The sequence below is a fragment of the Mycobacterium sp. IDUB_37 genome (assembly GCF_055419245.1).
This window is the reverse complement of sequence record NZ_JBVAXG010000001.1, coordinates 983,022-1,208,612: the sequence shown is the minus strand read 5'-3', so window position 1 is coordinate 1,208,612 and position 225,591 is coordinate 983,022. Positions and strand designations below refer to the sequence as shown.

Sequence of the window (225,591 nt, the reverse complement as noted above, 5' to 3'; positions counted from 1 at the left end):
GTCGGGGGTTTTGTTGCCGCAGCGATTCCACCGCTTGCCGAACAGGCCAATCAACTAATCCGGGAAGCGCCCAATTACATCCAGCAGGCCCAGGACCACTCGTCGACTATCGGCCGACTCAATGATCGCTTTCACGTCCAGCAACGCGTCAGCGATGCGGTCAACGGTACTGGGGCATCAGTTCTGAGCGACGTGATAGGCGCGGGAACAGCTGTCTTCAGCGCGATCACAGACACGCTCGTTGTTGTTGTCCTCACGGTCTATTTCTTGATCGACATGCCGCGCATCCGGACCACCATGTACCGGCTGGTCCCCCATTCGCGGCGTCCCCGCGTGATCCTGATCGGCGACGAGATATTCGCCAAGGTCGGCGCATACGTGCTGGGCAATGTCGTCATCTCCGTGATCGCCGCCGCCGCCACATTCGTCTGGTTAACCGTGTTCGACGCGCCCTACCCACTCTTGCTGGGCATTTTCGTCGGGATCTTCGACCTCATTCCCGTCGTGGGTTCCACGATCGCCGGCGTCGTCGTTGCTGCGGCAGCATTGACGGTCTCGCTGCCGGTGTGCATCGCCACCATCATTTTCTTCATCGTGTTCCGGCTCGGCGAGGACTACCTGTTGGTGCCGAAGATCATTGGACGTGCGGTCAACGTGCCAGCCGTGACAACTGTCGTCGCAGTCCTGATCGGCGGTGCCCTGTTGGGGATTATCGGCGCCCTCGTCGCGATTCCCGTCGCCGCGGCATTGCAACTCGTAGTCGAAGAAGTGCTCTACCCGCGACTCGACGAAGTATGACCGCAAGCTTCAAACGGCTACATCGAAAATCGCAGTGCCTTAGCGAGATTCGCCATCCCCGGCCGGAGCGCCGCTGTGCACCAGGTCATACACGTACGACCGGTCGCCCTTCAGACTCACCCAGACACCTGCGGGCGGCAGCGCACCAAACCCGGCATCGCCAAACGGCCGACTCGACACCTCACCGGATTCGTTGCACACCACCCAACCGAAATCAGGGAGACGCCGACACCAGAGATCACGGTCGGCGCGCCTGAAAACCGGATAGCCATCCGCGTCCCCTGTGTGGACAAACTCGTAGACCAAACCGTCCACACGCCGCACAAACCGCACACCCGACATCGAGTCATTCTCGCCCGAGATACCCGCCGCGCGAGTCGCTGAGCCAATTGCGCGACGAATTGCCTATCCTCGGCGCATGGTCGACACCGAGGATCGCGGGCCCGTCTTCGACGGTGTCTCGATCGGCCGCCCCGCGACAGGCGCGCTCATCGACGCCGGTTACCCCTCCGTCGCATCGCTGCCTGCGGATCTTGACGGCCTCCTGGCCCTGCACGGCGTCGGACCGAAGGCAGTGCGGTTGCTTCGTGAGGCACGGGAGGACTGATTCCATGGACGACTCAGTCGAGGACGTGGTGGTCATCCACACCGACGGTGGGTGCAGACCCAATCCCGGACCCGGCGGCTGGGGGGCGGTGCTGCGCCAACGACAGCACGTCCGCGAGATGTGCGGTGGCGAGCCCGATCGGACCAGTAACAATCGGATGGAACTGACGGCGCCGATCATGGCGCTAGAGGCGCTCACCCGACCGGTGAAGGTGCACCTCTACACCGACAGCACCTACGTGCGGAACGGCATCACGAAGTGGGTTCTCGGCTGGGAGCGCAACGGCTGGAAGACCGCCGCTAAGCAGCCGGTCAAGAACGTCGACCTCTGGCAGCGACTCCAAACCGCCTGCGCACGCCACCGGGTCGAATGGTTCTGGGTCAAGGGGCACGCGGGTGTCGCCGACAACGAACTGGCCGACGAACTGGCAACCCGAGGAATGGAAGAAGCCATCGCCCGGACCGCGACGCAACGCTGAACGTGGCTGAAAAGTTGTTTCGCGTCTAGCCGTGACCGGGCAGCCGCGCAGCCCGGGGTGACGGTATTCGATTTGTAATAGTATCGCGGGAATTGCCCGCCTTCGGTGGCCGGCGACGGCGTGGAAGGGAACAGCCTGATGAATCGCCCGCAAGCGGGCAGTGCGCAGTGCGAGCTCGAACTAGCAAACATCATCCCGGGCCTGGATGCGTTCGTACGCGAAACTTTCGACCGCTCACCCGCTCTGTTCCCCGGCGCGATGGCCAGCCGGACGGATTTGCTGCCGCGACTGGCGGATCTCGACAAGCTGCTACGAACCAGAGTCCTTCCGGATTTGCGGGTGGAACGGGATACCTTGGTGCCGAAGTCGACCTATACCCATCCGGCGTCGGCTCCCGGCGGGCCGGAACGGGTCGATGTCGCCAAGGTGTGGGAGCTGTACACAGCCGGCAACACTCTGTTCATCGGCCACCTGGAAAAGGTGTGGCCGACGGCGGTGGCGATATCGGGGCCCTTCTGCCGGGCGTTGGCATGCCAGACGAACGTCCTCGCCGTTGCGACGGCGGCTCATCAGGCAGGCGTCCCCGCGCACCACGACGAACTCGATGTGGTGGTTATCCAAGGCCAGGGCACCAAGAACTGGCGCGTCTGGCCAACCCTGCCGGAGGGGCGGGACAGGTTCGTAGTCATCGACGTCGAGCAGGCCGGTGCTCCAGCGATTGAGGTGACCTTGCGGCCAGGTGACGTGCTGTACCTCCCTAAAGGAACGCCGCACTGCGCCATGACGACGGACCAGCAAAGCGTCCACTTCTCGATAGCACTCACTCTGCCCAACTGGGATGAACTCCTGGCCGCGGTGCTTGGGTCGGCGACGGCAGGCATCTCATCGGAAAACGTCGTTGCACTGACCGACGACAACCTGCACGTCGTCGCGGATAGCCTTTGCCAGCGCCTGAGCCTATTGCGGAAAGCGATCGAGTCCCTTGATCTTGAAGCCGAGATTCGCGAGCACCGAAGCCGACTCCTAGCAAATGCCGATGCCACACGATTCAGCGGCGAACAGCTGTTGACATTCCCGCGCACCGAAGTCGAGATTATCGACAGCAGCGGTGACAATTCGGTTGTGCGCGTCGGCCAGCAGACCGCGACGGTGCCTAACTCTATTCTGGCCGTCATCAGCCGGGCTCGCGCCGCCGCAAGGCCAATCACCTGCCAACAACTGTTCCCCGGTTTGCCAGGGAATTCGGCTCAGACTCTGACCGCGCAACTGCTCCGCCTCGGCGTACTCACACTCGCACCGTCCAACTGAATCCGATTGTCGCAAAATCGGTTTCCGGGGACCGCGGGCATCGGGGCGGACACGGCAGCCAAGTCGCGGATTCGCAAGGCCGCCTTGGCATTGTTTGCCACCTAGGGCGAGGACGGCACCTCCATGCGGGCGATCGCCGCGGCGGTCGGGGTCAACGTGGGCCTGTTGGTTCATTACTTCAAGACCAAGGACACCGTTGGCCTCCATAGCTCATGCATTTGCAGGTCAGTTGACCTGTCGCCAGGTTACAGGTCAATTGACCTGTAGTCCAGATATAGTGTCTGGGTGGCATCGACTCCCGGTCGCGGCGGGGCTCCTCAGACTCAGCAAGAGAGGCGGGATCTAACCCGCGCGCGTCTGATCGACGCGACCATTAAATGCGTTGCGGATCACGGATATCCAGCCACCACGACCAGACAGGTCGCCGAGATCGCCGGAGTCTCACTCGGCGCCATCGCGCATCATTTTCCCGCCCGGGTCGATCTCATTGCCACTGCGCTCGACGAAGTGGGGCGTCGAATGCAGACCGATTTGCAAGCACGGGCTGCGCAAGCCGCGGCCGTTCGGGGCGCGGGCCGAACACCCGCGCTGCTCGACGTGCTGTGGACCGCATTCACCGATGAGCTGTACACGGTGTGGGTCAAGGTGTGGATCGCCGCGGCCGACGATCCCGATCTCTACGCGGCACTCGCTCCCCTGGAGCGTCCACAATCGGCCGCGTTCGCCTCGATCGTCGCGGACGCCAGGCCGAAGAACATCTCGCGCGCTGATTGGACGAGGCGATGCACAGTCGCACTCGACGCAATGCGTGGCCGCGCACTCACACTGAATACCCAACGACGGAAAACGCCGATCGCACACGACACCTGGCGCGATCTGCGCCGCGAACTCACGCGACTCCTCGATCACTGACTTCGCGTCGGCAAAGTCATGGATACTAACGCGGGGATCACCGCCTCCCGAAGCGATCGACAAAGGAGTGAGGCGCACATGAACATCGGTGACGACCGTGGCTGCCGATCGATGGTCCGGCTGATCTGCTCGCTCTCTGTGGTGGTGGCGAGTGTGTTCGAACCGGCGATAAGCAGAGCCGATCCATCACCCCCGGCCGGCGGCGGTGTCGTCACGCTGCAGGACCTGCTTTCCGCACCGGTGCCCGAATTGTGCCAGCACGATCCGGGAAACCTGGTGAACGGGAAACTGCCGCAGCAGGATTCGCATCCCGGGCAGGTGATGATCGCCAAACGAAACAACCAGCCGGACAACAGCTACAAGGTTGCGTTCGGCGACCTGACAGGCGATGGCAGCATCGACGCCGCGGTGGTGACCGACTGCAATGCCGGTGGGGTGCCCTGGCCGGAGACCGTACAGCTGTACACGGCCGGACCGAGGCGGTTGGGTGGTGTGAACATCGGTGACATCACCCACAGCCGGGAGGTCGTGACGGGCGTAGCGATCGCCGACGGCGTCGCGCACATCACCTGGTTGGCTAACGGTCCCGACGATCCCGAGTGCTGCCCAACGATCTTGATGGCCGCGGACTTGCGGTGGGACGGCTCCTCCGTGAATGCCGAGAGCGTACGCCGACTCAACTGATCCGGGACGACAGCTGGAATAGGCGCCATGTGCCCGACGTTGCGACGGCGGTAAGGGAACACACCGCACGGAGGCGATACATGAAGATCGGAATCATCGGCGCTGGGCAGATCGGCGGCACTCTGACGCGTCGGTTGCGCGAACTCGGACACCAGGTGTCCGTCTCGAACTCTCGTGCTCCCGAAACGCTCGCTGAGCTCGCGAACGAAACCGGTGCGACGGCCGTGTGGGCCAAGGACGCCGCAGCCGATGCCGACCTGGTGATCGTCAGCATTCCGCAGAAAAACGTTCCCGACCTCGCCGACGGAATCGTCGATGCACGCGGGCCGGGCGCTCCGGTGATCGAGACCAACAACTACTACCCGCAGCAGCGCGACGGCGAGATCGCCGCAATCGAAGACGGCCAACTCGAGAGCGCCTGGGTTTCGGAGCAGATCGGCGCACCGGTGTACAAGGTGTTCAACGGCATCTGGTGGAAGCATCTACTCGAGAGTGGAACGCCAAGCGGAACACCGAAGCGCATCGCACTCCCGATCGCCGGCGCGGACGGACCTGGCCGTGAATTGATTCACGAGCTCGTAGATCAACTCGGTTTCGACCCCGTCGACTCCGGTCCGATTTCCGAATCGTGGCGTCAACAACCCGGAACTCCCGTGTACGGCAAGGACTTCGACGCAGAGAACACCCGCAAGGCGCTGGCCGAGGCGACGCCTGAGCGCACGTCGGAATGGTCCGCACGCTCGGCGTGACGCCCGGCGGCAGCGGAGACATCTTGATTCGACGCATACAGTCAGGACTGTGTCGCGTCTGATCAGGAAGTCGCGCCGCCCTGAGGAGCCCGATGAAGAACACCCTGCTCTCCCGACGCGACCTGGACTTTCTCTTGTTCGAGTGGTTGCGCGTTGAGGAATTGACCAAACGTGAGCGTTTTTCCGAGCATTCGCGAGAAACCTTCGACGACGTCCTTGACCTCTGCGAGCAACTCGCGACGCGCTATTTCGCGACTCACAACAAGAAGGGCGACACGGTCGAACCGCACTTCGACGGATCGACGGTGACGGTGATCCCGGAGGTCAAGCAGGCACTGGACGCTTTCGCGCAGGCCGACCTGATGGCGATGAGCGCCGACGAAGCGGTGGGTGGCGCCCAGTTGCCGATGTCTGTCGCTCAAGCCGGTTTCGCCTTCCTCTCCGCGGCCAACGTCAGCACATCGGGGTATCTGATGCTGACGATGGCCAACGCGAACCTGTTGTCCAAGTTCGGCACCGACGAGCAGATCAACAGCTTTGTGCGCCCGATGCTGTCCGGGCGCTTCACCGGCACGATGGCGCTGTCGGAGACACAGGCGGGATCGTCGCTGGCCGATGTCCTCACCCGAGCCGAGCCCCGCGACGACGGGACCTACCGGTTGTTCGGATCGAAGATGTGGATCTCGGGCGCCGAGCACGAACTGAGTGAGAACATCGTCAACCTGGTGCTGGCCAAGATCCCCGGTGGGCCTGCCGGCACCAAGGGGATCTCGCTGTTCATTGTGCCGAAGTTCCTGGTGGGTGACGACGGTGCGGTCGGCGAGCGCAACGACGTCACCCTGGCCGGCCTGAATCACAAGATGGGACAACGAGGTATCACCAATACGGTGCTGAACTTCGGTGAGGGCAGCTTCACTCCATCCGGCGAATCAGGAGCGGTGGGCTATCTCGTGGGCGAGCCCCACCGCGGGCTGGTCTACATGTTCCACATGATGAACGAGGCCAGGCTGGGCGTCGGGATGGCGGCGGTGTCGCTCGGTTACACCGGATACCTCAAGTCGCTGCAGTACGCGCGAGAGCGGCCCCAGGGCAGGCCGCTCACCGCCAAGGACCCCACGGCGCCGCAGGTGCCGATCATCGAACACGCCGACGTCAAGCGAATGCTGTTGGCGCAGAAGGCTTATGTCGAGGGTGGCATGGCGTTGGCACTCTATTGCGCCAGGTTGGTCGACTTCATCCACAGTGCCGAGTCCGACGCGGAGCACGATGATTTGACGCTCCTGCTCGACATCCTGACGCCTGTTGCCAAGAGTTGGCCCTCGCAGTGGTGTCTGGAGGCCAACAGCCTCGCGATCCAAGTGCATGGCGGCTATGGCTACACCCGTGAGTACGACGTCGAGCAGCACTACCGCGACAATCGGCTCAACGCAATTCATGAGGGCACGCATGGCATCCAAAGCTTGGATTTGCTGGGCCGCAAGGTCATTCAGCGCGGTGGCGCAAGCCTGCTCGCGCTGAGCACAGCAGTGGCCGCGACCATTGCCTCAGCCAAGACCGCTGGTGGCCTCAGCGCCGAACTAGCCGACGCACTCGAGTCGAACATGGCACGCGTCGTTGAGGTCACCACGGCGATCTTTGCGCCTGGCGACGCCGAAGCTGCACTGGCCAACAGCGCGCTCTATCTCGAAGCGTTCGGCCACGTCGTGATCGCGTGGATGTGGCTGGAGCAGGTCATCGCCGCCGAAGGGCAAACGGCCGCGTTCTACGAGGGAAAGCGCCAGGCCGCCAAGTATTTCTACCGTTACGAACTACCCAAGGTGGGACCGCAGCTCGACCTGCTTGCGGGCCTGGACCGAACCACCTTGGAGATGAACGACGCCTGGTTCTGATGCCAGTCTTTGTGCGCTAGGCGCTCACTTCGATGACGACTTTGCCCTTGGCGTGGCCGACCTCGACCGCGGCGATTGCTTCGGCGGCCTCGTCAAGCGAGCGAACGTCGACGACGTGCGGCTCTAGCTTGCCGTCGGCCACCAGCTTCGCGACGATCTCAAGGACTCGGCTGGTGCGGTCCCGCTCCATGAAGTGACCGCCCAGCTTGCCCGCCGTCTCCGGATCCCCCGCGGTGATCAGTTTTTCCCGATCGGACAGCAGATCCGCCACGGCGCGCAGGCCATCCCCACCGGCCAAATCGAAGATCGCGTCGACACCGTCCGGAAGCAACTGTCGGATGCGGTCCGCCACGCCGTCGCCGTACGGCACCAGCGTGGCGCCCAGTGATTCCACCAGAGGTCTCTTGTCCTCGCTGGCAGTGCCGATGACATTGATATTTGTGTCTCGAGCGATCTGAGCTGCCGCGACACCCACACCGCCGCTGATGCCGTTAATCAAGAGGGTCTGTCCCTCGGTCAACTTCAGCTGGCTTACTCCGTCGTAGGCGGTGGCGGCGGCCACGGACAATGTCGCAGCGTCGTTGAAGGTGACTTGAGGCGGCTTGTGCGCGGCGGCCAGAGCTGTCACCAACGTGTACTCGACATATCCACCGGAGCCGGGTGCGACGCTGCCGAAGACTTCGTCGTTCACGGCAAAGCCTTCGACGTCCTGGCCCACCTCTCGGACGACTCCGGACACCTCCGAACCCAATACTGCGGGTAAGTCACTGGGGCTAGCGGCCCCAAACATCCCCGAGCGGATCTTCCAGTCGACCGGGTTCACGCCGGCGGCGCGCACCTCGACCAGCAGCTCTCCTGCCATAGGGCTCGGCATTTCAAGGTCCAGAAATTCCTGTACGTCGGGTCCGCCGTTGCTGCTGTATCCATATGCCTTGACCATGGTCGGCGCGTACCCAACCGAACCCCTGGCGTAAACGCGCCAGCCGACGGGCTAGTTTCCGTTCACCCGGCCAGGCCGATCACCGCGCTGCCGCCGATGCCGCCGGCGCCCGGGGTCGCACCAGTCCCCGGGTTGACTCGGTGGTCAGTAGCGGCGTACCCGGGTTCATTCCCGCCGTGCCCAAGCCCGACCAGACGTAGTCGCGCTGGCCTCGGCGGTAGCGCCTACGGCGCCAGCGCGATAATGCCGGGTTCCATCGGCGGCATTGGCGAGACCCCGCCGGTACCACCACCATTGCCGCCTCCTCCTCCGCCGCCCCCCGGCGGAGGACCAACAACAGGAGGTGCCATCTTCTTCGGGGTAGGAGCCGCCGCCTGTGGCGGATTCAGACTTTGAGCATCCGGTCCCGGCAATGGTGGACGCGGGTCGGCCGGGTTGGTCTCTTTTATGAAGGAGGACAGCACCACCCGGTGTCTCGGGGTGGTCCACCCAGCGGGAGTAGTGGAACCGACGCTTCCCTGATGGCTCGGACAGTAGGCCTGCACTGAGACAGCGAGGAATCGGGTCTCAGTACGCAGGAGTCGGGCTGGGTCCTGACCGGGGGTGACGTTATTCGCATTGTCGACCAGCGCGTCCAAAATGGCGTCTGGCGACACCCCGGCATCAAGTTTGTGGCAAATCAAATGCGCTGTGGCGACAAGGCTAGGCACACCCGAAAGGGCACCGACGCCGTTTTGACTGAGCAGTGCCAGGAACTGGTCGTCCTGGTTTGGATCGGCTGATGCTGCGCCGCCATTCAGAATTCCGACGCCGGTCAGCGCCAAGATCGCGGTAAACAGGGATCCGACAAAGACGGTAGTGCGGGTAAACATGGCAGGGGCTCCCTTTCTACTACCCCCCGACGGGTTGTATTTGGTGATCCAGGCGCGTCCGTCTGCCTCCCCGGCCCACCGGGAATTAGCCCTTAGTTTACCTGAAGTTAACACTAAAAATCACCCTGCGCGGAAGTCGAATTCAACGAATTTTGCGGCTACGCAAGAGGTCTTGGCCGGTCCGCAGCGGAAATCTGGCACCGACGACCCGAATCACGTGTAACCGACGACTGGACTCATCGCGCCGGCGGACCTACCACAGCGGACCCCGTGATATCCGCTGCGACAGGTCAACGCCAGAGACCGTTTTGGTATCAGGTCGCTCACACTACTTCTGCGAGTGGCAATCACGTCCATAACATCACGCGATGCAGGAGTTGTCGGGCAATCTGTGCCCCCAGCGAACACGCCCTATTGGGCGGCGCGACGTATTGCGCTGTGCCATCGCCATGTCCGCTCTGTCGGGGTTGTACGTGGCAACGGCAAGTACCGCCGTCCCTGCGGCGGCTGCCGCCCCGCCCAAACTGATCGACTTCGCCGCGCACCAGATTCCAGCGGACCACATTCGTGCTGCCGGGTATTCCGGCGTCATCAACTACGTGTCGCTATCGCGTCCGGGCGCCTCCTTTGGCGCCAAGCCGATCACCCGGCCCTACGCAGAACAACTGAAAGCAGCCGGGCTGATGATCGTCAGCAACTACCAATACGGCAAGCCCGGCGGGACAGCACAATCGGACTTCAAGCGCGGGTTCGACGGGGGCGTCGCCGATGCCCGCACCGCCTGGAAGCTGCATACCGCGGCGGGTGGCGGTCAGAGTGCCCCGATCTTCTTCACGATCGACGAGGACATCAGCCACGACACCTGGAACACTGTGGCGCTGAAATGGTTTCGCGGAATCAATTCGGTGCTGGGCGTCCAGCGCACCGGTGTCTACGGCGGTATCGATGTGTGCCAGTGGGCCGCCGCCGATGGCGTTATCGGAAATTCGCGCACACCCGGTCACCGGTGGGCCTGGCAGACCAAGGCTTGGTCCGGCAGCAAGATCAACCCCGCCGCGGTTCTGTACCAACGGGTGGTAAGCACGGCGTCGAATCCAGGACCCACAGTCGGAGGACTCGAAGTCGACGTCAACGACGTCCTTGCCGAGGACTACGGCCAGTGGAGCCTGCATCCCTAGGCCGTCATCACCCTCGCCTCCACATCTCGCTTGCTTTGGGGCTTTCCATGAATTTGCTATGGAATTGGTAGGCGATTTGCTTGATAATTCGGTCACCAGACTTGGCGCCGGAGGACAGGCGGTGTAGATGTCGAAATCATGGCAATCAGGGGTCGAAATTCCGCCGCCGCTGACGGACGGTGTTGGCGTTACCGGCGATCCGTTCGGCAGTGCAGCCGAGATCGAGTCCGCGGAGTTGAGCGTGGTCCCGAACTTCTATGCGCTGAAGGTCCAAAAGGGCGGCTTCTGGCGAATTGCCGCGGTCGATTCACATGTCCCTGGCGCAGGTATGAGATTTCGGTCCGCCGCGATCCTGAGGGATGGCACCATTCGGCTGGAGACCAGATCCTTTGGGCGGCAGCGACGAACACGATCGGCGACCCTTAATCCGCAGGAAAATTCGTGGTCAACCGAATGCACTCACCTGCTACCCGGCCAAGGGACGGTACACACCACCGCAAGTGGCCGTTTCGGATTCGGAACGGACGCGACGCTGACCCGGGTTCTCACCAATCCGCAGGGTCGGCAGGTATGGCGTGCAGACGCGACCATGCAAATAGTCGACGGCGACGATGGCCAGGTGCGGCAGACATCGGGCACCGTCACGTATTCCAACGGTGACACCGGGACGTTCATCACCACGATGTACGCAATTGGCAACGGGACGAGCAGTTTTGAGTTGGCACGAGTGGGCCACATGCCCGAAAAATGGGGCTCGAACGTCGTACACAATCCGGACGGGTCGATAACGACGTTCAAGTACCCACCGATGCCCGGACATGACCACCAAACCGACTCCAACACCGTCAAGGAGATACCGCAGTCCGACGGCAGCAGACGTGTGGAAAACACTGTGCAACATACGCATTGGGACTCATCGGGCCACATCACCGAGTGGGGAAGTCACTGGGTTACGACGTCACGAGATCTCCCGTCGTCAAATATCACCGACGACCATAACTCGCAGATCGAGCGCACCGGCACCGGGCGCGACACGCAGGGCAATAAGACTCAGGTGCACGAGATCATCACCGTGGGGCCCAATGGCGAGACCACGGAAATCTGGCACCGCGACAATCCGGACGGCACACACGAGATCCAAGTCATCAGTTCTGAGGACGGTGAGCGCGGAACGCGGGACACCACTGTCGTCGACAAGAACGGCAATACGGTCAGCGAGAAGCACGAAGGTGTCGAACTGGACCAGAGCGGTGATTGGAGTCCCGTTCCCTCCGGCGGATCCCAGCCCGACCCCGATCCCGACCCCGATTCCGAGAAAGATCACCCCTCAACGGGCGAGGAATCCCAAGCCGACGACACCGGTGACGGCGGCTTCGGCGACGACTCGGGACCTCCGGGCTTGGGCTGGGACGGATTAGGCGACAGTCCGCGTCATCTGCTGCCGGACGGCTCGGTTGACGACGGCACCGCTGGGTGGGGTGGTGCGTTGGACAATCTGGGCGCCGCTATGGGCATCCGCCTGGCCGATGTCTTGCTCAACGCCTGGGATCGGCCGGGCGGCGCCGAGGGGCTTGGCGAGGATGTCACCGGCGTTGCGACCACGATCCCGCTCGATCTGTCGACTTTTCAGCCTCATTCGGTGGCTGATCCCGATGGCAACTGGGGTGACTTCACCAATCCCAAGGCGCATCTGGATCTGTTGCGGGCGGTTCACCTCGGTCGGAAGAGTCCAGACGCACCGGCGCTGTCGATCGGCTCACTCAGCGCACTGGGCTCCGCGCTCCTTGACTGAGCGTCGGCCTACCATGCTGACGTGGATATCAATGGAGCAAGCGCGGTCGTCACCGGCGGCGCGTCAGGAATCGGCGCGGCTACTGCTCGTCAGTTGGCCGCCAAAGGTGCCCGGGTCGTCGTCGCCGACCTGCAGGCGGACAAGGGCGAGGCGCTCGCCCACGAGATCGGCGGCGTGTTCGTCACTGTCGACGTGACCAACACCGAGCAGATCATCGACGCGGTGAAGACCGCCGCGGACCTCGGCCCGCTGCGTGCCCTGGTCAACTCGGCCGGCATCGGCTGGGCCCAGCGCACCATAGGCAAGGACGGCGAATTCTCCTCGGCGCACAGCCTGGATGCTTACAAGAAGGTGCTCGAAATCAACCTGGTCGGCACCTTCGACTGCATCCGGATCGCAGCGACCCAGATGAGCAAGAACGAATTCACCGAGACGGGTGAGCGCGGCGCCATCGTCAACATGACCAGCGTGGCAGCGTTCGACGGCCAGATCGGCCAGGCTGCCTACAGCTCGTCCAAGGGCGGCGTCGTGGGCCTGACCCTGCCCGTCGCACGCGACCTGTCGGCCGTTGGGGTCCGCGTGAACACCGTTGCGCCCGGCCTGATCGACACCCCGATCTACGGCGAGGGCGAAGCCTCCGAAGCGTTCAAGGCCAAACTCGGTGAGTCCGTGCTGTTCCCACACCGTCTCGGCAAGCCAGACGAGCTCGCCTCGATGGTTGTCGAACTGCTCACCAACTCCTACATGAACGCCGAGGTCGTCCGCGTGGACGGCGGCATTCGGATGCCGCCGAAGTAGTAGTCAGGCGAGTTTTGCAGCACCCGCCGGCTTCGGTTTCCCGTACAGCATCGGGAACCGGCGCCGGCGGGCCACGAAAGAAACCACAAATCCCGCCCTATCAAGCTCAGAGCGGGATTTTTTGGTGGAGCTAAGGGGACTCGAACCCCTGACCCCCACACTGCCAGTGTGGTGCGCTACCAGCTGCGCCATAGCCCCGAGAAGTCGTGCCTGTCGAAGCTACACCACCGGCAACCGTCCTTCAAAATTGCTGGTCAAGCGGCCTCGTCCGCAGCCGCCGATGGCAGAAGGGCAATTTCCCGATCCGACGCCGGCCGCGTTTCCGGTGCCAGCAACCAGCCGATAGCTGCAACGAGCAGCACAATTCCGCTGATGGCAAAGCTCCAGCTGTAGCTGAAGTGTGTGGCGACCCAGCCGACCGTCGTCGCGCCAACGATGGCACCCATGTCCGACGACATCTGCACCATGGCGACCGGGGCGCCGGCGCGAGCCTCGCTGCCCAGGATGTCGGCGACCGCGGCCTGCATCGGCGACATGTAGATGCCCGCCATCAAGCCGCCCACGAATGCCGCAACCAGGAACACTGGCAGCGACGAGGCGAAGCCGAGCCAAACGGTCGCCACGCCGGACGTGGTCAAACCGATGATCAGCAACATGCGTCGCCCCATCCGGTCCGAAAGATCGCCGCTGGGAATGACCGCCAAGGCATTGCCGACGGCGAACGTCGCCAACACTGCACCGATCACGCCGATGCTGTGTCCCATGACGTCAGTGATGAAAAGCGGGACCAACGCGACGCGCAGCCCGAACGCCGACCAACCCGTCGCGAAGTTGGCTCCCAGAGCCGCCCAATACGCGCGGACCCCCAATGCCTGGCGCATGGTCACCGTCGACTGCGTCGGCGAACCCGGCGCGGCCAGAGCAGAATTCCGCAAGCTGTAGAACAGCACCGCGCTGACGCCGAGCAGCGAGACGCCGTAGGTCACGAACGGAGCGGCCAACCCCCAGCGCGCAACCAGGCCGCCCACCGCCGGTCCGCCCACCGCACCCACCATGAACGACGTGGTGAACAGGCCTGCGACCCGGCCGCGTGCGTCGGGCGGGCTGATGTGGATCATCAACCCCAACGCCGACACGAAGAACATCGTCGATCCGATGCCGCTGACAATCCTGCACAGCAGCAATTGCCAATACGCTTGGGAGAACGCACAAACAGAGGTCGCGATCGCCACGATCAGCAAACCACTGATATAAATTCGCCGCTCCCCCAACCGCTGCACCAGCACACCACTCACCGGCGCAAAACACATGCGGCTCAACGAGAGAACGGTGACCAGAAAGGTGATCGCGTTGATGCTGACCCCGAAGGTCCGCGCGAAAGAGGGCATTACCGGCGAAATGACGCCGTAGCCCAAGGCGACCATGACATTGGCCCAGCTCAGGATCCAGACTTCGCGCGGCAGCGGCGTCGTACGGCGGCCACGTTCCCTCGGGCGGGCAGCGCGCAGGGAAATGGTCACCCAATGACTTTATTAACCACCTCGCGGGCAGTTTCTTGCACCTCCGTCAAATGCTGCGGCCCGAGGAAAGATTCCGCATAGATTTTGTAGACGTCCTCAGTTCCCGACGGCCGTGCAGCAAACCACGCGTTGGCCGTCGTGACCTTGAGCCCGCCCAATGGTGCGCCATTGCCCGGCGCTGTCGTCAGTTTCGCCACGATCGGCTCCCCCGCCAACTCGGTCGCCTTGACCTGATCGGCCGCGAGCTTGGACAGCCGGGCCTTCTGCTCCCGGTCGGCCGGCGCATCCACCCGCGCATAGGTCGGCGCGCCATACTGGGCCGCCAACTCGGCGTACCGCTGCGATGGCGTCCGGCCGGTCACCGCCAGGATCTCTGACGCCAGCAGCGCCAGGATGAGGCCGTCCTTATCGGTGGTCCACACCGAGCCGTCGCGCCGCAGGAACGATGCCCCCGCCGATTCCTCGCCACCGAACCCGATGGTTCCACCGATCAGGCCGTCGACGAACCATTTGAACCCGACCGGTACCTCGATCAACTCGCGGCCGATGCCGGCAACCACCCGGTCGATGATCGACGAACTGACCGCCGTCTTGCCCACAGCAATACCGGCGGGCCAGGACGGCCGGTGGGTGTAGAGATAGTCGATTGCCACGGCCAGATAGTGATTCGGGTTCAGCAGCCCGCCATCGGGTGTGACGATCCCGTGCCGGTCGGAGTCGGCGTCATTGCCGGTGGCGATCTGGTAATGATCCCGGTTCGCGATCAATGACGCCATGGCGTCCGGCGAGCTGCAGTCCATCCGGATCTTGCCGTCGTGATCGAGCGTCATGAACCGCCAGGTCGCATCGACGAGCGGATTCACCACGGTCAAATCCAGATTGTGCCGCGCCGCGATCTCACCCCAGTAGTCCACGCTCGCCCCGCCCAGCGGGTCGGCGCCAATACGCACGTCGGCCGAGCGGATGGCGTCGAGGTCGACCACGTTGGGCAGGTCGTCGACGTAGTTGCCCATGTAATCGTGGCGATGCACTGAGGCTAACGCTCGCGCAAACGGCACCCGTCGCACCGAAGACCACCCGTCACGCAGAATCTCGTTGGCGCGCTTGGCAATTGCACCGGTCGCATCGCTGTCGGCCGGACCGCCGTGCGGCGGGTTGTACTTGAAGCCGCCGTCGGGTGGCGGGTTGTGTGACGGTGTCACGACGATCCCGTCGGCGAGGCCCTCTGTGCGCCCCCGGTTGTAGGTCAGGATGGCGTGGCTGACGGCCGGCGTCGGGGTGTACCGGTCCTGAAAGTCGACGACAGCCACCACATCACTGGCGGCCAGCACCTCCAGCGCTGACACCCACGCCGGTTCGGAAAGACCGTGTGTGTCACGGCCGATGAACAACGGGCCAGTGGTGCCGTGCGCGGCGCGGTACTCGACGATGGCCTGGGTGATGGCGACGATGTGCGCTTCGTTGAAGGCGCCGTTGAGCGCCGAGCCCCGATGGCCCGACGTTCCGAACACCACCTGTTGGGCGACGTCGTCGGGATCAGGTTCAATCGAGTAGTACGCCGTCACAAGGTGGGGCAGATCGACGAGGTCTTCGGGCTGGGCCGGCTGACCGGCTCGCGGGTGGGCCATGGGTACCAATTCTGCCCATACCTAACAGCACCGCCCTACGCTGCGTAGGCACACAGTCAGCACACGAGAGGGAAACAACCGGTGGCACGCCACGACTATCGGGAGTTGGCCGCGATTTTCGCCGGCGGAGCGCTGGGTTCGGTCGCCCGCGCCGCGCTGGCCACCCTCGCCGTCCCCGACCCGGCGCGTTGGCCGTGGCCGACGTTCATCGTCAACATCGTGGGCGCGTTTCTGGTGGGTTATTTCACTACCCGCTTGCTGGAACGGTTGCCGCTGTCGAGTTATCGCCGCCCCTTGCTGGGCACCGGACTATGTGGCGGGCTCACCACTTTCTCGACCATGCAGGTCGAGACGGTCAAGATGATCGAGCACGGCCACTGGGTTCTCGCCATCAGCTACACCCTGGTCAGCATCGTCCTCGGATTTCTTGCGGTGTACCTGGCGACGGCATGGGTTCGCAGGGTGCGGCTGCGATGACGACAGTTCTGGTCTGGCTCGGCGTCATGTTCATTGGCGGCATCGGCTCGGTGTCGCGGTTCCTGGTGGACCGCTCGGTCGCGCGCCGGGTGGCCCGCGGATTTCCCTTCGGCACGTTGACGGTCAACATCACCGGCGCCGCCCTACTCGGATTCCTCGGCAGTCTGGCGCTGCCGAAGGACGTGGCCCTGCTTGCCGGCACCGCATTCGTCGGCGCGTACACCACTTTCTCCACCTGGATGCTGGAAACCCAGCGGCTCAGCGAGGAACGCCAACTTCTCGCAGCGTTCGCCAACGTCGCCATCAGCGTCCTGCTGGGGTTGGGCGCGGTAGTGCTCGGGCAACAAATCGCGGGGCTGCTATGAGCGCGCACAGCGTGAAACTGACCGCCTACTTCGGTGAACGGCAGCGCACGGTCGGTCAACCCCGCCGGTTCCTGGCCGACACGATGCTGGATCTCTTCGGCGCCCGCAACGTGGCCTCCAGTGTGATGATGCGCGGCATCGCCAGTTTCGGGCCCAAGGGCGACCTGCGCAGCGACCGATCACTGAGCCTGTCCGAGGACCCGCCGATCACGATTGCCGCCGTAGACGTCGAGTCCAAGATGCGCGCGCTGGTCGACGAAGTGACCGCTATGACCGGCACCGGACTGGTGACGCTCGAGCGAGCGCGACTGGTCACCCGGGACGGCGGCATTGACGAGTTGGGCGAGATCGACCGCCGAACAGGGGACGCCGCCAAGCTGACCATCTACGTGGGCCGCCAGGTGAAAGTCTCCGGGATGCCCGCCCACTACACGGTCTGCAACCTCCTGCATCGACATGGATTTGCCGGTGCGACAGTGCTTCTCGGTGTTGACGGAACCGCCTACGGGCAGCGTCAGCGCGCCAAGTTCTTCGGCCGCAATGTCAATGTTCCGCTGATGATCGTCGCCATCGGCTTGCCCCCGCAGGTGTCGGCCGCGACGACGGAACTCGCCGGGCTGTTGCCCAACCCGCTGATGACCATCGAACGAGTCCGGCTGTGCAAGCGCGACGGCGAGCTCTTCGCCCGCCCCCAAGAGCTTCCGGCGAAAGACAGCCAGGGACGCACCTTGTGGCAGAAGCTCATGGTGCACACCGCCGAAGCGAGTCACGACGACGGACAGCCGATTCACCGCGCAATCGTGCAGCAACTCATGCGATCCGAGACGGCCCGCGGGGCGACCGTGCTGCGCGGCATCTGGGGCTTCCACGGCGACCATAAGCCGCACGGGGACAAGCTGTTTCAGCTCGTTCGCAAGGTTCCGCTGACCACGACCGTCATCGACACACCCGAAGCTATTGCCCGCAGCTTCAACATCATCGACGAGCTGACCACCCGCCACGGTCTGGTCACGAGCGAGATGGTCCCCGCGGCGATGTCGCTGGACCCGGATCAGCGCGCGATCGAGACGCCGCTCGCCGAATACGACTACTGACTCGCGCAGCCCGTCAGCAACGCATCGAGCAATCCATCCAATCGAGGGTTGCCGACGCCCTGAGTCAACCCTCGCAGCAGCAACGTGCCGACTAGAGCGTCGGCGACGGCATCGAGGTCGGCTTCGGCGCGAATCTGGCCGTCCCGCACGGCCTGACGAAGCCGCGTCAGCAATCCGTTGTGTTGGGGCGCACTCAACTGCTGATACAACGCGGCACCGTCGGCCGAGTTCGCCGCAGCGGCCGCGACCAACGCGCGCACCAACGCGGCGTTGGGCGGTTCGGCCAGGAAGTCCGCGTGCTCATTGAGCCAGGAACGCAGGTCGGCGCGGATGTCACCGGTCTCGGCGACGGGGAACGATCCCGACCCGCCGTACGCCGCCAACACCGCCTCGGCGACCAATAGCGCCTTCGACGGCCAACGCCGATACAGGGTCTTCTTTCCCACCCGCGCTTGTGCGGCAACGCTTTCCATCGAGAGCTCGGCGTAGCTGCGCGAGGCCAGTAATTCGCGGGTGGCGGTAAGGATCGCGTCGTCCAACTGCCTATCGCGCGGGCGGCCGGGTTGCGTTACCGTCATATAGGAAACGATACGTGTCGTATCTATTCATGCAAGGGAAGGACCCGCCGGTGACCGCATCCTTGTCGGTGCCCAAAACGTGGGAGGACATCAGTCCCGAGTGGATGACGGCGGCCCTGTCCGACCGGCACCCCGGTGCCACCGTCAGTGCCGTCACTGTCGCGGGACGCGACGACGGAACCAACCGGCGCGCCCGCCTTCGAGTCGGCTATTCCGCCGGCAGCGGCCCGGCGACGGTGTTCGCCAAGGCCGCCGATCCCGCGCACAAAGAGATGATCCGGATGACCAGCGGCATGTTTCACGAACCCCGACTGTTCACCTGCGGTGTGGAGTTGCCGCTGGAGCACCCGATCGTCTACACCGCGTCGATCGATGAAGACGACTACGACTTCGTGATGATCATGGAGGACCTCACCGCACGCGGGGCCGACCCGCGGGATGCCACCCGGCCGCTATCAGTCGAGCAGGCCGCCAGCGGCGTCCGCGGACTGGGCCGGCTGCACGGCAAGTACTGGGGCGACCGCACGCTGCGAGAGCCAGGCCTCGGTTGGCTCGAACCCTTTCTCCCTTGGGAGGGAATGCAATACGCACCATTGCACGAGGCGCTCGGGCGTCTCGGCGATGACGCACCTGCCGAAGTGTTGGCTTTGAACGCCGACCGGTTGATCGAATCGATCTGGAAACCGTACATCCGCACCCTCACCACATCGACGCAGACTTTGCTGCACGGCGACCCGCACATCGGCAATACCTATCTGTTGCCCGATGGCGAACTCGGCTTTCTGGACTGGCAGGTTGCCCGCCGCGGCAACTGGTCGCTGGATCTGGGCTACTTTCTGCAGGGCGCACTGACCGTCGAAGATCGCCGACGCAGCGAACGCGAGCTACTCGACGAATACCGCGGATCGCTGGGGCTGCCCGCCGGCGAACTGCCCAGTATCGACGAGATCTGGCTGCGCTACCGGGCCTCGGTGGCACACGGGCTCGCCATCTGGTTGTGTACGGCCAGCGCCAGCGAATTGTGGCAACGCCCCGACATCGCTATCGCACTGGCACAACGCTATTCGGCCGCCTACGCCGACCTGGAGACGGCCGAGGCACTGGTCGAAATCAGCGGGTAACCGCCCATTTCCCTGCCAGCGCCGAGATCCAGTCGGGAACTTCGTCGGCACTGTCGGGTGGGGACTCGACCAACACCAGTTCGTCGATACCGAGTTCTTCGAGAAGGCCTACGTCGTCGACGCCCGCACTGGCCAGCGCCACCGCCAACCGAAGTTCCGTGCGGTCACGCCCCGCCTCGGCGCAAAATTTTGCGAGCTTGCCGACCCGATCGCGGACCGCGGCGATTCCGTCGAGACTGAACCCGTACCAGCCGTCTCCCCAGGCGGTGACCCGCCGCAGAGCGGCGTCGCTGTTGCCACCGACCACAACAGGAATGCGACGCTCGCGAAATGGCTTGGGGTTGACTCGAATTCCATCGAAACCGACGAATTCCCCTGCGAATGAAGCGATGTCGTCACGCCACAGCGCCCGCATCGCTGCGACGTATTCGGCCGTGCGCGCCGCCCGCCGCTCGAATGGCACACCGAGCGCCTCGAACTCCTCGCGGGACCATCCGACCCCGACGCCGAGCGTGAGCCTGCCATTGCTCAGCTTGTCCAGGCTGGCCGCCTGCTTCGCGGCGATCACCGGGTTGTGCTCAGGCAGCAGCAGCACTCCCGTCGCAATCCTGATCCGGGACGAGGCCGCAGCCGCGAAAGCCAGCGCGAGCATCGGGTCCAGCCAATCCGCTTGCGCGGGAACGGCAATGACACCATCGTCCGAATACGGGTACTGCGACTGCGAGCTGTCCACCATCACCACGTGTTCGCCCGCCCACAGCGTGGCGAATCCCGCGGCGTCCGCGGCGGACGCGACGGCGTCGATTACCGACCGGTCTGCGCCGGATCCGATACCCAACGCATGCAATCCCAGTTGCATCGCAGCATCGTCTCACGCGTTTGAACGGCCGCGCAGAAGCTCGGCGAGGACGGTTGCGTGGCTGTCTTGCAGATCCCGGCTCGCGGTGACCAAGGTGACGACGCCTTGGCCGGCCAACTTGCGCAACTCCTGCAGTGCCGGGCTGCCGTCCAACTCGGCCGCATAACGCGTCGCGAATTCGTCGAACTTCTCCGGCTGGTGGTGGTACCACTCGCGCAACTCTTTGGACGGCGCGACATCCTTGTCCCAGATGCCCACCCGCGGGTCGTCCTTACGAATTCCGCGCGGCCAGATCCGATCGATCAGCACGCGTTGGCCGTCCTCGGGGCAGACTTCGTCGTAGATCCGTGCCGTCCGAACCCGAGTCACGATCTCTCGTATCAGTAGTGATACGTGTCCGACGGAGCCGGCGAGTGTCCCTGGTCATCCTCGAATTCCGACGGGACGATGCCGTAGGAGCGAGCAAGATCGAGGATCTTGGTGGCCCTGGCAATACGCGGCAGGTCCGACCCATTGCGGATCTCTCCCCCGTCGCGTTCGAACTCAGCGAAGAACTCCTTCGCCCAGCCGATTTCGTCTTGAGACGGCGACAGCCCCTCGTTCACCACGGCACACTGGTCGGGCGACAGACAGATTTTGCCGGTCATCCCGAACTCGACGGAGACGGCCGTCGCCTCGATCAGCTTCAGCGGGTTGGAGCCGATGGTCGGGCCGTCGATCGCACTGGCCAGGCCGGCCGCCTTGGCCGCAATGGTGAACCGGGACCGCGCGTAAGCCAGCGTGGTCGGTTCGTCGCCGAATCCGGTATCACGACGGAAGTCGCCGATGCCGAAGGCAAGCCGGAAGGTGCCCTTGGCCGCGGCGATTTCGGTGATTCGTTCCAACCCGCGGGCCGTTTCCACCAACGCCACGATCGGCACGTTCGGCAGTCGCTTGGCGGTTTCGGTGACGTGGTCCACCGATTCGACCATGGCCAGCATCACCCCACCTATGGGCGTGTCGGCCAACTGTGCGATGTCATCGGCCCACCACGGGGTGCCGAAGCCGTTGATCCGGACCCAGTCGTTGTTCTCGGCCGTGAGCCACCGCACCACATTGTCACGGGCACTGACCTTGTCTTTGGGCGCGACTGCGTCCTCGATGTCGAAGACCACGATGTCGGCACGAGAATGCGCCGCAGCCTCGAAGCGATCGGCGTGCGTGCCGTTGACCAGCAGCCAGCTCCGGGCCAGGACCGGATCGATGCGTGAGCCGATGTCGGCGGGATCCGTCGCGTCGTAGTTGGCTTGGTCATACATGTGGGTGGTTTGCCGCCTGTTCGTTGAGCCCGTTTTCCCCTAGACCGTAGCGGCGAGCGGAGGGCGCGCGTCCACCGGTGCTACCCACGACCAAGCGTGCTTTTATTTGGCATCCGTCTAATTTCAGGACATTACATATGAATGGCCCCATTTTCTTCGCTTATTTTCTGACGCTGTTGTAAATTACGGTGCACTAATGACGAGGGGGCGCCAATGCCGGAGACAGCGCAGTCGTCTCGCGCGCCTGCTTGCAACTCCCGCGTCGGCGCCTTATTGACAGAGATTCGCCTGCTCATCGAACCGAAGCAGCGTGCTGTGCTCGACACCGTTCCCACCGAGGTACGCCACTGCGCCGGATTTCATATGGGTTGGTGGGAGACCAATGGCGGCGAAAGTTCGGCGCGCCACGGACAGGCAATTCGGCCGGCTCTCACCATTACCTGCGCACGCGCCGCGGGAGGGTCGACAGTCAGCGCAATTCCAGCCGCGGTCGCGGTGGAACTCATACACGATTTTTCGTTGCTGCACTACGACATCGTGCATGGCGACGTCACTCGGCGGCATCGCCCGGCCGCGTGGGTGGCCTACGGGGTTCCGATGGCGCTACTCACCGGTGACACGCTGTTGGTGTCGGCGCTGGATTTGGTCGGTGACGGGCCGGCGGGAGCAACATTGCGGAATGCGGTGCAGGAATTGTGCGCCGGCAGGTCCGCAGATCTGACCTTCGAAAGTCGGATGGGAGTCTGGCTGCCCGAGTGCTTGCGGATGGCGCAGCAGAAGACTGGTGCACTAATTGGTGCGGCATGTAAGTTGGGCGCTCTCTCAGCTTGTGCCGACATCCCGACTGCCGACCTCTACAGCGAATTCGGTCGGCACATCGGGCTCGCATTTCAGCTAGTGGATGACATCCTCGGGATTTGGGGCTCCGCATCGGCAACCGGAAAGCCGGTTTATACCGATCTCAAGTCGAAGAAAAAGTCCTTGCCGATGGTGGCGGCGTTGTCGTCGGGAACACCGGCGGGTGACAAGTTGGCGGCGCTGCTGCGAAGTGGCGAAGTTCTCGATGATCGCGCACTCGAGCACGCCGCCGAACTGATCGAGGATGCAGGCGGTCGAGCGTGGACAGAGGCTGAGGCGCTGCGTCATCGGCACCTCGCGCTCGACGCCCTCGACGCCGCACAGCCGGATCCGGCCGCCGCCGACGATCTGCGTGCACTGGCTGAGTTGATGACGACTCGGGCGTCGCGCTGATCGACGCGCCCAGTGCGAAATGAGCGTCGCCTACACGGGCTACCTAGTGGTTGGATGTCGGGGTGGCAGACATCAGTCGGCGCCGGACCATCGCGGCGCCACCGCAGGCAATCTGGGATGCCCTCGCAGACTTCGGCGCACTGAGTTCCTGGGCCGACGGCGTGAACCACTCGTGCGTGCTCAACCACGGTCCCGACGGCGAGGCGATCGGCACCACCCGCCGCGTGCAGATGGGACAAAACACGCTGGTTGAGCGCATCACCGAGTTCGACGCGCCGACGACGCTGACTTACGACATCGAGGGCTTACCCACCCGGCTGGGAAAACTCGCCAACAGCTGGACACTGCGTCCGGAGGGTAAGACGACGTTGGTGACGTTAACCAGCACGTTGAAGATGGGGACGCGCCCGCCGGCTCGTCTGGCGGAGCAAGTACTGGTGCGTCTCATCGCCAGGCAATCCGATTCACTGCTCGACGGGCTCGCGCGACGAATGGAGAACACACATGTCTGATCGCCCCGACATTGTCATTGTGATGACCGACGAGGAGCGTGCGATCACGCCCTACGAGTCGGACGAACTGCTCGCCTGGCGGCAGAAGACCCTGCCCGGGCGCCGCTGGTTTGATGAGCACGGAGTGAATTTCAACCGGCACTACACCGGGTCGCTGGCCTGCGTGCCGAGTCGGCCGACGATCTTCACCGGCCAGTATCCGGACCTGCACGGCGTCACCCAGACCGACGGCCTCGGCAAGCGCTACGACGACTCGCGGCTGCGCTGGCTGCGCGCCGGAGAGGTGCCCACCCTGGGCAACTGGTTCCGGGCGGCCGGATACGACACACACTACGACGGTAAGTGGCACATCTCGCACGCCGACCTTGAAGACCCGAACACTGGTGGGTCGCTGGCCACCAATGACGACGACGGCGTCGTCGACCACGACGCGGTGCAGCGCTACCTGGACGCCGACCGACTCGCTCCGTTCGGCTTCTCCGGCTGGGTGGGCCCCGAACCGCATGGGGCGGGCAACGCCAACAGCGGTTACCGTCGCGACCCGCTGATCGCCGACCGAGTGGTGGCCTGGCTGGAAGACCGCTACGCCCGCCGGCGGGCCGGCGACGCCGCGGCGCTGCGCCCGTTCTTGTTGGTGGCCAGCTTTGTCAACCCGCATGACATCGTGCTGTTCCCCGCGTGGGTGCGACGCAGCCCGCTGCAGGCATCTCCCCTGGACCCGCCCCACGTGCCGCCGGCCCCCACCGCCGATGAGGATCTGTCGTCGAAGCCCGCCGCGCAGATAGCCTTTCGCGAGGCGTACTACTCGGCATACGGTCCTTACCCGGCAGTGAGCCGCAGCTACAAACGCAACTTGCAGGAATACCGAGATCTGTACTTCCGCCTGCACGCCGAGGTCGATACACCGATCGACCGGGTGCGCCGCGCGGTCACCGATGGCGGATCCGACAACGCCGTGCTGGTGCGAACCTCCGACCACGGCGAGTTGCTCGGGGCGCACGGTGGCCTGCACCAGAAGTGGTTCAACCTGTACGACGAAGCCACCCGGGTGCCGTTTGTGATCGCCCGGATTGGTGCCGACGCCACCGAGGCGCGCACTGTGTCTGCACCGACGTCACATGTGGATCTGGTGCCGACGCTGCTCGGCGCCGCCGGTGTCGACGTTGAAGAAGTCGCCGCCAGCCTCGCCGAGTCGTTCTCCGAGGTGCATCCGCTGCCCGGCCAGGACCTGATGCCCATCGTGGACGGGGCGTCCGCCGATGCGGGTCGCGCGGTGTACCTGATGACGCGCGACAACGTCCTCGAAGGTGACACCGGCGCTTCGGCACTGTCCCGACAGCTCGGTCAAACGGTGAATCCGCCTGCGCCGCTTCGCATCAAGCTGCCTGCGCACGTGGCATCAAACTTCGAAGGCCTGGTCGTGCAGGTCACCGACGACGAGGCACGCGGCGGCGCTGGGCACCTGTGGAAGTTGGTCCGCACCTTCGATGACCCGGCGACCTGGACCGAACCCGGCGTTCGCCACTTGGCCGCCAACGGAATTGGCGGCGAGGCCTATCGTTCCGATCCGATCGACGACCAGTGGGAGCTCTACGACCTGACCGACGATTCCATCGAAGCCGACAACCGGTGGAGCGACCCCAAACTGCACGAGCTGCGCCAGCATTTGCGGATGCAACTCAAGCAGGCCAGAACCGACGCGGTGCCCGAGCGTAATCAGCCGTGGCCGTACGTAAACCGGCAGCCTCCCACCGGCGAGTCCGAAGGTCTGGTGCGCCGGGTGCTGGGGCGTTTTATTTAGGCCCACACGTCGAGCCGTCAGGGTTGTAGTGTCACGATGACCAGCACGGTGGCCGTGATCGGGGCCGGACCCGGCGGACTTGTTGCGGCGCGATGGCTCCTGTCGCAGGGATTCGAGCCGACCATCTTCGAAAAGGGCCCGATGTTGGGTGGGCAGTGGACGGGCCTACCCGGCAGCAGCGGCGTCTGGCCGTCGATGCGCACGAACAGCAGTCGAGTACTCACGGCATTCAGCGACCTCGAATCGGCCGACGTCGAGGTGTACCCGTCGAACCGCGACATTCTCGGCTACCTACGGCGATATGCCGACCTCTTTGGCCTCACGTCGCGAATACGGTTGAACACCCAGATCACGCATCTGCGGCGCGATGAAACCCAGTGGGTCTTAAGCCACTCCGGTGCCGAGGAGCGTTTCGGACGAGTTGTGTTGGCTACCGGCAGGTTTCACGCTCCCGCTATTCCTGCCATCGCGGGCATGAACAGCTTCAACGGATCCGCCGGTGCGCTCTCCACATATCAGTACCGGGGACCGGCGCCGTATATCGGCAAGCGAGTTCTCGTCGCAGGCTGCGCAGTCAGCGCGCTGGAAATCGCGTCGGAACTTGCCCGACTGGGCGCGGCGCGGGTGGTGGTCACCCAGCGCCGGCAACGATATGTGCTGCCGAGGTTCGCCGCTGAAGTGCCATCCGATCACCGGATGTTCACGCGATACGCAACCTTGGCGAGCGAGACCCTGCCGCCCGCCGAGGTTGAGCGCCAACTGAAGGAAATCGTCGTCGAGGCCGGCGGCAGCCCCGAACAATACGGCGCGCCGGCACCGGACCCGTCGTTCTTCACCGCCGGAGTCACTCTCAACCAGGGGTACCTGCCCCTTATCGCCCAAGGCCGAATCTCTGTGCGACCGTGGCTGAGATCCGTCGCGCAAACAGCCGTAACCTTCGCCGACGGGCACACCGAAGACTTCGACGGCATCGTGTTCGGCACCGGATTCGAACTGAACCTGCCGTATTTGAGTGCGGACATCCGCAGGATCGCCTGCCCGGACGCAACATATCTCGACGCCGACCGCTATACGTTCCACCCAGACCTGCCCGGGCTGGCCTTCCTGGGCATGTGGGATCAGTCCGGCGGATACTTTGTGCCGCTTGAACTTCAGGCGCGCTGGATCGCCTACACGTGGGGCGGAACGGTGCCGGTGCCGAGCGAGGCGGATCAGCGGTTGTCGATCAGTGCCTACCGCGCGCTGCGGAAGACTCGAATGAATTTGGCGGCCTTGACCTTCGCCCGCGCCGCCGGCGTTGAGCCTCGGCTGGATAACTGGCCGCAGCTGCGCCGCGCACTACTGTTCGGTCCGCTGGCGCCAAGCTGTTTTCGGCTCGAGGGTCCAGACGCCTTGCCCGACGCGCCAATCCGGTTTGCCCGGGAAGCCGCCGCATTCGGTGCCATCACGTCGAATGACCTGACGGCACGCGAACGGAGCTACTGGTCGCTGACGGAAGCGACCGCTAAATGACCTCGCCGGCGCGTTCACCCGCGCGTTGTTGCCTTGCTGCGTACACGATCGAACCGGCGGTATGAAATGGCGCGGTGTCGCAGTGCGCATCTTGAACGGGCAGATTGGCTGCGCGACGCAACACCATCAGGGCAAGGGTGTTGTTGGTCGCATACGGGATGACCAGCAGGTTGGCACGGGCCGACCCGCCGTTGACGGTGATGACGTGCTGATGTCTTTGCTGCCAGCCCTGCCAGTTCAGGTCCGGGGGTCGCTGCAATGCCGGCCAGTTGACGGAGATGTCGGATACCTGACCGAGTCGAGCATTGAGAGCCGCTACGAGTTCGGGCAATTCGCTGCTGATCCGATCGGTGCGCGGCCACCAAGCCCCATCGATGTCCTGGCCGAGTTCATCGGTCAGGCTCAGCCTGATGGGAGCGGCACGGCGTCGCCCGACGAGCGCATGATTCATTGGGAGTCGAAGTGGGTAGCCAATGCCAAGCCTGCGGCGAGTGCCGCAGATGTCACGCGTAATCGGTTCACGAGGGCTGTTCCTTACACGGTCGACATCAATCGCCCGCGGTCGCGGGACGACGGAGGAATCGCATTGCCCAAGGGTGTGGACCGCAGCCGACCCACCACAGCCCACCGCTGACAACGAAACGGCTCGGAGATCACTTTACGCCACCCCACTAGCCACTGAGACCGCCAGGGCTTGCAGGGCGAGTTCGAAAATATTCCGCGGTTGGTAGATAAAAGCGCACCACGTAGACGAGAATGGACGAAATGGCCACACAGGACTGGCGGGAAGCCCCCGAAATACATCCGTCGGAGATTCGGGTAGGTGACACCATCGGTACGGTGGACGCTGATCATCTGCCCTACATAGTGAAAATGATCAGCGGACCGCAGACGGGCGGGAAGCGCTGGACGTTCTTCGGCCGCGACGCCCGTGGTCGGGACTACTCGAGCACGTTCAAAGAAGACGACTTGGTCCGCAGGTTCGCCCGGGCGGCATAACCTGCCTTCATCCTGGTCCTGATACGCGAGACCGCACGTTCGGGCGGTCTCGCCTTTCTGTGCGCGAATAGACTGCGTCACGACGATGAGACGAAAGCCCGATGGTGAGCAGCGGCGGCGCGAACTGTGCGATGCCGCGATCGAGTTGTTGGCCGAGGGCGGCGCGCGGGGTCTGACTCATCTGCGCGTCGACCGGCGCGCCGGATTTGCTGACGGTACGACGTCGTTCTACTTCCAGACTCGCTCCTCCCTGTTGCGCGCGACTACTGACCGGGTGGTCCAACTCGACATCGAGGATTTCAGCGCAGCCACGACGGCAGCGCGCGAGTCCGGCGATCATCGAGCCGAGACGCTGCTCTCACGACTCGCAGAACAGGCCATGCGCACCGCGGTCCCACCCGAACGTGCCCGTGCCCGTGCGCGTTTCGAGCTGTTCATGATCGCCGCACACGATCCCGAGTTGGGCACTGTTTTTCAGAAGCTGATGGACCAGTTCGTCGAGATCAGCGAAGAAGCCGTGGCGCAGGCGCAACCGGTCGACGTGCCACCGGACCCCGAATTGATCAAGGAACAAGCATTTGCTGTCGTCACGTTCCTCGCGGGATTCCTTTTCCGCTTGTCCAACGGCCTGGCCGGGCTGGATACCGCACAGCAACTCGAGTCGTACCTGCATGCCGTGATCGCCGGAGTCGCCGCCGAGCACGCCCGGATACGCGGCGCGGGCTGAGCACCGAATCCCATTGCCCCGCAACTAGTCCAGGCCCGGAACCACCAACACACGTCCGTGCGCGCCAGCATTGCGGACGAGATCGAAGGCCTCGCCGATCCGCCCCAGTCCCAGTTTCGGACCGATCACGGGCATCGGATCGATGTCGCGATCGCTGAAAGCGGCTATCACAGAGCGAAATTCGTCAGGCCGGTAGCAGACCGAGAAGCGGATGGTGAGTTCCTTGAGCAGCGCAGTGATCGGTTCGATCGCCATAGGCTCTGCGCAGGCACCGGATATGGCGCTGGTCGGCATGAACGCCTCCCAGAGATAAGCCTTGAAATCCTGGTTTTGCACAAAGGTGCATTCGGTGGGGCCATCCGCCTCGTCCCAATGAACCATCGGGATGCTTGCAGCCTTCAATCCTGCTGCCAGTACTGCCAATTCATCTTTCTTCTGCAGGCATCGCGGATCAGTCCGCAGCGTTCCGGGTGACGATGGCGGGATCGTGTTCTCGGCTTCCCAGGTCAACAGCGAGCGGCGCCGGAGGTCTTGGTCAAGCAGATAGCTGGCCAGCGATGTACCGGTCCTCGGCAAGCCAAGCACCACCAGCGGGCGATCGATGCGCTCCGCTGTGACCTCGGGATGCTGCTTGCGGTATTCGACGACGCGCAACCTGTTCCACAGCGCGTCCACGAACTGGCCGTAGACGTAGTCGCGCCCACCCGCGTTGACTCCGGGGGCCGACTCGACACTGGATACCAGCAGAGCAAGGCCGTCGCGCCAGGTGTCGCCGCCGAAGTCGTCTAGGCCGGCGCGCTCGCACGCTTTGGCAACCAGGTCATCGACCGTCATGCAACAGAGGCTATACGACCGTAGAGAACAAATGTTAGGTTGGTTTTCAATTCGTACCGCCGGGCGAGGACGATCGGGAGGCGACCGTGGCGCAATCGCTGGATGCGCTCGTCAAGCAGGGCGAGGGCGACCAAGATGCCGTCGACCTGGGCGAGGGCATCTTCATGTCGAAGAACATCGCCAGCAGCTATCTGGTGACGACGCCCGACGGCGACGTTCTGATCAACACCGGTACCGACTTCGAAGCCCCCGCGATCAAGGCCCGCTTCGACGGTGTCGCACACGGCCGGTTACGGGTCATCACCTTCACCCAGGGCCACCCCGATCACGTCGGCGGCTGGGACCTGTTCAACACCGCCGGTGTCGAGACGATCGCGCAAGCGAATCACCCCGACGTCCGCGAGTACTGGCGCAACCTGCATCCGTTCTATGCACGCCGCATCATGACTCTGTGGGGCGCGTTCATGGACGTGGACGCGGTGGGGATGGAGCTACCGCCGGAACCGGTACTCACCACCCGATTCATCGACAGCCATGAATTCGAACTGGGCGGAAGGCGCTTCGCGCTGTACTCCACCCCCGGCGGCGAGACCACCGACGCGCTGGTCGTCTGGCTGCCCGAGTGCGACACCGTTTTCGTCGGCAACATGCTGGGCCCGTTCTTCGGCCACGTGCCGAACCTGTATACGTTGCGCGGGGACAAGATTCGCAGCGCGATGGCTTTCATTCATTCGGTCGACCGGGTGATCGCGCTGCAGCCGAAGGTTTTGATCAACGGCCACCAGGCTTTTCGCGGTGCCGCCTTCATCGGCGAGACCTTGACCAAGGTGCGCGACGCCACGGCGTACCTACGCGACCGCACCATCGACGGCATGAACGCCGGCGCCGACCTGTGGACGCTGATGCGCGACATCACGCTGCCCACCCAGCTCGCACTCCCCCAGGTCCACGGCAAGGTGCCGTGGATCGTGCGGGCGATTTGGGAGGAGCACGTCGGCTGGTTCCGCTATGAATCGACGACCGAGCTGTACGACGTTCCGCCCGCGGTGATTTGGTCAGACCTTGTCGAGCTGGCCGGCGGCACTGGCCCTCTCGTCGAGCGGGCCCAAGAGCATGCCGAGCAGGGCCGGCCATTGCAGGCGCTACATCTGCTCGATATCACGCTTGGCGAATCCCCGGGTGATGCAGCGGCTTTACGCGTGAAATCGACTGCGCTAGAGCAACTTCTGGCCGCGTCGAAGCGGGAGAACTTCAGCGAGGTGCAGTGGCTCGAACAGGACCTCAAAAGTGCCAAGACCGCCAAGGAGACTGAATGAAGGCCGAAGACCTTTACCACACCGGGATCGTCGTCGACGACTTCGACGAAACGTTGGGCTGGCTCACCGAGGTGGCCGGCTACCGGTGGACGGATGTGGTCGAGGTCGAGCAAGTGGCACAGACACCACAGGGCGAGATCACCATTCCGATGCGGATGGCCTACTCGGGTTCCGGGCCGAGGCTCGAGATCATTCAGACGGCACCAGGAACCCTGTGGGTCCCCGCAGATTCGGGCATCCATCACCTGGGCTATTGGTCCGACGACGTCGAGGGTGACGTCGCGGCACTGGTGGACACCGGCATGCGGTGGGAGGTGAAGTCGTTCAACCCGGACGGATCAGGGACGCTACTGTGGGCCTACTGCAAGGGAACCACCGGTCCACGCATCGAGTTGGTGAGCAGAGCGATGGAGCCCTTCATCCAATACTGGTTTGCCAGCGCTGATAGCAGCTAGGAGTCGAACGTGCCCGATTTTTCACTGCCCCAAGAGGCGCCATCGGGCCTCACATCCCCGATCACCGCCAAGGTCATGAAGTTCTCGGCGAAGGCGCACGTCGCGGTCTTCAAGCTGACCAATGGGCACATTGGCAACAAGTGGCGCATCGGCGCCGGCTTCCGCAAGCCAGTGCCCACGCTGCTGCTCGAACACCGCGGCCGTAAGTCCGGCCAGCAATTCACCACGCCGTTGGTGTACCTCGAAGACGGCCGGGACTTCGTCATCGTCGCGTCTCAGGGCGGAATGCCCAAGAATCCGCAGTGGTACCACAACCTGGTCGCCGGTCCGGACACCCGGGTACACGTGAAAGGCCAACGCAACATAGAGGTTTCGGCGCATGTCGCAACGCCGGAGGAACGGGCCAGGCTATGGCCGAAGCTGCTGGACCTGTACGCCGACTTCGCCAAGTATCAGTCGTGGACCGAGCGCGAGATTCCGGTGATCATCCTTTCCCCACGTTGAAAGTCAGGCGGTAGAGGGCCCGCTCCAGGGTCGGCAGGATCTCGATGATGTCCAGTTCGCCGGCGGCGAACCGTGCCACCAGGCCATACGCAAGGTTGGACACGATCGGCGGCAGGTCCGCGACGAGTTCCGGATCGGCGTCGGCAAGCACCGCCATGGTTGCGGGTATGACGGCGTCGAGTCCGCGACTCACCATGTGCTGACCACCGGGCGCGGATCGCGCACGGTAGTAGGCCCGCAACATGTCGGGGTGACGTTCCCACGGCTCGAAAATCGTCCGGAATACCCGCATGAGTCCGTCGTAGACGGATTCGCCCGGTTCATGGCTCTGGGTGGCCAGACCGGCATAGCGGTTTTCATCCATCCAGCACTCGAGTGCGGCCAGTATCAACGCGTCTCGGGTCGGAAAGCGCTTGTAGATGGTGGCCAGCGACATCCGTGAGCGCTTGGCGACCTCACGCAACTGCACGGCGTCGTAGCCGTCGGTCTCCAAGATCTCCACAACGATGTCGAGGATTCGGTCATGACGGCGATCCGGATCGCCGGCCAGAACTTCCGCGCTCGCCACTTTGGTGCCCACCCCTTGCCGTCGTCGAGTAACACGGTTACCGTACCGTCTGTAACGGAGTTACTCAATGAGGAGGGCCGATGGTGGGCCGAGTTGCCGACAAGGTCGCATTCATCACCGGTGCCGCGCGGGGCCAGGGCCGCAGTCACGCTGTGCGCCTCGCCCAAGAGGGCGCAGACATCATCGCCGTCGACATCTGCCAACCCTTCGACAACTCCCCCGCGCCTCCGGCCACGCCCGAAGACCTGGCGGAGACAGCAGATCTCGTCAAAGGCCTTGACCGGCGCATCGTCACCGCCGAAGTCGATGTGCGCGACTACGACGCGCTCAAAGCCGCCGTCGACAGCGGCGTCGAGCAACTCGGCCGGTTGGACATCGTCGTCGCCAACGCCGGTATCGGCACCATCGCTCCCAAGCTGGACCGGATGGACGAGAGCCTCTGGCAGCAGATGATCGACGTCAACCTCACCGGAGTCTGGAAATCGGTGAAAGCCGCTGCACCGCATCTTCTTTCGGCCGGCGGTGGGTCGATCGTGCTGACCAGTTCGGTTGCGGGCCTGAAGGCCTACACGCACACCGGCCACTACAACGCTGCCAAGCACGGAGTGGTAGGCCTGATGCGGTCATTCGCAGTCGAATTAGGCCCCAAGAACATTCGCGTCAACTCCGTGCACCCGACGCACGTCAACACGCCATTGCTCATCAACGAGAAGACATTTCATCTGTTTCGGCCCGACCTCGAAAAGCCCGGGCCCGACGACCTGGCTCCGATCTGCAGAACCTTTCACACGCTGCCGATTCCGTGGGTCAACGCCGAAGACATCAGCAATGCGGTGCTTTTCCTGGCCTCCGACGAAGCGCGCTACATCACCGGCGTTGCACTACCCATCGACGCCGGCAGTTGCCTGAAGTAAGGACGACCCGCAATGACCATTGCATCCGAAACGGACGTCTACTACGACCCGTACGACGTCAACATCACCGCCGACCCCTACCCCACCTTCGCCCGCCTACGCGACGAGGCCCCGCTCTACTACAACGAGCGCTACGACTTCTGGGCGATCTCGCGGCACGCTGACGTCGAGAAGGCGCTGTCCGACTGGGAGACGTTCTCCAACAGCCGAAGTGACATTCTCGAATTGGTCAAGTCCAAGTTCGACATGCCGCCCGGGGTGATGATGTTCGAGGACCCGCCGACGCACACCAGGCTGCGCGGCGTGATGGGGCGGGTCTTCACCCCGCGGCGGATGGCGGCCATCGAAGACCAGATCCGGCGCTATTGCATCAAGTGCCTAGACCCACTGGTGGGGTCCGACGGATTCGACATCATCGCCGAACTTGCGTCGATGATGCCGATGCGGGTGATCGGCATGCTGCTGGGCATCCCCGAAGACGAGCAGATCGGCGTGCGCGACGCGAATGACGCGAATTTGCGTACCAAGCCCGGCACGCCGATGAAGGTGGCCGACCCCGATGCCATCGCCGATGGCCGTATCTACGCCGACTACGTTGAGTGGCGTTCCAAGAATCCCTCCGACGATCTGATGACCTCACTTCTCAACGTCGAGTTCGAAGACGAGAACGGCGTGACCAGAAAGCTCACTCGCAAAGAGGTTTTGCATTACACCCAGGTGGTCGCCGGCGCCGGGAACGAAACAACCGGTCGTCTGATCGGTTGGCTGGCCAAGGTGCTTGCCGAACATCCCGACCAGCGCCGGGAAATCGACCGGGACCGGTCGCTGCTGAACCGTACGGTCGACGAGACGCTGCGCTTCGAACCGACCGGCCCACACGTCGCCCGCTACACGATCCGCGATTTCGAGGCCTATGGCCGCACGGTGCCCGCTGGCAGCGCGGTGTTGCTCCTCTTCGGCTCGGCCAATCGAGACCCATTGCGCTACAAGGACCCCGACACCTTCAACATCCACCGAGACAACATCTCGCACCTCACTTTCGGCAAGGGCGTGCACTACTGTCTGGGCGCGAATCTGGCGCGACTGGAAGGTCGAGTCGCGTTAGACGAAATGCTCAACCGCTGGCCGGAGTGGGGAATCGACTACGACAGCCTCAAACTGTCGCCCACCTCCACGGTTCGCGGCTGGGAGCGGCTGCGCATCGTCGTGTAGACAAAGTTGTCAGACCAGCTTGAGACACTGGGGCTATGTCCTCGATCGCAGTCTCTGGCGCGGTGGTGGTGACCCCGAAAGAGCGTCTTGCTGAGTTGTTCGAGGAGCTTTCGGAGTTGACCGGGCAGCGTAATGCGATCGATGGTCGGATTGTGGATATCGTCGCTGAGATCGATCACGGCCGGTTGTGCGGGATGACCGGTGCCCGGTCGGTGTCGGCGTTGGTCGCGTGGCGGACCGCCTCCTCCAAAGGCAACGCCGACGCCATCGCCACCATCGCCCATCGCATCGACGAATTCCCCCGCTGCACCGCCGGTCTGCGTGAAGGCCGGTTATCGCTGGATCAGGTCGGCGTCATCGCCCAACACGGCGGCCAGGGATCCGACGAGCACTACGCGCAGTTGGCTGCGGTCGCCACCGTCAGCCAACTACGCAAGGCGATCAGTTTGGAGCCGCCGCCACCCGACGCCGATCCCCGGCCCGAACCCTTGCGTGCGATCAGCAAAACCAGCGACGAGCAGTCCACCACCTGGCGGATCACACTGCCCCACGACGACGCCGCGACATTCGACGCCGCCCTGCAAGCGCATCGCGACGCGCTCATCACGCAGTGGAAACAGGACCGGGAGAACACCGGCCCTTCGGAGACGGCGCCGCCGCTGCCGGCCACCATCGACGCGTTCCTGAGTCTCATCGAGGCCGGCTGGGACACCGAAGTGGCGCGCCGCCCGCACAGCGCGCACACCACCGTGGTGGTGCATCTCGACATCAAAGAACAGCTCGCCGCCCTGCACCTGGGGCCGCTGCTCACCGACGCCCACCGGCAGTATCTGAGCTGCGACGCCACCGCCGAGGTGTGGTTCGAACGCGACGGCGACGTCATCGGAGCCGGGCGCACCACCCGGCTGATCAACCGCCGGCTACGCCGCGCCCTGGAACACCGCGACCAATGCTGCGCGGTTCCCGGATGTGGGGCTACCCGCGGCCTGCACGCCCACCACATCATCCACTGGGAAAACGGCGGCCCCACCGAACTGCACAACCTGGTGCTGCTCTGCCCCTACCACCACCGGCTGCACCACCGCGGCGGCATCACCATCACCGGACCCGCCAACGCACTCACCGTCACCGACGACGACGGACGACCACTGCACCCGGGATCACTGGCCCGCCCACCCACCCAACCCCCACCCACCGTGCCACCCTGCCCCGGACCGATCGGCGAACGCGCCGACTGGTGGTGGTACACACCCTTCCAACCCCAACCACCACCCACCAACAACTAGTTGACGGTGCGTCGTTGATCGATGAATTAACCACTCGCAGTGTGGAATTCACGACTCGACGGGCTGCCCACAATGTCGCCGCGAACCGGCACGGAGCGAAACTGCCTCGACCGCTTTCCGCAACGTAGGCGGGGACCGGGAATTAATCGCCCCGCACCGCGGTAGAACATCGCATGAAGCTCAACGACGCCGCACGAGAACTCATCGGCAAGGGTGCCGACGCCACGCTGGTCACCCTCAATCCGGATGGCAGCCCCCAAGTGAGCCTGGTCTGGGTCGCGTTGCAGTCGACGTCGGACGGCGATGAACTCGTCACCGCACATCTGGCCGAACACAAGAAGGTTCGCAACGTGCGCAACGATCCGCGGGTCGCGCTGACGATCGCGTCGGTTGAGGACCCGGGCCAGGCGATGCGGCCCTTCCTGGCCATTACCGGCACGGCGCGGATCGTCGAGGGCGGCGCACCCGAACTCCTCAAGGAACTTGCTCAGACGCTGTCGGACCCGAACGTGTTCCCACCAGAGGGAGCGCCGCCGGGATTCCTGACCCGCATCCGCATCGATAAGGTCGGCGGCATCGGGCCCTGGACCTAGGGTCCTGGCGCGTCAGGCTTCTAACGCCTCGGCTCGCTTTGGCTTGCGGCGCAACGCGCCCCACAGTCCAACGCCGATGCCGACGCCGGCGCCGCCGAGGCCGATGATCCGCTGCGCGGGCTTCAACTCGTTGTGGACGCTGAGTCCACCGAGCAGGTCGGCCGCGTCCGCACCGCCCGACGCCAGGAACCACCCGCGGGTGTTCTTGCCCCGTAGGCCGGCGACCGCGAGCAAGCCACCGATCAACGCGTCGCGGTAGCCCATCGACCGCAACAGCAATTGCGCCGTCGCCGTCTGGTCATCGGGATCGCCCCAGAGCTTGTTGGCACTTATGGGGTCGACGAGGAACGAAACACCCGAAGCGAATCTGATGCTGCCGGCGATGAGCGCGGCCCGGTCGATAGCCATGATCGGGAGCCTAGTCGCGATCGCAAGGCCGGCGAAGCCGGGCGCAGCGGGTCGCGACCATCGGATCTAGTCGCGATCGCAAGGCCGGCGAAGCCGGGCGCAGCGGGTCGCGACCATTGGATCTAGTCGCGATCGCAAGGCCGGCGAAGCCGGGCGCAGCGGGTCGCGACCATCGGATCTAGTCGCGATCGCAAGGCCGGCGAAGCCGGGCGCAGCGGGTCGCGACCGTGCGGCCTAGTGTCGATGGCTCGTATCAACGAGCCTTCAGTGTGGGCAACTTGTGGTTGTCCCAACTGACCAGCTGCTCCGGTTCGAAAACCACCCAACGCGCCGAGCGCCCGGCGGCCGTCTGCGGGTAGCGCACCGGCCCCTCACTATGCGGTTCCCCATGTCCGCCAGCGTATTTGGCCCCCATTTGCCAGCGCACCTCTTCCAGATGCGGATCCGCCGTTTCCTGCTCGGCGTCTTCCAGCACGGTCGCCAGGCCCTGGAACATCACACCCATCAGCTCCGGGTAACGCTCGTTGCGATCGACCAAGACGGTGCACGCGGGATTGCGCCGCAAGTTGGCGACCTTCTGCCCACGGCAGAAGGAGTACACCCGCCCGCCCGCCCAGCCGAACCACAACGGGGTGACGTTGATCCGCTGCCCCGGCCCCACCGTGGCGATGCGCATGTTCCACGCCGTCGTCATCAGCTCGTCCAACTCAGACTTCGACAACCGAAGGTCAGATGATATTCGGGCCATCGTTGATGCCTCCTGCTGATTTACGTCGCGTTTCACCTACATCATGTAAGGGCTAAGGAAACACGGGAGAAGGAGTCCGGGGATGACGTGGCAGATCGTGCTGTTCGTCTTGGGGTTGATCGCCGGCGGGGTCGCGGCCGTGCTCTGGAAATTCGCCGGTAGCGACAGAGGGCGGGCCCGCGGGAAACGGGTGACGTTCGTCGCGCTGACGGTAGCCGCGCTGTGCTTCTTCCTCGGTTGCTTCACCGTCGTCGGGACCCGCCAGATAGCGATCGTGACCACGTTCGGCCGACCGACGGGCGTGAGTCTGAACAACGGCTTCCACGGCAAGTGGCCCTGGCAGATGACCCACCAAATGGACGGCGCGGTGCAGATCGACAAGTACGTCAAAGAGGGCAGCCATGACGAGCGGATCATGGTGCGACTGGGCAACCAATCCACCGCGTGGGCCGATGTCAGCATTCGCTGGCAACTCAAACAGCCCGCCGCACCCGAGCTGTTCCAGCAGTACAAGACGTTCGACAACGTGCGCGTCAATCTCATCGAGCGAAATCTGTCGGTCGCGCTGAACGAGGTGTTCGCCGCGTTCAACCCGCTGGACCCACGCAACCTGGAAGTGTCGCCGCTGCCGGCGCTGGCAAAGAAGGCTGCCGACATTCTCCGCCAGGACGTCGGCGGCCAGGTGGACATCTTCGATGTCAACGTGCCGACCATTCAGTACGACCAGGGCACCGAAGACAAGATCAACCAGCTCAATCAGCAGCGGGCGCAGACCTCGATCGCGATCGAGTCGCAGCGGACCGCCGAAGCCCAGGCCAAAGCAAACGAGATCCTGTCCCGCTCGATCAGCAATGACCCCAACGTCGTGGTGCAAAACTGCATTACTGCCGCTATCAATAAAGGCATCAGCCCGCTGGGTTGCTGGCCGGGCACCGCTGCGTTGCCTACCGTTCCCGTCCCCGGACACTAGGCAAGACGGAGTGATGAGAGGGTAGTGCCTCATGGACATTCCGTTCGTCGGCACGTTGCGCGACCGCTTCGTGCCCCGTCGAGGCCGAAACGCACCCGCCTTTGACCTGATGCCCAGCCTCGAAGATCTCGAGGACGACGAAACCAAAGCCACCGCCGCGGCCCTCGACACCGTCGACCTGCCGTCGGCCGAACCGGCCCTGCTGCTGCAGAAGATGGAAAACCGACTAGTCCGTAACCATCTGGCCCACCCGGACGTTCTGAGCGCCGAGGAACTGCGAAAACTGCGCTATGTCCTCAACTTCGCCCGGCTCGCCGACTTCGAGCCCGGCGCGGCAGGTCCGGGTGGCAGCCGCGGACGCGGAGACGTCGCGGTGGGCGCCGAAGTCGGGCCGTGGCGGTCCCGGGTAGTCGACGCGCTGTTCGGGCCGCTGCGCGAGGTAGCGGATCCGATCAAGGCGTTGACGTCGACACGGGACGTGCTGGCCGGCCTGAGCGACGACCAGGACGATCAGCGCCAAGTACTCGTCGAACGCCACCGCAACGATTTCTCACCAGCCGAACTCGACGCCGAAGTCGGCTACAAGAAACTCGTCACCGTCCTTGGCGGCGGCGGGGGCGCGGGCTTCGTCTATATCGGCGGCATCCAACGTCTGCTGGAAGCCGGCCAGACGCCCGATTACATGATCGGCTCGTCTTTCGGGTCGATCATGGGCAGCCTGGTGGCCCGCGAACTTCCGGTGCCGATCGAGGAGTATGTGGACTGGGCCAAGACGGTGTCCTACCGGGCCATCCTCGGCCCTGAGAAATTCAGTCGACGGCACGGCATGGCCGGCCTGTTCGCGCTGCGCTTTGACGAGTTCGCCGAGGCCCTGCTCAGTCGCGAAGACGGCGAGCGGATGCGCATGTCCGACCTCGCGGTGCCCTTCGACGTCGTCCTTGCCGGTGTGCGCAGGCAACCGTATTCGGCATTGCCGTCGCGCTTCCGACGACCTGAGCTGGCAGCGCTGCAACTGCGGTCACTTCCGTTCCGCCCCATAGGAATTGGTCCGCTGGTAGCTGCTCGCATGTGGCAGGTCTCGGCGTTCATCGACTTGCGCGTCGTCAAGCCGATCGTCGTCACTGGCGACGATCCGGCGCTGGACTTCGACGTGCTCGACGCGGCGTCGTTCTCGTCTGCGATCCCGGGGGTGCTGCACCACGAAACGAACGCGCCCCGGATGATCCCCCTCCTCGACGACTTGCTCGCGGACCGCGACATCGCGGCGCTCGTCGACGGCGGCGCAGCCAGCAATGTCCCCGTAGAACTGGCCTGGAAACGCGTCCGCGACGGTAAGCTCGGCACCCGCAACGCCTGCTATCTGGCCTTCGATTGCTTCCATCCCCAATGGGATTCGCGCCACATGTGGCTGGCACCGATACTGCAAGCGATCCAGTTGCAGATGATGCGCAATCTGCCCTACGCCGACCATCTGGTCCGCTTCGAGCCGACGTTGTCGCCGATCAACCTGGCTCCGTCGACCGGCGCGATCGACCGTGCGTGCAGGTGGGGACAGGCAAGCGTCGACAAGGCCATTCCGGTGACTTCGGCGTTGCTGGAACCGACCTGGTGGGAGGGCGACGCGCCCGCGGCACCCGCCTCGGAGCGGGAGGAACCCAAGTCGGTGGCGTCGTCGATGAGTTCGGTGATGGCGGCGATCCAGGCACCCACCGGTCGCCTCTCCCGCTGGCGTAACCGGCACCTGACTTGAGGCCGCGTCCGCGGTCTACCATGACCTAATGTCCGACCCGGGCGGGCCCGCCGACAGCCACTACGGCGAGACAACCGCGGTGCCCAACTCCGCGAACACCGAATCCGTAAATCTGGCATGGTCTCGCGGTAACGACGTCCCGGACGTAGCGCAGCTGCCCGCCGACAACGCCCGCGGCGTGCCCGACAACCAGGACGGGTCAAGCGAACCCGCAGAGAGCGACCAGACCTGGACCACCGCGTGGACCAGGGCAGCCGCGTTGTTGCTGGTCTGTCTCGCACTGGCGGCGGTGATCGTGGTGGCCGGTTGGATAATGCACAACGACAAGTCTTCTGATCAGACCGCTACAGCACCGTCGACCACGGCCGCCCCGGTGACGACGTCGGCAGCGGCTGCCACCACGACCGTCTCCTCCACCCCAGACCAGGACAGTCGCTACATCGCAGCCCTGAACGACAAGGGCATCGAGTTCGCCAATCCCAAGGACGCGGTCTTCAACGGCAAGACGGTGTGTCAGAACCTCGGGGTGGGGATGACGGTGCAACAGATCGTCGTGCAGTTCCAGTCCAGCAGTCCCGCGTTCAGCGCCCACGCCGCCGACTTCGTCGCCATCTCCGTGCGCGCCTACTGCCCGCAGTACAACAAGCTCGTCGCCGCGACTTAAGGCACATTCGACAAGAGGAGCCGTGATGTCGGTTGACACTCCATTACGGGTGGCGGTCATCTCTACCGGTGGGGTCGGCGCACACGCGCTGCGCGCGATCGCCCGTCGAGCCAATTACGAGCTGGTGGGCGTCTGGGTGCACAGCCCCGAGAAGACCGGCCGCGACGCCGGCGAACTGGTCGGGCTCGGGCAGCTCGGGGTGACCACCACCGCAGACCTCGACGAGATCATCGGGTTGAAACCGGACTGCGTCGTATATACCGCCGCAGGGCCGGAATTGGATGCTGCGGCCGTCCGGGACTATGTCCGGTTCCTCGAGGCCGGCATCAATATCGTCAGCACCAATACGCCGGGCATGATGTTTCCGGACTACTGGATTCCCCGGCTGGCCAGCAAGGTTCGTGCCGCAGCCCTGTCGGGCGGCGTTACCGCGGACACATCGGGCATCGAGCCGGGTTTCGCCGGCGACCAACTCGCAATCCTGCTCTCCACCCTGTCGAACAACATCAAATCTATTCGTGCCCAAGAGATTTTCGACTATTCGGATTATCCGAACAAGCACATGATGTTCGACGTGATGGGCTTCGGCATGCCGATGGACTACACGCCGCTGCTCTCGTTGAACGGAGCCCAGAAATTCGCTTGGGGCCCGCCGGTCGGCATGGTCGCCCGCGCCCTGGACATCACCCTGGACGACGTGACCGAGAACTACGAACGCGTCGCCACACCAAGGGAATTGGTGGTGGCGTGCGGCATCATCGAGGCCGGCACGTGTGGTGCGATCCGGGCCGAGACCCATGGCATGGTCGACGGCCGTGCGGTGATCACCATCGAGCACGTCAACCGAATGGCCCCGGACCTGGCACCGGAGTGGGCCAGCGCGCCGAACGGAACCTACCGCGTCATCATCGACGGCGAACCGCAGATCAACTGCGACTTGCGACTCGGGGTTGCCGACACGCATTCCGACGCCAGTGACGCCGGCATGGAGGCCACCGCCATGCGTGTCGTCAACGCGATCCCGTACGTCGTTGCCGCACCGGCCGGTATCGCGACTTCGCTTGACCTGCCGCTCACCGCGCCCCGCGACGTCCTGGTCAGTCCGTAACTCTCCGAAACGCAGCGACCAAGTCCTCCAACAACTCCCGGGCCTGTTCGGCGTCGTCGGGCAGCGATCCCGAGAAGCGAATGTCGGTAGCCCCGTCCGCCAGCATCTGTGGCACCCCGGCAACCGAGGCGTGCACGTCGATCGACCGATCCGATCCCTTCTTCAAAACCGCCGAGCCTTGAACCTGTAGGTCACTCGGGTCGCCGCCGGATTCGGCGATCGCCTGCTTCATGGCGGGTACGGCGCCCTTGAGGTCGCCGATCGCCGGGCCCCACGGAATCCAGCGTTTCCCGAACCGACCCAGCCGTTGAGCCACTGCCGGATTGACCGTTCCGCTGACCCAGATGGGCACACCGCCCGGTTGCACCGGTTTCGGCATCTGGTGGATGCCGTCGAAGGTCAACTCGCGCGAGTTGTATTCGGCACGCTGCTGCGTCCACAGCGTCTGGCAGACCTCGAGCGTATGGTCCAGCAGCCGTCCCCGGCGGTCGAATCGGAGCCCGACGGCATCGTATTCCTCCCGCTGCCAACCGATTCCGACACCGAGGTCGACCCGGCCCCCGGACAGCACATCGAGGGTCGCCAGTTGTTTGGCGAGCACCGCGGGCCGTCGCAACGCCGCGAGTAGGACGCCGGTACTGAGCCGGACGCGAGTGGTGGTGGCGGCGACCGCTGTCAACAGGATCAGTGGTTCCAGCCATTCCCCGTCGGGACCGGTCGGCTGTCGACCACCGGCGGTGCCGCCGGCCGACGGGTCCGCGTACGCGTCCAGATTCTCGCCGAAGACGACGTGGTCGGACACCACCACGCGGTCGACGCCGGCCGCGTCCATGGCGCGGGCGGTGTCCAGGGTCGTGCCCCAGTCCTGATTCGGTTCGTTGCTGAATGTGCGGAGATACAGCGAGAGTCCCGGGCGCTCGGTCATGGTCTCCGAGCCTACGGAGGGGCGCGCCGCAACGTTGCACTCCCCCGGCGGGAGCCTGCCTGCGCCGACTGATTCAGTCAACGCCACATCAGGCCGCGGAGCGTCTCCGCAGCCGGAATCTCATCGGCAGCAATCAATCCCGCGGGCGCACGGCAAACCCAGTCGATGACATTCATCACCCGGGCGGCCGTAGAGATACAGCCGGCGTCTGTTGTGTCGAACAGCGGATGCGAGACGTGTGTGTTGATCTCTATCCGAGGTTCTCCCTCGGCAACCACCCGGTGCACCCCGGCCTGGCCGTCGGGCGGAAAGGGCCAATCGGGTGCCGCGGCGTTCGTGAGCCGCGTGATGTGCTCCAGGGTGATCACTGGCTGCCCGTCGACGATGCCCTCGGCGGCGAACCGGACCGCGGCCATTCCGCCCGGTTCCACTTTGGTCATGATGCAGTCGATCGGTTCCGTTGTGTACCAACGTTCATCACGTTGGCGCACCTCGTCGAGCGTGATACCGAGGTGGTCTGCCAAATTTCGTACCGCGCCGCCAAACATGGCCACTACGACACCGGGCAGGAAAAGCATGGGTGGATCATCATCTGGTTTCATCCCGAAACCCATTGATGTGCCGGTGAATTCGTAGTCATCGTAGTTTGCGTAGTCAAATATCTCCTGGACGGTGATCGAGGAGATACGGGTAGCTAGGCTGCACGCTGAATAGACCAGTGTGTCGCCGGAAAAGCCTGGGTCGATGCCATTTACATACAGCGACGTGTTCCCGGCCTCGCACGCCCGTTGCAGCGGGTCTCGCAGCCACTCATCGGCCTGGCGCGGTGTCGCAAGCCAGACCATCGAGGTGCCAACCACATTGGTGCCGGCCGCGAGGAATCTGGTTATCTGACCGATGACCTCCATCGGCCGTGTCTCACCCAGCGCCGTATAGACCACGCAGTCGGCTCCGAGCGCGACCAAGGCTTCCAGGTCGTCAGTGGCGACGACGCCGGTGGGCTCGACCAGCCCGCACAGCTCGGCGGCATCTCTGCCGACCTTGTCCGGACTCGACGCGTGAACGCCGACCAGCTCGAGATCGGGCCGTCCGATGATGGCTCGCAACGAATGTCGCCCTACGTTGCCCGTCGAAAACTGGATCACCCTGCGCATTCGGGCCGCCTTAGTAGTCGGGTCTCAGTAGTCGGGGATGGGCAATGGTGAGTTATTAGATTCAATTCCGCCGTCCACGTGGAAGGTTGCGTTGGTGGCGTAGCAGTCAGCCGTGCTCAGGTACACACACAGGCGGCCGAGGTCTTCGACATTGCCGAGGCGGTGCAACGGCGTCGACTCCTCCATCTTCTCCCGCGACCCTGGCATCAGATCGAGGCTCGACTGCAGACCGTCGGTAGCGAACGACCCGAGCGCGATGGCGTTAACCCGAATTTTCGGGGCGAGTTCCTGCGCCATCGCGCGGGTGAGCGCTTCCAGGCCGCCCTTAGCGGTGCAGTAGGCCGCCAGCGCGCGAATACCGAAACGCGCTGAGCCCGAGGAGATATTGACGATGCTGCCCCGGCCGGCTTCGATCATGTGCCGGGCGACGAGTTGACTCATGATGAACGTGGACGTGACGCACCAGTCGAAGGCGAGCTGGAAGTCTGCGTCGGTAATGTCCAGAAACCTTCCGTACGTGGCGCCGCCGACGTTGTTGATCAGGATGTCGATGCGGCCGAAACGCTCCATCGCCGCCGCGACCACCCGCTCGCCGTCGGGGCGACTCATCGCGTCCGCGACCAGCGCCAGCCCCTTGCCACCGGCCGACTCGATGCCGGCGATCGTCGCCACGATGTCGGACTCTGTCCGTGCGGTGCCGACCACCGTCGCGCCGGCCTCGGCCAGCACCCGGGCGATCCCCTGACCGACACCCTTGCCCGCGCCTGTCACGATGGCGACCTGGCCCGCCAGATTGAACTGCTCCAAAGCCATGCGAGCTCCTTCCGTCAGATCCAAACCGGACGGCGGCGGACCTGCTGCCGTCCCCATCTAACGACTGAAACTGACCTAAGTCAACGACTAGCTGGGCCCGCAGCGGACAATGCGCCTGGCTTGACTGTCGCGGTCGCGATACTGTTTGCAGTCGAATCTTGCGGTGGAAGTGGAACGGACTGAATGACGGCAAGCAACAAAGTTTCGGCACGCGAGACCAAACGCCTACAGACGCGAGAGCGACTCCTCGGCGCCGCAGTCGCGGAATTCAAGCGCTCCGGAATGACCGAAGCCGACGTCGGCGCGATCGTGGCGGCGGCGGGAGTTGCGCACGGCACCTTTTTCTTCCACTTCCCCACCAAAGAACATGTTTTGCTCGAATTGGAGCACCGCGAAGAAGCACGCATCGCAAACCAGTTCGCCCGGTTTCTGGCGGCAGAGCACGATCTCGCGGGTGTGCTCCACGAAGCAGTTCGACTGGTGGCGGGCCTGGAACGCCGACTCGGCGAGGAATTGTTCAAAGATTTTCTGGCACTGCATTTCTCCCAAACTCGTCCGCCTGTCGAAGACGGGAAGGACCACCCACTGATCATGGCGGTGGCCCGTGAGATCGAGCAGGCGCAGGAACGCGGCAGCGTCGATCCTGATGTCATCCCGATGAACAGCGCAGTGTTCTTCCTGCTCGGTTTGTACGCGTTGTTGACGACGACGAACACCTGGCCGACACGTGATGAAATGCTCGGCGACTACGTGACCAGGACGCTGCGGAGCCTGCAGGCACGCTAGTGCCACTGTTGACCTCAGTCAGTTTCTGGACTAGAACAGGCTGGGTTGAGGGAGGCGAATTTGAATCTGCCCACATTGAACTTCCGGCGGGCCAACGGACACGGGCAGACCGCCCCCAGTACCGGCGACGGGTTGACCTTCGACGAGCACACGGAGCAGTCTCAGCTCGCGCAACGACAGGCCGACAAGTGGCTGATCTCGGGCGGCCTGCTCATCGGCACGGCCGCCCTCGGAGTCTTCGGCCTCCCCCTATTTCTGCGTGGAGTCTGGTTGCTCCGGCGAGCGCAGCGGGCAGGGCTGTCGGTGCGGCCGATGCTCGTCACACTGCTCGGCTACCTCGTCATCATCGATGCCGCCATCAACACCGTGGGCTGGGCGCTGGACATGGTGGGCAACCACACCCTGCTTGGCCGAGTGTTGTTGGTGGGGTGGGGAAATATGTTCGATGCCGGCTATTTCTGGCACTTCAACGAGCTGTGGATCGGCGGGGCGGCGGGGCCCGGCGAGAAGGGTTGGGAAGTCGGCCTGATCTTCACCGTCTTCACCATGCGGATCGCCGCCGGGATCGGGTTCTTGCAGATGAAACGGTGGGGCCATCAGTGGATGGTCGTCACCTGCTGGATGGGTGCGGTCATCTGGATCGGCTACGTATTTAACATGACGATGTACGCCGACGTGCGTTTTGCCGGCGTCATACTTCCGGTCGTCGGTTGGTGGCTCTACGACATCTTCTACATCACCCCGTTTCTTGCGATCCCGTATCTGCACACCGTGAACCGCGAGATCTTCTCGGACTGATGGCGATCTCGATCTCATTGACTTATGTCAAGGACGTTCGGCGCGGCGTCGAGTTCGATTAGCCAGCTCAATAGGCATATTCAAGATCATCACCGACCACGGTCCGCCAAATTATATTGACTTAGGTCAGTAAACGAGTTACAAAGAGCACACGATGACGGCTCAGGTCAAACCCTCGGTACGCGAGGCGCAGCGGCTGCAGACACGGCAGCGGGTGCTCGGTGCGGCGCTGGCCGAGTTCCAGCGCTCGGGTATGGCCGCCGCCGAGGTGAGTGCGATCATCAGCGCGGCCGGGGTCGCGCACGGCACGTTCTTCTTCCACTTCCCCACCAAAGAACACGTCCTGCTCGAGTTGGAGCGCCGCGAAGAAGTACGCCTTGCGGTCGATCTGTCCCGATTCCTCACCCAGACGCGTGACCTGCCCAACGTGCTGGCCGAGGTCGCGCGACTGGTCGTCGACCTCGAACAACGCCTCGGCGGGCCACTTTTCCGGGATTTTCTTGGCATCCACTTCTCCCCGACGCGTCCCAAGCGCGACGAGGAATGGACTGACCACCCGGTAATCGTGTTGCTGGTCAAGGAAATCGAGCGGGCACGCGACCTCGGTGAGGTGCACGCCGAGGTAGACCCGTTCTACAGTGCGGTCTTCTTTCTGCTCGGCATTTACGGCGCACTGAGCACCACGCCCTCCGGGAACGCGCGCGACACGATGCTCAGCAAGCTCGTCGCTACCGCCGTCCGCAGCCTGGAGCCCCGATGACTTCAACTACCCGATAAGGAGATTCGGCAGATGGACATGGTCTGGGAACTGTTGCGCTACGTAGCCGCTTGGGGCGGAACCGGATTGATCATCTGGTTCTGGTACTGGATGTTCTCCAACATCGGAACGTTCTGATCGCATGGTCGAGGCGGCCGACAAGTCGGCGATGTCGATTGAGCGTAGCTGCGCGTTGACCGCAGTGGCGTTCAGCGAGCAGCGTCGTAGCGGCGCCCGCTTGACGACGGGTGAGAAGCGCAGCTTCGGCGTGAGCAACGCATTCGACCTGGTGCACGTCCCCTACCCATCGTTCACCCGTGACTGGACCCGCAGGACGCTGACCTGCGGTGTGGCGCTGCAATGCTCGCCGTCCAAGGAGCGCCTCGCTCATTACCGGCTGATCGACCTCACCCCCCGTGAGCACCGCGCCCTCACGATCGTCGAGGCAGGGGTCGCCCTGGGCTGGATCGCCTCGAGGTGGCCGGGGCTGATGCCCGAGATCGCCAGGTTGCTGCCCGACTTCGAAGTCGGCGACCCGGATCTGGACGCCCCGGCGATGTTTGACCGCGCTATTGAGATGTCGCGCACCCGGCAGCAGATCCCCGAACACCCATTGCTGGGAATGTTGCCGCACACCGACTCGAGCGCGCGTGGATTGGCCAGTGCGATCAAGCGATTCGGCAGAATGCCGTGGACCACCACACAGCAGCGCCATCCTCGTCCCTACTCGGTTCCGGTGGGCGGAGACGGCGGCGTACGCAATCCCAACCTGCCGCCGCCGAGTCGTCCCGAGGACAACGACGTCGATATCAGTCCCGCGCGCAGGCAGGGCATCCCCTATCCCGAGTGGAATGCGTGGACAAAGAGCTTCCTCAAGGACCATGTCTCGGTCCTCGAATACCCGCCTGCTGCTCGCACCAGCCGGCCAGCGCCGATGTCGGCGAATCTTCGGAAGTGGTTCGAAGAGCACACCCATCGCGCGATGACCAATCGACTCGAAGACGGATCCGACCTCGATGTTGAACAGTACGTCCGCCACTACATCGAGACGATGACCAGCGACGCCAGCCAATCCAGCGAGCCCAGGATCTTCCGGGAGCTGCTACCCAGCGGCCGTGATGTCAGCACTGCGCTGTTGCTCGACGGTAGTTCGTCGTTGGGAGTGCACGGCGGGCGGATCTTCCGGCTGGAACTGGAATGCGCGGATGCCCTGTCTCGCGCGATGACGCTCGCCCGCGAACGCCACGGCATCTTCGTTTTCACCGGCAACACTCGCCATCGCGTGGAAGTCCGCTGCCTCAAAGATTTCCGCGACAGCCGATTCGTGGCACCCGGCAGCGCCGGACTGATGACAGGCGGTTACACCAGGCTCGGTGCACCGATTCGCCACTTGACTTCGCGCCTGCTCGCGCAACCGTCGGAACGGCGGCTGCTCATCGTCATCGGCGACGGACTCATGTCCGACGAGGGCTATGAAGGCCGCTATGCGTGGGCCGACGTGGCGCACGCGGTCGAGGAAGCCAACGATGCCGGCGTATCCGTGTACTACGTGGGTGTCGGGCCGACCCGGGTCGACCCGCTGCCCGAAGTGTTCGGAGCACGCCGATCGCAACGAATCAAACGCGTCGAGGAACTGCCGAGGGTGCTCGCCCACGTCCATCGAGAGCTGGTCGCCGCATGACCGACACCTACATCGCCAACGGCAATGAAGTGGAACTGTTCGAACAGGCTTACCGCGAACACATTCCGGTGATGCTGACCGGCCCGACGGGATGCGGCAAGACCCGTTTGGTCGAGCACATGGGTGCGCTGCTCCGCCAGCCCGTCGTCACCATCAGCTGTCACGACGATCTCACCAGTTCCGACCTCGTCGGTCGCTTCATGGTCACCGGCGGCGACGTCGTGTGGACCGACGGCCCGTTGACCCGCGCCGTCAAAGCAGGAGCCATCTGCTACCTCGACGAAGTGGTGGAAGCCCGGCACGACTCACTGGCCATCCTGCACTCGCTGACCGATCACCGCCGCGCTCTCTACCTGGATCGCGCCAACGAAGTTGTCCAGGCGCCGGATTCGTTCATGCTCGTCTGTTCCTACAATCCCGCCTACCGCAGCTCGCTGAAAGAGTTGAAGCCTTCGTTTCGTCAACGATTCGCCACCCTGCCGATGAAATACCTACCGCCAGAACACGAGGCGCAGGTGATCGTGGCGGAGGCGGGCGTCGACGTTGCGGTTGCCGGCCGACTTGTCCAATGCGCCAACGCCATCCGCAACGCGGACGACGTCTTCCACTTCGAGCCACCGTCGACGAGGGTGTTGGTCACCGCGGCGAAGCTGATCTCGTCCGGAGCGTCGGAAATGAACGCCGCCGAAGCCTGCATACTCGCACCGCTCAGTACCGACGGGGCGATCAATGAAGGTCTCCGTGAAGTCGCCGCGGCGACCCTGCTGACAACCCAAACCTCTAACTCGGGAACCGTCTAGGAAAGGAAGCCACGATGGTGGATCAACAAGAAAGCAAGCGCAAGAGAGCGCTCATCGTCTTCCAGATCTTCATCTACGGGTACCTGCTGGTGATGTTCGGAGTCCAGTTGTATATGTCCTTCGCCCGGGGCTGGTGGGATCTGTGAGTCTTTCGGTCGCTCCGCGCGACTCCGTCGGCCTCAACGAACACGACGACGAATCGCGAGACGCGCAGCGCCGGGCCGACAAGTGGATGATCGTCGGCGCCGGCCTGATGGGGTGTTGGGCACCTGGCATATTCGGATTGCCCATCTTCATGCGCGGCGTCTGGCTGCAACGCCAAGCCCTCCGCGCGGGACTGTCGGTTCGGCCGATGATCGTCACCCTGATCGGTTACCTGGTCCTGATCGATGGAATGCTCAACAGCCTCGGCTGGGCGCTCGATCTCGTCGCCAACCACACCTTGATCAACCGGGTGCTGATGGTGGGCTGGGGCAACATGTTCGATGCCGGCTACTTCTGGCATTACAACGAGTCATGGGTCGGCGGCTCATCGGGTCCTGGTGAAAAGGCTTACGTCGCAGGGCTGATCCTCACCGTTTTCTCGATGCGGGTCGCCGCGGCGATCGGATTCCTGCAGATGAAACGGTGGGGCCATCAATGGATGATCGTCACCTGCTGGATGGGCACCGTCATCTGGTGCGCCTACGTGTTCAACATGACGATGTACGCCGACGTGCGCTACGCCGGAGTCGTGTTTCCAGTCGTCGGGTGGTGGCTCTACGACATCTTCTACATCACGCCGTTCCTGGCGATCCCGTATCTGCACACCGTCAACCGCGAAATCTTCTCCGACTAGAGGGGCGCAACAATGACAACCACATCTCCGAAAGACGATACGGCAGAGGACCTTCCACCCGGCACCACGCCGTACTACGCGCGGATGCACAAATGGATCAAGCGTGCAGTGTTGGTCTGCCTGATCGCCTTGGTCATCGAAGGCGCGTTCACGTTGCCGTTCATGGCGGTCTACTACGGCTACCCGACGTTGAGCCTCACCGAAATCTGCAGTGAGTTGCTCAAAGTCCGCTACTCCGACGATGCGTTGGAATGCAAGTACCCGTACCCGCCGTTGGGTCCGCCCGAGGGCGCCGAGGGCAAGGACACCGCCAGGGATGTGTGGGGTATCCAACCGGTTCCGAAGTACCACCGGCTGGGGTTCCGTGAACTGGTGCGCATCCACGACGAACGAATCGCCCGGCAGCACGCGCAACAGCCCGCCGGCTCGAAGCCGTGACGGACAAGCTCCGAGTTGTTCAATGGACGACAGGCAACGTGGGCAAGAAGTCGGTCCACGCGATCGCAGCGAATTCGCTTCTTGAACTTGTCGGCTGCTACGCCTGGTCGCCTGACAAGGTCGGTCGTGATGTCGGTGAACTGTGTGGCATCGAACCCATCGGAGTGCCGGCCACCGACGATGTCGAGGCGCTACTGGCACTGAAGCCCGATTGTGTTGTCTACAACCCGATGTTCGCCAATGTCGACGAGGTGACTCGCATTTTGCAGGCGGGGATCAACGTCGTCACCACCTCGGAATTCATCACCGGCCATCAACTCGGCCGTGACCGTATCAGCGAAGCATGCGCGAACGGCGGCTCGACCATCTTCGGCAGCGGCATTAACCCAGGTTTCATACAGCTTTTCGCCATCGTCACGGCGGGCATCTCCGACCGGGTGGACCGAATATCCATTGTGGAGTCCTTCGACACCTCCATCTACAACTCTCCGGCCACGGAGATCCCGATGGGTTTCGGCTATCCGATGGACCAGCCCGACCTGGCCGCGATCACCGAGAAAGGGTCCGGCATCTTCCGCGAGGCGGTATTCCTGATCGCCGACGCCCTCGGAGCCCAACTCGACGACGTCCGATGCGAAGCCGAATATGCCCAAACCACAGAGGATCTGCTGCTGCCCGGCGACTGGACTATCGAGAAGGGTTGCGTCGCAGGCATTGACGTTCGCTGGCAGGGGATCGTCGACGACCGCAAGGTCATCGAGGTCCGCGGCGTGTGGACCAAGGGCCAGTCGCTGGAGCCGAAGTGGTCGACCGATTTCGGTTACACGATCACGGTCGAGGGCCGCCCGACCATCAAGAGCACGCTGAGTTTCGAGCCACCAGCGGACTTCCACGGCGAATCGATCGACGACTACATCATGCTCGGTCTGACTATCACCGCCATGCCGGCCATCACGGCGATACCTGCTGTCGTGTCGGCACCGCCCGGCATCGCCACCTACAACGACCTGCCCCTGTTGCTTCCGCGGGGCGTGCTGGCCCGCAGCTGAAAGGAATCTTGATGCCTGAGAAGAGATACCGCGTCATTCAATGGATGACAGGCGATGTCGGCCAAGTCGCGGTCCGGCACTTCGCCGACAACCCAGTCTTTGATCTGGTCGCCGTGCTCGTTCACACGCCCGAGAAGGTCGGCAAGGACGCGGGAGACATCGTCGGTATTCCACCAACAGGCGTCATCACCACAGATGACATCGATTCGGTCGTCTTCACCGATGCCGACTGTGTGTTTTACACGCCGATCATCATGGACGTCGACACCGTCTGCCGACTGTTGCGGTCCGGCAAGAACGTCGTGACGACGAGCGGATTCTTTCACCCATCCAAGGACTTTCGCGAGGAAGCAGCCAAGATCGAGGCTGCCTGCCGCGATGGGCAGACGAGCTTTCACGGCGGTGGGATTCACCCCGGCTACGCGGGTGACCTACTCCCCCTCACGCTCGCCCGAGTCATCAGCAGGATCGACAAAATCGTGGTGTACGAGGTGGTCAATGTGCTGACCGATGCGCCACTGGACCATATCGATTGGATGGGCTTCGGCAAGGACAAGGACGAATTCCTCTCTGCTCCCACGCTCTTGGGTCTAGGACTGCCCTTCTTCGCCCAATCCATGTACATGCTCGCCGACGGACTCGGCGTCGAAATCGACGACATCACTCACGATCTGGCGGTTGCCACCGCAACCGAGGACATACCGCACGAACTCGGCGCAATCGCGAGCGGAACGGTTGCGGCGCAGCATCACACCTGGACCGCCCTGGTCGGGGGTCAGCCGCTCATCGTCTTCCACGCCGTCTACCTGACCAGCGGTCCGACCAGTATCGAGCCGGCCTGGGATTGGGGAAAAACGCGGTACCGCATTGAGATTGAAGGCGACCCGCCGAGCGCACTGACCTTGGAGGGTGTCGATCCGCCGGACGGGACGATGACGCATCCCGGCTACAACTGGACCGCGATGGGTGCCATCAATGCGATCCCCGACGTCTGCGACGCCGCTCCCGGTTGGCTCACCCATTTGGATCTCGGCCTGATCCAGCCACGAGGACTGGTGCGCAAATGACGGCCTCGACAACGAGGTTGCATCACGTCGTCTTCGCGGTGGCGCGTGAGCGACAAGACACTGTCGCACAACTGTTTACAGAACTTGGCTTCAGTTTCAACGACATCAACTTGGACGAACTTGGCCTTCGAGTTCTCTTGGATTGGAGTCAGGGCATCGAACTGATCAGTCCAGCCCCGGAATCCACCGCTGAGGTCGCCGCTTCGGTAAACGAGTTCCTCGCGAGCCACGGTGATGGCATTTACACCGTCGTGGTGCAGGTTCCCGGAGCTTCGGCGGCAGAGGACATCGCCAAGCGCTACGGCTCGATAACCCGCTTCCGGCAAGGCTTCGAGGGTGACGGCAACTATCTCGAGGAAATCGACCTCTCGGTGCTCGGCCTACCACTGACCTTGCTGTCGACCAATCTGCCGTGAACGCAAAGGCGAGCGTCTTCGACGCCGATCTGCCGGTCCTCAACTACGACATCACGGACACACCCCAGGAGATTTATCCACAATTTCGGCGGGCGCAACACGAGGCACCGATTGCGCTGGGTCCCGTTGGGCCAGAAGTGCTCTCGTACGACCTTGCTCGCACCGTGCTCGGCGACCCGCGGTTCGGGATCCCGCCGGGCATCCACCTCACCGCGCACGGGGTGACGTCGGGTGAGCTGTGGGACCGGGTCGTGCGCAGCATCCTCTGCATGGAGGGTGCCCAACATCGTCGGTTGCGCAGCCTGGTGTCGAGGGCCTTCACTCCGCGGGCAACCGCGCGCATGGACGAGACCATTCACACCGTCATCAATGAGCTGACCGATGCTGTTGTCGCAGAGGGTAATTGTGAGTTCGCCGAGGCGATCGCGCGGCCGTATCCGATTCCCGTCATCTGTGCGCTGCTGGGTGCGCCGCAGCAGGACTGGGAGCTGTTTTCGAAATGGGCCGAGGACATCTTCAAAATAGTCAGCTTCGACTGCGATCTCGCCGAGGAGGAGCCCAAGGTCCTGAAGGCCTGGGATGCCTTCGACGAATACATCGACGGGATGATCGCTGATCGACGGAAGTCCCTGACCGACGATCTGCTTTCCGAACTGATCCGGGCGGAAGATCGCGGCGACCGACTCGATGCCGGTGAAGTGCGCATGCTGGCGTTCAGCATACTGGTGGCCGGAACCGACACCACCCGTACGCAATTGGCCGCCTCGATGCAGGCGCTGTGCGAACACCCAGAACAGTGGGCGTTGCTTCGGGACCGCCCCGAACTGGGCATGAACGCCGTCGAGGAAACCATGCGCCACTCCCCCTCGATGTGCAGCACCCTGCGCAGTGTCACCGACGACGTCACCGTCAGTGACTACACGTTCCCGGCCGGCACCTTCATCATCGTGAACACCTACGCGGCGAACCGGGATCCGTCGATCTACAACGAACCGACGCGTTTCGACATCACCCGCAACGATCCGCCGCCCATCCTGACCTTCGGCGGCGGTGCCCATTACTGCTTGGGCGCCAACCTGGCACGTCGGGAACTCAGCGAAGCGCTCAAGATCCTGGCCCACAGGATGCTCAACCCGCGCCTTGCCGGGCCCGCTCCGTGGCGGCCGCTACTCGGCATGAGCGGGCCCACCAGTCTGCCAATCGAGTTCGACGGATAGGCGTGGACGACCATCCGCCTCAACTCCGTCCACCCCACCGGCGTGCCGACCTCGTCCCCACCTTCGTCAACGCAATGCCGACGCCGTGCATCGATCCGATAGACGTCAGCCATGCCGTCTTGTACTTGATTTCCGACGAGGCGCGTTTCGTCACCGGTATGCAATTCAAGATCGACGCGGGGGTGACCATTAAGTGAGCAATGCTGTTGACTGCCATTGATGGTCAAAATCGGCGTTCAAATTCATCCGCAGAACACGACGATGTCCGCGCTGCGAGCGGGCTGGCAGGGCGTCGATCAGCTGGGCGTGGACAGCCTGTGGACCTGGGACCACTTCTTTCCGCCGCTGTACGGATCCGCCGACGAAGCACACTTCGAGGGCTGGCAGGTCCTGGCCGCGATGGCCGTCACCACGTCAAACGTCTCGCAGGTCGGCATGCTGGTCACCGGTGGCGGCTACCGCAACCCGGACCTGTTGGCAGACATGGCGCGCACGCTCGACCACCTGTCCGGCGGGCGGGCTGTGCTGGGCATCGGATCCGGCTGGATGGACCGGGACGAAATCGAATACGGCTATCCCGTGCGGACTCCGCGGGAGCGGCTCGATCTTCTTGCTGAGGTGCTGCCACGCATTCGCCGCCGCTTAACTCTGCTGGAACCCGGACCGATCGGCCGATTGCCGATACTGATCGGCGGCAACGGGGAACGGCGCACACTGCGATTGGTGGCCCAGCATGCAGATATGTGGAACGGGTACGGAAACCCCGACATCATTCGCGCGAAGAACGCCACCATCGACCGCTGGTGTGCCGAGCTGGGTAGAGATCCGCGCCAGATTGAACGCACAGTGTGGATCGAGCGACCCGATCCGTTCCTGATGCAATCCCTGGTAGAAGCGGGCGCTGACCACCTGATCCTGGGCTTGCGAGCGCCCTATGACCTGCACGAGGTGGAGCGGCTGGTTGCCGCCCGGCAGGAGTTTTAGCAGGTCGGCGCCGGGGTATGCGACGCCCAGCGGAGCACAGCCCACCGCCCGCGCTTTCAACTAAACCCTCCGTAGGAGGTGTATTTGCATGACCGAAATGATTATTCAATCGCCAGATGAAGTGATCGCATTTCTCAAAGCGCAGCACAACCTGATCGAGGACATGTTCGACGAGGTGCTCCATGCCTCAGATCCGCAGGCGCGGGAAAAACCGTTCATTGAACTGCGTCAATTGCTCGCCGTACATGAGTCAGCCGAAGAAATGGTGGTACACCCCCGTACCCGTCGCGAGTTCGACGAGGGTGACGCGATTGTCGACGGTCTGTTGCAGGAAGAGCATGACTCGAAGGAACAGCTGTCCAACCTGGAGAGCCTCGACATCACCTCGGACGAGTTCATTGAGGGGCTGACCAAGCTGCGTGACGCGGTGCTGACGCACGCTGAGCATGAGGAGAGCGAAGAATTTCCCATGCTGCAAAACCGAGTCGACGACGACGACCTGAAGCGCATGGGGACTGCCGTGCGAGCCGCCGAGGCGATCGCCCCGACCCGACCACACCCCGGTGTGGAATCGGCGAAGCTGAATTTCGCCGTCGGACCGTTCGCCTCGATGCTCGACCGCGCCCGCGACTTGATCAAGCAGGCCGTCGGCTAGAGTCGCGGCTCTCCGTAGGCTGGATCGAGTGAGCGTCGCACCCGACACAACCATCGCCCTGCAGGACCGCTTTTTTCGTGAACTGCCCGAAATGGCGGTCTCCTGGAAAGCCGACGTGCCGCCGGAGCCGCGACTGCTGGTGCTCAACGAAGCGCTGGCGGCCGAACTCGGTCTGGATGTCACGTGGCTGCGCAGCCCTGAGGGGCTGCAATTCCTGGTTGGAAATCTGATTCCCGCCGGCGCCGCACCAGTTGCGCAGGCCTACTCCGGTCACCAGTTCGGCGGCTTCGTGCCGCGGTTGGGCGACGGGCGTGCCCTACTACTCGGCGAACTGGTCGACTCCAGCGGCAACACTCGCGACATCCATCTCAAGGGTTCCGGGCACACGCCATTCGCCCGCGGCGGTGACGGTTTCGCCGCGGTCGGGCCGATGCTGCGCGAGTACATCATCAGCGAGTCGATGCACGCCCTCGGCATTCCAACGACACGATCGTTGGCCGTCGTGGCCACCGGGCGCCCGGTGGTGCGCGAGACGATGCTGCCGGGCGCATTGCTCGTCCGCGTCGCCAGCAGCCACCTACGGGTCGGCAGCTTTCAATACGCTGCCCAATACAGCGCTGCCACAGGAGATTTGGGCCTGCTGCGACGCCTGGCCGACCACGCCATCGCCCGCCACTACCCCAACGCCGCGTCAGCCGAACGCCCCTACCTCGCCCTGTTCGAAGCGGTGGTTGCGGCCCAGGCATCGCTGGTGGCGCAATGGATGCTGGTCGGATTCATCCACGGGGTGATGAACACCGACAATATGACCATTTCCGGTGAGACGATCGACTACGGACCGTGCGCCTTCATGGAGGCGTACGACCTCGAGACCGTGTTCAGTTCGATCGACTCCTGGGGCCGATATGCCTACGGCAATCAGCCGACCATCGCCCAATGGAATCTGGCCCGCTTCGCCGAGACGCTGTTGCCGCTGATAGCCGAGGACACCGACGAGGCAATCGCGTTGCTGCAGAAGGCATTCAGCGGGTTCGAGCAGTATAACCAGATTCTGCGCCCAGCCACCTGCGCCAAGCTCGGACTGGCCGACGGCATCGATGCCGCGGGGCCGTTGATCGACGAATTGTTCCCGCTACTGCAAGAGAGCCACGTCGACTACACGTCCTTCTTCCGCTACTTGGGCAAGGCGGCACGCGGCGACGCTGAAGCGGCGCGGGGGCAATTCATCGACCCCGCCAAATTCGACGACTGGGTATCGCGCTGGCGGGCGCTGGGCCCCGACGCTGATCTGATGGATAGCGTCAATCCCATCTACATCCCGCGCAACCATCTGGTCGAGGAGGCCTTGACCGCGGCGACCGCGGGTGACCTCGAGCCGGTGAATCGGCTCCTTGACGCCGTCGGCGCGCCCTACACCGAGCGGGCCGGCCTAGAGCGCTACGCCTCCCCTGCCCCGACCGATTTCGGCGTCTACCGCACTTTCTGCGGTACCTGACCAGACTTATCCCGATCGCGGGTGGCAGCCGTTATTCCTAGCGCGATCATGATGTCGATGTAGGTGATGATGAGTCCCCACCAGAACGCCCACCGCATGTGCGGATCCGGCGACGAGGCAAAAAACATGATGAGGAACATCGGGCCGACGATGCCGCAGACAAACACTCCGAGCTGGACCACGAGATAGCGCCGGAAGGTGGACACCAGGCAATCTCCCGTCTTGTCGGCCAGTGCAGCAGCATATCGCGCACCATGAGGTCCACGATCGGTGTCTACCGCGCACCCATGCGCTCGCGCAGCGACCTCGTCGACCCGGGAGCCACCATCGCACGCGCCCGGCGCCTCGATTTGTGCGGTTTCGGAGAGGCGGTGCGCGCCCCCACCGAGCAGGCCCGCCTCCTCCGTCGCGTCTCCCGCTTTGCCGATGTCAAGGACGGCTCGTTCGTGTGGACCCGCGATCCCGACGGGCACTACTGGCTGGGCCGGATCGCCGGGCCCTATTTCTTCGACGACGATGCTGGCGCAGTACGCGTCGATCTGGTGCACGTACGGCGCTGCGACTGGATCGACAAACCGCTGATGGAGCCTCAGGTGCCGGCCGCCGTCGTCGCAACGTTTCGTCGCGGCGGCCGCAACTTCCAGCAGACCCACGATCCACTGGTCGGCCGGCAGACCGAACAAATCTGGGACGAACGAGCTACTACGCGCTAAACATCAAGCAAGACACGCTATTTCGTAATCAGCACTTCGCCTTCCAGGCCGTCCGGGTCACGGAAGAAGAGGCTACGCACTGCACCGAAGTCGTTGACGTGGCCGTCGCTGGCGCCGCTCTCCATCAACCTGCTTCTGATGGTCTGAAAGCTCTCTTCCGACGCGGCCTGCAGGCCGAAGTGATCGAGTCGGCCGCGGCCCCACATCGGCGTCTGGCGCTCGGGCTCGGAATTGCCTTCGATGGTGAAGACGTTGAGCTCGGTGTGCGGTCCGATGCGGATGATCGTCATCGTCTCGTCGCCCTTGTCGCCATGTGGCTTGGTGGGCCCGGCCTCGGCTTCGAAGACTTTGGTGTAGAACTCGCGCAGCCGATCAATGTCCTTGGAAATGAGCGCGATGTGGTTGATCCCGTTGAGTAACACCGCTTCGCTCCCTACACCTTTGACGACGCGCGCGAGTGCCTGGCGTGCTGCACCAGGTGCACCAGGGCCAGCACGACTGCGCCGACCACCGACCCGATCACCGCTGAAACGGCCGTATTGAGCAACCAGGCCAACACTCCACCAATGGGCTCGACGGAGTGGTGCACACCCTCCTCGGCGTGGTGCACCAGGCCGTATGGGGTGCGCCAGCCGAGGTGGTCGCTGTTCACCAGCAGGATGTGGCCGCCCACCCAAAGCATTGCCGCCGTGCCGACGATGGAGAGCACTGAGAGCAATCTGGGCATGCCGGCGACCAGTCCGCGACCGATCGCCTTTGCCGCCCGGGAGCCGGTCTTGGTCAGATGCAGCCCGACGTCGTCCATCTTGACGATGCCGCCAACAACGCCATACACGGCGATGGTGATGACGAAGGCGACGATGACCAGGATGACGAGCCGTGGAAAGAACGCCAGTTGGGTCACTTCGTTGAGCGCGATCACCATGATCTCCGCCGACAGGATGAAGTCGGTCCGGATCGCGCCAGCCACCATGTGACCCTCGCTTTCCAACTGCTCGGCCTCGCCAGCATGGCCGCGCAGGCTGCCCCAAACCTTCTCGGCGCCTTCGTAGCAGAGGTAGGCCGCTCCGACCATCAGGATCGGGCTTAACAGCCATGGCGCGAACTGGCTGAGCAGCATGGCGCCGGGCAGGATGAACAACAGCTTGTTGCGCAGCGAACCGATCGCGATGCGCTTGATGATGGGCAGTTCACGCTCGGCTGAGATCCCCTCGACGTACTGCGGTGTCACCGCCGTGTCGTCGATGACCACGCCGGCAGCCTTCGCCGTCGCGCGTCCGGCGGCGCCGCTGATGTCATCGAGAGAGGCCGCGGTCAGCTTCGCGAACATCGCGACATCGTCCAGAAGGGCGAACAGACCAGCACTCATCGCGTCTGCTCCATGGCGGTGAAGATTACCCGCGCGTCCTCAGATCGGCTCACTAGGCAGGTCGGCTGCCGACCTCCAGGGCCGCGAACTCCGTGGTTCCGTCGAAAATGGTGCGGCCCCATTCCCGGACGGTGCAGCGCAGTTTGCCGGCCAGGTATTCGTAGTCGGTATCGATGTTGCGGCGTTGCGCCGGCATCGGCACCGGCAGCACGTGTGGCCCCTCCGGAGTGCCCTGCCCATCCAGCACCACGTGATAGCGCGGCGTGCGCGCATCAATATGCCATTCCCGGACGTCGCAGTTGCTCGTCACCAGCGCGGGCGGAGTGATGCGCAGCACCCGATCGCCCAGTCGCACAACAACTCCCGTGACATCACGCTTGAGCGGCCCCAATTCGAGCAGCCCACCGGAAAAGGCCACCGAAACGTCAGCGTCGCCGAAGTCGTGAGCTTGACCCCACCACCACCGCAGCGGGAACCCCGCTCCCCAGTTGCGTTCGCAGTACAAGGTGGCATCGGTGAAGGTCCAGCGTTCGCCGCCGTGGTTGACGGTTCCGGACGCCTTGCCGCCAAGGCGGTAGGGGTGCCAGTACTGATTCAGAAACGGGACGGACGAGAACACTCCCCCACCTCCGAACGCCTTCGGCCACTGGAACGAGTCTTCGAATTTGACGTCGAGTTCGGTTTCACCGATGACCATCCTCAGTCGGTCACGTTCGGCGTCGATCAGGTTTCCCCCCGAGTCCGCCTGCACCGAGAACTGCGTTCGATCGGCCCGGACGCCGTCGACGGCAGCCGAACTCACCGCCCCGCCGGGATGCAACGCGATCGCCGCGGTCGACCAATTGCCATCCGGGTGCCGATTTTCGCTGCACAGCGCGACCACCACCCGCCCTTCGCGAGGGTCTGAGAACCGCCAGAACCAGCCCTCCATCTCGGTGCCGTGCGACGGTAGCGGATCCCCAAACGGCACATCCGCTCCCGTTCGGCGATAAATCGACACAAGCCGTTGAGCAGCGCGCGCAGCAGAATCGACGACATTCACACCATTGCTGGTACCCACCCACGGGTGATCGAACCGGCGGCCGACGGCGGGCCATTGCTTCATCACTCGATCATTGCTTTTGAGTTGAACTCAACTTACCGTTACAGCATGGCGGCACGGGCGCAAGCGCGAGGTGCGATGGCACGGGACAAGCTGCTCGACGCCGCCACCGACGAGCTAGCCGAGACCGGCGAGATCGAGGTGGCCGCGGTGGCCCGCCGGGCCGAGGTGAGCGTGGGGCTGCCCTACCGGTATTTCGTCAACCGGACCGGACTGCTCATCGCGGTCCAGGAGGCGTTCTACCAACGACTCGGCGACGCTGCCGCGATGCGGATCTATGACGCCCCGACCTGGGCGGCGCGTGAATTTCAGCGGATCCGCGACTGGGTCGACTTTCTCTACCAAGAACCGGTCGCGCCGATGGTGCTCGCCGGCTTCGGTGACGCCGAGGTGTCCGCCGCCAACACGCGTCACCTGCACGAACTGATCGGGGTCGGCGCCCGCAACATGGCCCAGGCGCAACGAGCAGGTGAGCTCCCGGCAGAGCGTGACCCCGAATTCATGGCCGCGGCAACCCTTGGTGGAACCAACGCCGTCGTCGCGGTGTGTTTGACCCGGGTTCCTCGACCACCCGCCGAATTGGTCGTCGATCAACTGTGGGCGTTTGTGTCCGGCGCAGTCGGCCTGACCCAGAACTGAGAGGAAACCCCATGTCGCACAATGCTTCCGGCGCCAATCGCACCATTGAATCGGTTGAGGAACTGGCCACCGACCTGGCCGGCCGGTACAAGTTCACCGCCAGTGGCGGCGCCGTCGTCGACCCAGCTGTGGTCGACGCCGACCTGTTGGCCATCGAGCGCGACGGGTACCTCATCTTGGCGGACTTGCTCACCGCGGACGCCTGCGCGGAGATCAAGGCAGCAATCAATCCGCACCTGAACAAGACCGGCCGCAACACTTTTGAAGGTTTGCGCACCCGGCGGCTCTACAACATTCTCAACAAGAGCCGCTGCTGCGACCCGCTGGTCGAGCACCCACGGGTGCTGGCGCTGCTCGACCGGCTGTTCCTGCCCAATTACCTGCTTTCTCAGCTCCAAGCCATCGAAATCGACTCCGGCGAGCAAGCCCAGCTGTTACACCATGACGACGGCATGTACCCGATACCGCGCCCACGCCCGCCGCTGAGTGCGGCCACCATCTGGGCCATCGATGCCTTCACCAACGAAAACGGCGCCACGGTCGTCATTCCCGGAAGCCACCTTTGGGGTGCTGGTCGTCGCCCTACCGAGCAGGATCACCAGGTCAGCGTGGTGATGCCGACCGGCTCGTGCGTGTTCTTCGTCGGGACCCTGTGGCATGGTGGCGGCGCCAACCGGACCGACCGGTCGAGGCTGGCCGTCACCGCGCAGTACTGCGAAGCGTGGTTGCGACCCCAGGAGAACTTCACCCTCTCGACCCCCAGGGAGACAGCCCGGCTGGTTTCCGAAGACCTGCGCCGGATGCTGGGATACAGCATCCATCCGCCGTTCGTCGGCATGGTTGAAGGTGTGCACCCCAAGCGGTTGCTCGAGGATGCGTAAGGAGATCACGGGACAGTCGATACACCCGTCGACACAGGCGGTTTCATGCAGGGTTAGGACGCCGTGGTGACGCTGTAGATACGCGCTTCCCAGCCGGCCAGTTCAAGAGACCCCCGCAGGCGGTGCGGAGCACCGGCAAGGTTTCCGAGCAGCAGATCCGCCGAGATCCATTCTTGGCCAACGGCTTCCCTGATGTTCACGGTCCGTGGCTCGCGTCCGCAGTTGGCGATCACGAGTAGTCTGCTGTCCAGGGCAGTCCTGGTGTAAGCCCAGATCTGCGGGTCATCCGCCATCAGCGGCGTGAAGTCGCCGTCCACCAGCACGGGCAGTTGACGGCGGAGGCGGATGACAGCTTGGTAGTGCGCGAAAACGGAGTCCGGAGCCTCGGTCTGGGCTGCGGCGTTGAGCCAGGTGTGGTTGGGGTTCACCGGCAGCCAGGGATCACCGGTGGTGAATCCAGCGTTCGGTCCCGCATCCCATTGCATGGGCGTGCGGGCATTGTCGCGGCTGATCTTGGCCAAACCAGCCAGTGCCACACCCGCGTCGGCGCCAATTTCGAGGACACTCTTGTAGTAGTTGACGGCCTCAATGTCCTTGTGATTCTGCGGAATCCGGAACGGGAAGTTTGTCATTCCGAGTTCTTCGCCTTGATAGACGTAAGGGGTTCCGCGCATGCCGTGCAACACGGTCGCGAGCGCCTTCGCCGAGGCGGCCCGGTATTCGGGGTCGTCGTCGCCGAACCGGGACACCACCCGCGGCTGATCGTGGTTGTTCCAGTACAGGCTGTTCCAACCGGTTTCGGCCAAAGCGGCCTGCCACCGATGGAGCGACTTCTTCAAAGCGACCAGGTCCAGGCCGAGGTAGTCGAACTTGTTCCTCGGGTTCTGATCAACAGACATGTGCTCGAACTGGAAGACCATATTGACCTCCCCCCGAGCCGGATCGGTATAGAGGCGGGCTTGTTCGGTTGTCACCGCAGGCATTTCGCCGACCGTCATGAACTCGCCATCGTGGGCTGCGACGACCTCCCGGGTCAGTTCGGCGAGATAGTCATGAACGTTGGGACCGTCGACGAACCCCTCGAACCCAATGACGAACCGCTGACCCGGAACCGGCGCTGCGTCGGGCAGCCCCTCGGCTTTGGAGATGAAGTTGATGACGTCCATCCGAAACCCGTCCACACCACGATCGAGCCACCAGGTCATGATGTCCTGCACGGCTTTTCGTACCCGCGGATTGTCCCAGTTCAAATCAGGCTGCTTACGGTCGAACAGGTGCAGGTAGTACTGCTCGGTGGTCTCCTCCCATTGCCACGCAGAACCGGAGAAGAATGAGCCCCAATTGTTGGGCTCGGCGCCGTCACGAGAGTCCCGCCAGATGTACCAATCTCGCTTCGGGTTGTTGCGCGACGAACGCGACTCGACGAACCATGGGTGCTCGTCGGAAGTGTGGTTGACCACCAGGTCCATCACCAGCTTCATTCCGAGGCGGTGCACCTTCGCCAGGAGTGCGTCGAATTCGGCCAAGGTGCCGAACAGCGGATCAATGTCGCGGTAGTCACTGATGTCGTAGCCGTTGTCGGTCTGCGGTGAACGGTAAATCGGTGACAACCAGACGACGTCGACCCCGAGCTCGGCCAGATAGTCGAGGCGCCCGATGATGCCACCCAGATCGCCGATGCCGTCGCCGTTCGAGTCGGCGAAGCTGCGCGGATAGATCTGGTAGACGACGGCAGACTTCCACCAATCGGTGTCGCGTCGACCGCGCTCAGTCACTTTTGCGGGCCGATAACTTCGCGATACACCTGGACGTACTTGTCGACCATGCCGGCGACTGTGAACCGGCCGGCGGCGCGCTCAGCGATCTCGCGCCGGTCGAGGCCGCCCGCCGCCGCGACCGCGGCCACCGCCGAATCGGCATCGTGGACCAAATAGCCGGTGACCCCGTGCTCGATCAGTTCGCCCATCGAGCCCCTCGAGTTGGCGATGACCGGCGTGCCGCACGCCATCGCTTCGACCACGCTGTAGCCGAACGGCTCGTCGAAGTCGATCAAGTGGAGCAGGGCGTGCGCGCCTCCCAGCACCTCAGAGCGCCCGGCGGCGTCCACGGCGCCCAGGTAGCGCACATGATCGCCGTCTATATGCGGCGCGACCTCGTCGCGGAAGTACTGCTCATCCTGGATGATCCCGGCGATATCGAGTCGGCGGCCACATCGGCGAGCCACCTCGATCGCCTGCGCGGTGCCCTTATCCGGGTGAATCCGTCCGAAAAACAAGAGGTGCTCGCCAGGGCTCGGATGGATTGCGAATCCATCGAAATCGATGCCGTGATGGATGGTGGCGGCATAGTGCAGATTCGGGTGGCGGTCGGCATCGCTAATCGACACATATGTGGTTGTGCTGTCATAGCGCTCGTAGACAGGGACGATCCTTTTCGAGGAGAACCCGTGGATCGTGGTGACTACCGGTGTCGTAACGAGATCGCTGTACGTGAGTGGCAGGAAGTCGAATCCGTTATGGATGATGTCGAATTCGCCGGCGCGCTCGAACACCGAGGCGATGTGCAGGCACTCGGCGACCTTGGCGTCGATCGTCGCATCCTCCGACCAACCGCAGGGCGCGGTGGCGTGCAAGCTGGCCGCAGTGATCGAGTCTGCCGTGGCGAACAGCGTGACGCGATGGCCGGCCGCCACCAACCCCTCGGTGAGCAACGAGGCGAACTGTTCCCAAGGCCCGTAGTGGCGAGGTGGTGTACGCCACGCGATCGGCGCCAGCACGGCGATTCGAATCGGACCGCCGGTTCCCCGATGGACGGGTCCGTGCATGGGAATGTGGATGAGCTCAGGCTACTCGGGCCGCGAACTACGCGAGTTGGCGAACGCCTGTCAGGCTGGTCCTTGAGATGACCGCCACCATTGCTGCCCTATTGCCCGATCCGGACGACTTGTCCACACTGCGCGCGACAGGCGCCGATCCTGATCAGCTGTTCGCCTCTTTCGCCGATTGGGCGGCGGCGAGCGGAACCACGTTGTACGCGGCGCAGGAGGAAGCGCTGATCGAACTGCTCAGCGGCGCCAACGTCATCCTCGCGACGCCGACCGGGTCGGGCAAGTCGCTGGTCGCTACCGGCGCGCTGTACGCCGCGCTGGCAGCGGGCCGGCGCAGCTACTACACCGCGCCGATCAAGGCACTGGTGAGCGAGAAGTTCTTCGGCCTCTGCGCGGTATTCGGCGCGGCCAACGTCGGCATGCTCACCGGCGACGCCTCGGTCAATGCCGGGGCGCCGCTCATCGCCTGCACCGCCGAGGTGTTGGCCAACATCGCACTGCGCGAGGGCGCCGAGGCAAATATCGGCCTGGTGGTCATGGACGAATTCCATTTCTACGGCGACCCGGACCGCGGCTGGGCCTGGCAGGTGCCGCTGCTGGAGTTGTCCAACGCCCAATTCCTGCTGATGTCGGCCACGCTTGGTGACGTCACGACTATTCGCGAGGACCTCACTGGTCGCACTGGGCGGCCTACGGCGCTGGTCGCCAACGCCGAGCGCCCGGTCCCGCTGTTCTACTACTACTCGACCACCCCGATACACGAGACGATCGGCGAACTGCTCGACACGAAGCAGGCGCCGATCTACGTCGTCCACTTCACCCAGGCCTCGGCGCTGGAACGGGCACAGGCGCTGATGAGCGTCAACGTGAGCACCAAGAAACGAAAGGCAGCGATCGCCGAAACCATTGGCCAGTTCCGCTTTTCGTCAGCATTCGGAGCGACACTGTCGCGACTGGTCCGCCACGGCATCGGTGTGCACCACGCCGGAATGCTGCCCAAATACCGTCGCCTGGTGGAACAGCTGGCCCAGGCCGGCCTGCTGAAGGTGATCTGCGGAACCGACACGCTTGGCGTCGGTATCAACGTGCCGATCCGCACCGTCGTACTCACTGCCCTGTCGAAGTACGACGGCACCCGCACGCGACTGCTCAACGCCCGCGAGTTCCACCAGATCGCCGGACGGGCCGGCCGAGCCGGTTACGACACCGCAGGGACCGTCGTCGTACAGGCACCTGACCACGAGGTGGAGAACCTCAAACAATTCGCCAAAGTCGCCGATGACAAAAAGAAGCGCCGGAAGCTGGTGCGCCGCAAGGTACCCGAGGGCATGGTGCCGTGGAGCGAATCCACCATGACGCGTCTGGTCGACGCCACCCCGGAGCCGCTGACGGCCAATATGCGGGTGTCGACGGCGATGATTCTCGACGTCGTCGACCGCCCCGGCGACCCGTTCGTCGCGATGCGGCGGCTGCTTACCGAAACCCGCGAACCGCGCAAGCGCCAACTCCAACACATCCGTGAGGCCGTCGGCATCGCCCGCTCACTACTGCAGGCCGGCATCATCGAACGTGCGACCGGCGACCAATCCGACGGACGCCGCTATCGGCTGACATTGGATCTGGCACCCGACTTCGCCCTCAACCAGCCGTTGTCGACATTCGCGCTCGCCGCGGTCGATGTACTGGACCAGACATCGGAAAGCTATGCACTGGACGTTGTTTCGGTGATCGAGGCAACTTTGGAGGACCCCCGTCAGATCCTCGCCGCGCAACTGAACAAGGCCAGAGGCGAAGCCATCGCCGCGATGAAAGCCGAGGGCATCGAGTACGACGAGCGAATCGAGTTGCTCGACGACGTCAGCTATCCCAAGCCACTCGAAGAGCTGCTCAGCGTCGCCTTCGAGGTCTACCTGCAAAGCAACCCCTGGGCGGCCGACGCCCGGCTGTCGCCGAAATCCGTGGTGCGCGAGATGTGGGAGCGGGCGTTCACCTTCCGCGAGTTGATCAGCGTCTACGGGCTGACCCGTTCCGAGGGTACGGTGTTGCGCTACCTCTCCGACGCCTTCAAAGCGCTGCGGTCGTCAGTGCCCGCCGCCGCGCGAACCGAGGAGGTCACCGACATCGTTGAATGGCTTGGCGAGCTTGTGCGCCAGGTTGATTCGAGCCTGCTCGACGAGTGGGAGAAACTTACCAGCGAGGACCAGCCGTTGGATGCGCACGTGCCAGTGCCGGCTCGGCCACGCCCGCTGACCGGCAACGAACGGGCATTCACCGCGATGGTTCGCAACGCGTTATTCCGGCGGGTGGAGCTGTTCGCGCGGCGCCGCTCAGCAGACCTCGCGGCACTCGACGCCGGCTACGGCTGGACCGCCGAGCGCTGGACCCAGGTCATCGACGCGTACTTCGATGAACACGACGATGTCGGCACCGGCGCCGACGCGCGTGGGCCGGCGCGACTGATCTTCGACCGGCAACCCGGCGTGTGGCGGGTGCGGCAGATCCTCGACGACCCGGCCGGCGACCACGATTGGGGCTTCGACGTAGAGGTGGACCTGGAAGCATCCGACGAGGAGGGTGTGGCGGTCATCCGCCTGGTCGACGCCGGTCGTCGGGATTGATGCGGCGACCCATTGGCACCGGCGGGGAATAACGTGACATGTCACGTGTTATATCCACCAAGAGGCCGCGGCGACCCCGCCGACCTCGAACAAAGGAGATCATCATGGGTCAGCTTTCCGGCAAGACGGCACTAGTCACCGGCGGCAACTCCGGCATCGGCCTGGCCACCGCACAGCGGTTCGCCGCAGAAGGCGCACACGTGTTCATCGCCGGCCGCAATCAACAGACCCTCGACGACGCCGTGGCGTCGATCGGCGCGGGGGCTACCGGCATCCGCGCCGACGTATCGAATCTCGACGATCTCGACAAGCTTGCTGATGCCATCAGAGCCGGTGGACACGGACTGGATGTGGTGTTCGCCAATGCCGGCGGCGGCGAAGCGGCGACGCTGCCCGATGTGACTGCCGAACAGTTCACCAATACCTTCCAAATCAACGTCGGCGGAATCGTATTCACGCTGCAGAAGGTGCTGCCGCTGCTCAATCGAGGAGCGTCGATCGTGTTGACGGGTTCGACCGCCGCCTACGGCGGCTCGCCTGGCCTGGGCATCTACGCGGCGTCGAAGGCGGCCATCCGTTCGCTGGGCCGCACGTGGGCGGCGGAGTTGGTCGACCGGGGCATCCGGGTCAACACCGTGATACCCGGCCCGGTGGAGACGCCGGGACTGAAGGGCTTGGCGCCGAGCGGCCAGGAACAGGCGCTACTCGACGAGCAGGCGTCGCACGTGCCGATGGGCCGGGTGGGGCGGCCCGAGGAGATCGCCGCCGCGGTGCTGTTCCTCGCCTCCGACCAGAGCAGCTTCGTCACCGGAACCGAACTGTTCGTCGACGGCGGCGAAAGGCAGCTGTAACGCTAGGGCCGCGCGCTGGCCCGCACCTCGATGTCGGGGCGGGGAAGCGTCCCATTGCGCAGAATCGTTTCGTACACCTCGCTCAGCACCTCGGCCAGGCCCGTCACCTGATGATTCTTCAACTCGGAGAAGAACAGTCGCTTCACCCACGCCGCGTGCAGGGGCGCCGCCACCCGGAACGCCCGCAACCCTGCGTCGGTGAGAACAGCGTCGGTGGCCCGGCCGTCGATTTCCGACGGCACCCGGTCGATCAAACCGCGGCCGCTCATCCGTTGCAGATGGTGTGAAAGCCGGCTGCGTTCCCAGCCGATCGTGGTCGCCAGACTGGTGAGCTGCGCGCGGCGCCGCGGCGCATTCGTCAACGCGTTCATCACCGTGTAGTCGCCCAGCGACATCCCACAATCGGCCTGCAGCTGACGATTCATTTCGTATTCCATGCGGTGGTAGACGCGCATGTAGCTCAACCACGCCTGCTGCTGCGACGGGTCGAGCCGATCGTCGGCGTTCACGTGCGACCACTTATCCCGGGGAAGATGTTGAAAGCATTGTCATACAACACTTTCCGGCTCCACTGCGCCCCCAGGCCGAGGCCGATGATGGACTCGACCGCGTGGTGGTAGGGATAAGGAATGTTGGGATAATCGCTGCCGAACAAGACTTTCTCGGACAGCTCTTTCAGCCCGTGGAGCGCGTCTGGCGGGAACGGCTGGGATTGCTCGGTGAAGTCGGTGAACACCATCGTCGTATCGAGATAGACCCCGGGATACCGGCGGGCCAGGTCCATGAACTCGGCGTACTCGGGCATGCCCATGTGAGCGATGATCAGCTTCAACGACGGATGCCGGCGCAGCACCTCAGCCACCGGTTGCGGCCCGGTGAAACCGCCGGGCACCGGACCAGAACCGGCGTGAATCACGGTGGGCACCTGCGCCTCCTCCAACACCGTCCACACCGGCTCCAGCAGGGGGTCCAGCGGCGAATAGTCACCAACCTGTATGTGCGCCTTGAATACCTCGGCCCCGTCGGCGATCGCACTGCTCACGTAGCCGGCCGCGGCCGACTCCGGGTAGAAGGTGGCGGTATGCAGGCAATCGGGAGTGTCCGCGGCAAACTGGGACGACCACGCATTGAGCCATTCGGCCATCTCCGGTTTGTGCGGATAGACCAGCGATGTGAACGCCCTGGCCCCAAACTCCCGCAGTCGCGTCACCCGTTCCGGCTCGTCGAACCGGTACGCGATATGCCACTCGCGGCCCGTCAACGACTCGATCCGGTCGAAGTAAGCCCACACCTTGTCCAGCACCCGCTTGGGCATGAAATGAGTGTGCACGTCGATGAGCGACGTCAGCCCCACGTCGTAGAGCAGGCTACGGACGGCCGCCACCTCCGCCGCATGTTCCGCTTCGCGGCCGCCGGCCGGCGGGACCTGGTGTTGGTTGCACACGGTCAAAACCTTTGCAGGCGTGCGCTCACGCGCTTGCGGCGGACTCCCCCAGATACGCCACGATCGCGCTCGTCAGCCCACGGCGCGCTTCGTCGAGATCGTCGTAACTGCCCAACTGTCGTTCCGAGACGAGTCCGCGCATCGCCCCGGGAATGAACGAGGCGACCTCGTGGACGCGGCGCGGATCTACCTGCAGGTCCGCAAACGCCTTCTGGCAGGTCGCGTGCCAACCCTGGCCCCACGACCGCAGTTCGGCCGCCGTGCGCGGGTACAAACGATCGAGTTCACTGGGCTCGCGTGGCAGCGCCGCACGCAGATTCTCGATCGCCCGGGAATCGGGCGCGGTCAGCCCGTTGTAGAGGGTGTCGATGATCGCCGACACCCGCGACTGCAACGACGATCCGGTATCGGGGTTGGCGAACACGTGCGCCCGCCGTTCTGCGGTGTGATGGAGCACTGCCGCCCAGAACCCGTCGGCGTCGCCGAACTGGTACTGCACGGTGCCCCAGGTGACGCCGATCTGTTTGGCAATGCGGTTCGCCGAAACCGCCCCGGGGTCGCCAGATGCGAGTGCGGTGACGGCCGCTTGCAGCATGGCCTCGCGAGTTGCCAACCCTCGCTTGTTGGACCTGCGACCCGCACTGTCCGCGACTGCCATCTCCGCATCCTAACGCGAAATCAGATGTTTCATTGACACCTTTATGACTTCTTCATAGAGTCGTTGATGATCTACTGCGAGAGGACCGCTTGTATGGCCAAGCCGCCATTGTCGATGAAGCCGACCGGATGGTTCCAGGTCGCGTGGTCCGACGAGATCGGCATCGGCGACGTCCACCCGATGAAGTACTTCGATCAGGAGATGATCGCCTGGCGTGCCGAGTCCGGCCAACTCACCGTGATGAACGCTTACTGCGAGCATCTTGGCGCCCACCTCGGCTACGGCGGCAAAGTCCTCGGCGAGGTGTTGCAGTGCCCCTTCCACGGTTGGCAGTGGAGCCAGGAGGGGCGCAACGTGTGCATCCCTTACCAGGACCGGCCTAACCGGGGGCGCCGGGTGCGCACGTATCCGACGGTGGAGCGCAATGAGTCGGTCTACATCTGGCACGACATCGAGGGCCGCGCGCCGTTTTTCGAGGCACCTGACATTTTCGCCGACTTCGACGACGAGCGCAGTCCGGCCGACTACTACCCGCAGCAGCGACTGTTCCGCCAGGACTTGGAGTTACATCCGCAGTATGTGCTGGAGAACGGGGTGGATTTCGCCCACTTCAAGTACGTCCATGAGACGCCGATCGTGCCGATCTTCACCCGGCACGACTTCGACGAACCGGTGTCCTACGTGGACTTCACCATCACCTTCGAAGGCGACGATCAACAGAGCATTGAGGATGTCAAAAGCGGTGTCGAGGCCATCAACGGCGGACTCGGTGTCGCGGTCACCAGAAGTTGGGGGATGGTGGACAACCGCACCATCTCGGCGATCACCCCGGTCGACGAACGCACGTCTGATGTGCGTTTCATGGCCTACATCGGCCGAACTCCGGGTCGCGACGACGACCGCGCGGCGTCGAACGCGCGCAGATTCGGCGAAGAAATCATCCGGCAGTTCACCCAAGACGTGCACATCTGGTCACACCAGCGCTATTCCGACCCGCCCGCTCTCGCGACCGCAGAGTACGAAGGTTTCACCGCAATTCGCAAGTGGGCCACCAAGTTCTATCCCGACGGCAAGGGCGGCAGTGCCGCCGAATTAGCCAAGTCCGGTTCCTGAAAGGGCCATTTCATGACGATTAAGGTGTTCCAGGTCGCTACCGGCAACGTCGGTTCCGAGATGATCAAGCGCATCGCCACCCACCCCGACCTCGAACTCATTGGCGTGCATTGCTATTCGCAGGACAAGATCGGAAAGGATGTCGGCGAACTCGTCGACCAGGCCCCCAATGGCGTACGGGCGACCGGCAGCATCGAGGAGATCATCGCCGCCAAGCCCGATGTGCTGACCTTCCACGGCGTCTTCCCCGACGAAGACCTCTACGTGAAAGTCCTTGAAGCCGGAATCAATATCGTCACCACCGCCGACTGGATCACCGGGTGGCACCGCGACCGCAACCACCCGCACCACTCCGGCAAGCCGGTCACCCAACTGCTGGCCGAAGCCTGCGAGAAGGGCGGATCGACGTTCTACGGAACCGGGATGAACCCTGGCGTCAACCAGATCCTGGGTGTGGTGTGCTCGGCCGACGTCGCCGAGATCGAGAACGTGACCACCATCGAATCCGTCGACGTGTCCTGCCACCACTCCAAGGAAACCTGGATCGAGGTCGGCTACGGCCTGCCGGTGGACGACCCGTCGATCCCGTCGAAGTTGGAGAAGTACACCCGCGTCTTCGCCGACAGCGTGCTGATGATGGCCGACTGCTTCGACATCGAACTCGACGAAGTGAAGTTCGACTACGAATTGGGCGCCTGCACCAAGGATGTCGACCTCGGCTGGTACACCCTGCCCAAGGGTTCGCTGGGTGGCAACTACATCAAGTATCAGGGCATGGTGAACGGCGTCCCCCGGGTGGAAACACATCTGGAGTGGCAGATGACACCGCACACCGATCCCAGCTGGGATATCAAGGGCTGCTACATCACTCAGATCAAAGGCGACCCGTGCATCTACAACAAGCACATGATCTTCCCGAAGAAGGGCGTTGATCTGTCGAACCCCGCTAACTTCGCGTCCATCGGCATGACGGTAACCGGATTGCCCGCCCTCAACTCCATCGCGTCGGTGGTCGCCGCCGCACCGGGTCTGGTCACCAGTGCCGAACTGCCACTGCGCGCTTTCGCAGGCCGGTTCAAGATCGAGAACCGTTGAGCTATCGCGTCATCGGGTGGGGCACCGGCGCCATCGGGCGCGAGATGCTCACCACGATCCTCGACCACCGACCCGATCTGAAAATCGTTGGCGCGCGGGTGTACTCCGACGACAAGAACGGCGCCGACGTCGGCTCCCTGGTTGGCCGGGACCCAATCGGAGTCGTCGCCAGCACCGACGTCGACACGATTCTCGCCCTTGACGCCGATTGCGTGCTCTACACGCCGCGTAACGCGAGCATCGACGACGTGTGTGCAATCTTGGCCAGCGGCAAGAACGTTGCCACCACCGCATTCTTGTTTCATCCACGACGCATCGCATCCGAGGATTCCGACCGGGTGGCGCGGGCATGTCAGAGCGGCAACACCTCCGTGCACGGCAGCGGCCTGAATCCCGGCAACCTGTCCGGGGTCTTGCCGCTGGCCCTGTCCGGAATGAGTCGCACCATCGACAGCGTCACCTTGCAGGAGCGCGCCGACTGGTCGGTGTACGAGAGCACGTCAATCACGTTCGACAACATGGCCTTTGGGCAGCCGGTCGAAGACGTCAGCCCCACCGCCAACGAATTTCTGGCCTTTACCAGCGCACTGTTCGAGGAGCAGGTCTGGTTCATCGCCGATGAGTTGGGCGCCGACATCGACGAGGTCGTCGCAACGGTGGAAGCCGTGCCGGCCGAGGCCGACCACCAGATCTTCGACCGTGTTCTATCGGCCGGAACCACCGCCGGCCAACGGTGGACGTGGAGCGGGAATCGGGACCGCGCAACGCTGGTCCAAATCGAAGCACTGTGGACCGTGGGCGGCGAGTACCCCAAGCACTGGCCACGACCCGAGCACGGTTGGACCTTGACGATCGAAGGCGATCCGTCGATGCGCGCTCACTTCTTCAGCCTGGCCAGCTTCACCCGGGCGGCCTCGATGGAAGAGCACGTTCGGTCGGCCAATGTCGCCACCGCGATGCAGGTACTCAACGCGGTGCCCGCCGTCTGCGACGCGCCCGCCGGATTTGTCACCAGCGCCGCGCTGCCATTGATCCGTAATTGCAACGGCTTTCGCCGCCGCTGAGCATTCAGTTGTCGGTTTCGACGACCAGCACCTCGGTGTTGGCCTTCTTCGAGACCGCCCGGGGTACCGAACCCAGCACCTTCCCGACGATCGAGTTGGTGCCGACGTTGCCTACCACCAGCAAATCGGCCTTGACCTCATCGGCCAATTGCACCAGTGCCTCCACCGGGGCCCCTTCCACGGCGCGCTCCTCGACCTCGTCCGCGCCGGCATTCCGTGCCCGGGATGCAGCGTCGCGCAGCAAATCGTAGACGGGCGCAGCGCCCTCGGTCCGGTACTTTTCGTCGCGATGCTGATCGGGATCAGTTCCGCCTCGCTCTTCACCTAGGAACGCTGAGGCCACGACGAGTCTTGCTCCCGATTCGGCCGCGATTTTCGCAGCGCGATCGACCGCGCGAAAAGACGTGTCCGATCCATCGGTACCCACCACTACGACGTTGTATTTGCCCATCGATTCCTCCTGGAGTTGCCCAGGAGTTATCTATCCCGTCGTAGCAAGATCGAAACAAATCAGTTTGCTATGACCCCAGCGCGAGGACCAATTTGCCGGTGTTGTCGCCGCGGAACAGCGACAACAGGACTTCAGGGAAGTCGCCGACGCTGCCGGTGACGACCTGCTCCCGTGAGTGCAGTTCGCCGTTGCGCAGCCAATCCGCAAGCTGTGCAACGCCTTCGCCGTACCGGTCGGCGTAGTCGAAGATCACGAAGCCGGACATGGACGCCCGTGCGACCAGTAGCTGCATGTAGTTGGCCGGACCACGCAGCTCGCTGTCTGCGTTGTACTGCGAGATGGCCCCGCAGATGACGACGCGCGCACCCCGGGCCAGGCGGGACAGTGCGGCTTCCAGCGTCGCTCCCCCGACGTTGTCGAAGAACACGTCAATACCGTTGGGGGCGTGCGTCTTCAGCTGCTTACGGAGATCGCCGGCCTTGTAGTCGATGGCGGCGTCGAAGCCGAGTTCGTCGACCAGCCAGCGGCACTTGTCCGCACCACCGGCAATGCCGACCGCGCGGCACCCCTGTATCCGCGCGATCTGGCCGACGATGCTGCCCACCGATCCGGCGGCGCCGGAGACGACTACGGTCTGGCCCGGCTTTGGGAGCCCGACGTCGAGAAGCCCGAAGTAGGCGGTCAGCCCGCTGATGCCGAGGGCGCCCAGATGCACCGGTGCCGGGGCGAGTTTGGTGTCCACCGGCGTCACGTCGCGCCCGTCGGACACCGCGTACCGCTGCACGCCGAAGGTGCCGTATACCTCGTCGCCGACCGCGAATCCCGAATGGCGCGAATCGATTACCCGGCCGATGCCGCCCGCCCGCATCACCTCGCCGATCTCGACCGGCGGCACATAGGATCGGCCGGCATTCATCCAGGTCCGCATCGCCGGATCGACCGATAGATACTCGACCTGCACCAGGAATTCGCCGTCGTCCGGGCTGCCGGCGGGTTCCTCGGTGATCTGCCAATCGGACACCTTCGGCAGGCCGACGGGGCGGCTGGACAGGCGACAAGTGGTATTGGTGTACGTCACGATTCCTCCTGTTGAAGTGCGGCCAGAGTTGCCCGGGCTCCCGGGTCCTCGGCGGTACTGGGCACCACGGCGACGCAGTCGGCGCCGGCCTCGTGGTAGGCGCGCAGCCGTGCGGCTATCCGATCGGCGGAACCCAGGGCACCGACTTGGCCGATTAACTCCACCGGGATTGCGCCGGCCAGGTCTCGCCTGGTTGCGCCGCCGCGCGCTTGGCGGACCAGGTCATCGAACCCCAGTCCACTGAACATCTCGCCGTATCCGGGTGGAGCGAGATACACCGCGAGCTGTGCCGCCAATTGGCCGTGCGCGGCGTCGCCGGGGTTCAGGGCGATGGGCACCCAGACCGTGAGGCGGGGCGTAGGGCGGCCGGCGGCGGCGGCGGCCGCGTCGAGTGCGGCGCGAACGTCGCGGACCCGCGCCGTCGAAGCGAGGTTGAGCACCACCTCGTCGGCAAGCTGCGCGGCCAGCCGGATCATCTGAGGGCCGAACGCTCCCAACGCAATTCGCGTTTCCCCGCTCGGGCTGCGCAGCCGGAACCCGTGGCTGCTGACCTGTCGTCCCGAGTAGTCGGCGCGGGCGCCGCCCAGCATCGGCCGCAGACATTCGATCGTCTCCCGCATCAGTGCCGCGTGATGTGCCCATTCACGGTTGTGCCAACCGGTGACGATGAACGGACTGGACGCTCCCAATGCGATATCAACCCGGTTGCCGGTCAGGGAGGCAACCGAACTCACCCCCAGTGCCAGCGTCACCGGGCCACGAACGCCGACGGCCAACGGCCCGATCTTGAGTGTCAGCGCCGGTGCACGGAGGCCGATCGCGGTCGCCAGCGCGAATGCGTCGTAAGTGGCCATCTCACCGATCCAGAGAGCGGCGAACCCGGACTCGGCCGCCGCCGACGCCACATCCACCGCTTCGAGGTCCGGCCGGTCGAGCCAGAACGGCAGGACGACTTCGATGTCGCTCACAGCATCGACACGTCGGCGGCCTGGTCGAGCAGGATGCGACCGGACAACTCCCGGGATGCCTCGTTGACCTGGAAATGTGCGGTCGCAGTGAACGCATCACGGAACCGCTTCTGCAGCGGGGAGCTGTCGTAAATGGCACTGCCACCGGCCAAGTCGTACACGGTGCGCACCACGTCGGCGGAGGTCCGCGCAGCATGGGTCGCCGCCAGTCGTAGCCGGTTGCGCATTTCGACCGGCACCTGTTCGGGCTCGTGGCTCGCCCGCCACGCCTCCTCGATCGACTGGTAGTACAGCGCGCGGGCGGCACTGAGCTCCGACTCCGCCGTTGCCACCGCCGCCTGGGTGGCCGAACGTTCCGCGAGGGTGCGCGTCGCACCGAGACCTCGCTTGCCGCCGGCCAATTCGGCGAAATCGTCGATTGCGCCACGGGCATTGCCCAGGGTGGCCGCGCCTATACACAGCGCGAAGAACCCGAACACCGGGAAGCGATACAGCGGCCGATCCAGCACCGGGCCACCGAACACCGAGAAGACACGATCGGCGGGTACGAACACCTCGTCGGCGACGGTGTCGTGGCTTCCGGTGCCGCGCAGGCCCAAGGTGTGCCAGTTGTCGAGGACCTGCAGGTCAGCCTTGGGCAGTGCGACGACCGACGGCACTCTCAGGCCGTCGACGAAGCAGCCGGCAAACAGCATGTCGGCGTGCGTGATTCCGCTGCAGAAGGGCCATCTCCCAGACACCACCACACCGCCGTCGACCGACTTCGCGACACCGCGCGGCGCCCACACCCCGGCGGCGACACCCCGCCCGCCGCCGAACATCTCTTCGCGTGCGGACGGCGGTAGGTAGGCGACCAGCAGCGCGCTGGTGATCGCGATCGACACGCACCATCCAGCCGCCGCGTCGCCACGGGCGATCGCTTCGGCGCACCGCAAGGCCGCGCCCGGTGCCAGCTCCAGCGCGTCAACCTCGCGCGGCATGGTCGCGCGCAGCAGGCCGGCATCGTTCAGCCGGGCCACCAACTCGGGTGGAAGCCTGCGCTCACGGTCGATCTCCGCCGACATCTCGCGGGCCGCGAGTGCGATCTTTTCGGCGGTGGCCTCGATCTCGATGTCGGGCTGATTCATCAGCGACTCCTGATTGCGGTGACGGTTCAATTAAGTTACCACCTGTGGTTCAGTTATTGAACCGGGTACAGTGACTGAACTATGGCGACCCCTGATCTGTCGCACCGGTTCGAAGGCGAGTCCGTTGGCCGCGCACTCGAGCTGGTCGGCGAGCGCTGGACGCTACTCATCCTCCGCGAAGCGTTCTTTGGCGTGCAGCGCTTCGGCCAGCTGGCGCGCAACCTCAACATTCCTCGACCGACGCTGTCTTCTCGACTGCGGATGTTGGTCGAGGCAGGCCTGCTTGACCGGGTGCCTTACTCGCAGGAACCGGAGCGCCACGAATACCGCCTCACCGACGCGGGCCACGATCTGTTCGGCGCGATTGTCGTCCTGATGCGGTGGGGCGACGAGCATTTGCCGAATCCCAATGGGCCACCGATTATTCTGCGGCACAACGCTTGTGGCGAGATCGCCGATGCCCATCTGGCTTGCACCCACTGCGGCGAGGAGATCACCGCCCGAAATGTGACGCCAGAGGCGGGGCCAGGTTTCGTGCGCCAGCGCCTCAACACCGAGGACTGAGCACGGCCTCAACGGCGGCGCCGGCGGGAATGGCGGTAACGGCACCGGTAGCAACCCCCAGGGCGGCTACGGCGGTAAGGACGGCGCGGGTGCGTCCGGTGGCGCTCCTGGCGCGAAGGGCAACAACGGCACGCCGCCGCCCGCTTGAGGCAACGGATATCACCTGGCCGGGCAGGCCTCGGCGATCTGTATCGAGGCGGGCCACAACGCTGCCATCAACCCGAACGCAGCGACATCCGCGCCGGCGGGCATCACTTTCGCCAACCGCGGCTCGATCTGGGCGACCTGTACGGGATGCAGGGAAGCCCACACCAGGCCAATCGACAGGTAGGGAATCGCCAGCCACAGCGCCACCTCGATCAGCGCTGCGACGCTGACCTGATAGCTCAGCGCGCGCCGGACCCGGTCCATCGAGGCCATTCCTCAGATCAGCGGACGGCCTCGTCGCACCCTGCGGCGGACATCGGCGAGGAGCAGATGAGTGCCGCCCTGCCGGACAAAGGGCGGCAGGAAGCGATTGACGAAAGCCACTGTCAGAAAAAGCATTTCGAAGAGACGCTGCTTGTTGTCGCTCCAGGACACCCCGAGCGCTTCACGGAATACCGGTGCCAGAAACCCGACGGTCAAGAACTTCAGCAACCGGTGAAAGGGCAACCGCAGCATCGGGTTGATCATCTGAAGATCGATGAGGTCGAGCAGATAGTCGCCGACCACCTCGCCGATCTCCACCTGCTGGCACGCTTCAATCCAGTAGTCGTCGAACGCTTTTCGGGTCGGCGGCCATTGCTCCTCGCGCACCTGCAAGGTGGTGCCCAACGTCGCGGCCGACCGGTAGAATTGCTCGGCCTGCTCTTCGTTCATCGGTCCGCGCAGTAGCTGATAGGTGTCTTCGAGTCCAACGAACAGGCACGCCGCTACCCATAGCTGCAGGTTTCGGTCGAAGGCGTTGTACCGCACCGGACTTTCCGGGGTGGACTTGACGTGCCGGTGCGCGCCGTCGACGGCAGTGCGAAACGCGTCGCGGTCTTGCTGGGACCCGAACACCGCGACAGCCAGATATTGAAACGTGGTGCGGGCGCGCTTCCACGGGTGCTTCAGCAAGTTGCCGGAATCCACTTTCGATTCCACGACGCCGTGACCCACGCCCGGCCGCGACAACTGCATGATCACATTCGCCGCCCCGGCCGCGAACGCCCAGAAGTCCATCGCTTCTCGGATGTCGACCGGAGCGTCGGTCCAGCGGGCCGTCTGGCGGGTGGCATGTATACGCGTGTCAGCGATGGACAGCGCGGGAGTCTCGTCAGACTGATTATGCGAAACAGTCATTAACACCATCCCTACCTTCGCCAACGCTGCCGACCACTCAAACCCACCCCTCAACAGGATTGAATCGCCTCAATCAGGCTCTCACAATCCGGTGGAATTGGGCAACGAATTAGAAGAATACGGATTAACATAATCTCGACCAGCGCAGCCAAGACGTCTCCCCTAGGTGCAACGATGCTCACCAAACTTCGCGACCTGCTCGACTACAAGCTGACCATCGCCGAACTGATCGGCCTGGGAATCATGCTCGGCGTTCCGTACTTACTGGTAGGACTGCTCTGGTCGTCAACTCATACCGAGCACCTGAAGCAGATGCATGGTGCCGACCTGGTGGTCTCGTTCCTCGGGTCGATCGTGTCGTGGCCGGTGCTGTTGTTTTCCAACGTCTGCATGACCTGACGGTCAGGCCTTCTGGTGGGCGATCTGGATCAGGTTGCCGCAGGTGTCATCCAGGACTGCCGTCGTCACCGGTCCCATGTCGGTCGGTTGTTGGGTGAAGCGCACACCGAGTTGGCGAAGCCGCTCATATTCCGTCTGGACGTCGTCGACAACGAAGGACGTGAATGGGATTCCGTCTTCCATCAAGGCCTCTTTGAACGGCTTGGCCGCGCGGTGTCCGTCTGGTTCCAGGACGAGTTCGGTGCCGTCGCGGTCACCCGGGGCGACCACGGTGATCCACCGGTGCTCCCCCATCGGAATATCGTGCTTCTGCACGAAGCCGAGGATCTCGGTGTAGAACCGCAGTGCCTTGGTCTGGTTGTCGACCATAACGCTGGTCAGATTGATTCGCATGAGATCCCTCCCCTAGCCGCTTACTGCGGGTGGCCGGCCAGGTACGCCGAGACAGGGATGCGTTCGGATGACTGATATCCGATCGGCAGCAGCACGTCACCCGCGGTGGTCAGGTAGTAGACATCCCACCGGTGATAGTCGGCGAAGGCCGCCGGGTCACCGGCGATCGCGCTGGCGTAGTCGTTGACCGCACCGACGTAGTGGCTGGAGTGGTTATAGCTGTAGATGGCGCCGTCGCGATTGCCGGCGAAACCGTTGGCGGCAAGCATGCGGCCGGCGGCCATGATGGCGTCGTGCGGTGACCGAATGTCACCCCCTTCGCCGTAGGAAGCGAATGTCGACGGCAGGAATTGCATGGGTCCCTGCGCGCCGGCGGTGCTGACGCCGGAAATGCGGCCGAAGTCGGTTTCCACCATGTTGATCGCTGCCAGATAGTTCCAACTGACGCCGGTCGCCGCCTCTGCCGCACGGTAGTAACCGAGCAACTCGTCGCCTGGGGCCGGCGGGTCGATGCGCCACGCAGGCACGGTGTCCTTCACGTCGCCGCCGTTGAGTGCCATCAGGTGGTGACGGGCGTCGACGTTGAGGTTGTAGAACCCGATGAGAGCGGCCGGGATCACCGGTCTCACGATCGAATCCCACTCGGGATGACGCCCGATGGCGCGGTAGGCCGCCTGCTCGCGAAGTGCAGCGGTCTGCAGCGCTGCTTCTGATGACGACGGGTCACGCAGGACCGTTTCGTCGGCGACCAAATCGCGGGCCAGGGTGGCGGGGTCGGACGCCAGCGCGGGTTGCGCGGAAGCAGTAGGGGCGGACACGACCAGCCCCAATGTGGCTGCTGCGGCGAAAATCGCTGCGCCGCAACGTCTCGTTCTACGCAACCAATTCTCGTCGCGAAAGTGCATGGTGTCTCGGCCCCCGGTGCAGGTGTGCAGGCCCGTCTTCATTGGCCCCGCGCGGTTGTTTCCGCCCTACATCTTGACCGCCGCGGCCTGATTGGCCAAGCCCGTCAGCTCAGTACGCCGGGCGTTTTCACCAGGCCGGCGGCTTGTCCAACATCACCGCGTGATCCGTCTGCCACTGATAGCGCACGGTGGTGATCGGCCCCGGGCACGCGACGCAGACGTCGCGATCGTCCTTATAGTCGAGAGCAACGGTGTCGTCGGTGGACTTGGCCGCGTTACGAGTGGTGAACGCGTACGCCTTCGTGGTGGCTACCCCGACGAAGCCGCCCTTGTGGAAGAGCATCGCGAGGTCCGGCGAATCTCCGGTGGCCCCGAGCACGGTGATGATGACCGTCGAAAGAGTGCTGCAGGGATTGAAGTTGCTGCTCGAATCGAAGCTGAGGGTGTTGGTGTCCCAGGCCGAGTTTCCGGGCAGGGTCGGTAGCGATTTGATCGCTGTCTGAATCTCGGGTGCGGAGAGGTTGACGCCACAAGTCGGTTCGGCCCGGGCAGGTATTGCCGCCGGATTCAGCATGCCGAAGATAGCTACCAGCGCGGCCAAACCAAGTTTTCGCATCGAAGCACGGCCTCCTGTTTCCGGGATGCGTGTTCGCAGTGTTGCATCCCAGTGCGCAATGCCGCGGCGACACTTCGTGGAACCAGGGATTCATATCCAGGTCTTATCCAGGCCATTATCGAGTTGTTATCGGCGGCTCGCCCACCCCGGCAGACAGAATTGCACCCTATTTGGGTTGGTTCGGTACGCCAGGAAACAGTTGCTCGCCCGATCCCGAAGTCACGTAACCGCCCAGCATTGTGATCAGGTGGGGCGCAAAGACCGCGCCGTAAAGCAAGTTCCCGATCAGTACGACAGCGCCAATGGACAGGGCGGTCGACTTCGCTCGACTCTTGGTCCTCGTCTCGGCCCATGATTCGATGACATTGCGTCCGAAGCTATCCGTCCGGCCGAGCAAGTAAGTGAAGACCATCATCTGCACGCCCATCGCGATCGCGTCGTAGATCGGATATTGGTGCAGGGTCCCCTCGAACAGGCCCAGACCGGGGATCACGTAGGCGTAGTAAAAGACACCGAGTCGGGCGCCGAATCCCGCGTTGAAAATGAGAGCCCAGCAGAAGCCGACGACCAGTCCGACGCCCAGGAACGTAAAAGGCCTGCGCCAGCCGAAGCGCGCGCTCAGGCGTTTCCCGATTGCGGCACCGATCACCGCGGGCAGCACGAAGTAGCCGATGTAACCGACCGGCACCGACGACGGCAGCCCACCCCACGTCATGTTCAGCGGCCACCACGACGGCATCCGGGGCAGCGCTGGCGGGAACTGTGCGTACATCGCCCAGTCGTACGGCGCCTCGATCCACGAGAACGAAATCGCCGAGATACACAGCAGCATGAGCGGGTGCAGGCGACGTTGGCGGACGCTCAGAATGACACCCGCCGCAGTGAACGCAATGCCGCTCGTCCAGCCGAAGATGACCGCGCCGGTAAGCAGCGGCGTCAGCTCAGCGCTCATCGGGGCTGCTCGTCTCGCGAACCACCGCGCGCCTCGGGATCGAAGTAATAGACCGCCCCGAATATCAGGATGATCAGCCCAAACAGCGTGCCGAGCATGATGACTGCGCCCATCGTCGCGTCCCTTCCGGAAGCTATTTTAATAGTGGACACTATTAGCAATGGACGGTCAAGGCCGACTATCGTCAATGACCGTGCCGCAGCGTTCTGCGCCCAAGAAGGCGACCGCGGCCGAAGCGTCGGACCAGCCGACCCGCCGGCCACGCGGCGAGCCGCGCCGACTGCTGCTCGACGCCGCCCGAGAGCTGTTCGCCCGCCAGGACTATCGCGGCACCACCACCCGGGAAATCGCCGTGTCGGCCGGAGTCAGCGAGTATCTACTCTTTCGCCACTTCGGCTCGAAGGCCGGACTGTTCCGGGAGGCCCTGGTCCTTCCGTTCACCAGCTTCGTCGACGAGTTCAGCCGGACCTGGCAGACCGTGGTCCCCGAGGAGACCGACGAAGTGGAACTCGCCCGGCATTTCGTCGGCCAGCTCTACGACGTGATCGTCGAACACCGGGGGCTGCTCATCACCCTGGCAGCATCGGAGGCGTTGAGCGCAGACGAAATCGCCGACGCCGGGATCGCCGACATCAGGCGGGCCATCGCGGTGCTCGGCCAGATCAGCACCGAGGGCATCCAGTTGCGCGGGCTGCGCTCGAATCAGCCTGAGCTACCGGCGCATTCAACGGTGGCGATGATCGTCGGCATGGTTGCGTTGCGGTCCACCTTCTTCGGAGACGATCCGCCACCCCGCGACGCGATCGTGGACGAGCTCGTGCAGGCGAGCCTGCACGGCTTCCTGCACCGGACCATTCCGTGACCAGCGACGCCAACGGGCATGACGGCGGCTTCCACTCCCCCACCGACGATCCCGACTGGGCCGAGGGCAGCTGCTTCACGGTGTCGATTCCCGAACGTGACATCAACGGCTTCGTCTATTACTTCCACGACGCGCGCTGCGGCATCTCAGGTGGCGGGCCGGCACTGTGGGACCCGACCGGCGAACAGCCTTATGACTGCCTGTTCTACGACTGGCGCTGGCGCCAACCCCCGACAGGTGCAATCGATTTCGAGGATTTCACGTTGCCCAACGGGTTGCGCCAGCAGGTCATCGAACCGAGCCGACGGTATCGACTCGGTTACTGCGCACTCGGCTTGGAGTTCGAACTGGAGTGGACGGCGCTGATGCCGCCGCACCAACTCGGGCCTGCCGATGACGCGGCCGGACACTTCGATCACCCCGGACGGCTTACCGGCTCGCTGACTCTCGACGGCGAACAGATCCGCATGGACTGCTACTCCATTCGCGACCGAACCTGGGGACCGCACCGCGTAGGTGCGCAGCGCTCGGGTGACTATCTTTGGGCGGTCGCATCGCCTGAGGATCACTGGCACGCCCTCACCATGGAAAGTCGCAAACCCGGCCTCGACAAGGTGGTCGTCGGATACCTGTTCGCCAACGGGAGGTTGGGTGAACTCGTCAGAGGCGAACGCCGGGTGGACGCACGCCGCGATGGTGCACCCGCGCGGGTCGTCGTCGAGGCAGTCGACGACCACGGCCGAGCGTTGCACGCCGAAGGGGAAGTACGAGCCGTGCTGCGCTGGCTGGGTTGGCCGGGGCGGCTGACGTTTTGGACACTCACCGATTGGCGGTGGAACGGCGTGCGGGGCTGGGGCGAGAACCAGGAGTTCCACGCCAGAGAGCGAGTGCGGCGGTTCGGCCGTCAGGACTGAGTGCGGCGACCCACCGCCTGGACTAGACCGCCGGTTCGGCGACCATGTCGAAGAACGCCGCCCCCGAATCGGGAATCCTGTTCTGCTTGAACACATTCACCGCGTAGGACACCAGGATGAACGAGTACAGCAGGTGCAGCAACCGGGTGGCGTCCTGCGGCAGGTCGTCAATATCCAGAGCGTCGAGGTAGGCGACGGCCTCCTCGGCGCGCGGGGCGACCGCGTCGTAGAACGTGGCGAGTTCATCGAACGGTTTGTCCAGCCGCGCCGCGTACCGCCGTTGACGAGTGGGCAACGCCCAGGTTGCGACGAAGCCGTCCAGCTCGGAAAACTGTTCGGGAAGAAGCGAATTAGTCATCAGGAAGTCTCCCCTCGGGCGCCGGCCTGGTGGGCCGACACGGTGTCACGGATGACACTGTGGAACTGGCGGATCAGCAACTCCTGGTCGCTGAGATGAAATTCCTGCTGCGCCCGCGTCTGCAGCGCTGAGTACGTCGCCTCAATGGTGTTGACATCCTGCATCGCGAACTCAATGGTGCTGTCCACCACCAGTTCCTGGGCGAGTCGCTCGTGGGCATTGGCAGGCGGTACGAAATACAGGTCGATGTCGTAGATGTGCGAGTCCACGCTTTCCGGCCAGTACATGTAGGTGATGTAGTAGTTGCGCGCCCAGATCTGGATCGACAGGTTGGGGAAAAGCCAGAACTGGTCATTGCCCCATGACGCGATTTGGCCCTTGTTCAAGAACTCGGGCAGCGGACCGATATCCGGGACATCATCGGGTCCGAAAAGTCCGGCCCGGAACAGCCGGTAAATCCACCTTTGTTCTTGTCGGGCCCGCCCGGCGGTGCCGGGCTCACGCGCCGGCAACTGCGGCGGCCCCGGCACCGACGTCAGCATGTGCGGGCGAAACAGGTCGTAGTGATAGGAATCCACCGGTGGCACCATCTTCTCGGCCTTCGCCACATCCGGGTCGATGAATTTCCCGTGCACGTAAGGCGGGTGGTACCACTCACAGACCGAGTCGACGGCGAGCTTCCAGTTGCCCCGGATCCGTGTCGAGAATCCGTAGCGCTGGGTCATCTTGTCGAACGGGTAGGTCTCCATCTCCAGGAGTCGCTCACCAAGGAAGGTGCGCAACGGAACTGGGCCCTCGTCCAGATTGATGAAGATGAAGCCCGCGAACACCTCGCACGCCACGGGCGGCATCCGCAGCTTGTCTTTGTTGAGGTCGAAGAACTCCTCTTCATTGGTGATGTGGGAAACGCGGCCATCCAGGCCGTATCGCCACCCGTGGTATTTGCAGTGGAACTGCCGACAAGTCCCCGATGACTCTTCGGCCGGATGTTCTTGCCAGACAACCTTGTTCCCGCGATGCGCACAGACGTTGTGAAAGGCATGCACGGTGTCGTCCAAGCCACGCGCAACGACGATAGAAGCCAGGTTCCCGGGCAGTTCACGCGTGAAGTACGACCCCTTGCGCGGCAGGCGCTCAACACGGCCGACGCATAGCCACGTGCGTTTGAACACCGCCTCGCGTTCCGCGGCAAAGAACTCTTCGGAAATGCTGTCCTCGTAACTGACTGGCCCGGTGCCCAATTCGGGATACTCCGGGGTCCATTTGCCCCGGCCGGTCGCCAGGCGCTGCTGAATACCCGTCACGGTGCGACTCCTTCGTTCTGGTGGCTGCCGTTGGACTGAACTTCGGTTGACCAGGGCTGCTGGTCCCACGGGCGGTCGAGTGGTTCCATCTCCCCACCGAACGGGAAGAATGCGCGCTGCGCGTAGGTTTCACGGGCCAGTCCGTGGCCCAGTTCGTCGATAAAGGCGCGCTTGAGCGGGTTAGTGAACAACTGTCGCGAATATCGCAGAGTCAGTGGTGGCCGCTTGACCAGTTCGCGGGCCAGTTCCCAGGCCCGGTCGAGGACTTTCTCCTTCGGTAACACCTCATTGACCGCACCCCACTGCAGCGCCTCTTGCGCGCCGAGTTTCTTGCCGGTGAGCAGGAAGTAGCGAGCCCGGTTGTGTCCCACCACGTAGCTCCAGATGACGTGCTGGCCGTCGCCGGGCACCTGTCCGCGCGGAAAGTGTGACGCATCCTGGAAATACGCGTCCTCGGAGGCCAATACGATGTCGCCCATCAGCGGCACCTCGGAGTGCATGTTGCACGGTCCGTTGACCGCGCTGATCATGGGCACATCAACGTCGAGCACATTGGTGATCAGATGCCTGGCATACCAGGCCTTCTCGTCGAGCTTCACCAGACCGCGGGTGCCCGGCATCAGCAAGTACTCGGGTGTTTCCACCTTGTCGCCGTTGGGCATTCGGCCCCAGTTGGCGTTGTAATTCTCCCCGGTGCCGGTATGGATGAGCACCTTGATCTCTCGGTCTCCGGCGATGTCGGCGAACGCATCGCACAAGTCGTCGTGGGCACGCCAACTCCAGACCAGGCTGTCACCCTCGGTATGGCACTGCATGAAGAGGATTCCATCGTCGGTGAGTTCGAACCGGTAGTTGGCGTACCGGTTCTGGTACTCAGCGAATCTGGTGCGCTTGGCCAACGCTGTACCTTCCTTGCTCTCGTTGGGTTTTCACGTTCCCGCCAGCCGGGCTGCGATCGGGGCGAAGTCGTCGACTTCGGATTGCTGGACTGTGACGTAGTTGATGCCGACCGTCTCGCGCCGGGACTCCAGCGTGTCGGCGACCTTCGCAGCCGAACCGATCAACACATTCGGGTGATAGCGCAAGATGTCGACGGCGATGCGCGTCCTTTGCGCTACCTTCTCCAACGTTGCGTCGGTGTCGTCGGTGATGACGGTGAAATAGGGCGAACTTTCGACATCGAGTCCGGCAAAACGTTCCCCGGCGGCCGATCGGCTGTACCCGACGCGACGCGCCGCCTCCTGCATGGGCGTCAAACCGTCATCGGTGTACTCGACGAATGGAATGGTGGAGAGGCTGACGATGTCGGCCTCTCGGCCGGCGAACGCGAGCATCCGCTTGCCCGCCCCGCCGATCATGATCGGCGGATGCGGTCGTTGCACCGGCACCGGCCGGCCGGCGTATCCCGCCACGTTGACGAATTCGCCTGTGCAGCTGAACTCTTCGCCGGACCAGTGCGCCTTGAGCAGATTCACGACTTCTTTGAGTTTGGCCATCCGAACGCCCGGCGCGCCGAATTCCAGCCCGAGCGCACGATACTCGTCGCCGCTCCAGCCCGCGCCGATCCCCATCTCGAGGCGGCCGTCGGAGAGCAGGTCAAGCGTCGCTGCCTCCTTCGCCAGCACCGCAGGGACGTGGTAGTCGATGCAGAACACCCGGCAGCCGATGTGCAGTCTTTCGGTGACGGCCGCAGCGGTAGCCATCGCCGCGATCGGCGCAAGGTCTTGCCGCGGGGTACGCGCACTGAGCCGCGCGGGACCCGGCCCGAGGTAGTGGTCGGCCAGGAACAGCGTGCTGTAGCCCAGGTCTTCTACCCGTCGGGCCAGGGCGCGCCACTCGTATGCGGTTGCGGCGTTGGTCGCTTGCACCGCGAAGCGGAACGGCCGCCTCTGCATAAATGGCAGCGTACCGACAACGCGTCATTAAGTAAACACTACCGGATACTTACTGCTCACATCTTGGAGCGCTTAATACACTCTGAGCTGCGATTATTGACATAATATAATCCTGCTGGTTACCTTAAGGCGTGAAGACGGCGCTCGTGACCGGGGGAAATTCAGGCATCGGGCGGGCCATCGCAGACCGACTGCACAGCGACGGCTACCAAGTCGCCACGATCGATCTGGTAGCCGAGTCCGAGTTCGCATACGCCGCCGACGTGACCGACCCCAAGCAGGTGGCGGGCGCGGTCGAGAAGATACGCGCGGCGCTTGGACCAGTGGTCATCCTGGTCAACGCCGCCGGGATGACCGGCTTCACCAAGTTCACCCACACCGGATTCGAGTTGTGGTCGAAAATCCTCGATGTCAACCTCAATGGGGTCTTCCACTGCACGCAAGCGGTACTACCCGACATGCTCGACGCCCGCTGGGGTCGCATCGTCAATATCTCGTCCTCGAGTACCAACACCGGCCAGGCCTACATGACGGCTTATGTGGCAGCCAAGTCCGCGGTGAACGGGCTGACCAAATCGCTTGCGCTGGAATACGGCCCCTGTGGCATCACCGCCAACGTCATCCCACCCGGATTCATCGACACGCCCATGCTCCGCAAGGCCGAGCGAGATGGCTTCCTGGGCAAGTCGATTGCCGAGCATGCCGAACAGGTACCGGTGCGTCGGCCCGGCAAACCAGAAGACATTGCCGCAGCCTGCGCCTTCCTGATCTCGGAGGAAGCCGGCTACATCACCGGCCAGATCCTGACTGTCAACGGCGGCCGCCCCAACTAGACGGGAACACAATGTATTACCGCAGCGAATTGTTCATCGACGGCGAATGGTCACCGACCGCCGGTGGCGCCGGCGTCGACGTGGTCTCGCCGCACTCCGAGGAGGTGATCGGGCGCGCACCCGTGGCCGGACCGCCGGATGTGGACAGGGCCGTCGCGGCGGCGCGGGCAGCGTTCGACAGCGGGCCGTGGCCGCGACTGAGCATTTCGGAGCGGATTGAATTCGTGGCCCGGCTGGCCGCCCTGTACAAAGAGGCCCGAAATGAGTTGGCGGAGTTGATAACCGCCGAGATCGGGACTCCGATCTCCTTCGCCAAGCGCGCGCAGGTGCGGCTGGCATCGGTGGCGATGGCCGCCTTCTGCGATGTGGCAGGCCGATACCCGTTTCAAGAGTCACGACCGGGTTTGTACGGCAATGACATTCGCATCCTCAAGCAGCCCGTCGGAGTGGTCGCCGCCGTCGTGCCGTGGAATATGCCGCAGTTCCTGACCGTCGTGAAGGTCATTCCCGCATTACTTGCCGGATGTTCGGTGGTGCTCAAACCGGCGCCGGAATCGTCGCTGGATGCACTGCTGTTCGCCGAAGTAGTTGCGCGCGCCGAGTTCCCGCCCGGCGTGCTCAACGTCGTGACCGGCGGTGACGACGTGGGTGCGTGCCTCGTCAGCCACCCCGGCGTGGACAAGGTGTCCTTCACCGGTTCCACCGAGGCCGGGCGTCAGGTAGCGCTGTCCTGCGCCGCCGGCCTCAAGCAGGTGAGCCTGGAACTCGGCGGGAAGTCGGCGGCCATTGTTCTCGACGACGCCGATCCGGCCGCCGTCGCCAATGCGATCCAGTTGTCCAGCCTCGCCAACAGCGGCCAGGTGTGCAATGCGCTGAGCCGGGTGCTCGTGCCCTCCCCGCGCGCCGACGAATTCACCGATGCACTGGCGGCGGAGTTGACAGCGCTCAAAGTGGGCGACCCGGCTGATCCGGCAACCCAGATCGGACCGCTGGTCTCCCACCGCCAACAATTCCGGGTGCGCGAGTACATCGAATTGGGTCAGCGCGAGGGTGCGCGTCTTGCGTTGGGCGGCAACGATCTTCCCGACCCTCTCGACAAAGGCTGGTATGTGCGGCCGACGTTGTTCGGCGGTGCCGCCAACGACATGCGGATCGCCCGGGAAGAGATATTCGGACCGGTACTGACGGTGATCCCTTACGACAGTGAAGACCAGGCCGTCGCGATCGCCAACGACTCCGAATATGGACTTGCCGGAGCCGTTTTCACGGCGGACTCCGATCGCGGTCTCGGGGTGGCGGCCCGGGTACGGACCGGGTCCTTCGGAATCAACGAGGGCTACATCATGGATCCACTGGCACCCTACGGCGGCGTCAAAGCCAGCGGCTATGGCCGCGAACTGGGCCGGGAGGGCCTGGAGAATTACCTTGTCAGTCAGTCGATCTCATCGCACGCGACCGGTTCACCCTGACGTTCCACGCGGCAACACCCCATGCAGGAACAACTGCACAGCGTGAAGCAGGTGGCGCTCCTGTTGCCGCTTCGACCGGTAGACGCCGAAATCGGCCATGCGTGCGGGCACCGCTTCGACCAGCGCCAGGAAATGTTCGGCCGCCAGCTCGATGTCCTGCACCTCGATGTTGCCCTTGGTTTCGTGGCGGCGCAGCAGCTCAATCACCGCGCGTTGGCGTCCAGCCCACATCATCGACCCCGAAGACATGCCGAATTCCGGGAATTGCGCGGCTTCTTCCATCGCGATCCGCTTCAGTTTCACGTTCTCCGGGCGCAGCGCCCGCGTTATTGCCTTGCGGCCGAACGCGATCAGATCGGCCTCCAGATCGTCGGTGTCGACCACATCGATCGACCCGCTGTCCTCGTAGCGAGCCAATGCCCACGGAATCACCCTGGCAAACAGCGAATGCTTATCCGGGTAGCGCGCGTACAAAGATTTCTTTGAGATGCCGGCAGCACTCGCGATCGCAGTCATGCTCGCGCCGGTGTAACCACATTCGAGGAAAGTGGCGACGGCAGCCTCCCGCACAGCCTGGTCCAGCTTCTCGGCCTCGGCCTGTGTCGGCCGGCCACGTCGCGTGCTCACCACAGTGAAGTTTAACTGGCCGAAGAATGTTGGCGACAGCCCATTTTCAACATCAGCAAAAGAAAATCGGTTGCGCCGCCGCACGGCCAGGCGTAGACACTAAAGCTGCCGCATCGCGCGGATGCGTTATGGATCATTACGACTCAGGAGGTGTGCCATGTCTGGCCGCAACGTTGACGGCTACAAGCTGCTCAACTTCGCCAGCCAGATCGAGTACAGCACCATCGAGCAGGCGAAGCAAACCGCGAAGATGCCGTTTGTGTACCCGCACGTGGCGTTGATGCCCGATGCGCACAGCGGCAAAGGGTCCGCCGTCGGCACCGTGATTCCTACCGATGGCGCAGTGATTCCCGCTGCCGTGGGTGTGGACATCGGTTGCGGGATGATTGCTGCGCGTACTCGATTCACCGCGCAAGACATCGCCGGCAAGAACCTCGGCGAACTACGCGAATCGTTGGAGGACGCAATCCCACTGTCGCCGGGTAATTACAACAAGTCGACGAAGAGGTTCGCCTTCACCAAGCATCGACTCAACGCGCTCTACGACCTGGCGGCCGAACACAAGATGGACCTTTCGCACTCGCCGAAGTGGCCCGAGCAACTCGGATCCCTCGGCGGCGGGAACCATTTCATCGAGTTGTGTCTGGACGAACAGGATCGGGTGTGGATGTTCCTGCACTCGGGCTCCCGTGGCGTCGGCAACAAGATCGCCCAGCGCCACATCAGGGTCGCTCAGCAGCTGTGCAAGCAACTGCGCGTTTCACTGCCGAACCAGGACCTGGCGTACCTGACCGAGGGAACACCCGAATTCACCTCGTATCTCAATGAGTTGGAGTGGGCGCAGAAGTTCGCCTACGAAAACCGCAACGAGATGATGGACCGGTTCCGCCAGGTATTCGCGAACTGGGTTGGAGTGCAACCGCAGCGGGTCGAGGTGGAAAGGGTGAATTCACATCACAATTACACCCAGCTGGAACGGCACGGCGGACGCGAGGTCTGGCTGACCCGCAAGGGGGCAGTCGACGCGCACGAGGGTGTTCGGGCAATCATCCCCGGGTCAATGGGGACCCGCTCCTACATCGTGCGCGGCAAGGGCAACGCGGAAGGGTTGTGCTCGGCGCCGCATGGCGCGGGACGGCGCTTCTCGCGTACCGAGGCTCGCCGGCGATTCACCGTCGACGACCTGGCAGCCCGCATGAGCGGCATCGAATACCGGCACGGCGAAGCGTGGATCGACGAGATCCCGGACGCCTATAAGGACATCGATGTCGTCATGGCCGACGCCGCGGACCTCGTTGAGATCGAACACGAACTGCGTCAGGTGCTCAACGTCAAGGGCACCTGACGCAGGTTCACGGCAGTTTGACCGCCGCCACGTACATCTCCAGTATCGGCCGGTAGAGATCGACATCGTCGAGCTCGCTGCCCAGCACGATGGAATCGCTGGTGGCGATCAGTAGCTGCGCGAATGTCAACGGCGGGATGAGCAGCGCTCCGCCGAGCCGGTCGATGCCTTTGACGATGAAATTTCCCAGCGCCTCGACGACCTCTGATCTCTTGGCAGCCACGCGGTTTCGCGCATCCGGGTTGCGCAGCAGATACAGGGTGAACTCGTGCCCCAGCGCGGCATGCTCGGCACCGCGGTCACGGCTCAGTTGTCTCCAGCGCTTGGCGATTTCGTCGAGTTCGCGGGCTCCGATGTGCCTCGCCGTCGACATCACCTCGGTGAAATTGTCGAAATAGCGCCGCCAGTATCGGTCGCTCACCGCCAGGAAAAGTTCTTCCTTCGTGGCGAAGTGCTTGTAGATAGCACCTTTCGTGTAGCCGGCAGCGTAGGCGATGTCGTCGAGCGTCGCTGCGGTGAAGCCCTTTTCGGCGAACACATCCTCCGCGGCATCAAGGAGCAGCGAGCGGGTGTGCTCGAGGCGTCGCTCCCGTGTCCACCGCTCCGGCATGCCGCTGATTGTGCCACAGAATCTGAGGTACTCATTGTTCATCTAGATACTCATTGGTATATTTCTCCGACGTTGGGTCACCGGAGGAGACCAAGTCATGAGTGAACTGCTGAACAAGACCGCGCCGACCGTCACCGAGCCACTCGCCGGTGTCGCGGAGTTGGGCGCTGAGGTCCAGCCGCCGGCCAATCGGGTGAAAATCTGGGCCGTAGTGGGCGGCGCGCTGCTGGCCCTGCAGTTGTACGTCTGGATCCGGTGGGTGTTCGGCCCATACTTCGAGCGGGTACCTCAGGGCCCGAGCGACCCGCCGCTCTACATGAAGATTCCCCTGATGGTGAACGCAATCTCACTGTGGGTGGGCCTGCCGCTTGCCATCTGGTGGTTCTTCATCCGCCCGTGGCGGCGCGAGCGGCGGATCACCCTGGACGCAATGCTGATGACCTCCATGGGTCTGATGTTCTTTCAGGATCCGCTGCTGAACTACTTCAACACCTGGTGCACGTACAACACCTGGCTGTTCAACCGCGGCTCCTGGTCATCGCACATCCCAGGTTGGGTATCCCCCGAATCGCCGGGTCGTCAGGTCGCAGAACCCGTCCTGACGAACACGCCGGGTTATTCGGCCGGAGTGCTGCTGGTCACCATCGTCGGATGTTGGGTGATGCGCAGAATCAAGACGCGCTGGCCCAGCATCAGCAACCTTCGCCTGGTGCTGGCGACCTATGCGTTCGCCGTCGTCCTCGATTTCGTCATGGAAGGCTTGCTACTGCTGCCGATCGGGTTCTACACGTATCCCGGTGCGATCCGATCGGTTTCGTTCAACGCAGGGACCTACTACCAATGGCCGATCTACGAAGGGCTGATGTGGGGCGGCGTCCAGGCCGCGCTGTGCTGCCTGCGCTATTTCACCGACGACCGCGGCCGCACCATCGTCGAGCGCGGATTAGACCAGGTCCGAGGCGGATTCGCGCGCCAGCAGTTCACCCGCTTCCTGGCGATCTTCGCCGCCGTCAGCGCGTGCTTCTTCGTCTTCTACAACGTGCCCGCACAGTGGTTCGGTATGCATTCCGACCCGTGGCCCGAAGACCAGATGAAGCGTTCCTATTTCAACGGCGGCATCTGCGGCGCCGGGTCGGAGGAACCCTGCCCCGACCCCGTTATCCCCATCCCTACCAAACGCTCCGGGCACATCGACAAGAACGGCAAGCTCGTCCTGCCCGACGGCACAGAACTACCCAAAACGGTCCCCTTCGAACATGGAAAGTGAATTGCTCAACGGTCGGGCCGCTGAATCCGGTTGTCGTGCGCCGTTTTACCGTTCGGTGGGCGACGAGGTGGACGTGTTCCGGGCAGCGGCGCGCCGCGGACTGCCGGTGCTGTTGAAGGGACCCACCGGCTGCGGCAAAACGCGCTTCGTGGAAGCAATGGCTCACGAACTCGGACGCGACCTGATCACCGTCGCGGGGCACGAGGACATGACGTCGGCAGATCTGGTCGGGCGGTTTCTGCTCAAGGGCGGCGACACCGTCTGGGTGGACGGACCACTGACGCGTGCTGTTCGCCAGGGCGCCATCTGCTATCTGGACGAGATCGTGGAGGCGCGACAGGACACCACCGTGGTCATCCATCCGCTCGCCGACCACCGCCGTGAGCTTCCGGTCGACCGGCTGAGTACGACATTGACTGCGGCACCGGGCTTTCAGCTGGTGATCTCCTACAACCCCGGCTATCAGAGCGTCCTGAAGAACATCAAGGAGTCGACCCGACAGCGATTCATCGCCATCGAGCTCGACTTTCCCCCGGTTGCGATCGAAACGGAAATAGTCGCCTACGAGGCGGGAATCGACTCCGCGATCGCCGGTTCTCTCGTCAAGGTCGGCAACGCTATTCGCAGCCTCGACGGCTCACCCCTGCGCGAGGTCTCATCCACCCGGATGTTGATTCTTGCCGGCGGCCTCGTCGCGGAAGGGCTGAGCCTGCGCAGTGCGGTGCAGTCAGCGGTCGTCCGGGTTCTCTCCGACGATCGCGATGTCGTTCGTGCCCTCGGTGAACTCGTCGATGCCATCCTGACGTGACTTCGTTGAACCCGAACAGGTTTCGGTTCCTTGCCTCGTTCATCGCGGGCAGAGCCGTCGAGGTTGCGGAGGTGGCGGTCGGGCAACCTCCCCACACCAACGGCCGAATCATTTTCGTGTCGGCCGGACGTGCAGACGCCGAGCAGCGCCGCGAGATGCTTGTGCAGAGCGCATTGCTCGGAGCGGGCAGCCTGGAACCGGGGTTGGTGAAGGCGTTACGCGCCAGGCCTTCGGTGACGCGACGATATCTGGCACTCGAAGGTCGTCGAGCGTGGGCCGTGCTCTCCGAAAAGGTCGCCTTGGCAGCAGTATTGGTTATGGACGAGCGGCCCACCACTGTGAGCGCTGAGGAATCCCTCGATGTAGCGAGAGGGCGTTCGAAAGTCGCTGACCCGCCGGAATGGTTCGGTGTCATCAGGCCGTCGAACCTGCTTGCCGCGTCAGCCAAGGCACCGGCACCCGGCCGACAACTGCGGTTGGCCGCCGATCTTGTCGAGTTGACCGACGACGACGACGAAGCGGGGCCTACCCAGGAAAGCAAGATTCTCAAGCTCTTTGACAACCCCCTGCTCAACTCACAGACTCTGTCCCGCTTTCTGCGCAAGCTGCTAGGCACGTCGGGCGCGTCCGGTGACGGCAGCGCCGGCGCCGAACTGCCGATGCGCGCCATCCGCCGGATGCGCAATCCGGGAGCGGCCGCCAAGCCCCTACCCACCAAGATTCGATTCACGGACCACAACAACCCCGGCGCCACCGTCGGCGTCGGCGGTGCGCTCTACCCCGAGTGGGACGTCCACCATGACCGATACCGACCGCAATGGTGCCGGGTCATCGACTTTCCCGTGACGGCCGCTGCGACTTCGGCCGGCCCTGTTGCACACGACGAGGTGTTACGCCGGCGGCTGTCGCGGATCGGCCTCGGGCCAAAGCTGTTGCGCGCCCGTCCTGATGGCGATGAACTCGACGTCGAGGCGCTGATCAACCTGTTCGTCGATCTGCGCTCCGGCTACTCACCACCGGAACACGTGTACGCGCAGCGCCGCAACCTGGCCCGCAATCTCGGCGTGCTCATCTTGCTCGACGCCTCCGGGTCGGCGAACGAAACCGACCCGAAGGGGCTCGCCGTCCACGATCACCAGCGCCGCGCGGCTTGCACCCTGGCCGTCACCCTTGAAGAACTCGGCGATCGTGTCGCGGTCTACGGGTTCCGCTCCGAGGGTCGGCGCGCAGTGCACCTGTTGGCGATCAAGAAGTTCGCCCAGCATTTCGGCTCCGTCGAGCGCGCCCGGCTCAATCAGTTGCAACCGTCGGGCTATACGCGCCTTGGCGCCGCAATCCGTGGCGCGGGTGAGATCCTCAAATTCGAGGCGGGTACGCCGAACCGGCTGCTTGTCGTTCTGTCAGATGGCTTCCCGTACGACGACGGCTACGAGGGCCGCTACGCCGAAGATGATTCGCGCAAGGCGCTCGACGAGCTACGCACGGACGGAGTTGCCTGCCTTGGCCTTTCGATCGGCACCAGCGCTGCCGCCGATGAGCTTGCCCGCGTCTTCGGCTCGGCCGGACATGCCTCCGCCGCCGCGTTGTCCGACCTGAGCCCCCGGATGGATGAACTTTTCCTGTCTTCCTTAAGTGAATTGGCCGCACCAAAACCATTGCGAGGATGAGACATTGAAAGTGTTGTTGACAGGTGCGATGGGAAACATCGGCTTTGCCACCCTCGCGGCACTGCTCGACGAAGGGCACGACGTCGTCGCTCTCGACATCGAATCTCGGCGGGCCCGCAAACTCGCATCCGGTCTGGACGGACGCGTGCGGGTCTGCTGGGGTGACATCACCAATCCAGAGTCGCTGCAGCAGGCATTGGACGGGGTCGATGCGGTAGTCCATCTGGCTGCGATCATTCCGCCGTTCACCGAGCGGGTGCCCGATCTCGCGCGACGGGTGAATGTCGAAGCCACCCGCAACCTGATCGCGCAGATGGAGGCCTCACCAACGGCAAAACGCCTGGTGTTCGCGTCGTCGGTCGGTGTCTGCGGTGACGTCCAGGATCGCGAACCACCTCTGTACGTCGATGCACCCGTTGCGCCGACCGACGAATACGGACATCACAAGGTCGAGTGCGAGCGGGCGATCCGGGAGTCACGGTTGCAGTGGAGCATCCTGCGACTGGTAGCGGTCTCGCCACTGCACCTGCAGGCAGTCGACCCGAGCATCATGTTCGAATTCAGCCCGGATGCGCGGCTCGAGTTTCTCCATCCCGCTGATGCCGGAACAGCTTTCGCGCGCGCGGTCGGGTGTGCCGGAGCTATTGGCAGGATGCTGTTCATCGCGGGCGGTGCCGATTGCCGTATGACTTATTACGAGTTCACCAACACATTGATGGGCGCCATCGGTATCGGCCCGATGCCGGTCGAGGCGTACGCGTGCACGGATCCTCCTCGCTTCTTTGGCGATTGGGTGGACACCGAGGAAAGCCAACGGCTTCTTGGCTACCAAAAGCGAGTGCTCGACGACCAATTGCGAGACATGAAGCAGGATTTCGGCCTGCTCGTGCCCTTGATACGCCTCGTGCGCCCGTTGGCTACCTGGTTCGTAACCCGCCGCTCAGCTCATTTCAAGAGCAACCGCGACGCTCGAGCAGCGAGCCACAGTTAGGCCCGAAGTCGTTCAATAAGCCGTTGCATGCTCCGCGTCAGTGACCGCGGAACACGTTTGGGATCCATCAGGTCGTTCTCCGCGAGCGGGCTGGCCTCGTCGGCGATCGTCTGCTCGGTGAAGGGCAACAACGTGCGGCCTTGCCCTCGGAGTGCCTCGACGGCCTTGAAGAACGACTCCGACCGGTCCAGTTCGCTGACGAATTCGTCGACGGATACTCCCAGGTGTTCGGAGATCAATTGATCTCGTACAGAGGTGATCTCGCGACAGACATCATCGTCATGGCCCGCCTCGATGGCGGTATCGCACTCGCTGTCGAATCCCATTGACCGGTTGTTCAAATTGGATGAACCGATGCGTAGCAGCCGATCGTCGATTACCAGAACCTTCGAATGCACGTAGATCGGCGTGCCGCTGTCGGTCACCGGCCAGTAGATGCCGAGACGGCCGTGCTTATCAGCTGCCCACAGCACCTGGATGAGCAGATGACGGGCGCTGTCCATCGCTTGCTGCTCGAGCGGACTCTCCGAGCGACGGGGCAGCACAATGACGATCTCGGGACCGTTGTCCTCTCGGAGCCGGGCGGCCAGCGCTTCGACCAGGTCGCGGGAGGCCAGATATTGATTCTCGAGATAAAGGAGATCGCGGGCGGCCGCGATTGCGGCCAAGTTCAGCGCCTCGACTTCACGGACCTCGGCACGATCCTCTAGCTCCGGCAGAGTTCGCGCGATACCGACATCGATTTTGTGCAACGCCGGTTCAAGATCAGGCGGCCAGGCGACGTGCTTGGCGTCGACGGCTTGCAGAGATTGACCAGTCGCGGTCTGCCATCGCTCCCGCGCCTGTTGACCCAGCGCCCGAGCGGCAGCACCGTCGACCGCGACAGCGACCTCGTGACGTGGCCCGTAGCTGCGGCCGAAGGTCCGACGGCCGCGGTTCTCGTCCTTGTGCGCCGAGGTGTCCCAACGCTCGATGGTGAGGTCGAGCCCCCCGCAGAACGCCACGGCATCGTCGACTACCACGATCTTCTGGTGATGGACGGCGCCGAGCGGATGGGCGGGGTCGACGGCGAAGTGCATCTTGTCGCTACTGAGCCGGTTCATCAGCGATACGGGTGTGACGCCGTACCACATGCCGTCGAAGGCCGGCAGCAGGCGCAGATTGGACTTCAGCAGGTAGATCTCGAGTTCGGGTCGTTTCCACTGCAACCAGTAGAGGAAGGCGCCGAGTTGATTGGGGCCGGGCAGCGACTTGGTGCCGCGCTCAAATGACATCCTGGCGTCCAGGTCCCACGCGATGAGCATGATCCGGTGCTGCGCCCGCAGCATTGCCGCTTTGACGTGCTTGAAGTAGTCGGCCGCATCGATGATGTACGAGTATTGATCGGCCTGTGCCACCTGCCAGCAGGTTTGCCCGGGGACCAGGAGTCGCTCATCGCCCATTTCGTCAATGACGACGGCGTTCTCCGAATTCAGCGAGGACATACGGCCCTAAATACCCACTCATGCCCCGCGTCATGTGGTCATCTTGCTCACACCAGGCACGTAGGCCCGGTCTTGCCAAACGGCTTCGGCTTGACATAGGGAGAAACGGTGAACCGCCTGCAACGACCCAACGGGGTCACCCTCGCCTACCAAGTGCACAACCAGGAGGCCGCGGGCGTGCCGCTCCTGCTCACGCACGGCTTCGGCGCCACGGCAGGCATGTGGGGCGCCAATATCGAAGCCTTGAGTGCCGACCGACCCGTCATCGTCTGGGATCAGCGCGGCCACGGCAGCAGCGACGCGCCCGAGGACATGGCTGCCTACAGCGAGCAGATCAGCGTCGCGGACATGGCCGCCATCCTCGACGCCGCCGGTGTCGAGCGGGCGGTGATCGGCGGCATGTCCCTGGGCGGTTATCTATCCCTGGCCTTCAACCTCGTCCACCCCCAGCGGGTAGCCGCGCTGCTGCTGGTCGACACCGGCCCCGGGTACCGCAAGGACGAAGCCCGCGACAACTGGAACGCGTGGGTGGAACGGCGCGCGCAGAAACTCGAGCAGGGTAAAGCGACGGCCGGCAACTCGGCGGAAGCCGCAACGGCCGTACACGAGCATCCCGAGGGACTCCCCCGCTCCGCTCGCGGCGTGATGGCTCAGAAGGACGCTCGCGTCATCACATCCCTGGACGGCATCACGGTGCCCACGTTGGTGATCGTCGGCGCCGACGACACCGACTTCCTGGCCGGCGCCGAATACATGCACCGCCACATCGCCAATTCCGGCAAGGTTGTCATCGACAACGCGGGACACGCGGCGAACATGGATCAGCCCGAGGCATTCAACACCGCCGTCCGCGAATTTCTGGACCAGCTGTGACCGATCCGGACGTCACCGTCGAATTCATTCGTCACGTAGCGGTTTTGGAGATCCACCGGCCACCGAACAACTTCTTCGACACCGCATTGATCAAGGGCATCGCCGATGCCTACGACCGACTGGACGACGACGTCGAATGCCGGGCCATCGTATTGTGCGCGGAGGGAAAGCACTTCTGCGCAGGAGCCGACTTCTCCCAGCCCGCCGAGGACCGTTTATCGCCCAAAGAGCTTTATGCGCAAGCTATCCGATTGTTCCGCAATAGCAAGCCGGTGGTCGCCGCGGTGCACGGCAGCGCGATCGGCGGCGGATTGGGGCTTGCCCTGAGCGCCGACTTCCGAGTAGCAGCACCCTCCTCGAAATTCGCGGCCAACTTCAGCCGACTGGGGTTTCACCCCGGCTTTGGGATCACCGCCACGTTGCCACGCGTCGTCGGGGAGCAAAGGGCGCTCGAATGGGTACTGACGGGCGAACGTTTTGGCGGCGAAATCGCCTACGCTGCGGGGCTAGTCGACGAATTGGCCAACAACGGAGAGGTCCGTCCAGCGGCGGTTCGGTTCGCTGAGCGGATCGCCGAATCGGCTCCGTTGGCGCTGACCAGCATCCGTGCCACCATGCGCGCCGGACTCGCCGATGCAGTCGCTGCTGCCACCGCCCGCGAACTGGAAGAGCAGACCCGATTGCAGACGACCGCCGATTTTCGCGAGGGCGTGACCGCAGCCGCTCAACGCCGCGAACCAAATTTTAGCGGTCGCTGATTGCAGTCTGAGTCCGGGCGGTAGCGTCGACGTGCATCTGAAGATCCTCGCGAAAGGCCACGATGTCAGGCAATAAGGTCGGCAGAGTCGCCGGCAAGGTCGCGTTTATCACCGGCGCAGCTCGTGGTCAGGGCCGCGAACATGCGATCCGGCTGGCCGAGGAGGGTGCGGACATCATTGCGGTCGACGTCTGCGAAGACATCGAAGGTGTCGCCTATCCCGGAGCCACCGACGCCGACCTCGCTGACACCGCGGACCTCGTGGAGAAGTCCGGCCGCCGCATCGTCACCGCGAAGGCCGACGTGCGCGACCTCGAGAGCCTTCGCGCCGCGCTCGAGCACGGAGTCGCCACTCTGGGGGCGCTCGACATCGTGGTGGCCAACGCCGGGATCAGCGGTGTGCCCGCACCGGCCGCGCTCATCGAACAGGGCGCGTGGCAGACGATGCTGGATATCAACCTGACCGGCGTCTGGCAGACGGTGAAAGCCGCACTGCCGCATATGACCAATGGCGGCGGATCGATCATCCTGATCAGTTCGATGTTGGGGATTCGTGGCGGGGGCTACATGGCTCACTACGCATCGGCCAAGCACGCCGTCGTCGGCTTGATGAATTCGCTCGCGAATGAGCTTGCACCGCAATGGATCCGAGTGAACTCCATCCACCCGGGCAACGTCTTGACCCCGATGCTCGACAACGACTGGTTCTGCCGAACGCTTCGGCCCGATCTGGAGAATCCGACCGTGCAGGACGCCGGCGAGATCATCGGGCAGTTCCATATGTTGCCCAAGCCGCTGATCGAGGCCCGCGCCATCAGCAACGCCGTGCTCTTCCTCGCCTCAGACGAGGCGCAGTACATCACCGGGGCGGCATTGCCCGTCGACGCCGGGGCCGTCGCAAAGTTTTGAATCTGCACTTAATTAAGCGAGCGCGTCAATTTAATTGACCGGTCGAGAGCGCCGAATAAGCAAACACGGCGCTTGTGTCGACCTCAACGACATTGAGCCAAAATTGTTAATCCAATTGACGCCGACCTGCCATTAAAAAATTCAAAACAAGAATCGCCAAACTAGTTGCAATGCAGTTACACGCGCGTACAGTACGCCTCTAGTAACGGGCCGATTAGGAGTGACAGATGGCGTCTTTTGTATTCATTTCGCCCGGTGCTTTCGCCGCCGCGTCGCAGAATCTGACCGGTATCGGGTCAGCCATCACAACGGCCAATGCCGCGGCGGCGGCGTCGACGACGGACATTCTGACCGCCGGAGCAGACGAAGTCTCGACCGCGATCGCCAAATTGTTCGGCACCTTCGGCCAGGAATACCAGGCGATCGGTGCGCAGACGGCCTCCTTTCACGATCAATTCGTGCAGGCACTCAAAACGGGCGGAGGCAACTACATCGCCGCCGAGGCGGCCGCCGCAGGGCCACTGCAACCCCTGCTGGACTTGATCAACGCCCCCACCAACCTGCTGTTCGGGCGTCCGCTGATCGGCGACGGCACCAACGGAGCAGCTGGCACGGGTCAGAACGGTGGGGCGGGCGGCTTCCTGTTCGGCAATGGCGGCAACGGCGGCTCCGGGGCGGCCGGGAAGGCAGGCGGGGCCGGCGGTGAGGCCGGGTTATTCGGCAACGGCGGGGCCGGCGGGACTGGCGGAGCCGGCGCTGCCGGCGGGGGCGCAGGCGCGGCCGGTGGCAGGGGCGGCGCCGGTGGATTCCTGGGCGGCTTTGGCGGCGCCGGCGGTATCGGCGGGGCCGGCGGGACGGGCACCGTCACCCAGAACGGCGGGGCAGGAGGGGCCGGCGGCGCCGGCGGCCTGAACCGGTCGCTGTTCTTCTACTCCGGCGGTGCCGGCGGTGCCGGCGGGATCGGTGGTGCGGGCGCCAGCGCCACCACCAGCACAGTCGGTGCCGGCGCGACCGGTATCTCCGGAACGGGCGGCGGAGTCGGCGGGGCCGGCGGTGCCGGCGGCGGCAGTCTCGGCCTGTTCGGCGGTGGCGGGGCCGGCGGCCTCGGCGGCGACGGTGGCAATGGCGGCAGCGGCGGCCAAGGCGGAACGGGTACCAGCGCTCTCGTCGGCGGCACCGGTGGCAACGGCGCGCTCGGTGGCAATGCCGGCGCCGGCGGTGCCGGCGGGGGCGGCGGACTCTTCGGGGCGGTCGGCGCGACCGGCAGCTTCGGTGACGGCGGCACCGGCGGATCCGGGGGCAAGGGCGGCGCGGGCTTCAACCCGGCCATAAGCGTGCCGGCGAGCCCTCCTGGCACGTCCGGCGGCCAGGGCGGTCAAGGCGGCAATGGAGCGGCCGGAGGTAACTCCGGCGCCGGAGGCACCGCTGGCACCGGCGGCGACGCCGGCGCCGGGGGCAATGGCGGCAATGGCGTCATCGGCACGACGGGCACCGGCGTAACGCCGACCGGAGGCACCGGCGGCAACGGCGGGGCCGGCGGCAACAGTGGCTCCATCGGGCTGGCCGGTAGCGGCGGCAACGCCGGAAGTGTCGGCTTGGGCGCCACCGGCGGCAACGGCGGAACCGGCGGTCAGGGTGGCGGGGGCTACAACCCCCTCCCGGCGACCGATCCTGGTACCGCCGGCGGAAAGGGCGGGCAGGGCGGTAACGGCGGGGCGGGTGGCTTGGGCGGACTGGGCGCCGCGCACGGCAATGGTGGCGGGGCCGGCGCGGGTGGCACCGGCGGTAACGGTAGTGCTGGCAATGGCGGCGTGAACGGCGGCTCCGGGGGCTCGGGTGGAATCGGCGGTACCGGCGGAGCGTCCGGCGGCGTGGGTGCCACCTCCGGCGTCGGCGGCAGCGGCGGCAGCGGCGGGACCGGTGGCGCCGGCGGGTTAAACGCCAACGGCGGCACCGGCGGCGACGGCGGCACCGGCGGACAGGCCGGCGCGCCCAAGGGCGGCAACGCGGCCGCGGACGGCGCAGGCGGCAGCGGCGGCAAAGGCGGCGCAGGTGGTATCGGCACGACGGGCACTACCGCGCTGTCTGACGGCGGCAACGGCGGTACCGGCGGCAATGGCGGCAACGGCGGCAACGCGGGCGGTGCGAAAGCCAACAACGGCGCCGGCGCCCAGGGCGGCACGGGCGGACAGGGCGGCAACGGCTACGACCCGAATAGCGACCCGATGGCGCCTGTGGCACAGTCCGGCGGCAACGGCGGACAGGGCGGTCTTGGCGGTAATGGCGGGGTCGCCGGCACCGGCGGACTAGGCGCCACCCACGGCAGTGGCGGCATCGGTGGCACCGGCGGCACCGGTGGTAGCGGTAAGGCCAACGCCGCCGTCGACGGCAACGGCGGCTCCGGCGGCAACGGCGGAGGCGGCGGCACCGGTGGAGCCGCCGGCGGCGCGGGCGCCACCGCCGGCGTCGGCGGAACGGGCGGTACCGGCGGCAGCGGCGGCACCGGCGGTACCGGCGGCAACGGCGGCGACGCGGGCGACGGCGGCAAAGGCGGTGCAGCTGGCGCGCTCAACGGCGGCAACGCCGCCGACAACGGCGCCGGTGGCAGCGGCGGCCAAGGCGGGGCTGGCGGGCAGGGGAAGAACGGGACCGCAGGAGTACCCAACGGCGGCGCAGGTGGCAAAGGCGGTAGCGGCGGCGACGGCGGCAGCGCCGGCAGCGCGACAGCCAACAACGGCGCCGGGGGCCAAGGTGGCACCGGCGGGCAAGGCGGCGCCGGCTACGACGCGGCGAACGACCCGATGGCCTCGTCCGGCAAATCCGGCGGCAACGGTGGCCAAGGTGGTCTTGGCGGCAACGGTGGGGTGGCCGGTACCGGCGGACTGGGTGCCGTCCAGGGCACCGGCGGCACCGGCGGCACCGGCGGCACCGGGGGCGGCGGCGCGGCAGCCACCGTTGACGGCACCACCGGTGGCAACGGCGGCAACGGCGGAATCGGCGGCACCGGCGGTGCGGCCGGCGGCGCAGGCGCCACGGCGGGCACGGGCGGCGCAGGCGGCGCCGCCGGTAGCGGCGGTAAAGGTGCCGCCGGCATTGCGAACAACGGCGGCAACGGCGGCAGCGGCGGTACCGGCGGGAATGCCGGCGCCGGCGGCCTGGGCACCGGCGGCAGCAACGGAGGCCAGGGCGGAACCGGCGGTCTGGGTGGTAGTGGCGGCGCGGGCGGCAGCGGCAACGTCAACAACGCCGGCACCATTGCCGGCCAAGGCGGCAACGCGGGCCGGGGCGGCGACGGCGGGGTGGGCGGCAACTCCAGCGGCACCGCGAGCAACGGCACCGGTGGCCAAGGCGGAGGCGGCGGAAAAGGCGGAAACGGCGGTAGCACCAACACCATCTACAACAGCATTCAGGCCGGCGGAGGTGGTGGTGGCGGCGGCGGCGGCAAAGGCGGCGACGCAGGCACCGGCGGCCTGATCACTACAGGTGCCGGCGGTGTCGGCGGTAAGGGTGGAGGCGGCGGCAACGGCGGCGATGCCAACACCTCCCCCTCCGGCGCAGGAGCCGGCGGCTCCGGTGGTACCGGCGGCGCCGGCGCCGGCGGCACCTCCCTGGGCGGATCGGGTGGCGCCGGCGGCGGAGGCGGCGGCGGCGGCTTCTCGTCGAGCGTTATAGGCATCGGTGGCGGTGGCGGCGGCGGCGGTGCGGCCGGCTCCACCAACAGCACAGCTGGCACGGGCGGCAAGGGCGGCAACGGCCTCACCGACGTGGTGACGTCCGGCCTCGGGGGCGCCGGTGGGTCGTTCGGCAACGGCAACGGCGGTGGCGGTGGTGGCGGCGGCTTCGCCAACAGCATCGGCAGCACCAATGGCGGCATCGGCGCCGGGGGCGCCACCACCGGAGCGGGTGGCGCCGGCGGCGGCGGAATCCCCCCGAATGACGGAGGGCAAGGCGGCGAGGCCGGCAGTGGCGGCGCCGGCGGCAAGGGTGTCAACGGCGTCGGCGACGGAAACGCCGGGATGTCCGCCTGACCGTTCCTCAGGCTGTCGACCCGTCGCGCGAGATGAGCCTCTCGGTCTCCACCGAAGCGGGCACCTCGAGGAATCCCGTGAGACCGTCCACGACACCGCTGACAAACAACGCGAACGGAACAACCGCGTCATCGCGTCGAATGGCACGCTCACGCTCAGCGGCGAGGTGAACCGCGAGGTCCTGCGCCTGCTGAATCCGCATCGACCGCGCCGATTCCGGAATGTGCGGCAGCAGCCGCTGCATCACGGAGACAAACTCTTCCTGAGACCGCATCGCGTCCGATTGGTGAATGAAAACGTCGACCTGGCCGGTGCGCTGCAACTGCTCGATGAATGACACGTACGAGCTGTCGGGCGACTCGGCGAATTCGATCAGCGGCAGGATGTGCGCTTCTAGTTGCGCCCGAAGGTCGTCGGGATGCGCGCGGGCTCGCAGCAGGGCGCGGCGCTGCATCAGGTCGCTGATGCGGTAGGCGAAGATCGCGCGCAGCAGATCGTCCTTCGAGCCGAAGTGGTACTGGATCGCCGAATTGTTCGACGAGCCGGCCTCGACGGAGATCTGACGCAGCGAGACGCCGGCGAGTCCGTGCTCGGCGAACAGGCGCTCGGCGGTCAGCAGTAGCTGCATGGCGGTCGCCGGCGGTCGCCCCTGGGAGATACTCACCGCCAAATCATTGCGCACCGGCCGTCACCTGGTCGTCGAGATTCATCGCGCTTATCGTGCTCGCCGCCACCCGGAGCAACTCGGCAGCGCCGTGCCCGACCGTGTCGGCAAGGATCCCGACGTCCTTTGCCAGCAGGTGTCCGGCAAGATCCGCCATCGCCGACAGGGTGTACCCGGACCGCGATATCACCTCGGCCCCGTAGCTGCGACTACTCCCACCGGACAGGATTTCAGTGAGCGCTTCCTTGTCCACGCCGAGTTCGTCGGCAACGGAAAAGGCGCTCGCGGCAAGTCCGAGGTGCGCCGTGAACAACGCGTTGTTCAGCAGCTTCGCTGCCTGGCCGGCGCCCACCCCGCCAAGGTGCACAAGCGGATTGGCGAATGCCTCCAGCACCGGCCGACATCGGTTCACGTCATCGTCGTCGCCACCGACCATGACCAAGAGCTTTCTCGCCGCAGCCAGGTGGCCCCCGCCGGATACCGGTGCGTCGACGACGCGCACATGTGGGTAGTCGGCCTGCAGGCGTTGACAGGTGCCGGGATGGACGGTGCTGTGAATCACCACGATTCCACCCGGAGTCATCCCGGCCAGGGCGCCATCCTCCCCGCGTAGCACCTCGTCAACGTCATCGTCACCAATCACGCAGAGGCACAGCACATCCGACGCGGCTCCTAGTGCCCGGCGATCCTCCGCGTAGTTGGCCCCCGAACCGTCATACGGTTCGAGGGACGCTGGCCGCCGGGCCCACAGCGTTGTCGGGAAACCGTCCTCGATGATCCTGCGGGCCATTGGGCCGCCCTGAGATCCGAGTCCCACGAACCCCACTCGCAGCCCGGTCACTGTTGCGCCTCGATGCTCGCTTGCAGGTATGCCTCGATGTCGCGGGCGCGTTCCAGGAGCGCGTCGTGCACCTCCGGTGCCGTGACGACGAGGAATCGTCCGGCCTCGACCGCGTCGGCAGTCAGGGTGGCCACGTCCTCGGCGGTCACGATCCGGTGCTCGGGCGCTCGCGGCGTCGCGGTGGTCGCGCCGTAGACGGTGATTCCCTCCAGGATGTTGGTGATCACCCCGGATGGACAAAGACAAGTCACGCCAACACCTTTCGGTCCGAGATAGGTCGCCAGTGCTTCGGATAGGCCGACAATCGCATGCTTGGAAGCCACATACGGAAGCCGGTCGAAGCCATAGCCGAGCAGCCCCGATGCCGAGGCGGTGTTGATCACGTGACCGCTGCCCTGAGCGATCAATCCGGGCAGGAACACCCGGTTGCTGCGCGCGATGCTGAACAGGTTGACGTCGATGGTGCGAAGCCAGGCCTCGTCCGGCAAGGTCTCAGGGGCGCCGATCGCGAGCACACCCACATTGTTCATCACCACGTCGATCCGGCCGAACCGATCGAGTGCGGCATCGCGCAGCTTTTCCAGATCTGCTTCGACGGTTACATCGACAACAAGCCCGATCACCGACCCGCCGAGTGCGGTGATCTGCCCGACGACCTCGCCGACCCGGTCCTGCGAAAGGTCGCTCACCACAACGGATGCACCTCGCTGCGCGAACGCGACGGCTGTCGCGCGGCCGATGCCGCTGCCCGCGCCGGTGACCACGGCAACCGCGCCTTTGAGGCTGAGCGGTTTGGTCATACCTAAATCCCCCCAACCCCAACGGCTTTTGTGCGAAGAAACTCGAAGAGACCTTCTTCGCCGCCCTCGCGACCGAAACCCGATATTCCGACGCCGCCGAACGCGAGTTCGCAACCGGTCACCGGGCTGGCGCCGTTCACATACACCCCGCCCGCCCTGAGCGCGGTCACCATACGCTGCACCCGGCCGATGTCGTTGGTGTAGACGTAGGCGGCGAGTCCGTACTGGGTCGAGTTCGCGATGTCGATCGCATCCTGCTCGGTCTGGAACCTCAACAGCGAGAGCACCGGGCCAAACACCTCGACCTGGCCGAGTTCGGAGTACGGGTCGACGTCTCCCAGCACCGTCGGCTCGACGAAGAAGCCGTCACCCAGATGCCTGGGAGCCCGACCACCTGCTAGCAGCTTCGCCCCGTCGGCCTGGGCTCGTTCGATCATGGCCAGGATCCGTTGTTGCGCAGCACGACTCACCACGGGTCCGACGACCGTCCCCGGGTCGAACGGGTCCCCGCACCGCATGGCGGCGACGATTGCCAGAACCCGCTCGACGACATCGTCATAAATATCGTTGTGCACGATCATCCGGGACGGGATTGCGCAGCCCTGTCCGGCGAGCGTGCCGAGCACGCTGAAGGCGTTGACCGCAATCGCCGCGTCGAGATCCGCGTCTGGGAAGAGCACGTTGGCAGACTTGCCGCCGAGCTCGAGTACTGCGGGTTTGATTGAATCAGCGCACGCAGCAAGGATTTTGCGCGCCGTTGCGGGACCGCCGGTGAAGCTGATCTTCTGGACCAGCGGATGGCGGACCAACGCGTCGCCGGTCTGCGGTCCGCCCAGCACGAGGTTCACCACACCGTCGGGAATCCCCGCCTCGTTGACCAGACCCATCAAATGCTCGGTGGCGTACGGCGTGAGTTCCGACGGCTTCATGACGACGGTGTTCCCGGCAGCCAGCGCGGGAATCAGCTTCATGCCGACCGAGACAACCGGCCCGTTCCAGGTGAGGATGATGCCGACCACGCCGTACGGTTCGGGCATCGAGTACGCCAGCTCACGCTGGTTGGCCGGGAACGACGTGACCCGGCCCTCGACTTTGTCGGCCCAACCGGCGTAGTAAGCAGTCCAATTCGCCATGATCGCGACGAGTGGCCGGCTCATTCCCGCGGTCATCCCATTGTCGAGAACCGACAAGCGGGCAATCTCGGCGATGTCACGCTCCATGAGTTCACCGAGTCGGCGCAGCACCCGGCCCCGCTCGGCAGGTCGCCAGCCACGCCAGGTGGCATACGCGGCGTGGGCGGCCCGCACGGCGGCGTCGACGTCGTCGGGACCGGCCAACGGCACCGATCCCCGGACCTGCCCGGTTGCCGGATACACGTGGTAGTGGACCCCGCCTGAGCCGGCGGTTCGGGCGTCGCCTCCGATGTGCAAGTGCACCACGGGAACGTCCATATCGACGCTCATCGTCCAGCCCTCCGTTTCGCTATTTAAGACAGCTTACTTACTAATAAGCTACTTGACTTCATTGGTCAAGTGGTGCCTAATGCTTCGCATGGACGTGTCACAACTCTTCGACCTCACCGGCAAGGTCGCGGTGGTCACCGGTGGCGCCGGCGGCATCGGCGAGGTATATGCGCGGGCGCTGTGCGAAGTGGGAGCCTCGGTGGTGATCGCCGATATCAACCTGAACGCGGCTCAGCAGACCTCAGATACGTTGCAGAGCAGTGGTTTCAAAGCGATCGCGGCGCATCTTGACGTAACCTCCGCCGAGTCTGCCGCCCAGATGGCGTCAGCGACAATCGCAGCATTCGGCGGCATCGACATCCTGATCAACAACGCAGCGGTGATGACCGACCTGCCGCCGTACGGCCTGTCCACCATGCCGGTGCCGGACTGGGATCGGGTGCTCAACGTCAACCTGCGCGGCCCGTTGCTGTGCACGCAGGCAGTAGTCGCGTCGATGAGCGAGCGTGGTGGCGGGCGGATCGTGAACGGCTTGTCCGCGGGCGCGTTCATGCCCGGCGGGATCTACGGCGTGTCCAAGTACGCACTGCACGGCCTGACCTGCAACCTCGCCACCGAACTCGGATCTCTGGGCATCAACGTCAACGGAATTGCACCCGGCCTCGTCGATAACGACAGCGCCTACGTCAGCCTGCCGAAGGACTCGCCGGTGCGCGACATCCTCGGCGCCCAGATTCCCGGGAAGACCTCGGGCCCACCGGCAGACTTGGTCGGCACCATGCTGCTCCTGTGCTCACCAGCCGGGGACTGGATCAACGGCCAGACGATCTCCGTCGACGGCGGCTGGATCATGCGGTTCTGATGGCGGACTGGACAACTCGCGAACAACGGCTGGCGGTGGCGCGGGCCGAGTACGAGCACATCATGACGACTCCGAGCCCCGAGCCGGCCGGGGCCTACCTCGAAAGCGGGGTTGTCGGCTTCGTCTTCGGCGAGATGTGGCGCCGGGGCGTCCTCACCCCACGAGACCGGCGTTGGATCACGCTCACCTGTGTGGGTGCGGCAGGGTCGGTCCTGCCGATCGAGACCCACGTCTACGCGGCGCTGAAGAGCGGTGATATCACCTACGCCGAATTCGACGAATTCGTCCTTCATTTCGGCACGCAAGCCGGCTGGCCGCGGGCGTCCGTCATGCAGATGTACGGAATGACAAGCTCTTTCAGGATCGCCCAGGAGAACGGGGAAGAGCCACACCCGCCCGACTTCGAACCGTGGGCCGAACCCACCGACGACAGCGCCCGGCGAGAACGTGGCGCCGCGATGTACGAACAGGTCCACGGCGCCGCGTCGCCGACCGCCGTGACCGCGTTTCAAGGACGTGCCCGCCTCGACTATCTGTATGGCGAAATATGGAGTCGGCAAAGGTATCTCACCCGCCGCGATCGCCGCATCATCAGCATTTGCAGCGCCGCATCTGCCACCGTCGATGAGGAGGTCACCGAGCATCTCCGCGCTGCACTCAGTCTGGGCGACCTGACCCGGCCCGAACTCGAGGAGGTCGTGGTGCACTTCGCCGTCTACCTGGGTTGGAATCTGGCGCGACGCCTTGACGATCTGCTGATCGACGTCGCGCCTGACTAGGAATCGCCGTCCGCGTCCGCGCCTGGAAACTGCGGAAGGCTGCGCAACGCGTCGGGCGCCTCCCCGTCCACGCGCAGCTGACGCTCTCCCTCGGCTGTGGTGACCACACTGATCGAAAGTTCTTTTCCGTCAACGCAATCCGGATCGACCAGTAATTCGAGCTCGCCGGACTCGACGTACAACATCGCATCATCGCAGGAGAGCTTCCACGGGTGACCATCGCTGGGCCACCGTCCGCCGACCACCTCAACGGCATTCGGATCTTGGTCGTCAGCGGATTCGTCGGACTCGTCGGATGCAGCGGCCCTGACGTAACTGACCCACAATTTCGCCGGCACCGGACGAAAGTAGACCGCTAAGCGCTGCCGGTTGAGATCCGCCTCGATCGGTATTCCAATTGGAGGCAGCGATGTCCCCTCCGGCCGATCATCCAGCGATTTCTTCACCTGTCGTGATCCGATACCTGCGCCGAACCAGTCGATCGTCAGTACGGTGCTGAAGTACTGCACGATAGCCAGCGTGAGCAGACCGCCCGCACCGGCGGCGCCGACTCCCGCTGCACCTGCGCCCCAGGTGACCGGGAGCGCAAGCAGTCCCGCGAGCGCGGTCGCTCCGACCGCCGCCGCGGCCTTACCCGCAAGCGTCAGGGTGAAGTCGGGATCCACCTTCGGTTCGGCGGGGTTCTGCGTGGGTCGCACACCCACCGTCCTCGGAAGCTCGCCGAACTGCTCGTTGATCCGTTTGACTACCCCTTCGTAATCCTGGTCGCTGAGCTTGTCCTCGGCCTTCTGCTCTCGGGCCCCGTTGAGCGCATCCTCGAGCTTCTCGACCGTCTCCACCTTGTCCGAAATGGGCTCCTGAGCCTTCGGGTCGCGCGGGATGTCGTCGAGACCCATCTCGTAGGTCACCTCGAAGCCGGCCTTGAAGTCGTAAAGATTCGTCTCGGCGCTCACAGTGCCGTTGATGACCAACCGTCCGTCCTGCGTGCGGGGAACGATATCGGCGTCCAGGGCTTCTAGGCTACGTTCGTCGCCACCGATGTTGACGGACTTCGGGCCCTCCAGTAGACACGGCCGGTCGGCGGCGAAGTCGCTCTCGTCGAGTCCGAAGCTGGTCATCACGGTGTCGCGAACCTGGCGCAGGATGCTGAATCCGGTGACCGCCAATCCGGCCTTCTCGTTGGGGTTTTCGGCGAGTATCGACGCAGGCAACTCCTCGCCGCTGGGCAGTTCACGCAGTGTCTGGACCTGGACCACCATAGATTCGTGGGTCGTTTCACCGACCTCGAAGCGGTGCACGATGGCGTCGAGGTTTTTGAATGTGCTGTCGTCCTGCGATTCGGGATCGATTTCCAGGGGTGCCGGGAGTATTCCCTCAATGCCGTTCTCCCCCATCTCCGCAACCTTCGGCCGGACCGCATCGGCAATCTGGGCGGCCAGCGAGTCGAGTGCTCTGATGCGCGCCTCTTCGTCGGAGATGGTGGGGTGCTTCAACCTTTCCAGGTTGACCAGTAGCTGGCCCGCGATGCTGTGGGTTATCCAGTGCACCTCGGCGTAGTCGAGTTCCCAGCTGATCCGCGGGTCTTGTCCGGCGAAGACCATCGCGCCGTCGGAGCGGCGCTCAACCTGGCCGCCGAACAATTGCGGTGCATACTCGTCGGGTAGCGGGGTGACCACCAATACCGGAGCGTCCTGGGCGGCAAAGTTCAGCGCGATGGTCTGCTTGCCGGGTTCGGTTTCGTGTGGCTCGAGTTGCTCGTGGATCGTCAAACGCCCGAACAAGGGTATTTCGTTGTACGGGATGTCTCGCTCTTCTCCGGCCCGCGGACCGTCCGGGATCGTGATCGTCGCCGGCGGTAGCGACACCAGCGGAATACATGAGACCGAATCGATGACGATCTTGGAGTCGAAAATTCTCAGGTCGATGGCGAAATGCCTTAGCGGATCGCGTGTTTCACCGTCGGCTTCCTCCTGCCACAGGCGCTCATTGGCGTCGTGGATGAACCAGACGCGGTCCAGAGTGAGATCGAGAGTGGCCGTTGCGGAGTAGCCGGTACCGTCGACGGACTCCGTGTATTTGTCGCCACTGAACATCTCGACGGTCTGGTCCTGCACACGGTCGCGATGGATTTCGATCATGGTGTCGGGGCGATCCACGTCAGACTCCGGTAATTTGCGCGAAATTGGGGGCGGGAACTCTGGCTAACTCGAGTTGCTGTACCCACAAATCCGCGTTCTGAGTCATCGCCTGCTCGTTGGCAGCCGTCTGTCAGTCCCGGGGAGCACACTGGATTGATAAGCGGCTCGTGGCTAATGAATCTCGGCGTCGCGGTGTGGCCGAAAATTCGGCACTCCGTGCTGGCGCTGATCTATGGGCCCGAGCAGTCGGTGGACCGGGTTGCCGATTGCCCGCATACAAAGACCTGCGGCGGGGGCTGCTGCGCGAAGTACGGTCCGCAGCAGATCCCGTCGAACGCGTAGACCCACTGCTAGAGCAACGAGTCGACGATCGCTCCGCCTTCACCGTCCGATTGCGGTGGAGCGTCGCCGTTTTGCGAGTACACGATGAAGGCCGATTGATGAGTAGAGGCGTTCAGCAACTCCATAAACCAGCCCTGAACAGGGATCTGGCCCATCCGCGATGAGCCGTCAGCGCTGTAGTCAATGTCGGCTTCCTGCTGGAAGTTTCCGCTCAGCGGTTTCGTCTTGGGAGCGCTCAAGTTACCGACGTTGGTGAGGCCCGTCGTCGACACGTTGCTCAAGTTGCCGATGTCACCCTGCAGCACGGCAACAGGGTCCGTTCCCCTCGAGGGTTTGATCTTGATCTCCATCTCCGCGGTCGCGAAGGCGTTGTGCAGCGTTACCCAGCCCGGGCCGCTACCCGCAACGCTCCAGCCCGGCGCGGGAGTGACCGAGATGCCCGGCGCGAGGTTGAGACCGTCGCCCGCCGTCAACGCAATCGCAGGCGTCGTCGTGGTCCCGATCAGTCCGGCTGCCGCCGTCAAGGCGGTCGCAACAAGCGCTAGCGGGACGGACCGCGCGGCCCATCCCCAAAGACGGGAGTGGCGGATCGATACGGGCGTCGATGAGGCGTGCATGTTGTCTGGCTCCCTGCCGGATCGAGCGCTCCAAGGGAATGCGCGGATCCCATTTTCACTCGGCCTATTGGAGTTGTCTATGTCTATCGCCGGTAACAGATGTGGACCAACGGTTGAATTCTGCCGAAGGCAGCTGCGATCCGGCATGCTGAGTTGGTGTTCGACGCTCTCGATCACGTCATCGTCGCGGTTCGCGACCTCGACGACGCCACGAACCGCTACGCCACCCTGTTCTCCCGCAAACCTTCGTGGCGCGGCGAACATCCGGGTTGGGGCACGGCCAATGCACTGTTCCGGCTCGACAACACCTACCTCGAGCTGATCGCGCCGTCCGGCAATGGCCCGTTGGCCAGCACCGTCGCGGCGCACTTGGAGCGACGAGGCGAGGGCGCGATCGGGGTCGCGTTCGCCACGTCCGATCTCGACACCGCGCACGCGCAGCTCATCGCGAACGGACTCGAACCGCCACCCGTGTCGTCCGGCATCGGTCGCGACACCGATACCGGCCAGAGCAGGCGCTGGCGCAGCGTTTTGCTGCCGGAAGCCCACACCCGTGGCGTGCTGATGATCGCGATCGAGCACGAGCCCCTGGATCTACTACCGGAGGCCGCTCCCGTCGGGCCCGAGGACGCGATCGTCACCGGAATCGATCATGCGGTGGTGCAGACGTCCGACGCGGATGCCGCGATCACGCTCTATCGCGATCGACTCGGCCTGCGCCTCGCGCTGGACCGCAGCTTTGCAGACTGGGGCATGAGGCTGGTTTTCCTGCGCGTGGGCGGTGTGACCATCGAGATCGCACAGCCCCTTGACGCGGTGAAAGTCCCGGCCCAATCCGATCAGCTCTGGGGACTGTCTTGGCAGGTTAGCAACGCCGATGCCACACGAGCGCGGCTCGCGGCAGCCGGCCTAGACGTCTCCGAAGTCCGCCCGGGGCGCAAGCGCGGTACCCGCGTCATCAGCGTCAAGGACGGCACCTGCGGAGTCCCGACGTTGTTGATCGAGCCCGTTAGTTCTGCCGACCGGCCAGTTCAGCGACAAAGCGATCGATAAAGCCGTTCAAGGGTCCCGACCCGACCGGCCGGATGACGAATTTGGTCAATCCCGCGTCCACATACGCATCGAGTTGCCGGTGCAGCTGATCCCAGCCGGCGGCAACCAACTCGCCGGGATCAACATCGGGTCGGCGCCGGCGGACCGCAGCGAGCAAGTCATCAGGCAACTCACCATCGGCGACGGCGAGTGAGATCCCGAAGTGGTCGGGTTCGATCTGCCGGCCCGACTCCCCCGCCGCCAGTTCGATCGCCTCGCGTCCGCGCCGCGCTTCGGCCGGGGTGAGGAAACTGCCCAGCCAGCCGTCGGCGAGTGCGCCGATACGCCGAAAGGCCGCGGGAGACGCACCGCCCAGCCAGATGTCGAGCGGCGGCGACGGTAGGGGCGCGACGGCCGCTCGACTGACCGTGAAGTACCTGCCGATGAAGCTGGCCGAATCGTCGACCAGCGCCGCGCGCAACACCCGCAGCGACTCGTCGAACACTGCCGCCCGCTCCCCTTCGGGCACGACGAACACCTCGCGCTCAGCAGGAATCGCCGACCGCAGACCGAAGGCAGGAAGCACCCGCTTGGGCGCCAACGCGGCCAACGACGCCAACTGCTTGGCCACCAGCACCGGATGACGTCCGGGCAGCACCGCCACCGAGGTGCCCACCTTCAAGCGGGTGGTGCGCGACAGCGCATAGGCCATCCCGATCATTGGATCGACCGCCGGCGAATAGACCAGTTCGGAGAACCACAACGAGTCCACACCGCTGGATTCCAGCTGATCGACAATTTCGCCGAGCTGATCGGGAGCGGTGTTCGCACCCAACCCGACTCCGAATCGAATCTTCACCCGCGTCTCCTTCGTGTGGCTACCCGGAAAGCAACGCGAGGAGTCCGCGATTGCGTCCCGCTTACCGAAGGAGGTCCCCGAATGCCTGCGCCGCCGCGGCCACACCCGCGTCGTCGTCGGTGGCCACCAGATCCAGCAGCAGTCCGCGGGTGACAGCAAGACCGAGTCGCACCAACGCCGGATCCATCGTGTCGCCGGCGACCTTGCCCGCCTCGGACAACCAGCCATCGACCGCGCCCGGCACCATCCGGGCAAAGGGCTCCTCCCCTTGAGCCCCGCGGGAGTAGCACTCGAAAAAGAGACGCTCGAACGGCCGTAACTCCGGACGGCACAGCACCGCCCACATCGCAGCGAACCCGTCGGCCGGTTCGGCGGGCAACTCAGCCAGCAGGACCATCTGGCGGCGCTCGACCTCTGCGACAATGGCGAGCAACAACTCTTCGCGGGATGCGAAGTGGTGCAGCAACATTCGGTGGCTTGTGCCGACAGCTGCGGCCACGTCGCGCAGCGACCGGTCGCCGATGCCGCCCACGGCGAATTCTTCGACTAGTGCGTCGAGAAGCTGCTGACGCCGCTGGGTGTCAGGAGCGCGGCCCATGGGAGTGCCGCACCTGCTCGCTGCGTTCCTTGAGCCCCGCGGCCTCCATGTCCAGATAGCGGCGCGTGGTGCGAAGCATCAACTTTCCGACCAGCGCTCCGACCGGACCCTGTTGGTCGATCGACTGCCGCACGCGCGTGCGATCCTCGTCGATAGGTGTCAGCGTGTGGTGAGCCAGCGCCAAGCCGCCAGGAGACCGCTGCTCCCAGGTCCACGACACGCCGGGCACTACGTCGGTCACCTTCCAGACCAGAGCGGGCATCTTCGGCTGCTTGATCTGGAAACGCTTCCCGACGGCAAGGCCGGGACCGTCGACGGCGACCAGGCGAGTGACCGATGCGGTCCACTCCGGCCAGCGCTCGACATCGGTGAACACGTCCCACACCAAGGACGCCGGTGCGTCGATCTCGACGCCACTCTCGGTAAACATGTACCAGATGGTACACGAATCGGTAGGTTCACAGCTAGACCCCGTTGACACTGAAGACCGCGCCCATAGGCTCGACTGATGGACTTCGAGTTGTCTCGTAAGGATTTGCATCAGAGCCGCTTCGTATCCGACGATGCGCCGTCGCCCGCAGACGGACAGGCGCTGCTGCGCGTCGAGTCCTTCGGGCTCACCTCAAACAACATCACCTACGCCGTGTTCGGCGAGGGGATGAAGTACTGGGATTTCTTCCCGGCCTCAGACCCGGCGTGGGGCAAGCTGAACGTCTGGGGATACGCGCACGTTGAGGAGTCGCGGCATCCCGACCTGGCGCAGGGGATGCGCGTCTACGGTTACCTACCCTGCGCCAGCCACCTGCTCGTCGTCCCCGACCGCGTCAACGAGAAAGGGTTCATCGATGCCGCTGCGCATCGGGCGCCGCTGCCATCGGCGTACCAGGGCTACCGCGACGTCGTAACCGATCCCGTCTATGCGGCGGATCGCGAGGCGGAGCACATTTTGTTCTTTCCGCTCTTCTTCACGTCGTTCTTGATCGACGACTTCGTGGCTGACGAGGGCTTTTTCGGCGCGGACACCATCGTGATCTCCAGCGCCTCGTCGAAGACGGCGATCATCGCCGCGTACCTGCTGGCCAAACGGGAGGGTATCGAGGTCGTCGGCCTCACCTCGGCGGGCAACGCCGAGTTCGTCAAGTCACTCGACATCTACGATTCGGTTCACCTCTACGACGACGTTTCTCAATTGCCCGGCGACCGGGCCGTCTACGTCGACATCTCCGGCGACAGTAAGGTCCGAACCGACGTCCATGCTCACTACGGCGACCGCCTCGCGCACAGTTCCGCGGTCGGCATGACCCACTGGACCCGGATGGCGGGCGGCGAGAATCTCGCGGGCCCGAAGCCGGTCTTCTTCTTCGCCCCGGATCGCATCAAGAAGCGCGGCGCCGATTGGGGCACTGCGAAACTCGACGACAAGGTCGCCGAATCATGGGCACCTTTCGCCGAGTGGGCATCGAAATGGCTTCGTGTCGAACGGATCTCGAGTGAAGACGAAATCCAGCGCGCGTACCTCGAGCTGCTCGACGGCAAGGTCGACCCGACGGTCGGCACCATCGTCGATCTATAGGTCGGGCCGGCGCTGGGGTGCCGAACCTAGTCGTGGCGTAGCACAGCGCCGAGGCCACCCTCGGGAGTCCGCAAAGTCAGACCGGCGGCCAAAAACTGAGTGGCGGACAGACCGAAGGTGGACCGGATTCGGTCCGCCAGGTGCGACGGACTGGCGAATCCCGCTTCCATCGCCGCGGCGGTGACATCGCGGCCCGCGGCCAGCGCCGTGGAAGCGCACATCAGCCGTATCCACAGCCGGTAGCGCCGCAAGCTGGTACCCGCCTCGTGCCGGAACAGGTGCAGGAAGCGCGATTCCGACAACCCCACGGCGGCGGCGAGTTCTTGCGATGGGATGGTCGCGGCCGGATCCTCGCGTATCCGCTGGGCCGCCTCGGCGATGCGGGGATCAATATCGCGGTGCGCGCATGGCGCGGCCAAATCCAGCCAACGCGCCGCATGTTCGTCCTTGTCGACACCGAAAAGCGCCGCACTCTCGGCAACCAATAGATCCTCGTCACGGTGGTAGTAGGCCAGCTCGCCGCGCCGCGTGGTCAACCTCCGTTGCACTGATTCGGCTCGCAGCGACGTCGGGTCCAGGTAGCAGGACACCATCCTGCCGCCCCGGCTCAGCAAGTGATGAACCGTCCGCGGCGGAATCAGTAAGCTGCCGGCGACGATCTCCATGCCGGCGATCCGCAATCGCAAGGGCCGATCGACGCCGACTGCCAGGCACCACACCGAACCCGAGTGCGGCGCCAGGTCCAGGCCCGGCCCGGCATAGAGCAGCTGTCCAGGCCACAGCCACGCCGTCGGATGACAGGTTTGTGGAAGCGCTGGAGCTGTCTCAACGACCATGCTGACTCCTGGGTCGATATATCCAGGAGGCTACCTTGACAACCGCAGTGATCGTAGTGGCCGCAGTGTTCTTTTTAGGCATGGGCAGCTACGCGTTGGCCGCACCCGCGGCGCTGATCAAGGTGTTCGGCATCGAACTGCCGGAACCGCAATCCCGTTCCGAGGTACGTGCCGTGTACGGCGGCTTCGGCCTCGCGATCGCGGGAATCCTGGCATACGCAGGTTTCGGATCCGGCGCGCCGCGAACGGGAATCATGATCACTGTCGGGGTCGCCTTGGCAGGCATGGCCTTTGGCCGTCTCGTTTCGGCTGTCATCGACGGCCGAACTCCGTTCTATCCCAACTGGTTCTACTTCATCGTGGAAGCGGTCGGCGCCGCGGCCCTGGTGTTCACCGCGCGCGGATGAATGCCAGCTTCATCACCGAGAACCGCTCTGCCACGGGCTATCCCAGCGATCTGTCACCGCAACTTCAGCCAGTGGCTTGCGCCGCACCGTGCAGTGCCCTCCCCTCGGCCAGCCCACCGTCAGCAGTGCAGCGATCTGCCATTCGCGGGGTACGCCCACGACCGCGCGCAACTCTTCCTCGCAGGAGCAGTGCCAGAGCGTGATCGCCGCGCCCAGGCCCTGGGCCCGGGCCGCTAGTAAGAAGTTCTGCACGGCCGGAAAGATCGAACCACCCTGCTGCAGTTCGGAAGCGCCCGGTTGCGGGCGGATGCAGAACATGACCAGTGCAGGCGCCGCGCCGCCCATGCTGGTGTGCTCGGCGATCGTCCGCAGTGCGCGCGACTTGGCGTCGTCGGCTTCATCCGCCGGGTCCGGGAGATGGTAGAAGTCGATCATTGCCTGCCACGTCCTTGCCGCACCCGTGGTCACAACTTCGCGCACTGCCGCCGATCTGAGCACCACGAACTTCCACGGCTGCTGGTTGGCACCGGAGGGCGCCCAGGTGGCGGCTGACAGGCATCTTTCGAGTACCTCGTCGGGAACGGGTTCGTCGCGATACCGCCGCACCGCGGATGCGGTGCGCATGACCTCCCAGACATCGGTCGCGTCGCGATCGCAAGTGCGGCCGTGGGCCGCGTGCAGCGGGTCGCGACCATCAATTGCGTCGCGATCGCAAGCGCGGCCCTGGGCCGCGTGCAGCGGGTCGCGACCATCAATGGGCGGTCCGGCGTCTGCGCTCACGCCGACGTCGCCTGCGGCAGTACGCCCCGCCAGGTTCCGCCCCGCATCGGACCCGTCACCAGCGGCAGATCCAGCGTCGACAATAGGCCTGGCGGCGCGGCCATGACGGCGGGAATGGCGTTGAGTTCGCGCATCACGGTCGCGTAGGTCAGGCCGCGCATGTTGTTTCCCCTGCCATGCATCTCGACGTCCACCGTGTAGGTCGGCAGACCGTCCACGATGACGCGGTATCCGCCATGCGGCGACGGGTGTCGCGGCCACTGCGGTGCCGATCCCTCGCCCATGCGGGTGATGTGTTCGAGCACGACGCGCTCTTCGCCGGCCACGATCCCCGCGAGCTTGAAGCGCATCCCACCCATCGTTCCCGGCTCGACCCAACCCGATGCGACCTTGTAACGCTCTGTGGCAAGCCACTTCTCGATCGTGGTGTCGACCCGATCGAGCGGAAGCCCCACACCGTCGGCGACCAGGTGCACGATGGGCGCCCACAGCGCGGCGAGTCGTTCGGTGTCGAAGAGCGGCGCCGGATGATCCGGCGGGCAACCGAACCCCATGAAGTCGAACATGATGTCGGGCTGATTGATGGGCCCGTAGTCGAGGATCTCCAGCATGGTGATCTTGTCGACCCGACTGCTGAAGCCCGTCATCGTCAGCGCGATGACGTCATTGGCCCAACCCGGGTCGACACCGCTATTGAAGAAGCTGGTGCTGCCCTCCCGGCACGCCGCCTCCAACAGTTCGACGGTTTCCCGGTCGGCCGCGGGTGGGTAACACAGCGGCACCAACGAGGTGGCGACAACATCTTTGCCGGCGCGTAGGCAGCGCGCGATGTCTTGTGCGGCATCGTGATAGCGATAGTCACCCGACGCGAAGTACGCGACCACGTCGGCATCACCCGATAGCGCAGCACCGCTGTCCCGGGTGGCGATCACGCCGGTCGCCGGCATGCCGCACAGGTCACCGGCGTCCCTGCCGTCCTTGGCTTCGGAGTGCACGACAACGCCACTGAGCTCCAGGCCCGGGTGGGCGATGAGGGCCCGGAGCGCACCGACCCCGACCTGTCCGGGACCCCAGAGGATTACTCGGGGTTTGCGCTGACCCTCCCCCATGTGCACCCTCTCCGAACACTGCGGCCTATGAGAACATATCTTCTCAGATATTGATAACACTATTACCAAACGATGACGAGCGGAGACGAGCGGTGACTGACTACAAGTTTTTGAAATGGGAGTCGCTCGACGGTGATGGTTCGGAAGGCACGATCGTTCGGATTTCGCTGAACCGACCTGACCAGCGCAATGCCCAGAACCGCGGCATGCTGGTGGAACTCGACCAAGCATTCACGCGCGCCGAGGCCGACGACACCGTACGGGTTGTCATCCTCGCCGGCGAAGGCCCGATGTTCTCCTCGGGTCACGACATCGGCTCCACGCAGGCACGCGCCGAGTACAGCCCCGGTCCAGGACAGCACCCCACCGTGACGATCAACGGCGGCACCCGGGACGGCGCCGAGAGGACGATGCTGCAGGAGTGGCACTACTTCTTCCAAAACAACCTGCGGTGGCGCAACTTACGGAAAATCACGATCGCCCAGCTGCACGGCGACGTGTTCTCGGCCGGGCTGATGCTTATCTGGGCGTGCGACCTGATCGTCGGCAGCGAGGAGGTGCGCTTCGCCGACGTCGTGGGAACCCGACTCGGCATGTGTGGCATGGAGTATTTCGGCCATCCATGGGAGTTCGGACCGCGCCGCACAAAGGAACTCATGCTTACCGGCGATGCGATCGGGATTGAAGAGGCGTATCGACTTGGCATGGTCAGCAAGATCTTCAAGCGCGACGAACTGTCCGACAGAACTCTCGAACTGGCGCGACGCATCGCCAAGGTGCCTACCATGGCAGCTCTGCTGATCAAGGAGTCCGTCAATCAATCCGTCGACAACATGGGCTTCTACAACGCCCTACAGTCGTGTTTCGCGCTGCACCAGCTGAATCACTCGCACTGGGCTCAGATTCGGGACGACAAGCTTCCCACCGCCGGCGAGGAACAAGGAGTGCCGAATTGGCGAACCGCTCCTCCCGTTGTCCTCGCAGCCAAAGACCGGGTCCACACTGAGCTATGACCGCACTCGACGGGACGACTCCCAGTTCCCAGCATCCGATGGCCGCGGACTTCCCTGACCACCTGTTCCACAAGCTCCCGTTCTTCGACGTGGTCGATCAGGATGAGACGGTCGTCGTGGATCTGCACCACCGCTCCGACATCACCAATATCCGGGGTGCGCTCCAAGGCGGATTGGTGGCCACGCTGGTGGACGTGGTCGGCGGACGGCTAGCGGCCCGGTGTGTGCCACCGGGCCAAGGCGTCAGCACCGCCGACATGAACATCCACTATCTCGCGCCGATTTACGTCGGTCCGGCAAGAGCGACCGCGACGCGGGTGCGTGCCGGACGGCGGATCATCGTTGTCGCTGTCGACGTGATCGACCTGCACAACGATCAGCTAGCCGCCCGGGCAACCCTCAGTTTCGCCGTGTTGGCGCCACGGGATCAACCTGTAACGGCGCCGTAGCGGGCATCGGCGACACGGTCCAGAGCGACACCCGGCTCGCCGTACACCATGGCCCAGCCGCGTACCCGGCGGTAATACAACTGGATGTCACATTCCATCCCGAATCCGTAGCCACCATGAATATGCAGGCTGCGTCGTGTGGCGTCGCGCGCAGTCTCGTAGGCGAATGCAAAGGCCATCGCCGCCAACTCGCGCGCCCGGTCCGGCTCGTCGACAAAAGCACATGCCGCCCTGAGCCCGAGCAACCGCGCCCCATCGGCGGCCGTCGCGCTGTCAGCCAAAGGGTGCGAGACCGCCTGGAATGTCCCGATTGCGGTTCCGAATGCGTGGCGCTGCTTGGCGTACTCGACCCCAATTTCCACGGCCTTTCTGGCCGCGCCCGCCAGCGCGACGGCGGTCAGCGCCAACCACAGGTCGAGGCCGCGCGAGTAGAGCCTAAGCGCCTCCGCACCATCGGCCAGAACGATGCAATCATCCCCGATCACTATGTCTGCCAGCGGCATTGACCCGAGATTCGCTACCGCCCTGCGATTCTTCGCGAGTGGGACCGCCAGCAGCCACCCGTCCGCCATCGCGACCACGTAGTCGGCGACCGAGCCGGCCGGCACCAGTCCCAGTCGTACGCCGTTGCCGGCGCGTGGTGCGAAGGTGACGACCTGCTCTCCGGCGAGCACCCGATTCAGCAAGTCGGCGCCCTTCTCGCCGGACGCCGCCAACGCGCGAGCGGCAACCTGCGCTTCGATGAGGGGCGCGGACGCGACCACCCGACCGAATTGTTCAGCAACCAGTGCAAGTTCCAGCTCTGATGCGCCCCAGCCCCCGACTGCCTCGTCGACGGCCATCTCCACCGCGCCCGTCTCGAGCAGCGCTTTCCACAACCTGGGATCGAACCCATCCGGCTCAGCCGCACGCACGCGTTCAGAAGACGATTCCCGCGCGAACAGTGCGGCGAACGAATCCACCAACTGTCGCTGCTCGCCGGTCAGACTCAGATCCACGCTCGGCAGTCCTATCGCATGCGAATATACTCACTCTCAAAATCGAGAGTAACAGTATCTACGTGGTCGACCAGCGATTGGCTGACGAGAGATTGGCACCGGCTCATGCATTTTCAGCTCGACCCCGACACTGAGGCCTACCGAACGCAAGTGCGGGCCCACCTCCAGCAGGCACTGACGCCCGAGTTCGAGGAACGCCTTTACCGCAGCGGCGTCTCCCACGATGAAGATTTTGCCAAAGGGCTTGTCGCCAAGGGATATTTCGCTCCGGACTGGCCGGTCGACCTCGGCGGCGAAAACCGCAATGCGTGGGACGCGCAGGTCGTCAAAGAGGAACTCATGCGGTTCGACGCTCCTATGTACCTGTCGGAGACGACCCGGATGGTGGCCTCCATCATCCGCGCCGTCGGATCTCCGGCGATGAGGGACCGCATTCTCAACGATGCGATGAATGGCGACATCACGATTGCTCTCGGCTTCACCGAACCGGAGTGCGGTTCAGATGTTGCCGCCGCTGCCACCAGGGCGGTCCGCGACGGCCCGCAAGAAGACGCAGGCTGGGTGATCAACGGCAGCAAGATGTTCACCACCAACGGCCATATCGCTGACTACGTCTTCTTGCTGGCACGAACCAACCCTGACAAGCCAAAACACCAGGGCCTCACCATGTTTCTGGTACCGCTGGACACCGACGGCTTTGCAGCCCAAGCGGTATGGACCCTGTCGGGTGAACGCACCAATATCACTTTCTACACCGATGTGCGCATCAGCGACGAGTGGCGCATCGGCGACGTCGACGGTGGGTGGCGAATTCTCGGCCTGTCGTTGCAAGACGAGCACGCCTCCGGCTGGGGTCCGCTCCTGAGCCGGTTGTTGGACCACGCCGAGCACTGGGCCACCGCACCGGCCACGGACGGTTCGCTGCCCATCCACAATGCCGACGTACGGCGCCGGTTAGCCAGGGTCGCCATGGAATACGAGGTATCGATGCTGCTTCAGCGCCGGTGCCTATGGATGGTCGAAGAGGGCCAGAGCCCGGTCGCTGAAGGGCCGATGTCGAAAGTGTTCAGTACCGAAACCCTCGAACGCGCAAGCCAGGACATCATCGAGCTCGTCGGCCCGGATGGCCTGCGCAGTTACTTCGAGCCCACCGCTCCCGAGCACGGCCGGTTCGAGCACCTGCTGCGATTCTCGTTGGGCACCACCATCTATGCCGGCACCAGCGAGGTGCAGCGCACCATCATCGCCCAACGTGGGCTCGGGCTACCCCGTTAGCTTTCGTGGGCGACGAGGGGTCGCGGCGCGCGCAGGCGCTTTGCGCGGTGCTCTGGCTTTTGCCTCGGCCACCGGCGGGCTGATCGCCTGCTTGCACCAGGCCCACAGCTGATCTTCAGTCAGCTTGGATCCCTTGCCGCCCAGATGAAAAACGCCGATCTGTGCCAGCGCGGTGAGAGTCGTGTTCAGCAGTGTGGTCAATTGCGCCGGCGTGAGATCGTCACGAACCAATCCGGCACGCGCGCAGGAGGTGATGATCTTTGTGAGCAACTTCAGGTGCGGCTCCCACACTTTGGCGAAGTCGGCAGGGCGCTCGATCTCCAGACTGAGGTTGTAGATCGTCATGACTCGTCCGCCCACCGATTCCGACGACTCGGCGCGATACAGCACACCTCGGCAGAAAGCCTCCAGCTGCTCCATCGGACCGTCTGCGGCTGCGACTTCCTGCCGGATATTCTCGGTGAACTGACCGGTGACGTTCTCATAGAGCGCCAGCATGAGTTCGTCCTTGCCGGCGAAGTGCTGATAGAAGGCCCGCAGGCTCAAGTTCGACCTATCGATCAGAGTCTGGATGGTGAAGTCGGCCTTCCCCGACTCCTCCACCAGCTCCAACGCCGTCGCGAGGAATCGCGAGCTGCGCGCGAGAGCGCGCGCTCTCGCCGAACTGAGGCGGCGCTCGATCGTGCGCTCCTGCCAGGTCGTCGTCGCCTCGACGTCGGATCCGACGACTTCTGAACTCTCGTCGGGGCCGTCCCCGACACTCTTCTTCACAGCCATAATGGCCATCAGAATACGCGCAAGTCGCCCAAGTTCACGCACTACCTACGCGTGCATGTTGATAACCGGTGGCGGGAGCCGTCACTGGAACCGCCCGATGAGGTACCGTGGAAACGGTCATTCTCGCCTATGGACATCAGTGTGCACCGGACTGAAGCCGCAGGCCGTGCTGAAGGAGTGCAGCGTTGAGCGCAGACATCCTGATCGTGTCGCCGGACGACCATCTGGTTGAGCCGGCCGACCTCTGGACCAGTCGGCTGCCCGAGCGCTATCGGGACATCGGGCCGCGGATCGTGCGCATGCGGGGGCGGATGGATCCCACGGTCACTTCCGATGTCGCGTTCGTCGCGGATGAGGACGGTCGCGACGCCGACATCTGGCACTACGAAGACGCGGTCATCCCCATCCCGCTGATCAGCGCGGCAGCCGGCTACGAACTCGATGAGCTCACCACCGATCCGATCACCTACGACGAGATGCGTCCCGGCTGCTTCCGTCCGAAAGACCGACTCGCCGACATGGACATAGCCGGGATCGAAGCTTCGGCGTGCTTCCCCAACACCCTGGTCCGGTTCTGCGGCCAGCGATTCCTGTATGCCAAGGACAAAGACCTTGCGCTGCTTTGCGTTCAGGCCTACAACGACTTCCAGATCGACGAATGGGGCGGCGACTCCAACGGCAGGCTGATCCCGCTCGGCATCATCCCGCTCTGGGACGTCGAACTCGCCGTCCGGGAAGTGGAGCGGGTAGCGGCCAAAGGCATGCCGGCCGTGTGCTTCTCAGAGCTTCCCAGCCGCCTCGACCTACCGTCTATCCATAGCGGCTACTGGGACCCGTTCTTCGCCGCTTGTGAGCGAAACCAGGTCGGCATCATGCTGCACATCGGGTCGAGTTCGTCGCTCACCAAGTCCTCCCCGGATTCCCCGCACGTCGTCACCAGCGCGCTGATGGCGGTGAACTGCACCATCGCCCTGGTCGACTGGTTGTTCTCCGCCAAGCTCATTCAGTTCCCTGGCCTCAAGATCGCGTTCGCCGAGGCACAAGCCGGGTGGATCCCCTATTACCTGCAGCGCGTCGACGAGGTCTGGGAGGACCGTCGGGCATGGGGCGGCATTCATCCTCTGCTCACCGAACCGCCCAGCAACCAAGTGCCGGGACGCGTCTACTTTTCCACCTTCGGCGACCCGGTCGCGTTCCGCATCCTCGACCTGGTGGGGCCGGACCAACTCATGTTCGAGACCGATTACCCGCACAACGACACCAACTGGCCGCGGAGTCTCGAAGTCGCCAACAAGGCGACCGAGGGCCTGGACGAGGCGACCAAACGTAAGGTGCTGTCCACCAACGCAAAGAGGTTCTTCGGCCTCGTCTGAAATCTGCTCGGCTACAGAGCTTTCCAGTCCGGCTTGCGCTTTTCCAGGAAGGCACGTGGGCCCTCGATGGCGTCCTTCGTCAGAGCCACCTTCATCCGGTAGTTCTCGGCGAGTAGTTCGGCTTCGTAGATGGGCAGTGTCAAACCCTTTCGCACCGCCATGCGCGAACCACGCACCGCCAGCGGTGCATTCGAATTCACCACTTCAGCGATCTCCCACGCACGGTCCATCAGCCGGTCGTGGGCTACCACCTCGGTGAAGACACCGAGATCGTAGGCGCGCTGTGCGTCGAGTTGTTCATGCTTTCCCATCAGGATCAACCGCATCGCCACCGGCAGCGGCAGGATCCGTGCCAGCCGGACACCCTCCCGGCCGGACGTGACGCCGATACTGACGTGCGGATCCATCAGTTTCGCGTGCTCCGAAGCGATGGTGATGTCTGCGGTGGTGACGAGATCCATTCCGGCTCCGCACGCAATACCGTTGACCGCGCAGATGATTGGCTTGGTCATCTGCAGCCACGGTGGCGTGGCCTCCTGCGGCGCGTCCCATTGCCGGAGAGAGCTGAGAATGGGCTCGCCCTGGTTGTCGATGCCCGCGGCGTTGTCCATGTCATGGTCGGCGGCTTTGTTGATATCGGCTCCGACGCACAGCGCCCGGCCCGCACCGGTGAGGATGACGGTCCAGATATCCTGCGAACGCTCAATTTCCGCGTAGGCCACTGCCAGTTCGGCGATCATCTCGTCGTTGATCGCATTGAGCACCTCGGGCCGGTTCAGGGTCACACAAGCGGTGTGGCCCCTGATCTCGACCTCGATCGTCGCGTAATCCGTCACCTGGCGTGGCTGCCCTTCTCTAAAGCCTCTGTGGCGCTTGGCCGTGACCCGAAGATGTCGTTGAATCTTGCACAGTAGTTCGGCCAAACGTCGGGATTCAGCAGACGTGGAGGCCTGCCGCCGCCGAAGATCGTCTGCCACTGGGTGGCCGTGGCGACGGCGAGGTCGCGCGCGGCTTCCACGGTGATGCCTGCGGTGTGCGGTGTCGCAACCACGTTGTCGAGTTGCAGCAGCGGGTTGTCCTGCCGAGGCGGTTCCTCATGGAACACATCGAGTCCGGCTCCGGCGATCCCTCCGCTGACGAGCGCATCGAACAGGGCCGCCTCGTCATGAACGGGTCCGCGCGCCGTCGTGATGAAGAACGCTGTCGGCTTCATCGCGGCGAACTGCGCACGGCCGAAGAGCCCCCGGGTCTCACTGGTCAGTGGGCACGTCACCTGGATGAAGTCCGAACGTTCGACGAGTTCAGCAAGCGTGACGACCTGCGCGCCGCGGGCTTGTGCGCTGATCTCGTCGAGGTAGGGGTCGAAGGCCAGCACCTCCATGCCGAACGGCGCACACAGCTCGACCAGACGACTCCCGATGGCACCCAAACCAATGACACCGAGCGTCTTACCCAGCAACTGACTGCCCCGCAACGCCAACCGATCGCCAAGCGGACCGGCCCGAAGTACGCGGTCGGCGACGGTGATCTTCTTGGCGAGGTCGAGCATGAAGCCCAGCGCGTGTTCGGCGACCGCCTCCGCGCCGGGGCCGGAGTTGTTGCACACCGCGATGCCTGCCCGAGTGCATGCCTCGACGTCGATCACATCGAATCCCGCCCCGGCCGAACACACAGCGAGCAGCGTCCCGCAACGCTGCAACAGGGCAGGCCCGGCCAGCCACTGTGTGCCGTCAGCGTATCCCGACACGTCCGTGCGAGTGGCCACCTGGTATCCGTGGGCTGATTCCAGTGCAGCCCAACCCTTTTCAGCGTCCGTCGTGAGATCGAGTTTTATCAGATCGACATCGCCGACCTCGAGGATGTCGCCGGCGACGGGATCGGTCCACCGTTCGTAGACCAGACGTGGACGGGTGCTCAATTGTGCTTGACTTTGGGCTTCGCCTGCGCCGCCTTGAACATGTCGGCGAGTTCGGTATTCACGTTCCGGTAGTCGTTGCGCGCGATAGCGCCATCCCGGCCGTCGACGATGTCGTAGCCGAGCCGCAAATCCTTGTTCTCCATGTGGAAGTACTCCCGACCGATCGGCAGCCGGCGGTCGTCCAGAGGTACTTCCATCCAGGCCCGCAGGAAACAGCGCGCCTTTTTCGGGTCGGTGCTGCTGACGAAGTCCGAGCGCGAATGGCACATGGCAAAGTTGTTGGCCACCGCCGCTTCGCCCGACTCCAGCCGGAATTCGACCTGCTGCTCGACAAGGATGTTGCGCAACAGTTCGACGGCCTCCTGCTGCACCGGGGCGAACTCACGGCCCAGCGTCTTCATGGCAGGAAGGATGCTGCTGTAGGTGAAATTAATGCAGATCCGGCCATCGATCTGGGAGAAAATGGGCACATCGTAGGGTGTCACGTCGGGCTGGTCGTCGGGCTGCTCACTTCTTCGGTGGTGCGGGAAGCCCTGGTAGAGCACCTCGAGCAGGTCTGGACGCTCGGCGAGGATCCGGTTGTGTGCGGCGGGCCCGCTGGCGAACTGACTCTCGCCACCCTGAGCCGCCGGGTACACGCACAGCAGTGAAAGGATGTCGGCGGCGTCGTTGTGCATAGCCAACTCCGCACGCGATTTGGTTCCACGGGCAGGTTGCACGCCGCCCGGCAGGATTTCCTCTTGGACGCGAACCATCCGGTGGCCGAAAGAGTTGTTCGACACGAGATATCCGAAGTGCGTGCAGAACGCCCAGTAGATGCGTTCGAGGTCTTCGACGGAATGTTGCTCGACGGGAAAGCCGCGGACGCAGGCCAACCCCTTGCCGAACATCAGATCGGAGTACAGCCGTGCGAGGTCGTCGTCGAGGTCTGGGTGCCGAGCGTCCTCGGGTGTGATGGCATCCCGGTCCTTGGTCGCGGTCTTGGCCAGGATCGATTCCAGCGCAGCCACATTGCGGGCCGAGAGGTCGAAGGTGAAGTCTTCCTTGCTGGAGAAGTCGGCACCCGTCCATGCCATCGGGTCGGTGACCTGGTCGGTGTAGATCGCGGTCGGCATCGGTACTCCTCTGGTCGTGACGCTGGTGCTGGCTATTTCTGCAGCGCTCGCAACGCACGCGCGCGGGCAGTGGCCGCCTCTGACATCATCCCGACGTCAGTACCCGCCGAAATGAATCGCAGGCCCCAACCCACGAACCGATGCAGCAGGTCAATGGACTTGATCCCGGCCACTCCCAGCGCCACGTCATGCTTGCGACAAGCCGCCGCAACCGATTCTACTGCACGATGGAAATGCTCATTCTCATACTGGCCATGGATGCCCATTTCGGCAGTCAGATCACTCGGACCCAGCAGGATCATGTCGACGCCGCGCACCGCTGCGATGGCGTCACAGGCCTGCACCGCTTCGGGCGTTTCGATCATCACCGCCACCACCGTGTGCCGCTCGAGAAACTCCGTCAGTTCGGTGGCCGATCTGGCTTCGTAACCACTGACGGCGTTCGGACCGGCGATCGACCTGTGTCCATGAGGCGGAAACCGGGCGGCATTCACCACCGACTCCGCTTCTGCTTTCGAATTAACATGTGGCACAATAATTCCTGCCGCTCCGCTGTCAAGAACACGGGCGATACCGCTGTGGTCGTGAGATGCGACCCGCACCAGTCCGGGGATACCCGCGCCCGCCGCACTCGCGCACAGCATCGCGGCAGTCTCCAGCGACGTCGAGGTGTGCTCGAGATCGACATAGATTGCGTCGTAACCGCACGCGGCCGCGATCGCCGGTACGTCGGGGGTGCGTGAGTTCAGCAGGGCAAGGCACAGCACGAGACCATCGCCCTTCAGCGCGTCTCGGAGTGATGCCTGCACATCCTCACGGTAACGGACTGAGAACCGTCGTTCCATCTATTCGCTAACGACGTTTCCCATGTGATAACCATTAGCTATGCCACCCAGCCGAGTCGCCATCGTGGGTGCTGCGCTCTCGGATTGCGGACGAGTGCCGGACAGGACGGCCATGTCGCTGATGGCGCAGTCCGCCCGCCGGGCGATCGCCGATGCCGGCCTCACCAAGGACGACATTGAGGGATTTGGCGGGCACGGGTCGTTGTTGCCGCCCATCGAGGTCAGCGAGTACCTCGGCCTGCGCCCGTCGTGGGTGGACGCGACGAACGTGGGCGGATCGTCATGGGAGGTCATGGCACGCCACGCCGCGGCGGCGATCAGCACGGGCGAGATCGATGTCGCCCTGTTGACGTACGGCTCGACTGCGCGTTCCGACGTCAAAAGACGTGTGCGCGCGTCCGCGGCGGCGATGAGCACCGGCGGCGCCATGCAGTACGAAGCCCCATACGGCGCCACGCTGATCGCCAAGTACGCCATGGCCGCCCGGCGGCACATAATCGAGTACGGCACGACTGTCGAACAACTCGCCGAGATCGCTGTCGCCGCCCACGAGTGGGCAGCCATGAACGACAACGCATTCGAACGCGACCGCATCACCGCCGACGACGTTGCCGCCGCTCCCATGCTCGCTGACCCGTTCACTACCAAGCACGTCTGTCTGCGCACCGATGGCGGCGGCGCGGTCGTGCTGGCCGGCGAACGAGTGGCCAAGGATTGCGCCAAGGAACCGGTCTGGATACTCGGGGCGGCCGACGCGACCTCGCACGTCAGCATGAGCGAGTGGGGCGATTTCACGACGTCGGCGGCGGCTCGATCGGGACCTGCGGCCTTTGGGCAGGCCGGGGTGAGCCCGGCCGACATCGATGTGTGCCAGCTCTACGATTCGTTCACTTCCACAGTGCTGCTCACCGTGGAAGATCTGGGGTTCTGCGCCAAAGGCGAAGGCGGCCCGTTCATCGGATCGGGCGCGTTGCGCCCAGGGGGAACACTGCCCACCAACACCGACGGCGGCGGGCTGGCCTCGTGCCACCCCGGTATGCGTGGCATGTTCCTCATGGTCGAAGCTGTCCGACAGCTTCGCGGCGAGTGCGGGCCTAGACAGGTCGATAACGCCCGTTTGGCGTGTGTGAACGCGATGGGCGGCTTCTTCACCCACAGCGCGACGATGATCCTCGGTAGGCAGTGATGGAGATCCCGACGGGCCCACACCGCCCCACGGTCGACGCCGACAGCGAATCCTGGTGGGCGGCCGTGCAGGACCATCACCTGATGGTCAATACGTGCGCGGCGTGTGGCCGGAACTCGTTGCATTCGCGCCCGTTCTGCCCACACTGCTGGAGCGAGGACGTCGCTCTGACCACCGCCACTGGCCGTGCTCGCCTCTATACGTGGAGCGTGGTCCACCAGAACGCCGCACCTTTCAACACGTGCACGCCGTACGTTCTGGCGATGGTGGATCTCGTCGAGGGACCACGGCTGATGACGGTTCTCGAGGACTGCCCGATCGACGAATTGCGTGCCGACATGGACGTCGAACTCGCATTTCGCGACGATGAAGACGGATTTGTCATCCCGGTGTTTCGCCCCCTTTAGCAGCGGCTAAGCGGTCGGCCAGCACGCGCGGCCTACCCGTGGACCGCGCCTCGAGTTTGTTCCGTTCCACCTTGCCGTTGGCGTTACGCGGCAACGATTCGCTCCAGAACACGAGTTCCTCGGGCAGCTTGTACTTGGGCAGCCCGGCCGACAAGAGAGCGTCGGCGACCCGAGACAACGACATCTCGAAACCGGCGTCGAGGACCATGGCCACGGCAAGCCGCTCACCTGTTGTGTGGTCGGCGACGGAATACGCCGCGGACTCCCGCACGCCGTCAATCCGCGCGACGGCCTCTTCGACCTCCGCAGTGGGAATCTTCAAACCGTTACGGATCACGATCTCCTTGATCCTGCCGACGATCCGCACCCGGCCGCCGGTCAGGTCCGCGACATCGCCCGTGCGGAACCAGTCGCCGTCGAAGGCCGCGGCGTCGTCGGAGACATCCGTGTAGCCGAGGAACAGGTGCGGGCCCCTGATACAGCACTCGGTCGCATCGCCGACGGAACCGACCCGCACGTCCACGTCGTCGAGCGGCAGACCGTCATCGGCGTGCCGTACCGGCGCGGCCTCGTCTCGCAGACCAGAGGTGCTCACCGGGGCCTCTGACGATCCGTAGGCGCGCATGACCACGATGCCGAAGTCTGTCTCGATTCGCTGCACGATACGGCGGTCCAGCATCGTCCCGCCGAGATAGACGGCACGCAAAGGGATCTGCATCTGACGTGCCACCGCCTCGTCGAGCACCCTGTCCAGTAGGCGGTCGGGACCGCCGTACCAGCTGGCACCCGAAGAGACCAGCAGATCGCACGTGGTCGCGGCGTCCCAACGATCCTCGAGGATCACCGGCGCGGACAGCATGGCGGGGATGAACAAGGCCTGCAGGACACCGGTGACCGACGCCAACGGACTGATGAGAAAGATGCGGTCCTGTTCGCCCAGGCCGGCGGCGGCGATGTAGTTCGCCGACGACTTGATCAGCGTGCTCAGCGAGTGGACCACGCCCTTGGGCTTCGCGGTGGTGCCCGATGTGTACAACACGAAGCATGGCTCGTCGGCCGACCGCCGTTCCCCGGCAACATCCGCGCCGCCCGCCCCGCCTGCCTCGCGACCCAGATCGATCCACCGACACCGACCCGAGAGCTCAGGCGCAGCCATGGCGGACCAGTTGGGCGCCACCCCGTATCCGGCGTCCGTGCGCGAGACGATGTCGGCGACCTGGGCCGCGCCCAACCCCCTCGCTACCAACAGGACGATCGCGTCCAATCGCAAAGCGGCGTGCACCGCCACCAGGGAGTCCACGTCGTTGCCGACCACCAGGACTACCGGTGTGTAAGCCCTTACTCCCGCCTCGACCATGGCCCGGCAGGCCGCCTCGACGCGTTCGTCGAGATCGGCGTAGGTGAGCTGGCTTGTTCTGTCCACCACAGCGACCCGGTCCGGGTGCCGCAACGATGCCGAACGCACCACATCAACCGCGTCTGCGGACCAGAAACCGGCGGCCCGATAGCGTGCCCGCAGCGCCTCAGCCCGCTGTGGCGCGTGTCCCAGCAGGTCAATAGGGCCGACCATGGATTCCTCCGATGCAAACGCTCGTTCTCTCCGAAGGTAAATGTAACCTCTCACGCATGCAGTCAATGACTTTCGACAATCAGGTAGCCATCGTCACCGGCGCCGGCGGTGGACTTGGCCGCTGTCACGCGCTGGACCTCGCACGGCGCGGGGCTCGTGTCGTTGTCAACGACCTCGGCAGCGCGGTGGACGGCAGCGGCGCCTCGACGTCGGCGGCCCAGACCGTAGTCGACGAAATCACCGCGGCCGGGGGTACCGCAATTGCCAACGGCGATTCGGTCGCTACTGACGCCGGGGGCGCTGCCATTGTGGCTGCCGCGATGGACGCGTTCGGACGGGTGGACATCCTGGTCAACAACGCGGGAATCCTGCGCGATGCCGCGTTCAAGAACATGACGGCCGAACAAGTCGACGCGGTGCTCGAGGTCCACCTCGCGGGCACCTTCAACGTCACCCGCGCGGTCTGGCCGATCATGCGCGAGCAGAACTACGGCCGCATAGTCCAAACCAGCTCGGGCACCGGCCTTTTCGGCAACTTCGGCCAGGCGAACTACGGGGCCGCGAAGATGGGCCTCGTCGGGATGATGCATGTGCTGGCCATCGAGGGACAGCGCAACGGCATTGCCGTCAACGCCATTGCGCCGATCGCCCGCACACGAATGACCGAGAACATCATGGGAGAAGCCGCCAAGGCCATGGACCCCGAACTGGTCACTCCTATCGTCATCTATTTGTCGCACCGCAGCTGCGATCGCACCGCACACATCTACTCGATAGGGGGCGGCAAGGTCTCCCGTGTCTTCATCGGCGTCACAAAAGGCATCGAGGACGGTGCGCTGACCGCTGAGACTGTGGCGAACTCCATCGATCAGATCGATGACAGCTCGACATTCACCATCCGGGGCGGACCGAGCAAAGCTTGACGTTCAGCGCCCCTCGAAATTTGGCTTGCGGCGCTCGGCGAACGAACGCAGGCCCTCCTGCAGGTCAGCGGTCCGGGAGACGGCTTCCTGCGCCCACGCCTCCTGTTCGAACGCGCGGTCGCGCCCCGACTCCGACGAGACCGACAGCAATCGTTTGGTAAGCGCCAACATCACCGTGGGCCCGGCGGCGAGACGCCCGGCGATGTCTTCCGCAGTGGTCTCGGTGTCGCCCGGTGCGACCACCCGGTTGACAATGCCGACACGCTCGCACGTCGCCGCGTCGACGGGCTCGCCGAGCATCAGCAATTCGGTGGCTCTGCGCAGTCCCACGATTCGCGTCAGCAGGTGGATGGCGCCTGAGTCCGGCAGGATCCCGCGGTGCACAAACGCTTCGACAAGCTTTGCCTCCGTGGACATGACGACCAGATCGCAGGCCAGCACCAGGCTGGCACCCGCACCCGCGGCGGTTCCCTTGACCGCCGCGACGACCGGTTTGTCGCAATCCAATATCGATGCGACCAACCGCTGCCAGCCCTGCTGCAGCATGCGGGCGATGTCGCCGGGTCGTTTGTCGGTGACGGGTGTCGCTTGGGCGCTCGCCGCGTGCGGCGCAAGACCCGCGCCGGTGCAGAAGTGCCGTTCACCCGTCGAACTCAACAGCACGGCGCGCACGGCGGGGTCATCGTTCGCCTGGGTGAACGCAGCTGTCAGCGCGTCACGCGCCAAGGGCGACAACGAGTTTCCAACATCTGGACGGTCGATGGTGATGCGCTGCACCGAGTCGGCACCAACCGCCACGACAATGCCCGACAGTTCTTCGCCCATCTGCCTCTCCCTGCGTTAACGGCGTTTCCGCTTTTCGGGTATCTTGATTTCCATGCCCGAGACCGGTCAGATTACCGATGAGGGACTGGCCCGGTTGCGCGCCACCATCGGTATCGCTGTTCCGCATACTCAGCCGCCGCACTACTTTCGCCCGAACGAGGACTGCTTCCGCCAGGTGGCGGAAAGCTACGGGGACGCCAACCCGCTGTGGGCGAACCCTGAGTATGCAGCCAAATCCGTTTGGGGAGAATCGATCGCACCGCCCGCACTCGTCGGCGGAGATTCGCTGATCGGCGAGGACGAGGTGACCATGCTCTCCGATGAAGACCGCGCGCTGACCAAAGGTGACCCGTTGCGTGGTGTCCACGCTTTCTACGCCTCCTCTGCGCGCGAATGGTGGGCACCGCTGCGTGCGAATCATCGGGTCTTCCGGCGCAATGCTCTGGTGGCGGCGCTGGACAAGAGCAGCGAGTTCGCCGACCGCGCCGTGCACGAATGGTCGGCACAGGTGTTCCGCGACGACGAGGGCGTGATTCTGGGCGGCCAGTACCGCAACATGATCCGCACCGAGCGCGGCAAGGCCCGCGGCCGCAAGAAGTACGAGGCCGTCGAGCTGAAGTCCTGGACACATGACGAAATCGCCGAACTCGACGACAGATACGCATCCGAGTCACCGCGTGGTGCTGAACAGCGATGGTGGGAGGACGTGAACGAAGGCGACCACGTAGGCCCATTGACAAAGGGCCCGCTGACGGTCACCGACATGGTCTGTTGGCACGTCGGCATGGGAACTGGAATGTACGGCGTGCGACCTCTGCGGCTGGCCTGGCGCAACCGGCAACGCATCCCCCGTTTCTACACGCCGAACGGGCACGGCGTCCCGGATGTGCAGCAACGCGTGCACTGGGAACCGGACGCGGCTCGCAACGCGGGCAATCCCACCACCTTCGACTACGGGCGCATGCGCGAGACGTGGCTGATCCACCTGTGCACGGATTGGATGGGCGACGATGCTTGGCTGTGGAAGCTCGACTGCGAGTTTCGACTCTTCAATTACGTCGGCGATCTGCACACGATCACCGGAACGGTGGTGCGCAAGTACCTCGCGGATGGCGACCGTCCAGCCGTCGAACTCGAACTCGCCGCGACCAACCATCGTGACGAGATCACGGCTCCGGGGCACGCCACGATCCTGCTCCCCAGCCGTGAACTCGGACCCGTGCGGCTACCCGATCCGCCCGGTGGGGCGAGCAATCTCGGGGACCTGCTCAGCGCCGTATCGGCACAGTTCGCCGAGCATCGAGGCGATGCGGCGGCACGGCGATGAGCTACGCCGACGTGCCCGGCCTTCTGGCCGAACAACGCGGTCCTGCACTGCATTTGACGTTGGACCGCGCCGATCGCCGAAACGCGGTCGACGACGTGATGCTCGACGCGATGATCGCGCATCTGGCCGCCGCGGGTACCGACGAATCGGTGCGAGTCATCCAGATCGACGCCGAAGGGCCGGACTTCTGCGCGGGTTCGGACCTGATCTCGAACAACACACGCTCGGAGCGCAAGCCGAGGGTGGGCAGCACCCAGCGCCGACTGCCCCATAAGGCCAACCGGCTCATCCCGCTGATGCTCGAGACGCAGGTACCGATCGTTGCCGTGGCGCGGGGATGGACGGCGGGCCTGGGATTTCACATCGCGCTGGCATCGGACTTCTGCGTCGCCGCCGATGACACCCGGTTCTGGGAACCGTTCATGGCACGCGGCTTCACCCCCGACAGCGGTGCGACCTGGTTGCTGCCACGGCTGATCGGATTGGTGCGCACCAGACAACTGTTGATGCTGGGCGAGGAGATCACCGGCGCCACCGCGGCCGACTGGGGCATCATCCACGGCGCCTATACACCCGACGAATTGAACTCCGCCGCAGCCGAACTCGTCACACGGTTGGGTGAGGCACCGACGGTGTCTCTCGGGCTGACCAAGTGGCTGCTGCAGAGCGGCAACGGACTCGATCTTGATCGCCACCTGCAGAACGAGGCATTGGCACTCGAATTATCCAGCCGCAGTGATGATTTCAAAGAGGGTCTGACGGCCTTCCGGGACAAGCGCGACGCAAAGTTCCAGGGACGATGACTTTAGTTCCAGTGACCGCAACCACCAGCGCCGCGGACGCCGTCGTCGCGGTGCAGCGCTGGGTCGACGCCGAGGTGCCCGCCTCCTGGCGGACGGCCGTCGCCAAGAGCCCCGACGCACTGCGGGCGGCACGCAGTCCCGCGGACTACCTCCAGTGGTATCCGGTCTTCGCCGCGTCCGGGCTGGTCGTACCGACGTGGGCCCCCGAACACGGCGGGCTTGGTGTCGGCACCGAGCTCGCCCGCACGATCGACGAAGCACTGCGTCCGCTGCGGCTGCGCCGGCTGAATCCGTTGGGGCTCAACAACGCCGCCGCAGCGTTGTTCAGCCACGGCACCGAACAACAGCGGCTGCGCTTCCTGCCGCCGATCGTGCGCAACGAGGAGAAGTGGTGCCAGCTCTTCAGCGAGCCGGGCGCCGGGTCCGACCTCGCGTCGCTGGCCTGCCGCGCGGTGCGCGACGACGACAGCTGGGTGATCTCCGGGCAGAAGGTCTGGACCACCTGGGCTGACGAGGCCGACTTCGCAATGCTGCTAGCGAGAACGGATCCGCAGGCGCCCAAACACCAGGGCATCACCTATTTCCTGCTCGACATGCACCAACCCGGTGTCGAGGTGAGACCACTGCGCCAGATCACCGGCGAGGCGGAGTTCAACGAGGTCTTCATCGACAACGCACGGATTCCTGACGAGCACCGGGTGGGCGAGGTCAACGACGGCTGGCGAGTCAGCGCGTCCACGTTGTCCAGTGAGCGACAGATGGTTTCGGGATCCGGATCGGGAGGGATGGGCCGGCTAGGCGGTTCCAGCGCCGAACGCCTGATCACCCTCGCGCAAGAGACCGGGAAGTGGACCGACCCGGTCGTCCGGAACAAGGTCATGCGACTGTGGGCGCAGGAGCAGATCCGTGGCTGGACGAACGCCCGTGTCCGCTCGGCACTTTCGGCTGGCCAGTCCCCGGGAGCCGCATCCTCGATCGGCAAGGTGCACCAAGCGACGCTGAACCAGCAGATCCAGGACCTCATGGTCGATCTGCTGGGTACGGATGCGATCGCCTGGGAGAGCACCGGCGACCCGGACGCCCTGCCACGCGACGTCCAGGGAATGCTGCGCAGCCTCGCCAACGGCACCGAGGGCGGCACCACCGACATCAACAAGAACATTCTGGGTGAGCGGGTGCTCGGATTGCCGAAGGAGCCGGACCCGTGGAAGGGCAAGCCTTGGAAGGACATTCCGCGCTCGTGAATGCCTACCAGCGCCTGGTGGTGGAGAAATCCGACGGTATCGGCTGGCTCATCTTGAACAGGCCGACCGCTGGCAATGCGTTCGACGCGGCGATGCTCGACGAACTCGAATCCGCCTGGGCTGACCTGGACGCCGATCCCGATGTTCGGGTGATCGTCAACACCGCCAACGGCAAAGCGTTCTGTACCGGGATGGACGTGGTGCAGGTGGCCCGCGACAAAGAAGCTATGCGCCGGCACTCCCGTCGGACCAGGGACGCCGCGCTGAAGATCTCGTCCTGGCACTGCGGGGTATGGAAACCAGTCATCGCGGCCGTGAACGGGGTGTGTGCGGGCGGCGGACTGCATCTGGTGGCCGACGCCGACATCGTGATCGCCGCCGAAGACGCTTCGTTCGTGGACCCGCACGTGTCGCTCGGTCAGGCCGTCGCCTACGAGGCGATCACGCTGCTACGCAAGTCCCCGATGGAGGCCATCATGCGGATGACGTTGAGCGGCAGGGGCGAACGCATCTCCGCGAAGCGCGCCTACGAGCTGGGTCTACTGTCCGAGGTCGTACCGCCCGACCAGCTTCGCGCGGCAGCCGGGCGACTCGCGGCCGCGATCGCCACGAATTCGCCGACCGCGATGCGGGCCACCAAGAAGGCGCTCTGGCACTCCCTGGAAGTCGGATTGACCCAAGCTCGCAACGACGCAGCCACTGAAATCTGGCGACTGCGCAATCACCCCGATCACAGCGAGGGCGCCCGGGCCTGGCACGAGAAGCGTACGCCGAAATGGCAACCGCTCTCGGAAGCTATGGAGGTTTCATGACGTACCAGCGGCTCGTTGTCGAGCGACGCGGCCCGGTCGGCTGGATCATCAACGACCGGCCGGACAGCCTCAACGCCTACGACGCTGTGATGCGTTCCGAATTCCCCACAGCCTGGTCGGAATTGGATGCAGACCCCGAGGTGCGAGTCATCGTCCACACCGGCAACGGGCGGGCCTTTCAGGTGGGCGCCGATGTGGCGGAGCTCGACGGCGAGGCTGTGCTGCAGTTCCAGGAGACCATGCGCACGCTGGACCTCAAGTTGACGGCATGGCACTGCAACGTCGCGAAGCCGGTCATCACCGCAGTCAACGGGGTGTGTGCCGGCGGCGGATTGCACTGGGTGGCCGACGCCGACATCGTCATCGCGTCGTCGAACGCGAGCTTCGTCGATCCGCACGTGTCGATCGGCCAGGTCAGCGCTCTGGAGACCATCGCGCTGATGCGCAAGATGCCCGCAGAGGCCGTGTTGCGAATGGCGTTGGTGGGCAGTCACGAACGGCTCAGCGCACAGCGTGCGTACGAGCTCGGCATGATCAGCCAGGTCGTCGACCCGCCCGACCAGCTGCGCGAGGTCGCCCAGGAGCTCGCCGAAAAGATCGCGAAGAACTCACCCGCGGCGATGCGCGCCACCAAGCGGGCGCTCTGGGGCGCACTCGAATACGGCCTCACCGATGCGTGCCGCGAAGGCGCCAAGCATCTGACGTCGATGTGGGGGCACCCCGATCAGAACGAGGGTCCGCTTGCTTTCGCGGACAAACGGACTCCGAATTGGACTCCGCTGGAAAGCGATTCATGAGCCTTGTGGAGCTGCTGGACGGCCTGCCCGAGGTCGCGGTGCACATGCTTGGCGCGGAAGTTTCGCGCGACGAACTGGTGGCCAGCGCCAACCAACTCGGCGCGTTGCTGACCGAGGGCGGATTGACGACGGGACAGGTCGTCGCAGCCATGCTGCCCAACGATGCCACGACCATCGCCGCCCTGTTCGGCACCTGGCGCGCCGGTGGCGTGTACACACCGCTGAACCCCAGAGCGGCCGATATCGAGATCGTCACCCAGCTCGAGACGCTGCACCCGGTTGCCGTCATCACCACTACGGCACTTGCACAACGATTCTCGACGTATCACCTACCGGTCATCACAGGCGACGCACTCGCGTGGTCCCCGGCCGCGCCGTCCGGGCGCCCCGCTGACGCGCGGTCCTACGACGAGGATGTCGCGCTACTGCAGTTCACCTCCGGCACCACGGGCCCGCCGAAGCCGGTGCCGCTTCGACACACCACGGTGCTCGACCTGATCGACCGGTTGCTGGACAAGCTTCGTGGTACGAACACTGCTGCAGGACAGCCGAAACGGACGCCCATGCCCAATCTGGTGCCGCTGTCGTTGTCGCTGTGGGCCGGTATCTACCAGGTGCTGTTCGCTTTCCGGGCGGGTGCGGGTGTGGTGTTGATGGACCGGTTCTCCGCGCGGGATTTCGCCGCGCTGGTGCAGCGGCACCAACTGCGGTCCACAGTGCTGCCGCCCGCAGCGCTGACCATGGTTCTGCATGACGACTCGGTCACCGACTTGGCGCCGCTCAAGATCGTGCGGTCGATCACCGCTCCCCTGTCCCCCGTTCAGGCGGGCCGATTCCGGGACAAGTTCGGGGTGATCGTGCTGAACTCCTACGGCCAAACCGAACTCGGCGGCGAGGTGGTGGGCTGGTCGGCCGCTGACGCCCGCGAGTGGGGCGAGACCAAACTCGGATCGGTCGGGCGTCCCCTGCCCGGCATCGACGTGACGATCGCCAATGACGAAGTTATGGTTCGCACCCCGACCACCGCTGCCCGCAAGGTCGATCCGGCCTTCCTGGACAGACTCACCGACGATGGCTGGTTTCACACCGGCGATCTCGGCTGGTTCGACGATGACGGGTTTCTCTGGCTCGACGGCCGGGTGTCGGACATGATCAACCGGGGCGGGCTCAAGGTGTTTCCGGGAACCGTCGAGGACGTCCTGCTCAGTGCCGACGGTGTCCGCGAGGCCGCGGTGGTGGGGATCGCCGACGAGCGACTCGGCGAAGTCCCGTGGGCGTTCGTGGTGCGCGGCAACGATTCGGTGTCTGAGGACAGCCTGGCGGCCTGGTGCCGCGAACGTCTGACTCCGTACCGCGTCCCGGCTCGATTTGTGTTCATCGATCGACTTCCACGCAACGATGTCGGCAAAGTGGTCAAACGCGAACTCGCCGCGCTGGCGGATTGAACGATCACCCCTCTGACAGCAACGAGACATTTCCCATGGCGGCTGTTGGAAACGTGTGCTCTCTTTTTTGAGAGTGCTACTGTCACATTGCGCAAATAAGTTCTTCCGAAGAACCGGATTTGGACTCGACGCTTGGAGGACCTGTTGTGCTGGAGGAATTGATACGGATGGCCGTGACCTGGGGCGTCATGTGCGGATTGGTCGCGTTCTTCTACTGGATGCTGTCGAATATCGGCACATTCTGACCAGGCCAGGAAATCCGCGGAATCGACGCGGCACACCTGGCGAGCAGCTATGGCCTGACCAAGGTTACGGCTGCCAACTCGATCTTCGAAGCAGGAAGGGCAGGAACCCCAGATGGACGAGCAGGATCGCCGCCGCAAACGTGGCCTCATTGGATTCCAGATTTTCATCTACGGCTTGCTCATCGCAATGTTTCTCATCCAGTTGCAGATGTATCTGACCAGGAACTGGTAGCAATGAAACATCCAACCATCAAGCGGCAGAGGGATAATCGCGACGCTGCTGGCGGCGCTGTTGCGTCGCCGACCTTGACCGGCCATGAGCAACGCACGCGCGACGTACAACGCCAGGCCGACCGATGGCTCATCGCAGGCACCGCCGTGATGGGTACCCTCGTCCTGGGCATAGTGGGTCTCCCGATTTTTTGTCGCGGCCTTTACCTGCTGCGCAATGCTCAGCGTGAGGGATTGTCCGTCCGTCCGTTGATGGTCACCCTCATCGGCTACGTGATCATTCTCGATGCAGCGTTGAACAGCATCGGGTGGGCACTCGACCTGTTCGCCAACCACGCCCTCATCACCCGCACGATATTCACAGCCTGGGGAAACCTGATCGATGCGGGCTATTTCTGGCACTACAACGAGCTTTGGATCGGCGGCGCAAGTGCCCCCGGCGAGAAGTCGTGGGTCCTGGTCTGCGTCCTGATCGCGTTCCCCATGCGTATGGCCGCCGCGATCGGCTTCCTTCAGATGAAGCGCTGGGGCCACCAGTGGATGATCGTGACCTGCTGGTTCGGCGTGATCGTTTGGACCGGCTACATCTTCAACATGACGATCTATGCAGACGTCCGCTACACCGCAGTAGGTCTTCCCGTTCTGGGGTGGTGGGCGTTCAACGTCTTCTACATCACGCCGTTTCTCTCAATCCCCTACCTACACACCGTAAACCGGGAAATCTTCTCCGACTGATCGGGCCAGAAAGGACTCTCATGTCTACCTCCGACACGCAACAGCGCGAACCGACCGGAGAGCTGCCGCTCGGCACGACTTCGACCTGGGCGCGTATGCACAAATGGCTCAGGCGGGGTCTGTATGTCTGCCTCTTCGGTTTGGTCATTGAGGGATCGTTGACGGTTCCTGTGATGGCCGTTTGGTATGGCTGGCCAACGCTTTCGCTGACCGAGATATGTAGCGAACTGCTGAAAGTGCGTTATTCCAACGACACTCTGGAGTGCCAGCAGCCCTACCCACTCGGCGGGCCTCCGTTCGGAGGTGCACCTGAAGCAGCGGGCCAACAGACCGCCCGGGACGTCTGGGGCATTCAGCCGAAACCTCGATACGACCGAATCGGGTTCCGGGAGTTGGTCAGAATCCACGAGGAGCGCCTGGCGCGCCACCCATCGGCCGCTGCTTCCGTGCCCCATCAGTGACATGACGACCGTTGTGCTCGGCGCACCCGATACGCTGTGGACGGCGCTCGCCCGAGGACTCGGCGCGACCGCGAGAGACATCGATTCGCCGTTACCGCCCGCTGTCCACGGTGTCGTCATCATCGCCGGCACAGATCCCGCACCGCAATTGCATACTCTCGCCGACGTCACCGTGGTCGAGTGGCGTTCGGGTGTAAGCGAACTGGTGTGGCGGATACTGGCCGCGATGCAACGTACATTCGCGGCGATGAGCTCCCGTGGAGGTCGAATCGTGCTCGTCGTACCTACTGTCGGCATGACTGGTGCCGCTGAGCTGGTGCCGTATACGACCGCAATTGAAGGAATTCGGGCGATGGCGAAATCGGCTGCGCGGCAATGGCGATCCAACGGGGTGGTGTTAAACCTCATCGGAGTTCCGCTTCGATTATTCGCGCCGGAATTGAACAGCTCAACCGCTCACCTGACGGCCGCCGCATTCGCCGACGACGACACGCTCATCCACTCCGTCGTCGAGACGGCCAAATTCCTGCTCAGGGACGACATCAACCATCTGATCGGCGAGACCATCGTCGCGGATGCGGGGTCGGTGATGTTGCCGTGATGTTGGCCGGGCACACCGCCTTGGTCACCGGATCGGGTGCCGGGCTCGGGCGTGGCATCGCCATGGGTCTTGCCGCGCAAGGGGCACACGTCATCGTTGCATCCCGATCCGAGACGGGACTGGCCGTGGCGAACAAGATCACCGCTCGAGGTCACCGCGCGGCGTGGATATGCTGCGATGTCACGAGCAGGGAATCGGTCTACGCGGCTGTAGCTTTTGCACTGGAATCCACTGGCCGCCTCGATTCCGTCGTTCACAACGCGACGAGCGGTTCCTCGAGCCAGCCGCATCAGCTCGCCCAGGTGGATCGTTCGCTCTGGGAGGACCACTTCGCGGTGTCCCTCGGCGGCGCCCACCTGTGCGCCACTGCCGCCTATCGAGCGCTCCGTCACCGCGGCGGCACGTTCGTGGTGATGACCTCACCTGCCGGCATCGAAGGCAGCGCCACCCTGCCGCTCTACGCCACGGTGAAGGGGGCGCTGCGCGGCTTCGCGAAAAGCCTCGCCCGGGAATGGGCCGGCGATCAGATAACCGTCAACATTGTTTCACCCCTGGCCTATTCGCCCTCGATGACCGCCGCGATTGCGGCGGAACCCGCTATGGAGGCAAGGCTTGCGCGACGAATCCCATTGGGACGCATCGGCCATCCGGAAAGTGACATAGGTGCTGCCGTTGCATTCCTGGTTGGGCCTTACGCCCGGTACATCACTGGCCAGACACTGGGCGTCGACGGCGGCCACTACATGAATCTGTAGGCGGCAACAGTGGAGATCGGCGTCGTCATCCCACACACGGGTCCATCGACATCGCCAACGTTCATCCGCGACTTCGTGCAGGCTGCCGAGGGTTGCGGCATAGACAGGCTTTGGGCGGTCGACCATCTGGTGCTGCCGCAACGCGTCAAATCGCGTTACGTGCTCGGCCGAAAACCGACAGCCGTCGCCGACGACTGGTTATCCTCCAGTCTCGCACCAAATTACGAGATGATCACCACACTCAGCTGGGTGGCCGCTCAGACCAGGACAATCGGTTTGGGCACGTCAGTGGCGGTCCTGCCGATCCGCAATCCCATTGCCAATGCGCGTCAGCTGGCGACTCTCGACGTGCTCTCGGGTGGCCGCTTGATCTACGGCGTTGGCATCGGATGGATGCGGGAAGAGGCGATTGCAATGCAGATGGAGTGGGAACAGCGCGCCGCGCGTAGCGAGGAGCACATCGACCTGCTTCGGACACTATGGTGCGCAACCGAACGCTACATCGATTTTCACGGCGAATTCTACGACTTCGCGCCGATGGACCCATCACCCCTGCCGCAACAGCGACCCATACCGATAATGATCGGCGGCCATTCGAGTGCGGCACTCGAGCGGGCCGTGCGCATCGGTGACGGGTGGATAGCGGCACCGATGTCGACGAATCGTCTTGCCGAGCTGCTGGCGGATTTGCACCGCTTGGCCGACGGCCACGAGAGGCCTCATACCAACCTCTTTACTGTCGGCTCCACCTCGTTCGACCCGAGTGGCGGTGCCAAGTCTTTCAGTGAAACTTTTGACGCTTATAGGCGAACTGGCGTCGACCATTTACAAGTGGTATTACCCAACGAAAACCCGGCATTGACCATCGAGCACCTTGCTCTCCTCGGTGCTCAGAGAACGGATTGACGTAGCCGCGGATCGGAGAACGGAGCCATGACGAAATCAACACTCGGCGAAGCTAAGTCGTACTTTGCTGACGTCATCGCCGATGCGCAGCGGAGAACCGGTTTAACCGAGTTCGGTGGCGACACTTGGCGCAAGGGTTTGGAGCTCTTGCTGAACTCGGTGTTTCGCCGCCCCTCGAAATTCACCGAATTCGGCGCGTACATGTTCCGGGAAGCGGTCATTCGTCCGCTGGTGAATCGACTACAAATCGAGAAGTGGTACCGCCGTCATCCCGAGATCGATGATCAGGAAGTAACCGTGGAATTGTGCGGCGTAGGTTTTCCACGCACCGGTTCGACGGCCCTGGGGGCACTGCTTGGCGAGGATCAGGCATTCCGGTTCCTCCGAAGGTGGGAGGCGCCCAATCCGTGCCCTCTCGCCGGAGGACGACGAAAGAAGGATCGCCGGTGCAGACCCACTGGCACATGCGCGACGTGCTTCCGTCCATATCGGATATGTACTTCACGTTTCTCAGCGCAGATAGCCGGGGAATTGACCCGTTGTGGGTCGGTGAGTTCAACATCCGGCAGTGGTCGTTGGCCCTGGACAGGGTGTTGGCGTTCAGAAGTGACGCCGTCTCAGATGCCAAGTTTTTGGACATGGGATTTGCCTGCTTCCAAGCTGACCATGTTGGCGAGATCCGGCGCCTCTACGATTGGCTCGGGCACGATCTGACCGAGGAGACGGTCACCCGAATGACCAATTGGACGCGGGAAAACGCGATGGACAAGCGAGCCCATCCTGGCTACGACGCTGCCCGCTTCGGGCTCGACGATCCGACGGTCGAGCGCACCTTCGCCACCTACCATCAGCGGTTCGACAGCTATGTGTGACTCGGCGTCGGGATTTGAGAATAAACGCTCTCGTTATAGGATAACGTCGTTGCCGCTGAGCCGGGCGCGACTTGGGCACCGAGTCTTTGCAAGATCGGCCATCGGCATGACGCGGAGAGGAACCAACGTGACTGAGACGGACTCTTTTGAGGTCTGGGATGCCGACAACCACATGTACGAGACCATCGACGCGTACACGCGGTACCTGCCGGAGAAGTATTCCGAAGCACTGAAATTCGTGGATATCAACGGCCGTAAGAAGCTACAGATCCTCGGCGTCATCACCGAGACCATTCCCAACCCGACCTACGAGGTGATCCCCACCCCCGGCGCCTGGGCCGACTACTACCGCGGCATCAACCCCGACGGCAAGACGCTTCGTGAGCTCGCCGAGCCGATCCGTTGTCCGGACGAGTTTCGGCGTCCCGACCTGCGCCTGGCGTTGATGGACCGCCAAGGTGTCGACGGTGCGGTGATGTTCCCGACGACGGCGGGCATGCTCGAGGAGCGGACGAAGTCCGACACCGAACTCACTCATGCGATCACCCACGCCTTCAACCGCTGGCTGCTCGATGACTGGACGTTCAACTATCAGAACCGCATCTTCGCCGTCCCGGCGATCTCGCTGAACGATCCCGTCAAGGGTGTCGGCGAGTTGGAATGGTGCCTGGAAAACGGGGCAAAAACGGTGTTGATCCGGCCCGCGCCGGTGCCGCGCGAGGACGGGACTTCACGCTCCCCCGCACTGCCCGAGTTCGACGACTTGTGGCGGCTGGTCGAGTCGGCGGGTATCTCGGTCCAGATGCACAATTCCGACGCCGGCTACGACCGGTACCTCTCCGATTGGGAGGGCGGTGAAGAGTTCCAGGGCTTCCAGCTGACCAAGTTCCGCGGCTTCATCTACGAGGAGAGCCGCCACATCTTCGACACGCTCGCGGCGTTCATCGCACACGGGGTGTTCGAACGGTTCCCCGGGCTGCGCATCGGCGTGGTGGAGAACGGCGGTTCCTGGGCGAACCGTTTGATGGATGCATTCGACCGCGTGTACCGCAAGAAGCCACAGGACTTCGCCGAGCATCCGGGCGATGTCTTCCGTAGGCATGTGTGGGTCAACCCGTTTCACGAGGAGGACATGTCACACCTCATCGACATTCTCGGCGCGGATCGGGTGATGTTCGGGTCAGACTTCCCGCACCCTGAGGGACTCGCCGAGCCCGCGGATTTCCTCAAGGACCTCGAGAATCTCCCGTCGGCCACCACGGCGCGGGTGATGGGCGGCAACCTCAAGGAGCTCATCGGCCTCGTCAACCGCTGAAGCGCACCCGCAGTTCGTTCTTCAAGACTTTGCCGGTGAGGTTCCGCGGCAGCGCCTCCACCAGTTCGAGTCGTTCCGGAGACTTGTGCCGACTCAAACCCAGGTCATGACAGTGTGCGGCCAACGCGGCGAGGGTGACCTCGCCTCCGGGTTGCGCAACCACCACGGCGCAAACACGTTCTCCGGTAAGGGAATCAGGCACACCGATAACGGCGACATCAGCTACCGCGGGATGAGCGGCCAGCACACCTTCGATTTCCAGCGCCGAGATGTTCTCGGCGTTGCGAATGATGGCGTCCTTGATGCGTCCGGTCACCACGACGTTGCCGTCAACATTGATCCGCCCGCGATCACCGCTGCGAAACCAGCCTTCGGCGTCGAAAGCGTCGGCGTTTAAGGCTTCGTCGACATAACCCAGAAAGCACTGCGGCCCCTTGAGTCGGAGCTCACCTTCCTCGCCTAGGACGACTTCGCTTTCGGCGTCGTCGACAACACGCACGGAGACCCCGGCTACGGGCCGGCCCACGGTGTGGTCGAGTATCTCCGGCCCGCCGTCCGGCGGGGGCGAGGTCACCACTGGAAACTCGGTCAATCCCCACGAGTTCGCCACTCCCGCAACCGAAAGCGTCTCGCGCACTTGCCGTCCCAGCTCAGCGGTGATCGGCGCACCGCCGCCGACGCAACCGCGCAGATCAGGAAAGAGCGGGTCGGTCCCGTGCGCGCGCTGGGCGGCCATGAAGGCAACGAAGAATGGCGTCGCCGAGCCGAGCATCGTCGGACGATGCGCCGCAATCGCTTTCGGGGTCAGCACCGGATCGAACACGTCGAACAACACCAGTCGCATGCCGGTGAGCAGGCTCGCCGCCAACATCGCCGCACCGCCGATGTGTGATACCGGGAATGCGATGGGGTTGACGTCGCTGTTCGACGCGCCGAACATGCCGACCACCCCGGCCGATCCGGCGATTACCGAGCGATCACAGTGCCGCACGCCCTTTGGTGCCGCGGTGGTACCCGATGAGTAGTAGACCCATCGCGGCAGCGTGGCCGTCGTCGGAGGTGGGGGTAAGGCCGCGGGATCGCCTTTCGGAAGGCGGAGTTCGTCTGAAATGGGGGCCGCGTGGTCGACGACCACCACGGTCATCGGCCGATCTTTGGCGAGCGTGTCGGCGAGCGCGACATGGTCGAAACCCCGCCACAAGCCAGGCACGACGATCACCTCAGTACCGAGTTGCGCTGTTACGAAGCCGACTTCGCTCTCGCGCCAGATGGGCAGGACAGGATTCTGCACGGCGCCAAGGCGTGTCAGCGCCACCATGACCACCATCGTCTCCAGCGTGGTCGGCAGTTGCCACGACACCACCGAGCCGTCTGCGACCCCGACCGCCGCCAGCGCCGCTGCCGTGCTCTGCGCCGCATCGCGCAACTGTGAATTCGTGAGGCTGCGGCCGAAGTCGTCGACCAGTACGATGCGGTCAGGATACGTTTGGGCAGCTGTTTCGACTAATTCCCAATAGGTTTCGGACATCAGCGGCTTGGAAGTAGCAGCCGACGTTTGGCAAGGATGTTGCGCATCATCTCCGAGCTACCGCCGGAGATGGTGTAGGCGCGCGACCACAGCCAGCATTCCCGCAATCGTTGCTTGGCCTGTTGCGCAATGGTTTCCGATGCATCAACAACGACAGCTGCGGCCAGCTCCGCCCCGTAAGCCGAAACACGATGATAGGTTTCCGCGAAGCTCAGTTTGGCGATCGACCCGTCACCGGGTTGCTCGGCGCCGGTTGTCAGTCGCTCCACATGATCCTCGATGAATGCCTTGGCCACCTCGACCTCCACTGCCAGTTCGGCCACTGCCTGGCGAATGTCGCCACACTGCAAAGCCGGCGCGCCGTCGAGGTGCGCGTTGCGCGCCACGGTGACCAAGTCGTCGATCAAGAGTTCCAAGAGGATTACGTTACCGCCGATGCCGAAGCGTTCGAAGTCCAACCCCGCCATGATGATCGACCAGCCCTGGCCTACCTCACCGATCAGGCAGCCGTCGTCGAGTCGAACGTCGGTGAGGAAGACCTCGTTCACCTCGATGGCATCACCGATCGTCCGGATCGGACGAACCTCGACACCGTCCGCCGTGAGCGGAACGGTGAAGACGGAGAGGCCGTGGTGACGTGACGATGTCGGATCGGTACGGATCAAGGCGAGGCCCATGTCGGCCCAGTGCCCGTCGGTGATCCAGGTCTTCTGCCCTTCAATGAGCCAGCTTCCATCGGCTTGCCGCGTACCGCGGCAGCGCACTCCCGCGATGTCACTGCCGGCATCGGGCTCGCTGAGCAGCTGACACCAAATGTGCTCACTGCGCCGAATCGGTGGCAGCAGCACGCGCTTCTGTTCAGCGGAGCCGAAGTGCAGCAGCACATGTGCGGCCAGGTTGACCTGGTCGACCGGTCGTGGTGCCCGGGCGCGCAGGATCTCCTCGCTGACGATGCGGTCGTGCAGCGGATGGTGATCGGTGCGCCCACCGTGTTCGACCGGCCAATCCGCGCCGACGAAACCCGCGCCGAACAATCCGGCAAACCAGCCGCGCAGCAAAGCTTCCTGTGCGGGGGTCTCAGGCGCCCGGTGCCCCTCGCGCGCTTCGATCGCAGGTGCATGTTCGGCGATGTGTGTTCTGACCTGCTGCCTGAAGTCGGTGAGCTGTGCCTCAGTCGGCCGGGGTCCGAACGCGCTCACCAGCCAGACACCTCCGCCAGGAGCGCTCGACTCGATCGCGCTGTGCCCAGTAGATGGCCATTGGTGAAGACCCGACGCAGTTCGTAGTGCAGCGGGTACTCCCAGGTGAATCCGATGCCACCCGACAGTTGCATGCACTCGTCCACGGCGGCCGTAGCTTTCGCCGCTACGAACGCGTGCGCGGCCGCCGTGAGCCTTTGTGATTTTTCATCAGCGGCGGCGATGGCGCGGGCTGCCCTCATCACGACAGCGCGCGCTTTCACCTCGAAGACCAGGAGTTCGACGAGCCGATGCTGAATGGCTTGGAAACTCGCGATCGTCGCGCCGAATGCCACCCGCTCCCGCAGGTATGCCGTCAGCCGCTCGAGGGTCATCGACACGGCGCCGAGCGAGTCCGCCGAGACGAGCAGCCGAGCCACGGCGATCAGGTCTTGTGCCCGTTCGGGCGATCCGATCAACGTGCTGGGCGCGTCTGCGAGATCGAGGCGCCACACCGGTCTGGTCACGTCCAGCAGATCACCGTCCGGCCTTCTTCGGGCGCGATTGAGGTCGCGGAACAGGTGAATCCCGTTGCACCCCAGTAGAAGTACGATGTCGATATCGTCGCCCCGGATGATTCGCGCGGGGTGATCGGCGTCATCGGCAAGAGCGAAGCCGGCCGTCGCAGAGCCGGCGAGCATCCCCGGCAGCAACTGTTGCGTGACCTCATCGGGCGCCGATTCCAGCGCTGCGGCGGCAAGCGTCGTTCCCAGCCACGCTGAGCCGTCCTGTGCCCGGCCGAGTTCCTCTGCGATTAAGCATGTTTCGACCGGCCGCCATCCGGCACCACCCACCGCCTCGTCGACAAGCAGTCCGGTCCAGTCCATCGCCGCGAGGTCTTTGACGGAGTCCCGCTCGCCGCGTTCGGCAAGGAACTCTCGCGCCGACGCCCTGAGCAGGTCGAGGTCGACATCAGATGAGTTCTCGTCTGTCATCGGACGGGTGTTAACTCCGGAAAAGCAGCTGGTCGGCGTTGTCGCGCATGATCCGTTTCTTGGCCGCGTCGTCGAGCGGGTCGAGCAGCTTTACGAAATCCGCGGGCTCCGCCATGCCTTCGGCGTGCGGGTAATCCGAGCCCATCACCAGGCAGTCGTCGTATCCCATGCTCGCGACGATCGCCGGGATATCGTCCTCGGGGTATGGCACGACACGGACATGGCGGCGGAAGATTGCCGACGGCCGCTCGGTCAGCTTGCCGCCGATCCAAGGACCATTGCGGCCCATGCCACGGCTCTTGTCCATGTGCCTGACGAAGAACGGCACCCACTCCGCACCGTGCTCGGCGACCAAGACGTTCAGACCTGGAAAGCGACCGAAGAGGTTGTCGAAGATGAGCGCGGACAACGTTTCCTCGATCGGCCGCTGGCCATAGATGTTCATCCACTGCCACGCCGACATGTGCCACGAGGCGGGGTCGGAATTCTGGCCCCAGGCAGGCGAGATCGCATCGAAGTACCAGAACGGCATTATGTGGTACACCAAGATGCAGCCGGCCTCTTGCAGACGTGCGTAGATGGGGTCGAAGTAAGGATCACCGGGTGATCGACCGTAGGCCGGCCCCGTCGGCAGCAGCACGAACTTGGCTCCCTGCGCGATTATCGCCTCGGTCTCCGCGATCGCAGAATCCAAGTCGCGCAACGACAACAGCGCAGTGGCAAAGATCTTCTCTTCGTAGTTGAAACCCCACGCTTCGTCGAACCACCGGTTGAACGAGCGCAGATTGGCGTACAGCGCCGCGGTGTCGTCGACGTAGTGTTCGGCGGCCAGCGCCATGCCGCTTGGATAGATGACCATGCGCTCGATGTTCTGGTCCGCCATGACGGCCAGGCGTGCAGCACGGTCGATGAATTCCGGTTGCATGGGTTGCGGTTCGTAGGACTCCTCAGGGTTGCCCGATCCCATCTGCTTGAGCATCTCCTTGAGCGAGCCGGGGCGGTAGGCGACATCGAGACCCAGACCGCCTTCGCTGTTGAAGGTGGCGACGCGATGTCCCGCAAGAATCACCTCGACGCCATCCGCCCCACGCACGGTGGTGATCGCCCGGTCGCGGAACTCCTCCGGCAGATAACGGGTGAACGCATCACGCGGCTCGTAGCAGTGGGTATCGCAGTCAAAGATGCCGTAATCGAGTTTCGTCGTCACCGCGTCGCTCCTTCAGGCGAGAATGAATATTCTCTCTTTTCAGAAAACATACTATCCTGGTTCGATAATGCCTATCTTGGGCGGGATGAGCTGGCGCCCGCTGCTGGCTGTGCCGAATCAGCTGCGACCGCACGAAGGAAGATCTGAAACCATCAATGCCCATGACCGACAAAGCCATCGGCGGTTCGATGAGTGAAATCGACGATCTCCGAGGCGTGGTGCGCGACTATCTGACTGCCACGTCACCCAGCGAGACCGTTCGCAAGCTGATGGCAACGGACACCGGGTTCGACGAGACGGCCTGGCGTCAGATGGCCGGCGAATTAGGCCTGCATGGCATCGCTGTTCCCGAGCAATGGGGCGGGGCGGGCGCCGGGGTGGCCGAACTGGCCGTGGTCTTCGAGGAAATGGGGCGCGCGCTGTTGTGCTCACCGTTCTTTGCCACCGTGGCGCTGGCAACACAGGCGATCCTCGCCAGCGGCGACGACACGGCCGCCGCGCGGTTCGTCCCTGGGTTCATCGACGGATCGACCACCGCAACGCTGATCCTCAACGGCCGACTGGACGCGTGGGATCCCGCCGCCGTGACGTTGCGGGCCGACCGCGACGACGGTGGGCACCGACTCTACGGTGCTGCGCCATTGGTCATCGACGGTCACACCGCGGACGTCATTCTGGCGGCCGCAAACACCGACGCCGGCATCTCCTTTCTCGCAGTATTAGCCGAGGCGGACGGAGTTCGTCGCACGCCGCTGGCCGGGCTCGACCGCACCCGCAAGGTAGCCCGGGTCGAGTTCGACGGCACGCAGGCAGATCTGATCGGAACGGAGGGTTCCGCCGCCGGCTTCCTGGCACGTGCATCGGACCTCGCCATCGTCGCGCTGACAGCCGAGCAGGTCGGCGCGGCGCAACGTTGCCTGGACATGGCCGTTGACTACGCCAAGCACCGAATCCAGTTCGGCCGCCCGATCGGCAGTTTCCAGGCGATCAAGCATCGGTGTGCGGACATGTTGGTGGTCGTCGAGGGGGCCCGGTCGGCCGCGACGCACGCCGTAGAGGTGGCCGACAACGACGAACTACCCTCCGCAGCATCCGTCGCAAAGCTGGCTTGTTCGGAGGCCTTCCTGCAGGTCGCCCTGGACAACATGCGCATCCACGGTGGCATTGGCTTCACCTGGGAACACGATGCGCACCTCTTCGTCCGACGCGCCAAGGCCACTCAGTTGATCTTGGGCAACCCGGACTACCACGCCGAGCGCCTCGCGACGCTCCTGTCCGACGTGAAAGGACCCTCGTGACCATATCCTTCTCCCTCGAATTGCCCACCCAGCGTGTGGAGGCAGTCGATGAGTTCGTGACTGCCGAAGCCATCGCCGACATCGCACGGTTAGCCGAGACAAGTGGTTTCGCGGCGGTTCACGTCACCGACCACCCCGCGCCCGACGCTAAGTGGTTGGACCATGGCGGACACCACGCCCTTGATCCGTTCGTCGCGTTGGCTTTTGCCGCCGCCGCGACAACCGACATCAAGCTGCTGACCAATGTCTACATCGCGGCCTACCGCAACCCGTTTCTCGGGGCAAAATCAATTCAAAGCCTTGCAGCATTGTCGAAGGGACGTCTCATCCTCGGGACGGCCGCGGGATACTTGAAGCCCGAATTCAAAGCCCTCGGAATCGATTTCGACAACCGCGGAGCTCTGCTTGACGAGGCACTGGATGTACTGGACAAGGTGCTGAGCGGCGAGGACGTCGCCTACGAAGGCACATCGTTCGCCGCCCGCGGCGTCCGACTGCGCCCGCTGCCGGTGACTGCGCCGCCTGTGTGGGTTGGGGGCAACAGCAAAGCGGCGGTCCGGCGCGCGGTGTCCCGCGCCCAGGGATGGGCGCCGTTCAACACGTTCGGCTACGCCGCGGCCTCGCGCACCGCGGAGATCTCATCGATCGACGACCTGGTGATCTCCATCGACTGGGCCAAGAAATACGCGGCCGAAATAGGCCGCACCGCACCGCTGGACATCTGCTTCTCCGCGGGAAATCTGTTGGATGACCGCAAATCGGCCGATGAACGTCACGCCACCATCGCACAGCTCGCCGCGGCCGGGGTCACCTGGCTCACCGTCGCGCCGCCGGGCGCCGACCGTGCCGAAGTCATCGATCGTTCCCGCGCCTTCGCCCAAGAGTTCATCACTGCATAACGCGCACTCAGGCCATCAGACTGTCGGCGGCGAATGCATCCACACTGATCCGTCGATGGATGAACAACCATCGGCCGTCAACAGGGACAAGGACGTCGCGGTAGCGGCCCCAGTGATCGAGGCCGATATCGGTGTGGACAGCGAAGTAGCTGCTGACTTCGGCCCTGTCGCGAGCCACAGACCCGAACCGGACACTGGACACGTGGTGGCGGACGTGTGTCGGCGCGGTCCGCGGTTGCGGTTTCCCCTCCTGCAATGGCCGGGCCACCGCGGTGCTGAGGCCGGCCTCGATTTCCGCAGGCCCCGTTAACGGTGCAGCGCCTCCGGTGAATTCCAGCACGCCCTCGTCACCGAAGCACGACGCCAACGAACGAAGATCGAACCGATCAGTGGCCGCGGTGTAGTCGGCCAACGTCTGCCGCACCGACTCACGGACCTCAAGCTCCCAAGTCTCCACCGGGCTCCTCCTGGAAATCGCACTCGGACACACGATAACGTTTATTCTCATGCCGCCACCACGCTTGCAGGATCTGCTCGAACCCGCCACCACCGCGCTCGTCACGCAGGAGTGCCAAGGTGGAGTGATCGGGCCGCAGGCCGGGCTCCCCTTCCTGGCCGAAGAGGCTCGCCGCGAAGCCATTCCGAACATCGCCAGACTGCTCGACGCGGCCAGGGCCGCCGGAGTTGCGGTCGTGCATTGCCTCATCGAGAAGCGCCCTGACAACCGTGGGTCGAACACCAACGCCCGGCTGTTCATGGCCGGCAAGTCCTTTGCGGCCGACTTGACGCCGGGCAGTCCCGGTGCATCGGTACTGCCCGAACTCGGTCCGGTTCCCAGCGACCTCGTGCTCACCCGCACCCACGGTGTCGGGCCCATGACCGGTACCGATCTCGACTCTGTGCTGCGCAACATGAATATCAAGACGATTGTGGGCGTGGGGGTTTCGGTGAACATCGCTATCCAGAACTTTGTGATGGACGCGGTGAATCGCAGCTATCAGTTCGTACTGCCCCGCGACGCGGTGAGTGGGTATCCGCGAGAGTATGCAGAATCCGTCATCGACAACACGTTGGCCTTGCTCACCACGCTGACCAGCACCGACGCGGTGGTAGACGCTTGGAAAGAGTTGTCCGGACCCTGACCCGATCTGGATGTTGCGGGTTGGGGATGATAACGTCATTCTCACTTGGCGTAAATGATCATATTCGCTGCTCAGGAGGAAGGGCTTATGTCTTCCCGTTCATTGCCGTATCCGGTCTTCGATATCGACAACCACATGTACGAGACGACTGACGCGCTCACGAAGTACCTGCCGAAGCAGCACCGTGGCAAGGTCGGCTACGTCGAGGTCAACGGCAGGCCCAAACTCGTGGTCAAGGATCACATCAGCCACATGATCCCCAATCCGACTTTCGCGCGGGTGGCCCGGCCGGGCAGCGCCGAGGACTACTTCCTGGGCAACAATCCCGAGGGCCTCAACTTCCGCGAGTTCATCGGCGACGCAATGGATGTCATCCCGGCTTATCAGGCACCCGCCCCGCGACTCGAGCTGATGAATGAGCTGGGCCTCGACCAGTGCGTGATGTATCCGACGCTGGCCAGCCTCATCGAAGAACGCACCACAGACGACGTGGTTCTCACCCACGCGATCATCCACGCACTCAACGAATGGATGCACGAACACTGGACGTTCAACTACCACGACCGGATCTTCGCGACCCCCGTCATCTGCCTGCCGTTGGTTGACGAAGCCATCAGGGAATTTCACTGGGGCGTCGAGCGCGGGATGAAGACGTTCCTGGTCCGGCCGGCACCGGTGCCCAGCCGTTTCGGCGGATCGCGATCCATGGGCCTGCCCGAGTTCGATCCGTTCTGGCAAGAGGTCGTCAACGCCGGCATGCCGGTCACCATGCATGCCTCAGACAGTGGTTACCAAAAGCACCTGATGGAGTGGGAAGGCGGCGGCGAATACCTGTCCTTCAAGCCGAGTGCGCTCCGCGAGGTTGTAATGGGCCACCGGGCCATCGAAGACACCCTGGCCGCGATGGTCTGCCATGGAGCGCTGTCACGCTTTCCTGATCTGAAGATCCTCTGCGTCGAGAACGGCAGCGGCTGGGTGCGCAACCTACTCGAGCAACTCAACACCGCGTACAAGATCATGCCCAAGGAGTTCGACGAGCATCCCGTCGAGGTGTTCAAGCGCAACATCTACATCCACCCGTTCCTCGAAGACGACCTCAAGGGAATCATCGACATCATGGGTGAGGACCACGTGATGTTCGGTTCCGATTTCCCCCACCCCGAGGGCATCGGCGACCCGCTGAGCTTCGTCGACCGGCTTGACGGCGTCTCGGATTCCGCGAAGGCGAAGATTATGGGCGGCAACGCTATTGAGCAGTTAGGGCTCAAGGTCCCGGCATGACCCAGGCGCCTACCTCTCCGAAAGAGTATCCAGGCATCTCGGCGTTTGAGGCTCATGTGGGCGAGCACCTGGGCTACAGCGGTTGGCGTCAGGTCACACAGAAGGAGATCGATCTGTTCGCCGAGGCCACCGGCGACCATCAGTGGATTCACGTCGACCCGCAGAAGGCTGCCGCCGGTCCCTACGGGAAGACCATCGCGCACGGCTATCTGACCCTGTCGCTGGTACCCATTCTCGTGCAACAGATTTACCGCGTGACCGGGCTTTCGATGCAGGTGAACTATGGATCCGACAAGCTGCGGTTCCCCGCGCCGGTTCCGGTCGACTCACGCATCCGGGCAGGTGCGCAACTACTGAAAGTGGAGCGCAACGACAAAGGCGGCCGGGCTACCGTGCGCGTCACCGTCGAAGTCGAGGGAAACGACCGGCCGGCGTGTGTTGTCGACACCATCGCCGCAATGGTTGACGGCTGAGGCTCTCAGGCGTTCAGCACGCGGTGCCCGATCACCTGTTGTTCATGCAGCGCCGCAATCTGCGGCTCTGAAAGTCCTAGCGCCGCAAGCACCTCGGCGTTGTGCTGACCCAGTGTGGGTGCGGGGGTCCGATGCTGGTGTGCCGGACCTGGCGAGAACCGAAAGGGCCAGCCCGGGAACCGGTGGCACCCAGTGATCGAATGGGTCAGATCCTGATAGAAACCGCGCGCTTTGAGTTGCTCGACCTCGTACATCTGGTCGGCCGCAAGTAGCCGCTCGGCAGGCACACCGTGTTGGTGAAATGTTGCGACAAGCGCGTCCCCGCGTCGCCCTGACGTCCACTCCGTCAGGATCTCATCGAATTCGTCATGATTCTCCCGGCGAGCGTCTGCGGAAACGAACCTCGGGTCGTCGCGCAGGTCGTCACGGTCAATGGCGTCCAGCACGGCAAGCCAGTCGGTGTCATCGCGCACCGTCAGCGCGACCCACTCGTCAGCGATGCTGGTCGGGTAGACGCCCTGGGCGTACTCACGGTGACGGTTTCCTTCTCGCGGCCGCACCGTTCCGGTCAATGAGTACTCGATGACCGGTTCGGCGGTCACAGCCGCGCCGACCTCGATCTGAGCGACCTCGACGAGCTGACCCTCGCCGGTGGACCGTCTGTGCTCAAGCGCGGCCAAAAGTGCGATACCCGCATGCACGCCGGCAATCGGGTCGGCCGGCCCCTGCAGATTGCACGGCGGACCGTCTGAGTAGCCGGTCGCGGCCGACATCCCGGACACCTGTTCGATATTCAGCGCCCAGCCAACGTAGTCGCGCCACGGCCCGTCGAGCCCGAACCCGGGCATCCGCACCATGATCACGTCGGGATTGACGTTCACGATGGAGTCGTAATCCAGCCCGAACTGCTCAACCACCCGTGGCGAGAAGTTCTCTACCACCACATCCGCCTCAGCGGCCAGCCGAAGTGCAAGCTCCCGCCCGGCCGCAGAGCCGAGATCCAGCGTGACGTCTCGCTTGTTGAGATTCGTTCCCTGCCATAGCGGCCCGCGCTCGAACCAGTCGTCGCCGCTGCGCAGTAGCGCGCCAGAGTAGCGATGCCCGTCGGGCCGTTGAATCGACTCGACCTTGATCACGTCGGCGCCGAACGCACCGAGGTAGCACGTCAGATAGGCGCCTGCCCAGAAGGTGCTCAGGTCGAACACCTTCAGCCCGGCGAACGGCAGCGACACCTCAAGCACGTCGCTATTTCGGTGGCGTGCGGGGCGCTCACCCCACCCGGCGGGCGCATCCGACGTCACGGCGGGAGCAGGTAGCGGCGGCGGGATCGGTGTCTTCGACAATCGGAACGGCGGTCCGGGTCTGGTGAATCGCCCGTCGCCAATGGTCGATTCGATGAAGAACCCACGCTGCGCATACTGGGGACAATGCAGGATGGTGTCGCCTTCGCTGATCGGCGCCGCAGGTATTCGCATGGCCTGGCTCAGGTCAACCAAGTCGGCAACTGCCATCGAGGCGAGAAATGGCTGAGCCTTGGTGAAGAACTCGTCACGCTCGGGCCCGCCGAGCATGATCGCGAGTTGATGCTCGCCGAACTCGGGCAACCCAACCATCGCACACACGTCCAGCCAGTGCTGGCCGGTCAAGCAGTTGATCCCTATCCAGCCATCCGCGGCGCGCACGATACCCAGCATCGGTGCGGCCTTGGAATTGGTCGGCCGTTTCAGGCTTTTCAGGCGCGCAGCCATCAGCATGGGGTAGGGCAGCGTCGACAGCAGCGACTCGAACATCGAGACGTCCACCTCGACCGGACGGTTCACTCCGGCAGTGGCGATTCGCAGCGCGGTGAGCGCGCCGAGTGCCGCATACGAGCCTGCGATGTACTCCGGGATCCGGGCACCGGCCTGCACCGGCGCTCTGCCGGGTTCGCGCACATTGACCCAGCCTGCCGCCGCCTGCAAGGTGAGCGATGTCGTCACCCGGTCACGCAGCGGGCCCTCCTGCCCAAAACCGGATATTCGCACCACGACAAGTCGGGGGTTGATCCTGGCGAGGTTCTCCGCGTCCAGGCCCAATGCCCGGCGCTCAGACGTGCCCGTCGGCAGGCTTTCGACGAACACATCTGCCCCCGCGATCAGCTCGCGGACCGCGGCAACATCGTCGGCATTCGCCAGATCGACTGCAAAGCCACGCTTTCCAGCATTCAGATACTCGAAGAGCCCACCTCGCGAATCCCAGCGGCGCAGCGGATCACCTGATGGGGGTTCGATCTTGCACACGTCAGCGCCGAGATCGACCAGTAGCTTTGTGCAGTACGGGCCCGCGATCTCGGAGGCCAGTTCGACGACACGCAAATCCCCCAACGGTCGGTTCACGCGGGTATCCCGATGGCCTTCGGCTCCATGTAAGCGCGCAGTCCCATCACTCCGCCCTCCCGGCCTATTCCACTCTGCCGAAAGCCCCCGAAAGGCGCGTCCCCGGGAATCGTGCCATTGATCGACACCTGCCCTGTCCTGATCCGGCGGGCGATAGCCACCGCGCGGTCGACGTCGGTCCCCCAGACGGCACCGCCGAGCCCGTAGGCCGAGTTGTTGGCGATGAACACCGCGTCATCGTCGTCTTGGTACCGCAACACTGTCAGCACAGGACCGAACACCTCCTCCTGCGCGATGTAGGAATCGGCCGATACATCGGTGAGTATCGTTGGCTCAAAATAGAAGCCGCTGTTCAGATGCTTGGGACGGGCTCCCCCCGCCACCACTGCTGCGCCGTCCGCTTCTGCACGTTCGACGAAGCCTTGGACACGGTCGAGGTGTTGGCGGCTGATCAACGGTCCCATCGTGACCGCTGCATCCGTGGGATCGCCGACGACCACGGCACGTGCCAGCTCGGCTAGTCGCGCGACTACATCGTCGTGGATCGAATCGGGCAGCAGCAGTCTGCTGTTGAGGATGCAGGCCTGGCCGGCATGCATGATGCATCCTTCGAACAGCAGCCGCTCCAACAGTTCGTCGCTCACCTCGACATCGGGCATCAGGATGGCGGCTGATTTGCCCCCGCACTCAAGCAAGACGCGCTTCATCGTGGTCGCTGCGCCGGCCATCACATCGCGGCCGACGACCGAACTACCGGTGAAGCTGACCATGTCGACCCTGGGGTCCAACGTCAGGCTTCTGCTCGCCTCGACGCTGGTCGGTGTGACGACATTCACGACCCCCGGCGGGATATCGGTGTCCTCGTGGATGATTCGTGCCAACGCCAGCCCCGCCAGCGGGGTCAGGGGCGACGGCTTGAGGACCAACGTGTTCCCGGCCGCAAGTGCCGCGCCCAACTTCATCACGTTCAGCGTGTGCGGGAAGTTCCACGGCGTCATTGCCGCCACGACGCCTAGCGGCTCGTAACGCAACAATGTCGTCCCGGCCGCCCCCCAGGCGTCCAACGGCGCTTCGGCCGGCTCGCGCGCGAGTTCGGCGGCGTGACCGACCATGAATGCCGGACCCTCGACGTGAATCAGCCGCTCGTTGGCCGAACAGCCCCACTCTGCCTGGGCCAATGCGTAGATCTGCTCGCTCCTGGCCAGCAGCGCTTCGCTGAGCTGTTGCAAGCATCGAGCACGTTCCTCGGGCTTGGCAGTGGGCCACGGACCCGTGTCGAAGGCCGTCCTCGCCGCAGCCACCGCCTGTTGCACCTGCGCGACGCTGGCATCGGGAGCTCGCCCAATCACAGCCTCGGTGGCGGGATTCAGGACGTCGTAGCGCCCGTTGTCCGGAACTGTCCATCGGCCGTTGATGTAGTGCTCATATACATCGATGAGGGAACGCGAATCCGACATCAACCGCCTGCCTTCCTGACCGCCTCGCGATGGCCTGCCCACTGTGGCATCCGGATGAGAACAGACATATCCAATCCTGATGTGCATGGGCGGGGGCGTCGCCGCGATGCGTCAATCACGTTAGTTTATAGATGTATAGACATTCAATTGACATGGGCATCACACATCCGGTAGACAAAGTGAAAACGGACATTTCCAGGCGTTCTGTCCGGAACCTCACAGCCCGAGGAAGGCGTGTAGTGCCGACCACTACTGTTCCGTTGCACTCGCCAGACTTCTACGCTGGCGATCCGTACCCCGCCTACCGGGAACTCCGCAACACGACGCCGGTCGTGTGGAACGACGTCACGAACTTCTGGGCACTACTGAAGTACGAAGACATTCGCTACGTCTCGGGTCATCCATTGACGTTCACCTCGACGAAGGGCATCACGATCCCCGATCCGGCTCAACCCGAACCGGTCCAAGAGGGCAACCTGATCTTCACCGACCCCCCACGTCACCGCCAGCTTCGCAAACTGATCAATTCCGGTTTCACCCGTCGCCAGGTGACCTTGCTGGAACCCAAGGTGCGAGAGATTGTGAAGGGCATCCTCGACGGAGTCGACCCCGCCCGGGAGTACGAGTTCGCCGAGGAGATCGCCGCGCCTCTCCCCACCCGGATGATCGCCGAGATGCTAGGTGCCCCGCCAGAAGATTGGGAGAAGTTCCGCACCTGGTCGGACGCGGCCGTGGGTACGGCTGACCCGGACATCGAACTGGATCACCTGGTTGCGCTGGGCCAACTCTACGAATACTTCACCAAGCTGATCGCCGCACGACGGTCGGGTGAGGTCAGCGGACAAAACGACCTGCTGAGCATCTTGGCGGCGGCGGAGGTCGACGGTGAACGTCTCAGTGATGCGGATCTGCTGAACTTTTCCTTCCTCTTGTTGGTGGCAGGAAACGAGACCACCCGCAACCTCATCGCACTGGGCACACTGGCGCTGATCGATCACCCCGATCAGTTCTCCCTGCTGCGGTCCAACCCGTCGCTACTGCCCAGCGCGGTCGAGGAGATGCTGCGATTCACCAGTCCCGTGACCCACATGGCTCGCCACGCCACCGCGGATGTGGAGATACGCGGCCAGAAGATCAAAGCAGGCGACACCATCGTCATGCTCTACGGCGCGGCCAACCGCGACGAGGAGATCTTCGGACCTACGTGTGAATCCTTCGACATTACCCGTAATCCCAACCCGCACATCGCATTCGGGGCTGGAGAACACGCCTGCCTCGGCGCTCAGCTTGCCCGCTTGGAGGCCAGGGTGATGTTCGAGGTGCTGCTGGGCACCTATCCGACGATCGAGCTCACCGGCGACGTGTCACGGCTTCGCGCCACCATGGTGCCTGGTGTGAAACGCATGCCAATTCGACTGGGAGTAGGCAACTGATGGACTTCGACTACACACCCGAGCAGGAGCAGCTCCGCAAGGATTACCGGACGCGCCTCGAGGCGGTGATGACCCCCGAGCGTCGCGCCGCCGTCGCCAACCTCATGGAGGGCGGCTCGGCGATGTCCGAATGCAGGCGCGCTCTTGGTGACGCGGGGCTACTCGGCGTCGCCTGGCCGGTTGAATACGGCGGCGGCGGGTTGACCGCGCTCGAGCAGTACATCTTCTCGGAGGAAGCGCGCAGGGTCAACGCTCCCCTGCCGATGATCACTCTGAACACTGTGGGTCCCACACTCATTCAGTACGGCACCGAAGAACAGAAGGCAAAGTTCCTGCCTGCGATTCTGCAAGGCACCGTCGAATTCGCGATCGGCTACTCGGAGCCCGGCGCGGGCAGCGACCTTGCCTCGCTTCGCACTTCGGCAGTACGCGACGGCGACGAATTCGTCATCAATGGTTCGAAGATGTTCACCAGCGGAGCCGAGTTCGCCGACTACATCTGGCTGGCGGCGCGCACCGATCCAACTGTGAAGAAGCACAAGGGAATCACCCTGTTCATCGTGCCGACGGACACGCCCGGGTTCTCCTGGAAGCCGTTGCACACCATGCCGGGTGTCTCCACCTATTACACGTTCTATGACGACGTCCGCGTGCCCGAGAGCGCCATCGTGCTCGGCGAGAATCAGGGCTGGACGCTGGTGACGAATCAGCTCAACCTGGAACGCGCCGCGCTCGGCAATCTCGGTGCCCTGGAGCCGCTTTTCAGAAAGACGCTCAAATGGGCATCGACGACACCGCTCGACGACGGCAAGGTCATCGACCAGCCCTGGGTGCAGCAGGCCCTGGCCCGAGTCGAAGCACAAGTCGCCGCCTACCGACTGTTGAACCTCCGCGTGAATGCCACGATGAGCTCGGGCGCGCTGGGGATGGGTGAGGCATCCGCAGCGAAAGTGTTCGGCACCGAACTCACCCAGCAGGTTGCCCGTGAACTCCTCGAAGTTGTCGGACATGCCGGCGTGCGCAAAGACTCGGCGGCTCCGCTCAAGGGCGAACTGGAAAGCGCTTACCGCTTGGCGGTCATCAATACATTCGGCGGCGGAGCGAACGAGCTCCAACGCGACATCATCGCTATGGCCGGTCTCCGGATGCCGCGCGCACCCCGGGACATGCGGGCCAGCGCATCCTGAGAGGAAGTCGAACCCCGTGACCGACACCACCAAAGATGAACTGCGCGAGCGCCTCGATGCGCTCATCGGCGAACCCATCAGCTCCGGACAGCCCGCCAAGGCGCCAGATCCGGTGAACGCGGCGATGATTCGCCATTGGGCGTACGCGTTGGACGACATGAACCCCGCGTACCTCGACCCGGAGTTCGCCGCCTCCTCCCGCCACGGCGGGCTCGTCTCACCTCCGGTCATGCTGCAGTCGTGGACGATGGCGCCGCCCAAGCTCGTCGGTATCCATGAGCGTGGTGGCGTGCCGATCGTGCTGAAAGAGAACCCACTTCAGTTCCTCACCGATGCCGGGTACACCGGCACCGTCGCTACCAATTCAGAGTTCGAAGTCGAGCGATACCCCCGCGTCGGCGACGAGATCAGCGCCGAAACGGTCTTCGAAACGATCTCCGATGAGAAGAAGACGGCTATGGGTAAGGGCTACTTCGTCACTTGGATCACGACCTACCGCGATCAGCACGGCGAAGTGATCGGCCGCCAGCGGTTCCGCACCCTGCGATTCAAGACAGGAAGCTGATGGCCAACAGACTCGCCCCTTCGATCAGTCCGGACACTGAGTTCTTCTGGTCGGGTCTCAAGGACCACAAGCTGCTGATTCAGCGATGCAGCGATTGCAAGACATTGCGGGTGCCGCCTCGGCCAATGTGCGGGAACTGCCAGTCGCTCGACTGGGACTCAATCGAATCAAGCGGGCGTGGAACAGTTTACAGCTTTGTGATGCCGCAGTATCCGCCGCTGCCGTTCCTGCAGTACCCCTATGTGGTGGTGCTGGTCGAGCTCGACGAAGGCGTACGCCTGGTGTCCAACCTGTGTGACATCGAGCCCGCGGAGATTGAAGCCGGGCTACCCGTCGAGGTCTTCTACGAGAAATTCGAAGCAATCCCGAGCGGCGACGAGCTGGTCCTGCATCAGTTCCGGCCCGCGCGCTGACAAGCGAGGCATAAGCGAGCATGGACTTTTCTTTCACCGAAGAACAAGAGACCGTCGGCAAGGTCGCCCGCCAACTCTTCGAGCACCGCGCTACCCCCGAACAGCTCATCGAACTTGAATCGGGTGAGGTGCGCCACGACCCCACCCTGTGGCGCGAACTGGCTTCGTCGGATCTGCTGGGCATCGCGCTGCCCGAATCCGTCGGCGGCAGCGGTGGCGGATTCGTCGACCTCGGTGTGCTACTCGCCGAGGTCGGCTGGAGCGTCGCGCCGGTGCCCGTCTACGCGACCCTGGTGCTCGGCGCCGATACGATTGCACGCCATGGCGACTCGGCTATCCAGCAGCGTTATCTACCGAAAGTGGTTGACGGCACTGCGATCCTGACCGCCGCACTCGCCGAACCGGGCAACTCCGACCCGACCGCGCCTCGCACCACCGCCCGTGCTGACGGCGACTCCTGGATCCTGGATGGCTCGAAGGAACTCGTGCCCGCGGCCCAGATCGCCGACGCCATGGTGGTTTCGGCGCGCGCCGATGACGGCCCCGCCCTTTTCGTCGTCGATACGACGACCGACGGCGTCACGATCACCCCGGCCGAGACCACCACCGGGGAGCCCTATGCCGACGTCGAACTCACCGGCGTCGCCGCGACCCGCCTCAGCGGGGCAGGTGACACCGACGCGGTCGGTTCGCTTTATACGCGGGCTCTCGTCGGACTATGCGCGATGCAGGTCGGCGTAGCCGAACACGCGCTGAAGATCGCAGCTTCCTACACCAGCGAACGCGAGCAGTTCGGCAGACCGATCGGTTCATTTCAAGCCGTTCAGCAGCGACTGGCGGATGCGTTCATCGACGTCGAGGCAATCCGCTGGACCACCTGGCACGCCGCGTGGCTGATCGCGGAGGGCCGACCGGCGTCCCGAGAGGCGACGATCGCCAAATTCTGGGCGGCCGAAGCCGGAGCGCGAGTGGTCGCGTCGGCGCAGCAAGTGCATGGCGGCATCGGCATCGACGTTACCTATGTGCTCCCCCGATACTTCTTGTGGGGCAAGCAGATCGAGCTTTCACTGGGCTCGGCCTCCCAACAACTCGCTCGCCTCGGCAGCACATACCCGGAAGGAACCGAATGACCTCCACCGTCGACCGCACCTCAACGCTGGCGTGGAATTCCATCAATGTGGGTGACGAAGTCACTCCGTTGGACGTTCCGGTGACTACCACCCTGATTGTCGCCGGCGCAATCGCATCCCGCGACTACATGCCCGTACACCACGACCGGGACTTCGCCAATTCCCAAGGCTCCAAGGACATTTTTCTGAATATCCTGACAACCAATGGGTTGTGCGTGAAGTTTCTGCACGACTGGGCCGGCCCTGAGGCGATCATCAAGAAACTGTCGATCCGTCTCGGCGTACCCGCATATCCGAACGACCCGATGCGCTTCACCGGGTCCGTCACCGGCAAATCGACGGCCGACGGCGAAGGATTCGTCGAGGTCACGTTCAAGGGCACCAACAGCCTCGGCGACCACGTCTCGGGAACCGCGCTGCTCAGCCTGCTCGACGGCCTCGAAGGCTCAGCTGCATGAGTGACGGTCTCGGCGGTAAAGCTGCCCTGGTTGGGATCGGCCAAACCGAGTTCTCCAAGGAATCGGGGCGCAGTGAGATGCAACTCGCCTGCGAGGCGGTCAAGGCCGCAATCGCCGACGCCGGACTGCGGCCCGCCGACATCGACGGCATGGTCACCTTCAGCGTCGACGACAACGAGGAGATCGAGGTCGCACGCAATGTCGGGATCCGGGACCTGACGTTCTTCACCCGGGTTCCCCATGGTGGTGGGGCCGCCGCCGGCACGGTGATGCAAGCCGCCATGGCCGTTGCCACGGGTGTGGCCGAAGCGGTGGTGTGCTACCGCGCGTTCAACGAACGTTCCGGTTTCCGATTCGGCGGCGCCGGCCGTCAGCCAGGCGTGACACCGCTGTGGATGGCCCCCTATGCGCCATTCGGCTTCATGACCCCGGCCGCCTGGGTCGCGTTGCACGCCCAGCGCTACATGACGACATACGGCGTCACGAACGCGGATTTCGGCAAGATAGCCGTAATCGACCGCAAGCACGCCGCGAAGAATCCGGATGCCTGGTTCTACGACAAGCCGATAACCCTTGAGCAGCATCAACAATCGCGGTGGATCATCGATCCGGTGCTGAGGCTGCTCGACTGCTGCCAGGAAAGCGACGGCGGCGTCGCGATGGTGGTGACGAGCGTCGAGCGAGCCCGGGACCTGGCCAGGCCGCCTGCCGTGATCACGGCGGCAGCCCAGGGCGCCGCGTATGACGGCGAGGTGATGACCAGCTACTACCGCGAGGAGATCACCGGCCTGCCCGAAATGGGGGTGGTCGGAAGCAAGTTGTGGCGGAACTCCGGGCTTAAGCCACAAGACATTTCGACCGCTTTCCTCTACGACCACTTCACGCCTTTCGTCTTCACCCAACTCGAGGAACTGGGGTTCTGCGGCCGGGGCGAAGCTAAGGACTTCGTCTCGATCGACGAGCTGTCACTGGGTGGGCGGATGCCGATCAACACCAACGGCGGACTGCTCGGGGAGGCCTATATCCATGGCATGAACGGCATCACCGAGGGAGTCCGGCAGGTGCGCGGCACGTCCCACAATCAGGTAGACAACGTCGAAAACGTGCTCGTCACATCGGGCACCGGTGTCCCGACGAGCGGGTTGATCCTCGCGCCTGATCGCTGAGCTCGAAAAGTAGGGGACAGCAATGACATACGCGGCGACGGTCGACACCCGCGATGCGATTATCTCCGCTGCTTTCGCCTGCTTTCGCAACCATGGACTGCGCAAAGCAACGATAGTCGACATCGCGCGCGCCGCCGATTTGTCCAGAAGCACGTTCTACGAATACTTTCCGGACAAGGCCTCCATCGTCGAAACCTGTGCCGAGGTGGCTTCCGAGAGCTTCTACCGCAAGCTGGCCAAAGCGATCGACCGCGACGGTGGAAATGCGCTCGAGGACAAATTGGCACGAGCCGGCGTCTTCGTCACGCAGGCTCGTCGGGTGGTGGAACCCGAAACGTACTTCGACCAAGAAGAGGTCGACCTGATGTTGACCAAAAACGCTGCCACGCTGCTGCGGGAGTGCAGCGAATTCTTGGCGCCCTATATCGCGGCGGCGAAGTTCACCGGTGAGGTGCGCAGGGACCTCGACATCCACTTGGCTTCGGAGTGGTTTGCCCGGATGCTGTTCTCGCTGTTCACCACTCCGTCCCCCTATCTCGGACTGCGCGACGACTTGACGGTGGCAGACTTCGTTCGCGCGTACGTCGTCCGTGGCTTCCTGGATGACAGGCGCAGAAAGGTCTAGTACGTGCCCGCGCCGTTGGCGATGCTGCCTTTGCGCAGGAAGTTGACGGTGTAGTCCTGATACGTCAGACCCTCGCGATCGAGGCTGATCAGCTCATCGCTTTACTCAATCCGCTTTTCGGACCGGCACATTCGACCAACCGCAGACGTTGGACATTGCCACCCGACGCAGTCCATCGCGATCGAGTTCGTATTCGGGGATGAGATCCAGCAGCGCATTCAGCGCGATGCGGCTCTCCATTCGGGCCAGCGCGGCACCCAGACAACTGTGCACGCCATAACCCAACGCGAGATTGAACCCCATCTTGCGCTCCCGGTCGATGTCGAGTCGGTCCGGGTCGGGGAATTTGCGCTCATCCCGCGTCGCCGAACCGGTGACAAGCAGTACGGCGCTGCCTTCTGGAATCGTGTTGTCGTGCAACGTGACATCGCGGGTGGCGGTCCGGACCTGATATTGGGACGGCGCCTCGTAGCGCAGCAATTCCTCGATCGCGGCGGGGATCTTGCTGCGGTCCTCTCGTAGCTTCTGCCACTGCTCGGGAAAGTCGGCGAAGGCGACCATGGCATTGCCGACGAGTTTGGTCACGGTCTCGGCGCCCGCTCCCCCGAGCATGGTGGCGAAACCGGTGATGTCCACATCGGTGAGCTTCTCCACCTGCCCGTCCCGCTCGATCTCGGTCTCGATGAGGCGGCTGATCATGTCGTCGCAAGGTTCGGCGCGGCGCTGCTGTACCAGGTTGTAGTAATAGAGCCCGGTACTCATCGAAGCCTGGCGACCCGCCGCGGTCGTGGCGATCTCGCCCGGATGGCGCTCGAGCAGTAGATCGAGCCAGAGCCGAATCTGATCGCGGTCCTGCTTGGGCACGCCAAGCATGGTGGTGATGACCTCATTTGGGAACAACGCGGAGAAGTCGGCCACCACGTCGAAGGAAGACGGGTCAAGCGCCTGGACGCGTTCGTAGACCTTTTCGCGCACCATGTCTTCCAGCGCGGCGATGGCGCGCGGGGTGAACACGTTGCTCACTAACCTGCGCATCTTCTGATGCTGAGGTGGGTCCATTGAGATGATCACCTTGGGCAGCGGTATCGCGTCGTCGTGCGCCTGCACCATGTCCAGAGTGGCGCCCTTGGCGGAGGAGAATGTCTCGTGATCCTTAGTGGCGGGCGCGACGTCGTCGTAGCGGGTCAGCGCCCAGAAATCCCACTTTGCGCTGTAGTAGACCGGAGCGTCGTCGCGCAGGCGTCGGTAGGTGTCGAATGCCCCATTGAAGAAGTCTTCCGAAAACGGGTCGAATTCAACCGGTTCGCCGGTGACGGCCTGCGTAGCGGGTGGGCTCATAGAATCGCTCCGGTCTCCTTGTAAGCCATGATGACGTCCCAGTCCAGGCCTGCTTCCATCAAGACCTCCTCGGTGTGCTGGCCGTGTTCGGGCGCCCCCGGCGGGATGACGGCCTGCTCGTCGAACTGGACGGGGTTGGTGGGCAACGCATATGGCGCCCCGTTCATCGTGGAGGTAGTCGCGACATAGCCATTCGCGGTCACCGCTGGGTCGTCGCAAAGCTCTCCCGGCGTCTGAACAACACCCCAGGCCCCGGAAAGGCCGGCCAACTGCTCTCGCCATTCGGCAAGTGTGCGTTGGGCAAACACCCTGTCCATGAGCGAGACGAGTTCCCCGCGGTTGGCGAATCGCGCTGCGGGATCGGCGAATCGCGCATCGTCGACCAACTCCGGCAGACCAATGGCCCGCATTGCTTCGGGGTAGAACTTGTCGAGTTGAAGCATCATGAGCTGGACGTAGCGGCCGTCTTTGGTGCGGTAGGTCCCCACCAATGGGTTGGGGGCGTCGACGTGGCTGTACTTCGGAATAGAAGTACCGCCGTGGATCTGGCTCACGGCGACGTCAGGGCTGAGGTTCCAGGCCGCCAGCCCGAGCAGGGAGACATCCACCACCGATCCACGGCCGGTGGTCGCTCTCTTGTACAGCGCGGCGGCAATTCCGCCCGCGATCGTCATGCCGCCGAGAAGGTCTCCGAAGGCGGGCCGCGAGCGCACCAGCTCGTCGCCGTCTTCAGTGAGCATGGTGGCGATGCCGCCGCGTGCCCAGTAGGAGACGCCGTCGTACCCGGGTTTGTCCGAGTCAGGACCTTTGGGACCGTGGCCCGACCCGCGCACATACAGGATGCTGGGGTTCACCGCGCGGATGTCGTCGACGTCGATGCCCATTTTCTTGCGACGGCTGGGCAGATAGCTGGTGAGGAATACGTCGCACGTCGCGGCGAGCTTGCGAATGACCTCCTGGCCGCCTGCTGTGCTCAGATCGACGCCGATTGATTTCTTTCCGCGATTCGGAATCTCGATCATGTAGTTGACCGTGCCACCGCCTGAGTCCACGATGCCCATCGTGACAAGTCCGCGCTGCGGGTCTCCACCCTCGCGTGGTTCGACCTTAATAACCTCGGCGCCCCACTCGGCCAGCACGGCGCCGGCCGACGGCACGAATGTCCATGCGGCAACCTCCAGGACGCGGACTCCGCTGAGTACTTTGTCGACGGAAATGGGGTCCTCCGATGCTCAGCCGAAAACCTTCAGATGCAGAATTCGAGAATGCTGGTTCTACAAGATTGTAACCAACCCTAGGGGTGCGCAGACAGCCGTTGCGGCAGTGCCGAATCTCCGTCGGCCCAGAAAGCCTGCCAGCTCGGCATCCGCTGCGGCATCGCAGCACGTAACCGGACGTCGGTCGGCCAGCGGATGAACTCGGGGCCCGGGCGCTCCGTCACATCGACGGAGTACCAGGGATACTCTCGCCGCTTGACGAAGCCCCACCGGCCGTCTCGGCGCTCGTAGACGTCGTCGTAACGCATCGTGATCACGTACCACCCGTCGCCGTCCTCGTGTTCGGCGCGACAGTAGATCGATCCGGTCGCGTGGTCGGCGTCGACGAAGTCGAATTGATGGCCGCAGATCAAATGGATACTGCGGTAGAACCGTCGGAGCACGCGGTCATACCAGCGCTTCAGCGCGTCCCGGCCGCGGCCCTCCGCTCCGGCGTCGACGTCATCGACGAACAGCGCCACCAGCGCATCGAGATCGCGGGCGTCGAGCGCCATCGCGTATCTGCTGGGAAGCTGGCTGATCTCAAGACATGACTCCACCCGGTCGAGTCGGTCGCCTGTACTTCCAGCTTCTGTAGCCATAAGCGGAATTGTAGGCAGAACGCCGTGCTCGAGAACCAATGTTCTCGGATTTCGCGAATCCTACTATCCTGCGGTCATGCCCTTTCCGAACATCACGCCCACGATTCCCGAGTTGGTGCGGTCGTGCTCAGCCCGTTTCGGGAACAGACCCTTCCTGATCGCCGGCGGGCAGGAGTTGAGGTACGCCGATCTCGACCGTCGCTCGGCTGTGCTGGCCACTGACCTGTTGGCGGCCGGTATCAGCAAAGGCGATCACGTCGGAATCCTGATGCCCAACAGCACCGATTGGGCACTGGCCTGGTTCGCTACCACCCGCATCGGTGCGGTCGCTGTTCCACTCAACACCTTCTACAAAGCAACCGAATTAGCCTGGACCGCGCGCCATGCCGACCTGCGAGGGATTCTGACTTGGTCGCGATTTCGCAATCACGACTTTCTCGCTCGCCTACAGGAAGCGCTACCGGAACTAGTCGATCAGCGCGAACCGGGCCGCATCGCCATAGGCAAGGCCCCATTTCTGCGAACCATCGCAGTATGGGGTTCCTCCGACCGGGCCTGGGCGACGACGATCGATACCCATTCAAACCTGTCAGACAGTGACGCAGCCTTTCTTGTCGACGTGGAATCTTGCGTGACGCCGGCCGATGACGCGCTGATCATCTACACCTCGGGCAGTACCGGTGACCCGAAGGGGCCCGTGCACACCCACGGCGCGCTGGTCCGCCATACCTACAACCTCACCTTCTCCTATGGCGTCGCCGCGGATACCGTCATGTTCACCTCCATGCCCTTCTTCTGGGTGGGCGGACTGATCACCGGCCTGCTCGCGGTGATCCACCACGGTGCAACCCTTGTCACCCAGCCCGCGTTCGATGCGGCAGATGCCCTGCAGCTCATCGAGCGTCACCGTGCGACAACCACTTTGGGCTGGCCGCAGCAGGGCAAGACGCTCGCCGAACATCCCGAGTTCTCCGCCCGCGATCTGAGTTCAGTGCAACGCACGAGCATGCCGGCGATGGTGCCCCTCGAGCGACGCCCGCAGGGCCCCAATGCTCTGGGCATGACGGAATTGTGCGGCAATCACATCGGTGTCGACCCTTACGTGCCGCAGCCGCCCGAGCGATCCGAAACCGGGGGCGTTTCCATCGAGGGGCTGCATCATCTGCTCGTCGACCCCGACACCGGCCGTCCTGCGCCGGTCGGCGCCCCCGGCGAAATCTGGGTTCGCGGATACTCGTTGATGCAACGCCTGCACAAACGTGAACGCGAGGAAGTCTTTACAGCTGACGGCTACTACCGCACGGGCGACTGCGGTGTGCAGTACGACGACGGCTGGATCAGGTTCACCGGACGGCTCGGCGACTTGATCAAGACAAGTGGCGGCACCAATGTCACACCTAGCGAAGTCGAGTCGGCGCTTACCGAATGTGACGGCGTGCTCGAGGCCTACGTGGTCGGCGCCGACAGCGCTGACGACGGAACGGTTGTTGCCGCGGCGGTAGTACCACGCGGTGAATCGGCGCTCGACGGCGAGTCGTTGCGGGCGCAGTTGCGTGACCGGCTGTCGACATACAAAGTGCCGAAGTTCATCTGGGTCACCGATAAGCAAGATCTTCCCTTCACCGCGACCGGGAAGGTCAAGAAGTCCGAACTGGCCAAGCAGCTGAGCGGACTTTTGGCGAGCCGTTAGACAACAGCGTTTTCGCTTTACGTAAACAATTATTCTCACTACGGTAGATTTGCGGCTGCGTCCCCAATTCGTATGCAGAGAGGCGCTTGTGGCAGCACTTGAACAGTTCGAGTTCGGCGCTTCGCTACCAATCCCCGATCTTTAGCCAAGGGCATTCAACAGAGGAGCAGAGACCGTGGCAAACGGAGCCTTGCGGGTGGCAGTCATATCTACCGGTGGAGTGGGCAGCATCGCGTTGCGCGCGATCAATCGCCGTGCACATCTCGACCTGGTGGGCGTGTGGGTGCACAGCCCCGAGAAAACAGGCCGCGACGCCGGCGAAGTGGTCGGTCTCGGCGCCATCGGAGTGACGACGACCGCCGATCTCGACGACATCATCAAACTCAAGCCCGACTGCGTCGTCTACACCGCTACCAGCGATGAAATGGATGCCGCGGCGGTGCGCGATTATCTGCGCTTCTTGCGGGCCGGCATCAATGTGGTTACCACCAACACACCCGGAATGATGTTCCCGGACAAGTGGATTCCCACTCTTGCCGACGAGGTGCGCGCGGCGGCCATCGAAGGCGGCGTCACGATCTACACGTCGGGTATCGAACCGGGATTCGCCGGCGACCAGTTCGCTGTCCTGCTCTCGACGCTGTCCAACACCATCCGCTCGGTACGGGCGCAGGAGATCTTCGACTATTCGGCTTACCCGAATCAATACTTGATGTTCGACGCGATGGGGTTCGGTCGTCCATTGGACTTCACACCGCTGCTGGAATTGGAGGGCGCACAGCAGTTCGCCTGGGGGCCACCGATCGGGTTGGTGGCTCGTGCACTCGGCGTCGAACTCGAGAGAGTTACGGAGAAATATGAGCGCGTGATTACCCCACGCGACCTACACGTGGCCTGCGGGTTGATTCCAGCGGGCACGTGTGGGGCGGTACGCGCCGAGACTACCGGGGTCGTGGACGGCCACCCGGTCATCACGATCGAACACATCAACCGGATGGCTCCCGACCTTGCACCGCAATGGGCGTCGGCACCGCACGGCACCTACCGCATCGTCATCGAGGGCGAACCACACATCCATTGCGACCTTCGATTCGGAACCGAGGCCACCGCGGCATCGGCGAATGACAATGCGATGGAGGCGACCGCCATGCGCGTTGTGAACGCCATCCCCTACGTCATCGATGCTGCGCCGGGTATCGCGACGTCATTGGATCTACCAATCACCGCTCCGCGCAACGCACTGGACTTCGGCTAGACGGTGGGCGCAGACATGACCGGCAAGGTCGCGCTCATCACTGGCGCCGCACGTGGCCAGGGCCGCGCTCATGCCGTCCGACTGAGTGCCGACGGTGCCGACGTTATTCTCGTCGACATCGCCGGCCCTCTGCCGCCAAGCGTTCCGTACGATTCGGCCACCCCGGAGGAGTTGGCGGAGACCGCCGCCCTCGTCGCCGCGAATGGCCGTCGTGCAATCACCGCTGTCGTCGACACCCGCGACCATGAAGCCCTCTGCAGCGCGGTCGATGAGGCAGTCACCGAATTGGGCCGACTCGGCGTGATCGTCGCCAACGCGGGCATCTGTTGTCCGGCTGCGTGGGATCAAGTCTCCCCCAGCGACTTTCAGGATACCGTCGCCATCAACCTGTTCGGGACCTGGAACACGGTGATGGCCGGCGCCAAGCACATCATCGCCGGCGGCCGGGGCGGGTCGATCATTCTGATCGGATCGGTGGCAGGAGTGAAGGTGGAACCGTTCATGCTTGCTTACACGGCAAGCAAGCACAGTGTCACCGGGCTCGCTCGTTCGTTCGCGGTGGAACTCGGTCGCCACAACATCAGGGTGAACAGCTTGCACCCCGGATCGGTCGCTACACCGATGGGCAGTGGCCGGATTATTGAAGCCATGCAGCAGGCCGCGGAGTCCTACCCTCATCCGCAGTACGGCTTCAGCAAGCAACTCCTGCCCAACGCGGTGACCATGCCCGAAGATGCCGCCAACGCGGTCGCGTGGCTGGCCTCAGACGAATCGAAGTTCGTTACCGCCGCCGCGATTTCGGTTGATGTCGGTGTCGCACAGGCCTAGCAGGATTTCACTGAGCTCGACCGGCCTCGAGAAGAACGGCGAATGGCCGCCGGCCAACTCGACGACAGTCGCCCCGATTCGGTCGACCGCGTTGCGCCGGGCCCATGACTGCGCCACCGCGCGGTCCTGGCGCATGAGCACGTAGGTCGAGGGTGTGTCCGGCCAGCGATCGATCGGGCAGCGTTCGGTGAACACAGTGAACGATTGATGCCGAAGTTCGTCGAAAGCCCTCCGCGCCAACGATTCCGGGCAGTCATGGTAGAAGCCGTCCCGCACCGATTCCCAAGTGAGGCCGAACGGCCCGGCTCCTTGCTCTTGCGGCGCGGGGAAGGTGATCGCATCCGGGTTGGCGGCCAGATGTTCGACGAACGACTGGCCAGGCACCGGCAGCAGCCCACCGACGAACACCATCTGGCACAGCGGGTACCGCGTGGCGATGACCGGCGCGCAGAGGCCGGAGATCGAGTGCGCCACGATGACAACGCTTTTGGACACGCTGCCGTCCGAGGCTAGCTCGATCGCGTCGATCGCGACCTGGGCCCATTCCTGCGCGCCGGCTGAATCGTCGTCGACGGGCAGATCGGGCGCGACCACGACATGACCCCGCCGTATGAGCTCCATGGTCACCTTTTCCCAGCAGGAGCCATAGTGGATTCCGCCGTGCAGCAACGCGAACAGCGTCATCGTGTCAACCTCATTTGTAAAAGGGTCCCGACTTCCCCGATTCCTGGAGATGCCCGTAGGGGTCGTACACCTTGATGTTCGGATAGGGGTTCTGCTCGTATGCGGGTTCGGACAAACCCGCCGCCCGCAGTCCGGACAGCACTGCCAGCGGAGCCCCGAAGGACACCAGACCCAACACCACCGAAACCAGCAACTGGCGCGTCAGCGTGACCTCGCTGCGGCCATGCCGCGACGGAAGCCACCGGGCGATGCGGTTGATCAGGATCAGCTCTCCGTCCTCACCGCGGACACACATGACCGCGACCATCCCGAAGATGATGGAGTCGTACACCGCCATGATCAGCGGGAAGTGAATATGGCCGATTTGCAGCGTCGGTCCGACGGCTTCGGTGTAGAAGAAAATGCCGGCCCGCATCCAGGTGAACTGGATCAACCCATTGATCGGGATTGCGACGATTGTCGCGCCGATGAAGACCGCGATCAGACGATGGCGCGCCAGCCAGCCGTTGCGCCGCATCAGGGGGTCGACGACCCGATCGTGCAATTGCAGAAATCCCAGACCATTGAGCAGGTAATAGGTGGCGTACCCGCCGAGAAAGGCGAGCGCCGGCTCGAGGTTCGGCGAGATGTTCACATACGGCCACGACAGCGGGAAGTGCAGCATGCGCGGGTCGAAGATCGCGAAGGTCGCCCAGTTGGCCAGCGGATCCAGCACGCCGGTGATCAGGCCGGCGAATGCGATGATCACCGTCCAGTGCACCTTGCGCTGTCGCACCGAGAGCCACACCAACGCACCGATCAACCCGAGCCCCATCGGAATTGAACTGAGTCCCACCGCCAGCGGCCAGTCGTCGAATCCGAGGAACGGTGGATACGGCACCGGACCCGGGTTCGGGTTGCTGATCCGCGGATCGCCGTGCGTGCCCGACTGGATCGTTGCGACGGTCACGACCGCGAATGCCAGGTAGGCGACGATGAAGATTCCCCACCCCGCCCTGGCCAACGTTCGTGATCCCGCCGGCCTCACCGGCTCCGCGGGAAACGAATCAGTTGCCGGGTCAACGGTATTCGTCATGTCGCAACCGCCTCCGCGGGCTTTCCGCTGTTGCCATGGATCACCGGCATGTTCGTCCACGTCCCATGATCATCGCGGTACCAACCAGCCGCAGCCAGTGCGCCGCCGTCGGCGTGCACCACCGTCCCCGACACCCAGGCCGCCAGCGGGCTGGCGAGAAAGAGCACACAGCCCGCTGTGTCCTGCGGGGTTCCGAAGCGGCCCAACGGAATCCAGCGCGGAATGTGGTGCCGCTGGGATTCGTGGATCAATCGGTCGAGTGGCACCTGGGCGCTGTCGGTGGTCTCCGGCGCAACAGCGTTCACCCGAATGCCCTCTGGGCCCAACTCGAGGGCAAGGCTCATTGTGAAGCCGGTTACCGCAGCTTTGAAGGCACCGTATACCGCGAATCGTGGTATGCCGCGGAAGCCCTCGATCGACGAGATGTTCGTGATGCTCGCGCCGGATTCGGCCGCGCGCAGCAACTGCAGCATGGTGCGGGTGACCAGGAAGATGTGCTTGAGATTTATCCGATAGATGTCGTCTATCTGATCGTCGGTGAGCATTTCGAAGGGCGTCGGCCGGGTCATGAAGTGGCCGACATTGTTGACCAGCACATCGAGATGTCCGTGCTGCTCGGTGATCGTGTCGGCGAGTGCCGAGACATCGGTCGCGACGGTCGCATCTCCGGTGACCACCAACACGCGGTGACCGAACTGGCCGCGCAGGTCTTCCGCGCGCGCCGGGTCGACCTCGAGCGCAATGACCGACGCGCCCTGGTCGGCAAAGGCGGCCACGGTGGCCCGGCCGATTCCTGCGCCCCCGCCGGTGACGAGTACCACCTTTCCGGTGAAATCGACGTAATCGGGCATGCCGCCTCCTGTCCTGTGGTCCAAGCCAATCTCCGACCACCCGCTAGAGAATAGTAATTCTCACATGCGAGAATCAGCGCAACTTCGGCGCAAAGGACGCGGGTCATGGGTGATCGACACTCGAACATCGCGGGGACGCGGATGCTGATCATCGGCGCGTCTTCAGGCATCGGACAAGCACTGGCCGTCGCGGCCCGGTCCCGAGGGGCCAACGTGGCACTCGCCGCACGGCGGGTCCACGTGCTGTCGAATCTGGCCGAGGATCTCGACGGTTCGGCCCATGAACTTGACGTGTCTGACCCGCGCGCCGTCGAATCCGTCGTAAAAGACGTCGCCGCCAAGCTCGGCGGGCTCGACGCGGTGGTATTCACCAGTGCCGTTGTGCCGTTCGCGCTGATCGCCGAGACCGATGTGGAGACGTGGCTACATGCATACGCGGTCAACGCCGTCGGCGCTTCCCATGTGCTGCGGGCAATCCTGCCCCATTTGGCCGACAATGCCACCGTCGTGGTCGCGTCAAGCCATGACGTCGGCCGCCCTCGCGCAGGCGTAGCCGCCTACCACGCGAGCAAGGCCGCGCTCAATGAAATTCTACGCTCCTGGCGGGCCGAACATCCCGAGCTGGCCTTGATCCGGGTAAGCGTCGGCCCCACACGTGACACCGAGATCCTGCGTGGCGCCGACCGCGACCTGCTCGCCGACCTGTACCGGGCATGGGCTCGCGAAGGCCAGATCCCGGCCGAGATGTCCGCGGTAGAGGACGTGGCCAACGCGATGCTTTCACTGATCGCAGTTTCACGCGCGAACCCCACCGTGGTCACCGAGATTGTGCACCTGGCGGCGCGGATCGTCAGAGCTCAGTAGGCCCGCCCAGATAGCGGAAGGACGACTCAATGGATCTCGGCTTTGAGGGTGCGACGGCAGTCGTGACCGGCGGCAGCAAGGGTATGGGGCTGGCGATCGCCGAAAGTCTTGCGGCCGAGGGTGCCTCAGTGGCGGTCATGGCGCGTGGCCAGGCCGCTCTGGACTCGGCTGCAGAGCGAATACGCCGCGCAGGTGCCCCCGAGGTGCTGGCGATCAGCGTCGATATGGCCGAAGGGGCTTCGATCGCATCGGGGTTCGCGGCAGTTGCCGACGCCTGGGACAGCCTGAATGTGTTCGTGCACACCATCGGTCCGAGCGCCGGGCCGTTTGAAGATCTGGACGACGACGACTGGCATGCCGCTTTCGACCTTGGCACGCTGTCCGCCGTGCGCTCGGTCAGGGCGGCACTGCCGTTGCTGCGATCTGCCGACTGGGCTCGGATCGTCACGCTGTCGGCACACTCAATCCAGCGCCAGAGTGCGCGACTGGTCGCCTACACGGCGACCAAATCGGCGCTGTCGAGTTTCACCAAGAACCTCGCCAAAAGCCTGGGCGCAGAAGGCATCCTGGTGAACTGTGTCTGTCCGGGAACGATTGTGACGGCGAGTTTCACCGAAGTCCTGCGCGATGTGCTGGCCGCGGACGGGCTGAACTCATCGGATCCCAAAGACGTGATGACCTGGGTCGACAAGACCTACGGCCACCCGTGCGACATCGGCCGTGCCGGTCTACCCGAAGAGATCGCCTCGGCCACAACATATCTGGCGTCGCGGCGAAACGGCTACGTGACCGGAGCCACCATCAACGTCGACGGTGGATCAGACTTCATCTGATCCTGACTGGAAGGGAACGAGAAGGTGACTGGACAATCCCGACGGTTACGCATCATCCAGTGGGCGACCGGTGCAGTGGGGACCGAGATGATCAACACGATCCTCGACTGCCGCCCCGACCTCGAACTGGTCGGCGCGCGAGTGTATTCCGCCGCCAAGCACAGCGTCGACATCGGCACGTTGGTGGGACGCAGCCCGATCGGTGTCACTGCCACCACCGATGTGGCCGAAATCCTTGCGACCGAAGCTGATCTGGTGCTGTATGCGCCATCCTTCACCAGCCTCGACGATGTGTGCGTCTTACTCGAGAGCGGGAAGAACGTCGCGACCGTCTCCTTCCTGTTCCACCCCCGCCGCATCGCCGAAGCCGATCGCCGACGACTGTTGGCGGCCTGCCAGAAAGGCAACAGCACGATCCACGCCAGCGGTCTCAACCCGGGCAACTTGTCGGGCGTGCTGCCACTGGCGCTGTCCGGCATGAGTCGTTCCATCGACCGGTTCACCCTGCAGGAGCGAGCCGACTGGTCGCTGTGGGAAAGCACCGATATCACTTTCGAGGGTATGTGGTTCGGCCGGCCGCCCGAAGACATCACCCCCACGGCCAACGACTTCCTGACGTTCAACACCGCGCTCTTCACCCAGCAGACCTGGTTCATTGCGGACTCTCTGAACGCCGCGATCGACGATGTGAGAGTCACCGTCGACGCGGTGCCTGCCACCAAGGACTTCCAGATCTTTGAGCACCAGGTGCGCGCGGGCACCACCGCTGGACAGCGATGGAATTTCATCGGGCTGCGCGACGGTGAGCCGCTCATCGAATTCGAGACGCTTTGGACGGTCGGCGGCGAGTATCCCGACCACTGGCCGAAACCGGATGACGGCTGGACCCTCACCCTCGAAGGCGACCCATCCATGCGTGTGCATTTCTTCTGCCTGGCCAGCTATTCGCGGCCGGCATCGGTGGCCGAGCATGTGCGGGCGGGCCTCGTCGCCGTCGCGCTGCAGGTTGTCAACGCCATTCCAGCGATATGTTCAGCGCCAGCGGGTTTCGCGACAATGGCGGATTTACCACTGATCCGCAGCTACACCGGTTTCGGCGACCGGGTTACTGTCGCCGCCGACTGACGCGAGAACTACGTGGCCGTGAAGGCATGCTCCATTTCGTCGAATATGCTGCCTGGCACGATTATCTCTGTCGGATCGAGTATCTGTTCAAGGTTGGTTTCGACGTCTTCCGCGTCGAACGCGCCTGCTGCGCTGCACCATCCCCGAGTGACACCGATCTGCAACGCGGCCACTCTTCCGCGGAAGGCGCTGAGCACTCGATGTGTCTGGGTGCAACGCTCGCTGGCGAGGTAGGCCACTACAGGCGCCACTTGGTCGAGTCGCAGCGTCTGGAGAAACGCGCGCGCATCGGCACTCGTTGCAGCCTCGCCCATTATTGCCGCCGCCATTCGCGTATCGCCCATGGGCATGATCGCGTTGGCGGTTATGCCGTATTGCATGCCTTCGAGTGCCGCAACGTTCATGAAGCCCAGAAGGCCCATCTTGGCGGTGGCATATCCCGTCAGGCCAGGCTGTCCGAAAACTCCTGCAGCAGAGGACACGAATACCAAGCGCCCGTATCCGGCGTCCCGCATCACCGCGAAACCCGGGCGGACGACATGAAAGGCAGCTAGTAGGTGATGGCGCAGCACGGCTTCGAAGCGTTCTGTCGGCCAGTCCGGCAACGGGCCGTCGTGAATGATGCCGGCGTTGGCGACGATCGCATCCAATCGGCCGAACTCTGCCATGGCGAGATCCACGGCGGCCTTACCCCCGGGTTCGCTGCTGGCATCCGACACGCACGCGACAGCACGTCCCCCCGCTGCCCGGATGGCGGCGGCGACGTCGTTTGCCGGTCCCGGGTCCCCACCGCTTCCGTCCGTCGCAACCCCGTTGTCGTGAACGATCACGGTTGCCCCGCGGCGGGCCATTTCAGCGCAGTAGGCCGAACCCAGGCCACGACCGCCGCCGGTGACAAGTACGACGCGACCGGCGAACGAGATCAATTCCGGCTCCGGCCGAACAGACCCTTACCGGTACCGATGACAATCACTCGGAACGGCACGTCGGTACGACGTCACGCCCGGCCCAGTGCGCAACGAACGGCGCGATCGTCGACAAGTCATGGAGTCCGGGTTCGGCCGCGATCACCATGGGGATCGCGTTGATCGCATGCATGGCGGTAGCCAGGCAACCCTGCTTGGCGTGATCTTCCTCGTGGGAGCCGATCACGAGATGGATCTTCATGTTGGGCTCGCCTTGGAAGGCCACCTGATATCCGATCTCGGTGGGCCAGTCGGGGGCCAGGTCATCGGCCATTCTGGTGAGATGTTCAACGGCCAACGTTGTTGTGCCGCAGTCGACCACAACACCGAACCGCATGGCGCCGACGGTACCGGCAGGGATCTCGCCGGCGGCGACCGACAGCGCCCGTGGTGTAGTTGCGACGTCCCGATACCCCTCGACGCTCTTGATTTCCAAGCCCAACGCCTGCGCGACGACCGTCGCGCTGCCGATCCAGGCGCTGGCAGCGTATTCGGTGTTGGTCAGCAGCGGTGTGGTGTCGTCGGGAGCATGGCCGAAGCCCATTGCGTTGAAGATCAGGTCGTGGCTGGCGTAGGTCGAGTAGTTCAGCACTTCGCGGATGTTGATGCGCCCCGTGCGCTGGGTCAGGCGCGACAGGATCGGCACCAGCGATTCGCCGACGAAACCCGGGTACAGTCCCAGCCCGAGAAATGACGATCCGCCTGCACGACAAGCTTTCTCGATACCGTCAGCCAGCGCGGCGTCCAGTGACCGGGGGTGGATGAACCGGCTGCCGGTGGCGACCACGTTCTTGCCGGATGCCAACAGGTCGCACACGTCGGCGAAGCAGCTCGGCGTGTCGGTCTCCACCTTGCCCATGTACAGCACCACGTCGGCATCGATGCCGATGACTGCGTCGCGGTCCGCGGACGTCAGCACCCCGGAGTCGGCAACCCCGCACAGCGTGCCGGCGTCGACTCCGGCCTTGGCGGGGTCGTACACCCGCACGCCCACCAATTCCAGATCCGGCCGGGTGAGCACGTGACGCAGGGACATCATCCCGGTGACACCGGTCGCCCATTGGATGACACGAGTCATATCAGCCGGTCTCCTCAGTCCCAAACCACATCGAGTCGCGGGGGCGAGCGGAACAGTGTGCCGGTGACGTACGGCGGCGGGGCATCAGGATCGAGTCGCAGCCCGGGTAGTTCGTCGAACAGTGCGTTGAAGATATTGATACTTTCCAGTCTGGCCAAGTGCATTCCCAGGCACACGTGTGCACCGTGACCAAAGCCGATGTGCGCCTTCCGTTCCCGGAAGATGTTGAACGACTCGGGATCCTCCCACCTCGACTCGTCGTGGTTGGCGCTACCCAGGCTCACCATCATGGTTGATCCTCTAGGGATCTGGACGCCGAAGAATTCGGTGTCGGTGCTGACCTCACGGATGAAGTTCAGCAGCGGTGTCTCCCACCGGATGCCCTCCTCGATCGCCTGAGGCAACAAACTGCGGTCGTCACGCACCGCTTCGAGTTGGTCGGGGTGCGTCAGCAGGGCCATCGCAAGGCTTGCCGTGGACCGCGACGTGGTTTCGGCACCGGCGGGCAACAGGTTACGCATGAACCCGTAGATCTGTTCGTCCGACATTTTGACGCCGTCGATTTCGGCCTGCGACAGGATCGTCACCATGTCGTCCTTTGGCGTCCTGCGCCGGTCTGCCAAGACTCCGATGAAGTACTCCTTCATCTCCGCGGAGGCCTTCATCGCGGTCTGCATATCACCGCGGAAGCCCAGCAGGTCGATCGCCAATCGGTGGAATTCTCCAATATCGGCCTGTGGCAACCCGAGTAAGGCCGCGATTACCCGCACCGGAATCGGCATGAACACCGCGTCAACGAGGTCGGCATGCTTGTTGTCCCGGAATTTCGCGATCGTCCGATCGACCAAGGGGCCGACAAGCTCTGCGTCCCAACGCTTCATCGACGATCTGGCGAAGGCGAACTCGTGCAGCCTGCGGTACACCGCATGTTCAGGATCCTGCATCTCCAGAATTGTCGGCCCCTGCAGCGGCCGGACCATGTCTTCGTAGATCCGGGTGCTGAACGTGATGTGGTCGGTGAACACGCTTTTCACGGCGTCGAACGAATACGCCGTAAACGTCTTCTTGCTGTTCGGGCCGCCTTCGGGGATGCCCATCTCCGGCCATCCCGGATGTACCGCGCTCTTGGCGCGGAGTTCGCGCAGCAGCGGATAGGGCGTTGCGTCGCCGTCGGCGCCCATCCCGGCATTGAACTTATCTTGGGCTTCGCGGATTCGCTGGTCGATGTCGTCGGCGACCGCCGGTTCTGTCATATCAGCCTCCTACCGACGATCAACCTACATGTCGATGGTTGCAAACCTACATCATGTATGTTGAACCAACCAGAAGAGAGCCGAAACCCGAAAGCGCAACCTGGAGCATTCGATTGGCTATTCGAGTAGTGCAATGGGCGACCGGCGCGGTCGGCAGTGCCGCGCTGCAGGAGCTCATCGAGAATCCCGATTTTCAGCTGGTCGGCGTACTGGTGTACGACCCGGCCAAGGCGGGCCTCGACGCGGCCGAGTTGTGCGGTTTGTCCACCGCAACGGGCGTGACCGCCACGACGGATAAGGACGCGATAATCGCGCTGAACGCTGACGTCGTCATCCACACCGCCAGCAAGGCGCACGCGGTCGAAACCAACGCGGACGATATCTGCCGTCTGCTTGCGGCCGGTACCAACGTCGTCACGACCACGTCGTACAACCACCTGCCCACATACGGGGCGCAGACCGAAGCTGCGTTCGTGGCGGCATGCCGGAAAGGTGGGTCCCGGTTCCACGCCGCCGGCGAGAACCCCGGCTTCATGTTCGAGCGGCTCGTCGCGACCGTGACCGGGCTGAGCAAGACCATCGACCGCATCGACCTCTACGAGGCCACCGACGTGTCGGCCGTGCCCAGTCGGCCGATGCTGATCGACCTCATGGGTATGGGTCGCCCGCCCGCGGATGTCACCGTCGATTCCATGATCATCAAGAAACTCGACATGGCCTACCGGCAGGCACTCAACGCAACCGCCGACGTGCTGGGTATCACGCTGTCGCACATCGACGTATCCGTGGACGCCACCACGCTTCCCCACGACATCGAGGTGCTGGCCGGCACCATCGAGGCAGGAACGGTTGTCGGGCAAAGGTTTTCCTGGGTCGGTCACTGGTCGGGCCGCCCGCTGCTGGCCATTCACGAGGAATGGGTCCTGACGCGCGATCTGCCACAGTGGGGCCTCGCCCCATTGACGCCCGGGGAGAAGGCTCCGCTGATTCGCGCGGTCATCAAGGGTGTTCCGAGCTTCGAACTTCAACTCGATGTCGGGTGGGATGGGCAGCCGCACACTGGGCAGCACGCCCAGCCGGGCCATCTGATGATCGCGATGGGCGCAGTCCGCGCGATTCCCGATGTCCTGAGTCACCCGCCCGGGATCGTGACAGCGCCGGTGTTCGGCGCCATGCAGTTAGCCGGACGCGACGCCGACAGCCCGTGAGATGTGTTCGCTCGGGGCGGCGTGGAACACGTGCGCCGACCCGTCCGGCAGCACGCGCCGGGCGATCAGGTAGTCTGAACCGAGCCAACCCTGCCGGATGTAACGGCCAAACCGGATGAACGTTCCTGGCGCCCCGCTCGCCGACGGGATCAGCTTCACCTGTTCGATTCCAAGTTTGACCCCTTCCCCGGTCAGCGGGCGCGCCGCCGCCAGGCCGCGAACGATCACGGTCGCCGCGTCATGGGACAAGCCAGGCATCGAGTTGCCCGGTCGCCGACCGTATCGCGCCTCGAACCGGTCCAGGAACGCCTGCCCGACCTGGTTGCGCTCGTCATAGCTGTCCAGACCGATCCAGCCCGAGATCTGGCGCATCCACTCTTCGTTGATGTGAGCCATCTCGAACGCGGTCGTGGTGTACCGGGCCGGATCCCAGCCGGCCGCCAGCAGCGCGTCGGTGAACCCCCACAACCCGTGCCCGAACCCGACGTGAACCACCGCATCGGGGTCCGACGCCCGCAACTGCGCAACCGCCTCGGCCTTATCCGCCTCGACCTGGGGAATCATGACAGTGGCGACAACCTTCAATCCCGCTGCTGCATAAACTTTTTCCGCAAACGACAGGTACTCCTTGCCGATGAGCGACGCCTCGTAGGCAATGGCGATCCGCGATCGGCCGTCGCCGATCATGACGGCGGCCAGCATCACCGGCTCTTCGGCCATCGACCCGTTGTTGAGCGCGAAGCACCACTCTCCCAGCGCTCCTTCTGATCCCGAGAGAGTGATAATCGGAACCTTGGCCACAGCTTCGACATGGGAACGCAGGGGAACCACATTGTCGGAGACCCACGGCCCGAAGATGGCCAGGCATCCGTCGGCCACCAGCTCATCGAAGGCCCGTTCCACTGCCCGGTAGGTGCCGTTCGGCAGGCCGACCACGTTGCGTTGAATCAGCTCGATCGGCCGATCGATCAAACCCGATGCATGGGCTTCCTCCATGACAAGCTCCAGGGCCGCGACGGTGTTGTTGTCGGTGGTGCCGGAGGTCGGATAGTCGTTGAGCAAACCGATTTTCAGCGGAGCGACCGAACCATACGCGCGAATTTCGTCGTCTGCCATAGCGGCAACATACATCATGAAGGTTGTCAACACCGATCACATCCCGAGTTGATCGGTGCACGAAAACAGCGATTTACACAAACTGCATATCGACCTTTCGGCGGAGTAGGTTCTCCGGGTAGGGACCGCCGCACGAAGGAGACACAATGACGCTGGCATCGACACTGGGATCCAGCACACCGCCTACCGCGAAACGGTATCGCGTGATCCAGTGGGGCATCGGCAATGTGGGCACGCTGGCGCTACGCCACCTCGCCCACAACCCTGTCTACGACGTCGTCGGGGTGCTCTGCAACCGCCCGGAGAAGGTCGGCAGGGACGCCGGCGAGCTCGTCGGGGTGGAACCGATCGGCGTGCTCGCCACCACTGACAAGTCCGCCTTGGAGGCACTCGATGCGGATTGCGTGTTCTACGCGCCGCTGTGGTCGGACGTCGACGAGATCTGCCGGCTGCTGCGCGGAGGCAAGAGCGTCGTAGCCTCCGGCGGTGCGTGGTGGCATCGGACCGAATCCAACAGCGCCGACATCGACAAGATCGAAGCGGCGTGCCAAGCCGGCGGCACTTCATTCCATGGCGGCGGCATCCACCCTGGCTATGCGGCGGACCTGCTCGTCCTGACGCTGGCCCGGATCGTCGGGAAGACTGACCACATTCACATCTACGAGGCCGTGAATTTCAACAAGGACACCTTGAAGTACCTGGATGAGATGGGGTTCGGAAAGAGCCCGGCCGAGTTCGCGAAAGGCAATCTCTTCCAAGAGGCTTGGTCATTGTTCGCACAGTCGCTGACGATGGTTGTCGAAGGACTGGGCGAAACCGTCGAGAAGTTCACGACCGCGGTAGAGCTCGGCACGGCAACCCGCGATATCCCATACGAAGGGTCTCAGGATATGGACATGCCCGGCCTGAAAGGCGTGATCAAGAAGGGCACCGTCGCATCCCAGCATCATCTCTGGACGGCGTGGGTGGCCGGCAGGCCATTCATCACCTTGCACGAGCTCTACTCGTTCGTTGAACACGACGCCATTGACCCGAAGCCTGATTGGGAGCCCTACTACCACTACCGCGTGGTGATTGAAGGCGACCCAGGCACTGAGCTCATCCTGCGAGGCAGCCAGGATGCGCGGGAACACGCGAAGCCCGGCTACGTCGGCTACGCCTGGACCGCCATGGAACCGGTGAACACCATTCCCGCCATTTGCGATGCTCCACCCGGTTTCAAGTCCCACGCCGACCTGGGACTCATGACCGTTCGCGGTGTTGTGCGCTGACAGCGCCCGGATCGGCACTCAACATGCAAGCTGAATGTTGCTAGGATCGGCGGCATGGCGAAGCGCGGTGGGGCGGACGACGATCGACGTGCCCGTGGCGAGCAGACGCGTCTAAATCTGATCGACGCGGGTCGGGAACTTTTCGTGGAACAGGGATTCTTCAACACCAGCATCGGCGACCTGGTCGCCAAGTCGGGCGTAGGCACGCGCGGCGCCTTCTACCACCACTTCAAGGACAAGGCCGAGCTGTTTCGCGCTGTGTTCAAAGATGTCGAGAATGAGCTGACGCTTCGGTCCATCGCCGCTCCGCCGCCCGGAGCGGACCCGTGGGAACGACTGACTAGCGGCCTGCACGGATTCCTTGAAGCGGCACAGGAACCCGCAGTGCAGCGAGTGATGCTGATCGACGGCCCGGTGGTACTGGGCTGGCAAGCGTTGCGTGAGATCCAAGAAGGCAACAGCATCGCCCTGATCAACGACGTGGTCCGCGAGGCAATCGCCGAGGGCGTCATCGACGACCAGCCCGTCGGGGAGCTGACACACATGCTTGTCGCCGCACTCGAAGAGGCTTCGCGACTGGTCGTGCACGCAGCAGATCCCGCCAGGGCGCGCCGTCGAGCCGCCAAGATCCTCGATCGGCTCCTGCTGTCGTTCGCCGTCGAGCCGCGACAAGTAGTGCGACGGTAGTTGCTCAAACGTCGGTCGCGAACGCTGGGCTTCCCGTATGGAAATGCATGTTTCCACTAACTGAATATAGTTCCTCCACTAACTGATAACCTCGCTCTCAGCCCTTTGCGACAAGGAGAACCATGCCACTCAATGACGAGGCACGGCCATTGCGGGTTGCGGTCGTCGGCGCCTCGTCGGGCCTCGGCCGGTGCATCGGCACCGGGTTAGCCCAGCGCGGTGCCCACGTCGCACTGCTGGCCCGTCGATACGACCGGTTGGTCGACGCGTCAAAGGAGGCAGGCAACGGCGCGGTCGCCATTGCGTGTGATGTCACTGTGGCAGAAAGCTGCCAGCGGGCGATAACGGAGGTGGCTGACGCGCTGGGCGGCCTGGATGCCCTCGTGTACACGACCGGCATGGGCATTCTGGCCCCGTTGCAGGAGGTAACCGCCGACCAGTGGGCACAGTTGTTCGCCACCAACGTCACCGGCGCATCGCTGGTGACCGCTGCTGCGGCAACACATTTGGTAGCTGCGCGCGGCTCAGCCATCTATTTGTCATCGCTGAGCGCTTCCTACACCACGCCGTGGCCGATGCTCGGGTCATACGCGGTCACCAAGGGCGCGTTGGACAAGCTCGTTGAGGCTTGGCGCATCGAGCACCCGGAGATCGGCTTCACCCGCCTGGCCGTGGGCGACAGTATCGGCGGCACCGGCGACTCGATGACCGAGTTCAACAAGAGCTGGGATCCCGACGTCCTGGAAAAGGCCATCAGGTTCTGGATGGAGCACAAATACATGGTGGGTGGGCTGATCGACGCCGACCATCTGACCAACGTCGTGCACAATATAATCCGTTGTGGCAGAAGTGGTTTCATTCCATACATGACGCTTGCACCGCGAACGTCTGATGCGGTGAAGGAACTCCGTAACTGGTGACCCACGACCCTTCGAAGGAGACGTCAAATGAAGTCTAGAGCAGCTGTGCTGCGCGGGGTCGGGCTCGACTGGGAAGTCACCGAGGTCGAACTGGATCCCCCGCATGCGGGCGAGGTGCTGGTAAAAATGGCCTACGCGGGAATCTGCCACTCCGACGAGCATTTTCGCAGCGGAGACAGTGTGCCGACCCCGGAGATGGAAGAGATGATGCGGGCGGCGGGCGTTCGTGTGCCCGAGTGGTTCCCCATGCTGGGTGGCCACGAAGGATCCGGCGTCGTGGAATCCGTCGGTCCCGAAGTGAAGACTCTGAAACCCGTTGACCACGTGGCTATCTCGTTCTTTCCTGCCTGTGGTAACTGTCGATGGTGTACCACCGGTCGCACCTATCTGTGCGATGTGGGTGCAGACATCTATGACAAGGCGATGACCACCGACGGCACCCGCCGTCGACACCTCGACGGCGAAGACTTAATGGCCATGATGCAGGTCGGCACCTTCTCCGAATACGTGGTGGCCTCGGAGCGCTCGCTGGTCAAGATCAACGACTGGATCCCGTTGGAGGCGGCGTCACTCGTTTCCTGTGGTGTCACAACGGGATTCGGATCAGGATCGATCGCCGCCGGCACGGAGGTGGGCGATACCGTCGTGGTGATCGGTGTCGGGGGAATCGGCATGAACGCGGTGCAGGGCGCGAAAGTGGCTGGCGCCAAACACATCGTCGCGGTCGACCCGAACGAATTCAAGCGCCAGATGGCACCGGTCTTCGGGGCCACACACACGGCCGTCGACACGGGCGCCGCGCTGGAACTGGTCAAGGAGATCACCTGGGGCGTGATGGCCGACCGGGTTGTGATGACGCCGAATGTCGTACCTCCGGACATGGTGCTGATCGCGATGATGCTGCTGCGCAAGGGCGGAACCTGCGTACTGACCGGCATGGCCAAGATCACCGACATGATGGTGCCGCTGCTCCTCAGTGACATGGTCAGCTCCTGCAAGACGTTGAAGGGCGTGCTCTACGGCGAGATGAACCCGCGCGAGGCCATGCCACGCCTGCTGTCGATGTATGAGGCAGGCCAGATCAAACTCGACGAACTCGTCACCCAGATGTACAAACTCGATGACATCAACGAAGCGATGAAAGACCTGCGGGCCGGCCGGAACCTGCGGGGTGTAATCGCTTTTGCATGAACCGGTTTCGCCCTAGAAACCCCCGGCCCGGCATGTCTACTCGGTGGCTGTCGGATTCCTCAGCAAATGGTCCCCATACAGAGTGGCAACCAAACCCCGGCAGTTCGATCTCCCAAAGCGACCGCTCGACAGTCGATTGAACGCAATCGTGATGACCGAACGTCTTGGCATGCCTGGTCACGTGCGGCGCTACCCGAGGCCACGATCGCGGAACACAGCAACAGTGAGCAGGCGGTCACCGCTCGTTCAACTATGCGCCTAGACCGACGGCTTGTGGCGGCCGGCGCAGTGCGCGATGCATTCCGGACAGCATCGCCGGTGTGCCGGCGACTGAGTCAGGACCCTCACAGCAACCGGCGAGCCGAATCAAGACGTGTCCTTCAACGACGCTTACTCGGCACCGGGTCGTGTCGGATGACGTCGACGCAGTGCGACAGGCCCTGAGAAGGGGCGTCTCGGTAAGCACCAACATCACTCCCAGCGAGGTCGAACGGGCGCTGGCCGCCTGCGAGGGCGTGCTCGAGGCATATGTCTTCGGTGCCGAAAGCGGTGTCGACGGAACGGTGGTCGCGGCTGCGGTGGTGCCGCGTGGTGATGCGAACCGCGAGGGCGACCATAATGGCCGTAATTGGAATGTCCCGCGCCGCCGGAGGCGCCGCCGCCTACTTTTATCCGGCAGCCTTCGCTAAACACGGCAGGGTGGCTGAGGCCGGCGCCTCTGCCGATAGTCGTTATATCGCTCGTCTTTTCGGAGCCCGCGACATGGTGATCGGCGCGGCGACGGTTGCCGGGCCGGCCCAACAAACCGCGCTATGGATGGGCGCTGTCTGCGACGGTCTCGACACCGTGTCGAACGTGCTGGCCGGCCGGGAGGGTAAGGACGCTGGTTGGGTGCGTGCCGCGTCGGTGCTGACCACCGTCTTCACCGTGGTGGGTCTTGCTGTGGGAGTGCGTAATTCGGTCTCGTCCGATGGTCGCGACCCGCTGCACGCGGCGTAAACGCCGCGCTGGCGATCGCGACGCGCTAGTGAAAGTTGAGCTTGTGCGGCGCGAAGCGGTAGCGCCCCATTAGATTGTCGAAGGTGGGCATCTCCCAGCTAGCGTAGAGCCGAGGAAGTCTCGGCAGGTCGCGCACCAGGTAATTGGGAGTGATGTGCGGCCAGTAGCTGACCTCTTCGCGATCGATCCCGACGGTTTTCAACTGTTCGTCCGCCATGTGTCTGATGATCCTGACGGCGAACCGGGTGACGGTCTCCGAGCGCTGCGTCCACGCCGAGTGCCACACACCAACCGGCTGGAAGTAGTTGGGCACTCCCCCCCACATGATGCCCTTGTAGAAATTGATGCCGGCCTGCTCGATCTTGTTGCCGTCCACGCGCAGGTCGAATTTGAGGAACTCCAACTCGAAGCCGGTGGCTAGTACGCAAACGTCGCACGGCAGTTCCTCGCCGTCGTCGAGTACCACCGAAGTCGGCGTGAACCGGTTGATCGACCCGGTTTTGATCTGCACCGCGCCACGACGCACCGCGTCCTTGAGGCCGATAGCGACAGGTATGCGCTGCTCCCAGGGCGAGTAGGACGGCGAGAAGTCCTGCTTGAGTTGCTCACTGCTGACGGTCTTTTCCCAGTGCTTACGGAAGAACCAGCGCGCGGGCCGCGGGAAGGTCCGAAAGGCGACAAAGATGACGTCGTCGCGCGCTTGCAGATAGGTGCGCAGGAATTTCATTGGGAACCGGAGCCCGAGGCCGTACAGGGTCTGGCATAGCCGCATGAGCAGCGTGGCCTTGTTTTCGATCTCATAAATGTAGGACGGCGAGCGCTGCACCATCGTCATCGACTCCGACACCCGCGCCAACTCCGGCGCGGCACAGACCGCGGTCGATCCACTGCCCACCAGCACCACGTGCTTGTCGGGGAAACTGCGTTCGGCATCGAGATCGAAGGTGTGGATTATCTCGCCGCCGAAGCTGTCGGTACCGGGGAACTGGGGAACGTGCGGCAGATCGAAATAGCCGTTGCCGTTGATCAGGAACTGAGCCCGGATGGAGCCGTGTGGGGTCTGCACCACCCAGCGTCCCGTCGTGGTGTCGAACGACGCGGCAGTGACCCGCGTGTTGAAGCGGATGTTCTCCAACAGGCCGAAATCTTCAGCCACCGAGCGCAGATAGCTCTGGATCTCGGCACGATCCAGCAGGCACCTCGACGACGGAAACGGTTTGAAGCTGTAGGAGTACTTGACGAAATCCGAATCGCACCGCGCCCCATGCCAGCGCTGGGTATGCCAGATTCCGCCGACGTCATCGTTGGCTTCGAGCACGACGTAGGCAATCCCGCTGTCATGCAGGTAGTACGCCGCGCCCAACCCGGTGATGCCGGCGCCGATGACGACGACCGTGGTCTCCTCCACTGCTTCGGCAGTCATGCGGGCTTCCTCCCCCTCTCGAGCGCCTCATGAGTCGAAGCCGCTGCGATCAGTCCAAACCATATTCTGACGCCCAGGTGCGCCGCGACGCGCGACAATGGTCCGCTTCCTGCGCGGACAATATCCGTATCGTCAGGGCAATGGACGGCTGTGCGCCCGGCCGGCGCGACAAACACCCGGAATTCGTCAACCGGCGTCAGTTGTTTTGGCTGGTCAGCAGCGCCGGGTTAGCGGCCACGATCGGAGCCTGCTCGCACAGGTCCGCGCCGGCCGCAGACCCGATCCACACGGCCGGTCCGTCGTCGCACCCAACTCCTGCCGGGCCAACCGCACTGGCGACGAACGCCCCACTCGGGCCGACGACTGCGCCCCCACCGATCCCAATTGCCACTTCTGCTGCGTTGCTGTGCCGAGATGCCTGGGGCGCCCGACCGGCACGCCCCGGCGGGCGGCCGCACACCATCACCCGAATGACGCTCCACCATGAAGCTGTGGTGCTCGGGGACAACCGCAACGGCCCGACCCGCTTTCGCCAGGACCAGCGATACCACCAGGACCAACTGGGCTGGATCGACATCGCGTACCACGTCGGCGTCGACCGGGACGGCAACATCTACGAACTGCGCAGCCCCACGATCGCGGGCGACACGGCTACGGACTACGACACCACGGGCCATTTCCTCGTCCTGTGCGAAGGAGACTTCGATCGGGAGGTTGTCACCGAGGCACAGGTGCACGCGGCCGCCGTCGTGTTCGCCTGGGCCGCCCAGACCTACGGCATCGCGAGCAGCACGTTGGCGGGCCACCGCGACCTGGCCGACACTTCGTGCCCCGGCAAGAACCTCTATGCCTTGCTCACCTCGGGAGACCTCAGACGCCGCATCGACGATCTGCTGGCCGCCGGCGGCCGTGTCGAACTCCAGACATTTTGCGGATCCGAAGCCGCCGCGAAAGTCGCGGCCATCGAGGCGGGCGCTTAGAAGCACACGCTGAGCTGGACTTATAGAACCTTTACAAGCGCTCTCCGCGACGGTTTGTAGGCTTTCGGGCATGGCGTTGAAAAGCGGTGAGATATTCGCCGGGTACGTCATTGAGCGCTTGGTCGGCAAAGGCGGCATGGGTGAGGTGTATCTCGCCCAGCATCCCCGCCTGCCCCGCCACGACGCGCTGAAGGTCTTGTCAGTGGCCTCGGCGGCCGACGAGGAGTTCCGGGCGAGATTCATTCGCGAAGCCGAACTCGCGGCGACTTTGTGGCATCCGCACATCGTCGGCGTGCTCGATCGTGGCGAGTTCAACGGCCGACTCTGGATCTCGATGGACTACGTCGACGGCACCGATGCGGGTCAATTGGTTCGCGAACAATTCCCGGACGGCCTGCCCGAACAGGATGTCCTGGACATCGTCACAGCGATGGCTGACGCGCTCGACTTCGGCCACGAGCGGCTCCTGCTCCATCGGGACGTGAAGCCGGAAAACATCCTCGTCACCGCCTCCGATGGTCTCCGGCGCCGGGTGTTGTTGACCGACTTCGGCATCGCGCGCCGGATCGACGACGTCAGCAACCTCACGCAAGCCAACGTCACCGTGGGCACCATCAGCTACGTGGCCCCCGAGCAACTGCTGGCCAAGCCGCTCGACGGCCGGGCGGATCAATATTCGCTGGCAGCGACGACCTTCCATCTGCTGACCGGTGCCCCGCCCTTTACCGACTCGAATCGCGCGATCGTGCTGAGCCAACACCTGAGCGCACCGCCGCCACGAATCTCTGAGCGCCGGCCCGAACTCGCCCACCTTGACGACGTCCTGATCAAGGCGCTGGCCAAGAACCCCGACGACCGCTATCCGAACTGCGTCGAATTTGCCCGGGCCCTCGCACAACTGGAGCCTCTCCCTCCCACGACCGCACCCAGGCCGCAGACGTCGGGCCGCGGTGCAGGATCCGGCCAGGGCGAACGCCCGGCCACCCAGCGTCTTGAGCGCGTGACCATTCATGGGGCAGCACGGCGCATCCAGCGCGCCGCGGTCGGTGCGCACGGTCAGGTCGGGATCTTGTCGTTCGACGTGATCGCCGATGAGCCGCTGGGCGACCGGCGTGGTCCCGTTCCGGTCGAGATACAAACCGAGCTCATCGCAGGTCAGCTCACCGAAGGGGACGAGGTAGAGGTCAGCGGTAGTTGGGACGGCGACCTCCTCGATGCCGATAAGGTCGTCAACCTTTCAGCCGGGGTTCGTCCTGAGCGACGCCGATCAGAGACCCCCGCCAAACCACGGCGCGAGAAGGCGCCGAAACGCAAGAAGGTCTGGATCGCCGCTTTCGCGGCCGTCGTGGCTGCGATCGCGGTGACTGTTGGCGCGGTCCTGTATTTCCGCGACGGATTCAGCCCGCTGAGTGGTCCCGGTCCAATCGTCAAGCCAGTGAGCGCGACCGTGTTCTCGCCCGACGGCAACCCCGACAATCCCCAGGACGCCGGCTTGGCGATCGACGGCAACCCCAACACCGGATGGTCGACGGTCGCCTATCGGGACGCGGTCCCTTTCCCGAAGTTCATCAGTGGAATGGGCCTGCTGCTGCACCTGGCCCAACCGACGGCGCTCAGCGTTGTGTCGCTCGACGTCCCCAGCAGCGGAACCAAGATCCAGATTCGCGCCTCGTCGAGCGACACCCCGACCAAGTTGGCCGACACCGTCGAGTTGACCCCGACCACGTCGCTGCAGCCGGGACATAACCGCATCGAGGTGCACAACCGCACCAAGACCTCCAACGTGCTGGTGTGGATCACCACGCTGGGCACCACCAACGGTGAGAGCCGGACGGAGATCTCCGAGATCACGCTGCAGGCGGCTGGGTAGGCCAATCCGGCCACGCTTCGAATACGTACGACATATTGCGTAGTTTGTTGCACCGTCCCTAAAGTTCTCTCCATGGCGAGCCTTGGACCGCCCGACATCACCGGGGTCGACTTCGCGTTCGACGATCACCCCGACCTGCACGCCACGCTGGCGCGACTGCGCGCGCGCAGACCGTATGCGGTCGTGCCGTTCGCCGGCACCAGCGCCGTGCTGCTGTTGACCGATGAACTTGTCCGCGCCGCCTTCCGCGACGAAGCGACCTTTCCGGCCGCGCCCGTGTACGCGATGACGACCGAACCCGTTTTCGGCAAGACCATCCTGAGCATGTCCGGCGGGCAGCATCGAGCCAGCCGCACTCTGGTGTCCTCCCCGCTGCGGCGCGGGCGGGTGCAGTCCTACGTCGAGCCCGTGATCGAACCGGTGGTCAATGAGTTGATCGACCGGTTCGCCAACCGCGGGTCCGCCGAGCTGGTCACCGAGTTCACCCACCGCGTCTCGCTGTTGACCATCAGCCGACTGCTGGGCATCCCGACCGACGACGAGGCCCGAATCCAGAAATGGGCCAAGGCCATGATCGAGTACGCCTTCGATCGAAAGCCGGCAATCAGCAGCGCCGCAGAGTTCAGCGCTTACGTCACGCCTCTCATCGCGGAACGCCGGCGCAACCCGGGCGGTGACATCATCTCGATGCTCGTCACCGCAACGACCGACGACGGCGAATATCTGGACGACGATGCAATTCTCACGTTCCTGCGGATGCTCTTTCCACTCGGCGCCGATACCACGACGTACGCCCTGGGCAACGTGCTGTCCGCCCTGCTGAACCATCCCGACCAACTCGATCTGCTGCGGTCAGATCCCGAGCGCTACCTGCAGGCCGCCGTGTGGGAAGGCCTCCGGTGGGAGCCCGCGGTCGGTCTGCTGCCGCGTGTCTGCCCGGTCGAAACCACTTGGCACGGAATTGAAATCCCACCGCTCACACCAATGATCTTCGCTATCAATGCCGCCCACCGCGACCCGTCCGTCTACCAACGGCCCGACGATTTCGACATCACCCGCAACGCGATGCCGGCCGTCTCTTTTGGCCAGGGTCCGCACAGCTGCATCGGCAACTGGCTGGCCAACACCGAAGTGCTGGTTGCCCTTCGCGTCCTTCTCGACCGACTGCCCGGGCTCGCCCTCGATCCCGATCGCGCCGCAACCTCCATCATCACCAGCCAGGTCGGCACGACACTGCGCGGACCGAACGCGTTGCATGTCACCTTCGATCCGGGAATTCGACTGTGAAGCAACGCAAGTTGCGACTCACCGATCGCCCCACCCGCCCGGCGCCCTGGGGGGATCGCCCGCCCGTCGACGACGACGAGGCCAGAGCTCGCCTGTTGGACGCGGCCGAGATCTGTTACGAGCGGCGCGGCGTGGGACGAACCACCGTCGACGACATCGCGAAAGAGGCTGCCGTGCACCGCACGACGGTCTACCGCTACTTCGGCACCCGAGACGACGTGTTGGCCTTCGTGATGCTGCGTGAGACCGAGGGCGTCATCGCGGTCGCCGAATCGGCTCTGATGCGTGACGGAGCATTCGGCGAGCGCCTGCTGGATGCGCTCGACGGAACACTGAGCATCGTCGAGGACTCTCGCTGGCTGAGCGTCCTGTTCTCACCGGAGAGCCTGACCATCGCGGTGTCGGCCTCGGCATCCGGAGCGTTCCGGGATCGCATCCGCGACGTGCTGCGACCGCACGTCGAGGCCGCGAAGACCACCGGGGAGCTACGCGCGGAACTCGATCCGGACGCGACCGCGGACTGGCTGGTGCGGGTCGCGCAGATGCTCCTGATGGAACGGGTTGCCGGGCTTGAGATGCCGGCCACGGACCGCCGGGAGCTGTTCCGCGACTTCGTCATTCCCGGCTTGATCAACGCGAGTCGCGAACTCTGAAGCGAGGTCGGTAACGTCATTCTCGCGCGTCCGAAAGCACCTGCCGAGCGAGGCTCTGCGCAGCCGGCATCATGGCCGGTCAACCCGCTGACCTGCGTAGCCGCCGGCGCGACTGACTACTGTGTCGCATTACATTAGAAGCTGGTAATGTCATTACCGGAGCGAGAGTCACTGCCGCTTCGTGCAAACAAGACGTCCAGGAGACAACCATGCCGTCACGCCATCTTTCCTACCCGGTGTTCGACGCCGACAACCACTTCTACGAGCCCAAAGAAGCGTTGACTCAGTTCCTTCCGGAGCGCCGCAAAGGTGTCATCGACTACATCGACGTCCGCGGCCGCACCAAGATCATGGTTCGCAACGTGGTCAGCGACTACATTCCCAACCCGACGTTCGAGGTGGTTGCGCGACCCGGGGCTCAAGAGGAGTACTTCCGGCACGGCAGCGGCGGCAAGAGCTTCCGCGAGGTGATGGGCAAGCCCATGAAGGCTATCCCGGCATTCCGCAATCCTGCTGCACGCCTGGAGGTCCTCGACTCGCTGGGCCTGGATTACACGCTGATGTTCCCGACGCTGGCGTCCCTCGTCGAGGAACGCCTCAAAGACGACCCCGACCTGATCCTGGACATCATCCACGGACTGAACCAGTGGATGTATGAGACTTGGCAGTTCAACTACGAAGACCGCATCTTCTCCACCCCGGTGATCAACCTGGCCAGCGTCGATCGCGCCCTCGAGGAACTCGACTGGTGCCTTGAGCGGGGCGCCAAGACCGTCCTGGTCCGGCCCGCGCCGGTGCCCGGGTATCGCGGCACCCGCTCCCTCGGCCTGCCCGAGTTCGACCCGTTCTGGGACGCGTGCGTCAAGGCCGGCATCCCGGTGTCGATGCACGCCTCGGACAGCGGTTACTCCGAGTACCTCAACGACTGGGAACCCGGCGACGAGTACAAGCCGTTCGCGCCAACCGCGTTCCGGATGGTCGCGATGGGCAAACGGCCCATCGAGGACACCATGGCGGCACTGGTCTGCCACGGCGCCCTGACCCGGAACCCTGATCTGCGCGTCCTGTCGGTGGAGAACGGTGCATCGTGGGTGCCCTACCTCTTCCACCAGTTCGAAAGCGTCTACTCGAAGATGCCGCAGGCGTTCCTTGAGGACCCGATCAAGGCGTTCCGACGCTGCGTATACGTCGCCCCCTTCTGGGAGGACGACTTCAAGCAGATGGCCGATCTGTGCGGCATCGACCGCGTCATGTTCGGTTCGGACTGGCCGCACCCGGAGGGGCTCGCCGACCCGATCAACCTCGTCGACGACCTCGAAAAGCACGGTCTTGACGAGGAGGGCGTGCGAAAGGTGATGGGCGGCAACATGGTTGACCTGTTCAAGGTTCCCAACGAGATCGTGCACAAGCCCGACGTGCCCGCGCTCGTACTCGCCTGATCCAAACCTATCTCGGTACGATCGCTCGTCAGTGATGTCATCCAAGCGGCTTTTCGTACCGGCACAGCTGCTCGCAGCGGTTGCCCTGCTGGTGCAGTGCAGCTCTGCGGCGCCGCCGCCTGCTGCGTCCACACCTTCCGCGACGACGTCGGCGGCCGCGTCGTCGTCGGCGTCGCCGGCGTCGGTGTCACCGAGCCCGTCGCCAGTTGTCGGCGCGGCGACCGTGCAACCGATCACCGCCGCCGAACTCGGCACGACCTGGCGACCGGGTTGCCCCGTCGAGCCCGAACAGCTGCGGCGGGTCAATGTCGACTACCTCGGTCTCGACGGACAGAACCATCGCGGCGATCTGATCGTGCATGAAGACCTGGTGCCCGATGTCATCGCGATCTTCGGGCAACTGCACCTACTGCGTTATCCGATCGACAAGATCCAGACGGTCGATCACTACGCGGATGCCGACGATGAGTTATCCATGGAGGACAACAACACTTCGGCGTTCAACTGCCGACGTATCCCCGAAACCAACGAATGGTCTCCACACGCCTACGGGCGGGCTATCGATATCAATACCCTGCTGAACCCGTGCCTCTACGCCACCGGCTATTTCGAGCCGCGCAACGCGGCCGCCTATCTGGACCGCGGCCGCACCGACCCGGGAGTCATCCACGGCGGCGACTCCACCGAGCAGGTCTTCACCGAACGTGGTTGGCAGTGGGGTGGCTTCTGGAGGACTCCGGATTATCAGCACTTCGAACGGCCCTGACCCGCCTTAGTCACAGCAACCACATTGGCACCTGCGAGAAGACCGCCAGTCGAGTTGAAAATGCGATATCACCGGTGATATCAAACAGCCGAACAAGCACCTGATATCGCCGGCGATATCGCATTCTCGAAGCGGTCATGCCGATCTTTGCAGTGGCCACTGTGACCAATGTGACTAGCAGCGGCAACCTGTAGCCGCTAGAGACCCAATGCCCGCGCCGCCGCCGTCGCCACCTCACCACGAAGATCCGACATCGGCGGACTACCTCGCGTATGAATCGAATTCGACAGCAGCACAACGTAACTGTTGGAGCCGGGGTCCAGCCAAATCGAGGTTCCGGTGAAGCCGGTGTGGCCGAAGCCACCGATCGGAAAGACCATGCCACGCACCCCGGACAAGCCGGTATCGATGTCCCAGCCGAAGCCGCGCAGGTTCTGCCCCGCGATCGCGGGGTAACGCGGAGCGAGCAACGGATCGCGGGTATTCGGCTTCTTCGCGACGGCTTCCCGGGTTGCGGCCTGGGCAGCTTCCAGTTGTCGAGAGGTGTGACCGGGTTGCTGCGGAGACGTCATCGCCGCCAAAGTCGACTGCTGTAACGGGAATTGGCTCGGGCGGCCCGCAAGTCGGTCAAGTAGCGCTTGGGCAAAGCTGCTGATATCGCGGGCGGTCGAGAACACCCCGGCGTGCCCGGCTACCCCACCCATCCGCCGCGCCGTCGTGTCGTGCACTGTGCCCCAAAGCAAGTGATCGATGTCCGGATTCTTGCGCGGGTCGGCTCTGCTGTCCTCGTCGCGAGCTGTCGGGGCGATGCGCGGCAACATATCGGTGCTCCAGCTACCCTCCGGACAGGTGGCTTGCCCCCCGCTCGGCGCGGCGGCCCATCCGATCGCAACGCCCCTAATCGTATGCGGGCCACACGCTTTGGCTGGCGGAAGATACTGAGTGTCTTCCAATCCAAGTGGATCGAACACATTGCGCTCGACGTACAGGTCTTCTGGTTCGCCGGTGATCTTTTCGATCAACGCGCCGAGGATGATGAAGTTGATATCGGAGTAGCGGAAGCCGTCGCCCGGCCCCGACTGCAGCGGCGTCGTGAGCGCACGGTGGATGCCTTCGGTTTTGTCTGCCCGCTCGAGTCCCCACGGGTCTTTGAGTTCCACATCCCCCGGTTCGCCCGACGTGTGCGTAAGCAGCATGCGGACGGTCACCTTTGCGCGCAGCGGATCGTTTGCGGCGTTGAAATCCGGCAGGTAATGCTGAATTGGATCGTCGATACCAACTTTGTTCTGCTCGTAGAGTTGCATGACCGCGGGTGCCGTCCCCAGGACCTTCGTCAACGACGCAAGGTCGAAGATCGCATCCTCGGTCATCGGCTCTGCCGGGGCGGGCAATCCGTTCAGCCCGGGTTCGCTGGCGAGCTTGCGCGAGCCGTACGCCTGATGGAACGCGATAGCGCCATCGTGGCCCACCATGACCACCGCACCCGGCAGCTTCTGGGCCGCGATCGCATCGTTGATCAACTTCGAAACACTCGCGAAGCCGGGAGCGGAAGCCACTTCCGGTAGTTTGGAAACCGTTACGCGAGTTGGTGTTTGAGCCACAATCGACGGTCCGCCGTCCGCTTCCGTCGGCTGCGCGGCATGCGAGCAGGCCGTTATGAGGGTAATCAAGGCGGCTGCGGCCGCCACGGCTTTCCGCAACTCCATCCGCATCAGGACCGCACCGCCAGCGCGTCGCGCACCCGGCCTCGCGCCCGCTCCAGCCTCGACGCAGCCGTAGCCGTGTCGACCTCCGCCAGCAGAGCCACGATCGCGGTCTTGGCGTGACCGCCCGCGGCAGCCAGCGCGTTCGCAGCGGCCTCCTCGTCAACGCCGGCGGCGTCACGCACGATGCGCACCATGCGCCGGCGCAGCTTCCCATTCGTCGCGCGCACGTCGACCATCCGGGGTCCGTAGACCTTACCGAGCGCGATCATCACGCTCGTCGAGAGCGCGTTGAGCACCACCTTCTGCGACGTCCCGGCGGTCAGTCGCGTCGAACCGGCCAGCACCTCGGCTCCGGTCAGTAATTCGATCACCACGTCGGCAGCGGCCTCGCTTGCCGAATTGTTGACGATCGCCACGGTCAGCGCACCTGCCGCGCGTGCATAATCAAGCGCCCCAAGCACATACGGTGTGCGGCCCGATGCCGTAATCCCGACCAACGCGTCGGCTGCGGTCAGGTCGGCGAGGTCTGCGGGGTCGAAGACGTCTTCCGCACCGTCGATCGCCTGGGTCAGCGCCGCCGGCCCGCCAGCAATCACGCCACGCACCAGATCAGTGCTGAACGTCGGCCCGCACTCGGCAGCGTCGAGCACGCCAAGCCGACCGGGCGTTCCAGCTCCGGCGTAGATCAACCGGCCGCCGCGCTCGAGTCGGGCGGCGATCGCCTCCGCTGCCGCTGCAATTCGCGGCACCGCCGCAAGTACCGCGCCGTGCGCTTCACCTTCGGCGGCGATGAGCAGCGCCACAACCTCGCCGATGGGCCGCGTGTCGAGGTCGTGCAAGTCCGGCCTGACGCCCTCGGTGGCGAGTGTGTCAAGCCTGTTCGGCGCACTGGCAGCCCGCAACCGGATCACCAGCGATTCGTGAATAGCACTGAGCCGCAACGTGCCATCGAGCGCATCGCCCACGGGTGCGACGAGGTCGATCTGCCCTCGGAGCGCTGGCACCTCGGCCAGGCCGCCGACCATCGCTACCGGGCCGTCGCCGGCTGCGCGAGCGGTCACGGCGAGCGCCTCAGCGGCGGCGCTGACAATCGCCACCGCCACCGCGTCGTCTTCGGCGGCGAGGACCTCCGGTGCAAACGACGCGGGCGCTGCGGTATCGGTGAGCTGCACCGGCCAGGTTCTCGGCGGGCCGAAGCGGGCGGTCGCCGCCTCAGTCAACGCGGTCGACGGTCCGCGGCCGTCGAAATCACGCAACGCCGCACGCAGGCCAGCGGTGCCGATCCAGGCGCCGCCACCCTCGTCGCCCAGCCATGCACCCCAACCATCGGCGGTACGCAGCGCGCCGTCTGCGCCGATGGCGAGTGCCGCGACACCGGTGCCCACGATCAGTACGACGCCGGGCTTGCCGTCCAGCGCGCCGGCGTGCGCGATCACCGCGTCGCTAGTCACCGCGACCCGCGCGACACGCAAAGAGCTCAGCAGCGCTTGGCCCAAAGCGCGTGCCGCGTCCGGCGCCGCCAAAGCACCGGCCGCGCCCACGATCAGTTCGTCGACCGGCCCCAACTGGCTCGCCACGTTCAAGATTGCCGACTCTGCGGCCCGCACCCCGCCGGGCGTAGCAAGCCCCGGCGCTCCCGCACCGTCGATCCTGCGACCGCCCAACGCGGCCCGACAAGACGTCTTGCCGAGGTCTATCCCGAGGATCACCCGATTTACTTCACTCGCGATCAGGCCGCGATACCGAGTTCGGTGTTGATCTGGTGCCAGTACCGGGGACCATCCAGGGTGAGAATCAGCCAGTCGTGTATTTGGCCGTTGGCTAGCACGAAGTTGATATTGGCTCCGGCGTTCGCAGCAAGTTGCTTAAGCACAAGCGCATCAGGTGAAAGTATGTCCAGATTTCCTGTATAGACGGTCGTCGGCGGGAGTCCCGCAAGATTGCCGTACAGCGGACTAACCATGGGATTCGTCACCGAAAGATTGCCCGCCCATTGCTTGCCGAATTGTTGCGCAAGCCCGACGGGAAGCAGCGGATCTTGGACTAAACCAATATTCGGATTACTCATGCTCAAGTCTAGCCACGGAGACAGCAACACCATTCTTGACGGCAGCACGTTACCGTTGATCACCATCTGCTGGACAGCCGCCAGCGCTAGGTTGCCGCCAGCAGAGTCCCCGATGACGCTGACATTAGAGGACCCGTGCAGCGCGGTTTGAGAAGCGATGAAGTTTGCCATTTGAGGAACCACCAGGCCGGCAGTACCTCCTTCTTGTATCAACGGGTAAATCGGTACCTGAATTGTCGCACCGGTCTGATACGACATCACCGAGTAATGGATCCAGTGCAAAAATGAGGGCGGAAAGATGAACGCGCCACCATGAATCGCGACGACGTACTCACCGGTTGGATGAGCCGGCGTGATCTGCACGATGCTCATTCCATCAGAGGTGGAGTAACTGACCGTTTCCCCCAACAGCAAATTCAGAAGGGGTGGCGGGGAGTTGCCGATAAACCACGAAAGCGGGGGGATGTCGCTGGCTATTAGCTGCAGGACCGGGTTCCCCGGCGTTGCCAGGTAATTGTCGAGTCCGGACAGGCTGAGCAGCGGTTTCAACGGGTACAGCAGACCCTCTTCAAACCTGGTTATCAGCGACGGGTTGCCGGTATAGGTGCCGATCTGCCCGGGCAGCAAGGGCGGAGCAGCAATCGTTCCGAAGATCTCGCTGAAAAAGAAGTTGCCCACCCGCGCGACGCCGGCGAACAGGTTTGCGGGGACCTGCAGGATTTCCTGCTCGACGGAGGCCGCAGCCCCTTCGAAGGACCCCAGCAGCGCAGCATTGTTCGCTTCGGCGGAGGCATACGTCCCGCTCGCGTTGCCCAGGGCTTGTGCGAACCCCTCTTGGAAGGCCGCGGCCTGTGCGCTCAGCGCCTGATAGCCCTGGCCGTGGGCGGAGAACCAGGCCGCAATGGCCGCAGACACCTCGTCCTCAGCCGCGGCGAGCACACCGGTGGTGGCGCTCGCCACGCCCTGGTTTGCCGTCGCCACCGCGGTACCGATCGACGTCACATTTGTTGCCGCGGCGGCCATTACGTCCGGAAAAGCGATTAAAGAGGACATCGAGCCGCTCCCACCCCCTCGAGGCAACCTCCCAGTTGCCGAGCCAATACAGATCTCCGGGTAGCCGGAGCTTATGCCGACGCCGGGGCGTCATGAAGCGTTTTGGCGTGATTTACCAAGTTACAGATGGGTGCTGGCCACCAAAGCGGCGCGTCAGGGGATCAGGATGAAGCTCATCCCTGGGACAGCTCTCGCGTTGCGCGTGCTGAATTCGTGGAAGCCCGCAGTGCGATATCCGTTGGCATCGCTGGCGCCCGGGCCGAAGTTCATTTCGGTGATCGTCATGTCGCCGCCGTTGACCGCCTCGACCCAGGCGACGTGCCCGACTCCCCCGACCAGCGCGCTGCTGTAGACGGCTACTGAGTGGGGCTCTGGTTCGCCGACGACTGTCCACCCAGCCGCTTGGGCCTGATTGGCCCAAACCTCGGCGTTCCCGGTGAGTGCCTGAACGTAGTAGCCGGTGTGCTCGCGTATCTGTTCTTGAGCTCCCCAGGTGCAGTAGCCCTCGGAGCCGGTGAGCGGATTGTGGTCGGTGGTGGCGCCTTTGGTCCGGTTGTTCACCGTGTCCGCGTTGGTCGGCCCCGTCGCCATTGCAGCTCCCAGCGACAATGCACTGGTCACGGCTAGGGCGGCCACAACTCGCTTAGTGTTCAGTCTGGTCTTCATTGACCCCCCTGCCTGACGCACCCCAACCCGTTACATATTTGTTATCGCCGGGCAACCGGAATTCGTTTCACAACTCCGGAAAGGAGGGCCCCGGGACGAGGCACCGGACACGCGGTGCGACTGAGGGGTCGAGCTAGGTCGTTTGGTGCTTCGCCAGTTCTCCCAGCGTGACAACGCCCTGGGTGAACTGCGCGGCCAACGCGGAAGTGTCAGCGTCGAGTTGCTCGGACATGTTGGCAGTCAACGCCAGAGTGGCGAATCCATGCGATAGCGACCAGCCTGCGATGGCGAGACCGCGGACACCCTCGTCGGTCACCTTGCCCGAGCGAAGTGAAGTGAGACTGGCACGGGCGGTGTCGTACAGGATGTCGAAAGCCGCTGCTCTTGCGACCACCAGCTCTGGGTCGTCGGCCCGATAAAGGTAGGGGCGGAACATCACTTCGAAGTGGCCGCGGTGTGCCAGGGCAAAAGCGATGTAGGCCTGGCCTCCTTGCAAGAATCCATTGGGGCCGGTCGCGGCTGCGCCGATCATCTCCGCTTGGAGTCGGAATCCCTCTGTTGCCACCGCGGTGAAGATCCCGGGCTTGTCGCCGAATTGGTAGGCCAGCGCGGCATGGGAAACGCCCGCGCGGCGAGCGATGCGGCGCATGCTCACCCCTGCGACCCCGACGGACTCGACTTCCGCTACCGCGCCGTCAATCGCCGCTCGCTCGAGCCGCCCGTGATGATAGGGCCGCTTCGCATCCGTGGTCATGGTCCGCCACTCTACGACGGCCAATCTAACCATTGATAAGTTCCGCCGGTTGCGGCAGACTGGCCCCCATCGACGGAACTAACCACTGGTAAGACTACTGGCCAGGAGGACGTGTGACCGACAGCAGCATGGCGCTCGTCGACAAGCAGGCTTGGGGTTCGACGCGCGTGGCGCGCTGGGCCGGCACTATCGGATTCGCACTCCCCGCGATCTCGCTGGTGTTTTATCCGATCTGGTCATTCCCCGGAACCCAGACGTCGGGCACCGCATTGGCGCAGTGGGCCGCGACGCATCACGCCCGGCTAGTCGTGACGATGCTGCTCGACACCGCCGGCGTCACCGTCTGGCTGATCTTCGGCGCCGCTGTTTGGACTCACCTGCGCGACCGACTTCCCGCGAGATCGACTGTGCCAATGTGTTTCGCGGGCGGGTTCATCGGGTGCGTGATCCTGTTGCTCAGCGGATTCACGGCGTTCGATCTGCTGCTCTACCGACCCCACAGCGCTGAGACTTCGACCCTGCTGTACGACCTGACCTTCGGGCTGCTGGCGATGTCGGGGATGCCCACCGTCGTGGCGCTGGGGTCATTCGCGGTCGCGGTATACCGCCACCCTCGGGTACTTCCGCACTACACCGCTCACCTCGCGATAGCCGCCGCGGCAATACATCCGCTACTCCTCGCCGCATTCATCGTTCAAGACGGGCCGCTGTCGCTCGAGGGTCTCTCGATCACCGCAATGCCGGCCTTCCTGTTTGCCTGGATACTGGGAACCGCACTCGCGATGCCACATGAGGCTCAGTCGTCAAGGAAGCCAGGCGTTTAACGGCTGCTACGCGACGTACCCGCGGGGCAGCACCGAGAAGTCGACGCAGGCCGCGGCCAACACATCGCCGAAATTCGGAGCGACGGGCGCGCGGAGAGTGAGCATCGCACCGGCCGAGGGTGCTCTCAAACTGGCGTAGTTCTGGTTGAAGAGCCGCTGCAACGCCTCGTTCCGGATGTCACTCCATGCCGTGTGAACGGTCATCAAGCTGAGGAAACCAAGTTCCTCGCCGGCCGGGGTCAATATCCGGTGATGCCAGGCACTGTCGGCTTTGAAGCCAGAGTGCGGCTGGATAGTCGCCAAGACAGTCCCACCCGCGTCCTCGAAGCGCGCCGAACCATCGACCGGCACGATTCGCCCCACGGGGGCGTTCTGCCTGGTGATGGTCGTGGTTCCGGCCACCGCTATCTGCAGTTGGTCGCCCCCGGAAGTCGACAACGTGTAGTCGGCTTTACCACCGTTCTTGAACCCGAATAGCACTGCGGCACCATCTTTTTGCTGAGCGCGCCCCAAATCAGTGCCGACCGTGTCGACGAGATCGACGCGTAGGGCGTTGGACGTCGCCCTGGACAGTCGCGCAATGACGGTGGTGGCGTCTCCAAGAATTGGCATGCCGGGAGAGTAGTGACCTAGGCGACGGCGCTCGCCGACAGGTCACAGGCATCGGACGTCTCTGCGCATCCACAGGAGACGTTCTGCGAAACGTACATCCGTGCGCTGCTGGAAGATCCGCTGTCAATGTCCGGATCCGCCACCTTCCGGCTGCTTTCCACCAGGATGGATCTCTTGAATTCGGTCGGCGTGTACCCGAAGGTCTTCTTGAAGGCCGAGCTGAAGTGGCTGTGACTATGAAACCCGAGCTCGACGGCGAGGGTCATCAGGTCCTCGCATTCCGGCAGCAGGCTCAGCGCATATCCAAGCCGCTGGCGCAGGTGATAGCGGTAGAGCGGGACGCCCTCGACGCGACGAAAGGCGTCGGTCAGGTAAACCGGTGTAACACTGACCTTTTCGGCAATCGTGGCCAACGTCCAGCGTCGGCCTGGATCGGCCGCCAGCAGCATCTTGACGTCGTCAGCCATTACCTCGGGGCGGCTGTTGCCCGGACGTTCGACATGAAATGCCTTATTTCCCAATGCATGTCGAACCAGATCAAGTGCGAGCGTCTCTGCTTCCAATTGATCGATGGTTCGTCGCAGCAGTCGCTGACGTAGTTGCGCCGCCAACAGTTGGGTGTGCGCATCAACGCGCACCGAAGATCGGTTGAGCGCGGCACGCTCACGCGCATAACGGTATTCGGGCGGTGCGAGCTCCAACAGCGTCTGCGGATCAACAGCCAGGGTCAAGGTCGCATCCCCGCCGGCCACCGGATGACTGACTCGGTAGGGCTCATAGGCATTGGTGACCACCATGTGATTCGCGTCGGCCACATAGTCTTTGCCGCCGACGGAGTGCACATACACACCGCGCTGAGGGAAGGCGATGCGAGCACCTGACGCATGCTCTTCGGCTGCCTTACCTCGGCACAGGCCTTGACACTCCACGTCCCACGCCGTCACCGTTTCCGTCCGCAGCACCAGTCGGGCGTCGTATTCCGGCACGGCGTGAATGACCCGCGCTTGACGTTGCCCATTCTGCACAAACTCAACCCTAGGAAGCGGCGGCCCTGTCCGCTATGACATACATGCAACATTTTCTGCCATCACGACGGCTCGTTGATCAGGGTGTGCCTGCTGAAGCGCTGGCGGTAGTCGGATGGCGACACACCCCGCACCCGTAGGAACGAGCGGCGCAGCGAGTTGGCACTGCCGAAGCCGCACTGGTGGGCGATGTCGTCGAGTGTGCTGGTTGATTCCTCGAGTCGACGCTGTGCGGCCTCGACCCGGATCTGGTCGACGTAGCGAGCCGGGGTTTGACTTACTTCGCGCGTGAATACGCGGGCGAAGTTGCGTGGGCTCATGTGCGTCCGTGCGGCGAGCGCTTCGACGGACAGATCGGCTTTGACGTTGTCTACGATCCAGGCCTGCAGTTCGCGTAATGGTTCGCGGTCCGCAGTCTGGGCCGCCAGGGCGGTGCTGAACTGGGACTGGCCGCCCGGCCGTCGCATGAAGAGCACAAACTCGCGCGCGATCGTCATGGCAACCTGGTGACCGCAATCCTCTTCGACCAGCGCCAGCGCCAGGTCCATTCCCGCGGTGACACCGGCCGAGGTGTAGACGTTGTCCGACCGGATGAAGATGGGTTCGGAATCGACGACAACTGCCGGGTAAGAGCTTTGCAACTGATCGCTGAAGCGCCAATGAGTAGTTGCCTGACGGCCTTCCAACAGCCCGGCGGCGGCCAGCGCAAAAGCCCCCGTGCAGATGGAGCCAACGCGGCGCGATTTCTTCGCTGCGCGTTGCAATTGGCTGACGAATGCGGGGTCCTCGATCATCTCGAACACGCCGTAGCCACCGGCCACAATCAGGGTGTCGATCTGACCCCGAAGGTCGGCGAGCGCAACGTCAGCCCATAACCCGACCCCGGATTCGGCGTTGAAGGTTCCAGCCTGCGGCGCCGCAACCTCGACGCGGTAGGCGTCGGCTTCGGCGAACACCTCGTAGGGACCGGACAGATCCAAGGACTGCACGCCAGGAAACCCGACGATGACTACACGTCTGGCCCGCATGAGCCCCCTCGGTTGTCCAATGGCTTCTTTCTTGGCAGAAAATGCCCTATCTATGTCATAGCAGACAGTCAGCCGTACGGCTTCCCGCGCGGCGGCGCTGAAAATCTGACAGCGCGCAATCCGCTCGTCGCCTAAATTCAGACAGTGAGAGTGCCGCACCGGGAGCGCCGAGAGGATACTGAGCCGGGTGACGAGACCCGATGCCGAGGACCGCTCGGCCCGTAAGCCGGTGATGTTGACCGTGGACGACGACCCCGCGGTGTCTCGCGCGGTCGCCCGCGACCTGCGCCGCCACTACGGCGAGGAGTACCGAATCGTCCGCGCGGAATCCGGTTCCGACGCGCTGGCCACCTTGAAGGAACTCAAGCTGCGCGGCGAGGCGGTCGCAATGCTGATTGCCGACTACCGGATGCCACAGATGAGCGGCATCGAATTCCTCGAGCAGGCAATGGATCTCTATCCGACGGCGCGGCGGGTGTTGTTGACCGCGTACGCCGACACCCACGCCGCGATCGACGCGATCAATGTCGTAGACCTCGATCACTACCTGCTCAAGCCGTGGGACCCGCCGGAGGAAAAGTTCTACCCTGTCGTCGATTCGTTGTTGGCGGCATGGAAGCGCACACCCGAACGCTCCGTCCCGCACACCAAGGTGATCGGGCACCGCTGGTCGGAGCGGTCCTGGCAGGTCCGAGACTTCCTGGCCCGCAACGGACTTTTCTACACCTGGTTCATGGCAGACGAGCCCGCCGGCCAGCAACTCTTGCAGGCCGCCGGCGAGGACGGGCTGCGGCTTCCGGTCGTTGTTACGGATCGGGGCGAGCCTTTGGTCGAACCCACCGACGCTCAGCTTGCCGACACACTCGGCCTGACCAGCACGCCGTCGGAAAAGTTCTATGACCTGGTCGTCATCGGCGGCGGCCCGGCTGGGCTGGCCGCCGCCGTCTACGGCGCCTCAGAGGGACTGCGGACGGTGTTGATCGAACGCACCGCAACCGGCGGCCAAGCCGGGCAGAGCTCACGAATTGAGAATTACCTGGGCTTTCCAGACGGGGTGTCAGGCAGCCAACTGGCTCAGCGCGCACGCCAGCAGGCGGAAAAGTTCGGCGCCGAACTCATCACCGCCCGCACGGCTACCGCACTGGACGTGACCGGGTGCGCGCGCACCGTCCGGTTCTCCGATGGCGGCTCTATCGATGCCCACGCAGTCATCGTGGCCACCGGTGTCGCGTACCGGCAACTGGCGGCCACCGGCTGCGACGAATTGACCGGCCGCGGCATCTACTACGGAGCCGCCACGTCCATTGCATCGGAATGCGCGGACGAAGAGGTCTATGTGATCGGCGGGGCCAACTCAGCGGGACAGGCCGCCATGTATCTGTCCCGGGAGGCTAAATCGGTGACCATCGTGGTGCGGGCACCGTCGCTGACGGCGTCGATGTCGCATTACCTGATCCAGCAGATCGAGCAGAATCCCAAGATCACGGTCCGTACCTGCACCGAAGTGCAGCACGTCGAAGGAACGGACCATCTGGAAAAGCTCACCCTGCTCAACAACCAGACCGGCGAGGCGCAGGAGGTCAACTGTGGGCGGATGTTCATCTTCATCGGCGCCGCACCGCGCACCGACTGGCTTGACGGGGTACTCGCCCGCGACGACCACGGCTTCATCCTGACCGGCCCCGACTTACGCAACGTCTGCGGCTGGGGACTCGAACGCCCGCCGCATCACCTGGAAGCCAGCGTGCCCGGGGTGTTCGTCGCGGGCGACGTACGGTCGGAGTCGGCCAAACGAGTCGCGGCTGCGGTCGGTGAGGGATCGATGGCCGTCATGCTGGTCCACCGCTACCTCGCGGAGGCGTAGCGCCATGGCCAGCCCCTGTCAGCCCGACGAGCTTCGAACGCTATTTCTGTTCGAAGCGCTCACCGACGAGCAGCTCGCGGTTTTGTGCGCCGCCGGCCACATGGCGGACTACCAACCGGGCCCCATCTGCACCGAGGGCGATCCGGCCACCTGCTTCTACGTCCTCGTCGACGGGGAGTTGGCGATGTCGAAACAGTCTGGCGGACAAGACATCGAAACCAATCGGACCTCACAGCGCGGCGTGTACTGCGGAGCCTGGAAGGCGTTCACCGGCAGGCCACAACAGACCTATGACGCATCGGTGCACGTGACCCGGCCGTCACGGTTCTTCGTCATGGACGCGCCTGAGTTCGCGCACTTCATGCAGGACCAGTTCCCGATGGCGGTCCATCTACTCGACGGCATCGCGATCGGCACCGAGCGAACCCGCCGCATCATCGACAACCGCGAGAAGCTGCTGGCGCTGGGACAGTTGTCGGCCGGGTTGACCCATCAGCTCAACAACCCCGCCGCCGCCACCGCGCGGGCCGCGGCCGAATTGCGCGATCGGGTGGCTGGGATGCGGCACAAGCTCGCCATGCTCGCCGACGGCACCGTCAGCCCGAAGGCGCTACAGGCCCTGGTACGACTCCAGGAGGAGGTGGCCGCGCAGGTCGGTAAGGCATCCCAGCAACTGACCGCCATGCAAGCGGCCGACCTCGAGGAAGCCGTGGGCGAGTGGCTCGAGCACCACGGCATCGACGGCGGCTGGGACATCGCACCGACGTTCGTCGAAGCGGGCATCGACATCGATTGGCTGGAGCGGACTTCGGCGACCATCGACGAACTGGATGCATCGACATCGCTGGAGAAGGCGATCCAGTGGCTCACCTGCACCGTGGAAGGCGAGCTGCTGATGGACCAGATTCTCGAAGCCAGCAATAGAATCTCGGCGCTGGTGGCCGACGCCAAGCAGTACTCCCAACTGGACCGGGCGCCGTTCCAGGTGACCGATGTACACGCACTACTGCGAAGTACGCTGGCGATGTTCGCCGACCGGCTGGGCAAAGATGCGGCCAAGGACCGACCAGTCATCGCGGTAGTCAAGGAGTTCGATCAATCTCTACCCGAAATCCCCTGCTATCCAGGCGATCTCAACCAGGTTTGGACGAACATCATCGACAACGCCATCGCCGCCATGCGCAGCGAGGGCGGAACCCTGACACTGCGAACTTCACGCGATGGCGAGAATAGGGCGCGAGTGGAGATCTGCGACACGGGCCCCGGAATACCCGAGGACGTCCGCGACCATATCTTCGAACCGTTCTTCACCACCAAACCGTTCGGTGAAGGCACCGGACTGGGCCTCGATCTGGCCTGGAACATCGTCGTCAAGAACCATCGTGGCGATCTACGGGTGGAGTCGACGCCGGGCGATACGCGGTTCATCGTGTTACTGCCTCTTGAAATGCCTGCCACAGAGCCAATTACGAGCGAGTAGCACCCCTCACGCCCAGTCCCACACGGACATATCACCGCGTGGGTAGCCGGCGCAGACTTCGGTCGCTCTGGCGACAGTGTCTTCGGAGTACTGACGGCGCCCCGCGGGATCCAGCGAGAAGAACCAGTGATTGCGGTCTGGCGTGGACACGGAACGCGAATCAGCTAATCCGGAGAACGGTTTTCCCGATGAGGTGGCCTCGGGGAATCTTTTCCAGAGCCTCGACCGCGTCGGCCAAAGGCAGCACCGACGACACTTCAACCTTGAGGGAGCCGTGCTGTATCAGTTTCGACAGCTGTTCCAGAGCCACGTAGTCGGGTTCAGCGACGAACGACGATGCCGGCACACCCAAATCCGCAGCCGCTGAATGGATCTCGGAAATATTCGGCAGCTTTCTGGCGCTGATGAGCAACCCGCCTTTGCGCAGCGCGCCCAGCATCGGGATCGTCGTATCGCCACCGGCGAGCTCGATCACCACATCCGCATCGTTGACCTCGTCAGTGACGACTGACGTGGTGTAGTCGACTACGCGATCCGCGCCCAGTCGTTGCACAAGCTCGTGCTGCTCTTGCCGAGCGACGGCAATCACGGACGCGCCCAATGCTTTTGCTACCTGCACAGCGATGTGGCCGACTCCGCCGGCAGCGCCGTTCACCACAACGATCGTTCCCGAGCCGACTTCAGCTACCTCAGCGAGCATTTGCCAGGCGGTCAGGCCGGTGAGAGCAACCGCAGCGGCCTCTTCAAAGCTGATAACACCGGGCTTCAAGGCCAGTTGCCGGGCCGGGACAGCCAGGTACTCTGCATATCCTCCGGCCGCCCGTGGAAACCTTGGGAATCCGAAAATCTCGTCCCCGACCTTAAAGCGGTTCGTCCCAAATCCAACCTTCTCGACCACCCCCGAGATCTCCCATCCGGGAATGTGCGGCAGTGCCAACGCGTCCATGTAACCCCTGCCGACCGCCGTGTGATAGTCGATCGGGTTGACTCCGACAGCTTTCACCCGGACCAGCACCTCTGTCGGAAGAGGTTCTGGCCGTGGCACTTCAACCAATCTCATCGTGTCGAGTGAGCCCCACTCTTCTTGCTGAATTGCCCGCATCATCGCCTGGCCGTTGGTCAAGATCTCCTCCTCTCGTTCATGCGGGCGACGGCTTCGGCCGTCGTCCAGACTGCGTGAGGCGTTCTTCGATCATCGGGAAATAGACGCCACCCTCGGTCAGGAACTCGTTCTGCATGTCTGCCAAAACCAATGCCGTGTGATCCTCGTCGAGTTGCATCTCGGCATTGCGGTGAGTGAAGGTAAACATGATGCGGCGCCTAGGGATCAGCACTTCAGCCGTGCGTTCAGGACTTGACGGCGCTGGAAAAATTCAGACTCATCCGGGCTCCGGCCGGCGTCTTCTGCTTGGGCACACAGTGTTGGAAGTCGCGTTGGCACCGGCCATGCATCACAATCAAGTCGCCGCCGGCAGGGGTGAACACCCAGCTGAGCCCGCCCCCTACCGGGCGAACCAGAAATCGACGCGGTGCGCCCAGGCTTACCACCGGAATGGTTGCCGTCGCCAATTTATCCGCCGGACGGTCGGCGTGCCAGCCGGTGCCATCGTTGTGGTCCCGATACCAGTTCATCCAAATCCGTTCATAAGGCACCCCGAACTGATCGCTCAACATCGCGGCCAACTCGGCGAGAAACGTTGGCGCCGAGGCACGATCGGTGTACTCGCCAGTCAGCCGAGGTTCGTCGACCATCCGGTTGTACATCCACCGGCGACGTTGCTCCCACACATCGAGGGCGGCCAGCTCGGCCAGCAGCATCTGGTGCCCGGTGAGCAGACCAGGCACGTGAGTGATCCACGAGTCTTCATCGAGGCGGTGCTCGGACGCAGCCGAAAATGCGGCGATGTCAAAGGCCGGAACCTGGGCGTCGTCGAAGTCGTCGAACAACGTCGGCTGTTCGGGATAGCTCATCAGTGCTCGCTCACTAGGCCAGTTTGAGGAAGTCACTTTCAAAAGCCTTCATCGCCTCTACATACGGCGTGTTGCCGTAACTGATTCGCGCTACACCGATTTCGGCAAGCTCGGCATTGGTGGGCACGCCGTCGAAGGTCATCACGTTGACCGGCAGCGGTGAGCCTTCGCAGATTCGGGTGATGAGGTCCTTGTCAGGTAGGCCAGGGATGAAATACCCGGAGGCGCCGGCCGCGGCATAAGCCTTTGCCCGATCGATGGCTTCCCCGGTGACCGATTTCGGCTCATTGCCTTGTCCCAAGAACAAGTCGGTGCGGGCATTGATGAACAGCGGAATGCCCTTTTCATCGGCGACTTTCCGGATAGCCGCGACTCGATCGGCCTGCCGGTCGATCGCGTACAGTCCGGATCCCTTGACGACGCGGTCTTCGAAATTGATTCCGACGACACCGGTATCCAGCAAACGGGAGATGTTCTGTGCCAGCTCAACGTCGTCCTCAGTGAAGCCGCCCTCGAAGTCTGCCGTGACCGGTACGTCGACCGATGCGACAATCCTTTCGACGATCTGGTTCAGAAACTCGACGGGGATGCCCTCGCCGTCCCGGTAGCCCTGCGCTTCGGAGAGCGACCAACTGCTGGTCCCCACTGCCGGCGCTCCCGCTTTGGCCAGTGTGGCAGCGCTGCCCGCGTCCCACACGTTGTAGAGCACCAGTGGCGCTCCCTTGGTGTGAAGCTCGGCGAAACGGGTGGCTTTGTCCTGCTGGCTCACGGTGCTCTCCTTGACTGAGCGTTCATCCTGATATCTGCAAATCGTTGTAATACAACAGCTTTACCGCTGTATTGACGGCTGATTTCTACGTTACGAGGCGCGTGGGCGGCCGCGCTGTCAAGATCTTTGGCATACCGGTGGCCGGGTACGCCGCGCACATGAATTTTGTGATAGCGGCGTGCGATGAAGCGCTGTTAGCTTCACCCGGTGGCTTACGCAACGACGCAAGCGCGGCTATGACCCAGCGAGGTCTCGTGCCCCTCAATCGACGAGTTCGTCGCGACACTCGACTACCAACTCGCGCGGGCTTATGGTCTATGTTGCGGCCTTCGGCCTCACCCACCTACCGCTTCAGCTCACCGCGCGGAGGAGAAGCCATGATGGCTCTCTTGGAATTAACCAGCAGCGGCACAGCATCTTTCGACGAAGGCAATGTCTATTTCATCGGCAACGCCACCACTCGACGACTTCCAGCGTGCCGCCGAAGCCTCAACCACGACAACGAAATTCGTGTACCTCGCGCACGGCGAAACCTATACCTTCACTCCCGACGCATGACCACCTGAGCGCCATAAACCAATCGCGGAAAGGCTGACCATGACGCAGGCCTACGTTCTAGGCGGAGTACGCACACCGTTCACCCGCTACGGCGGCACGCTGTCCGGCATCCGCACCGATGAACTGCTGGGCATGACGATGAAGGGCGCGTGCGAACGCGTCGGAGTACCGCTGGATGCCGTGGAAGATATCGTCGCCGGTTGTGTGAATCCCGCGCACGAGGGAATGGGCGATATCGCCCGCTGGGCGGCATTGGCCGTGGGATTCCCCGACAGCGTCGCCGGCGCAACACTCAATCGGTACTGCGGGTCGTCACTGAGTGCCTTGATCAGCGTCAGTCATTCCATCAAAGCGGGTGATCTGGGCGTCGGGATCGCCTGCGGAGTCGAGTCGATGTCACGGTCAGGGTGGGCGCTGATGAAGGGTGACGCGCCGTTCAGCCCACGAGGCCCGGTGTTCATGCTCGACACCATGTGGTCCGGCGCCGGCGGCCCGCCCAACCCGGCCCTGCTCGCCCGCAACGCCTACATCAGCATGATCGAGACCGCACAAAACGTCGCCGACCGATATTCGCTGAGCCGCAAAGAGATTGACGACTTTGCCCTACGGTCGCAGCAGCACGCCAAAGCCGCACGCGACCGCGGCCGGTTCGCCAAAGAGATCATGCCGGTACCCCTCCCCGCGACCAAGAAGACCCCCGCGCGGTTGGCCGAGCACGACGAGTTCATCCGCGACGACACCATCGCGGAGACACTCGCCGCGTTGCGCGCCCAGCCGGGCACCACCCAGATGACCGCCGCCAACTCGACTCCGCTGACCGACGGTGCCAGCGCGGTCGTCGTTGCATCCAGAGAAAAGGCAGCCGAACTCGGGGTAGCACCGCTGGCTCGGGTGCTGTCCAGCGCTGTCTACGGGATCGATCCACTGGTGATGGGCCTGGCGCCGGCGTGGGCCATTCCGATGGCCATCCGTCGAGCAGGTCTGAGACCGGAGCAGATCGACGTATGGGAAGTGCACGAAGCATTCAGTGCGCAAGCGCTGGGTGTCTTGCGCGAACTCCCCAACCAGCTGGACGGTTTCGTCATCCCCGACGACAAGCTGACGCCGAACGGCGGCGCAGTGGCCATCGGGCACCCGTTCGGAGCCACCGGAACCCGCTATGTGCTCACGTTGGCCACCGAACTGCAGGAACGTGGCGCGCGCTACGGCGTGATCGGTGTGTGCATCGGGTCGGGCCAAGGTGTCGCCGTGGTGCTGGAGAACCCGCTTCAGTAGACGACGCTCGGATCGAGGCCGAATACTTGCACCTCGGCCGACTTTCCCTTCAGTGCGTGCGCGCCACGGTCGTTGAGTCCGGTCGGTCGGCCAACGAGGGCGTCGACGCAGTAGTGGGTGAGAAGGATTGCGTCACCGGTGGTCTTGGTGAGCTGCTCGACGCGAGCAGCGACGTTGACGGTGTCGCCGATCAAGGTGAACTCCAGCTTGCCTCCCCCACCGATCGTGCCGGCGATCACTACACCAGTGTTGATCCCGATGCCGATGCGAAGCGCGTCATCGAATCGTTCGGCGACCAGACGGTGGATGAGCACAGCCGCACTGACAGCGGCATCGGCGTGATCAACCAGGTCATTGGGTGCGTTGAAGACCGCCAGGGCGCCGTCACCGAGAAACTTGTTGACGTGCCCACCGGCGTCGACTACAGCCGGGACGACGATTTCGAACAGGGTGTTGAGGCGGGCGACGGTGTCCTCGGCGGTGTTGGCTTCCGCGAACGGAGTGAAGTCGCGGATGTCCACGAACATCACCGTCACCTCCCGGCGTTCGCCGGTGAACACGTCGTCACCCTGCGCGAGCAGTCGCGAAGCCAGGGCGGGGTCGACGTAGGTTCCGAAAGCAGCCTGAAGTCGTTGTCGTTCAACCAAACCCGCCTGCATTCGGTTGAATGACGCAGCGAGGGCACCGAGGCCATCGTCCTGCACCACCGGCAGCCGTTGGCTGTAGTCACCGACCGCAACACGCTCGGTTCCTTCGGCGAGGTCGCGCATGGGTCGCAAGGATGGTGCGAACGCGGCACTGACGTTCGGCACCCCGAAGCCGAGCGCCAACGCACAACCGATCACGAGAAAGAGCACCGGTGCCGCACGGGCCCAATCGAATACGGCCGCCAGCATCGCACCATAAACCGAGAACAGAAACACGGCCGAAAGCATGGACACGCTGGACCACGCGGCAAATGTCGGTCGTGAGCGGGGCAGGGAGTCACCGACCCCCGTGTCACCGGCGATGGCGATCCTGACTGGCCGCGCCGCTACCTCGCCGAAGCTGTGCACCGCGCCCACCTGGGTGACCATTCCTACGACGGCGCCCAGGATCCCGTACTGGACTAGCCGCGCCCCTGTTGCCCCGGCCACCGCACCGACAACGACCGATAACAAGCCGTCCCAAACGGCGTTGAATGCGACCGCTCGAACAACCGCCCCCCGGGTGAAGGCGTAGGTGGCTTCCAGTGCCCTAGCCCGATCGACCTCGTGGCCGGCTGCCCACTGCTCCGCAACGCGGAAGCCCCCCAGTCCGGGAAGCATGATCACGTACGCCAGCACCGGCACGGCGACAACGGTGACGGCGGCCGCCTCGACATAGTGACCGGACTTCTCGACAGCAACGATGAGAAACGACCAAAAGAGATAAAGCGGCAGGAGCAAAGGGAACGCGAATGCATAGGCCGCCCACGAGTACCTCGCTCCGTACCGATCCCACATCCACTGCCAGATCCGGTTCATCACGCGAGACTAAACGCCGGCACCGCTGACCTGCACTAATTCGTGCAAGCAGGCACTCAGGCCGCGATGCCGAGTTCGTGGTTGATCTGCGGCCAGTACAGCAACCCAAGCGGGTTCAGCAGAACCCAGTCGTGACTTTGGAACGGGGCGGTGACGAAACTGAACGGGGCGCCGAGGCTCTGCGCTTCCCGCTGCAGGGCATTGGCGGAGGCGACCAGCGGATCCAACGACCCCGAGTAGACATACGTCGGCGGAAGTCCGGCCAACGATCCGTACAGCGGGCTGACCATCGGGTTGGTGACAGAGAGATTGCCTCCCCACCACATGCTGACCTGTTCGCCCATCGCGACGTCCAGCCACGGAGACAGCAGGACCATCGACGACGGGACGGGGCCGAGCGGGTTCGTCTGCACCATGTACTGGACGGCAGCCAGGGCGAGGTTGCCACCCGCCGAGTCGCCGATCACGCTGACGTTCTGGACCCCGTGTTGAGCGATCTGCGAGGAGATGAAGCGGGCGGTAGCCGGTACGACCGTCCCGGCAGTGCCACCCTCCTGGATCAACGGATAAATCGGTACCTGGAAGGTTGCGCCGGTCATATAGGCCGTCACCGAATAATTGACCCAATGGAAAATTGAGGGCGGAAAGATAAATGCGCGACCGTGCAAAGCCACCACGTATTCGCCAGTGGGATGAGCCGGCGTGATCTGAACGACGTTCATGCCCTCAGACGTGGTGTACGAGACAGTCTCGCCCAGCAATAAATTCAAAAGCGGCGGCGGCTGGTTGCCCATGATCCACGACAACGGCGGGAAGGGGTCGGCCAGCAGCTTCAGGAATGGCGAATCGGCTACCGAAAACCACGATTGAATCCAAGACTCGAATCCGGTGGCCGCTGCCGACGGAAGCTGCTGAACACCGATCGCCGCCTGCTCGAAGGCCGCCAACGGCGCGACACTGGCCGCCTCTGCGGCGGCGTACGCCCCGGTTGCGCCCGTCAAGGTCTGCACGAACCGTTCGTGAAAAGCCGCCGCCTGGGCGCTGAGAGCCTGAAAACCCTCGCCGTGGGCGGAAAACGCGGTTGCGATCGCGGCCGACACCTCATCCTCGGCAGCAGCGAGAACATCCGTGGTAGCACCCGCCACGCTCCGGCTTGCCGTTGTGACATCCGAACCAATCGACGCCACATTCGTGGCCGCGGCGGACATCAACTCGGGCAACGCAACAACGTACGACAACGCGCGCTCCAAACCTCGGGGTGGCCACTCAAGCGTCCGGCCGATCGATCGCCGGGCAAGCCGGAGCTTATGTCTCCGGCGAGGAGTCGCGCGGCGGTTTGGGCGAACTACGTGGCGGACGGGCTGTTGCAGAGCATTGGCGCGGATCTCTTTTGCCTATGAAGAATTGAGGTATTTGATTGGTGATAAATAAATAGTTTATTGGATTGAGCATTGCGGCGGGCCGGTGCGGACTGCCATATTTACCTGGGGGTTTTCAATACTTCTGGCCGTCGTATTTTTGACGGTCCCCTGTGGCGCTGGGAGGCCGCCATGTCGTACGTGTTTGCGATTCCGGAGACTTTTGCGACAGCGGCAGCGAATGTGGCCGGCATCGGTTCGTCGGTCAGCGCGGCTACCGCGGCCGCCGCAGCACCGACCACCGCAGTGGCGGTTGCTGCAGGTGATGAAGTGTCGACGGCGATCGCGACGCTATTCGGTACTTACGCCCAGGATTATCAGGCGCTGTCCGCGGAGGCGGCGGCGTTTCATGACCGGTTCGTGTCTGCCCTGACCGCCGGCGGCGCGGCCTACGCGGCTGCGGACACGGCCAATGCATCACCGTTCGACGAGTTGTTGGCGTTGATCAACACGCCGACGAACCTGTTGGTCGGGCGTCCTCTGATCGGTGATGGCACCAATGGGGCGGCAGGCACAGGGCAGGGCGGTGGAGCGGGCGGAATCCTGTTCGGCAACGGCGGCGATGGCGGGTCGGGGGCGCCGGGAAAGCCCGGTGGCCGGGGCGGTGATGCGGGGCTATTCGGCAACGGCGGGGCCGGCGGGGCGGGTGGCGCTGGTGCGGCGGGCAGTTTCAATGGGATGGGCACAGCGGGCGGTAACGGCGGTAACGGCGCAGCGGGTGGGGCCGGCGGAGCCGGCGGGTTGCTGCACGGCAATGGTGGTGCGGGCGGCGCCGGCGGGGCGGGCGGCAAGGGCGGCCTGGGAGGTGCCGGGGCGGACGACTTCGGCACGGGCACGGTCGCGGGCGGCAACGGCGGCGCGGGCGGCGACGGCGGCGACGGCGGTGCTGGTGGGGCCGGTGGTGCCGGTTCGATGTTGGGCGGTCAGGCGGGCGCCCATGGCGTCGGCGGTAACGGCGGCAGCGGCGGCAAGGGCGGTGTCGGCGGTGATGCGAGCACCGGGGGTAAAGCCGCAACCGCTACCGGAGGTGACGGCGGCCACGGCGGTGCTGGTGGTACCGGCGCGAGCGGCGGGTCGAGTGGGGCGGGCGGCGCGGGCGGGTCCGGCGGTAATGCGGAGATCGACAACTCCGCCAACACCTCCGCCGCTACTGGCGGCACCGGCGCGGCCGGTGGCGCCGGCACCACCGGTGGGCTCGGTGGTGACGGCGGTGATGCGACGACCCAAGGGACTGGCAGCGTCACCCCCGGCAACGGCGGCAAGGGCGGCAATGGCACTGCCGGCAACGGCGGCAACGGCGGCGCCGGCGGCCTCGCGGCAATCGAAGGCAAAGCCGCCGTGTTCAACGTCACGGGCGGCACCGGTGGCGCCGGCGGCAACGCCACCGGCGGTACCGGGACCGGCGGTGCCGGCGGGTTCGGCGGTTTGGCACAAAACGATGGAGGCGGAAACGCCACCGGCGGCACACCCGGCGCCGGCGGCAGCGGCGTCATCGGCGGCAAGGGCGGCCAAGGCGGCGAGGCGATCACCTTCGGAAACGGAAACGCCATTGGCCATGTCGGCGGACACGGCGGCAGCGGCACCGCCAGCGGCGGCGCGGGCGGGAACGGCGGCGAGGCTGACGCCCACAGCGGGGGCACCGCCACCGGCGGCACCGGCGGCATTGGGGGAAACAGTTCGAACGCGGGCTCCAAGGGCGGCGACGGCGGTGACGGCGGTAACGCCGGAGCAAATACCCTCGCCGATGCCAACGCCGGCCAAGGCGGGGCGGGCGGGTCCGGCGGAGCCGGCGGTAGTGCGGGCGCGAAGGGATCAAAAGGCACGAGCGTGGTCATCTGATCCGGATCGCCGAGCGCGTCACGCCCAGCTGCGGCTACCAGTTGCTCGGCGAATAGTCCTTCAGGAAGCGGCCGTACAGATCCTCGCCGGCCTCCCCGCGAACGATGGGGTCGTACACCCGGGCGGCCCCGTCGACGAGGTCCAGCGGGGCATGAAAACCCTCCTCGGCCAGCCGCAGCTTTGTCGGGTGCGGACGCTCGTCGGTGATCCAGCCGGTGTCGACGGCGGTCATGAGAATGCCGTCCTGCTCCAGCATCTCGCCGGCGCTGGTCCGGGTAAGCATGTTCAGGGCGGCCTTCGCCATGTTGGTGTGCGGATGGCCCGGGCCTTTGTAGGCACGGCTGAACTGCCCCTCCATCGCAGACACATTCACGACGTACTTGCGGCGGGCAGGTGAGGCCGCCATCGCCGGGCGCAACCGACTCACCAGGATGAACGGCGCGGTCTGGTTGCACAGCTGGACCTCGAGGAGTTCCATCGCGTCGACCTCGTGCACGCGCTGAGTCCAGCTGTTGACGGACGCGGTGTCAGGCAGCAGGCCTCCGGCGTCGATCGCGGTGCCTGCGGCGATCCGGTCCGGAGATGCGCTACGGGCGGTCAGCGCCAGTTCGGTCACCGCGTGCGGAGTGTGGTGCTCGGCGAGGCTGCCCGCCAGAGCCGCGGGATGGGCATCGCTGACGCGGTCGAACGTGATCACGTCGACTAGTTCCGAGGCGACTTCCAGCGCCGGAGTCCGTTCGGCCTCGACGAGCGCCGCGTAGGAGCCAGCAGCGCGGCGGACCGTCTGGGCGGCATTGTTGATCAGAATGTCCAGCGGACCCTGGGCGGCAACCGTGTCCGCGAGCGCGACCACCTGGGCGGGGTCGCGCAGGTCGATCCCCACGATGCGCAGCCGGTGCAACCAATCGGCGCTATCGGGCATCGCGGCGAAGCGCCGCACGGCGTCGTTCGGAAAACGGGTGGTGATGGTCGTGTGAGCGCCGTCGCGGAGCAGTCGCAGCGCAATGTACATGCCGATCTTGGCGCGGCCACCGGTGAGCAGGGCAGTGCGACCGCTGAGGTCGGTGCGGGCATCGCGCTTGGCGTGGTTGAGCGCGGCGCAGTCCGGGCAGAGCTGGTGGTAAAAGGCGTCGACCACGGTGTAGTGGATCTTGCAGATGTAGCAGGCGCGCGACCGCAGCAAGGTGCCTGCGGAGGCGCCGACCGCCGTCGACACCAACGGCAGGCCCTGAGTCTCGTCGTCGATGCGGCCGGGTGCGCCGGTCGCGGTCGCCGCGACAACGGCGCGGTCGGCGGTGGCGATGGCGTCGCGCTTGGCATGGCGGCGGGCCTTCTTGACCGACTTGAAGATGCCCCCGGTGGCCCGACGTACGGCGACGGCATCGGGATGCTCGGGCGGCAACGACTCGATGTCGGCCAGCACCTGCAGGCAGATGTTGAGCTTGTCCGGGTCGATCGCGTTCACGGTCGAAGAGTACGGCGTACGGGGACGACGCCGGAAATTCTTGGACGGCGCGGACCCCCGCTGTCAGGCCGCGATGCCGAGGTTCTGGTTGATCAGCGGCCAGTACGGCGGACCGAACGGGGTGAGTATCACCCAGTCGTGGATTCCGCCGGGGAACAGCACGAAGTGGAAGGGCGCCCCGATGGCCGCAGCGTTCTGCTGCAGGATGGACGCCTGCGCGGAGAGCGAGTCGAATGAGCCCGAATAGACATACGTCGGCGGAAGTCCGGCAAGTGACCCGTACAGCGGACTCACCATCGGGTTGGTCACCGATAGATTGCCGGCCCACATCTGGCCGGCTCCCCCGGTCCCGACATCCAGCCACGGA

Annotated in this window: 230 protein-coding genes, 1 tRNA gene and 4 pseudogenes (2 of these 235 running past the window's edge); 135 read left to right on the top strand and 100 right to left on the bottom strand. The window is 64.1% G+C overall.

The window, feature by feature from the left end:
- From ACZY1I_RS05675 to ACZY1I_RS05635, 9 genes are all read left to right on the top strand, one after another.
- Positions 1–798: the 3' portion of an AI-2E family transporter gene (locus ACZY1I_RS05675; RefSeq protein WP_463753266.1), read on the top strand. The gene continues 417 nt to the left of window position 1, outside the view; the window shows 798 of its 1,215 coding nt (coding positions 418–1,215); the start codon falls outside the window, past its left edge; its stop codon occupies positions 796–798.
- Positions 799–1,216: 418 nt separating this feature from the next.
- A complete protein-coding gene (locus ACZY1I_RS05670) occupies positions 1,217–1,405 on the top strand; it encodes a helix-hairpin-helix domain-containing protein (RefSeq protein ID WP_463753265.1) in 189 nt (62 codons plus the stop codon).
- A gap of 4 nt (positions 1,406–1,409) precedes the next feature.
- Entirely contained in the window at positions 1,410–1,883 is a 474-nt protein-coding gene (rnhA, locus tag ACZY1I_RS05665; protein WP_463753264.1) for a ribonuclease HI, read from the top strand.
- Between the two features lie 138 nt (positions 1,884–2,021).
- Positions 2,022–3,191, top strand: coding sequence for a JmjC domain-containing protein (locus ACZY1I_RS05660; protein WP_463753263.1), 1,170 nt, complete (start codon positions 2,022–2,024; stop codon positions 3,189–3,191).
- A gap of 123 nt (positions 3,192–3,314) precedes the next feature.
- Positions 3,315–3,458 carry a TetR family transcriptional regulator gene (locus ACZY1I_RS05655; RefSeq protein WP_463753262.1) on the top strand — a complete coding sequence of 48 codons (144 nt, stop codon included), beginning with the start codon at positions 3,315–3,317 and terminating at the stop codon, positions 3,456–3,458.
- An 18-nt stretch (positions 3,459–3,476) separates the two neighbouring features.
- Positions 3,477–4,103 (top strand): TetR/AcrR family transcriptional regulator, encoded by a 627-nt coding sequence (locus ACZY1I_RS05650; RefSeq protein ID WP_463753261.1) that lies wholly within the window; start codon positions 3,477–3,479, stop codon positions 4,101–4,103.
- Positions 4,104–4,181: 78 nt separating this feature from the next.
- Entirely contained in the window at positions 4,182–4,787 is a 606-nt protein-coding gene (locus ACZY1I_RS05645) for a hypothetical protein (RefSeq protein ID WP_463753260.1), read from the top strand.
- A 29-nt stretch (positions 4,788–4,816) separates the two neighbouring features.
- Positions 4,817–5,536, top strand: coding sequence for an NADPH-dependent F420 reductase (locus tag ACZY1I_RS05640; protein ID WP_463753259.1), 720 nt, complete (start codon positions 4,817–4,819; stop codon positions 5,534–5,536).
- Between the two features lie 92 nt (positions 5,537–5,628).
- On the top strand, positions 5,629–7,425 hold the full coding sequence (locus tag ACZY1I_RS05635) for an acyl-CoA dehydrogenase (protein WP_463753258.1): 1,797 nt from the start codon (positions 5,629–5,631) through the stop codon (positions 7,423–7,425).
- 16 nt (positions 7,426–7,441) lie between these two features.
- Here ACZY1I_RS05635 and ACZY1I_RS05630 read toward each other — a convergent pair whose 3' ends face one another.
- Positions 7,442–8,365 carry an NADP-dependent oxidoreductase gene (locus ACZY1I_RS05630; protein WP_463753257.1) on the bottom strand — a complete coding sequence of 308 codons (924 nt, stop codon included), beginning with the start codon at positions 8,363–8,365 and terminating at the stop codon, positions 7,442–7,444.
- A gap of 224 nt (positions 8,366–8,589) precedes the next feature.
- The gene (locus tag ACZY1I_RS05625) at positions 8,590–9,237 is read right to left on the bottom strand and encodes a DUF732 domain-containing protein (RefSeq protein ID WP_463753256.1); all 648 of its coding nucleotides are present in this window, start codon (positions 9,235–9,237) and stop codon (positions 8,590–8,592) included.
- Positions 9,238–9,605: 368 nt separating this feature from the next.
- Between ACZY1I_RS05625 and ACZY1I_RS05620 the strand changes: the two genes are divergently transcribed.
- The 3 genes from ACZY1I_RS05620 to ACZY1I_RS05610 all read left to right on the top strand — a co-directional run bounded on the left by ACZY1I_RS05620 (position 9,606) and on the right by ACZY1I_RS05610 (position 13,005).
- The gene (locus ACZY1I_RS05620) at positions 9,606–10,415 is read left to right on the top strand and encodes a DUF1906 domain-containing protein (protein ID WP_463753255.1); all 810 of its coding nucleotides are present in this window, start codon (positions 9,606–9,608) and stop codon (positions 10,413–10,415) included.
- A 127-nt stretch (positions 10,416–10,542) separates the two neighbouring features.
- On the top strand, positions 10,543–12,207 hold the full coding sequence (locus ACZY1I_RS05615; protein WP_463753254.1) for a hypothetical protein: 1,665 nt from the start codon (positions 10,543–10,545) through the stop codon (positions 12,205–12,207).
- Positions 12,208–12,228: 21 nt separating this feature from the next.
- Positions 12,229–13,005 (top strand): SDR family NAD(P)-dependent oxidoreductase, encoded by a 777-nt coding sequence (locus ACZY1I_RS05610; RefSeq protein WP_463753253.1) that lies wholly within the window; start codon positions 12,229–12,231, stop codon positions 13,003–13,005.
- A gap of 122 nt (positions 13,006–13,127) precedes the next feature.
- On the opposite strand, the gene ACZY1I_RS05605 is transcribed toward ACZY1I_RS05610, so the two are convergent.
- The 3 genes from ACZY1I_RS05605 to pgm all read right to left on the bottom strand — a co-directional run bounded on the left by ACZY1I_RS05605 (position 13,128) and on the right by pgm (position 16,153).
- Positions 13,128–13,203: transfer RNA gene (locus ACZY1I_RS05605), tRNA-Ala, on the bottom strand.
- A gap of 56 nt (positions 13,204–13,259) precedes the next feature.
- Positions 13,260–14,525 (bottom strand): MFS transporter, encoded by a 1,266-nt coding sequence (locus ACZY1I_RS05600; protein ID WP_463753252.1) that lies wholly within the window; start codon positions 14,523–14,525, stop codon positions 13,260–13,262.
- Positions 14,522–16,153 carry a phosphoglucomutase (alpha-D-glucose-1,6-bisphosphate-dependent) gene (gene pgm / locus ACZY1I_RS05595; protein ID WP_463753251.1) on the bottom strand — a complete coding sequence of 544 codons (1,632 nt, stop codon included), beginning with the start codon at positions 16,151–16,153 and terminating at the stop codon, positions 14,522–14,524. The genes ACZY1I_RS05600 and pgm overlap by 4 nt, the downstream gene beginning before the upstream one ends.
- A gap of 81 nt (positions 16,154–16,234) precedes the next feature.
- Here pgm and crcB (ACZY1I_RS05590) point away from each other — a divergent pair, with 81 nt between their 5' ends.
- Genes crcB (ACZY1I_RS05590) through ACZY1I_RS05580 form a run of 3 tightly spaced genes read left to right on the top strand, consistent with a single transcriptional unit; the run spans position 16,235 to position 18,089 of the window.
- The gene (gene crcB, locus ACZY1I_RS05590) at positions 16,235–16,630 is read left to right on the top strand and encodes a fluoride efflux transporter CrcB (RefSeq protein ID WP_463753249.1); all 396 of its coding nucleotides are present in this window, start codon (positions 16,235–16,237) and stop codon (positions 16,628–16,630) included.
- A complete protein-coding gene (gene crcB, locus ACZY1I_RS05585) occupies positions 16,627–16,995 on the top strand; it encodes a fluoride efflux transporter CrcB (protein WP_463753248.1) in 369 nt (122 codons plus the stop codon). Before crcB (ACZY1I_RS05590) ends, crcB (ACZY1I_RS05585) begins: the two co-directional genes overlap by 4 nt.
- Complete coding sequence (locus ACZY1I_RS05580; RefSeq protein ID WP_463753247.1) at positions 16,992–18,089, top strand: DUF190 domain-containing protein; 1,098 nt, start codon at positions 16,992–16,994, stop codon at positions 18,087–18,089. The genes crcB (ACZY1I_RS05585) and ACZY1I_RS05580 overlap by 4 nt, the downstream gene beginning before the upstream one ends.
- On the opposite strand, the gene ACZY1I_RS05575 is transcribed toward ACZY1I_RS05580, so the two are convergent.
- The gene (locus tag ACZY1I_RS05575; protein ID WP_463753246.1) at positions 18,083–18,667 is read right to left on the bottom strand and encodes a TetR/AcrR family transcriptional regulator; all 585 of its coding nucleotides are present in this window, start codon (positions 18,665–18,667) and stop codon (positions 18,083–18,085) included. The genes ACZY1I_RS05580 and ACZY1I_RS05575 overlap by 7 nt on opposite strands.
- Positions 18,668–18,771: 104 nt before the next feature.
- On the opposite strand from ACZY1I_RS05575, the gene ACZY1I_RS05570 reads away from it, so the two are divergent.
- Positions 18,772–19,788 carry a phosphotransferase gene (locus ACZY1I_RS05570; protein ID WP_463753527.1) on the top strand — a complete coding sequence of 339 codons (1,017 nt, stop codon included), beginning with the start codon at positions 18,772–18,774 and terminating at the stop codon, positions 19,786–19,788.
- On the opposite strand, the gene ACZY1I_RS05565 is transcribed toward ACZY1I_RS05570, so the two are convergent.
- Genes ACZY1I_RS05565 through ACZY1I_RS05555 form a run of 3 tightly spaced genes read right to left on the bottom strand, consistent with a single transcriptional unit; the run spans position 19,778 to position 21,945 of the window.
- The gene (locus ACZY1I_RS05565; protein WP_463753245.1) at positions 19,778–20,647 is read right to left on the bottom strand and encodes a TIGR03619 family F420-dependent LLM class oxidoreductase; all 870 of its coding nucleotides are present in this window, start codon (positions 20,645–20,647) and stop codon (positions 19,778–19,780) included. The two genes, ACZY1I_RS05570 and ACZY1I_RS05565, sit on opposite strands and share 11 nt — an antisense overlap.
- A gap of 12 nt (positions 20,648–20,659) precedes the next feature.
- A complete protein-coding gene (locus tag ACZY1I_RS05560; RefSeq protein WP_463753526.1) occupies positions 20,660–21,031 on the bottom strand; it encodes a DUF488 domain-containing protein in 372 nt (123 codons plus the stop codon).
- Positions 21,028–21,945 (bottom strand): HpcH/HpaI aldolase/citrate lyase family protein, encoded by a 918-nt coding sequence (locus tag ACZY1I_RS05555; RefSeq protein WP_463753244.1) that lies wholly within the window; start codon positions 21,943–21,945, stop codon positions 21,028–21,030. The genes ACZY1I_RS05560 and ACZY1I_RS05555 overlap by 4 nt, the downstream gene beginning before the upstream one ends.
- A gap of 273 nt (positions 21,946–22,218) precedes the next feature.
- On the opposite strand from ACZY1I_RS05555, the gene ACZY1I_RS05550 reads away from it, so the two are divergent.
- From ACZY1I_RS05550 to ACZY1I_RS05535, 4 genes are all read left to right on the top strand, one after another.
- Entirely contained in the window at positions 22,219–23,196 is a 978-nt protein-coding gene (locus tag ACZY1I_RS05550) for a polyprenyl synthetase family protein (protein ID WP_463753243.1), read from the top strand.
- A gap of 62 nt (positions 23,197–23,258) precedes the next feature.
- Positions 23,259–23,708, top strand: coding sequence for an SRPBCC family protein (locus tag ACZY1I_RS05545; RefSeq protein WP_463753242.1), 450 nt, complete (start codon positions 23,259–23,261; stop codon positions 23,706–23,708).
- Complete coding sequence (locus tag ACZY1I_RS05540) at positions 23,701–25,509, top strand: sulfatase-like hydrolase/transferase (protein WP_463753241.1); 1,809 nt, start codon at positions 23,701–23,703, stop codon at positions 25,507–25,509. The genes ACZY1I_RS05545 and ACZY1I_RS05540 overlap by 8 nt, the downstream gene beginning before the upstream one ends.
- Positions 25,510–25,545: 36 nt before the next feature.
- Positions 25,546–27,021, top strand: a complete 1,476-nt coding sequence (locus ACZY1I_RS05535) for a flavin-containing monooxygenase (RefSeq protein WP_463753240.1) — start codon at positions 25,546–25,548, stop codon at positions 27,019–27,021.
- Here ACZY1I_RS05535 and ACZY1I_RS05530 read toward each other — a convergent pair.
- Positions 27,014–27,472: a DUF5994 family protein gene (locus ACZY1I_RS05530; protein WP_463753239.1), complete on the bottom strand. Its 459-nt coding sequence runs from the start codon at positions 27,470–27,472 to the stop codon at positions 27,014–27,016. The two genes, ACZY1I_RS05535 and ACZY1I_RS05530, sit on opposite strands and share 8 nt — an antisense overlap.
- Before the next feature lie 314 nt (positions 27,473–27,786).
- Here ACZY1I_RS05530 and ACZY1I_RS05525 point away from each other — a divergent pair, with 314 nt between their 5' ends.
- Positions 27,787–28,020 (top strand): hypothetical protein, encoded by a 234-nt coding sequence (locus tag ACZY1I_RS05525; protein WP_463753238.1) that lies wholly within the window; start codon positions 27,787–27,789, stop codon positions 28,018–28,020.
- 85 nt (positions 28,021–28,105) lie between these two features.
- Positions 28,106–28,747, top strand: coding sequence for a TetR/AcrR family transcriptional regulator (locus ACZY1I_RS05520; RefSeq protein ID WP_463753237.1), 642 nt, complete (start codon positions 28,106–28,108; stop codon positions 28,745–28,747).
- A gap of 24 nt (positions 28,748–28,771) precedes the next feature.
- On the opposite strand, the gene ACZY1I_RS05515 is transcribed toward ACZY1I_RS05520, so the two are convergent.
- Positions 28,772–29,581: a sulfotransferase gene (locus ACZY1I_RS05515; protein WP_463753236.1), complete on the bottom strand. Its 810-nt coding sequence runs from the start codon at positions 29,579–29,581 to the stop codon at positions 28,772–28,774.
- An 86-nt stretch (positions 29,582–29,667) separates the two neighbouring features.
- Between ACZY1I_RS05515 and ACZY1I_RS05510 the strand changes: the two genes are divergently transcribed.
- The 3 genes from ACZY1I_RS05510 to ACZY1I_RS05500 all read left to right on the top strand — a co-directional run bounded on the left by ACZY1I_RS05510 (position 29,668) and on the right by ACZY1I_RS05500 (position 31,856).
- Positions 29,668–30,897 carry an alkyl sulfatase dimerization domain-containing protein gene (locus ACZY1I_RS05510; protein ID WP_463753235.1) on the top strand — a complete coding sequence of 410 codons (1,230 nt, stop codon included), beginning with the start codon at positions 29,668–29,670 and terminating at the stop codon, positions 30,895–30,897.
- Positions 30,894–31,352: a VOC family protein gene (locus tag ACZY1I_RS05505; protein WP_463753234.1), complete on the top strand. Its 459-nt coding sequence runs from the start codon at positions 30,894–30,896 to the stop codon at positions 31,350–31,352. The genes ACZY1I_RS05510 and ACZY1I_RS05505 overlap by 4 nt, the downstream gene beginning before the upstream one ends.
- A gap of 75 nt (positions 31,353–31,427) precedes the next feature.
- Positions 31,428–31,856: a nitroreductase family deazaflavin-dependent oxidoreductase gene (locus ACZY1I_RS05500; protein WP_463753525.1), complete on the top strand. Its 429-nt coding sequence runs from the start codon at positions 31,428–31,430 to the stop codon at positions 31,854–31,856.
- On the opposite strand, the gene ACZY1I_RS05495 is transcribed toward ACZY1I_RS05500, so the two are convergent.
- Positions 31,837–32,424 (bottom strand): TetR/AcrR family transcriptional regulator, encoded by a 588-nt coding sequence (locus tag ACZY1I_RS05495; protein ID WP_463753233.1) that lies wholly within the window; start codon positions 32,422–32,424, stop codon positions 31,837–31,839. The two genes, ACZY1I_RS05500 and ACZY1I_RS05495, sit on opposite strands and share 20 nt — an antisense overlap.
- 80 nt (positions 32,425–32,504) lie before the next feature.
- Here ACZY1I_RS05495 and ACZY1I_RS05490 point away from each other — a divergent pair, with 80 nt between their 5' ends.
- The 4 genes from ACZY1I_RS05490 to ACZY1I_RS05475 all read left to right on the top strand — a co-directional run bounded on the left by ACZY1I_RS05490 (position 32,505) and on the right by ACZY1I_RS05475 (position 36,429).
- Positions 32,505–33,338, top strand: coding sequence for a mycofactocin-coupled SDR family oxidoreductase (locus ACZY1I_RS05490; RefSeq protein ID WP_463753232.1), 834 nt, complete (start codon positions 32,505–32,507; stop codon positions 33,336–33,338).
- Between the two features lie 12 nt (positions 33,339–33,350).
- Positions 33,351–34,550 (top strand): cytochrome P450, encoded by a 1,200-nt coding sequence (locus ACZY1I_RS05485; RefSeq protein WP_463753231.1) that lies wholly within the window; start codon positions 33,351–33,353, stop codon positions 34,548–34,550.
- Between the two features lie 35 nt (positions 34,551–34,585).
- Positions 34,586–35,836, top strand: a complete 1,251-nt coding sequence (locus ACZY1I_RS05480; protein WP_463753230.1) for an HNH endonuclease signature motif containing protein — start codon at positions 34,586–34,588, stop codon at positions 35,834–35,836.
- Between the two features lie 173 nt (positions 35,837–36,009).
- Positions 36,010–36,429 (top strand): PPOX class F420-dependent oxidoreductase, encoded by a 420-nt coding sequence (locus tag ACZY1I_RS05475; protein ID WP_463753229.1) that lies wholly within the window; start codon positions 36,010–36,012, stop codon positions 36,427–36,429.
- A gap of 12 nt (positions 36,430–36,441) precedes the next feature.
- Here the strand turns inward: ACZY1I_RS05475 and ACZY1I_RS05470 are convergent, their stop codons facing one another.
- Positions 36,442–36,837 (bottom strand): DUF4267 domain-containing protein, encoded by a 396-nt coding sequence (locus tag ACZY1I_RS05470; protein WP_463753228.1) that lies wholly within the window; start codon positions 36,835–36,837, stop codon positions 36,442–36,444.
- A 253-nt stretch (positions 36,838–37,090) separates the two neighbouring features.
- Complete coding sequence (locus tag ACZY1I_RS05465; protein WP_463753227.1) at positions 37,091–37,585, bottom strand: pyridoxamine 5'-phosphate oxidase family protein; 495 nt, start codon at positions 37,583–37,585, stop codon at positions 37,091–37,093.
- A gap of 82 nt (positions 37,586–37,667) precedes the next feature.
- Here ACZY1I_RS05465 and ACZY1I_RS05460 point away from each other — a divergent pair, with 82 nt between their 5' ends.
- From ACZY1I_RS05460 to ACZY1I_RS05445, 4 genes are read left to right on the top strand one after another with little or no spacing between them, the layout of a single operon-like run.
- Positions 37,668–38,555 (top strand): Rv3090 family protease, encoded by an 888-nt coding sequence (locus ACZY1I_RS05460; RefSeq protein WP_463753226.1) that lies wholly within the window; start codon positions 37,668–37,670, stop codon positions 38,553–38,555.
- Positions 38,556–38,586: 31 nt separating this feature from the next.
- A complete protein-coding gene (locus tag ACZY1I_RS05455) occupies positions 38,587–40,305 on the top strand; it encodes a patatin-like phospholipase family protein (RefSeq protein WP_463753225.1) in 1,719 nt (572 codons plus the stop codon).
- A 28-nt stretch (positions 40,306–40,333) separates the two neighbouring features.
- On the top strand, positions 40,334–40,969 hold the full coding sequence (locus tag ACZY1I_RS05450) for a DUF732 domain-containing protein (RefSeq protein WP_463753224.1): 636 nt from the start codon (positions 40,334–40,336) through the stop codon (positions 40,967–40,969).
- 25 nt (positions 40,970–40,994) lie between these two features.
- Positions 40,995–42,077, top strand: a complete 1,083-nt coding sequence (locus tag ACZY1I_RS05445; protein ID WP_463753223.1) for an NAD(P)H-dependent amine dehydrogenase family protein — start codon at positions 40,995–40,997, stop codon at positions 42,075–42,077.
- On the opposite strand, the gene ACZY1I_RS05440 is transcribed toward ACZY1I_RS05445, so the two are convergent.
- The 3 genes from ACZY1I_RS05440 to ACZY1I_RS05430 form a co-directional block, all read right to left on the bottom strand.
- A complete protein-coding gene (locus ACZY1I_RS05440) occupies positions 42,067–43,002 on the bottom strand; it encodes a TIGR03619 family F420-dependent LLM class oxidoreductase (protein WP_463753222.1) in 936 nt (311 codons plus the stop codon). The two genes, ACZY1I_RS05445 and ACZY1I_RS05440, sit on opposite strands and share 11 nt — an antisense overlap.
- A gap of 77 nt (positions 43,003–43,079) precedes the next feature.
- Complete coding sequence (locus ACZY1I_RS05435; RefSeq protein ID WP_463753221.1) at positions 43,080–44,156, bottom strand: NAD(P)H-dependent amine dehydrogenase family protein; 1,077 nt, start codon at positions 44,154–44,156, stop codon at positions 43,080–43,082.
- A gap of 24 nt (positions 44,157–44,180) precedes the next feature.
- Positions 44,181–44,969: an SDR family NAD(P)-dependent oxidoreductase gene (locus ACZY1I_RS05430; RefSeq protein ID WP_463753220.1), complete on the bottom strand. Its 789-nt coding sequence runs from the start codon at positions 44,967–44,969 to the stop codon at positions 44,181–44,183.
- 183 nt (positions 44,970–45,152) lie between these two features.
- Between ACZY1I_RS05430 and ACZY1I_RS05425 the strand changes: the two genes are divergently transcribed.
- The 16 genes and pseudogenes from ACZY1I_RS05425 to ACZY1I_RS05350 all read left to right on the top strand — a co-directional run bounded on the left by ACZY1I_RS05425 (position 45,153) and on the right by ACZY1I_RS05350 (position 57,950).
- Positions 45,153–45,755, top strand: coding sequence for a TetR/AcrR family transcriptional regulator (locus tag ACZY1I_RS05425; RefSeq protein ID WP_463753219.1), 603 nt, complete (start codon positions 45,153–45,155; stop codon positions 45,753–45,755).
- Positions 45,756–45,887: 132 nt separating this feature from the next.
- A complete protein-coding gene (locus ACZY1I_RS05420) occupies positions 45,888–46,553 on the top strand; it encodes a hypothetical protein (RefSeq protein WP_463753524.1) in 666 nt (221 codons plus the stop codon).
- Positions 46,554–46,707: 154 nt separating this feature from the next.
- Complete coding sequence (locus ACZY1I_RS05415; RefSeq protein WP_463753218.1) at positions 46,708–47,313, top strand: TetR family transcriptional regulator; 606 nt, start codon at positions 46,708–46,710, stop codon at positions 47,311–47,313.
- Positions 47,314–47,452: 139 nt separating this feature from the next.
- Complete coding sequence (locus ACZY1I_RS05410; protein ID WP_463753217.1) at positions 47,453–48,991, top strand: nitric oxide reductase activation protein NorD; 1,539 nt, start codon at positions 47,453–47,455, stop codon at positions 48,989–48,991.
- Positions 48,988–49,791 carry an AAA family ATPase gene (locus ACZY1I_RS05405; RefSeq protein WP_463753216.1) on the top strand — a complete coding sequence of 268 codons (804 nt, stop codon included), beginning with the start codon at positions 48,988–48,990 and terminating at the stop codon, positions 49,789–49,791. Before ACZY1I_RS05410 ends, ACZY1I_RS05405 begins: the two co-directional genes overlap by 4 nt.
- 14 nt (positions 49,792–49,805) lie before the next feature.
- A complete protein-coding gene (locus tag ACZY1I_RS05400) occupies positions 49,806–49,937 on the top strand; it encodes a hypothetical protein (RefSeq protein WP_463753545.1) in 132 nt (43 codons plus the stop codon).
- 86 nt (positions 49,938–50,023) lie between these two features.
- Entirely contained in the window at positions 50,024–50,629 is a 606-nt protein-coding gene (locus tag ACZY1I_RS05395; protein WP_463753523.1) for a hypothetical protein, read from the top strand.
- Between the two features lie 12 nt (positions 50,630–50,641).
- Complete coding sequence (locus ACZY1I_RS05390) at positions 50,642–51,067, top strand: hypothetical protein (RefSeq protein WP_463753215.1); 426 nt, start codon at positions 50,642–50,644, stop codon at positions 51,065–51,067.
- Positions 51,064–52,116, top strand: coding sequence for an NAD(P)H-dependent amine dehydrogenase family protein (locus ACZY1I_RS05385; RefSeq protein ID WP_463753214.1), 1,053 nt, complete (start codon positions 51,064–51,066; stop codon positions 52,114–52,116). Before ACZY1I_RS05390 ends, ACZY1I_RS05385 begins: the two co-directional genes overlap by 4 nt.
- An 11-nt stretch (positions 52,117–52,127) precedes the next feature.
- On the top strand, positions 52,128–53,183 hold the full coding sequence (locus ACZY1I_RS05380; protein ID WP_463753213.1) for an NAD(P)H-dependent amine dehydrogenase family protein: 1,056 nt from the start codon (positions 52,128–52,130) through the stop codon (positions 53,181–53,183).
- Positions 53,180–53,599, top strand: coding sequence for a hypothetical protein (locus tag ACZY1I_RS05375; RefSeq protein WP_463753212.1), 420 nt, complete (start codon positions 53,180–53,182; stop codon positions 53,597–53,599). The genes ACZY1I_RS05380 and ACZY1I_RS05375 overlap by 4 nt, the downstream gene beginning before the upstream one ends.
- Complete coding sequence (locus ACZY1I_RS05370) at positions 53,596–54,816, top strand: cytochrome P450 (RefSeq protein WP_463753211.1); 1,221 nt, start codon at positions 53,596–53,598, stop codon at positions 54,814–54,816. The genes ACZY1I_RS05375 and ACZY1I_RS05370 overlap by 4 nt, the downstream gene beginning before the upstream one ends.
- A gap of 38 nt (positions 54,817–54,854) precedes the next feature.
- Positions 54,855–55,013: pseudogene (locus ACZY1I_RS05365) on the top strand (SDR family oxidoreductase); the annotation flags it as partial.
- A 22-nt stretch (positions 55,014–55,035) separates the two neighbouring features.
- Positions 55,036–55,800, top strand: a complete 765-nt coding sequence (locus tag ACZY1I_RS05360; protein WP_463753210.1) for an LLM class F420-dependent oxidoreductase — start codon at positions 55,036–55,038, stop codon at positions 55,798–55,800.
- A gap of 88 nt (positions 55,801–55,888) precedes the next feature.
- Positions 55,889–56,455, top strand: a complete 567-nt coding sequence (locus tag ACZY1I_RS05355; protein ID WP_463753209.1) for a hemerythrin domain-containing protein — start codon at positions 55,889–55,891, stop codon at positions 56,453–56,455.
- Positions 56,456–56,483: 28 nt separating this feature from the next.
- On the top strand, positions 56,484–57,950 hold the full coding sequence (locus ACZY1I_RS05350) for a protein adenylyltransferase SelO (protein WP_463753208.1): 1,467 nt from the start codon (positions 56,484–56,486) through the stop codon (positions 57,948–57,950).
- On the opposite strand, the gene ACZY1I_RS05345 is transcribed toward ACZY1I_RS05350, so the two are convergent.
- Positions 57,926–58,156 (bottom strand): hypothetical protein, encoded by a 231-nt coding sequence (locus ACZY1I_RS05345; RefSeq protein ID WP_463753207.1) that lies wholly within the window; start codon positions 58,154–58,156, stop codon positions 57,926–57,928. The genes ACZY1I_RS05350 and ACZY1I_RS05345 overlap by 25 nt on opposite strands.
- 81 nt (positions 58,157–58,237) lie before the next feature.
- Here ACZY1I_RS05345 and ACZY1I_RS05340 point away from each other — a divergent pair, with 81 nt between their 5' ends.
- A complete protein-coding gene (locus tag ACZY1I_RS05340; protein ID WP_463753206.1) occupies positions 58,238–58,663 on the top strand; it encodes a GAF domain-containing protein in 426 nt (141 codons plus the stop codon).
- Between the two features lie 17 nt (positions 58,664–58,680).
- Here the strand turns inward: ACZY1I_RS05340 and ACZY1I_RS05335 are convergent, their stop codons facing one another.
- The 3 genes from ACZY1I_RS05335 to ACZY1I_RS05325 are packed head-to-tail and all read right to left on the bottom strand — an operon-like array spanning position 58,681 to position 61,137.
- Positions 58,681–59,085, bottom strand: a complete 405-nt coding sequence (locus ACZY1I_RS05335; RefSeq protein ID WP_463753205.1) for a VOC family protein — start codon at positions 59,083–59,085, stop codon at positions 58,681–58,683.
- 11 nt (positions 59,086–59,096) lie between these two features.
- Positions 59,097–60,032, bottom strand: coding sequence for a DUF808 domain-containing protein (locus ACZY1I_RS05330; RefSeq protein WP_463753204.1), 936 nt, complete (start codon positions 60,030–60,032; stop codon positions 59,097–59,099).
- Positions 60,033–60,084: 52 nt separating this feature from the next.
- Positions 60,085–61,137: a tocopherol cyclase family protein gene (locus ACZY1I_RS05325; protein ID WP_463753203.1), complete on the bottom strand. Its 1,053-nt coding sequence runs from the start codon at positions 61,135–61,137 to the stop codon at positions 60,085–60,087.
- A 45-nt stretch (positions 61,138–61,182) separates the two neighbouring features.
- On the opposite strand from ACZY1I_RS05325, the gene ACZY1I_RS05320 reads away from it, so the two are divergent.
- Both ACZY1I_RS05320 and ACZY1I_RS05315 read left to right on the top strand, forming a co-directional pair.
- Positions 61,183–61,773, top strand: coding sequence for a TetR/AcrR family transcriptional regulator (locus ACZY1I_RS05320; RefSeq protein WP_463753202.1), 591 nt, complete (start codon positions 61,183–61,185; stop codon positions 61,771–61,773).
- Positions 61,774–61,784: 11 nt separating this feature from the next.
- Positions 61,785–62,654: a phytanoyl-CoA dioxygenase family protein gene (locus tag ACZY1I_RS05315; protein WP_463753201.1), complete on the top strand. Its 870-nt coding sequence runs from the start codon at positions 61,785–61,787 to the stop codon at positions 62,652–62,654.
- 53 nt (positions 62,655–62,707) lie between these two features.
- On the opposite strand, the gene ACZY1I_RS05310 is transcribed toward ACZY1I_RS05315, so the two are convergent.
- Both ACZY1I_RS05310 and ACZY1I_RS05305 read right to left on the bottom strand, forming a co-directional pair.
- Positions 62,708–64,429 (bottom strand): glycoside hydrolase family 13 protein, encoded by a 1,722-nt coding sequence (locus ACZY1I_RS05310; RefSeq protein ID WP_463753200.1) that lies wholly within the window; start codon positions 64,427–64,429, stop codon positions 62,708–62,710.
- Positions 64,426–65,478: a glycosyltransferase family 4 protein gene (locus tag ACZY1I_RS05305; protein ID WP_463753199.1), complete on the bottom strand. Its 1,053-nt coding sequence runs from the start codon at positions 65,476–65,478 to the stop codon at positions 64,426–64,428. Before ACZY1I_RS05305 ends, ACZY1I_RS05310 begins: the two co-directional genes overlap by 4 nt.
- A gap of 77 nt (positions 65,479–65,555) precedes the next feature.
- On the opposite strand from ACZY1I_RS05305, the gene ACZY1I_RS05300 reads away from it, so the two are divergent.
- Complete coding sequence (locus tag ACZY1I_RS05300; RefSeq protein WP_463753198.1) at positions 65,556–68,099, top strand: DEAD/DEAH box helicase; 2,544 nt, start codon at positions 65,556–65,558, stop codon at positions 68,097–68,099.
- A gap of 104 nt (positions 68,100–68,203) precedes the next feature.
- Positions 68,204–68,950 (top strand): SDR family oxidoreductase, encoded by a 747-nt coding sequence (locus tag ACZY1I_RS05295; RefSeq protein WP_463753197.1) that lies wholly within the window; start codon positions 68,204–68,206, stop codon positions 68,948–68,950.
- Between the two features lie 2 nt (positions 68,951–68,952).
- On the opposite strand, the gene ACZY1I_RS05290 is transcribed toward ACZY1I_RS05295, so the two are convergent.
- The 3 genes from ACZY1I_RS05290 to ACZY1I_RS05280 are packed head-to-tail and all read right to left on the bottom strand — an operon-like array spanning position 68,953 to position 71,052.
- Positions 68,953–69,459: a MarR family winged helix-turn-helix transcriptional regulator gene (locus tag ACZY1I_RS05290; protein ID WP_463753196.1), complete on the bottom strand. Its 507-nt coding sequence runs from the start codon at positions 69,457–69,459 to the stop codon at positions 68,953–68,955.
- Entirely contained in the window at positions 69,456–70,394 is a 939-nt protein-coding gene (locus ACZY1I_RS05285; protein ID WP_463753195.1) for an amidohydrolase family protein, read from the bottom strand. Before ACZY1I_RS05285 ends, ACZY1I_RS05290 begins: the two co-directional genes overlap by 4 nt.
- Before the next feature lie 25 nt (positions 70,395–70,419).
- Positions 70,420–71,052 carry a TetR/AcrR family transcriptional regulator gene (locus ACZY1I_RS05280; protein ID WP_463753194.1) on the bottom strand — a complete coding sequence of 211 codons (633 nt, stop codon included), beginning with the start codon at positions 71,050–71,052 and terminating at the stop codon, positions 70,420–70,422.
- Positions 71,053–71,145: 93 nt separating this feature from the next.
- Between ACZY1I_RS05280 and ACZY1I_RS05275 the strand changes: the two genes are divergently transcribed.
- From ACZY1I_RS05275 to ACZY1I_RS05265, 3 genes are read left to right on the top strand one after another with little or no spacing between them, the layout of a single operon-like run.
- The gene (locus ACZY1I_RS05275; RefSeq protein WP_463753193.1) at positions 71,146–72,165 is read left to right on the top strand and encodes a Rieske 2Fe-2S domain-containing protein; all 1,020 of its coding nucleotides are present in this window, start codon (positions 71,146–71,148) and stop codon (positions 72,163–72,165) included.
- Positions 72,166–72,177: 12 nt separating this feature from the next.
- Positions 72,178–73,260, top strand: a complete 1,083-nt coding sequence (locus ACZY1I_RS05270) for an NAD(P)H-dependent amine dehydrogenase family protein (RefSeq protein ID WP_463753192.1) — start codon at positions 72,178–72,180, stop codon at positions 73,258–73,260.
- Between the two features lie 44 nt (positions 73,261–73,304).
- On the top strand, positions 73,305–74,324 hold the full coding sequence (locus tag ACZY1I_RS05265; RefSeq protein WP_463753522.1) for an NAD(P)H-dependent amine dehydrogenase family protein: 1,020 nt from the start codon (positions 73,305–73,307) through the stop codon (positions 74,322–74,324).
- Between the two features lie 4 nt (positions 74,325–74,328).
- On the opposite strand, the gene ACZY1I_RS05260 is transcribed toward ACZY1I_RS05265, so the two are convergent.
- From ACZY1I_RS05260 to ACZY1I_RS05245, 4 genes are all read right to left on the bottom strand, one after another.
- Positions 74,329–74,775: a universal stress protein gene (locus ACZY1I_RS05260; protein ID WP_463753191.1), complete on the bottom strand. Its 447-nt coding sequence runs from the start codon at positions 74,773–74,775 to the stop codon at positions 74,329–74,331.
- 67 nt (positions 74,776–74,842) lie between these two features.
- Positions 74,843–75,853 (bottom strand): NADP-dependent oxidoreductase, encoded by a 1,011-nt coding sequence (locus ACZY1I_RS05255; protein WP_463753190.1) that lies wholly within the window; start codon positions 75,851–75,853, stop codon positions 74,843–74,845.
- Positions 75,850–76,821: an LLM class F420-dependent oxidoreductase gene (locus tag ACZY1I_RS05250; protein ID WP_463753189.1), complete on the bottom strand. Its 972-nt coding sequence runs from the start codon at positions 76,819–76,821 to the stop codon at positions 75,850–75,852. Before ACZY1I_RS05250 ends, ACZY1I_RS05255 begins: the two co-directional genes overlap by 4 nt.
- The gene (locus ACZY1I_RS05245; protein ID WP_463753188.1) at positions 76,818–77,948 is read right to left on the bottom strand and encodes an acyl-CoA dehydrogenase family protein; all 1,131 of its coding nucleotides are present in this window, start codon (positions 77,946–77,948) and stop codon (positions 76,818–76,820) included. Before ACZY1I_RS05245 ends, ACZY1I_RS05250 begins: the two co-directional genes overlap by 4 nt.
- Before the next feature lie 81 nt (positions 77,949–78,029).
- On the opposite strand from ACZY1I_RS05245, the gene ACZY1I_RS05240 reads away from it, so the two are divergent.
- Positions 78,030–78,512, top strand: coding sequence for a winged helix-turn-helix transcriptional regulator (locus ACZY1I_RS05240; RefSeq protein ID WP_463753187.1), 483 nt, complete (start codon positions 78,030–78,032; stop codon positions 78,510–78,512).
- Positions 78,513–78,671: 159 nt separating this feature from the next.
- On the opposite strand, the gene ACZY1I_RS05235 is transcribed toward ACZY1I_RS05240, so the two are convergent.
- Positions 78,672–78,923: a hypothetical protein gene (locus tag ACZY1I_RS05235; protein ID WP_463753186.1), complete on the bottom strand. Its 252-nt coding sequence runs from the start codon at positions 78,921–78,923 to the stop codon at positions 78,672–78,674.
- Between the two features lie 12 nt (positions 78,924–78,935).
- Positions 78,936–79,838 (bottom strand): oxygenase MpaB family protein, encoded by a 903-nt coding sequence (locus ACZY1I_RS05230; RefSeq protein ID WP_463753184.1) that lies wholly within the window; start codon positions 79,836–79,838, stop codon positions 78,936–78,938.
- Positions 79,839–80,012: 174 nt separating this feature from the next.
- Here ACZY1I_RS05230 and ACZY1I_RS05225 point away from each other — a divergent pair, with 174 nt between their 5' ends.
- Entirely contained in the window at positions 80,013–80,237 is a 225-nt protein-coding gene (locus ACZY1I_RS05225) for a hypothetical protein (RefSeq protein WP_463753183.1), read from the top strand.
- 3 nt (positions 80,238–80,240) lie between these two features.
- Here the strand turns inward: ACZY1I_RS05225 and ACZY1I_RS05220 are convergent, their stop codons facing one another.
- The 4 genes from ACZY1I_RS05220 to ACZY1I_RS05205 form a co-directional block, all read right to left on the bottom strand.
- A complete protein-coding gene (locus ACZY1I_RS05220) occupies positions 80,241–80,630 on the bottom strand; it encodes a VOC family protein (RefSeq protein WP_463753182.1) in 390 nt (129 codons plus the stop codon).
- Between the two features lie 20 nt (positions 80,631–80,650).
- Positions 80,651–81,535 (bottom strand): lytic transglycosylase domain-containing protein, encoded by an 885-nt coding sequence (locus ACZY1I_RS05215; RefSeq protein WP_463753521.1) that lies wholly within the window; start codon positions 81,533–81,535, stop codon positions 80,651–80,653.
- A gap of 127 nt (positions 81,536–81,662) precedes the next feature.
- Entirely contained in the window at positions 81,663–82,151 is a 489-nt protein-coding gene (locus tag ACZY1I_RS05210) for an LppP/LprE family lipoprotein (RefSeq protein ID WP_463753181.1), read from the bottom strand.
- Positions 82,152–82,317: 166 nt separating this feature from the next.
- Positions 82,318–83,103, bottom strand: a complete 786-nt coding sequence (locus ACZY1I_RS05205; RefSeq protein ID WP_463753180.1) for a spirocyclase AveC family protein — start codon at positions 83,101–83,103, stop codon at positions 82,318–82,320.
- Between the two features lie 187 nt (positions 83,104–83,290).
- Here ACZY1I_RS05205 and ACZY1I_RS05200 point away from each other — a divergent pair, with 187 nt between their 5' ends.
- Positions 83,291–83,965 carry a TetR/AcrR family transcriptional regulator gene (locus ACZY1I_RS05200; RefSeq protein WP_463753179.1) on the top strand — a complete coding sequence of 225 codons (675 nt, stop codon included), beginning with the start codon at positions 83,291–83,293 and terminating at the stop codon, positions 83,963–83,965.
- On the top strand, positions 83,962–84,879 hold the full coding sequence (locus ACZY1I_RS05195; protein ID WP_463753178.1) for a DUF7065 domain-containing protein: 918 nt from the start codon (positions 83,962–83,964) through the stop codon (positions 84,877–84,879). The genes ACZY1I_RS05200 and ACZY1I_RS05195 overlap by 4 nt, the downstream gene beginning before the upstream one ends.
- Before the next feature lie 22 nt (positions 84,880–84,901).
- Here the strand turns inward: ACZY1I_RS05195 and ACZY1I_RS05190 are convergent, their stop codons facing one another.
- The 4 genes from ACZY1I_RS05190 to ACZY1I_RS05175 are packed head-to-tail and all read right to left on the bottom strand — an operon-like array spanning position 84,902 to position 88,436.
- Positions 84,902–85,237 carry a hypothetical protein gene (locus tag ACZY1I_RS05190; protein ID WP_463753177.1) on the bottom strand — a complete coding sequence of 112 codons (336 nt, stop codon included), beginning with the start codon at positions 85,235–85,237 and terminating at the stop codon, positions 84,902–84,904.
- Positions 85,237–86,541, bottom strand: a complete 1,305-nt coding sequence (locus ACZY1I_RS05185) for an aromatic ring-hydroxylating oxygenase subunit alpha (protein WP_463753176.1) — start codon at positions 86,539–86,541, stop codon at positions 85,237–85,239. Before ACZY1I_RS05185 ends, ACZY1I_RS05190 begins: the two co-directional genes overlap by 1 nt.
- Positions 86,538–87,440 (bottom strand): enoyl-CoA hydratase/isomerase family protein, encoded by a 903-nt coding sequence (locus tag ACZY1I_RS05180; protein ID WP_463753175.1) that lies wholly within the window; start codon positions 87,438–87,440, stop codon positions 86,538–86,540. Before ACZY1I_RS05180 ends, ACZY1I_RS05185 begins: the two co-directional genes overlap by 4 nt.
- Positions 87,441–87,470: 30 nt before the next feature.
- On the bottom strand, positions 87,471–88,436 hold the full coding sequence (locus ACZY1I_RS05175; RefSeq protein WP_463753173.1) for a TIGR03621 family F420-dependent LLM class oxidoreductase: 966 nt from the start codon (positions 88,434–88,436) through the stop codon (positions 87,471–87,473).
- 131 nt (positions 88,437–88,567) lie between these two features.
- On the opposite strand from ACZY1I_RS05175, the gene ACZY1I_RS05170 reads away from it, so the two are divergent.
- Both ACZY1I_RS05170 and ACZY1I_RS05165 read left to right on the top strand, forming a co-directional pair.
- The gene (locus ACZY1I_RS05170) at positions 88,568–89,269 is read left to right on the top strand and encodes an SDR family NAD(P)-dependent oxidoreductase (protein WP_463753172.1); all 702 of its coding nucleotides are present in this window, start codon (positions 88,568–88,570) and stop codon (positions 89,267–89,269) included.
- Positions 89,270–89,280: 11 nt separating this feature from the next.
- Positions 89,281–90,738, top strand: a complete 1,458-nt coding sequence (locus ACZY1I_RS05165) for an aldehyde dehydrogenase (RefSeq protein ID WP_463753170.1) — start codon at positions 89,281–89,283, stop codon at positions 90,736–90,738.
- Here ACZY1I_RS05165 and ACZY1I_RS05160 read toward each other — a convergent pair.
- Positions 90,730–91,449 carry a TetR/AcrR family transcriptional regulator gene (locus ACZY1I_RS05160; protein WP_463753169.1) on the bottom strand — a complete coding sequence of 240 codons (720 nt, stop codon included), beginning with the start codon at positions 91,447–91,449 and terminating at the stop codon, positions 90,730–90,732. The genes ACZY1I_RS05165 and ACZY1I_RS05160 overlap by 9 nt on opposite strands.
- A gap of 73 nt (positions 91,450–91,522) precedes the next feature.
- Here ACZY1I_RS05160 and ACZY1I_RS05155 point away from each other — a divergent pair, with 73 nt between their 5' ends.
- Positions 91,523–92,710, top strand: coding sequence for an RtcB family protein (locus ACZY1I_RS05155; protein ID WP_463753168.1), 1,188 nt, complete (start codon positions 91,523–91,525; stop codon positions 92,708–92,710).
- 7 nt (positions 92,711–92,717) lie between these two features.
- Here ACZY1I_RS05155 and ACZY1I_RS05150 read toward each other — a convergent pair whose 3' ends face one another.
- Positions 92,718–93,320: a TetR/AcrR family transcriptional regulator gene (locus ACZY1I_RS05150; RefSeq protein ID WP_463753520.1), complete on the bottom strand. Its 603-nt coding sequence runs from the start codon at positions 93,318–93,320 to the stop codon at positions 92,718–92,720.
- A gap of 97 nt (positions 93,321–93,417) precedes the next feature.
- Here ACZY1I_RS05150 and ACZY1I_RS05145 point away from each other — a divergent pair, with 97 nt between their 5' ends.
- Genes ACZY1I_RS05145 through ACZY1I_RS05130 form a run of 4 tightly spaced genes read left to right on the top strand, consistent with a single transcriptional unit; the run spans position 93,418 to position 98,053 of the window.
- A complete protein-coding gene (locus tag ACZY1I_RS05145) occupies positions 93,418–94,587 on the top strand; it encodes a spirocyclase AveC family protein (protein WP_463753167.1) in 1,170 nt (389 codons plus the stop codon).
- Positions 94,577–95,395 (top strand): AAA family ATPase, encoded by an 819-nt coding sequence (locus ACZY1I_RS05140; protein ID WP_463753166.1) that lies wholly within the window; start codon positions 94,577–94,579, stop codon positions 95,393–95,395. The genes ACZY1I_RS05145 and ACZY1I_RS05140 overlap by 11 nt, the downstream gene beginning before the upstream one ends.
- Entirely contained in the window at positions 95,392–97,062 is a 1,671-nt protein-coding gene (locus ACZY1I_RS05135; RefSeq protein WP_463753165.1) for a nitric oxide reductase activation protein NorD, read from the top strand. Before ACZY1I_RS05140 ends, ACZY1I_RS05135 begins: the two co-directional genes overlap by 4 nt.
- Before the next feature lie 10 nt (positions 97,063–97,072).
- Positions 97,073–98,053, top strand: coding sequence for an NAD-dependent epimerase/dehydratase family protein (locus tag ACZY1I_RS05130; protein WP_463753519.1), 981 nt, complete (start codon positions 97,073–97,075; stop codon positions 98,051–98,053).
- Here ACZY1I_RS05130 and ACZY1I_RS05125 read toward each other — a convergent pair.
- On the bottom strand, positions 98,050–99,495 hold the full coding sequence (locus ACZY1I_RS05125) for a phospholipase D-like domain-containing protein (protein WP_463753518.1): 1,446 nt from the start codon (positions 99,493–99,495) through the stop codon (positions 98,050–98,052). The two genes, ACZY1I_RS05130 and ACZY1I_RS05125, sit on opposite strands and share 4 nt — an antisense overlap.
- Positions 99,496–99,645: 150 nt before the next feature.
- On the opposite strand from ACZY1I_RS05125, the gene ACZY1I_RS05120 reads away from it, so the two are divergent.
- The 4 genes from ACZY1I_RS05120 to ACZY1I_RS05105 all read left to right on the top strand — a co-directional run bounded on the left by ACZY1I_RS05120 (position 99,646) and on the right by ACZY1I_RS05105 (position 106,104).
- Entirely contained in the window at positions 99,646–100,410 is a 765-nt protein-coding gene (locus ACZY1I_RS05120) for an alpha/beta fold hydrolase (RefSeq protein ID WP_463753164.1), read from the top strand.
- Positions 100,407–101,168: an enoyl-CoA hydratase/isomerase family protein gene (locus ACZY1I_RS05115; RefSeq protein ID WP_463753163.1), complete on the top strand. Its 762-nt coding sequence runs from the start codon at positions 100,407–100,409 to the stop codon at positions 101,166–101,168. Before ACZY1I_RS05120 ends, ACZY1I_RS05115 begins: the two co-directional genes overlap by 4 nt.
- A 62-nt stretch (positions 101,169–101,230) precedes the next feature.
- Positions 101,231–102,076: a mycofactocin-coupled SDR family oxidoreductase gene (locus ACZY1I_RS05110; RefSeq protein WP_463753162.1), complete on the top strand. Its 846-nt coding sequence runs from the start codon at positions 101,231–101,233 to the stop codon at positions 102,074–102,076.
- 227 nt (positions 102,077–102,303) lie between these two features.
- The gene (locus tag ACZY1I_RS05105; RefSeq protein ID WP_463753161.1) at positions 102,304–106,104 is read left to right on the top strand and encodes a PE family protein; all 3,801 of its coding nucleotides are present in this window, start codon (positions 102,304–102,306) and stop codon (positions 106,102–106,104) included.
- A 7-nt stretch (positions 106,105–106,111) separates the two neighbouring features.
- Here ACZY1I_RS05105 and ACZY1I_RS05100 read toward each other — a convergent pair whose 3' ends face one another.
- From ACZY1I_RS05100 to ACZY1I_RS05085, 4 genes are read right to left on the bottom strand one after another with little or no spacing between them, the layout of a single operon-like run.
- The gene (locus tag ACZY1I_RS05100; RefSeq protein WP_463753160.1) at positions 106,112–106,786 is read right to left on the bottom strand and encodes a TetR/AcrR family transcriptional regulator; all 675 of its coding nucleotides are present in this window, start codon (positions 106,784–106,786) and stop codon (positions 106,112–106,114) included.
- The gene (locus ACZY1I_RS05095) at positions 106,776–107,600 is read right to left on the bottom strand and encodes an NAD(P)-dependent oxidoreductase (protein ID WP_463753517.1); all 825 of its coding nucleotides are present in this window, start codon (positions 107,598–107,600) and stop codon (positions 106,776–106,778) included. The genes ACZY1I_RS05100 and ACZY1I_RS05095 overlap by 11 nt, the downstream gene beginning before the upstream one ends.
- Before the next feature lie 5 nt (positions 107,601–107,605).
- Complete coding sequence (locus ACZY1I_RS05090) at positions 107,606–108,409, bottom strand: SDR family oxidoreductase (protein WP_463753159.1); 804 nt, start codon at positions 108,407–108,409, stop codon at positions 107,606–107,608.
- A gap of 2 nt (positions 108,410–108,411) precedes the next feature.
- Positions 108,412–109,872: an aldehyde dehydrogenase family protein gene (locus ACZY1I_RS05085; protein ID WP_463753158.1), complete on the bottom strand. Its 1,461-nt coding sequence runs from the start codon at positions 109,870–109,872 to the stop codon at positions 108,412–108,414.
- 88 nt (positions 109,873–109,960) lie between these two features.
- On the opposite strand from ACZY1I_RS05085, the gene ACZY1I_RS05080 reads away from it, so the two are divergent.
- Together ACZY1I_RS05080 and ACZY1I_RS05075 are read left to right on the top strand one after the other, a co-directional pair.
- Positions 109,961–110,734: an SDR family oxidoreductase gene (locus ACZY1I_RS05080; protein ID WP_463753157.1), complete on the top strand. Its 774-nt coding sequence runs from the start codon at positions 109,961–109,963 to the stop codon at positions 110,732–110,734.
- Positions 110,734–111,513 carry a carboxymuconolactone decarboxylase family protein gene (locus tag ACZY1I_RS05075; protein WP_463753156.1) on the top strand — a complete coding sequence of 260 codons (780 nt, stop codon included), beginning with the start codon at positions 110,734–110,736 and terminating at the stop codon, positions 111,511–111,513. The genes ACZY1I_RS05080 and ACZY1I_RS05075 overlap by 1 nt, the downstream gene beginning before the upstream one ends.
- On the opposite strand, the gene ACZY1I_RS05070 is transcribed toward ACZY1I_RS05075, so the two are convergent.
- Both ACZY1I_RS05070 and ACZY1I_RS05065 read right to left on the bottom strand, forming a co-directional pair.
- Positions 111,510–113,669, bottom strand: coding sequence for a hypothetical protein (locus ACZY1I_RS05070; RefSeq protein ID WP_463753155.1), 2,160 nt, complete (start codon positions 113,667–113,669; stop codon positions 111,510–111,512). The genes ACZY1I_RS05075 and ACZY1I_RS05070 overlap by 4 nt on opposite strands.
- Positions 113,670–114,001: 332 nt before the next feature.
- The gene (locus ACZY1I_RS05065) at positions 114,002–114,610 is read right to left on the bottom strand and encodes a hypothetical protein (protein WP_463753154.1); all 609 of its coding nucleotides are present in this window, start codon (positions 114,608–114,610) and stop codon (positions 114,002–114,004) included.
- Between the two features lie 156 nt (positions 114,611–114,766).
- On the opposite strand from ACZY1I_RS05065, the gene ACZY1I_RS05060 reads away from it, so the two are divergent.
- Positions 114,767–115,663, top strand: coding sequence for a VOC family protein (locus tag ACZY1I_RS05060; protein ID WP_463753153.1), 897 nt, complete (start codon positions 114,767–114,769; stop codon positions 115,661–115,663).
- Here the strand turns inward: ACZY1I_RS05060 and ACZY1I_RS05055 are convergent.
- The 3 genes from ACZY1I_RS05055 to ACZY1I_RS05045 all read right to left on the bottom strand — a co-directional run bounded on the left by ACZY1I_RS05055 (position 115,620) and on the right by ACZY1I_RS05045 (position 117,529).
- Positions 115,620–116,501, bottom strand: a complete 882-nt coding sequence (locus tag ACZY1I_RS05055) for a TIGR03854 family LLM class F420-dependent oxidoreductase (RefSeq protein ID WP_463753152.1) — start codon at positions 116,499–116,501, stop codon at positions 115,620–115,622. The genes ACZY1I_RS05060 and ACZY1I_RS05055 overlap by 44 nt on opposite strands.
- Before the next feature lie 61 nt (positions 116,502–116,562).
- Positions 116,563–117,099: a TetR family transcriptional regulator gene (locus ACZY1I_RS05050; protein WP_463753151.1), complete on the bottom strand. Its 537-nt coding sequence runs from the start codon at positions 117,097–117,099 to the stop codon at positions 116,563–116,565.
- Positions 117,083–117,529 (bottom strand): SRPBCC family protein, encoded by a 447-nt coding sequence (locus ACZY1I_RS05045; RefSeq protein ID WP_463753150.1) that lies wholly within the window; start codon positions 117,527–117,529, stop codon positions 117,083–117,085. Before ACZY1I_RS05045 ends, ACZY1I_RS05050 begins: the two co-directional genes overlap by 17 nt.
- Positions 117,530–117,607: 78 nt before the next feature.
- On the opposite strand from ACZY1I_RS05045, the gene ACZY1I_RS05040 reads away from it, so the two are divergent.
- Positions 117,608–118,672, top strand: coding sequence for a DUF2855 family protein (locus tag ACZY1I_RS05040; protein ID WP_463753149.1), 1,065 nt, complete (start codon positions 117,608–117,610; stop codon positions 118,670–118,672).
- Between the two features lie 26 nt (positions 118,673–118,698).
- Here ACZY1I_RS05040 and ACZY1I_RS05035 read toward each other — a convergent pair whose 3' ends face one another.
- Positions 118,699–119,508, bottom strand: coding sequence for a helix-turn-helix domain-containing protein (locus ACZY1I_RS05035; protein WP_463753148.1), 810 nt, complete (start codon positions 119,506–119,508; stop codon positions 118,699–118,701).
- A 35-nt stretch (positions 119,509–119,543) separates the two neighbouring features.
- Between ACZY1I_RS05035 and ACZY1I_RS05030 the strand changes: the two genes are divergently transcribed.
- Positions 119,544–119,915: a DUF4345 domain-containing protein gene (locus ACZY1I_RS05030; protein ID WP_463753147.1), complete on the top strand. Its 372-nt coding sequence runs from the start codon at positions 119,544–119,546 to the stop codon at positions 119,913–119,915.
- Between the two features lie 12 nt (positions 119,916–119,927).
- On the opposite strand, the gene ACZY1I_RS05025 is transcribed toward ACZY1I_RS05030, so the two are convergent.
- A complete protein-coding gene (locus ACZY1I_RS05025; protein WP_463753516.1) occupies positions 119,928–120,539 on the bottom strand; it encodes a nitroreductase family protein in 612 nt (203 codons plus the stop codon).
- Positions 120,540–120,691: 152 nt separating this feature from the next.
- Positions 120,692–121,804, bottom strand: a complete 1,113-nt coding sequence (locus ACZY1I_RS05020; RefSeq protein WP_463753146.1) for an NAD(P)H-dependent amine dehydrogenase family protein — start codon at positions 121,802–121,804, stop codon at positions 120,692–120,694.
- A gap of 92 nt (positions 121,805–121,896) precedes the next feature.
- Here ACZY1I_RS05020 and ACZY1I_RS05015 point away from each other — a divergent pair, with 92 nt between their 5' ends.
- Entirely contained in the window at positions 121,897–122,817 is a 921-nt protein-coding gene (locus ACZY1I_RS05015; RefSeq protein WP_463753145.1) for an enoyl-CoA hydratase, read from the top strand.
- Entirely contained in the window at positions 122,814–123,266 is a 453-nt protein-coding gene (locus ACZY1I_RS05010) for a PaaI family thioesterase (protein WP_463753144.1), read from the top strand. The genes ACZY1I_RS05015 and ACZY1I_RS05010 overlap by 4 nt, the downstream gene beginning before the upstream one ends.
- On the opposite strand, the gene ACZY1I_RS05005 is transcribed toward ACZY1I_RS05010, so the two are convergent.
- A complete protein-coding gene (locus ACZY1I_RS05005; RefSeq protein ID WP_463753143.1) occupies positions 123,245–124,264 on the bottom strand; it encodes an acyl-CoA dehydrogenase family protein in 1,020 nt (339 codons plus the stop codon). The two genes, ACZY1I_RS05010 and ACZY1I_RS05005, sit on opposite strands and share 22 nt — an antisense overlap.
- A 105-nt stretch (positions 124,265–124,369) precedes the next feature.
- Here ACZY1I_RS05005 and ACZY1I_RS05000 point away from each other — a divergent pair, with 105 nt between their 5' ends.
- Entirely contained in the window at positions 124,370–125,539 is a 1,170-nt protein-coding gene (locus ACZY1I_RS05000; protein WP_463753142.1) for an acyl-CoA dehydrogenase family protein, read from the top strand.
- Here ACZY1I_RS05000 and ACZY1I_RS04995 read toward each other — a convergent pair.
- Positions 125,528–126,316 carry a TetR/AcrR family transcriptional regulator gene (locus tag ACZY1I_RS04995; protein ID WP_463753140.1) on the bottom strand — a complete coding sequence of 263 codons (789 nt, stop codon included), beginning with the start codon at positions 126,314–126,316 and terminating at the stop codon, positions 125,528–125,530. The genes ACZY1I_RS05000 and ACZY1I_RS04995 overlap by 12 nt on opposite strands.
- Positions 126,317–126,501: 185 nt before the next feature.
- On the opposite strand from ACZY1I_RS04995, the gene ACZY1I_RS04990 reads away from it, so the two are divergent.
- Entirely contained in the window at positions 126,502–127,689 is a 1,188-nt protein-coding gene (locus tag ACZY1I_RS04990; RefSeq protein ID WP_463753139.1) for an amidohydrolase family protein, read from the top strand.
- 11 nt (positions 127,690–127,700) lie between these two features.
- Here the strand turns inward: ACZY1I_RS04990 and ACZY1I_RS04985 are convergent, their stop codons facing one another.
- Genes ACZY1I_RS04985 through ACZY1I_RS04970 form a run of 4 tightly spaced genes read right to left on the bottom strand, consistent with a single transcriptional unit; the run spans position 127,701 to position 131,567 of the window.
- Positions 127,701–128,525: an enoyl-CoA hydratase/isomerase family protein gene (locus ACZY1I_RS04985; RefSeq protein ID WP_463753138.1), complete on the bottom strand. Its 825-nt coding sequence runs from the start codon at positions 128,523–128,525 to the stop codon at positions 127,701–127,703.
- A complete protein-coding gene (locus tag ACZY1I_RS04980) occupies positions 128,522–129,607 on the bottom strand; it encodes a hydroxyacid dehydrogenase (protein WP_463753137.1) in 1,086 nt (361 codons plus the stop codon). The genes ACZY1I_RS04985 and ACZY1I_RS04980 overlap by 4 nt, the downstream gene beginning before the upstream one ends.
- Entirely contained in the window at positions 129,604–130,722 is a 1,119-nt protein-coding gene (locus ACZY1I_RS04975; protein WP_463753136.1) for a TauD/TfdA family dioxygenase, read from the bottom strand. Before ACZY1I_RS04975 ends, ACZY1I_RS04980 begins: the two co-directional genes overlap by 4 nt.
- A 32-nt stretch (positions 130,723–130,754) precedes the next feature.
- Complete coding sequence (locus ACZY1I_RS04970) at positions 130,755–131,567, bottom strand: HpcH/HpaI aldolase family protein (RefSeq protein ID WP_463753135.1); 813 nt, start codon at positions 131,565–131,567, stop codon at positions 130,755–130,757.
- Between the two features lie 40 nt (positions 131,568–131,607).
- Here ACZY1I_RS04970 and ACZY1I_RS04965 point away from each other — a divergent pair, with 40 nt between their 5' ends.
- Both ACZY1I_RS04965 and ACZY1I_RS04960 read left to right on the top strand, forming a co-directional pair.
- Entirely contained in the window at positions 131,608–132,753 is a 1,146-nt protein-coding gene (locus ACZY1I_RS04965) for an acetyl-CoA acetyltransferase (RefSeq protein ID WP_463753134.1), read from the top strand.
- Complete coding sequence (locus ACZY1I_RS04960; RefSeq protein WP_463753133.1) at positions 132,753–133,160, top strand: Zn-ribbon domain-containing OB-fold protein; 408 nt, start codon at positions 132,753–132,755, stop codon at positions 133,158–133,160. Before ACZY1I_RS04965 ends, ACZY1I_RS04960 begins: the two co-directional genes overlap by 1 nt.
- Here the strand turns inward: ACZY1I_RS04960 and ACZY1I_RS04955 are convergent.
- Positions 133,135–134,730 carry a class I adenylate-forming enzyme family protein gene (locus tag ACZY1I_RS04955; protein ID WP_463753132.1) on the bottom strand — a complete coding sequence of 532 codons (1,596 nt, stop codon included), beginning with the start codon at positions 134,728–134,730 and terminating at the stop codon, positions 133,135–133,137. The genes ACZY1I_RS04960 and ACZY1I_RS04955 overlap by 26 nt on opposite strands.
- Positions 134,731–134,786: 56 nt before the next feature.
- Here ACZY1I_RS04955 and ACZY1I_RS04950 point away from each other — a divergent pair, with 56 nt between their 5' ends.
- Positions 134,787–135,653, top strand: a complete 867-nt coding sequence (locus ACZY1I_RS04950; RefSeq protein ID WP_463753131.1) for an SDR family NAD(P)-dependent oxidoreductase — start codon at positions 134,787–134,789, stop codon at positions 135,651–135,653.
- A 3-nt stretch (positions 135,654–135,656) separates the two neighbouring features.
- Here ACZY1I_RS04950 and ACZY1I_RS04945 read toward each other — a convergent pair whose 3' ends face one another.
- The gene (locus ACZY1I_RS04945; protein WP_463753130.1) at positions 135,657–136,478 is read right to left on the bottom strand and encodes an enoyl-CoA hydratase/isomerase family protein; all 822 of its coding nucleotides are present in this window, start codon (positions 136,476–136,478) and stop codon (positions 135,657–135,659) included.
- Between the two features lie 52 nt (positions 136,479–136,530).
- Here ACZY1I_RS04945 and ACZY1I_RS04940 point away from each other — a divergent pair, with 52 nt between their 5' ends.
- From ACZY1I_RS04940 to ACZY1I_RS04880, 13 genes are all read left to right on the top strand, one after another.
- Positions 136,531–137,805: a hotdog family protein gene (locus tag ACZY1I_RS04940; RefSeq protein ID WP_463753129.1), complete on the top strand. Its 1,275-nt coding sequence runs from the start codon at positions 136,531–136,533 to the stop codon at positions 137,803–137,805.
- Positions 137,802–138,608, top strand: coding sequence for an enoyl-CoA hydratase/isomerase family protein (locus ACZY1I_RS04935; RefSeq protein WP_463753128.1), 807 nt, complete (start codon positions 137,802–137,804; stop codon positions 138,606–138,608). Before ACZY1I_RS04940 ends, ACZY1I_RS04935 begins: the two co-directional genes overlap by 4 nt.
- A complete protein-coding gene (locus ACZY1I_RS04930) occupies positions 138,605–139,852 on the top strand; it encodes an acyl-CoA dehydrogenase family protein (protein ID WP_463753127.1) in 1,248 nt (415 codons plus the stop codon). Before ACZY1I_RS04935 ends, ACZY1I_RS04930 begins: the two co-directional genes overlap by 4 nt.
- Positions 139,849–140,664, top strand: coding sequence for an enoyl-CoA hydratase/isomerase family protein (locus tag ACZY1I_RS04925; protein WP_463753515.1), 816 nt, complete (start codon positions 139,849–139,851; stop codon positions 140,662–140,664). Before ACZY1I_RS04930 ends, ACZY1I_RS04925 begins: the two co-directional genes overlap by 4 nt.
- Positions 140,661–141,461 (top strand): enoyl-CoA hydratase/isomerase family protein, encoded by an 801-nt coding sequence (locus ACZY1I_RS04920; protein WP_463753126.1) that lies wholly within the window; start codon positions 140,661–140,663, stop codon positions 141,459–141,461. The genes ACZY1I_RS04925 and ACZY1I_RS04920 overlap by 4 nt, the downstream gene beginning before the upstream one ends.
- Complete coding sequence (locus ACZY1I_RS04915; protein ID WP_463753125.1) at positions 141,458–142,906, top strand: class I adenylate-forming enzyme family protein; 1,449 nt, start codon at positions 141,458–141,460, stop codon at positions 142,904–142,906. Before ACZY1I_RS04920 ends, ACZY1I_RS04915 begins: the two co-directional genes overlap by 4 nt.
- 479 nt (positions 142,907–143,385) lie before the next feature.
- Positions 143,386–144,117 carry a hypothetical protein gene (locus ACZY1I_RS04910; RefSeq protein ID WP_463753124.1) on the top strand — a complete coding sequence of 244 codons (732 nt, stop codon included), beginning with the start codon at positions 143,386–143,388 and terminating at the stop codon, positions 144,115–144,117.
- Between the two features lie 20 nt (positions 144,118–144,137).
- Entirely contained in the window at positions 144,138–144,578 is a 441-nt protein-coding gene (locus ACZY1I_RS04905) for a hypothetical protein (protein WP_463753123.1), read from the top strand.
- Between the two features lies 1 nt (position 144,579).
- Positions 144,580–145,179 (top strand): SDR family oxidoreductase, encoded by a 600-nt coding sequence (locus tag ACZY1I_RS04900; protein WP_463753122.1) that lies wholly within the window; start codon positions 144,580–144,582, stop codon positions 145,177–145,179.
- On the top strand, positions 145,176–145,934 hold the full coding sequence (locus ACZY1I_RS04895) for an SDR family NAD(P)-dependent oxidoreductase (protein ID WP_463753121.1): 759 nt from the start codon (positions 145,176–145,178) through the stop codon (positions 145,932–145,934). Before ACZY1I_RS04900 ends, ACZY1I_RS04895 begins: the two co-directional genes overlap by 4 nt.
- A 9-nt stretch (positions 145,935–145,943) precedes the next feature.
- Positions 145,944–146,840: an LLM class F420-dependent oxidoreductase gene (locus ACZY1I_RS04890; RefSeq protein WP_463753120.1), complete on the top strand. Its 897-nt coding sequence runs from the start codon at positions 145,944–145,946 to the stop codon at positions 146,838–146,840.
- Between the two features lie 446 nt (positions 146,841–147,286).
- Positions 147,287–147,712, top strand: a complete 426-nt coding sequence (locus ACZY1I_RS04885) for a sulfotransferase (RefSeq protein ID WP_463753119.1) — start codon at positions 147,287–147,289, stop codon at positions 147,710–147,712.
- A 172-nt stretch (positions 147,713–147,884) separates the two neighbouring features.
- Positions 147,885–149,027 carry an amidohydrolase family protein gene (locus ACZY1I_RS04880; RefSeq protein ID WP_463753514.1) on the top strand — a complete coding sequence of 381 codons (1,143 nt, stop codon included), beginning with the start codon at positions 147,885–147,887 and terminating at the stop codon, positions 149,025–149,027.
- On the opposite strand, the gene ACZY1I_RS04875 is transcribed toward ACZY1I_RS04880, so the two are convergent.
- The 4 genes from ACZY1I_RS04875 to ACZY1I_RS04860 are packed head-to-tail and all read right to left on the bottom strand — an operon-like array spanning position 149,017 to position 153,935.
- Entirely contained in the window at positions 149,017–150,555 is a 1,539-nt protein-coding gene (locus ACZY1I_RS04875) for a class I adenylate-forming enzyme family protein (RefSeq protein WP_463753118.1), read from the bottom strand. The two genes, ACZY1I_RS04880 and ACZY1I_RS04875, sit on opposite strands and share 11 nt — an antisense overlap.
- Positions 150,555–151,754, bottom strand: coding sequence for an acyl-CoA dehydrogenase family protein (locus ACZY1I_RS04870; protein WP_463753117.1), 1,200 nt, complete (start codon positions 151,752–151,754; stop codon positions 150,555–150,557). The genes ACZY1I_RS04875 and ACZY1I_RS04870 overlap by 1 nt, the downstream gene beginning before the upstream one ends.
- Complete coding sequence (locus tag ACZY1I_RS04865) at positions 151,751–152,728, bottom strand: acyl-CoA dehydrogenase family protein (RefSeq protein WP_463753116.1); 978 nt, start codon at positions 152,726–152,728, stop codon at positions 151,751–151,753. The genes ACZY1I_RS04870 and ACZY1I_RS04865 overlap by 4 nt, the downstream gene beginning before the upstream one ends.
- A 10-nt stretch (positions 152,729–152,738) precedes the next feature.
- Positions 152,739–153,935, bottom strand: a complete 1,197-nt coding sequence (locus tag ACZY1I_RS04860; protein WP_463753115.1) for an amidohydrolase family protein — start codon at positions 153,933–153,935, stop codon at positions 152,739–152,741.
- 161 nt (positions 153,936–154,096) lie between these two features.
- On the opposite strand from ACZY1I_RS04860, the gene ACZY1I_RS04855 reads away from it, so the two are divergent.
- Both ACZY1I_RS04855 and ACZY1I_RS04850 read left to right on the top strand, forming a co-directional pair.
- The gene (locus ACZY1I_RS04855) at positions 154,097–155,233 is read left to right on the top strand and encodes an acyl-CoA dehydrogenase family protein (protein WP_463753114.1); all 1,137 of its coding nucleotides are present in this window, start codon (positions 154,097–154,099) and stop codon (positions 155,231–155,233) included.
- A complete protein-coding gene (locus ACZY1I_RS04850; protein WP_463753113.1) occupies positions 155,230–156,132 on the top strand; it encodes a TIGR03619 family F420-dependent LLM class oxidoreductase in 903 nt (300 codons plus the stop codon). The genes ACZY1I_RS04855 and ACZY1I_RS04850 overlap by 4 nt, the downstream gene beginning before the upstream one ends.
- A gap of 7 nt (positions 156,133–156,139) precedes the next feature.
- On the opposite strand, the gene ACZY1I_RS04845 is transcribed toward ACZY1I_RS04850, so the two are convergent.
- Positions 156,140–156,589 carry a nuclear transport factor 2 family protein gene (locus ACZY1I_RS04845; protein ID WP_463753112.1) on the bottom strand — a complete coding sequence of 150 codons (450 nt, stop codon included), beginning with the start codon at positions 156,587–156,589 and terminating at the stop codon, positions 156,140–156,142.
- Positions 156,590–156,638: 49 nt separating this feature from the next.
- Here ACZY1I_RS04845 and ACZY1I_RS04840 point away from each other — a divergent pair, with 49 nt between their 5' ends.
- The 3 genes from ACZY1I_RS04840 (at position 156,639) to ACZY1I_RS04830 (ending at position 159,028) form a co-directional block, all read left to right on the top strand.
- A complete protein-coding gene (locus ACZY1I_RS04840; protein WP_463753111.1) occupies positions 156,639–157,274 on the top strand; it encodes an isochorismatase family protein in 636 nt (211 codons plus the stop codon).
- An 87-nt stretch (positions 157,275–157,361) separates the two neighbouring features.
- The gene (locus tag ACZY1I_RS04835; protein WP_463753110.1) at positions 157,362–158,555 is read left to right on the top strand and encodes an amidohydrolase family protein; all 1,194 of its coding nucleotides are present in this window, start codon (positions 157,362–157,364) and stop codon (positions 158,553–158,555) included.
- Positions 158,552–159,028, top strand: a complete 477-nt coding sequence (locus tag ACZY1I_RS04830; protein ID WP_463753109.1) for a MaoC family dehydratase — start codon at positions 158,552–158,554, stop codon at positions 159,026–159,028. Before ACZY1I_RS04835 ends, ACZY1I_RS04830 begins: the two co-directional genes overlap by 4 nt.
- Positions 159,029–159,033: 5 nt before the next feature.
- Here the strand turns inward: ACZY1I_RS04830 and ACZY1I_RS04825 are convergent, their stop codons facing one another.
- Positions 159,034–161,403, bottom strand: coding sequence for a CaiB/BaiF CoA transferase family protein (locus tag ACZY1I_RS04825; protein WP_463753108.1), 2,370 nt, complete (start codon positions 161,401–161,403; stop codon positions 159,034–159,036).
- The gene (locus ACZY1I_RS04820) at positions 161,400–162,860 is read right to left on the bottom strand and encodes an aldehyde dehydrogenase family protein (RefSeq protein WP_463753107.1); all 1,461 of its coding nucleotides are present in this window, start codon (positions 162,858–162,860) and stop codon (positions 161,400–161,402) included. The genes ACZY1I_RS04825 and ACZY1I_RS04820 overlap by 4 nt, the downstream gene beginning before the upstream one ends.
- 260 nt (positions 162,861–163,120) lie before the next feature.
- Here ACZY1I_RS04820 and ACZY1I_RS04815 point away from each other — a divergent pair, with 260 nt between their 5' ends.
- Genes ACZY1I_RS04815 through ACZY1I_RS04780 form a run of 8 tightly spaced genes read left to right on the top strand, consistent with a single transcriptional unit; the run spans position 163,121 to position 169,837 of the window.
- Positions 163,121–164,293 (top strand): cytochrome P450, encoded by a 1,173-nt coding sequence (locus ACZY1I_RS04815; protein WP_463753513.1) that lies wholly within the window; start codon positions 163,121–163,123, stop codon positions 164,291–164,293.
- Positions 164,293–165,480, top strand: a complete 1,188-nt coding sequence (locus ACZY1I_RS04810; RefSeq protein ID WP_463753106.1) for an acyl-CoA dehydrogenase family protein — start codon at positions 164,293–164,295, stop codon at positions 165,478–165,480. Before ACZY1I_RS04815 ends, ACZY1I_RS04810 begins: the two co-directional genes overlap by 1 nt.
- 16 nt (positions 165,481–165,496) lie before the next feature.
- A complete protein-coding gene (locus tag ACZY1I_RS04805; RefSeq protein WP_463753104.1) occupies positions 165,497–166,045 on the top strand; it encodes an FAS1-like dehydratase domain-containing protein in 549 nt (182 codons plus the stop codon).
- Entirely contained in the window at positions 166,045–166,458 is a 414-nt protein-coding gene (locus ACZY1I_RS04800) for a Zn-ribbon domain-containing OB-fold protein (RefSeq protein ID WP_463753103.1), read from the top strand. The genes ACZY1I_RS04805 and ACZY1I_RS04800 overlap by 1 nt, the downstream gene beginning before the upstream one ends.
- A gap of 20 nt (positions 166,459–166,478) precedes the next feature.
- Complete coding sequence (locus ACZY1I_RS04795; protein ID WP_463753102.1) at positions 166,479–167,588, top strand: acyl-CoA dehydrogenase family protein; 1,110 nt, start codon at positions 166,479–166,481, stop codon at positions 167,586–167,588.
- Positions 167,585–168,046: a MaoC family dehydratase gene (locus ACZY1I_RS04790; RefSeq protein WP_463753101.1), complete on the top strand. Its 462-nt coding sequence runs from the start codon at positions 167,585–167,587 to the stop codon at positions 168,044–168,046. Before ACZY1I_RS04795 ends, ACZY1I_RS04790 begins: the two co-directional genes overlap by 4 nt.
- Positions 168,043–169,212 carry a lipid-transfer protein gene (locus ACZY1I_RS04785; RefSeq protein WP_463753100.1) on the top strand — a complete coding sequence of 390 codons (1,170 nt, stop codon included), beginning with the start codon at positions 168,043–168,045 and terminating at the stop codon, positions 169,210–169,212. The genes ACZY1I_RS04790 and ACZY1I_RS04785 overlap by 4 nt, the downstream gene beginning before the upstream one ends.
- Before the next feature lie 22 nt (positions 169,213–169,234).
- On the top strand, positions 169,235–169,837 hold the full coding sequence (locus ACZY1I_RS04780; protein ID WP_463753099.1) for a TetR/AcrR family transcriptional regulator: 603 nt from the start codon (positions 169,235–169,237) through the stop codon (positions 169,835–169,837).
- A gap of 105 nt (positions 169,838–169,942) precedes the next feature.
- Here ACZY1I_RS04780 and ACZY1I_RS04775 read toward each other — a convergent pair whose 3' ends face one another.
- The 3 genes from ACZY1I_RS04775 to ACZY1I_RS04765 all read right to left on the bottom strand — a co-directional run bounded on the left by ACZY1I_RS04775 (position 169,943) and on the right by ACZY1I_RS04765 (position 173,033).
- Complete coding sequence (locus ACZY1I_RS04775) at positions 169,943–171,175, bottom strand: cytochrome P450 (RefSeq protein ID WP_463753098.1); 1,233 nt, start codon at positions 171,173–171,175, stop codon at positions 169,943–169,945.
- Complete coding sequence (locus tag ACZY1I_RS04770) at positions 171,172–172,392, bottom strand: CaiB/BaiF CoA transferase family protein (protein ID WP_463753512.1); 1,221 nt, start codon at positions 172,390–172,392, stop codon at positions 171,172–171,174. Before ACZY1I_RS04770 ends, ACZY1I_RS04775 begins: the two co-directional genes overlap by 4 nt.
- 77 nt (positions 172,393–172,469) lie before the next feature.
- Complete coding sequence (locus tag ACZY1I_RS04765) at positions 172,470–173,033, bottom strand: nuclear transport factor 2 family protein (protein WP_463753097.1); 564 nt, start codon at positions 173,031–173,033, stop codon at positions 172,470–172,472.
- A 76-nt stretch (positions 173,034–173,109) separates the two neighbouring features.
- On the opposite strand from ACZY1I_RS04765, the gene ACZY1I_RS04760 reads away from it, so the two are divergent.
- From ACZY1I_RS04760 to ACZY1I_RS04750, 3 genes are all read left to right on the top strand, one after another.
- A complete protein-coding gene (locus ACZY1I_RS04760) occupies positions 173,110–174,723 on the top strand; it encodes a class I adenylate-forming enzyme family protein (protein ID WP_463753096.1) in 1,614 nt (537 codons plus the stop codon).
- Positions 174,724–174,898: 175 nt separating this feature from the next.
- Positions 174,899–175,978: an NAD(P)H-dependent amine dehydrogenase family protein gene (locus tag ACZY1I_RS04755; RefSeq protein ID WP_463753095.1), complete on the top strand. Its 1,080-nt coding sequence runs from the start codon at positions 174,899–174,901 to the stop codon at positions 175,976–175,978.
- A 3-nt stretch (positions 175,979–175,981) separates the two neighbouring features.
- Entirely contained in the window at positions 175,982–176,806 is an 825-nt protein-coding gene (locus ACZY1I_RS04750; RefSeq protein WP_463753094.1) for a mycofactocin-coupled SDR family oxidoreductase, read from the top strand.
- Here ACZY1I_RS04750 and ACZY1I_RS04745 read toward each other — a convergent pair.
- Genes ACZY1I_RS04745 through ACZY1I_RS04735 form a run of 3 tightly spaced genes read right to left on the bottom strand, consistent with a single transcriptional unit; the run spans position 176,741 to position 179,416 of the window.
- Positions 176,741–177,490 carry an alpha/beta hydrolase gene (locus tag ACZY1I_RS04745; protein ID WP_463753093.1) on the bottom strand — a complete coding sequence of 250 codons (750 nt, stop codon included), beginning with the start codon at positions 177,488–177,490 and terminating at the stop codon, positions 176,741–176,743. The genes ACZY1I_RS04750 and ACZY1I_RS04745 overlap by 66 nt on opposite strands.
- Before the next feature lie 10 nt (positions 177,491–177,500).
- The gene (locus tag ACZY1I_RS04740) at positions 177,501–178,565 is read right to left on the bottom strand and encodes a hypothetical protein (protein ID WP_463753092.1); all 1,065 of its coding nucleotides are present in this window, start codon (positions 178,563–178,565) and stop codon (positions 177,501–177,503) included.
- Positions 178,562–179,416 (bottom strand): SDR family NAD(P)-dependent oxidoreductase, encoded by an 855-nt coding sequence (locus ACZY1I_RS04735; protein WP_463753091.1) that lies wholly within the window; start codon positions 179,414–179,416, stop codon positions 178,562–178,564. The genes ACZY1I_RS04740 and ACZY1I_RS04735 overlap by 4 nt, the downstream gene beginning before the upstream one ends.
- Positions 179,417–179,521: 105 nt before the next feature.
- On the opposite strand from ACZY1I_RS04735, the gene ACZY1I_RS04730 reads away from it, so the two are divergent.
- From ACZY1I_RS04730 to ACZY1I_RS04720, 3 genes are all read left to right on the top strand, one after another.
- Positions 179,522–180,280 carry an SDR family oxidoreductase gene (locus ACZY1I_RS04730; RefSeq protein WP_463753090.1) on the top strand — a complete coding sequence of 253 codons (759 nt, stop codon included), beginning with the start codon at positions 179,522–179,524 and terminating at the stop codon, positions 180,278–180,280.
- A 29-nt stretch (positions 180,281–180,309) separates the two neighbouring features.
- Positions 180,310–181,113 (top strand): SDR family NAD(P)-dependent oxidoreductase, encoded by an 804-nt coding sequence (locus ACZY1I_RS04725; protein ID WP_463753089.1) that lies wholly within the window; start codon positions 180,310–180,312, stop codon positions 181,111–181,113.
- Positions 181,114–181,200: 87 nt separating this feature from the next.
- A complete protein-coding gene (locus tag ACZY1I_RS04720) occupies positions 181,201–182,238 on the top strand; it encodes an NAD(P)H-dependent amine dehydrogenase family protein (protein ID WP_463753511.1) in 1,038 nt (345 codons plus the stop codon).
- 8 nt (positions 182,239–182,246) lie between these two features.
- Here ACZY1I_RS04720 and ACZY1I_RS04715 read toward each other — a convergent pair whose 3' ends face one another.
- The 3 genes from ACZY1I_RS04715 to ACZY1I_RS04705 are packed head-to-tail and all read right to left on the bottom strand — an operon-like array spanning position 182,247 to position 185,534.
- The gene (locus ACZY1I_RS04715) at positions 182,247–183,164 is read right to left on the bottom strand and encodes an SDR family NAD(P)-dependent oxidoreductase (RefSeq protein WP_463753088.1); all 918 of its coding nucleotides are present in this window, start codon (positions 183,162–183,164) and stop codon (positions 182,247–182,249) included.
- Between the two features lie 43 nt (positions 183,165–183,207).
- A complete protein-coding gene (locus tag ACZY1I_RS04710) occupies positions 183,208–184,281 on the bottom strand; it encodes an NAD(P)H-dependent amine dehydrogenase family protein (RefSeq protein ID WP_463753087.1) in 1,074 nt (357 codons plus the stop codon).
- 14 nt (positions 184,282–184,295) lie between these two features.
- On the bottom strand, positions 184,296–185,534 hold the full coding sequence (locus ACZY1I_RS04705) for a cytochrome P450 (RefSeq protein WP_463753086.1): 1,239 nt from the start codon (positions 185,532–185,534) through the stop codon (positions 184,296–184,298).
- 128 nt (positions 185,535–185,662) lie between these two features.
- Between ACZY1I_RS04705 and ACZY1I_RS04700 the strand changes: the two genes are divergently transcribed.
- A complete protein-coding gene (locus ACZY1I_RS04700) occupies positions 185,663–186,742 on the top strand; it encodes an NAD(P)H-dependent amine dehydrogenase family protein (protein WP_463753510.1) in 1,080 nt (359 codons plus the stop codon).
- Here the strand turns inward: ACZY1I_RS04700 and ACZY1I_RS04695 are convergent.
- Positions 186,713–187,858: an ABC transporter substrate-binding protein gene (locus ACZY1I_RS04695; protein WP_463753085.1), complete on the bottom strand. Its 1,146-nt coding sequence runs from the start codon at positions 187,856–187,858 to the stop codon at positions 186,713–186,715. The genes ACZY1I_RS04700 and ACZY1I_RS04695 overlap by 30 nt on opposite strands.
- Positions 187,859–188,004: 146 nt before the next feature.
- Here ACZY1I_RS04695 and ACZY1I_RS04690 point away from each other — a divergent pair, with 146 nt between their 5' ends.
- The 6 genes and pseudogenes from ACZY1I_RS04690 (at position 188,005) to ACZY1I_RS04665 (ending at position 192,926) form a co-directional block, all read left to right on the top strand.
- Positions 188,005–189,129: an NAD(P)H-dependent amine dehydrogenase family protein gene (locus ACZY1I_RS04690; RefSeq protein ID WP_463753084.1), complete on the top strand. Its 1,125-nt coding sequence runs from the start codon at positions 188,005–188,007 to the stop codon at positions 189,127–189,129.
- A 54-nt stretch (positions 189,130–189,183) separates the two neighbouring features.
- Positions 189,184–189,816 carry a TetR/AcrR family transcriptional regulator gene (locus ACZY1I_RS04685; RefSeq protein ID WP_463753083.1) on the top strand — a complete coding sequence of 211 codons (633 nt, stop codon included), beginning with the start codon at positions 189,184–189,186 and terminating at the stop codon, positions 189,814–189,816.
- Between the two features lie 122 nt (positions 189,817–189,938).
- Positions 189,939–190,736 carry an SDR family oxidoreductase gene (locus tag ACZY1I_RS04680; RefSeq protein ID WP_463753082.1) on the top strand — a complete coding sequence of 266 codons (798 nt, stop codon included), beginning with the start codon at positions 189,939–189,941 and terminating at the stop codon, positions 190,734–190,736.
- 27 nt (positions 190,737–190,763) lie between these two features.
- Positions 190,764–191,927, top strand: coding sequence for an NDMA-dependent alcohol dehydrogenase (locus ACZY1I_RS04675; protein WP_463753081.1), 1,164 nt, complete (start codon positions 190,764–190,766; stop codon positions 191,925–191,927).
- A 464-nt stretch (positions 191,928–192,391) separates the two neighbouring features.
- Positions 192,392–192,541: pseudogene (locus ACZY1I_RS04670) on the top strand (AMP-binding enzyme); the annotation flags it as partial.
- A gap of 4 nt (positions 192,542–192,545) precedes the next feature.
- Positions 192,546–192,926, top strand: a complete 381-nt coding sequence (locus ACZY1I_RS04665; protein WP_463753544.1) for a hypothetical protein — start codon at positions 192,546–192,548, stop codon at positions 192,924–192,926.
- Positions 192,927–192,951: 25 nt separating this feature from the next.
- On the opposite strand, the gene ACZY1I_RS04660 is transcribed toward ACZY1I_RS04665, so the two are convergent.
- Complete coding sequence (locus ACZY1I_RS04660) at positions 192,952–194,349, bottom strand: flavin-containing monooxygenase (RefSeq protein WP_463753079.1); 1,398 nt, start codon at positions 194,347–194,349, stop codon at positions 192,952–192,954.
- Between the two features lie 196 nt (positions 194,350–194,545).
- Entirely contained in the window at positions 194,546–194,740 is a 195-nt protein-coding gene (locus ACZY1I_RS04655; RefSeq protein ID WP_463753078.1) for a hypothetical protein, read from the bottom strand.
- Between the two features lie 79 nt (positions 194,741–194,819).
- Between ACZY1I_RS04655 and ACZY1I_RS04650 the strand changes: the two genes are divergently transcribed.
- The 6 genes from ACZY1I_RS04650 (at position 194,820) to ACZY1I_RS04625 (ending at position 201,344) form a co-directional block, all read left to right on the top strand.
- A complete protein-coding gene (locus tag ACZY1I_RS04650; protein WP_463753077.1) occupies positions 194,820–195,329 on the top strand; it encodes an N-acetylmuramoyl-L-alanine amidase in 510 nt (169 codons plus the stop codon).
- Positions 195,330–195,399: 70 nt separating this feature from the next.
- Complete coding sequence (locus tag ACZY1I_RS04645; RefSeq protein ID WP_463753076.1) at positions 195,400–197,199, top strand: serine/threonine-protein kinase; 1,800 nt, start codon at positions 195,400–195,402, stop codon at positions 197,197–197,199.
- Positions 197,200–197,271: 72 nt separating this feature from the next.
- Positions 197,272–198,486, top strand: a complete 1,215-nt coding sequence (locus ACZY1I_RS04640) for a cytochrome P450 (RefSeq protein WP_463753075.1) — start codon at positions 197,272–197,274, stop codon at positions 198,484–198,486.
- Positions 198,483–199,139, top strand: coding sequence for a TetR/AcrR family transcriptional regulator (locus tag ACZY1I_RS04635; RefSeq protein ID WP_463753074.1), 657 nt, complete (start codon positions 198,483–198,485; stop codon positions 199,137–199,139). The genes ACZY1I_RS04640 and ACZY1I_RS04635 overlap by 4 nt, the downstream gene beginning before the upstream one ends.
- Before the next feature lie 209 nt (positions 199,140–199,348).
- Positions 199,349–200,578 (top strand): amidohydrolase family protein, encoded by a 1,230-nt coding sequence (locus tag ACZY1I_RS04630; RefSeq protein ID WP_463753073.1) that lies wholly within the window; start codon positions 199,349–199,351, stop codon positions 200,576–200,578.
- 34 nt (positions 200,579–200,612) lie between these two features.
- Positions 200,613–201,344: a M15 family metallopeptidase gene (locus ACZY1I_RS04625; RefSeq protein WP_463753072.1), complete on the top strand. Its 732-nt coding sequence runs from the start codon at positions 200,613–200,615 to the stop codon at positions 201,342–201,344.
- Between the two features lie 197 nt (positions 201,345–201,541).
- Here ACZY1I_RS04625 and ACZY1I_RS04620 read toward each other — a convergent pair whose 3' ends face one another.
- The 6 genes and pseudogenes from ACZY1I_RS04620 to ACZY1I_RS04595 all read right to left on the bottom strand — a co-directional run bounded on the left by ACZY1I_RS04620 (position 201,542) and on the right by ACZY1I_RS04595 (position 207,591).
- Positions 201,542–203,056, bottom strand: a complete 1,515-nt coding sequence (locus ACZY1I_RS04620) for a serine hydrolase domain-containing protein (RefSeq protein WP_463753071.1) — start codon at positions 203,054–203,056, stop codon at positions 201,542–201,544.
- Positions 203,056–203,952 (bottom strand): N-acetylmuramic acid 6-phosphate etherase, encoded by an 897-nt coding sequence (locus ACZY1I_RS04615; protein WP_463753509.1) that lies wholly within the window; start codon positions 203,950–203,952, stop codon positions 203,056–203,058. The genes ACZY1I_RS04620 and ACZY1I_RS04615 overlap by 1 nt, the downstream gene beginning before the upstream one ends.
- Before the next feature lie 99 nt (positions 203,953–204,051).
- Positions 204,052–204,759, bottom strand: a pseudogene (locus ACZY1I_RS04610) (BadF/BadG/BcrA/BcrD ATPase family protein); the annotation flags it as partial.
- Positions 204,760–204,779: 20 nt separating this feature from the next.
- Positions 204,780–206,171, bottom strand: a complete 1,392-nt coding sequence (gene lipY, locus ACZY1I_RS04605; protein WP_463753070.1) for a triacylglycerol lipase LipY — start codon at positions 206,169–206,171, stop codon at positions 204,780–204,782.
- Positions 206,172–206,324: 153 nt separating this feature from the next.
- The gene (locus ACZY1I_RS04600) at positions 206,325–206,762 is read right to left on the bottom strand and encodes a CHAP domain-containing protein (RefSeq protein ID WP_463753069.1); all 438 of its coding nucleotides are present in this window, start codon (positions 206,760–206,762) and stop codon (positions 206,325–206,327) included.
- Between the two features lie 208 nt (positions 206,763–206,970).
- Complete coding sequence (locus tag ACZY1I_RS04595) at positions 206,971–207,591, bottom strand: TetR/AcrR family transcriptional regulator (protein ID WP_463753068.1); 621 nt, start codon at positions 207,589–207,591, stop codon at positions 206,971–206,973.
- A gap of 113 nt (positions 207,592–207,704) precedes the next feature.
- Between ACZY1I_RS04595 and ACZY1I_RS04590 the strand changes: the two genes are divergently transcribed.
- Positions 207,705–208,415 carry a hypothetical protein gene (locus tag ACZY1I_RS04590; protein ID WP_463753067.1) on the top strand — a complete coding sequence of 237 codons (711 nt, stop codon included), beginning with the start codon at positions 207,705–207,707 and terminating at the stop codon, positions 208,413–208,415.
- 6 nt (positions 208,416–208,421) lie between these two features.
- Here the strand turns inward: ACZY1I_RS04590 and ACZY1I_RS04585 are convergent, their stop codons facing one another.
- The 3 genes from ACZY1I_RS04585 to ACZY1I_RS04575 form a co-directional block, all read right to left on the bottom strand.
- Positions 208,422–209,027: a hypothetical protein gene (locus ACZY1I_RS04585; RefSeq protein ID WP_463753066.1), complete on the bottom strand. Its 606-nt coding sequence runs from the start codon at positions 209,025–209,027 to the stop codon at positions 208,422–208,424.
- Between the two features lie 17 nt (positions 209,028–209,044).
- A complete protein-coding gene (locus tag ACZY1I_RS04580) occupies positions 209,045–210,052 on the bottom strand; it encodes a helix-turn-helix transcriptional regulator (RefSeq protein WP_463753065.1) in 1,008 nt (335 codons plus the stop codon).
- Between the two features lie 62 nt (positions 210,053–210,114).
- Positions 210,115–211,080 carry a GlxA family transcriptional regulator gene (locus ACZY1I_RS04575; protein ID WP_463753064.1) on the bottom strand — a complete coding sequence of 322 codons (966 nt, stop codon included), beginning with the start codon at positions 211,078–211,080 and terminating at the stop codon, positions 210,115–210,117.
- Positions 211,081–211,312: 232 nt separating this feature from the next.
- On the opposite strand from ACZY1I_RS04575, the gene ACZY1I_RS04570 reads away from it, so the two are divergent.
- Both ACZY1I_RS04570 and ACZY1I_RS04565 read left to right on the top strand, forming a co-directional pair.
- Positions 211,313–212,944 (top strand): NAD(P)/FAD-dependent oxidoreductase, encoded by a 1,632-nt coding sequence (locus tag ACZY1I_RS04570; protein ID WP_463753508.1) that lies wholly within the window; start codon positions 211,313–211,315, stop codon positions 212,942–212,944.
- Between the two features lie 4 nt (positions 212,945–212,948).
- Positions 212,949–214,424 carry an ATP-binding protein gene (locus ACZY1I_RS04565; RefSeq protein ID WP_463753063.1) on the top strand — a complete coding sequence of 492 codons (1,476 nt, stop codon included), beginning with the start codon at positions 212,949–212,951 and terminating at the stop codon, positions 214,422–214,424.
- A gap of 6 nt (positions 214,425–214,430) precedes the next feature.
- Here ACZY1I_RS04565 and ACZY1I_RS04560 read toward each other — a convergent pair.
- The 5 genes and pseudogenes from ACZY1I_RS04560 to ACZY1I_RS04540 all read right to left on the bottom strand — a co-directional run.
- Positions 214,431–214,562: pseudogene (locus ACZY1I_RS04560) on the bottom strand (DUF5078 domain-containing protein); the annotation flags it as partial.
- Positions 214,563–214,584: 22 nt separating this feature from the next.
- Positions 214,585–215,484 carry an NADP-dependent oxidoreductase gene (locus ACZY1I_RS04555; protein WP_463753507.1) on the bottom strand — a complete coding sequence of 300 codons (900 nt, stop codon included), beginning with the start codon at positions 215,482–215,484 and terminating at the stop codon, positions 214,585–214,587.
- Positions 215,485–215,563: 79 nt separating this feature from the next.
- Positions 215,564–215,734 (bottom strand): hypothetical protein, encoded by a 171-nt coding sequence (locus ACZY1I_RS04550; protein ID WP_463753062.1) that lies wholly within the window; start codon positions 215,732–215,734, stop codon positions 215,564–215,566.
- Positions 215,735–215,771: 37 nt separating this feature from the next.
- Positions 215,772–216,395: an alpha-ketoglutarate-dependent dioxygenase AlkB gene (locus ACZY1I_RS04545; protein WP_463753061.1), complete on the bottom strand. Its 624-nt coding sequence runs from the start codon at positions 216,393–216,395 to the stop codon at positions 215,772–215,774.
- 13 nt (positions 216,396–216,408) lie between these two features.
- Positions 216,409–217,164, bottom strand: coding sequence for an isocitrate lyase/PEP mutase family protein (locus ACZY1I_RS04540; protein WP_463753060.1), 756 nt, complete (start codon positions 217,162–217,164; stop codon positions 216,409–216,411).
- 432 nt (positions 217,165–217,596) lie between these two features.
- Between ACZY1I_RS04540 and ACZY1I_RS04535 the strand changes: the two genes are divergently transcribed.
- Together ACZY1I_RS04535 and ACZY1I_RS04530 are read left to right on the top strand one after the other, a co-directional pair.
- On the top strand, positions 217,597–217,722 hold the full coding sequence (locus tag ACZY1I_RS04535; protein WP_463753059.1) for a hypothetical protein: 126 nt from the start codon (positions 217,597–217,599) through the stop codon (positions 217,720–217,722).
- A gap of 39 nt (positions 217,723–217,761) precedes the next feature.
- A complete protein-coding gene (locus ACZY1I_RS04530; protein WP_463753058.1) occupies positions 217,762–218,997 on the top strand; it encodes a thiolase family protein in 1,236 nt (411 codons plus the stop codon).
- Here the strand turns inward: ACZY1I_RS04530 and ACZY1I_RS04525 are convergent.
- Positions 218,991–220,502: an adenylate/guanylate cyclase domain-containing protein gene (locus ACZY1I_RS04525; protein WP_463753057.1), complete on the bottom strand. Its 1,512-nt coding sequence runs from the start codon at positions 220,500–220,502 to the stop codon at positions 218,991–218,993. The two genes, ACZY1I_RS04530 and ACZY1I_RS04525, sit on opposite strands and share 7 nt — an antisense overlap.
- 56 nt (positions 220,503–220,558) lie before the next feature.
- A complete protein-coding gene (lipY, locus tag ACZY1I_RS04520; protein ID WP_463753506.1) occupies positions 220,559–221,710 on the bottom strand; it encodes a triacylglycerol lipase LipY in 1,152 nt (383 codons plus the stop codon).
- Positions 221,711–222,052: 342 nt separating this feature from the next.
- On the opposite strand from lipY (ACZY1I_RS04520), the gene ACZY1I_RS04515 reads away from it, so the two are divergent.
- On the top strand, positions 222,053–223,759 hold the full coding sequence (locus ACZY1I_RS04515; RefSeq protein ID WP_463753056.1) for a PE family protein: 1,707 nt from the start codon (positions 222,053–222,055) through the stop codon (positions 223,757–223,759).
- A 34-nt stretch (positions 223,760–223,793) separates the two neighbouring features.
- On the opposite strand, the gene ACZY1I_RS04510 is transcribed toward ACZY1I_RS04515, so the two are convergent.
- Positions 223,794–225,224, bottom strand: a complete 1,431-nt coding sequence (locus tag ACZY1I_RS04510) for an SDR family NAD(P)-dependent oxidoreductase (protein WP_463753055.1) — start codon at positions 225,222–225,224, stop codon at positions 223,794–223,796.
- Positions 225,225–225,287: 63 nt separating this feature from the next.
- On the bottom strand, positions 225,288–225,591 hold the 3' portion of the coding sequence (gene lipY, locus ACZY1I_RS04505) for a triacylglycerol lipase LipY (RefSeq protein ID WP_463753054.1). The gene runs 857 nt beyond the window's last position; the window shows 304 of its 1,161 coding nt (coding positions 858–1,161); the start codon falls outside the window, past its right edge; its stop codon occupies positions 225,288–225,290.

Coding starts and splice junctions, on each gene's coding strand:
- ACZY1I_RS05670 (WP_463753265.1), top strand. CDS start 1,217: ATGGTCGACACCGAGGATCGCGGGCCCGTCTTCGACGGTGTCTCGATC.
- rnhA (WP_463753264.1), top strand. CDS start 1,410: ATGGACGACTCAGTCGAGGACGTGGTGGTCATCCACACCGACGGTGGG.
- ACZY1I_RS05660 (WP_463753263.1), top strand. CDS start 2,022: ATGAATCGCCCGCAAGCGGGCAGTGCGCAGTGCGAGCTCGAACTAGCA.
- ACZY1I_RS05655 (WP_463753262.1), top strand. CDS start 3,315: ATGCGGGCGATCGCCGCGGCGGTCGGGGTCAACGTGGGCCTGTTGGTT.
- ACZY1I_RS05645 (WP_463753260.1), top strand. CDS start 4,182: ATGAACATCGGTGACGACCGTGGCTGCCGATCGATGGTCCGGCTGATC.
- ACZY1I_RS05635 (WP_463753258.1), top strand. CDS start 5,629: ATGAAGAACACCCTGCTCTCCCGACGCGACCTGGACTTTCTCTTGTTC.
- ACZY1I_RS05630 (WP_463753257.1), bottom strand. CDS start 8,365: ATGGTCAAGGCATATGGATACAGCAGCAACGGCGGACCCGACGTACAG.
- ACZY1I_RS05625 (WP_463753256.1), bottom strand. CDS start 9,237: ATGTTTACCCGCACTACCGTCTTTGTCGGATCCCTGTTTACCGCGATC.
- ACZY1I_RS05620 (WP_463753255.1), top strand. CDS start 9,606: ATGCAGGAGTTGTCGGGCAATCTGTGCCCCCAGCGAACACGCCCTATT.
- ACZY1I_RS05615 (WP_463753254.1), top strand. CDS start 10,543: ATGTCGAAATCATGGCAATCAGGGGTCGAAATTCCGCCGCCGCTGACG.
- pgm (WP_463753251.1), bottom strand. CDS start 16,153: ATGGCCCACCCGCGAGCCGGTCAGCCGGCCCAGCCCGAAGACCTCGTC.
- crcB (WP_463753248.1), top strand. CDS start 16,627: ATGACGACAGTTCTGGTCTGGCTCGGCGTCATGTTCATTGGCGGCATC.
- ACZY1I_RS05580 (WP_463753247.1), top strand. CDS start 16,992: ATGAGCGCGCACAGCGTGAAACTGACCGCCTACTTCGGTGAACGGCAG.
- ACZY1I_RS05575 (WP_463753246.1), bottom strand. CDS start 18,667: ATGACGGTAACGCAACCCGGCCGCCCGCGCGATAGGCAGTTGGACGAC.
- ACZY1I_RS05570 (WP_463753527.1), top strand. CDS start 18,772: ATGACGGCGGCCCTGTCCGACCGGCACCCCGGTGCCACCGTCAGTGCC.
- ACZY1I_RS05565 (WP_463753245.1), bottom strand. CDS start 20,647: ATGCAACTGGGATTGCATGCGTTGGGTATCGGATCCGGCGCAGACCGG.
- ACZY1I_RS05555 (WP_463753244.1), bottom strand. CDS start 21,945: ATGTATGACCAAGCCAACTACGACGCGACGGATCCCGCCGACATCGGC.
- ACZY1I_RS05540 (WP_463753241.1), top strand. CDS start 23,701: ATGTCTGATCGCCCCGACATTGTCATTGTGATGACCGACGAGGAGCGT.
- ACZY1I_RS05535 (WP_463753240.1), top strand. CDS start 25,546: ATGACCAGCACGGTGGCCGTGATCGGGGCCGGACCCGGCGGACTTGTT.
- ACZY1I_RS05530 (WP_463753239.1), bottom strand. CDS start 27,472: ATGAATCATGCGCTCGTCGGGCGACGCCGTGCCGCTCCCATCAGGCTG.
- ACZY1I_RS05525 (WP_463753238.1), top strand. CDS start 27,787: ATGGCCACACAGGACTGGCGGGAAGCCCCCGAAATACATCCGTCGGAG.
- ACZY1I_RS05520 (WP_463753237.1), top strand. CDS start 28,106: ATGAGACGAAAGCCCGATGGTGAGCAGCGGCGGCGCGAACTGTGCGAT.
- ACZY1I_RS05515 (WP_463753236.1), bottom strand. CDS start 29,581: ATGACGGTCGATGACCTGGTTGCCAAAGCGTGCGAGCGCGCCGGCCTA.
- ACZY1I_RS05505 (WP_463753234.1), top strand. CDS start 30,894: ATGAAGGCCGAAGACCTTTACCACACCGGGATCGTCGTCGACGACTTC.
- ACZY1I_RS05500 (WP_463753525.1), top strand. CDS start 31,428: ATGAAGTTCTCGGCGAAGGCGCACGTCGCGGTCTTCAAGCTGACCAAT.
- ACZY1I_RS05490 (WP_463753232.1), top strand. CDS start 32,505: ATGGTGGGCCGAGTTGCCGACAAGGTCGCATTCATCACCGGTGCCGCG.
- ACZY1I_RS05485 (WP_463753231.1), top strand. CDS start 33,351: ATGACCATTGCATCCGAAACGGACGTCTACTACGACCCGTACGACGTC.
- ACZY1I_RS05480 (WP_463753230.1), top strand. CDS start 34,586: ATGTCCTCGATCGCAGTCTCTGGCGCGGTGGTGGTGACCCCGAAAGAG.
- ACZY1I_RS05475 (WP_463753229.1), top strand. CDS start 36,010: ATGAAGCTCAACGACGCCGCACGAGAACTCATCGGCAAGGGTGCCGAC.
- ACZY1I_RS05470 (WP_463753228.1), bottom strand. CDS start 36,837: ATGGCTATCGACCGGGCCGCGCTCATCGCCGGCAGCATCAGATTCGCT.
- ACZY1I_RS05465 (WP_463753227.1), bottom strand. CDS start 37,585: ATGGCCCGAATATCATCTGACCTTCGGTTGTCGAAGTCTGAGTTGGAC.
- ACZY1I_RS05460 (WP_463753226.1), top strand. CDS start 37,668: ATGACGTGGCAGATCGTGCTGTTCGTCTTGGGGTTGATCGCCGGCGGG.
- ACZY1I_RS05455 (WP_463753225.1), top strand. CDS start 38,587: ATGGACATTCCGTTCGTCGGCACGTTGCGCGACCGCTTCGTGCCCCGT.
- ACZY1I_RS05450 (WP_463753224.1), top strand. CDS start 40,334: ATGTCCGACCCGGGCGGGCCCGCCGACAGCCACTACGGCGAGACAACC.
- ACZY1I_RS05445 (WP_463753223.1), top strand. CDS start 40,995: ATGTCGGTTGACACTCCATTACGGGTGGCGGTCATCTCTACCGGTGGG.
- ACZY1I_RS05440 (WP_463753222.1), bottom strand. CDS start 43,002: ATGACCGAGCGCCCGGGACTCTCGCTGTATCTCCGCACATTCAGCAAC.
- ACZY1I_RS05435 (WP_463753221.1), bottom strand. CDS start 44,156: ATGCGCAGGGTGATCCAGTTTTCGACGGGCAACGTAGGGCGACATTCG.
- ACZY1I_RS05430 (WP_463753220.1), bottom strand. CDS start 44,969: ATGGCTTTGGAGCAGTTCAATCTGGCGGGCCAGGTCGCCATCGTGACA.
- ACZY1I_RS05425 (WP_463753219.1), top strand. CDS start 45,153: ATGACGGCAAGCAACAAAGTTTCGGCACGCGAGACCAAACGCCTACAG.
- ACZY1I_RS05415 (WP_463753218.1), top strand. CDS start 46,708: ATGACGGCTCAGGTCAAACCCTCGGTACGCGAGGCGCAGCGGCTGCAG.
- ACZY1I_RS05410 (WP_463753217.1), top strand. CDS start 47,453: ATGGTCGAGGCGGCCGACAAGTCGGCGATGTCGATTGAGCGTAGCTGC.
- ACZY1I_RS05405 (WP_463753216.1), top strand. CDS start 48,988: ATGACCGACACCTACATCGCCAACGGCAATGAAGTGGAACTGTTCGAA.
- ACZY1I_RS05400 (WP_463753545.1), top strand. CDS start 49,806: ATGGTGGATCAACAAGAAAGCAAGCGCAAGAGAGCGCTCATCGTCTTC.
- ACZY1I_RS05395 (WP_463753523.1), top strand. CDS start 50,024: ATGATCGTCGGCGCCGGCCTGATGGGGTGTTGGGCACCTGGCATATTC.
- ACZY1I_RS05390 (WP_463753215.1), top strand. CDS start 50,642: ATGACAACCACATCTCCGAAAGACGATACGGCAGAGGACCTTCCACCC.
- ACZY1I_RS05380 (WP_463753213.1), top strand. CDS start 52,128: ATGCCTGAGAAGAGATACCGCGTCATTCAATGGATGACAGGCGATGTC.
- ACZY1I_RS05375 (WP_463753212.1), top strand. CDS start 53,180: ATGACGGCCTCGACAACGAGGTTGCATCACGTCGTCTTCGCGGTGGCG.
- ACZY1I_RS05360 (WP_463753210.1), top strand. CDS start 55,036: ATGGTCAAAATCGGCGTTCAAATTCATCCGCAGAACACGACGATGTCC.
- ACZY1I_RS05355 (WP_463753209.1), top strand. CDS start 55,889: ATGACCGAAATGATTATTCAATCGCCAGATGAAGTGATCGCATTTCTC.
- ACZY1I_RS05340 (WP_463753206.1), top strand. CDS start 58,238: ATGCGCTCGCGCAGCGACCTCGTCGACCCGGGAGCCACCATCGCACGC.
- ACZY1I_RS05330 (WP_463753204.1), bottom strand. CDS start 60,032: ATGAGTGCTGGTCTGTTCGCCCTTCTGGACGATGTCGCGATGTTCGCG.
- ACZY1I_RS05325 (WP_463753203.1), bottom strand. CDS start 61,137: ATGAAGCAATGGCCCGCCGTCGGCCGCCGGTTCGATCACCCGTGGGTG.
- ACZY1I_RS05320 (WP_463753202.1), top strand. CDS start 61,183: ATGGCGGCACGGGCGCAAGCGCGAGGTGCGATGGCACGGGACAAGCTG.
- ACZY1I_RS05315 (WP_463753201.1), top strand. CDS start 61,785: ATGTCGCACAATGCTTCCGGCGCCAATCGCACCATTGAATCGGTTGAG.
- ACZY1I_RS05305 (WP_463753199.1), bottom strand. CDS start 65,478: ATGCACGGACCCGTCCATCGGGGAACCGGCGGTCCGATTCGAATCGCC.
- ACZY1I_RS05300 (WP_463753198.1), top strand. CDS start 65,556: ATGACCGCCACCATTGCTGCCCTATTGCCCGATCCGGACGACTTGTCC.
- ACZY1I_RS05295 (WP_463753197.1), top strand. CDS start 68,204: ATGGGTCAGCTTTCCGGCAAGACGGCACTAGTCACCGGCGGCAACTCC.
- ACZY1I_RS05280 (WP_463753194.1), bottom strand. CDS start 71,052: ATGGCAGTCGCGGACAGTGCGGGTCGCAGGTCCAACAAGCGAGGGTTG.
- ACZY1I_RS05275 (WP_463753193.1), top strand. CDS start 71,146: ATGGCCAAGCCGCCATTGTCGATGAAGCCGACCGGATGGTTCCAGGTC.
- ACZY1I_RS05270 (WP_463753192.1), top strand. CDS start 72,178: ATGACGATTAAGGTGTTCCAGGTCGCTACCGGCAACGTCGGTTCCGAG.
- ACZY1I_RS05265 (WP_463753522.1), top strand. CDS start 73,305: ATGCTCACCACGATCCTCGACCACCGACCCGATCTGAAAATCGTTGGC.
- ACZY1I_RS05260 (WP_463753191.1), bottom strand. CDS start 74,775: ATGGGCAAATACAACGTCGTAGTGGTGGGTACCGATGGATCGGACACG.
- ACZY1I_RS05245 (WP_463753188.1), bottom strand. CDS start 77,948: ATGAATCAGCCCGACATCGAGATCGAGGCCACCGCCGAAAAGATCGCA.
- ACZY1I_RS05240 (WP_463753187.1), top strand. CDS start 78,030: ATGGCGACCCCTGATCTGTCGCACCGGTTCGAAGGCGAGTCCGTTGGC.
- ACZY1I_RS05235 (WP_463753186.1), bottom strand. CDS start 78,923: ATGGACCGGGTCCGGCGCGCGCTGAGCTATCAGGTCAGCGTCGCAGCG.
- ACZY1I_RS05230 (WP_463753184.1), bottom strand. CDS start 79,838: ATGACTGTTTCGCATAATCAGTCTGACGAGACTCCCGCGCTGTCCATC.
- ACZY1I_RS05225 (WP_463753183.1), top strand. CDS start 80,013: ATGCTCACCAAACTTCGCGACCTGCTCGACTACAAGCTGACCATCGCC.
- ACZY1I_RS05220 (WP_463753182.1), bottom strand. CDS start 80,630: ATGCGAATCAATCTGACCAGCGTTATGGTCGACAACCAGACCAAGGCA.
- ACZY1I_RS05215 (WP_463753521.1), bottom strand. CDS start 81,535: ATGCACTTTCGCGACGAGAATTGGTTGCGTAGAACGAGACGTTGCGGC.
- ACZY1I_RS05210 (WP_463753181.1), bottom strand. CDS start 82,151: ATGCGAAAACTTGGTTTGGCCGCGCTGGTAGCTATCTTCGGCATGCTG.
- ACZY1I_RS05205 (WP_463753180.1), bottom strand. CDS start 83,103: ATGAGCGCTGAGCTGACGCCGCTGCTTACCGGCGCGGTCATCTTCGGC.
- ACZY1I_RS05200 (WP_463753179.1), top strand. CDS start 83,291: ATGACCGTGCCGCAGCGTTCTGCGCCCAAGAAGGCGACCGCGGCCGAA.
- ACZY1I_RS05190 (WP_463753177.1), bottom strand. CDS start 85,237: ATGACTAATTCGCTTCTTCCCGAACAGTTTTCCGAGCTGGACGGCTTC.
- ACZY1I_RS05175 (WP_463753173.1), bottom strand. CDS start 88,436: ATGCAGAGGCGGCCGTTCCGCTTCGCGGTGCAAGCGACCAACGCCGCA.
- ACZY1I_RS05165 (WP_463753170.1), top strand. CDS start 89,281: ATGTATTACCGCAGCGAATTGTTCATCGACGGCGAATGGTCACCGACC.
- ACZY1I_RS05155 (WP_463753168.1), top strand. CDS start 91,523: ATGTCTGGCCGCAACGTTGACGGCTACAAGCTGCTCAACTTCGCCAGC.
- ACZY1I_RS05150 (WP_463753520.1), bottom strand. CDS start 93,320: ATGCCGGAGCGGTGGACACGGGAGCGACGCCTCGAGCACACCCGCTCG.
- ACZY1I_RS05145 (WP_463753167.1), top strand. CDS start 93,418: ATGAGTGAACTGCTGAACAAGACCGCGCCGACCGTCACCGAGCCACTC.
- ACZY1I_RS05140 (WP_463753166.1), top strand. CDS start 94,577: ATGGAAAGTGAATTGCTCAACGGTCGGGCCGCTGAATCCGGTTGTCGT.
- ACZY1I_RS05125 (WP_463753518.1), bottom strand. CDS start 99,495: ATGGGCGATGAGCGACTCCTGGTCCCCGGGCAAACCTGCTGGCAGGTG.
- ACZY1I_RS05110 (WP_463753162.1), top strand. CDS start 101,231: ATGTCAGGCAATAAGGTCGGCAGAGTCGCCGGCAAGGTCGCGTTTATC.
- ACZY1I_RS05105 (WP_463753161.1), top strand. CDS start 102,304: ATGGCGTCTTTTGTATTCATTTCGCCCGGTGCTTTCGCCGCCGCGTCG.
- ACZY1I_RS05090 (WP_463753159.1), bottom strand. CDS start 108,409: ATGACCAAACCGCTCAGCCTCAAAGGCGCGGTTGCCGTGGTCACCGGC.
- ACZY1I_RS05085 (WP_463753158.1), bottom strand. CDS start 109,872: ATGAGCGTCGATATGGACGTTCCCGTGGTGCACTTGCACATCGGAGGC.
- ACZY1I_RS05080 (WP_463753157.1), top strand. CDS start 109,961: ATGGACGTGTCACAACTCTTCGACCTCACCGGCAAGGTCGCGGTGGTC.
- ACZY1I_RS05075 (WP_463753156.1), top strand. CDS start 110,734: ATGGCGGACTGGACAACTCGCGAACAACGGCTGGCGGTGGCGCGGGCC.
- ACZY1I_RS05065 (WP_463753154.1), bottom strand. CDS start 114,610: ATGCACGCCTCATCGACGCCCGTATCGATCCGCCACTCCCGTCTTTGG.
- ACZY1I_RS05050 (WP_463753151.1), bottom strand. CDS start 117,099: ATGGGCCGCGCTCCTGACACCCAGCGGCGTCAGCAGCTTCTCGACGCA.
- ACZY1I_RS05045 (WP_463753150.1), bottom strand. CDS start 117,529: ATGTTTACCGAGAGTGGCGTCGAGATCGACGCACCGGCGTCCTTGGTG.
- ACZY1I_RS05040 (WP_463753149.1), top strand. CDS start 117,608: ATGGACTTCGAGTTGTCTCGTAAGGATTTGCATCAGAGCCGCTTCGTA.
- ACZY1I_RS05035 (WP_463753148.1), bottom strand. CDS start 119,508: ATGGTCGTTGAGACAGCTCCAGCGCTTCCACAAACCTGTCATCCGACG.
- ACZY1I_RS05025 (WP_463753516.1), bottom strand. CDS start 120,539: ATGCGCACCGCATCCGCGGTGCGGCGGTATCGCGACGAACCCGTTCCC.
- ACZY1I_RS05020 (WP_463753146.1), bottom strand. CDS start 121,804: ATGGGGGAGGGTCAGCGCAAACCCCGAGTAATCCTCTGGGGTCCCGGA.
- ACZY1I_RS05010 (WP_463753144.1), top strand. CDS start 122,814: ATGACCGCACTCGACGGGACGACTCCCAGTTCCCAGCATCCGATGGCC.
- ACZY1I_RS05000 (WP_463753142.1), top strand. CDS start 124,370: ATGCATTTTCAGCTCGACCCCGACACTGAGGCCTACCGAACGCAAGTG.
- ACZY1I_RS04995 (WP_463753140.1), bottom strand. CDS start 126,316: ATGGCTGTGAAGAAGAGTGTCGGGGACGGCCCCGACGAGAGTTCAGAA.
- ACZY1I_RS04975 (WP_463753136.1), bottom strand. CDS start 130,722: ATGCCGACCGCGATCTACACCGACCAGGTCACCGACCCGATGGCATGG.
- ACZY1I_RS04970 (WP_463753135.1), bottom strand. CDS start 131,567: ATGGAACGACGGTTCTCAGTCCGTTACCGTGAGGATGTGCAGGCATCA.
- ACZY1I_RS04965 (WP_463753134.1), top strand. CDS start 131,608: ATGCCACCCAGCCGAGTCGCCATCGTGGGTGCTGCGCTCTCGGATTGC.
- ACZY1I_RS04960 (WP_463753133.1), top strand. CDS start 132,753: ATGGAGATCCCGACGGGCCCACACCGCCCCACGGTCGACGCCGACAGC.
- ACZY1I_RS04955 (WP_463753132.1), bottom strand. CDS start 134,730: ATGGTCGGCCCTATTGACCTGCTGGGACACGCGCCACAGCGGGCTGAG.
- ACZY1I_RS04950 (WP_463753131.1), top strand. CDS start 134,787: ATGCAGTCAATGACTTTCGACAATCAGGTAGCCATCGTCACCGGCGCC.
- ACZY1I_RS04945 (WP_463753130.1), bottom strand. CDS start 136,478: ATGGGCGAAGAACTGTCGGGCATTGTCGTGGCGGTTGGTGCCGACTCG.
- ACZY1I_RS04940 (WP_463753129.1), top strand. CDS start 136,531: ATGCCCGAGACCGGTCAGATTACCGATGAGGGACTGGCCCGGTTGCGC.
- ACZY1I_RS04935 (WP_463753128.1), top strand. CDS start 137,802: ATGAGCTACGCCGACGTGCCCGGCCTTCTGGCCGAACAACGCGGTCCT.
- ACZY1I_RS04930 (WP_463753127.1), top strand. CDS start 138,605: ATGACTTTAGTTCCAGTGACCGCAACCACCAGCGCCGCGGACGCCGTC.
- ACZY1I_RS04920 (WP_463753126.1), top strand. CDS start 140,661: ATGACGTACCAGCGGCTCGTTGTCGAGCGACGCGGCCCGGTCGGCTGG.
- ACZY1I_RS04915 (WP_463753125.1), top strand. CDS start 141,458: ATGAGCCTTGTGGAGCTGCTGGACGGCCTGCCCGAGGTCGCGGTGCAC.
- ACZY1I_RS04910 (WP_463753124.1), top strand. CDS start 143,386: ATGAAACATCCAACCATCAAGCGGCAGAGGGATAATCGCGACGCTGCT.
- ACZY1I_RS04905 (WP_463753123.1), top strand. CDS start 144,138: ATGTCTACCTCCGACACGCAACAGCGCGAACCGACCGGAGAGCTGCCG.
- ACZY1I_RS04900 (WP_463753122.1), top strand. CDS start 144,580: ATGACGACCGTTGTGCTCGGCGCACCCGATACGCTGTGGACGGCGCTC.
- ACZY1I_RS04880 (WP_463753514.1), top strand. CDS start 147,885: ATGTACGAGACCATCGACGCGTACACGCGGTACCTGCCGGAGAAGTAT.
- ACZY1I_RS04875 (WP_463753118.1), bottom strand. CDS start 150,555: ATGTCCGAAACCTATTGGGAATTAGTCGAAACAGCTGCCCAAACGTAT.
- ACZY1I_RS04865 (WP_463753116.1), bottom strand. CDS start 152,728: ATGACAGACGAGAACTCATCTGATGTCGACCTCGACCTGCTCAGGGCG.
- ACZY1I_RS04855 (WP_463753114.1), top strand. CDS start 154,097: ATGACCGACAAAGCCATCGGCGGTTCGATGAGTGAAATCGACGATCTC.
- ACZY1I_RS04840 (WP_463753111.1), top strand. CDS start 156,639: ATGCCGCCACCACGCTTGCAGGATCTGCTCGAACCCGCCACCACCGCG.
- ACZY1I_RS04835 (WP_463753110.1), top strand. CDS start 157,362: ATGTCTTCCCGTTCATTGCCGTATCCGGTCTTCGATATCGACAACCAC.
- ACZY1I_RS04830 (WP_463753109.1), top strand. CDS start 158,552: ATGACCCAGGCGCCTACCTCTCCGAAAGAGTATCCAGGCATCTCGGCG.
- ACZY1I_RS04820 (WP_463753107.1), bottom strand. CDS start 162,860: ATGTCGGATTCGCGTTCCCTCATCGATGTATATGAGCACTACATCAAC.
- ACZY1I_RS04810 (WP_463753106.1), top strand. CDS start 164,293: ATGGACTTCGACTACACACCCGAGCAGGAGCAGCTCCGCAAGGATTAC.
- ACZY1I_RS04800 (WP_463753103.1), top strand. CDS start 166,045: ATGGCCAACAGACTCGCCCCTTCGATCAGTCCGGACACTGAGTTCTTC.
- ACZY1I_RS04795 (WP_463753102.1), top strand. CDS start 166,479: ATGGACTTTTCTTTCACCGAAGAACAAGAGACCGTCGGCAAGGTCGCC.
- ACZY1I_RS04790 (WP_463753101.1), top strand. CDS start 167,585: ATGACCTCCACCGTCGACCGCACCTCAACGCTGGCGTGGAATTCCATC.
- ACZY1I_RS04785 (WP_463753100.1), top strand. CDS start 168,043: ATGAGTGACGGTCTCGGCGGTAAAGCTGCCCTGGTTGGGATCGGCCAA.
- ACZY1I_RS04780 (WP_463753099.1), top strand. CDS start 169,235: ATGACATACGCGGCGACGGTCGACACCCGCGATGCGATTATCTCCGCT.
- ACZY1I_RS04775 (WP_463753098.1), bottom strand. CDS start 171,175: ATGAGCCCACCCGCTACGCAGGCCGTCACCGGCGAACCGGTTGAATTC.
- ACZY1I_RS04765 (WP_463753097.1), bottom strand. CDS start 173,033: ATGGCTACAGAAGCTGGAAGTACAGGCGACCGACTCGACCGGGTGGAG.
- ACZY1I_RS04760 (WP_463753096.1), top strand. CDS start 173,110: ATGCCCTTTCCGAACATCACGCCCACGATTCCCGAGTTGGTGCGGTCG.
- ACZY1I_RS04745 (WP_463753093.1), bottom strand. CDS start 177,490: ATGACGCTGTTCGCGTTGCTGCACGGCGGAATCCACTATGGCTCCTGC.
- ACZY1I_RS04740 (WP_463753092.1), bottom strand. CDS start 178,565: ATGACGAATACCGTTGACCCGGCAACTGATTCGTTTCCCGCGGAGCCG.
- ACZY1I_RS04735 (WP_463753091.1), bottom strand. CDS start 179,416: ATGCCCGATTACGTCGATTTCACCGGAAAGGTGGTACTCGTCACCGGC.
- ACZY1I_RS04730 (WP_463753090.1), top strand. CDS start 179,522: ATGGGTGATCGACACTCGAACATCGCGGGGACGCGGATGCTGATCATC.
- ACZY1I_RS04725 (WP_463753089.1), top strand. CDS start 180,310: ATGGATCTCGGCTTTGAGGGTGCGACGGCAGTCGTGACCGGCGGCAGC.
- ACZY1I_RS04720 (WP_463753511.1), top strand. CDS start 181,201: ATGATCAACACGATCCTCGACTGCCGCCCCGACCTCGAACTGGTCGGC.
- ACZY1I_RS04710 (WP_463753087.1), bottom strand. CDS start 184,281: ATGACTCGTGTCATCCAATGGGCGACCGGTGTCACCGGGATGATGTCC.
- ACZY1I_RS04705 (WP_463753086.1), bottom strand. CDS start 185,534: ATGACAGAACCGGCGGTCGCCGACGACATCGACCAGCGAATCCGCGAA.
- ACZY1I_RS04695 (WP_463753085.1), bottom strand. CDS start 187,858: ATGGCAGACGACGAAATTCGCGCGTATGGTTCGGTCGCTCCGCTGAAA.
- ACZY1I_RS04690 (WP_463753084.1), top strand. CDS start 188,005: ATGACGCTGGCATCGACACTGGGATCCAGCACACCGCCTACCGCGAAA.
- ACZY1I_RS04685 (WP_463753083.1), top strand. CDS start 189,184: ATGGCGAAGCGCGGTGGGGCGGACGACGATCGACGTGCCCGTGGCGAG.
- ACZY1I_RS04680 (WP_463753082.1), top strand. CDS start 189,939: ATGCCACTCAATGACGAGGCACGGCCATTGCGGGTTGCGGTCGTCGGC.
- ACZY1I_RS04675 (WP_463753081.1), top strand. CDS start 190,764: ATGAAGTCTAGAGCAGCTGTGCTGCGCGGGGTCGGGCTCGACTGGGAA.
- ACZY1I_RS04665 (WP_463753544.1), top strand. CDS start 192,546: ATGGCCGTAATTGGAATGTCCCGCGCCGCCGGAGGCGCCGCCGCCTAC.
- ACZY1I_RS04660 (WP_463753079.1), bottom strand. CDS start 194,349: ATGACTGCCGAAGCAGTGGAGGAGACCACGGTCGTCGTCATCGGCGCC.
- ACZY1I_RS04650 (WP_463753077.1), top strand. CDS start 194,820: ATGACGCTCCACCATGAAGCTGTGGTGCTCGGGGACAACCGCAACGGC.
- ACZY1I_RS04645 (WP_463753076.1), top strand. CDS start 195,400: ATGGCGTTGAAAAGCGGTGAGATATTCGCCGGGTACGTCATTGAGCGC.
- ACZY1I_RS04640 (WP_463753075.1), top strand. CDS start 197,272: ATGGCGAGCCTTGGACCGCCCGACATCACCGGGGTCGACTTCGCGTTC.
- ACZY1I_RS04630 (WP_463753073.1), top strand. CDS start 199,349: ATGCCGTCACGCCATCTTTCCTACCCGGTGTTCGACGCCGACAACCAC.
- ACZY1I_RS04625 (WP_463753072.1), top strand. CDS start 200,613: ATGTCATCCAAGCGGCTTTTCGTACCGGCACAGCTGCTCGCAGCGGTT.
- ACZY1I_RS04620 (WP_463753071.1), bottom strand. CDS start 203,056: ATGCGGATGGAGTTGCGGAAAGCCGTGGCGGCCGCAGCCGCCTTGATT.
- lipY (WP_463753070.1), bottom strand. CDS start 206,171: ATGTCCTCTTTAATCGCTTTTCCGGACGTAATGGCCGCCGCGGCAACA.
- ACZY1I_RS04600 (WP_463753069.1), bottom strand. CDS start 206,762: ATGGCGACGGGGCCGACCAACGCGGACACGGTGAACAACCGGACCAAA.
- ACZY1I_RS04595 (WP_463753068.1), bottom strand. CDS start 207,591: ATGACCACGGATGCGAAGCGGCCCTATCATCACGGGCGGCTCGAGCGA.
- ACZY1I_RS04585 (WP_463753066.1), bottom strand. CDS start 209,027: ATGCCAATTCTTGGAGACGCCACCACCGTCATTGCGCGACTGTCCAGG.
- ACZY1I_RS04575 (WP_463753064.1), bottom strand. CDS start 211,080: ATGCGGGCCAGACGTGTAGTCATCGTCGGGTTTCCTGGCGTGCAGTCC.
- ACZY1I_RS04570 (WP_463753508.1), top strand. CDS start 211,313: ATGTTGACCGTGGACGACGACCCCGCGGTGTCTCGCGCGGTCGCCCGC.
- ACZY1I_RS04565 (WP_463753063.1), top strand. CDS start 212,949: ATGGCCAGCCCCTGTCAGCCCGACGAGCTTCGAACGCTATTTCTGTTC.
- ACZY1I_RS04555 (WP_463753507.1), bottom strand. CDS start 215,484: ATGAGATTGGTTGAAGTGCCACGGCCAGAACCTCTTCCGACAGAGGTG.
- ACZY1I_RS04550 (WP_463753062.1), bottom strand. CDS start 215,734: ATGTTTACCTTCACTCACCGCAATGCCGAGATGCAACTCGACGAGGAT.
- ACZY1I_RS04545 (WP_463753061.1), bottom strand. CDS start 216,395: ATGAGCTATCCCGAACAGCCGACGTTGTTCGACGACTTCGACGACGCC.
- ACZY1I_RS04535 (WP_463753059.1), top strand. CDS start 217,597: ATGTCTATTTCATCGGCAACGCCACCACTCGACGACTTCCAGCGTGCC.
- ACZY1I_RS04530 (WP_463753058.1), top strand. CDS start 217,762: ATGACGCAGGCCTACGTTCTAGGCGGAGTACGCACACCGTTCACCCGC.
- ACZY1I_RS04525 (WP_463753057.1), bottom strand. CDS start 220,502: ATGAACCGGATCTGGCAGTGGATGTGGGATCGGTACGGAGCGAGGTAC.
- lipY (WP_463753506.1), bottom strand. CDS start 221,710: ATGTCCGCCGCGGCCACGAATGTGGCGTCGATTGGTTCGGATGTCACA.
- ACZY1I_RS04515 (WP_463753056.1), top strand. CDS start 222,053: ATGTCGTACGTGTTTGCGATTCCGGAGACTTTTGCGACAGCGGCAGCG.